The sequence below is a fragment of the Leptothoe sp. ISB3NOV94-8A genome, assembly GCF_043421595.1.
Taxonomy (GTDB): domain Bacteria; phylum Cyanobacteriota; class Cyanobacteriia; order Phormidesmidales; family Phormidesmidaceae; genus Leptothoe; species Leptothoe turfae.
The window spans coordinates 3,229,608-3,460,293 of record NZ_JAXSQW010000001.1 but is presented as its reverse complement, the minus strand read 5'-3'; the positions used below and the strand labels follow the sequence as shown (position 1 = coordinate 3,460,293).

Below are 230,686 nucleotides of genomic sequence, written 5' to 3'. Positions count from 1 at the left end.
TGCTAAATCGTTGACGTCGACCCAAGATGACACCCAAGAAAAAATTCTCGGGGCGGCCCAACGACTGTTTGCTCGCAACGGGTATGGTGGTACGACTACTCGAGATTTAGCCCAAGCTGCTGGTGTAGCTGAAGGCACGCTATTTAGACACTTTGAAAATAAAAAGGCGATTCTAATTGAAGTTGCCACCCGAGGTTGGGTAGATTTACTGACTGATTTACTGACTGAGCTCAGTGAAATGGCTAACTATAAGGCCATTGCTAAGGTGATGCGTAAACGCATGTTGAACCTGTCTGCCAATACTGACATGTTGCGCGTCTGTTTTATGGAAGCTCAGTTTCACCCAGAGTTACGGGAGCGGGTGCAGGCTGAAGTCATTGCCAAAATGACCGATGTTGCCGAAGCATTTTTCCAAACGGCCATGGATCGAGGCACCTATCGCCCCATGAACCCTCGGGTGGTTGCTCGGATTTTCCTGGGTATGTTTACGATCGCAGGGTTTAGCCAGGTTACGCTGGCTGATGAAGCAAACTCCCCCCAGGATATGAAAGAGCTGGCGGAAACCCTGGCGGATATTTTTCTCAATGGAGTATTGGCAGCAAACTCTGAGGCCTAGTTCTGCCGTCTAGGCAATAGGCTATTGAGATCATCCGCATTCACTCGATAGGCTGCCCCAAACCCCATCACGAACTGTCCGGCTTGGGGCTGTAGTTGAAAGACTTGAAAATCCGGTAGTCCTTTCATCAGGCCGATCACGTGACCAAACCGTTGTTCAAAGCGATCAATGAGCGTTTGCCATTGGGGGGTATCGCGGGGCAAGGGGGTGGCAGCGCACTCATAGGTGAGCCGACGTCGTGCAAAAATTTCCTGTGTTGCTGCTTCATCTTCGATAAAAAGAACGCTGGCCCGACAGGTTTGTTTGAGGTTGGTGGTGTGGGTTGATAACCCACTGACATATAGGTAAAGGGTCTTATCCCCATCCATCAAAAACGGTGCATAACTAGCCTGGGGAACACCCTTGGCGCTGACGGTGCTCAGGATGATACTGCGAAACTTTTCAGGAAATTCTTGATAAATCTTAGTCACACGGGTTAAGTCAGCCATAGTTTCATGAAAGGGGCCTGTTTTTCTGGTGCGCTTTAAAAAGTAACACCCGTAGCGATGGCCCCATGGAGTTTCTATCCTTCCGGTAAAATACTCAAGCTAGTTATCTAATGTCCCACTATGGCTCGTCGAATTATTCAAACTGATCAGGCTCCCGCTCCTGTTGGTCCCTACAATCAGGCCATTGTGGCTTCAGGGGAAATGGTGTTTGCCTCAGGGCAGGTAGCTTTAGACCCGGCCACTGGAGCTTTGGTAGGTGAAGGCGATGTGGCGGCCCAAACTAAGCAGTGTTTGGATAATCTCACTGCTGTTTTAGCGGCGGCAGGAGCAACCATGGCCGATGTAGTTAAGACATCGGTTTTTCTCAAGGATATGAATGACTTTGCCACGGTAAATGGTGTTTATGCCAAGTACTTTGACGAAGCGACAGCTCCTGCCCGAGCCTGTGTGGAGGTGGCTCGTTTGCCTAAGGATGTTTTAGTGGAAATCGAGTGTATCGCGGTGACATAGGTCTAAAGGGGCGTTGCATGCAATGCCCCACCGGTTGACGGTTTGGGTTTCGCGCGTTAATGTACAAATATCTAAGCGCAAATTGCTTAGGCCGCTATCATTTGTAAAAGTCTTAATCCCATGCATCACCAATTCCTCTATTTTTGGTTTAGCCAGGTTCACCGACCATGAACCCGAGCGCTAGCATGGGATGTCGGTGAACCGCAGGGCAAACGCTCTGCGGTTTTGCTTTATTCATCAGTACCCGTTTTATTTTTGACACCATGACCGTTAGCTACAGCTGGCAATTTACTTTTTACTTTTTTACGCCACCACCGGGTAGGTAGCGTTAGCGTTTGCTGTACTGACTTGCCCGGAGCCCAAAAGGCTGCGGGCTTTTTGTTTTTTTGCTGTTATTGATTCCCTAGACCCATGAAAGACGCCAAACTTGTTGCTAAAAGTCGTGCTAATCACATTAGTGAAATTGAGATTGCACCTGCCTTAGCGGGGCAGGCCTCACCGATCACCGTCGGTGGCAAAGACCTATTTATTGTTGGCGGCCCCTGCGCGATCGAAAGCATGGCTCAAATGGAGGCCATCGCCCAGGCTCAACTGCCGATCCAGGGATTGCGAGGGGGGATTTACAAACCGCGCACATCTCCCTATTCATTCCAGGGGTTGGGGGATGTCGGCCTGGATATTCTCTCGGCCATCCGCAAACGCTATGGTTTGCCTGTGATTACTGAAGTAATGGCGATCCATCAAATTGAAAAGCTGGCTCCCCATGCAGATGTTTTGCAGATCGGTAGCCGCAACATGCAAAATTTTGATTTGCTCAAGGCCCTTGGAGAGGTCAATAAGCCCGTCTTGCTGAAGCGAGGTTTGGCAGCAACGGTGAGCGAGTTTGTCATGGCCGCAGAGTATATCGCTAGCCACGGTAATCCCAACATTATTCTCTGTGAGCGAGGTATTCGAAGCTTTGATAGCCACACTCGCAACGTGCTTGATCTGGGAGCTGTGGTTGCCCTCAAGCAACTTACCCACTTGCCTGTGCTTGTTGATCCTAGCCATGCCACTGGCAAGCGAGAGTTGGTTGCGCCCTTAGCTCGGGCTGCGATCGCAGCTGGTGCCGATGGTTTGATCATTGAATGCCATCCAGACCCCGATCAATCCGTCAGTGATGCCAGACAGACCATTAGCTTAGAGGCCATGGCTGACCTTGTAGACAGTTTAGGCCCCATCGCTCAGGCTGTGGGACGAGCTGTGAAACCCTCAGCGTCACTAAAGCTAGTGGCGTAATTGAGGGAGTGGTTCTTCCAAAATTAATGCACATCCCTGGAACAACGCCTGAAAGCGTGATGTCAGTAAAAGTTAAAAACATATCAGGATGCTATCACCAAACTTTAGGCTGTCCATATCTACAGATCTAAGTATGGCTGAGACACTGAACTCCATTGGAGTCAGGGGTTGGCAGGCCTGTAAGGTTCTATCACAAGTTCCGGAGGGATGTGCTCTTTTTATAGGATGTTCTGACGTCTAAGTTTTTAGTAGTACAACTATTCAGAGCTACTTAGTTAGCTTTTGGTTATTAATACATAAATATTAGTCAAGATGTGGTCATCGGATACTAGCCTCTTGACTCCTAGGATTTAATCTCGTCGTGTAGATGAAATTCAAACATTGGTTATTACGGTTCATGTTGCGCATTCAGATCTCAATTAAATAGTCAAAACATTTTATTTGAATTTCTAGGAGAAATCTGAGGTGAGACGAAAGCACTTTTTAAAGGGGATACCTGCTGTCGCTACACTCTCAGTTCTGGCAATTCTAGGCCTTAAAAGTGTTGCTGTAGATTTTGATCAATATCGGAGCTACAGCGCGTTAATTTCGGATCAGCTAGTTAACGAGGCGGCGACTCAACTAGCCTTACAAAATATTCGCTTTACCATTTCACAAAATGGTCAATCCCTGAATACGGCTTTATTAGAAGCCGAAAAAGTACAGGCTCAACTGACGGAAAGCATTCCGCCGTCCATATCGCCCAAGGATGAAAGCAGTTTGCAAAAACAACTGGCGTTTAATGCTGAACTGTTGGCAGAAAAACGACAGCTTATAGGGCAACTGGAAGTCCACCACGCTGAATTGAGGACAGCGTTAGCTCAAGAAGCTAATTTGCTAAATGGGTTGAATGGCAGTCTCAGGCTTGAGGTGGGGGCTTTACTAGATGATTTGTCTCTCTATGTCGTGACCAGTGATGAGAAACTTGTTGCTGGTATAAAAGCAAAACTTAGGCGTCTAGGTACTCGAGCAGGCACGAGCGCTGAGACTCAACAGCAAATGACTCAGCTGGTGCAAATGGTGTTAGATAACAAACCGGCTGCAGATGCGTTAGTGGCGCAGGTATTTAATTTACCATTAACCAATAATATTCGAGCTCTAGAGGAGCAGTTTGATGACATTCATCAAGCAACGCGATCGCGACTGGCCCTTTATCGCAACCTGGTCTACATCCTGTCATTTGTCAGTTCAGGCATGATGGCGTTCTGGGTGATCAATCGCCTTCAGCAATCAAGTCAAAAAACAGTGCGAGTGCTAGAAAGCATTACGGATGCCTTTATTGCTGTGGATCGCACTTGGTCAATTACCTACGTCAATGCCCAAGCCGCCGATATTCTCAATTGTGATATTCCAGGGCTGCTGGGCCAAGACTTTTGGAAAGTTTTACCAGAGTCTCTCGGCAAACGATTTACCGAATATTATCGCCGGGCTGTTGCCACCAACCTTGAGGTCGTTAGCTTTGAAACCTATTACGAGCCCACTGAACGCTGGCTGATGGTGCGTGGTTATCCTGGTCTAGATGGCTTATCCATCTTTTTACAGGATTTTACAGAGCGCAAACAGGCTGAAGAGCAGCTGATTGACCTTAATCGCGATCTGGATAACCGAGTCAAAGACCGCACAGCACAGCTAGCCAATGCCATGGAAGAAGCTGAAACAGCGCGGGTAAAAGCAGAAGATGCCAATCGCTCAAAGAGTGAATTCTTGGCCAACATGAGTCATGAGCTACGTACGCCGCTCAACGCCATCATTGGCTACAGCGAAATGTTGGAAGAAGATGTCACTAGCATCGGTGAAGAAGACTTTGTTCCTGATTTACAAAAAATTCAAGGTGCAGGTAAACATCTTTTAGGGCTGATCAACTCAGTCCTTGATCTATCCAAAATCGAAGCCGGTCGAATGGAACTCTTCTTGGAAGATATCTGTGTGAAGACCATTCTGGATGAGATTATAGGCACCATTCAACCCCTTGCTCAAAAGAATGGGAATCAGCTGCATATGTCCTGTCCGGATGATATCGGCATGTTGCATGCAGACCAGGTTAAACTCCAACAGAGTTTAATTAATTTACTCAGTAATGCCTGTAAATTTACCGAAAATGGTGAGATAACCCTGGCGGTTGAACCAACGGTGTCAGTTGGCTCTCAGGCAAATGAAGACAATTGGCTACAGTTTACCGTTACAGACACTGGAATTGGTATGACCCCTGAACAGATGGATAAGGTCTTCCAGGCCTTTACCCAGGCAGATACCTCAACCACTCGAAAATATGGAGGTACTGGTTTGGGTTTGACAATTACCAAACAGTTTATCTCCATGATGGGGGGCAATGTATCGGTTGATAGCACCTACGGAGAAGGCACAACCTTTACCATTGCTGTGCCCAGAAACGTCCAGCTGGAAGAATCATCCCATGAAACCTTCTTTGCCCCCCCGGTTCACTTAATAGATAGGGAGTCTATTTCAGCGCTCCATGAGTTATCAGGTCGCGCATTAGAAAAGACCATCTTGGTAATCGATAGTGATATCGAGGCTTGTGAGAGTTTGCATAGTTGGCTGACAGATGCCGGTTACAATGTTGTGTCTGCGGCAGATGGTCAGCAAGGTCTGGCGCTAGCTGACGAGCTACTTCCCGATGCCATCATTTTAGACATGATGTTGCCCGATCAAGATGCATGGTTAATTTTGCAAGACTTAAAAACAATGCCAGCGGTCTCCCAGGTCCCGGTTATTTTGCTGTCAATGACTGAAGAAGCTGACCGTGCTCACCAGTTAGGTGTCACGGATTACATGCTCAAGCCCATTGATCACATTCGTTTAATCGACCTTTTGAATAACCAAATTCCTGAACAAACATCCCCCAGGATTTTAGTGGTCGATGATGATATCAATGCTAGAGAGATTATGGCGCGTTTTTTACAGCAGTATGATTGGACTGTGGTGCTTGCGGCCAATGGTCAGCAGGCGTTGGACTATCTCAATAGGGCTGTCCCTGACTTAATTGTGCTAGATCTGATGATGCCTGGTCTGGATGGTTTTGAGTTTGTTCAAATTTTGCGTCAAACACCTAGCTGGCGAAATATCCCTGTCATTATTGTCACTGCAAAAACACTGACAGCTAAAGATCAAAAGCGTTTAGAAGGTGTTGTTAGAGTGTATCAAAAGGCTGATTTCAACCGTCAGGATCTGTTGAACGAAGTGCGCTCCCTAGTATTTGCTGAGGTCGACAGTACACCGATAGCAGGATAATAGCTGTTTTCTCTTCTAGACAGCTGGGGGGGCAGAGATCGGTAAATCTACTGCCTAGTTTGCGTGATGTTGCCATGAAGGCTGGTAAAAATAGATATAGTGTCCGTAACTAACTACGTGTATTTTCCGGAACCCATTGTAATTCTGGAGCATCTCTATAAAGATGTTTTGTCGTTGCTAAAAAAATGTGACGGCAGTGCAAATTATCCCTGGTACCTATCTTCATCAGATGTTTAAAGGGCATCATAAACTAATTAATGAAGCCTTGATACCTTATAAGTAAGTATCCCGTAGATTAACTCTTTATTTGTTAAAACAAAATAGGACATCAGTTTTAATTGATAAAAATTGCTCGACTCCACTATTGTTATGTTGAATAGATTTATGAGGACTTCCTGATGAGGGTGTCCGTATTCTTATAAGTAACTAGTCGATTTCTCTATTCCGTTAATTCGGCCCTTCACCCATTCTCATTTTTCTCATTTATATCTAATTTTTGCAACTAGCTTGTGATTCAAATCAACAACCGTTCTCCTTATATAGATAAAAATTTTAGGAGGTTATTCTAGTGAATCAAGAGTCTCTAACCAAAGGGGCAGGTGTAGCTACAGCTTTTTTCCTCCTCATATTTTTGGGTATTAAAGGAAAATCTGTTAATGTCAGCCAATATCAAGAATATGCTGATTTAATCTCTAGTCAGGTCGAAAGTGATACAGAGGTTGAACTAGCATTACTAAAAGAACGCTACAAGCTGTTGAGAAATGATGAGCCACTAGCCGAAGCCTTGGCCGAAGAGCTGTCTATTCAGAAGGAGCTAGGTGAAAACATACCTAGTTTTATAGGGAAAGATGAGCAGGGTAAGCTGAAAAGCCTTATTAGTGGCAATGCTCAGGATCTAGAGAAAAAAACTGAGCTCGTTGAGCGGTTTCAGACCACTAATAACAAGCTACAGAATGCTCTTGAGCAGTTGCCTAGCCTGGTTAATGAATTAAAAAATACTGGTGATGCGGATCTTGAAAAACTCATCGATGATGTTTTGATCTACATCATGGCAACTGATGAGCAGCTGGTTGCCACCATTGAGGCAGAACTCAATACGGTCAAAGCAAAGCTCAATGCCGGTGAATTTTCGAGTGCGGAAGATGTGGCTCAGGTCGTAGAGCTGACTCAGACAGTTTTAGACAGTAAGCCTTCTGCCGATGCTCTGTTGGATCAGGCTGTTAATTTACCCTTGACGAGCAACATTCGCGAGCTAGAGAGTACTTTTGATGATGCCAGTCGCGCTGCCTTTAGACAGGTCGCTATATACAGAAATGCAGCCTATCTGGTTACGCTAGCGCTCATTGGTGTAATTGCCTATGGATTGGTTGCGCGACTGCGGCAGTCTACTCAGCGCACCACTAGTGTCCTAGAAAATATTACGGATGCATTTGTGGCTGTTGATCGCGCCTGGAAAGTTACCTATGTGAATGCTCAAGCTGCTGAGGTGCTTAAACGTAATATTCAAGGTCTTTTAGAGCAGGACTTCTGGAAGATTTTCCCTGAATCCTTGGGAGCTCGTTATGAGCAGCAATATCGCCGTGCCATGGCTGAGCAGACAGTTGTCAGCTTCGAAACCTACTATTCTCCTACTCAGCGTTGGTTGCAGGTCAGGGGGTACCCTGGTCGCGATGGGCTGTCCTTGTTTTTGCAGGATATAACGGAGCGTAAGCAAGCCGAAGAGCAGCTGATGGAGCTGAATCGAGACCTGGATAGCCGTGTGCAGGACCGGACAACCAAGCTGATGAAGGCCATGGAAGAGGCTGAAGAAGCTCGGGTAAAAGCAGAGGATGCCAATCGCTCTAAGAGTGAATTTTTGGCCAATATGAGCCACGAGCTGCGGACGCCTCTCAACGCCATCATTGGCTATAGCGAAATGCTTGAGGAAGAAGCCGCTGATGTCGGTGAGGATGATTTTGTCCCTGATCTACAAAAAATTCAAGGGGCTGGCAAACATCTGTTGGGGCTCATTAACTCAGTGCTAGACCTCTCTAAGATTGAAGCAGGTCGTATGGAGCTATTTTTAGAAGATGTTTCCATTAAAGATATGGTGGAAGACATCTCTGGCACGATTGTTCCTGTTGCCCATAAAAATAACAATCATCTGTCAATTTTTTGCCCGGATGATATTGGTAAATTACATGTAGATCAAACAAAACTGCGTCAGAGCTTGTTTAATCTGTTGAGTAATGCATGCAAGTTTACTGAGAATGGAGATATTACTTTAACAGTTGAGCAAATTTCTACGGTCGATAGTTCTGTATACGATGGCCCTTGGTTCCGTTTTATCGTTAGTGATACGGGCATTGGTATGAAGGATGATCAAATCGAGAAGATCTTTGATGCCTTTACCCAGGCAGATGCCTCCACTACCCGTAAATATGGTGGTACAGGTCTTGGCCTGGCGATTACTAAGCAGTTTATTACCATGATGGGGGGGGATATCTTTGTGGAGAGTGCCCATGGTCAGGGAACAACATTTTCTTTGGTCATTCCTCAAACGGTAACGTCGCCTAATCCAAAGGGTAAGCCCTTTTTTGCGCCCACAAGATCGTCGTCTGAAGGTGAGTTGGCTACAGTCAGTAATGCTCTGACTCATCAAACATCGCGCCAAACAGTTCTAGTGATTGATGATGACGAAGATGCCCGTGAGATCTTGCGTCGCTCCCTCAATGAGGCGGGTTACGAAGTTGTCTGTGCGGCTACTGGTGAACAAGGTCTGGCTCTAGCGGGCGAATTGTTGCCTGATGCCATTACGCTGGATGTAATGATGCCACAAATGGATGGCTGGTCAGTGCTAAGACAGCTCAAAGAAATGCCAGGTGTTGCGGAAATTCCGGTGATCTTATTGTCAATTGTAGATGACCGTCCTATGGGACATAGCTTGGGGGCAGCTGACTATCTTACTAAGCCTATCGATCGCAAGCGGTTACTCAGTGTTTTAGAAACGCATCTTTCGGACCAAACCTCTCCTACTATTTTAGTAGTGGAAGATGATGTCAACGCTCGGGAGATTATGGGGCGCTTTTTACAACGACAAGATTGGACTGTTGAATTAGCGTCTAATGGACGTGAAGCGTTGCAGTATCTAGATGACAATCTACCCAATCTAATTGTGTTGGATTTGATGATGCCTGAAATGGATGGCTTCGAGTTTATCCAGGTGCTGCGACAAAATTCTGAATGGCAAAATATACCTGTCATTGTTGTAACAGCGAAAGCGTTGACCGCTAGCGATCAGCAACAGCTAGATGGTGTGGCTCGGGTGTATCAAAAGGCCGATCTCAATCGTCAAGAGCTTTTGACTGAGCTACAGGCGATGGTTTCGACTAAGGCAGTCTCGATGCCTAATACAACAGATTCAGTCTCTAGCACCGATAGGGTGTCTAGTGCATCTGATTAACCCGGTAGTGATTGTAGGCTGAGGTTAATTGAGGGGATTATGGCAAGAATCTTATTGGTTGAAGATAACGAACTAAATCGAGATATGTTAAGTCGACGCCTTCGTCGTCGTGGATATGAGCTGGCGGTTGCGGTAGATGGTGCTGAAGCGATTGCGATCGCATCTGCTCAGCCATTTGATCTGATTCTTATGGACATGAGTTTGCCCGTCATTGATGGTTGGGAGGCGACCAGGCGTTTAAAGGCCCAATCCCATACACAGGATGTTCCCATCATTGCTTTGACGGCCCATGCTATGCGGGGTGATCGAGATCAGGCTCTAGCCGCAGGCTGTGACGACTATGACACCAAACCTATTGATCTAAAAAGGTTGTTGGGAAAGATCAAGGCATTTTTATCTGCTGAACAATTATCAACCGCTTCAGATACTCCCAAGGCTAAAGTCGTTACCGAAAACACTGCTGCACCCGTTATTCCCATTGCGCCCGTTACCCCCATTACTGCGCCTGCGGCCTCGGTAACGCCGATTACACCAACGCCAACGACTCCAGCTGCGCCCATTACACCCATTGCTCCGGTGACGCCGATTGCCTCACCTACAGCTTCGGTGACGCCGATTGCACCAACAACAACGACTCCAGTTACTGATAATGACTCAGATCAGTCTGATGCTACGCCGATCGCGCCGGTTACTCCAATCACGTCTGATGTTGTCTCTGGAGAGCCGGTTACACCTGTTATTCAATCGACAGATGACGTTGAGCAACCAGTGACACCAGCGGCTGACAAACCCCATAATGCCTTTAGTGGTCTGCCTATTCTGGTGGTTGACGATAACGAAGACAACCGCGATATGCTGAGTCGTCGCCTTAACCGTCGTGGTTATCAATCAGTAGTCGTGGATAGTGGTGAGGCAGCTTTAGACTACATTCAAAGTCATCAAAATGTAGCTCTAGTCTTGTTGGATATCATGATGCCGGGTATCGATGGCATTGAGACCCTACGTCAGATCCGGCAAACCTATTCTCGTAATCAGCTACCTGTGTTGATGGTGACAGCAAAGGCCCAAAGCGATGACATGGTGAGGGCCTTTGAACTAGGTGCCAACGATTACATTACTAAGCCCATCGATTTTGCTGTCACCTTAGCGCGTGTTGAGACACAGCTAGCCATTATCAAAGCCACACAACCAGTACCCCAGCCATCTGAACCTAAACCTCAGGCAGCTGAATTAAACCGTGATGTTCAGCCCCTTAAAGCGGTCGACTCACCCCCGTTTGGCATGCAACCAGCCGCCGCCAATATTTCACTGGTGCCTAAAACGGCCTTCTCAAGATTTGCGGCACAACGCTATCAAGTTCAATATTTTCTGCGCCAAGAACCTTTAGGGCCGATTTCTATTGCCTTAGATAAACACACTAATTCTTTAGTCCTATTGCAGACGCTACGGGCGTACTCCCCAGACACCGCCGACCTTTTAAAGCGGGTAATGGAAAAAGAAACGGAAAAGTTTGAGCCCCTGCGTTCCCTGTTTCCAGGCTATACCTACGGTCAAGTAGATAATACGTTCTACATTATCCATGGCCTGGGAGATACCTTCAATCAGGACCAACTGCTCCAGGCAAAGTTGCAAACCCCCTGGCCCATTGAGTCAGTTCTACTGTTAATGGATCGTTTATTAGAACAGGTTGGAATATTTCATCGGCATAAGCAAGTCCACGCTGGCTTAAGGGATGACTCTTTTATTCAAAGCAGTAGTCGAGAAAACCTAGACCAATCTATGGTGCTTGTTGATAGTGGCCTTGGCAAACGCGTCATGATTGGTGTTAGTCAGCAGTCTGCAGAATATCGTAAGCAGTTGTTAATGCAGCGAGACTATCAACCATTAGAGCAACGTATTGGTCGTCCAGCCATGAGTAGTGATGTCTATGCCCTTGGTTTGATTGGTTTGCAGGCGCTGACTGGCCAATCTATAGATCAGCTCACGCTACCAACAGTTAGTGGTGATTTGCAGTGGCGTCAGTTTGCTTCTATCCCAGAGGCTGTAGGCGATTGGTTTGATAAACTCATTCAACAGAACCAGGGCAAGCGATTTGAAAATGCTATGGTTGCACGTACAGCATTGCGTCCCCATTTGCAGCCCTACTTGGCTGAACCTGGTTAGATCCTGATTCTTTCAGACTTAAAAAATTAGGTATAGCGCTTCTTTCTATAACTGAGGTGGCTTTTCGGCCTCCTCAGTTTTTGCTGTATGTGCGCAGCAAAAGTTAGTGAACGTTCAGTCGCTGTTGTTGCTTTTTGTAAAATATTGCAGACGGCTGCAGAATCTTTGAAATTTTATCTGATGAATTTACAGCTATGTAAATTTGATAGATGGGAAAATGCTGATGCGGGCAATTCTCAGATGGAGTAAACCAGATCTATCCATGAATGACTCCCCAGATGAATTACGTCGGTTGGCATGTGAAGCCTGTTGTCACCACTGTGGTAGTGCAGAACGCCAGCGATATTTAACTCAGCTAATTCGTTTGGTCAAACCTCGTCTGTGGTATGACCATAGCGCATACTATCAAGATGCCCTCCAACAAACATGGATCTATCTTTGTCAGAATCTATGTGAGGGTAAAACAGCTAAGCCGTATGATCCAGAAATTGCCAGTGTAGTGACCTGGTTAAATGCCTATCTCAAGTTTCGTTTACTAGATTTTGAGCAACTTGTTCAAGCAGACCGCAAGCGATACATTTCTGCTTATAACGAAGAAGGCGGCACTACCGCTATTGTTGAAAAGTTAACTGCTAAACCCGAGATCCCACCAATTTTAGAGAGGGTGCAGGACTGGTTAGAACAAAATATGGATGAACTATGTCGGATTCACATTGCTAATCATCCGACCATTAACTGCTATGAGATGATCCGCAGACGACTACCGCCAGAAACACCTTGGCATGCTTTAGAAAAAGAGTTTGATGTTTCTTATAAAACCCTTGAAAGCTTTTACCGCCGTCAATGTAAACCTCGCTTACGCGAGTTTGGTCGTGCTGAGGGGCACTTGAATTCTTAGTAACATTTTTTATTTAAAACAATGACTGCCAACATATATCGGAGACTTTACCTATGAGCTATATGCAACAGAGTGGTAACGCAGCTAGTCTGATTTGGCCGATTACACAACAGGGTAAAAGAATTGCTCAACAGTTTGCTCAAGAACATACTCAAGCAAGGATTTCTGAGAGGGTGAGACGGAATACCCTGGCAGTTTGGGTAATGCATGATTTTTTAAGTGCTCTAGGTGTCCCCACTGATTTGAACCACAGTGATAGTTGGAATCCAGTACTTCAGTTAACAGAAGATGTTGCTGATTTAGTGATTCCCAGGGTAGGCCGCCTGGAATGTCGTCCCGTTTTGTCAGGGGATATTACCCTGCCTCTGGAAGTTCTCACAGAACGCATTGGTTATGTGGCTGTTGCACTGGATGAAGTAGCAGGTGAAGCTTCACTGTTAGGCTTTGGTACTGAGGTTTCGTCAACGTATCCGTATTTGAGATTAGCCCAGCTTCGATCCATGGATGACTTGCCAGTACATCTTGACCAATTTGGTCAAAGCCAATCTGGTCAACTGTCATCTCAGCTAACTTGCCTTGGCCAGTGGTTGGAGGGGCAGGTTGAAGATGGCTGGCAATTAGCAGAAGATTTATTAGCTCAATATCTATGGGTACCAGCATTTAGGCAAGGCGGGCAGACAGCTCAGAGAGAGACACCTGTCCAGGTAAAACGGGCTAAACCATTAGACTTAAATTTAACCTTGGGTACGGAACAGGTTGCGCTGGTGCTTGATGTGCAACAAGAAAGTGCAACAGTTGTGAATATTGCTATGCGTCTCTATCCCATGGGGGAAAACGTGTATTTGCCTCAGGGACTTATTGTAACGGTGCTAGATGAGGCAGGTACTGTATGTTTAACGGCTCAGGCTCGTAGCGTAGATAATTACCTTCAACTTTATTTTCGAGGCTGTCCAGGAGAGCCTTTCACAATCCGCATTGACTTGGACGATGCATCGGTAGTGGAGAACTTTTTGATTTGATTGCTACTCAAATTACACCATAGTCAACTCTGGTTTTTGAATAAGATATGAGCCAGCATTCTAATACAGAATGCTGGCTCACCGATACTTTGTTGTCAAACAGCTTATTAGACAGCTGCAGTGGCAAAGTAGGAGTCTTGTTCAGATCGCAATTTGTCGCAGAAACGTCCTTCTGGCAAGATAATATCGTCGTAGGTTAAAACGGTATCCTTGGCAACAGGACGCTTGAGTTTACAGCCTTCTGCAAGACCCATGGGCAATAAATTTTCTGATAGAGCTACATCAGAATTTTCGCACTGACCGTAGGTCATGTAGTAGCCGATGCCATCCAGAGTTTCCCCTTCTTTGAGGTCGATTTTGGCTGTCGCCACGACATCCACCATGGGTTTTCCTAGGGGAGCCATGACGGCATCGTTAAATAGGGCAGCACGGGCCAAAGAGAGGGGCACCTCAAAATGGCAGATGTGATAAGGGGTATAGAAGCTATATAGGGGACCCTCACCACGTTTGTAGTAGTTTAGATAGTGCTGATGTTTGGGATCTTCGTTGGTGGCATAAATAAATACACCAGCTGCAGGCTGGGCGCCAACAACATAATCAACTATTCCCCCTAGAGACTTCAGCTGGTCTACATCGTATAGGTGGGTCATGTCATCCACATGGCCACGGAAGTCATAGCCTAACATTCCACGCTGGGCGACTTTCATGCCGGTAGCGTTGGCTACAATTGCCTGCTCAAAAGAGATTTTAGTACCGTCTGCAAAGCTGGTTACCATGTAGGCTGCCTGCTTCCACTTGGCGGCAAAACTCGCCTGAGTCGTAGGGTTCCGATAGCGGTCTTGGAGGCCTTTAATATTGCCACAGAGGAGAGGCGTAAAGCCAATGCTCTTGACATAGCGATAGAGGTTCATCTCTACACCTGGCTGGTCTCCATCACAGTTAGATAGCACAACACCAGCTCGGTCAGCGTAAACCTTAAGCATTGGGCCCACAGTACCATCAAGCTCTGCGTTCATTAGAACAACATGCTTTTTGTTGTTGATGGCTTCCATCACAATCTGAGCACCAAACTCAATTGTGCCGGTGACTTCTACCAATGCATCGATGTTTTCTGCTTTGCACAGCAGAGATGCATCTTCGGTGACGGCGGGCTTGCCTTTGTTGATGGCGTCTTCTAGCTCGGCTACCGTTTTAACGGTCTGAAAATGATCAAGGCCAGCTTCTTCGTAAGCGCGCTTAGCACCGTCTAGACTGCGGTTATAAACAGCTACTAGTTCCATGCCAGGAACGGAGTGGATAATTTGGTTGGCAATGCCGCGTCCCATAAAGCCTGCACCGATCATGCCCACGCGGACAGGATTGCCTGCTTCTGCACGGGCTTTTAGGGCTGTATCGACAATAATCATGATGGGGCTCCTACTGAAACGGGTTGATCACTTTGCTGGTCGGTTAACAGCGGCCAGTTGGCATCTTTGTTAGAAATAGTTGTTACTGGTAAGGGCCAGTCAATGGCTAGTTTGGGATCGCTGTAACGTAAGCCTCGCTCGTAGCCGGGGGTATAAAATTCGGTAACCTGGTAGGTCACTTCCGCATTGTCGGTCAGGGTTTGGTAGCCGTGGGCGAACATTTCGGGGACGTATAGCGCACGTCTGTTGTCGGCAGTTAGCTCCACACCGACATGGCATAGGTATGTGGGTGAATCTTTGCGCAGATCAACGATAACGTCATAGATTGCGCCTTGAGTGCAGCGTACCAGTTTGGTTTCCGTAGCAGGGGGAATCTGGAAGTGCATGCCCCGCAGGGTGCCTTTTTTGTAGTTAAAAGACATATTGCACTGGGCTACGACTGGTTTGAGACCCCGCTCTTCAAACTCTTGTGCACAGAAGGTGCGGGCAAAAAATCCTCGATCATCTTTGAGGAGCTCAAGGTCAATAATATAGACCCCCTGAATGGAGGTTTCGTTAAAAATCATAGGTGTCGACTATCTGTGAACAGATACTTATAAAAAAGGTTAGAGCAATGCATGGGAGGATGGCTGTGGCCCACCCTCCAGATTTATTTAACCTGCTTTCAGTGCTTCATAGCGTTGAATCTGCGCTATGGTCATCTGATGCATGTCATCTTCCCTGATGTATCCGTGATACCATTCAACGATCCAATCTAGAGTTGTTGCTAGATCTAGTTTTGGTGCCCACTTGAGACGACTTTTCGCTTTGGAGCAGTCTAACTTAAGATACGTTGCTTCGTGGGGATTAACTTTGGTGTCTAGTTGCCAACTAGCACCATCTCCCCACAGTTGAGTTAACTGTTCTGTAATCCAGGATACGGGGCGGGCATCGCTGTCGTTAGGGCCAAAGTTCCAGCCTTCTGCTAAGTCAGTGCCACTGTCCCACATCTGCTCCGCTAGGGTCATGTAGCCGTTGAGGGGCTCTAGCACATGCTGCCAGGGACGAATTGCATTTGGGCTACGGATCAGGACAGGCTCACCGGCGATAATGGCGCGAATAATATCAGGAATTAGGCGGTCACCGGCCCAGTCTCCACCACCAATGACATTACCCGCTCTGACGCTGGACAAACCGACGCCGTGCTCAGCGTAGTTGTCTTTGTTGAAGTAGGAATTGCGATAAGCAGAGGCAACTAACTCAGCACATCCCTTACTGTTGGAATAAGGATCGTGCCCTCCCATGGCTTCATTTTCGCGATAACCCCAAACCCATTCCCGGTTTTCGTAGCATTTGTCGCTGGTAATGTTTACGACTACACGGGTACTATCGGTTTGCCGTACAGCTTCTAGCAGGTGAACGGTGCCCATGACATTGGTGGCATAGGTCTCTACAGGATTTTTGTAGGAGTAGCGCACCAGTGGCTGAGCCGCCATATGGAAAATAATCTCGGGTTTGTGGGATGCGATCGCATCTTGCAAACTCACCAGATCTCTCACATCGCCTTCAATGGACATCATGCCATTGCCCACCTTCGCCACCTCAAACAGACTCGGTGAGGTAGGAGGATTCAACGCATAGCCAACAACTTCAGCACCGAGTTGTTGCAACCAGAGAGATAACCAACTACCCTTAAATCCTGTGTGACCAGTTACAAAAACTCGCTTACCGCGCCAAAAATCAGCATTCATAACTGTTCCTTCAATACAGTAAAAAATCTAATGTTGCCGACATACGACAATGAAAAACTCGTGCAGGAGCGCTAAGTCGTTAGTAGACTTAGGCTCCTAGGTAAGAAAGACTGATATCTGGTGTAGATATCAGTCTTAGATATTTATGGGTTACCAGCTCTTCCAAGGTGCTTCATTAGCCTGCCAAAGCTTTTCTAGGTAGCGCTTGTCCCGCAGGGTATCCATGGGCTGCCAGAAACCATCATGCTTATAGGCCGAAAGCTCTTCCATGTGGGCTAGCTTTTGCAGGGGCTCCTTCTCCCAAGAGATTGAGTCATCGTCAATGTAGTCAATGACTTGAGGATTAAGGACAAAAAAGCCACCGTTGATCCAGGCACCGTCGCCTTCAGGCTTCTCATGGAACTTGGTGATTTTAGTTTGCTCTTGACCTAGGGAAATAGCACCAAATCTGCCAGGAGGCTGAACAGCTGTCAATGTCGCCAATGTTCCCTGTTGCTTGTGGAATTCGATGAGCTCAGTCACGTTCACACTGGAAACGCCGTCCCCGTAGGTAAAGCAGAAATCTTCACTGCCAAGATGCTCTCTTACCCGCTTGAGACGACCACCGGTCATGGTGGAATCACCCGTGTCCACTAGAGTTACACGCCAGGGCTCTGCTTTACCTGCATGAACATTCATTTGGTTAAACCGCATGTCAAAGGTGACATCTGACATGTGGAGGAAATAATTAGCAAAATATTCCTTGATGACATAGCCCTTATAACCACAGCAGACAATAAAGTCATTAATCCCGTGTTGGGAATAGATCTTCATGATGTGCCAAAGAATGGGCTTACCACCAATCTCGACCATAGGTTTCGGTTTAATAGCGGTTTCTTCGCTGAGACGAGTCCCCAAACCACCAGCTAGAATGACAGCTTTCATATAGTTAATAGTTAATAAATTAACGAACACCTTTGATGACATTAATGGCGTACTGACATAACAAACACCATTGGCAAGTGGGCTTCTTTAACGAAACTCCACATACAACAGATCATCCATAAAGGAGTGATAGAAAAATGCCTGTTCAGCACTTTATGTTTAACTCCTGAAGTCCTGTCTCGTCCGGAACCTTATGTAGCTTTACCAGTCCCTCACTTTCCCTAGGTGGGTAAATGTATTGACTGATGAGCTGCTCGATATGTACTTTTATCAAGACTTGGGTTCTGATTGTCTGACCAACTATCCCTGAAGACTTGGTCAAGAAAAAATCAATGTATCTCCGATGTATTGTTCACTACACTGATACGCCTAATTCAAGGGTTCCCCGAAAATCAAAGAATTCTTGATTCTTTAATAAAGCAAGAACGTATAAAGAATAGTTGTTTAAACACCCACGAGGCGTGGGCGGTGACTGAGTCACCGCCCACGCCTCGTGCACTTGTTTTTTACTAGTGCTCAAAAATATTTGGATACTGGTGTAGATCCAACTGGATAAAGGTGGGCAAACACTGGAAACAGGCCTCGGCCAGGTGCCACCGTCCTTCCCGCTGGAGCATTAGCGTGAGTTGCTTTGACAGTTCATGGAGATAACGAACGTCGTTAGCGGCATAGGCTAACTGCTCATCGCTTAGATCCTGCACATTTCCCCAGTCAGAGCTTTGGGCACTCTTATCAAGTTCTACACCAGCGATTTCTTTGACGAGTTCCTTCAAGCCGTGTCGAGGACTGTAGGTGCGAGCTAGTTTGCTGGCAATTTTGGTGCAGAATACTGGGCTCACATCAATGCATAGATGGTGTTTGAGTGTGGCCATGTCAAACCGAGCGAAATGAAAAATCTTGAGAATACTGGAGGTTTCGAGCAGTAATTTTAGGTTGGGGGCGCTGGTTTGTCCCCGTTCGATGCGCACCGCTGATGTGTACCCGGTAGTATCACAGAGTTGCACTAGACATAGCCGATCGCGTAGGGGGTTAAGCCCCATGGTTTCAGTATCGATAGCGATGGCATCGGATGATAAATAACGTTCCAGTAGCGACTTGGGAATGTCGCGATCGCAAACCTCAAAGTTTTCCAAGTTAAGAATTTCCTGTGATTACATCAGCATTTAGAGTACTGGAGTGTTGAGTGATAGATTTGCGTTACGGTGCGCCGCTAAGGTGTTAGCCAGCTAAACCCCTAACATTCAAAATCCACCACTCAACACTCAAACGTTCTCTAACTATCAAACTTCAGCACTTTAGCGACAGTCTGCACATCCTTATCGCCTCGTCCAGAGCAATTAAGCACAATTTTTGGACTGCCGTCTAACTGAGGGCAGAGCTTTTCAAGATAGGCAAAGGCGTGGGCTGTTTCCAGGGCTGGAATAATGCCTTCCCGTTGCGACAGCAGCTGAAAAGCATCCAGGGCTTCTTGATCGGTGACTCCGTAGTATTCTGCACGGCCAATTTCCTTCAGATAGCTGTGCTCAGGACCAACACCGGGGTAGTCAAGACCGGCGCTGATGGAGTGGGGTTCGATCACCTGGCCATCGCTATCTTGCAGTAGGAAGCTCATGGCTCCATGGAGCACACCCACCCGCCCTGCGGTGAGGGTGGCTGCATGTTTACCTGTGCTTACACCTTCACCGGAGGCTTCTATGCCAATCATGCGTACAGAGGGCTCATTGATGAAATCATGGAATAGCCCCATGGCATTGGAGCCACCACCGACACAGGCAACCAAAATATCGGGTAGCCCCCCCCATTTTTCCTGGCACTGGGTCCGGGTTTCTTGGCCGATGATGGCGTGGAATTCGCGCACAATCATGGGGTAAGGGTGGGGGCCAGCCACCGAGCCCAAAATGTAGTGGGTGCTCTCCACGTTGGTAACCCAGTCGCGAATCGCTTCAGAGGTGGCATCTTTGAGGGTGCCGGTGCCGGAGCTAACGGGCTGTACCGTGGCTCCCATCAGGCGCATACGGAATACGTTTAGGGCTTGGCGTTCCATGTCATGAACGCCCATATAAATCACACATTCGATGCCAAACCGGGCGCAGACGGTGGCTGTGGCCACACCATGCTGACCGGCACCGGTTTCAGCAATAATGCGCTTTTTGCCCATACGCTTGGCTAGCAAAACCTGGCCAAGGGCGTTGTTGATTTTGTGAGCTCCAGTGTGGTTCAGGTCTTCGCGCTTGAGATAGATCTGCGGGCCGCTGCCGTCGGGGCGGGCATAGTATTCGGTGAGGCGCTCTGCAAAATATAGGGGATTGGCTCGACCGACGTAATCCTTTAGAAGTCCGTTGAGCTCTGCCTGAAAGCCAGCTTCATCGCGGTAGGCATAAAACGCTTCCTCCAGCTCCACTAGGGCAGGCATCAGAGTTTCAGGAACATACTTACCGCCAAAGCGGCCAAAGCGGCCTAATTTATCGGGGCGCACCTCAGGTGCGGTCAGTTCGGCAGAAACGGAAGAAGAAAGCGGAGTGGCTGTCACGGTGGTTGCGAGTTAAATCGGGTGATTGGTAAGCAGGCTTGAACCTGGTGAAAACGTTGGGAAACGTCAGATTTCTTGCCAGGCAGCAGGTTTCATTATAAGTAATTGGGAGCGCTACGCATCTTAGACGATTCACAACGTAAACCTGTGGTGATTAAACCGTTGACTGTTAAGGGGACAACTCAGCTACTTGGTGTCATTGGCTATCCAGTCAAACATTCGATGTCGCCAATTATGCATAATGCTGCGATCGCAACCCTGGGTTTAGACTATGTCTATCTGCCATTTCCCATTGCTCCCGACCAGCTAAAAACAGCAATCGATGGCTTTGCTGCCGTTGGCTTAAAGGGCTTTAACATCACCATCCCTCACAAGCAAACCATCATGCCCTTGCTGACCGACGTCTCAGAGGTTGCCCAGGCCATTGGGGCGGTCAATACCGTGTGGTGGAGTGATCAAGGTTGGTGCGGTACCAATACGGACGCCGCTGGCTTTATTGCACCGCTGAAAGCCCTGAGTCGGGATTGGAGCCATGCACCAGCCCTCATTCTGGGTAATGGTGGGGCTGCCCGTGCCGTTGTGGCCGCTTGTCATCAGCTCGGTTGCTCCAACGTGTTAGTGGTGGGGCGCAGTGCCGATAAACTGGCCGCATTTGCCCAAAGTTGGGAGATGTCTCCGCTACAGCCCAATCTATCTGTTCATACTTGGGATCGATTAGACGAGCTTTTGCCAATGGCCGGTCTGGTGGTTAATGCCACACCCATCGGCATGGCTCCTAAGATTGAAGCTTCTCCCCTAACGGACGGGCAGATGGCCTTACTCCCCAGTCAGACCATTGCGTACGATTTAATCTATGTGCCACGGCCTACACGGTTTTTACAACAGGCTAGTGCGGCTGGTCTGGTCACCTTCGATGGGTTAGAAATGCTCGTGCAGCAGGGGGCTGCAGCTCTAGAAATATGGACTCAGCAATCCCCCCCTGTGGATGTGATGCGGCAGGCGTTGTTAGAGCACGTGTTCTAAATTCGGCACTAGCCCTCGGCACTAGCCCTCGGCACTAGATAAAGATACGCAGCCCACTAGGGTTGGGTTTGATTGTGATTTGGACTGAATTACCGACGGCAAAACGGGACGGGGTGCGAGCTTGCAAATTGCCCTGGGTAGGGTGGGTGAGGGTGTATTTGTATTCACGACCCAGAAACTCGCGATCGCAAATAATCAGAGCAGTTTCATTCGTCGCTACCGAGCTGAGATGCAGCTCTTCTTGACGCAACATGAGTGTACCTGTGTCAGCCTCAGTCGGTTGCACCATGGACTCGTCCACCAGCCCCAAGGCCGTTTGCCAGCCGCCTGCTGAGCGATGGGCCTCGATAAAGTTAGCCTGGGTCACAAAATCTGCAACAAATCTAGAGGCAGGCTGTCTGTAAATTTCTTCAGGACTTCCCAGTTGCTCGATATGCCCAGATCGCATGACAGCCACCCGATCAGCAATGGCTAAGGCCTCTTGTTGGTCGTGGGTGACAAAGATGCCCGAAGCGCCCACCCCCTTAAGGATGTTGCGGACCTCCTGACGCAAATAAAGCCGCACCTGTACATCCAGGTTGCTGAAGGGCTCATCTAGTAAAACCAAGGAGGGGCGAGGGGCCAAGGCGCGAGCCAAAGCCACCCGCTGCTGCTGTCCCCCAGATAGTTCATGGGGATAACGGCGCTCAAACCCATTCAAGCCTACGAGGCTGATGGCCTCTTGGGCCAAGGTTTGCATTTGTTTTTTAGGCATGCGTCGATGACGCCTGAGATGCTTAAGTCCAAAGGCAACATTGTCCAGGACGCATAGATGGGGAAATAGGGCATAGTCCTGAAAGACAATCCCCACATCACGACGTTCGGGTGGCACCACTACACCTTGACCACACACCGGTTGCTCTGCCAGCTTAATCCACCCCTGATCAGATGCTTCAAACCCTGCAATGGTTCTCAACAAGGTGGTTTTACCACAGCCTGACGGTCCTAACAGGGCCAATAATTCTCCCTGGCACAGTTCTAAACTGACCTGATTGATAGCCGGTATTGTCTGCTGTGGATACTGTTTTGTGACCTCATGCAGTTGCAATACGGTGGACAAAGCCGTTGATGTCAAATCAGAAACCTGTGAAGCCGTGGGCATAAGGACTAGAGCAAAAGAATTAGCGATATTGGCGGAAGGCACTATTGAGATTAGAGCGCAATAACACCCCCGGTAATCATCATATAGCTATGCATAACTTCTGCCTTATTTCCTATTATTTATTCCCCATTAATGAATGCCGACATTGCTGGGCCTCGGTATGACTATTAGTTGTGAAACACTGTCAAATAGCAATCGCTTTAGACCAGTGCATTCCCTAAATTAGCAATCGCTATACCTGAAATTTATTTATTGCATGACTGGCTTATTCAAACTGGGCAATAACCACAGTTTTTTTTATCAAAGAATCGAAAATGTTGGTTTGTAGGCAAAATTACATTTGGTGAGTTTATTCACCCCAATTAAAACGGAGATAGCAAAATGAAGATTCGTGCAATTCAGTTATTTTTGAGCCTGGGTGTGGCTGCAACAGTTGCTGCCTGTGGTGGTGGCACTGTGCAAGATGCTGGCGATGCCGCTGGCGATGCGGTCGATGCTGCTGGTGAAACAGTAGATGCTGCTGGCGATGCCGCTGGCGATGCCGTAGATGCTGCCGGTGATGCGGTCGATGCTGCTGGTGATGCCGCTGGCGATGCGGTCGATGCTGCTGGTGATGCCGCTGGTGAAGTTAAAGAAACCGTCGAGGGTGCTGTAGAAGACGCCAAGGATGCTGTTACTGGCGAAGGCGGCGAAGGCGGCGAAGGCGGCGAAGGTGGCGAAGGTGGCGAAGGTTAAGCGTTGACGCCAGTTTATCGCTGGGTGCCCATGGTTCACAATATTAGTGATGATTACTGAACGCTATAAGTAGCATCAGCTATGGGTGCCGCAAACGGCTTTTGGTGCGGCTTCTCCTTTGGAGAGATGCATTCAGCCGTTTGCCATAGCTGTTAGGGAGTGTCTACCAAACGGTGTTGGAGAGGGCTGAAACCCTTGATTTTTTATTAAAAATTAGCGATTGACACAAAACTCTGGACATTCCTACTCAGTTGCCTCCAATTAACTCTGATAAAAATGAAAGGGTTCTGACGTTAGCGTTGGCACCCTTTCATTTTTCATGGGCAAAGAATGATGGATATTGCATGTCCGTTTTGTAGTGCATGCCTGGCATGAATCCTTACAGCAGTGGCGATTAGATACCTCCTAAATTTAGGAAATATCAGCCTATGATTGATGCACATTGGCCATTATGGCGGGTGGTTTGCTCTAAAGATGGTTGAAAACTCCTGCAAAATCTCCGCCTTGGGTGTGAAAGAAAGCCCTACAATGATTTGGATTTGTTGATCCGAGTCCTGAATGATAGGACTCTCTAATTTGTTACCCTCGATTTTTCCAACGCTCGCTTATGCCTCGCCGCAACGACCTCAGCAAGATTTTGTTAATTGGTTCTGGCCCGATTGTGATTGGTCAGGCTTGTGAGTTTGACTATTCGGGCACCCAAGCGTGCAAGGCTCTGCGAGAAGAAGGCTATGAAGTGGTGCTGATTAATTCCAATCCGGCCACCATCATGACTGATCCAGAAACGGCGGATCGCACCTACATTGAACCCCTCACCCCTGAGTTGGTGGCTCGGGTGATTGAGCGGGAAAAGCCAGATGCACTCTTGCCGACCATGGGCGGCCAGACTGCTCTAAATATTGCTGTTAGTCTTGCCAAGGAGGGTGTTCTAGCGGCCCACAATGTGGAGCTGATTGGAGCCAAGTTAGATGCCATTGAAATGGCTGAAGACCGCCGCCTATTTAAGGAGGCCATGGAACGGATTGGTGTGGGCATCTGTCCGTCTGGGTTGGCTGAGACCATGGATGAAGCTCAGGCAATTGCTCAAGAGATTGGTACTTACCCATTAATCATTCGACCTGCATTTACCTTGGGTGGGACCGGTGGGGGGATCGCCTACAACCAGGAAGAGTTTGAAACCATTGCCAAGTCCGGTTTAGATGCCAGCCCGGTATCACAAATTTTGATTGAGAAGTCGCTGTTGGGCTGGAAAGAGTATGAGCTGGAGGTCATGCGTGACCTGGCTGACAATGTCGTGATCATCTGCTCGATTGAGAATTTGGATCCCATGGGAATTCATACCGGAGACTCGATCACGGTAGCGCCTGCTCAAACCCTGACTGATAAGGAATATCAGCGGTTACGGGATGCATCTATCAAAATTATTCGTGAAATTGGTGTGGAAACGGGTGGTTCCAATATTCAGTTTGCTGTGAATCCAGATACGGGGGCTGTGATTGTTATTGAGATGAACCCCAGGGTGTCTCGTAGTTCTGCCCTTGCTTCTAAAGCTACGGGGTTTCCCATTGCAAAGTTTGCGGCCAAACTAGCGGTGGGCTACACCCTGAATGAAATTTCCAATGACATCACGAAGAAAACACCTGCTAGTTTTGAGCCCACCATTGACTATGTGGTAACTAAGATTCCCCGGTTTGCCTTTGAAAAGTTTCCTGGAAGTGCCCCCTTATTGACTACCCAGATGAAGTCGGTGGGAGAGGCGATGGCCATTGGCCGTACCTTTCAAGAATCGTTCCAGAAGGCTTTGCGCTCCTTGGAAACGGGGCGTGCTGGTTGGGGCTGCGATCGCAGCGAAAATCTTCCCACCATTTCCAAGGTGCGCTCCAGTTTGCGATCCCCTAATCCAGACCGCATCTTTGCGCTGCGCCATGCGTTGCAACTCGGGCTCAGCGCTCAGGATATCTATGAACTCACCGGCATCGATCCCTGGTTTATTGATAAATTACAGGACTTGCTGATCACTGAAAAATGGTTGAAGCGTACAGCCTTAGGGGCTATTACTGCCGAGCAAATGATGGCGGTGAAGCAGCAGGGCTTTAGCGATCGCCAAATTGCCTATGCCACCAAAACCGATGAAGATCAGGTGCGGGCAAACCGTAAGGCCTTGGGCGTGACACCGGTCTATAAAACGGTAGATACCTGTGCCGCAGAATTTGAGGCATACACTCCCTATTATTACTCCACCTATGAGGCTGAAAACGAGGTCAAACCTTCTGATCGGCGAAAGGTAATGATTTTGGGGGGTGGTCCCAACCGCATTGGCCAGGGTATTGAGTTTGACTACTGTTGTTGTCATGCCTCCTATGCGTTACAGGCCCATGATTTTGAGACAATCATGGTGAACTCTAACCCGGAGACGGTCTCCACTGACTACGACACCAGTGACCGGCTTTATTTTGAGCCCCTCACTAAGGAAGACGTGCTCAACATTATTGAGGCGGAGAACCCAGAAGGGGTCATTATTCAGTTTGGTGGCCAGACTCCCCTCAAGTTGGCTGTCCCTTTGCAAGCCTATTTGGGCAGTGCACCGGAGGTTGATGGTCAGCCGATCCAGACAAAGATTTGGGGTACGTCACCTGATTCTATCGATACGGCTGAAGACCGTGAACGGTTTGAGAAAATCCTTTGGGATTTGGAGATCACGCAGCCACCCAATGGCATTGCCCGTAGTTATCAGGAAGCCCTGGAGATTGCTCAAAAAATTAACTATCCAGTGGTTGTGCGCCCCAGCTACGTGTTAGGTGGTCGGGCTATGGAGGTGGTCTATTCCGACCAGGATCTAGAGCGCTATATGACGACAGCGGTACAGGTAGAACCGGACCATCCAATTTTGATCGATCGCTTTTTGGAAAATGCCATTGAGGTGGATGTGGATGCCATTTGCGATCGCACTGGTCAAGTTGTCATTGGTGGCATTATGGAGCACATTGAGCAAGCGGGTATCCATTCGGGTGACTCGGCTTGTTCATTACCGACCATCACCCTTAGTGATAACGCCCTGGGTATCATTCGTGATTGGACCGTCAAATTAGCTAAGGCCCTAAAAGTGATTGGCCTTATGAATATTCAATTTGCGGTTAAAGATGATGACGTTTATATCTTAGAGGCCAACCCAAGAGCTTCTCGTACAGTGCCGTTTGTTTCTAAAGCAACGGGTGTGCCCTTAGCTAAGACAGCGGTTCTCATTATGTCTGGACGAACCCTGACTGAGGTGGGGGTGATGACAGAAGTTATCCCCACCCATATTTCAGTAAAAGAGGCCGTACTACCCTTTAGTAAATTTCCGGGTACTGACACGCTGCTAGGGCCAGAAATGCGGTCTACCGGCGAAGTCATGGGGATTGACGTAGACTTCGGGCGTTCTTTTGCCAAAGCCGAACTAGCTGCTAGTCAGGCGCTGCCTTTGCAAGGGACAACCTTCATTTCTATGAACGATCGCGAGAAGGAAGCTGTGGTTCCCATTGCTAAGGAACTTGCAGAACTAGGTTTTCAACTGATGGCGACAGCTGGCACTCGGCGGGTACTACAGTCCCATGGATTAGATGTGAGATTGGTCTACAAAGTGCATGAGGGTCGGCCCCATGTGATTGATGCCATCAAAAACCAGGAAATTCAGCTGATTATCAACACGCCCACTGGGGCTACTGCCCAGGAAGATGATCGAATGATTCGTCGCACAGCCCTTGATTACAAGATCCCAACGATTACAACCCTGTCAGGTGCGCGAGCAACCATTGAAGCTATTCGTTCCTTGCAGCAACAAACGCTAGCGGTTAAAGCCTTGCAAGACTACCTTGTTTAGGCAGTCCTGTTTAGACAGCGCTTAACCCCGAATAAGAACTTGCCATGGGCTGATCCCCAGGGCGAAACATTTTATGGGTGAGGCCTTGTAATGCGTCTTATGGGTGAGGCCTTGTAATGCGTCGGTCAGCAAAGCGGCGTGGTTGAGTTCAACCACGCCGCTTTGTTACTATGCCAGTGACTAAGAGTCAGGCTTTGAGCTTCAATTGCTTGCCCTAGTCTCTATTATTATTGCGATTACTGCGATTGCGGCTCCAACGCTTTTGACGATGTTTTGCGATCGCCTTACGCTTAAGTTTTTCAGCAGGTGTCTCAAAGTAACGGTGCTTTTTCATATCCGAAAAAATACCGGCTTGCACAACCTTCCGTTTAAATCTTCGCAGTGCTGATTCAATACCTTCATCATCCCCAAGGATAACCTGGGCCATAGTATTCTCCTTTAACGACAAAAATGGGGCAGACCAACTGCCCCATGATAGACCAGGGTTGTGTGCAAAACACGTAACCCAAAGTTAGGCAGACTTTTTAATTTAGAAGCGACCGCCACCACCGCCGCCACGCTGTTCACGGGGACGAGCCTTATTAACCCGCAGGTCTCTGCCCATCCACTCTGCACCATCTAAAGCCTCAATTGCAGAGGCTTCTTCGTCTTCCGAAGACATTTCTACGAAGGCAAAACCACGAGGGCGACCAGTTTCACGATCTGTGGGTAGATGGACACGCTGGACTGTTCCATACTCGGCGAAGACGGCATTAATGTCCTCCTGAGTAGCATCATAGGACAGATTTCCAACATAAATGGACATAGAGAATCTCCTAGGTTAAGTATGCAACGAGTTATACGGAGATCCCTCTAGTAATCAAATCGAAGTCGAGATTGAACTGGTCGAGTTGAACTGTGAGCGTATCGTACCGAAAACTGATTGTTACCCAATATAGCAACGCATTGCCATAGAACTCTAGCATACCTTGCCAATTGCTGATTTCAATTCTTAAGAATTGATTTTGGGCCTGGCTTCAAAGGGGTACACCTTACTAATAAATAAGGGTTAGCGCTGACTACATGCCCGCAGGATAGCTTTGTCTATTAGGAATCAAAATATGTGTCTAATTGAGTCTTCAGGTCATCTAATGAACTGGATAACAAGTTAAAGACTGATAGCTGTTTAGGGTAGTAATTATCAACGAGATTTTGAATTGTTTCATCTTCAGAAGGCATGACTCCGCTAATGGTGTTAGCTACGGCATCTGCCAATCGGCCACTGCCGGCAATAATCGTTACGTGTCTGCCCAACTCAAGGTTCAGCCTCAAATCTTGAAGCGATACTTGACCGCCGTTAATCAATAAGGTCATAGATGGAAAATGTCCCGCTAAAACCGACGAGAACCTGGCTAACCAGCGGGATTCACTCCCCCAATTTTCACCGGGTACTAGGAAGAAATGGGTGTGATGGGGCTCCAGTTCGACTGGAGGATAGTTGGAATCATCTGGGGGCGGAGGTGGAGTTGTGCCGACTGGAAAAATGACTCTGTTTAAGGGTGCAACGCCAATTAGATTAAATTGGCCACTAACATAGTGGCGTGCCTGGCCCATCATATGGATAACGCCAGCATCGGTGCCGCCGTCCAATACAGTAATCCCGATTCGTTCTGACAGAGTTGCTAAGGTGTCATTGAAAAATTGAAGCAGCTTTGCCTGACTCTCAGCCGTCATGTTACTGGCACCGCCGATGACTAGCAATGTCGGTCTTGGGCCTGCTAATCCTACAAGCGATAAAGCTTTTTCGTAACCAGTGTCGTCTGCCACCTTGAGTATTTTCGCAAGCTGCCCATTGGAAAACGTATGTTCAACGAGTTCGTCAGCTGAAGTTCTGGGCATTTTGTATATCTCTTATCAAAGGTGGCCAGATGGCCTGTGCTTCTAACCCAATTACATCCCCAAAATACCCCCATCCTGTAAAAATTGTGCAATTTGATCTTATAGAATGACCTGATTTTTAGGTATACGAGCAAAGTATATGCGTAAAATCGCGGATCTTGAAACTGCAATGAGCTCTGAGTAGACCCGATGCTTCTATTTAATTGGGGTGAGTTCTGGTTACAGTTGGAACTGTATTTTTTAGCAGCAAAAAACTCAAGATCGACCTGCTACGCCATCTATGCTAATTGAGCACGGGCCCGCTCAACATATTTCGAGAATACATCCCAGCCATGGTAACCGCCATTCACTAGCTTACGAACACGACGCCAGTCGCCTTCGCGAGCAGCTGTAGCCACGCCACGCTCTTTAAAGTAGCAAGCGAGTACCTGGGCGGATATTTCGGGATCCATGGCTAAATCGGGATTGCCCTCTAGGTCTACACCTAGTTTTTTGCCGTAGGTGCTGTAGTTGGCGCGCCCGGTTAGTTGGATATAGCCACGGCCATGATATTTAATGCCATCACCAGGATTAACGTTACCGAGGTCTGCACGTTCTTCATAGCGTTTCCAGTAGCTCTCGCCTCCCCACTCGTGGACTGGTTTGAATCCGCCGGTTTCAATGCGGATAGTGGCTAGCAAACCAATGAGTACGGAGTTGTCGTAAATATCGTACTTTTTCATGGCAGCCAAGATCCCGGGCAGATAAACTTTACAGTCTTCCAACGGGCATTCCAAAATCTGGGAAACTTCATCCGGTGTGGTGAGTTGAGGTCCACTGACCACCGCAGTTCCACCAGAACCGCCATTGGTCTGACTTTCCACAACGCTGTTTTGTTCAGTTAAAATTGTTTTTAGAGCCTGAAAGTCAACAGTCTCTTCCCATTCCAGTGCATTTTGACCTAAAGGCGGTAGATTACTGGTGGAGGTAATGGTCTTGCTGGATGATTGTCGGGCGGGACGTCGACCAGACGTTTTGTTTGAGGAGGACAGCAGGGACTGGACGCCAGTCATTGGTTCAGCAGGACTGCTTTCTTCAAAAGTTTCTCCTTCGGAAGATGATGGCATTTGGATATCCAACAATGATCCTGAATAACCGCCATCTTCTAGACCCTGTGGCTGACTGCTGACCTGTTGCTCAGCTAAGCGAACTTTTTCTAATTCCAGTTTCTGAGCTCGCTCTTCTAACTCCTGATTGAGACGCATTAGTGCTTTCTCGGCATTGTTAACAGCCTCGTCAGCGTCTTGCTTCTCCTCATCTTGCTTCTCCTCTAAACGAGCAACGAATCCCTCTACATCTTTCTGGATATAGGACTCAACCCGTTGGGCAAATATTTTATAGGCGTCTGAATGTACTTTATATTTGCGATAAGGGCCAGCTAGCTGCATAAACTGCCAGCCCTCGATCTTCATGCTTTCTGCTGTACTACGATAATTACGATACTTGTCACCGTGCCCAAAAAACTCTTCCACAGCAGCAGAAATGGCTACTGCTTGACTAACAAAAAAGGCAGTTGTAGCAACTCCCACCTGAAGATCATCATTATTACTTCTAAAACCCACCATGGCTGGGACAAGTACACCCCCAATAATGGTGATCATGCGGAGCCTGAAGTGTTGGTTACGCTCTTTAGTGGCACGTCCTTCTAGCCACATAACCTGATCTAACCAGCGATTTTTGAGAAACTCCTTACGTAGGTCTGAAATCTCAAGCTTATCTATCAATCCACCCAGGGTTTGCTTGAGATAATCATTGTAAGCATTTTTCTTGGCCATTTTATTTGATTAGATGCGATTTGAGATAGATGCGGTTTTGAAGGCGAAATTATTAATTCAAACAGCGCTCTCTAGAGGCTCTTGAATTATGTGGAATCGGGTCAGGAGATATTTGCACTATCGGAGGGGGAATGCCACTCCGATAGTGCAAATATCTGAAAAGCCTCAAAATTTTGACAATCGTGGAACTAGCGTGGTGTAGACCAACTGCTATTGGATTGTCTAGGACAGAACGCAACTCAAAGGGTACACGGTTTAGCTTTATAAGCTAGCTTCCTAATTTATAAAAATTAACTTACGAAAATTTATCTCGTTTATTTTCCCAGAGCACCATCGCTAAAGTATAAATTCGTTTATTTAGTGATTATTTGAGATGATATAAAATCTTTATAAATGTTACCTGTTTAAGTGTCTTGGTTTGATGTGTGCAGAATAGTGTTTAAGTTATTTGCCTGTAAGGGATTAAACGAACCTTAGAATGAGCTCCTGAAAGGGAAATTGCTGATATTAACTTGCTTTTTGCTGTCAGTATATTCCGCAGACTTGATTTGACTTCTCTTACGATTGGCTGTCTATCTCTGTTGTTTCATCTACTAGCTCTATGGATTTGACTCTGAAAAAACTTGAGGCAGAGTATAGGTCAGCGTTTGAGCGTTGTGCGCTTCAGTCGGATGTGGAGCCTACGGTTAGGGGGATTGTGGGCCGTATGGTGCAGTTGCGATCGCACTATGAAGTCGTTGAAAAAGCTACGGGTGTGCCCTGGTGGTTTGTGGGGATCTTGCACTACAGCGAATGGAACTTTCGCGAGCCAGCGCAGTTTGAACGCCAGATGATTGATGTCCTGATCTCTAAGAAATTTCATCAGGCCAAGACCCGTACCCTGGGTGCACTTTTGTGGGGATTTGACCTCTGGAACGGATTCCGTGGTGGTGTAGGCAAAGAGTCTACCTGGGTATGGGGGGGGACCAATATCCTTGATAAAAAAACATCACGTGTCGGTGCTGCAGCCATTATGCGCTATATGCAATCGCAGCAACTGCTGGATATGGGAGATCCTCAAGGATCAACTGAGATGCTGGTGCTGGCTGACACCCTATTTAAGGTGAGTCCAGAGCAAGGATTTAAGTTGTCTGACAATGACAAGATCTTGGTGAGTGCGGGTACCCGCTTGCAGTTGCTGAGTGATGAGCCTGATCAAGGAAATCACGTTAAAGTCCGCATCCCGGATGGGGTACTTATGGGGCAGAATGATCGCGTTGATTGGTTCGTATTTGCCCAGCATATTCAGTTAGAAGGCACAGAACCCAATAACAAACCGCAAGATCCACCTGTTGAACCTGAAACAAAAATTGCCGAAAGAGATCGCGGGCGATCGATCACTGTCCCCAAGCTAGGCAAGGTTTATCTTGGTGATCCCATTTTGACCAATGGTCACTTTAGTTGGGCCGAAGCCACTAAGAATGGTAATCGTATCCCTGTGGACGAGGACGTGGTCAACGGTATTCTCAAAATTGCTGAGGCCATGGAAGAAGTGCGGGACTATTTGGGAGGACGTCCCATTACCGTGAACTCTTGGTATCGAGATCCGGCTTCAAATCGTAAAGCTGGTGGAGCAAGCCGTTCGCGCCATCTATCAGGCGATGCCGTGGACTTTGTGGTGCAGGGGATCTCTCCGCCAGAGGTCAACCGAAAGCTAGAACCCTGGTGGCGAGACCGTGGAGGGTTAGCGAGTGCCTCGGTGTTTACTCATCTTGATGCACGAGGGTATCGTGCCCGCTGGAACTATGGCTTCTAAGCTGTTTTTAGGCTAGCAGTCCATGTCTGGATTGCAGTCTGGGCCTAAACTGATTATATGATGCATTACCCCTGGGGCTTGGTATAGTGTCTTAGCCATAGGGGAGATGTAAAGCTGATACTGGGAATCTCATGGCGCTACCATCTTCTTCTCTGCAAGACGTCTTTATTTCCTATGGCAGGGCAGACAGTCGGTTATTTGCAAGGCAAATTAATGATCGTCTGGTGGAGGCGGGGTTAGAGGTTTGGTTTGACTTTGATGACATTCCCTTAGGTGTGGACTATCAAAATCAGATCAATGACGGTATTGAGAAGGCGGATAATTTTCTCTTTATTATTTCTCCTCACTCCGTTAATTCTCCTTACTGTGCCAAAGAAATTGAGCTGGCTTTGGCATGCAATAAGCGAATTATTCCGCTGCTACATGTGGAGGAAATTGGCTATGAAACCTGGCAACAGCGTAACCCTGATGCCAATATCAGCGGTTGGCAGGCCATTCAAGAAAAGGGGGTGCACAGTAGTTTTCCAAACATGCATCCTGCAATTAGCAAAATTAACTGGGTGTACTTTCGTGAGGGCATTGATGACTTTGAGACCGGCATGGCTGGTTTGCAAGCTATCTTGACCCGTCAACAGCCCTATGTCCATCAACATACTCAGCTGTTGGTTCGTGCCCTTGATTGGCAGCGCCAACAGCGGCAGTCTCGCTACTTGCTAACTGATGAAACGATATTAGCTGAGGCACAAGCATGGTTAGATACCCGCTTTAAAGATGAGCAACCCCCGTGCACTCCCACCGATTTGCACTGTGAGTTTATTACGGAGAGTCTGAAGTTAGCGAATGATCAGATGACTCAGATTTTCATATCTTATAGCGAAGAAGATATGGAGATTCAGGAGAAGGTGCGTAAGCGCTTGATGCGTGAGGGGTTTGCAGTCTGGATTAATACCGTTGATATTCCAACAGCTGAAGACTTTCAAGTGGCGATTAATCGAGGTATTGAGAAGGCTGACAATATTGTTCTGTTGCTTTCTCCCAATTCTTTGACCTCAAAGTATTGTCAACAGGAGTTGGCCCATGGCCGCCGCTACCACAAGCGGATTATCCCGCTGCTGGTGCAGTCCATGGATGTGGCAACACTGCCTACTGATCTGCGGATGCTGCAGTTTATTGATTTCTCGTCGCTAGCGTCCGATATTCACTTTGACCGGGCAGTGGATGAACTCATCCGTACCCTGCGAACGGCGGCAGACTATGTAGAACAACATAAACGGCTATTGGTTAAGGCCCTGGCTTGGGAGCGACAAAAGCGCGATCGCAAGTTTTTGCTCAGGTCTGGGGATTTTGCCATGGCCCAAGCCTGGCTGTCGGAACCTGGTCCCCCTGGCAGCTCTCCCACCGATTTGCACATCGCTTATATCCAGGCGAGTCAAGGCATTAATCAATTCTACGATGCCTTTATTTCCTATGGTCGAGTGGATAGTAAGGCCTTTGCTACGGACTTGTGGCAGCGGCTGAATGACCAGGGGTTCCAAGTCTGGTTTGACCAAAATGATATTCCCCTAGGCGTAGACTTTCAGGAGCAAATCAACGACGGCATTGAAAAAAGCCACAATTTTATTTTTATCATTTCCCCCCACTCCGTTCACTCTCCTTACTGTGCCAAAGAAATTTCTCTGGCCTTGAAATATAACAAGCGGATTATTCCTATTTTGCAGGTGGAAGAGATTAGCTATGCTACCTGGAAAGACCGTAACCCTGCAGGCAGTGAAGAACAGTGGCAGGCGTATAAATCTACAGGCAAGCATTCCAGCTTTCCCAACATGCATCCTCAAATTGGAAAGATTAACTGGATCTATGCCCGTGACGGTATAGATGACCTCACCGCTGCAATTGACGGCCTTGTGGGACTGTGCCATCGCCATGAAGACTATGTACATCAGCACACTGAGCTTTTGATTAGTGCTCTCGCCTGGGAACGGCATCAAAATCAGGTCTCTTATCTATTGATGGGAGAAGATCGTTTAAGGGCTCAAAACTGGTTACTAACGGAGTTTTCGGCTGAGCAGCCTCCCTGTAGGCCCAGTTTATCCCAGGCAACGTTTATTACCGAGAGTATTAAAGCCGCCGATGGCGGCATGACCCAAGTATTTCTCTCCTATGCCCAAGAAGATTTAACCTCCAAGGAGCTGATACGTTATAACTTGCTCCAGGCAGGCGTCACTATCTGGACCGACACAGTGGATATCCACATGGGGGAAGATTTTGAGGCTGCTATCCAGCGTGGAATTGAGGAAGCTGATAATATCGTCTATCTGATATCCCAAGCATCCCTGGCGTCGGAATATTGTCAGATGGAGATTGACCAGGCGTTGGATCTCAATAAGCGTGTGATTCCCATCTTGGTGGAAGAGATTAATGTCAGTCTGTTGCCCGATAAAATTCGTAAGATTCAGTTTGTTAACTTAACGGACAACCAGACGGCGGTTGATTTAGAGGAGGATGTGGCAGAGCTGTTACGCACGATTCGTCAGGATGCCCGATATTTTAATCAACACAAGCGACTTTTAGTACGAGCGCTTAAGTGGGAACGCCAGAAGCAAAATCCTAGTTTGTTGTTGCAGCACCGGATGCAAGACACGTTCTTAGCCTGGGCGCAAACGGCTAAAGATCGAGTGGTTGGTGGCGTGCTGCCGCTGCAGTTGGCATTTTTAGAAGCTAGCCAACTGCAATCCCCTGATCAAACCCTGGGGGTATTTTTTATTCACCACATTGATGATGTGGACTTTTCCCAGCGGCTAAATGAAACCCTATTAATTCAAGGTAAGAGTTCTTGGCTCTCTCCAGAAGGGGCAGCAGGGGAGATGGAGCACTGGGACGATACTCAGCAGCTGATGGACAATGCTGAAAATGTTTTGTTTATGTTGTCGCCGAGTTCAGTGCGCTGTGAGGCTTGTTTAACTCAGTTGAGCTATGCACAGTCACAACAAAAGCGGATTTTGCCAGTTATCTATCGGGATGTGGTCAAGTCCACTGTGCCAGATGGTCTGGAGTCGATACCTTGGAGTGATTTTCGACGGCATGGTGGAGATTTCTTAGTGAATTTTGGCGAGTTGTTTCGAACGTTGGAAAGTGAGCCTTTTCATGTGCGATCGCACACTCGACTCCTGGTTAAAGCAGCAGAATGGGATGCGGCGCAGAAAGATGACAGCTTCTTGCTGCGAGGCAATGATTTGGCCGATTCTGTAAGCTGGCTACAGCAAGCAACCGATAAAACACCGCCGGTTACGGCACTGCAAAAGGCCTATATCGAGGCGAGCCAGGCCTTGCCATTTAAGAAAATTAAGACCCGCTCCGTGGCGTTGACGACGGTGGTCAGTGCCTTAGCTGTTTCTGTTATAAGACTATTTGGTGGGCTTCAACTTCTAGAAACTCGCGCCTACGACCAGTTTCTACGGTGGCGACCCAATGAGACTGAACAGGATGAACGACTGCTAATTGTTAAGGTGGATGCCCCCAGCGGCGAGTGGCTACGGGAACAAATGATTGATGGGCAGTATGAACCTGGTATTGGCACAATTCCTGAGAATGCGCTTTCAGAAGCAATTCGGGTGCTCAATAGCCATGATGCCCGTTTGATCGGTCTGGACTTTTTCCGTGATTTTCCAGCGCAGGGAGATCTCGCCAATGATCTGGCTTGGGTCGATAATCTGTTTGGTATTTGTCAGACAGCCAGCGATCAAGTGAGTGATATTGGTAACGAGATGCCTGAGGCACGGGTTGGGTTTGCCAACTTTCTACAAGATGGAGGCAAAATTGTTCGCCGTCAGTTTCTATTTCATTGGGTTGGCGATGATAGCCCTTGTGTTTCAGAAGAATCTTTTACTCTGTTATTGGCTAAGACCTATCTTGACGCTGAGGGTATCGCCTCTGAAGTTATTATAGGCAGTGATCAATGGGGAGAGTATATTGATTCGGTTGTTGTAGGAGATATAGTTCTGCCTAATCTTAGTAGTGGAAATGGCACTGCATATCATACTGATACTGGACAGCAAACATGGCAGAATTGGGGAGGACGGGAGTGGAGTGATCTGGGTGGAGCACAAACTCTCCTCAATTTTTGGACCTATGAGGATCCAGACACTCAAGAGAGGTTTGGGGCGCGGATTAAGGACTTTGCTCAGCAGGTTTCGCTTGAAGCTGTGATTAAAAATGAGGTAGATCCTGGGCTAATCCGCGATCGGATCGTACTGATTGGCTACACGGATTTTAGCGATCGCAACTCCGATGATTTCAATACTCCCTATGGCGATTCAGTTCCCGGAGTTTACCTGCACGGCCAGATGATCTCTCAGCTGATCAATGCCGTTTTAGAGGACCGCCCCCTGATGCGCTGGTGGTCATTTGTTGAGGAGGCGGGTTGGATCCTGCTTTGGTCTGGCATGGGCGGTGTGGTCTTTTGGCGATTTGTCAAACCTGTGCCAGTGTTGATAGCGGCTGTTAGCTCGGTCGGGGTCTTGACGTTAGCTTGCTATGGTTTCATGGCAGGTTTCGTGATCTGGGTACCTTGGGTACCAGCACTAGTTGGCTGGGGTCTTACCGGCAGCGTAGTGGGCTATATGACCTATCGCTTACGTAAAGGGTAATTACTATGTTTAAAGACATATTGCGAAGCTTAGACATCAGGCAGCCCAAAATCATTGGCCGGAAATTGTCTAGCTTTTTCGCAGTTCGATATCAACGTCTGAACCATAATTTCAAGTCATACCGTTATCCACTACTTGCCCTAACAATTGTTTTAGGCATAGGGGTAGTTGAACCGGCGCTCAACCCACCTGTAGCGGATGCCTGTTTTTTTTGGCAGGCCTGTGCCCGACGACGGGGGACTGCTTCCAATACTCGGGCCGGGGGCAAACGCACTGGACGTATCCTTGGCGGTAATGATGCTTCTGTTCCCTATGTGATCTCACCGCGTAATGCCTGGATTCAAGAGCCAGGTCCAACTCAGCCTTACACGATCCGTTGGAATCCTGTGGAGGGAACCAGGCGCTATACCGTGAGGATTTGGCGTTGGACATTTGAGCGAGATCAGCCTGAGCTTGCCCTGTGGCAGGAGACCACCCTGGACAACACTCCGAGTCTGGATTTTCCTCAATACGTGTCTCTAGAACCCGGACACTATTACTCTATTGAGGTGGTGACGGATCAAGGAGTATCGTCTGATCTAGACGAGGGCTACTACGAGTCAGGGTTTCAGCTGATATTTGAAGAGGATTATGAGGAATTGCGATCGCAACTCACTGATGTCACTACCATTACGCCTGCGGACTCCACATCTGACAATAGAGAACTCCTTGAAGAAGCCGCATTAGCCAGGGCAGGTATTTTCTTTTTAGAAGAGATGTACGCAGATGCGCTGACTATTTTGCAATCGTTGGCGGATAGCCCTGAAGCCTCTGATTTGGTATACACCGCCCTGGGCGACACCTACAGCAAAAGTGGTCTCAATCAGCTGGCCATAGAGTCTTATCAACGTGCATTAACCCTGGCTGCGGCGAATGCTGATCGTCTCAGTGAAGCCACGACTCGCGTTAATTTAGCTAATGTTTATGCCACCTTAGGCTTATTCGACGATGCCCTGGAGCAGTTATATCAGGCCCGTGATGCCTATGAACAGCTCAATGAATCAACAGAAATTGCTAGATTAGACCGTCGCATTAATGTCATCTCTACTCTTTTAACAAGACAACGTGAGGAATCACATACCCCTTGAGGCTAGTTAACAAACCTATTTTGGGCTGCATGTATTAGAGAGACAAATCTTTAATCATCTTAGTAAGTGATGGCAGGAGCGCTGCGGGTGTTTATAGTGGAACTTGGGTTCATCCCCAGCAGGAATGGCCAAACTTAATTTTTTTGGAGTCGTTATTGAGACCTAATCAGCAACGGCTTGTTTGGTTATCCCTAGCGAGGTTTTCTACTCATACCCTGTTATGGTCCGTCTATTCAACCGCCATCATACTGCTGCGTTTTTAATCACGTTAGTAGGGTCTACCGCATTGACGACGACTGCTCAGGCCCAGTCCATTACCCCAGCAGATCCAGCCACTACGGTGCAGCAAGCGGGTAATCAATATCAAATTGATGGGGGCAATTTATCTGGCGATAATACGATACTGTTCCATAGCTTTGATCAGTTTGGTCTACTTACCGGGGAAGCTGCACAGTTTAGCAATCCAGCTGTTGTTGAAAACATTATTGGTCGAGTTATCGGTGGTGATTCGTCTATCATTGACGGATTGTTGTCCGTTGGTGGAGACGCCAATCTTTATTTAGTCAATCCAGCGGGTGTTCTTTTTGGAGAGAATGCTCAGCTTAATTTAGGCGGCTCATTCTCAGCGTCAACCGCCACTGGATTGGCCTTTGGTTCTGAGGTGTTTGACGCCCTAGGCACCAATGATTTTAATCTCTTTAGTGGTGCACCCACTGGCTATGTATTTGCCAATGAGGTGGCTAGTGCAGTTGTTAATACAGGTAACCTCGCCGTTACGGCTGGACAGTCCCTGACCTTATTAGGTGGGCAGGTCATTAATACAGGACAGCTGTCGGCCCCCAATGGAGAAATTTTGGTGATGGCGGTGCCTGGAGAAAATCGGGTACGTTTAAGTCAAACGGGATCGCTTCTAGGCTTGGAATTGGAAACATTACCTGAGACAGGGGAGCCGCCAGGCGTTGATTTTGCAATTGCAACAATCCCTGCTTTGCTTACTGGTGCGGCGGACTTGGGTATGGCAACCGATATCACAGTAAACCCTGATGGTACGGTAAGTTTATCGGGCTCTTCATTACAGACTCCTGTGGAGGCGGGCACAGCCCTTGTCAGTGGCCAGCTAGAAGCAGATAACGGCGGCAATATCGGGATTCTGGGTGAGCAGATTGCGCTTGTGGATGCCTCTGTGGACGCTTCAGGAGAGACGGGTGGCGGCACAGTTCTCATTGGTGGCGATCAGTTAGGGCAGGGCAGTGTTCCGAATGCAACCACCACATTCATTGATGAGACTTCTGTTGTTAGGGCCGATGCGCGAGACAATGGTGACGGTGGAAAGATTGTTGCTTGGGGCACGAATCTTTTGCGGATAGCTGGCCAGTTATTTGCTCGTGGTGGCAATAATGGCGGAGATGGCGGCTTTATTGAAACCAGTGGTTTGACCCTGTTGGATATTCGCACCACACCAGATATTACGGCGGCGAACGGTGCAGGTGGCTTGTGGTTATTGGATCCGGCTAATATTCGTATTGTAGATGGGACTGGTGCGACTAATGTGAGCCCTACCAATCCCTTTGAAGTTGGGGCTCTAACCACTGATGCCACATTAGGTGTAGAGCTGATTGAAAGCGCTCTTGCCGAAGGGGGAAATATTGAAGTCCGCACTACCGGTGATACACCAGGGGAAGGCAACATTATTTTGGAAGTGCCTCTGGATTATGACAATGCTGATGCTGACAGTAGCTTACGTTTGATCGCTGAAGGTGAGATCCAAATTTTAGCTGATATTACCGATGGTCAAGCGACTAGACCTGAGATCCGCATTGGCCCTGATGAAGTACCCGAGACTTTTGAAGTGCCTGATCCCAATGATTTAGATCTCACTCTTGAGGCTAATGAACAGATTACGGTTGACGGTGATATCAGTCTTGGTGATGGGACGCTAATTATTGAATCGTTTCAAGGTGATATTAATGTCACGGGTAATCTCATTACATCGTCTGGAGATGTGGATATCCAAGCTTCAGAAGGCTCCGTCACCATATCTACACCGATTCAAACAGCACAGGCTCGATTAACTGAATCGGTAGAATTCCTGACATCGCCTCTAGGAGGGGGAGATATAACGATTCAAGCTGATGGTGCTGTTAATATAAACAACATTGTCACGAGTGCTATTAGTGCCGGTGGTGACATTTTTATTGAATCACAAACATCTATCCAAGTTGGTGAGATTGATACAAGTACCTTGAATGGTAGTGAAATAGCTCAATTGGCAGGCAACGTTGACCTGATTGCGGACAGCGATATTGTTTTTAGTTCGATTGATGCTAGCAGTGCTACTGCCGAAGGTGGAGAGGTCAATATCGAATCATTTGACGGCTTTGTTCGAGGTATCGGAGTTTTGTTGCCTTCGTCCACCACAATTTTGACAGAGGGCGGCAACACTAATGGCAATATTACCATTTCCCATAATGGCGGTAGTACGGAAACCCCCTTTATTATTGGTGGTGGTAGCGCAGTCAATGGTACTGAAGGCGATATTACGACAGGAACGTTGACTCTCTCTGATGTGGTGATAGAGGAACCATTTGATGGAGGTGAGGACATTGGCAATATTAAAATTCTGACAGAAATTGCGCCGTCACCGCCACCGCCGCCGCCAGAAGAAGAGCCAGAAGAGCCAGACAATGTTACTGACCCATTGGTGGATGAGGATGTGCGTTCCAATCCTTTACCAGTGGATGTGGGGCAATCTGGCACCTCCACAGTGGAGCAACAATTTGCACAACTTGAAGACCGCCTCACCTCTGAGTTTAATGACTATCTGCAACTGGATTTAGATCCGTCGACAGAAACAGTAGAGTTGGTCAATGCTCAACGTCAGCTGTTGACAATACAACAGCAAACGGGTAGGCGACCAGCGTTGGTTTATGCCGTTTTTGGTCTGGATGGAGAGACTGATGAAGCGGGCAACGTCCTAACGATTCCCGATCCATCAGCTCCCCTGGAACTGTTTTTGATTACGGCAGAGGGAGACCCAGTGTTTATTGCCCTGGATGTCACACGTCAGGAGATTCTGACGATGGCCCAGCGCTTGCGCCGTCAGGTGTCCATACCGACCCGTGCTGGTCGAAGGGATACTAGCTATCTCAGGTCTGCCCAGCAACTTTACCAATGGCTGATTGCGCCTATGCAAACTCACCTAGAGGCACAAAATATTGACACGCTCAGTTTTGTGACCGATGCAGGGCTGCGTTCTTTGCCATTAGCTACCCTGCATGATGGTGAAAATTTCATTATCCAAAATTACAACATTGGGCTGATGCCGAGTCTGAGCCTGACGGACTTGACCTATCAGGACATTAGTAATGTCAGTGCGCTGATAGCTGGAACGTCTACGTTTGTCGATCAGGCGGCTTTGCCAGGGGTGCCGGTGGAGTTAGATGCGATCGCATCTGAATGGACGAGTAAGGTCTTAGAAGGTAGTGCCTTTAGCGTCAACCAGCTGAAGGGGGAACGCCAGCAAAGTCCCTATGGCATTATTCACCTAGCCACCCATGGCGAATTTAACGTAGGAGACTTATCCAAGTCCTATCTTTACCTTTACAACGAACGGTTGAGCTTAGACCAAATGCGTACCCTGGGCCTCAATCAGCCCCCGGTGGAACTGCTGACCCTGAGTGCCTGTCAAACTGCTTTAGGCAATCGTTCTGCTGAGCTTGGGTTTGCCGGTTTTGCGGTACTGGCCGGTGCTAAAACCTCCATTGCCAGTTTGTGGAATGTGAGTGATGCGGCTTCAGCAGCCCTGATGATTGAATTTTATCGGCAATTGCAAGAAAGCCAGCCCATCATTAAGGCAGATGCCCTGCGTCAGGCGCAGCTAGCCATGATCCGTGGTGATATTTTCGTGGATGGTGATCAGCTCAAGGGCCTGGGTGAGGCCCAAAAACTACCCGTTGAGCTAGTGATTGAAGGTCAGCGGGACTTTAGCCACCCCTACTATTGGGCTGCATTTAGTCTAGTAGGGAGCCCCTGGTAAAGCATTGTGGGTATACAAGGGGTCTGAGCCCACATATAGTAAGTATAGGTATACGAGCAAGGCGTTTCTTTATATGTGTTAACTCACCTTAGAGATTCGCCAAACAGGGTTTCATTTACTTGTAAACAAGCTATTAATGTAAAAAACAGCACCTGCGTATAGACAATATACGGTTATGGCGCATCAGCACATCTACCACCTGTTGCTGATTGGGTGAAATCTTGAATAATTCTTGAAATTCCATGTCATCAGCTACATTTGCTTTACAGGATGCATTTATCTCCTATGGCAGAGCCGATAGCAAAATATTTGCAAGCAAGTTAAATAACTGTCTCGTACAGCAGGGGCTAGAAGTCTGGTTTGATTTTGACGACATTCCCTTGGGAGTGGACTATCAAAATCAGATTGACGATGGCATTGAGCGCAGCCAAAACTTTCTATTTGTAATTGCCCCCCATTCGGTCAATTCACCTTACTGCCGTCTAGAAGTTGAGCACGCGTTGCGGTTGGGGAAGCGCATCATTCCCCTACTCCATGTGGAAAGCATTGATCGCGATACCTGGCAGTCGCGCCATCCCAACGGTACAGAGGCCGATTGGCAAGACTATCAGGCAAAGGGGCTGCACTCTAGCTTCCCTAACATGCACCCAATTATCAGCAAAATTAACTGGGTATACTTCCGAGAGGGCATTGATGATTTTCAAACATCGTTCCAGGGCCTGCTCGATATTTTTGAACGACAGCAGGACTATGTGCACCAACATACTACACTGCTGGCTCAATCCTTAGCCTGGCAGCGCCATCAAAGGCAATCACAATACCTGTTAATTGGGCAAAACCGGCAGCAGGCCGAACGTTGGCTAAGGCAAAAATTCAACGCAGAACAACAGGCCCCCTGTGAACCCACAGCGTTGCACTGTGAATTTATTACAGAAAGCATCAAAAATGCCAACGGTCTAATGACCGATGTTTTCCTCTCCTATTCTGAGCAAGATCGGGAGTTAATGGATAGACTACGGTTGGCCTTAATGCGAGAAGGGTTTACCACCTGGATTAACCGCACTGATATTCGAGTAGGGGGTGACTTCCAGACGGAAATTAATAAAGGCATTGAAGAGGCCAGCTACATGGTCTATTTGATGTCTCCCAAGTCCCTTGAGTCTAAATATTGCCAGCAAGAACTGGACTATGCTCGCAAATTAAATAAGAAAATAATTCCGCTAAGGATGCGTGAGTTTGATCTAAACCTGATGGCTGACGATTTGCGGGCCATTCAATTTATTAATTTTGTCAACGAAAATGATATTGATGGCAGTGCCTATGGGAGAGACATCGCTAAACTGGTCAAGCAGTTGCAGGAGAATGGCGACTATTATCAGCGGCACAAACAGCTACTGGTAAAGGCCCTTAAGTGGCAGCGTAATGAGCAGAATAAAAGCCTATTACTGCGGAACCATAGCTTACGTCATGCAGAGGCCTGGCTTAAGGTTGCCCGTAAACATGGCCAGCAAGGACTACTACCGCTGCAAGAAGAGTTTATTAAAGAGAGTTTACAACAACCTCCCAATCAATCCATTGATGTCTTTATTTCTTACTCCAGAGCAGATGCTGACTTTGCCCGTGAGCTAAATGAAGAGCTCCAGGTCCATGGTAAAACCACCTGGTTTGATCAAGAGAGTATTGTGGCTGGTGCTGCTAACTATAAAGAAGAGATTTTCAATGGCATTGAAGGTGCCGATCACTTTCTGTTTATTATTTCTCCTCGTTCGATTCAGTCTCCCTACTGTGCTGATGAAGTCGACTATGCCCGGAGTTTAAATAAACGTATGTTGACGGTGCTACATGAGCGTGTCAATACTAAGGAGTTGCATCCTGCCCTGGAAGCCATACAGTGGATTGATTTCTACAGTAAAAAGAAAGATTTTAAGACAAACCTGAGTACATTGCTGCGGGCATTAGAAACGGATCCAGTCTATACACGCTTTCATACGCGCTTGTTGGTACAGGCTCTAGACTGGGATCAGCAAGATCGTGATGAGAGTCTTTTGCTTAGGGGTAAAGCCCGTCGGGAAACAGAGACTTGGCTATTAGAGGCTGAGGGGAAAACACCGCAGCCGACCCGGCTACAGCAAGATTTTGTGACGGCCTCGGCGTCTGAAGAGATTCGTCGGCAGCGTTCTGCAATTCGCTTGCAGCAAATTGGTATGGGGGTAATTGGTTGTATTTCTTTGGTTGCGATCGCACTTGGTATAATCGCCAATCAAGCAAGACTAGAAGCTAAAAGAAACCAGCAAGAAGCCCTGGCACAGCGAGCGCGGGCCGAAGCACAACAAACAATAGCTGAAGACAAAACGGTATTGGCCCAGACCGAAACCTCATTAGCCCTGTTCGCCTCCCATCAGCCCTTTGAGGCACTTCTAGAGGCGACACTGGCGGGCATTGCCATTAAAAATAATGAACGAACGCATTCCGATAGCGCCCTGGTGGTCACCACGCTACAGCAAGCTGTCTTTTGGGTGCAGGAACGTAATCGATTAGAGGGCCACGATGGCATCATCTGGGATACCGCCGTTAGCAACGATGGTCAAATGATTGCCTCCGCCAGTGCCGATGGCACCGCTCGTGTTTGGGGCATCAATGGCAATCAGTTAGCAGAAATTAAAGTGGATGATACCCAGGTGCTCAGTGTGGCCTTTAGCCCCGATGGAGAACGATTGGCCATGGGTCTAGAAAATAGCCAGATTCAGATTCGACAACTAGGCGCACAAAATGAGTTGTTAACCACTCTGGAAGGCCATACTGGACCGATCACATCCGTGGCATTTGCAACCGATGGACGCACATTAGCATCGGCCAGTGAAGATAAAAGTGTCCGGCTTTGGCAACAAGACGGCATGCCCCTTAAAGAGCTCACCCAGCACATCGCAGCGGTTCGGGTGGTTAAGTTTAGCCCCGATGGCAAATTACTCGCATCAGGGGCAGATGACCGTAGCATTCGTCTGTATACCCCCGATGGTAAACCACTTAAAACCTTGCGGGGCCATAATGCTGAAGTTAAAGGACTGGCCTTTAGCCCGGATAGTCAAACCCTGGCATCAGCTAGTTGGGATGAAACCATCCGTCTGTGGAGTGCAACCGGACAACCCATTCGAGAAATCCGGGGTCACAATGCCCTGGTATACGATGTGAGCTTTAGCCCGGATGGAAAGTTTCTAGCCTCTGGCAGCTGGGATAAAACGGTTAGAACTTGGACGTTGGCTGGGGAGCCGGTTGCCACCGTATTTGGCCACAGTGCTCAGATCCACAGAGTCCATTTTAATGAGGATGGCTTGCTAGTGTCAGCCGGTGGCGATCGCACCATTCGCCTATGGGAATTAGATAGACCCCTGATTACCTCCCTACGGGATCACCAGGCCAATGTCTACAGCGTTGTCTTTTCCCCTGATGATCAAGTGATTGCATCGGCGGGGGCTGACAATAATATTCGATTATGGAACCGTAAAGGTGAGCCAATCAAGACCTTGTCTGGCCATGACTCTGTAATTTGGGAGTTAAGCTACAGTCCAGACGGAGAAATTCTGGCATCGGCGAGCTCAGACTACACCGCTAAGCTGTGGGACCGCAATGGTAAATTACTAACCACTTTAGAAGGACACAAAGGACCTGTTTATGCGGTCACCTTTAGCCCCGATGGTCAGTTTATTGCCACAGGAGCGGCGGATCGTTCGGTATACATTTGGCGACGGGACGGCACCTTGGTCACCAAGATTGTTGATTTTCCCAAGGATGTATTGAGCATCGCCTTTAGTGACGACAATAAAACCCTGGCCACCTCTGGCTGGGCACACTTTGTCAACCTGTGGAACCTGGATGGAAAATTGGGAGAGAACGCGGACAATGGCAAAGTCTACGAAATCATTTATGATCCCGACAACAAAATTAATGCCACAGACAGATTTGAGGGACAGGTGCCCAGGCGCATAGAAGGGCATAAGGGATGGGTGCATAAAGTCGCCTATAGCCCCGATGGTAAAACTATCGCCACCGCCAGTGCGGATGGTACAGCAAAGCTTTGGAGCACAGATGGAAAATTGCTCAACACCCTGGAAGGGCATAAAGATGGCGTTGTATCGATTCAATTTAGCCATGATGAACAGAATGACTTGATTGCCACTGGTAGCTATGATCATACGGTAAAGCTATGGTCGTTATCTAAAGGGGAATTGGTTACCACTCTGCGAGGACACCAAGATCGGGTAACCAACCTGAGCATGAGTCGAGATAAAACGCTAATCGCCACTGTAGGAGAAGACGATCGATTATTGTTGTGGGATTTAGATTTAGATATTAGTGGGGGTAAAACCCAGCTGTTGGATAAAATGCTGAACCAAAGCTGTAATTGGCTAGAGGGCTATTTAGAGACCCATGACGAGGCTCCTGAAGAGATTCAGAAGTACTGTCGTCAGGCATCGTAGATCAGGAGAGTGTATTGATTTTTGTGTAAGCGATCTATCATCCATATACATCAAGAGATCGCTCCATGGCCCGTAAGAAAGAGAACCCAATCGTGTCTCCGATTAAAAATTGGCGAGCTGCTTTGTCGCATTTTGCTATCCTGTTCCCAGAACGCTTTTATCTCTAAACAAACCGCGTTTATACAAAATTCAGATCACTCTCCTATTAACCTTAATCAATACCTCCTATTTGAGAGGCGAGAGGCGAATGGGAACGCATCGTTTTAGTTCTTGCATCAGGCGATGGGCCTGGTAATCATAAAGGGACAGCTGTAGCGTATTGGGGAGAGTTTTCATCAGTTGGCGACACTTGTCTAGCTGCACATTGGATAGCTTTGCTAGCAGGCTACCGGCTTCTGACAGCATGGTGGGATTTAGGGGGGAATCTACTTCTAACAGCCACTGACGGGGGGGGGTCATTTCTCCTCGTTCTATACGGCGTAATCCATTGATGGAGGAGAGTACATACAGCTTATCTCCGAGATGCACTCGTAAATCATCCGAGGGCATTGGATAGTCTTGATACTGTTTACTAGGCTGACGCTGACGCAACAAGATCGGAACAACACCATAGCCATAGGCAATCTCTGCCAAGGGTTTGCCATTAAGGGTATCGCCATACTCGATGGCATATTCCGTAATCAGAATCGTCTGTTGATTAAGCCTAAACAGACCTAAAATATTTTCTCCAAAGGCAGCCCCGGCAAAGGCTTCTGCCGATAGGGCATAGACTGAAAACGAGCGGGCCTGGGGTAAAAACGCTTTAATATTATCGCTAAATAACTGGCTCAGGGTACGAATGACCGGTGTAAACGGTCGTTTCTCATTTTCTAGAGCTTCTGCTGCCAGTAGTGCCACCTCAAGGTTGAGGACCGGATCATCAGTGACCGCGATGACGCTCCGGGCTGTGGACAGATGGGCCTCTTGCAGCTGTTGCAGCATGGGTCCCTCTAGTAGGGGAATTTGATTACGCAAAGCCGGGCTGTCTAAATGATGGGTGATGGCCACTAGAGGCTGGCGTAGATCCTGCAAAATGCGGACCACTCGTTTGCCCACCCGTCCCAGCCCGACCACAATGACATGGTTTTTCTTAGGTACTTTGGGGCGACGCTGTAGAAATTCAAAGCGAGAACTGAGTAGCTGGTCTGCCAATAAACCCAAAACACCGATCACCATCAATAAACTGACTGTGGCAATGAGCAGACAGGTCAGTAGCACCCACCCTTGGGCACCGCTGTCTTCAAAGCCGCCGAAGACATCGCCATAGCCACCGAGAATAAGAATGGCTCCTAAGACAATGGCTTTGGTAAAGCTGATGGTGGGAATGTTGAAATATAGCAGCAGAGTGCCCGTAGTCCAGAGAACTAGGGCGGTGGTGAGTGCGATCGCAACCACTCGACGCAACGATTGCTGATTGGCACTGTGCCAAAACCCCCACAGTCGCCTTCGCCATTCACCATCGATCACATCCCCAATGCCCTGGCGTAACTTTGACCATGGCCCTGACCGTGTAGGCATATGCTCAATCTGGCTGTGGGTGAGGGTTTTTACCTCCACATACGCAACCTGGTCGCCAGCCTGTACCCGCACATGGGGCTGCCAACGATGAAACATGGATGATGCTGTGGTTGCCCAACCAATGGGCTGATGGGGATTGCTAAAGGGCTTTAAATTTAGCAGTCGCACTTGCTGTCGATGGAGCCGATGCACTGGCATATTGCAATATTGCGGGTCCCTGGCGGTAATCTGCCGCTCCACCACCCGAAACTGAAACGTATCAATATTAAAGACACTGAGGGTATTGTCCTCTAACCCAGCCAGGGCAAAGGTCATGGCTGGCAGTTCCGTCGCATCCAAGGCAACGAACCGACCCAGCTGACGATTGAGTAACTGATTGAGGCCATGGCGGGACGAACGCACAATAATGTGGACTTGGGGATTTAATCGTCGTACTGCGATCGCTGTTTGTACGTTGGTGCTTTCATCGCTTGTGACAATTAAGATGGCACGGCATTGCTCAATGCCAGCTTCCTGTAGCACATGGTCGCGGCGACAGTCTCCCACAATCGGTGCCTGGCTGAGCATATCCGGTAGGTTCTCCACTTCCCACTCTGTCACCGGAGCCCGATCAATGCCGGCGATTTGGACCTCAAAGGAATCAAAACTAAACTTGGTCAAATTCAGAATAATCTGCTGACCTAAGCTGCCCAAGCCACACACAATAAAGTGATCTTTGTGGACCTCCGCCGAAGGCGACAAATCGGGGATGTAGGTTCTGGGGCTGAGCTCGCCGTTATCACCGACCATGAACTAAGCAAGATGCGTATAAGGTTCCGTTATTATGAACCACCGTGAGGATACTAGCGTGATTCTGATACGGTGATTTTAGATATCCTAGTGCTGGTCTGATGACTGTTTCTGAAAACCCCTTACCTCCAGGCTTACAACGCGAAATTCGAGCAGAGCGTAAATTTAGTCTAGGTGAAGCCATTGGTCGCGAGGGAGGCTCGTTTCTCAAGGGCAGCCAGGCGATGGTACCGCGCCCTTTACGAGCGCTAGCGGCCATTAATGAATGTATTGAACAATGCTTAAACGATCCAGACGGGGCATTGCAGCCTTGTTTGCAGCGTTGGGTTAAAACCGATGTGAGAGTGGGTAAATACTTAGATACTCCGCTGGTGGCACTGCAAGTAATTGTGACTGATATTGTTGAGCAGCCCCAGATACTATATGAGTTTTCTCGCCAAGTGGCGGTGGAGTGGGGACAGATAAATGGAGAGCGCCCTTCTTTTCAGCAACCAGGTTTAAAGGCGCATTCAGAAGCTGTCTATTCCCATGAGAGTATTCAAGGAATTTTAGCTAACTTACTCTATAAGTTGCCTATGCCCCAAGCCGACTAAATTTCAGAGCAGAAAATCACTTCACAAAAATGCCTATGGCAGGTATCATATTGCCTTCTAGTACTCAAAATTCAAGTTGAGCGCTACATATAGTGCTTATAGTGCTTAATCTAAAATCCTGTTAGCTACGTCACTCAGGTTTGCCTGACGCTGCTGATATGGTTGTGTGCCTGGGCACGCTACCAACAAAACGTATCGATTGCGATATATTGTCAGCGCCCGTTCGATTAAAATGAATCCACTAGAATAAGCGTACTAACGTACTACTCGGCATATCTTTGCCCGTATCCCCATGGCTCAATATCAGTGTTTTATCGATTTAGGTAGTTCTGGCACCAAGGCCGTTCTTAATGATGGTGAACGGTTTTACTCCTATCAGTGTCCTCCCCTGGTGGCAGATATGCCTCCGTCTGAGTTGACCATTATTGAGGCCCAGGGGGAGCAGATAGGTTCAGGTCTAGAGTCGATTAGCTATCTGCAGCTTGATCCAGAAACGCCAGCCTATGCCCTTGGTATTGATGCCCAGGGGCGTCCCAATAAAGCAACAAGCAGCTTGCCTAAAAGTGCCTTAGCCCATATTCGTGCCCTCGGGATAATTGGTGAGTTTGCCCACCAGCATGAGTTAGAACGGATCACCCTGGATGTGGGAATTGCTCTTCCCTTTAACGAATATTTGACTGATTATAAGGCCCTGACCAGTGAAATTTTGGGTCATAAGATGTTCACCTATCGTGGCCAAGACATCTTTCTGGAGTTTGGCAACGTTAAGGTGTTACCTGAGGCTGCGGGATTAGTGCAGTGGCGTAAAGTGCAGCGATCGCAACAGAAAGAACGCTCTAAGAAAACCTTTGTGGTGCTAATGTTTGGCCATCGAGACCTGAGCTTTTTGTTGTTTAACGGGGGGCGTCCACCCCAGGGAGAACCTAGCAGCACCGAACGTCTTGGCTATCAACAGCTTTTGAAGGCTGTTGCCCAAGATCTACCCTGCAACTCGGACGATCCATTTCTCTATGATGCCTTGATCAACAATTCAGCCCGAGTGGTTTTTCCCAATCGCCCTAGAAAGGGATATCCCCTGGCTGAGCGTCGAGAAAAGGCAAATTCTTATTATTGGGAGCTGGTGCGATATCGTCTGAATGAGTGGTTGGCCGCTGTCAGTGTCCCCAACTATGAGGTGCTAGTCAGTGGTGGAACAGCGGCCCAGCTGCGGGATGAGTTAGAAGAGTACTTTGAAGAACGCTCCACATTCTGTACGGTGAATTGGTTGGAAGATTTGCAAGAAGAAGTTGCGGCCAATTTAGACCTGGAGACAGATATTGATCAGCTACGATTCTGTGACTGCTATGGCGGCGCGAAGTGGCTCGCGCTAAAATTCCAAAAACTCGCTGTAGGGAGGAGTCGTGGCTAAAAAGAAAAGTACACCGAAGAACGAAAACCCTCCTTCCAGAAAGCGTGTTTCTTTTAGTATTAGCTCCGACCCCGACACCGTTGAAGGTCGTATTGTTAATCATTTGCGCGACAACAAAATGGTGAATATGCGAGAGTCCGTAATTCGAGCTCTTAAGGCCTATTATTTACCCTGGGCCTATGAGGATGAGGTTTCTAAAGAAGAGGCGCAAGTGCTTGCTCGTAATGCCATTGACGAGCTGGAGTTCAGAATTTTTCAAATTCGTCGACATTTTCTGGCGGGAGAAGCCTACGGACCAAAATTGAGTGAGGCTTTGGGGGGCAGTCCTCCACCTGTGGCTAGCAATGGCAGTTCATCCAATGGCAACGGGTCCCTGGCACCCAACAGTATCATCGAAAAAATAACACCGCCCAAACCTAAGCCTGGTGATGCCAATCCGTCATCGTTGACCGACATTTTGGAGGATGAGGATATTGATCCGGATGTATTGGATGACTTTTAATTGAGTTATTAGTTATTGGTTCTTTATTCAAAACTATTTATCCATAGGTTGTCCCGGTTGACCCAAACCCACCTTCACCGCGTTGGGAGTCGTTTAACTGCGCTGTCTCTACAAACTCAGCTTGAAGCACTGGGGCAATAATGATCTGGGCAATGCGCTGACCTGGGTTAATCGCAAACGCAGACTGTCCCAGGTTGATCAGAATTACCTTGATTTCTCCACGATACCCGGCATCGACGGTACCCGGTGTGTTGAGTACCGTAATGCCGTATTTAAGGGCCAGGCTGCTTTTGGGTCTCACCTGCATTTCATATCCCTGGGGGATTTCTGCGGCTAGACCGGTGGGAATGGCTAACCGCTGGAGTGGTTGCAGTGTGTGAGCGCCGATGGCCACTAAATCTGCACCAGCATCACCGGGGTGGGCATAGCCGGGAATTACGGCTTCAGGGTTGAGTTTTTTAAACTTGATCGTGACGGGATGGGTCATGAAGGCTTGAGCGAGTGGAAAGCGGAGAGGAGCGACTAAACGGTTTCCGCCGCTGCCGGTGTCTGAGGTTTTAGATCTAGGGTGAGAGCTTCCATGGGGCGTAGGGTTTTAACCTCTGTGGAAAGATTGGCGTTAGCGAGTTGCGATCGCACCACATCTGCCCCTCCAGATGCCGTTAAAAATTTAGCCAGTAGTCCTTCATAGCCCACATCGCCACCATCGGCTGTGGGCAATAGCCACTGGGGTTTTGCCTTTTGGGCTAGTTCTAGGGCGCCCTCTCCGCCCCGAATAACAGGACCGAGTACGGGTAATGTCAAACTCACCAGGGGGGTAATAGCCACATCGACCGGAGGACGCGTAGCCAGGGCAACGTCAGGATAGCCGTGGGGCTCATAGTATAGGCGCAGCCCTGTATCTAAGACAGTGATGATATAAGCATTTTCTTGGGTGAGAGGACCAATGGGGGCTCCTGGTAAGGCCTCAATGAGTAAATCATCACCGAGACGATGGCTTTGCCCAGGGGGCAGGTTGATGACATCGGTAAACCCTTTCTCTTTGGCTACTTTGGCGGCAGCGGCTGAAGCAACTACTGGAATTGATTTATCGAGTGCTGCCAACGTTTCTGGATGGGCATGATCAGCTAGGCCCTGGGAAAGCAGTAATAGGTCTACTTGTTGGGGAATGGGGATTGGTCGGGGTCTAATGCCACGAATCAACCAGCCTGCGTTGTTAAAAACCAGGTCTCCTATTAACCATGGATCTACTAGCAGGGAACGCCCTGCCAGGTTGAACTGCCAACTGTTCACATCTAACCAGGTGATGGTGTCTGACCTTTTTGTTGACATAGCTCCTCTTAAAACTGCGCTGAAAAAAACTGCTGGCTGTTATAGTGATGCCGAACTGCGGAAAACTGTAGCTACAAACTCTACCAAGTGGTTAATCTGCCCCTGTTTGAAAAAAATGAACGTTAGTCCGGACAGATTAAGTTATGAAGGTAGAGTGAACTATTAAGTTTTACTTATGTTCTTTCCCTACTTTATACGTTTCTTCAAATTGTTTTTCGTTTTCTTGATGTGATCCCCGTATAATCAGGCTGTTTATCGTACAGATTGGTACAGCGTTCCGAAATATTGGCTAAATAGCTAATATTTTTCGGTTTAAGCGCTTAAGTTCAATGCCTATGCGTCGGCAATTGCTGAAAAGTTACACAGTTTTAGTTACTCGTACTGGGCAGACTCCCGTTACGATTACGTTTACCCCACTTGCCGGAATGATCGCTGCATTTGTCCTGCTTGGGGTGCCCTTAGGTTGGCTGGGGGCTGTTATTTTTTCTCTCTTCCAGAGTAATGTTCAGCTGGCGGATCAAAACCGGCAGCTTACGGATCAGGCTCATCAGGTTCTAACTGATCTGAATACGTTAGATTCTGAAATTGAAAATCTAAAAGAGCGAGCTGGTTTGCCTGAGTTGGGTAACCAGAATAGTGTGTCAGATGACGGTATTCCCCGAGGAGGGGAAGCTGTGACCGTTGATGGTGTTGAGCTCTATGAGAAAGCTAGCCAAAAGCTGCCTAAGCTGAGTGATCTTTTGGATGACAGCATTAAGCCTGCGTTGGAAGAAACGCTTGCTGAAGAAGAAGCGAAGATAGCCGCTTACCCAGATGGAGTTCCCATTGGCGGCCCGATTGATATTTCGTCTGAGTTTGGGTTGCGGCGTAATCCCTTTGGGGGTTCTTCCTATGAAACCCATGAGGGCACAGATTTTGTTGGCCCCTATGGCACCCCTATTGTGGCTACTGCGGAAGGTGTGGTAGGCCGGGCTGAGTACTATGGTGGCTACGGTAATACCGTCACCGTCAAGCATGGCTACGGCTACGAGACTCTGTATGCCCACATGTCAAAGGTCGCTGTGGCGTCTGGGGCTAGGGTCAAGCGCGGTGATGTGCTGGGCTATCTAGGTAATACTGGTCGTTCTTCTGGGCCTCATCTACACTACGGTGTCTATTTCAAAGGCACGGCCATCAACCCGCGTAATGTGATGAAGATGGATCATGATATGACGTTGGTTGAGTACTGGCGGTTGCGTTAGTCAATGGCAATGGACCGTCCTCAGAGGGGCGTCCTACGGTAGGATTGAAAGGCTTTCAAACACCTTTCTTGAAACCTATGGGCAATACCTTCGGTCACCTATTCCGCATTACTACGTTTGGCGAGTCCCATGGCGGTGGTGTGGGTGTTGTTATTGATGGTTGTCCACCTCAGTTAAAAATTTCTGCTGAAGAAATTCAGGTGGATCTGGATCGACGACGGCCAGGCCAGAGCAAAATCACCACACCCCGTAAGGAAACGGATACCTGCGAGATTGTTTCTGGGGTATTTCAGGGCCAGACCTTAGGCACACCCATTACAATCTTGGTGCGTAACAAAGATCAGCGTCCCCAGGACTATGGGGAAATGGCAACGAAATATCGTCCTTCCCATGCGGATGCTACCTACGATGCTAAGTACGGCATTCGTAATTATCAGGGAGGCGGTCGTTCTTCTGCGCGGGAAACCATTGGTCGGGTAGCGGCGGGTGCGATCGCAAAAAAAATTCTCCGTCAGGTGGCTGGCATCGAAATTGTTGGCTACGTCAAACGGATCCAGGACATAGAGGCCCCCATCGACCCCGATAGCGTCACCCTGGAACAGGTGGAAAGCAATATTGTCCGCTGTCCGAATCCTGACTTTGCCGATGAAATGATTGCCCGCATTGATCGGGTGCGCAAAGACGGCGATTCCATTGGTGGCGCAGTGGAGTGTGTGGCCCGCAAAGTGCCAAAAGGTCTTGGGTCCCCCGTTTTTGACAAACTTGAAGCCGACCTCGCCAAGGGTATGATGTCCTTGCCTGCCAGCAAAGGGTTTGAACTGGGCTCCGGGTTTGCCGGTACCTTTCTCACCGGCAGTCAGCACAATGACGAGTTCTACACTGACGCTGACGGCAATATTCGCACCCGCACCAATCGCTCTGGTGGTACCCAAGGGGGAATTTCCAACGGCGAAAACATCATTATTCGCGTAGCCTTTAAGCCTACAGCCACTATTCTCAAAGAGCAAAAAACCGTAGACCAGCAGGGCAATGAGACCACACTGTCCGGTCGCGGTCGCCACGACCCCTGTGTATTGCCTCGGGCGGTACCCATGGTGGAGGCCATGATGGCTCTGGTGCTGTGCGATCATCTGATGCGTCACCAGGGTCAATGCAAGCTGCTTTAGGACCCTGGCCTACGCGGGCCATAGTTGTTTTGTTTTGGATTGCCGCTGGCGGTATTGGCTGGTACTACCTCTTGTTGCCAACAGCCAATCTGACTACGGGTAGCCCTACCATTGCTGTTGCCCTCATCCTCATATGTATCGACCAAGGGCGCATGGCTTGGGTTGATCTTCACAATGTCTATCAGGTTTCCCTGGCCGAGCGTCGTGTAGTCATCTTCTATGGCGTCACCCTAATTACGGTTGCCATGGAACTCATTGGGTTTTATCTGGCCTGGCAACATCTGGTGCTGGGCATGGTAATTTTTCTCATGAGTCAGTTCTTTTTTAATACAGCTGCCAATATTCAGCTATATCCCCACAGCCTTGAACCGATTCGGCCATTTCCGATGCAGGCCCGTTGGCCCGTCTTAATAGCCAATGGTATTGCTCTCGGCCTGATTACCCTATGGCAAGCCAATTACCTGCGTCAGCTTACCTCTGCCCTTTGGCTAGGCATGGTGGTCATTTACCTGACAGTCAAGTATCTGATGGTTACCAACACAGCCGCAATGGCAGATGGGGGCAAAAGTCCATAGTTTGTCCTTGGTTTTCTACTTGCCCTGGATGGATATTGGGTGGGCCTTCTACCAAGCCAAATTCCATCAGTTTGTCGGCCTCGGGGGCTCCTATTTTGTTGGTCAAAATAAAAACGTGATCTAGCTCAAATTGCTTGCTCATGGGCGATATTCAGAGATGGGAGTCCAGGATACTTAGCCAGCTATGGTGATGCTTAAGACTTATTCAGATCCGTATCAGGAATAATTCAGATTCATAGATCATGATTTTAGTCAAGTAAATAAATCATCTGATGTCGTTGCTGATGGAGGGGATTTACCGATCTACCTACCCATCGGTAATAGGCATCTTACTTATAAGGATCTTGACTCATGAAACGCTCTTTTTTATATGTTTTGACCGTTTTGATTGCAGCGACTGCTGTGACGTCTGCTGCCCAAGCTAGAACAACTTTTGGTCCAAATCATCAGGTATCGAGCCCTTCAGAGCTCTCTGAAGATGCTACGTTCCATGACCTCATTCGCCACAATCGTGGAGTGCGCAATAAGAACTAGTACTGCTTCCAGCTAAAAATTGAGGATGGGTAGAGTCGTGACTGGCGAATGCCGAGGCACGGACTCATATCCCAAGCACTACAACAACCATCTCTGCCTAAGACAGCAGGGGTGGTTGTTTGCTATTACTAGACAAGACGCACGGCCCAACTCATGCAAAATCTAGCAGTGGAAAAAACGACCTACCACGATTCTTTTTTTGACCAGCTTTTTATTCGTCTGTTTGCTAGCAAAATGTCTAAAGCCGTTGGTGAATGTAGCAGTCGGTCTGGCTATGACGGCTTTGTAGAACTCTCGCAAAAGATTATGCAAGGTCGCAGTTCGCAACAGCAACAGCAGCTGGTTGCTGTCGTTTTGCAGTCATTGGTGCCAGCACCGGTCCTGTGGGGGATTCGTACGTTTTTCTCGCCTACCCAGTTGGTGTGTGAACTCAATGCCTGGTTTGCCACCCAGCTATTTGAATGGCTAGTGGGTCCTTGCACGGTGCAGCTGGCTGAGGTCACAACCGCCTCTGGTGAAAAACGGCAGCAAAAAAGTGCGGTTCACATCGAAAAGTGTCGTTATTTAGAACAAAGTGGCTGTGTGGGCATGTGTGTCAACATGTGCAAACTACCCACACAGCAGTTTTTTACTGAAAAGTTTGGTATTCCTCTGACCATGACACCTAATTTTGAGGATCTCAGCTGCGACATGGTATTTGGCCAAACGCCGCCGCCGCTGGAGACAGAAGACGCTTATCAGCAGCCTTGTTTGCAAGATTGTGCTGTAGCCAGTGAAAGCCCTGCCTGCCCCAAGGTAAGAACTTGAGACAGGGGGGCTCTGGCATTACCAGGGACTGCTAATCATGGTGAATCCGGCCCAGTAAAATGGATGAGATAATGAGCCTAAGCTTTCATTAGCCAGGGCTTTCTCTCCATATGATTTTTGTAGTTGGCTGAGATCAACAGCGTCAGTTTGATCCTTGAGTAGTGCCAGCTGAGCCTGGCGCAGTGCTTCAGCCTTAGTGGCTGTTTGGGGGATCTGGTGATAAAACTCACTCATCAAGGCCAATGTGCCTAAATCACTAACATCCCAAAGGCTAGCTACGGCTGACTTAACTCCGGACCTTAGGGCTAGTCCCGCAAAACCCAGCTCAGCATTGCTATCGCCTACGGCTGTTTCACAGGCACTCAACACCAAAAGCTCTAAGTTGGGCAGCTGCCAGTCTAAGTTGTTCACATCCTCCAGGGTGAGTCGCTGGTCCCATAGTTGGATGTAAGAGTTCTCTGGTTTGCCGGGCTTAAATTCGGCATGGGTGGCCAAATGAACAATGTCGTAGGATTGACGACTGAGTAAGGTATTAAAATTCTCCAGGGTAAAGCTTTGGTTGAGGAGGGAACGGTCTTGCCAGTTGCGATCGCTCCCCTCAGCTGTCCGTAGCTGCCAGGCAATATTTGACAGTTCAACCGGTACCGCAGGTAGTGGAGACAAATCCTGAAATTCAGAGGCTCCCACCGCTAACAAGTTGCCGGGTTCAATGGCGTCATAGTCGGTATCGATCAGGTTGAAGGCAGGAATACTAGCGGTATTGTATTTCTCCACCAAAAATTGTTCACCATCATAGAGTGCGGGTAAGGCCAGCCCCCTGAGCCCATCTCCAGAACACACCAACAGAGTATCGATGCCAGCCGGGGTGAGAAACTCATCCTCATAGGGGCCAATTATCCAGTCGTATAGCTTACGAGCTGCTGGCATATAAGCATTGCCGGAGGGGCGACTGATATGCCGATGAAATTGCTCCGTGGTTTTTGCCAGCAGGTCTTTAGGGACGTCATACAAATCACGCACAATGGGCTCACCATTAGGCATAATCAGCACCAGGTGCAGGTGATCTTCTCGTGGCATGGCCCATAAAACAGCGGGGGATGTTCCGGTTTCTTCTCCAACCCGAGCTAATGCGATCGCAATTTCTTCTGGTGATTGAGTCACCTCAGCTAGATCTTCACCAAAATACGTTTCATATTCTGACTCCAGCATCAGTTCCATATTCAGAACTTTCTGGCTTAGGGTTAGTTCCTGGGTGAAGGCTGGTGTAGGCGCTATTATCAGTAGGCAAATCAGGGGAGCCAAAAGCCATCGCAGCGGTTTATGGCGTCTCGATAGGGCGCGAGATAAAAATTTCATATTGCTACATCCTAAAGTGTGTAGGTGCAACTACATAGAAGTTGGTCTGACTCCGCATCAATGTTGACTAAAGTCTAGGGTCAGTAAATGTCTGTAGGGTAGAGCGATAAGGTATTAAGCTTAGGCGCGTCAGTAGTTTTGCGCGTTTTTAACAGTCACAGGTGGTAAATGGTAGTGGGGGTAATTCCAGATATTTACCGACCTTTTGGTGACAAGGTAGATGACCCATGGATGTCCCTATTTGCGCATCCATTGTCTATGCAGCCGACCCGATTTCCGTCATGCTAGATCCCGAAGATGAGCGGTTGCTGATTGAGCCATGAGTTATCCATGGTAATAGCCATCAGTCTTTTTCAGATTGATTTAGGTTAGCCTCAGCAACATCGTCTTTAAAGACAAGTAGAGGAGTTATCACACCATGGGAGATATGGACCCAGTTAAGTTAATGAAGCAAGAAGTGGGTCGCGCCGCTGCTGCCCAGGTAAAATCTGGCTCAATTGTGGGTCTGGGCACGGGTTCCACCACTGCATTTGCCATTCAGTTTATTGGCGAGCGTTTGGCGGCTGGTGAACTTACTGACGTTGTGGGTATTCCCACTTCGTTTCAGGCATCAGTACTGGCTAAAAAGCATGGTATTCCGCTAACTACGCTGGATGAAGCGCCTCGCATTGACATTGCCATTGATGGTGCAGATGAAGTTGATCCTCAGCAGAACCTGATCAAGGGTGGTGGTGCCGCCCACACTCGCGAGAAGGTTGTGGATGGCTTGGCCGAGCGCTTTGTGGTTGTGGTTGATAGCTCTAAGCTGGTTGATAAATTAGGTTCCACCTTTGCTTTGCCAGTAGAAGTTCTACCCATGGCAGTTGCGCCTGTCACTCGTGCGTTGACGGCATTGGGTGGTACGCCTGAGTTACGTATGGGTGTGAATAAGGATGGTCCTGTGATTACTGACCAGGGGAACATGGTGCTGGATGTGAAGTTTACCGGCATTGATAACCCTGCTGAGCTGGAGAAGACCGTTAACAACATTCCTGGTGTTTTGGAGAATGGTTTGTTTGTTGGCTTAGCCGATGAGGTGTTAATCGGTGAAGTGATTGATGGGAAAGCGTCGGTTCGGACAATGTAGGTTGGTTTGCATTGGTAAACCCCAACAATTTACGAATTGAATAATTGAGGTGTAGGGGCATCCCCTTGTGGGTGCCCTGTATAATCTATGCTTCACAAATTGGCTCGATGCTCATAGCACAATTGTGATGAGGCGATTGCGATGCAGGACTGGCACAAGGCCAGCCCCTACGAGGTTATCCGTTACATCAACGGCAGAATCGACTTAAATCTTGCATACTAATCAATGAACAATGTCACAGCAAACGAATGCAATATCGTCGATTTGGACGCACAGAACTGCAAATGCCGGTGTTCTCCTGCGGCGGCATGCGGTATCAGCACTCCTGGAAAGATGTCCCGCAATGGATGATTCCAGAAAAAAATCAACAAAACCTCGATGCGACAATCCACTGTGCGATTGAGCTAGGTATCAATCATATTGAAACTGCCCGTGGCTATGGCACATCAGAAATCCAGTTAGGTAAAGTATTGCCGACGTTTGATCGCGATCGCATCATTGTTCAAACCAAGGTTACACCCCGTCAGGATCCTAAAGAATTCCTCGCCACCTTTAACAAGTCCATTAAAAATCTGCAGCTAGACTATGTAGACCTGCTGGGTATCCACGGCATTAATACCCACGAACTGTTGGACTGCACACTACGTCCGGGCGGCTGCATGGAGGTTGTGCGTGAACTTCAACGCCAGGGTCGAGTGCGCTACGTCGGTTTTTCCACCCATGGCCCCACCGATGTCATTGTCGACACGGTGAATACCGGGCAGTTCGACTATATGAACCTGCACTGGTACTACATTTTTCAAAATAATTGGCCTGCCATTGAAGCGGCCCAAAAGCACGATGTGGGTGTGTTTATCATCAGTCCATCGGATAAAGGCGGCCATCTGTATGCACCACCACCCAAGCTGGTGGACCTGTGCGCACCGCTGAGCCCAATGGTGTTTAACGACCTGTTTTGTCTGAGCCATTCCCAGGTGCATACGTTAAGCCTGGGGGCTGCTAAGCCTAGCGATTTTGATGAGCACGTGAAGGTACTGCCATTGATAGATCAGGCGGATGAGGTACTACCACCGATTCTAAAAAAGCTGGAGGAAAGTGCGATCGCAACCCTGGGCGAAACCTGGTACAAAACCTGGAATGTGGGGCTACCCAAACCAGCCGACACCCCCGGCAATCTAAATATCCCCATCATTCTCTGGCTTGGTAATCTAGTGGATGCCTTCGATATGACCGAATACGCCGCTGCCCGCTATAACCTACTGGGCGGTGCCAGCCACTGGTTTCCTGGTTCCCGTGCCGATAATGTGAACTCTTTAGACCTGCGTCGCTGTCTTCAGCACAGCCCTCACCAGGAGATCATCCCTCAGCGCTTGATGGAAATCCATACACGTCTGGCTGGAGCAAAGGTCAAGCGTCTATCAGAATCCTAGAGCTTGCGTAACCATAAATGAAATTGGTGTTGGCAACCATGGTTGCACATTATCAGCTGGAGTGTGTTGATCAAACACCTGAAACACCCAAACGTCGGGGTGTCACCCTAGCTCCAGCTAATGGTGTCAAGATGAGATTTAAAGGCAAACGATTATAGTTATCTTCTGCACTACGCTGATAAACCTGCCTGAAAAGTTTTGAGTGCCTCAACATGGTTGTCGATGAGAATACAGCGACAAAATAAATCTAAATCCATCTCTGGAACAGCTTTACTAACGCTGATTTTTTCATAGTAGGCTTCATCGTTATTATCTCGTAAATGATAAAGCTTGAGAACTCCATCTTCCCAAAACCAAACCTCAGAAATTTTAAGGCGTTTGTAAGCTTCTAGTTTGTCAATGCCACCGCTAGAGAAAACTATTTCGATAGCTAAGTCTGGACGTTGGCTACTAGGCGTCAGTTTATACGACTCATCAGCTTCTCGTTTAACATTTCTGGCTTCGTTTTCTAATGTCATAGAGCCAGTTGGCTTAAAGTCAAACCCAGCCATCAGCAAGTATAGTTCCAGTAGGGCTGCGATTCGCTTTTTGATGGTTTCATGGAGTTCTCCAGGCATTTGCTGTATCTCTAAGGTGCCATCTAGAAACGAAATTCGATACCCTGGCTGCTCAAGGAGTTGCTCAACCACTTTGAATTCACGCCAAGTCAAGCCTTTGAAAAGTAGGCGATTTTCTTCAGGGATTGGGGGAGCCGTTGTTAATGTCATTGGCGTTGCCTCAATCAAAAGTGATTTGCTTCCTATCATAGGACAGCTACTAGTGGCTATGCCACTGGTGGAAAGCCAGAACCTGAAAGGTGTTGACACATATGTTGATTTGGGTATTTCTCAACCCTCAAAGAACTTGTCGATAATTCGCTCATAAACTTGGTGTAGCTCATAAATATGGGCGATGGGAATATGCTCACCAATCTGATGCATCGTATTGTCCAGAGGGCCATATTCCACCGTCACACAGTGAGGTACGAGATAACGAGCATCGGTGATCCCACCCTCTGTACTCAGTCTTGGACGACGGTTGGCAATCTCTTCAACTGCATCTTGCACCAAGGCAACAAAATCATCGTTCGGATCAGTACGAAACGCTTCACCACTCACCCGGAAGCGAATGTCGTACTCGTTTCCATGCTCGCGAGCGATGGGATCAACCGTTTCACGAATGAGCTGCTGTAGCCCGTCTCCAGTTTGTTCATCATTAAAGCGAATATTGAACCGTAGTTTCACCTCAGCCGGAATCACATTCTCTGCACATTGTGCCGTCTCAAACTGGGTCATCTCCAAGTTGGATGGCTCAAACCACTCATTGCCCTCATCCAATGTTAGCTTTTGCAAAGCTGTCACCATTGCCACCGCAGCAGGTACCGGGTTCAGCACATTGCGCTGATAGGCCACATGCCCCTGTTTACCCTTTACCGTAATAAAGGTGTTGATACTGCCCCGACGACCAATGTGAACACAGTCTCCCATCTCCAACGGGTTAGTCGGTTCCCCCACCACACAGGCATCAATTTTCTCACCCTGCGCTGCCAACCATTTCATCACTGGCTTGGTGCCATTGATCGCCTCGTGTTCTTCGTCGCCAGTAATAATAAAACTAAAAGACCCTTTAAAACTGTCTTTGTCCTTCGCTAACCAGGATGAAACAGCCGCAATAAAGCAGCCGATACCTGCCTTCATATCGACAGTGCCCCGTCCCCACAAAATACCGTCTCGAATCTCTCCTGCATAGGGATCAATATCTCCCCAGCGCTCCCGATTGCCCTCAGGTACAACATCGGTATGGCCAGCAAAAGCCAGGTTAGGACCTTCAGTGCCATAGCGGGCGTAAAGGTTATCGACTTCGTAACTGCCAGGCTCATTGTGGAATGTCATACGGTGGCAGGTGAACCCAAGCTGTTCCAGATGACGTTGGACAACATCGAGACCACCCTCGCGATCGGGCGTGACACTGGGACAGCGAATCAGTTCTTGGGTGACTTTGACGGGATCGAAAACGGGAGCCGTGACGGTAGTGCTAGCGATCATGGGAATTCGTTTGTTTTCAGCATTGTACAAAACCGACTAACTGTTTGCCGCTGTTTGCTTTGTAACAAAGTCCTGATCGACTAACTGTTTGCTGCTGTTTGCTTTGTAACAAAGTCCTGATCGACTAACTGTTTGCCGCTGTTTGCTTTGTAACAAAGTCCCGATAGGCCGCAATCAAACGCATCGTGATCGGACCAAACGCCTCAAACTGCTGCTCATCAATCTGGCTAATGGACTCAATCTCACAGGTTGTCCCGGTCAAAAAGACCTCCTGGGTCTGGGCAAGTTCTTCGGGTTTAATATGCCGTTCTATCACTTCAATGCCCAACTGCTTGGCCAGTTTGATGATGGTTTGGCGAGTAATCCCATCCAGGAAACAGTCCGGTATTGGTGTGTGTACAGCCCCATCCATAATCAGAAATACATTGGATGCGGTGGATTCAGCGATCAGCCCACGGTAGTCTAGCATCAGGGCATCATCAAACCCCTGTTGTATTGCCTCATGTTTGCTCATAAAGCAGATGGGATAGAGACAGGCCGCTTTGCTGACTGTCGGTGCAGTTGTTGGATCAGGCTTCCGCCAGGTGATACGGCTAGTCAGTTTTAAGGGTTTTTTGGTTTCGATGTTAAACAGAGTAGTGGGAAATGCCCAGGCGGCAATGCCAAGACGGGTTGATGGGGTCGGTGTATAGATCCGTAGCTGCTCACTGCCGCGCCAGGCAAAGTGACGAATGTAGCCGACATCAATCTTTTCTTTAGCCAGCAAGTCGTGGGTGGCAGTAATGATGTCATCCGTAGAATAGGGAATTTTAAAGCCTAGAATTTTGGCGGACTGATGCAGCCGTTCGATGTGTTCGCTGAGCAAAAAGGCTTTGCCATTGTAGATACGGACACCTTCGAAAACGCTACTGGCGTAGTGGAGGCCGTGGGTGAGGGGATGGATAGTGGCATCTTTCCAGACAACAGTTTTGCCGTTAAGCCACAGATATCCTTCCTTTTGGTCGAAAGGCAACAGAGACATGGGAATTCCTATGGATGATGGAGTTGGAGAAGCGAGGAGATTTGTGGAACGCTGTGGATGGAACGTGGTGACTAAAAGGACTTTGTGTCCTTGGATTTTGCCTTCACCCTAAATCCCTCTCCCTGGGGCTACTGTGTATACACATCTAGAAAATAATTTCCCAAAAGGTAGACATAGCCTTGAATTGGCCCTCATCCTAAATCCTTCTCCCTGGGGGCGAAGGACTTTGAGGCCAGGCCCCCCTTCTCCCTCAGGGAGTAAGGGGCTGGGGGATGAGGGCTCGAAATCTAGAGCCAGCTCTCCGACTTATGTATACACGGTAGCTCCCCAGGGAGAGGGACTTTGAGAACGTAGCTTTGCTATCTGCAAAAGATATATTGCTCTTACTCCCCTTCTCCCTGGGGAGAAGAGGCTGGGGGATGAGGGTTAATCCCGCAACAGGTCATTGATGGATGTCTTAGACCGGGTCTTATCATCCACAGTCTTAACAATCACATTGCAATATAGGCTAGGTCCAGGCGTACCATCTGCCAGAGGCTTGCCAGGCAATGCCCCAGGGACAACAACAGAGTAAGGAGGAATTTCACCGTAGGTCACTTCGCCTGTGGCCCGGTTAACAATTTTAGTGGACTGACTCAAGTACACACCAATGGCCAGCACCGCCCCTTCTCTAACAATAACGCCTTCGGAAACCTCGCTCTGGCCACCGACAAACACATTGTCTTCAATAATGACCGGGTTCGCTTGCAGGGGTTCTAGTACACCACCAATGACCACACCTGCTGAAATATGGCAATTTTTACCGATTTGCGCGCAGGAGCCGACGGTGACATAGCTATCGATCATGGTGCCACTGTCCACATAGGCACCGATATTAGTAAAGCTGGGCATTAGCACCACATTACTGGCCACATAGGACCCCCGTCGCACAACGCAGTTGGGTACGGCTCGAAACCCAGCTTCGGCATACTTTTCCTGGGTCCAGCCGGAAAACTTAGAAGGCACCTTATCAAACCAGGGGGCGTCTCCCATGTCAGCGTATTTTAGACCGCTGGAAATAACGGTGGAGTCATTGAGGCGGAAGGACATGAGTACAGCCTTTTTCAGCCATTGGTTGACGACCCAGTCATCGCCTGACTTTTCACAGACGCGATACTGACCGCTATCGAGGCCGTTAACTACATATTCGATGGCATCACGGGTTTCGCCTGATGTGCTGGAATTAATCGAACTACGGTTTTCCCAGGCGGTGTCGATAATTCGGATCAGGTTCTGTGTGTCCATATGTGGTATGCCCTTTGGGGTTGCTGTTTGCACTAAAGTGGGTCAATTAAAAAACGTCAATCTTTAGATGCTATCGCTAAACCTTGTCTAAGTTAAATGGGCATCAATGTAGGCGGCTAACTCTGATTTAGATCGGACGTCAGGAATCAGGCACCAATTACTAATAGCGATAGTGGATGAATGTCCGTAACTATAAAGTTGTGCCTACTAAGCAGCTCTGTGGGATTAAGCTTTGTGATTGAATTGGCGGCTTTTACTGACCAGGTTGTCAAAAAATGAAAGCGTAGATATGGAATCAGTTTTATTCGTTGATTTTTTGTATGGATGTACGGTTTCTAAGGTGTTACAGAGGGGTTCATCAGAAAAAACTCGACCTTTTGGTGAAGGTTATGGAGTTGTGATGTTCCATGGCATTAAGTAATTCATTTTTGTTTAATGTCATCTGTGTAGAATCCTTAGACAATGCACAAACCATTGATTTCAGTTGTTCAAGAATGTGACGTTTTTATAACGCCCTTACGTCCATGTCCAGCGATCTTCCTACCCCTAGCCGAGGACAGCGTGCACTAGCCGCTATTGTTGTTACTGATGCGGTTGGCTTTAGTGCCCGCATGTCAGTTGATGAGGAAAATACATTACAGCTGATTCAACGTGACTTAGCGTTGATGGCAGAGCAATGCACAGAATTTGAGGGCCAGGTTCTCAAATCTACTGGCGATGGCTTGTTGATGTATTTTGTTAGCGCAGTGCAGGCGGTGAGCTGTGCGATCGCAATCCAAAAAGCTTTTTACGCTCAAGAGAAGCAGACCGATAGTCTCTCCCATCGCATTGGTATTCACATGGGAGACGTCTTCTTTAACAATTCAGACGTGATGGGCAACAGCGTGAATATTGCTGCTCGCCTACAAACTCAGGCTAAACCCGGTGGTATCTGCTTATCTAAACTGATGTACGATCTGGTTAAAGTACGCCTGTCGCTGGATGCAGAGTTTGCTGGGCCGCTCAAACTAAAAAATATTAAAGAGCCGATTACGGTTTACCACATTAATGTGGCAGGTATCGACACGGCGGCGGTAGCCAAGTCTGCTCCCGATCCTGATCAGACAAAACATTGGACCCATCAAGAATCTAAACAGACGGCGTCTAAACAGACGGCAAAAAAAACGCCCGTCCTGACAGAAGGCACTAAAATTGGGGGGCGCTACACGATCAAGCGCATGCTGGGTCAAGGGGGTTTTGGTTTCTCTTACCTGGTGGAAGATACCCAGCGGTTTGGCGAACTGTGTGTGCTCAAAGAATTGCGCCCGGTGCAAAAACAGGGAAAATTTTTGCAAAAAGCGATTGAGTTATTTCAGCGGGAGGCCAAAACCCTCCACAGCATCGATCATCCGCAAATTCCTAAGTTTATGGCCTGTTTTACCCAGGCTAAGCGACTGTTTATTGTTCAGGAATATATTGATGGGGTTACCTATCTAAAGCTATTGCAACGGCGTAAGAAACAGTCCAAGCTGTTTACTGAAGGTGAAGTTGTCTTCTGGCTGGCCCATATGCTGCGGGTATTGGACTATCTGCACAGTCTCAATATTATGCACCGCGATATTTCACCTGAGAATGTGATGTATTCCCGCGATCGCAACCTGCCCGTATTGATTGACTTTGGCCTAGTCAACAACACCATGTCTGACTCATTGTCAGAGAGCCCTACCCAGAACGAGAATCTACAAAAAGCTGTCACCGCTGTGGGTAAATTTGGCTATTCTCCACCGGAGCAGATGTTTGGAAAATGTACTCCCTCCAGTGATTTGTATGCGTTGGGAGTGACGGCACTGGTGCTACTGACCGGGAAACATCCTCGCGATCTAATGGATGTCCATACGCTGGATATGGACTGGCGACCCCATGCAGAAATTAGCCCGCTGCTGGGGGACGTTTTAGCGACAATGACCCGACAGCAGCCCCAGGATAGATTTCAGTCGGCCCAAGCGGTATTTGAGCAGTTGGCTCCTTTATTGCCTGTCGGCTTTAGTAAAACGCTTAATCCGAAGCCAGCTTCTACTTTGCCAGCAGAGATGCCTGAGCAACCTGAGCGTATTTCGCCCGATCCATCCTTTATTGCCCAGTGTCGTGATGAACTGAGCCGCTGCATTGGTCCCATTGCCGATATGGTGATCGAAGAAACGCTGGAAGATCACCCGAACGCTACGCCCCAGGAGATTGTTGATATTCTTGTCGGGCAAATATCTGATGCTGACCAGGCTACGGTCTTTTTAAGTCACATTTGTATCCCAGACGAGGCTCTGGCATCAAGTGACACCATGCCGGAGATCAGTACGGTAATTCAACAACGTCAGCAAACCTTAGATCTTGCCTTTATCGATCGTTGCCGTCAGGTGTTGGCTCAATGTATTGGGCCGATGGCCAGCATGATTGTGGAAGATACGTTAGTGGATTATCCCAACTTGAATCCGCCTGCTTTTGTTGATCGACTCGCCAGAGAAATTCCTGATGGCGAGAAAGCTCAGGAGTTTCGATTGGAGTTACGCAGCGAGATTAGCGTGAAGTCAACGTGAGAAGATTCCCCCGTAGGGGCGCATGGCCATGCGCCCTCTGGGATGTGGACCCATCGTCAATTGGTTGACCTGCGATATCGGACGCCCTTAACCAGCCCCCTGGCTGCCTTTGCGACTACGGCGATGGCGCTCTAATCGCTGCATGGCCATTTGTAGGCTGAGGCGCATACGGTTAAAGGAGTCGGTGAGGTTGCCAACTTCATCGTCAGACCATTTGATAAATTCGGCTTTGGTATCACCGGTACTGACGGCTTCTGCAGTGGCGGCCATGCGGTTGATGGGGCGGACGACGTAGCGCTTGAGCCAAAGATTGACGAGGAGGATTGCGATCGCAAATACCCCCGTAAACACTGCCAGGGTAATCAACAATGACTTATTAGCCGTTCTAAATACAGTTTTTGCAGGTACCGAGATAATCTGAGTACCGATAATTTCGTCCAGCTGCCAGCCAAACCCATTGTCGCTGCCATATTTCTCAATCATACTCTTAGGGGCCTGATCTGGAGTGCTATGGCATGATAAGCAAGCCTCCTGCTTAATTTGAATTGGTCGAGCGATGTAGAACAGTTTGCCGCCCGGTGTCTTTCTAAAACCGTGTAATTCTTCGCGACTGTCAGGCCGATCAAATGAGCTGACCAGTGATGCTTCAAACTCATCCGCTTTGTCTTTAATATTAGTGGGATTTAAGACAGCTTCTTTATAGAAAAAATCTTTATAGTCTGGGCTTGCTTGCAGCGTTTCGAATACTCTATGGGCTGAGTAACTGGGCACAGTTTCTGGCAAAAATTGAGTTTCGCTACGTTCTGCCAGTTCCGGGCTCACCTCATCAACAGTGTACTGACGCACAGAGTTCATGGTTTCCATCAGCATCAGTGCTTTGTTGGTGAGCTCTGCTTGGGCAGTGTGGTTAAGTAAGCGTTCTAGGGCAATGCCACTCATTAGAATGCCGCCTATAAAGACGACCATTAGCATCAGCGTAAACTTTTGGCCAAGTTTCATTTTCGAAAGCGTCAACATAACTCCAAGCAGAAGAGGTTTAGTGAGGTTGCCTATATCTAACGTATCCATTTCGCCCAGATAAAGGCTGTGAGTCAAATCAATTGGCAATATTTCAATACAAACGCTTTCAGATCTTCAGTTCTAGATCCTGATTTCCAGGTTGGATGCCGTGAAATGCTGGGGTGATTTTTCTTTTTTACCCAGCACAGGACTATACGAGGCTCTTGTGGGGAGAACTGGGTTGGGTTTATGGGTTGGCATTATAATTGGGGAGAGTACGGCTATGGCGCAACCTGTTTGACTTGTGGGAATGATGGATAGGCAACCAACGTACAACAACACTATGGGTAAAGTCGTCGTTACTTTAAATCTGATCAATTGGGTTGATCAGGTTTTAGCAGAACGAGGCTTTATTCCAGTTGCTCAGGTTCGTTCGATAACGGTGGATAATGCTCTTGTGGATACTGGTGCTACTCGCCTTTGTTTACCTACTGAGGTTATTCAAAAATTGGGGCTTAAGTTAACAGGCACTATTGACGCTCAAACTGCGACGGGACCACAGACGGTTAATGTTTATGAAGGTCTCAAGCTGACTGTTGAAGGACGGGAAGGTCGTTATGACTGTGTAGAGCTACCTGCTGGGCAAACGCCTTTATTGGGATTGATACCGCTAGAAGATTTAGGCTTAGAGCCAGATTTACAAAATCAGCGATTACGACATTTACCAGTCACAGGCAAAGAGACTTACATGACAGTGCTTTAAGGCAGCTTACCTGGTGGCCAAGCCTCTGACTGGGCACTCTATCAAGTTGTCTCATAAGACGGGGCAGCGTTATCAAATGTGGCAGGAGGGGTTTCATCCAAAGATGATTTGTTCGGATGAAATGTTGCGACAGAAGCTGGATTATATTCATAACAATCCGGTGAAACGTGGATATGTGGATAATCCGGCCCACTGGCGTTATTCGAGCTATCGGAATTATTTGGGAGAACCTGGATTGTTATCAATCACTCCCGTCTAGCTCCCACCACCTCGCTCCCAGGCTCTGCCTGGACCAGCGAGCGTGGAGGCTCTGCCTCATGATGGTGGCGGAGCCACGGGGCTGCTGGAGGACTTCGGTGCATCGAATACGCTCAGCGCTGAACAGGTGCAGTTGATCACCATTGGCGGCAAGGGTTGGACTGATAAACTCTGGGTATCTGTGACGTTTGCCGATGAGCTGCAAGTCGGCGTCACGGTAGAGCCGCATCGTCCAGATGGTGGGAAGCTCTACATTCGCTTCCCTAAGCGTCCTGTCCTTCGTGTAGCTGCATAGGGAGGGCCTACTAACGATGATCACCTTCACCTAAAACGCCACCTTTGGCCAGCTGTACGCGGAGTGTTCTGAGGCTGGAGTAGAACTTTATCTATCGGGTATTGCCAAGGTGGCCTGTGCATTGGGTGTGGATGGGTTGGGGGCGATCGCAGACGTTCCCCTATCGAACTCACCCGCATGGGTAGCAAAGCATTAGCGACAGCCTTAGAAGCCGAGTACAGACAACGACAGGCATACTGGGCAGCCAAGAAAGCCAAGAAGGGCCAGGCGAAGAAATCAGTTTTTGATCCACACGACGCAGCATCCTCTGACAGTTTCCCAGGGGCAAAGGGCATGGCAGTGGTAAACGATGGATTTCAGATTCCAGGTGCTTCAGTCGCAGGTATTGCTAAAACCGTTGGGCGATCGCAATCTACCATTAAACGACGACTTAATAACCGATGGCGGATAGACCGAAACATTGAAGCTATCCAGAAGAAGAGAGTGGCCACTGAACTCAATGATCCTGAGTTGTTATTCAGACTCAAAGAATCGGGGATTGGCTTTGTGGTGCAAGAGAATGCATTGGGTTGTACCCGTGTGCTCAAGGTGTTGAACGACGGACTCTCTAAGGTTGTAGTGCTGGTTGTAATATCTATTCCCAGGATTACGAGCTTTTGAATTGCCGGGGCACCAGAGCTAGGGTTCGGAGAAAGTTGAGAGATGTGGGAAATTAATAGGTGTCAAGTATGGGAATTAGGACAGAACGTTAGTTTCAGTATGCGCTAGATCACAGAACGTTGAGTAGTGGATCACTCAGTCCTATCAGACCTGAATAAATCTGAACATTTACCTGAATAAACCTGAACATTTCGGTCTTTTCCCTGCCGTGCATTTTTGCGATGGTAATACCAGAGGCGAGAAAAACTCTCCTTTAACACAATGCACAAGACTAGGAGAGGCAAGAACAATGGCTGAATTCAATAACTCAGATAGCTATTACAACAACCAAAATAAGACTTTCGATCTTAACGATAGAACTCTCAGAAATAATAACGGAACCTTTGACAATAGAGGCGGAACCTTTCTTGGTTGGGGTGACATATACAGCATAGACGGAACCTTTAACAATGAAGGCGGAGACTTTGACGCTAGAGAAACGACAATTGGGATGCTGGGTGGTACTTTTTCCAACGCGAATGGAGGCTTTTTTTACAACTTTGGTTCTTCTTCGGTAAATTATGCTTTACCACTCTTTTTCACAAACTGGGGAGGCACGTTTGATAATTCTGGTGGAACTACATATCTATCGGATTATTCACTTTTTAAGAATAGTTTTGGTGCTACGTTCATTAACAGCAGTATCGGCCACGATGGCTCATCATCAGCCAGTAGTGGATTCTTCGACACGCCGGGACTGTATCTGTCCTACTCCAGGTTTATTAATGAGTCTGATAGCGAGTTTAATAACTCCAATGGTTTGCTGTCACTGTATATAAGTACCTTCGAAAACTCTGGAACCTTTATAAACTCAGGAGGAGAACTGCTACAAGGTGGTCTGAGCCACACGGGAGGATGGACCGTAATGGATGGCAGAACAGGTCGCCCCGTGCCAGTTAAACCAACAGGATTTTATAATTCTGGCATATTCGACAATTCTAATGGCTTTGTTGAGGCTTATGGCATATTCGACAATCAAGGCGGCACGTTTAATAATACTAACGGCACTTTCAATGGTAATTTTTCCAATGGGAGTGGTACTTTTGATAACGCCAATGGTAGGTTCGATGGCTCCTTTTCAAATGGCGACGGAACGTTAAAAGGGGCGGGTAAATTTGTCGTTAACAATTTATCGATTCAATCCGGTCTCTTTCAACCAGAAGAAATGATGATTGAGGGTAAATTTACCCTTAACAATACTGGAGAACTTGAGTTTTTAGATCCTGGTAATACACCTCTGCTCTCAGTGACTAAAGATGTCGCGCTTAAGGGCGGCACAATCAGTTTTGGAGATCTATCGACATTGACAGAGGGTGAATTTACCCTGATTGATGTGACCACGAACAGTAGTCTTACCATCGATACCGCCTTGATGAATGAGGCAGCTGCCGTGGTAGATAGCTTTGATACAACGAGTCAAAACTTTGAGCTAGTGCAGCAGAATAATGATTTAATCTTGACTGTTGATCACCTAGACTCCGTTACCCTAACGGGCACTTCAGGTAACGATATCCTAACCGGAACTTCAAGTGACGAGATATTGAATGCCTTAGACGGTGATGACATATTACGCGGCAGGGGTGGTAACGATGTGCTTAAGGGTGGTCTAGGCCGAGATACCTATTATGGCGGCAATGGCGCTGATACGTTTGTCTTTACCGAAGCAGACATTGTGGAAGGCTTAGGTCAGACGACAGGAAACGTCATTAAGGACTTTAATGCCAATGCAGGTGATGTGATTCAGTTTGACCTTGGCAGTTCTTCGGGTGATCGTCCTCATCTGTATTTTGATAGTGCAAATAGCAATCTTTTGCTTGTTGTTTCGTGGGGCTCTGGTGCCGCAGGCTTTCATGTGGCAACTTTAGAAGGTGTCTCGAACTTTGATGTCAACACAGTAGAGATTGTCTGATTTTTGCAGAGAGCAGGGGAGCTATGAACATTGAAAACCTTGCAGTAACACCTCGGCAACGCATTACTGGCATCAGTAACGCACCCAACCCCGCAGAGTAGCAGGGGACTAGAAGCAGGTTCTGAATAATAAAACCCCTCTGGCCGATTGGTCACCAGAGGGGGCAGGTCAACTATACGTTTTACTCTTAACTACCATGACGTACTAACGTACATTGTAGTTCCCACCCATCAACATCAGCCTTAGTACAGATGAGGTGAGAGCAGGACAGTTGCCCCTGCCCTACTCTCTAGGCAAATCCTTCACGTACAAAAGATGCCTAGAGCAAACTACAGTCAATAAGTCCATAACAGTTAGGGAATCGAACCCCTGGTGCATAGCCCTGGCAACGAATCAGTGATGTTACGGTTGCGTGTGACATTAGTGTAATATCTGCATTGTTCAGCGCCCTATCTCGCCTCGCCCTCAACTTCGCTAAGCAAAGTCCCAGGGGGCAAAGCAAACTGAATTTCCACCCTACGTTGGTCTCGGGTGCGGGTAGCCCGACCAACGTAGAGCCAGGCTCCATCCATGAAGACAACATAGGCCCAAACAGTGGTCCCTTCTGGCGTAGACCGGCTGAAACTTACCCGTCCTGTCGCTGAACCATCGGTATTGATCTGAAGCACTTGGAAGGTTGCTAACTCATCTCTGGCAGGGGTCTTGGGCTCATCATCATCAGTCGGTGCAGATCCATCCACACATATATGGCTGAGATCGATCCGCTCGCCTCCCATATCCATGTAGCAGGCACGAACGGAGGTGTGGGGTGCAACAGTGAGCACTGACAACAAAGCGATAACTGCCAGGGTTCTTATCGTAATGCCTTGTGAAACTGTATCCAAGGGTACCGGAGTGTGTTCAACGAGCAGGCCAGTCTTGAGTATTCGATACTTTCAGCTAACCCCCTCAATACTATCTATTGAGCATTCCTTTGCAACTTTTAAAAGCATTCGGTAGTCAATGTTACATATTAGGGTGTTCACCGGACTCTATCTAAATGCACTTATTCATGTCCTTTGTGTCCCTCGGCTGGTAATGACCGAGGGATTTTTCTATGAAAAAATAACGCCCTAACGGATAAGAGCGTTGTGTGCTAATACATACTTTATGGAGCAAACGCCAACCTGTATTAAACCCCACATTAAGTCCCTTAGGAAAGAGTCTGAATGATACTTGACCATATAGTCGTTCATGTCGAAAGCCTTGAGGAAATTAATACCTTGAAAGCTGAGTTAGATAGGCTGGATATACCGTTTGAACCTACTTGGGGCAAGGCGGCAAAAGGCTTTCAAGTCTCGAACATTTGGGTGGGGCAACAATACTTCGAAATTGTCAATATTCTTAGCTCCAATAATCTCTGGCAACCTCAGTGGGCTGCACGTCATGCCCAAGGTGAACGAGGTGTCTACTGCGTCTTCTTTAAAGTCAATGAAGACATCCATCAGCTGTACAAAAACTTGAAAGGTGCAAATATCCTTGTCAACGAGCCTGAAAGAACATGTTTTAAGTGGATGTTTGGTTTACTTGAGAAAAAGCTCCCCTGGCGATTCATGCTTTTACCCAAAATTCCTGGAACGCGGATCGAGCTTGGTATCATCCAATATGACAAAGGAGCAGAAAAGAAGTACGCACCTTTTATGGTGCCAAACACAAAAGACAAGGGGATCGTCGGTTTAAGGAGTGCCTGTATTTATACCGACCAAGTTGACGAAGCGGATGCTTATCTTGAAGAAGTGGGTCGACTAGTTAATCAGACAGTTCCAATCCAGCTAAATAAACAGGTTGGTTCAGCACCAGGCCTAGTTCTAGAACTTCAAGCAGAGCTGGACGCGGACGTAAAATTTTCGGGTTTCAATGTTTCAAATGTTGCCGTTGTGTCGTGAGTCAACTGGCTGATCTAGTTGACTGACCCACGCACAGAAAAAACACCCAGCACAGGACCGGGCGTTAGATCTAGCTAAGTGAGTAAACTGATCGTACTATAGGACATAGACTAGTCGGTTGGGTAGGCTAGTTGCAGCCGGAGTGACTTCCCTGCTCTGGCTGCTGTAACACACACTGTGCTTGGGGGTTGTTGTTGGAGAGAGCAGCCAAACACTCAGAGATCGATCGCCTGTTGCGACTGCGCTAATGTACGCAGCTTATGGACCATCCAGTTCAGCGACCAGGTTAAGTCTGAATGCCTGTAGCCTTCTTTGATCCTGATCAGCTTTTCGACTTCTAGCCAGTTGGCAACCAATTGCAGCTGTTCCGAGCTGAGGGACTGCACCAAAGTCTGTTCGATTGAATTAGGCTGCTGCTCAAGCATATGAAACCACGATCTACTGCCATGGCCATATCCTAGGCAAAGCTGCCCGCAGTTTCCTGAGGCTGAGGACCCAACCCACATAGGACTTTGGACACAAAAAACGCCCAGCGTGAACCGGGCGTTGACACTGTAGATGGTAAATGACTGTCATACTATAGGACGTATAGCGGGTTACTTTGGGTAGCCTAGGCTACGTAGCCAGGGGTGTCACCGCGCTCTGGCTGCATGTTACGCATTTCGCCTGGGGGTTGACTGGCTCCCAGGTTTTTTGTGGGTGGGGTGGGGGTTAGCCTTTTTCGCTGTCGTCAGTGGACTGGTTGCGATCTCGCACCTTTTTATAAACTTCAGGCTTGGTGTACTTCTCAAATTGCACCGCCAGGCCATCCAAAAAACAATCTCTATATAAGTCGCCCTTGCTAAGCCCCTGATCGTTGGCGAGTGCGTCTGCTTTGGTATTTCTGAGCTTTAGTGGTTTTTACAGGTTTAACTTTTGGTGCAGGAGCAGGTGAAACGTCTGGTGGCTGAGTCAGTTGCTGTTTTAACCCATCACCTAAAATCTCTTTCTCAGTTGCCCTTACATCCTCATCCCGTAAGTTCAGCTGACGCTTTAGCTCCTCCAGTTCCTCAATCGCCTCATCATCCAACGGATAGGCAAACTCTTTTTCTGCGATCAGCGCCTGTTTATAAGTTTCCAAATGCTTAGCCTTTTCCCGATAAGGCTTTAACACCTCTTCTAAAATTGCAGCCGCATCCTCATCAGAAACCCTCAGTCGAATTTGTTGCTGTTTTAAATTCGCAAGGGCTGCAGGGCGAATTCGACCGTTTCTCACCTTGCGCTGTACCTGTTTCCGATAGCGCTGTAAACTATCCACCTGTATTTTGGCGATAGCAATTTTTGTCCCGTCCAAACCATTAAAAATTGCAGGCTCCATGGCTGGTGCAGCTGCTTTTACCTGGGTTTGCACATAGCTATGTAAATCCTTGATATAAATCCGCTCCTGTTCATCGGAGGCTGCACCGCCGGTTCTAATCCCGTCTACCAAATAACGGGTATACACCGACAAATCTTCACCCTCTTGCTCCAGAGCATAGCGAGTAGATTTCGATGCCGTCATTACACACCAGCCTTTACCCCCCAGCTGGGTCTCCACATCAATGCTATTATCGTCCATCTCCGTAATGCCCTCGGCAAAGGCGGAGGCAAAGCAACAATCTAAAATCACCACCTTACGCTGAGCATACGAGCCACGAATCACCCGTTTAACAAAGTCTGCTGCAACAGCTGTACCAGGGTTTAGGCTGCCACTCTTAAATAGCTGAGTTTGTGTTGTTGATAGATAAAAGTTGCCAGACATATCCTTAATGCCATGGCCCGTAAAATAAAACAACACCAGGTCATTTTTAGACAGCTGACCAAACACCTCACCAATGCGAGCCTGCATCGTTCCCACATCCGGATTAATCAGCGGCACCACCTGATCAAAGCCACCAATCTCAGGATTTTCCAGCAATTCTTGCATTGCATTCACACCATTAGCCGGACATCGCAATGGCTTTAGCCCATTGCCATACTCCCCAACACCAATCAGCAATGCAATTTTTCTAGCCATTCACCCAGCAGTCAGCACCTTCCAGTTCTTTCAGCCCTAAACCAGCCAATTCCCCACTGTTTTGATTAACTATCCTGTAGTTTCTGCGCCGCTGCAACCAGTTTTTCAAGCGTCTCATCAAAGTTATCCGGGCGGACATTCTTCGCCCCAATGCTGGCTTTCTTCCCATCGACTTCCAGGGTAAACTCAATCGGCTTACCAGGTAGCCGTTCATAAGCATCCTGACACACCTGCTTAATCCCCTCAACGGTTATTTTTGCTGTCAAAACACTCCACAGCCAGTTAGCACCCATGCCCCCGTCGGGCATCTCCGGGTCCGCCACCCGCTGCACATCTTCCACCTCATCTAACGCCCGCAGTTCCTAAAACACCGTTTGGGTTAGCGTTTCCTGCTGCTCTTCGGGCATATCACTATTTGCCTCACGCCAGTCAATCGTCAGCAAAATCGTATCAGCCATAGCGGGGTATCTTGGTTGCCACCGCAGTATTCTAGCCAAATCAAAAGCCGCTATTCAGATTTGTAGCATTACCTTAATAGAATCAACGTACTCGCCATTGCTTTATCAGCTTTGCGCCATAATAATAACGACAAAAGGTAGTCATTATGATTGCAGTTCCCGCTGGTTTTAGTCCTCAAGAATACCTGGCCCTGGAGCACGAAAACGCGATTCGCCACGAATATCGCCAGGGCCTGGTTTATGCCATGGCAGGCGGCAGCGATGACCATAGCCGCATTGCCATTAACTTTCTCACTGCCCTAAACCTGCACCTGCGCGATGGCACTTGCCAATTCTTTTCCGGTGACGTCAAAGTCAACTATGCCGATGCCTTTTTCTATTACCCAGATGCCTTTGTTACCTGCGATCCAAGAGACCGAGAAGATCGCTATGTAAAACGCCATCCCAAATTAATCACTGAAGTCTTATCCCCCTCTACCACCGACTTCGACCGAGGTGATAAATTCAAAGACTACGCCCTAATAGCTTCCTTAGAAGACTACGTCTTGATTGACCAAGACATCATGCAAGTCGAATGCCGTCATCGCATAGGCGAGCAATGGAAAACCACCATTTATACCATCGGAGAACAGATTACCCTCAAAAGCATTAACCTGGAGCTGTCCATTGAAGAACTCTATCGAGGCACCAGTGTTGTCTGATTAATCCGTATGGCGTACCTTGAGCGAAATCATAGGTGTACCTTGAGCGAAGTCGAAAGGTACGTTGGCAGGAAACATAAAACTGCAAACCTTCACCCTAATCATTGCCGATAATAATATTGAGAGTCGCAACTACATAATCAACAAACTCTTCCGGCAATCTCTCCCCCGTAGGCTTCCACCAACGCTTACTCAGATCTAACGTCCGAACCTGCTCAGCAATAATAGATCCCTGAATTTTGTAACCTTCAGGGATAGTAATCATCGTCTTAATCTCGGGCCTAATCGTGCTCGTAATCGGAGAAACAATCACAATTCCTTTTCTCGCCTGATTAAACTGAGTACGGCTAAGCACCAAACAAGGACGAGCATTACCCGTTTGCTCACGCCCCGTAGTCGGATTTAGATTAACGCAAAGAATATTACCCCGCTGAATATCCATAATTGCTACACCACATTAAAATTCATACCCCCCAATTCCTGTAGGGGCACTCCCTTGTGGATGCCCCGCGATACCATTGACCATTTGCCAAGACTCTGATCAAATCAATTCTTGTCCCGTAGGCTCACCACCTATAAAATCAACCACATCGTCAGGATAAGCAAAATCATCAGGAATACTGGCAAGCAAAATATCTAAACTAGGCGGGCTACTCTTTTTCTTGATCACCAACGTATTATCCACCTCAAGAACCTCCAAGGTAGAGTTTTCATCCAGACCAAGGCGGGTGACCAGCTGATGAGGAATTCGAAACCCCAAACTATTGCCCCATTTTTTAAGCTGAATTTCCATAGCGTAAAACACTTTATAATTATACTTTGTATAATAGTAGCTCGACTAATCAAAATTAGACCATAGCCATAGCGCTACAATAACTAACGCTGTCGCCGCTCCCAACCATGGCCGCTCAACCGTCGGGAAAAAAATACCAGGGTCAATCCTCCCTTCTTTCCAAACAACTGCTGGCCTTTTACCGGCGGGTAAGCCAATCCACCCTGACTGTTGTCGATGTCGAAACCACTGGCTCTGTCGCCTACAAGTCCAACGTCATCGAAGTTTCCGTCATCAAAGCCAATCTGACCGACGGCATCCTCCAGCAAGAAACGTCCCTAATTAACCCCACCGGTAAGGTGCCGCCTTTCATTACCAAAATTACCGGCATTACCACCGCCATGGTCAGCAAGGCCCCCTACCCTGAGGAAGTATGGGCCGACTACGAACACCTACTGCGCCAGGATGTGCTCACTGCCCATAATCTGGACTTTGACTACGGATTTCTCCAATCCGAATATAAGCGTTTAGACGTTCACTATTATCGTCCCCCCAGCCATCGCTTTTGCACCGTCTTACTGTCCCGGCTATTGCTGGCAGATTTACCCTCCCGCAGTCTGCCCAATTTAGTCAAACATTTTAATTTTGATGTGGGTACGTCTCACCGGGCGAAAGCCGATACTAAAGCCTGCTGGCTCCTGGCCGAGATATTGTTGACCCTGATTCAGCAAGAATCTGAAGAGAAAATCTTAGGGCTATTTCGTCAACAATGGATTCGTCTCCAAGATGCGGCGGTGATTTTGGGGAAACGCAAAAAAGATGCGTTGGATTTGCTAATTAAGGCAGGACTGGAACATCGTTTATCTAAACGTCAGCAGCAGCCCCTGTTTCGTCGCGGTGATGTGGAAGATGTGTTCTATGCTCAACAGGGTGAACAATTGTCGATGTTAGAAGAATCTTGAAAATCAAGCTAAGGCATTCTCTCGTAAACATTTAAACTAAATCTGTCTAATTCCATGGTGCCCACAAGTTCTTGGTTGCCTACGGGCTGATAGTCAATGCTCAAGAGTTGTTCAACATCTTGCCGAATCTTTGTGGTCTCTGCTGGGTCTTTTGGTGCTTGCCATACAGGTCTCGCCGCTTCTAGCCATACAACTCTTTCATAGGTCTCATTACCATCAGCGAGAACCGTCTCTAATGACTCAGGTAGCATCGCTGGGTGGGTCGCTAACAGGTTTATAGATGTGTCGTTTGGCAAGTAATACACCAGCCGTAAAACATGGCCCCATGCCTTAGAATTCATGGCAATTAAGGTGGAATCTGAAGCTGTTGCTGTCGCAGCGATTTGTTGAAATACTTGACGATTACGGCCAGCCATATCGCCGACATTGAGGCCAAGATACATAACTAAGATGGTTAGCAGAACTAGCTTTTGCCAGGTGTTAGGTAGATTTAGTAACCAGGCCGTAACCATCAGCAACAGACCTGGCAAAATGAAAATAGCGCTGCGCCCAAACCCCCAGGCTAAGGTGGACTTGCCTGATAAGATGTCGGACCCTAGCATCAGCAATAGGGGTAAGCACCCTAATATAAGAATTGTGATCAGTAATGCGGGAGACTCTTGCCTCAATAAACGCCATAGGTGCCAGATAATCCCAGCTAACAAAAAGATGGCGACGACGCCCATGGCTAAAACAATAGCTATGGGTAAACTGGTTGCCCAGTCTCCCACAATCAGTTGAATACCTAGAACTTCAAGTAAACCTTGAATATGCTGGGTGATGGTTTCTACTAAAGTACTTTTAGTGGAAAATCGATTGAGGTCTACATTTCTGAGCTGTTGCGGCAGACCCCAATAGGCCCAGGGGATTGCTAAACAAAGGGCACCGAGTCCGCACAGTCCATACTGCCACCAGCGTTTACGGTCTTGGATGAGAATCACGCAGCCCAGGGCCATAAACCATAGGGCTGAGAGATAATAGGTCAGAACTCCCGCTGTTACCGACAGTGTTAGTAATAGATACCATCCGCATCGTGCCGGGCGAGATAAACACTGATTGCAGAGCTGTAGCGCTGCCCAACCGCCCAGGGTAACCCACAACACTGTTGGGCAATACATGCGCACATTTAAAGAATGAAACCAAAAAAATGGGTTTAAACCCAACAGGGCTGCTAATATCAGACCTCCTCGATGGTTAAAGAGGGCTTTGCCCATGCCATAGGCTCCTAAAATTGCGCCCAGGCTCAACAACAGATTGAGGCTGCGTACACCGATTTCCTGTGTGCCTGTCAGGGGTAGCCACAGGTACTGAGATAAAAAGAAAAGCGGGGGATGGGGTTCGCGCCCGACTAACCCTTGTAATAGGGGTTTAATGGCTTTGATGAAATCACTGGCACCACTGAAAGGTGGCAGCTGTAGCAGATTGCCATAATCGGCCAGTGCAATGGGGATATCGGGCGGGTTGCTATAGCCGGTGCGCTGGGAGGTGGATAGCAGCAATGATAAGACTTCGTCGTACCAGAATTCTCGCGCACCCACGTACATAACTCGAATCAGACATGCGATCGCAATGGCCGCCATCAATATCCATTCAATCCGTATCTGTTGGCTTAAACCCGTCAGTCTACGAAGAGAATTAGTTTCTGAAGACATAGGACTCTGTGACACAGGAAGTCTCCTTCAAGGGGTCCGATTCTGATTGTTGGTTGAGCTGTTAGCTGGGACGGTTGGCACTGCCTTGGGCACTGCCCGTCGCCTTCGATACCAGGTGGCTCCACCCACCAGCATGCCAATTAAGGTCAACGCTATCACTAGAGGCACCAGATCTCCAGTTTGGGAAAGTGTGAGGCCAGAGCTGCCCAACAGCACAAAGGGTAATACCCCTGGTAGTGTGCCCAAGGTTGTTCCGACCACATAGTCTTTCCAGCTAATGGATGTAAGACCTGCAGCAAAATTTACCAAACCATAGGGAATGACTGGCAGCAGTCTAATGGAGAATATGTAAACCATGCCACCATGGCGAATTTCGGCATCAAGGGTTTGCCAGTAACCAGCCAGTCGTTTTTCCACCAGCTCTCGCCCCACGGTGCGGGTAAAGCCGAAGGCGACCATGGCGGCTATCAACGCTCCAATGGTTGTCCATAGCGAGCCTAACCAGGGACCAAACAACGCTCCCCCCGCCAGGTTGAGCACAGTAGACGGCAATATCAATACCGTTGCCACCGTGTAGATCACGATGTAAAAAATAGGTCCCCACAGGCCTGCCCGGTCGAGGCTGGTTTGTAGCCACACAGGATCTATACCTCCTAGGGAGAATATGGCAACCCCAGTTGCGGCAATGCAGACTAGGGCCATGATTAAAACCAGGCGTTTGAAGTTAGCCATTGATCGCCCATCTATGGTTTTCTAACCCCGTGGCCAATTGTAGCGACGTTCCATGGAACGTCGCTACAATTGGCCACGGGAAATATTCAGGGTTTATTTTATTTGCTCTCCATAGAACTCCCGTACTAAATATAGGGGGCGCTGTTTAACTTCCTCATATACGCGACCTAGATACTCGCCAATAATGCCGAGGCTAACTAACTGAATGCCCCCCAGAAACAAAATTGCCACCATGAGCGATGCATAGCCCGGTACATCAATGCCTAGCACCAGGGTGCGGATGACTAAAAACGATGCATAGACAAAGGAGATAACAGAAATCATCACCCCCAGGTAGCCCCATATCCTCAGAGGTGTGGAGCTAAAGGACACAATGCCATCAATGGCAAAGTTCCAGAGTTTCCAATAGTTCCACTTACTGTTGCCGCTGTGGCGCGGGTCACGGTCGTAAGTAATATACGTTTGCTTGTAGCCCACCCAGGCAAATAACCCTTTCATAAATCGAGTACGCTCGGATAGCTGTTTGAGGGCATCTACAACCTTACGGTCCATGAGCCGAAAATCCCCGGTGTCTTGAGGGATGGGCACCTGGCTCATTTTGCCGATGACTCGATAAAACCCATTGGCTGAGAATTTCTTCAGCCAGGTTTCTCCCTGGCGATGGCGGCGTTTTGCATAGACAACGTCATATCCTTCTCGCCACTTTTCCATCAGGTCCTGAATGTACTCGGGAGGATCTTGCAAATCGGCATCGATGGGGACTACGGCCTTGCCTTTGCTATAGTCAATGCCCGCAGTGAGGGCGAGTTCTTTGCCAAAGTTACGGGCTAGGGCCACAACTTTAATGGCAGGGTTACGGTGATGGTGATCAATCAATCGCAGCAGGGTATTATCCTTGCTGCCATCATCAACACAGACAATTTCGTAATTTGTCCCTAAGCCATGGACGACATGCTCTAGCCGTGCAAACAAATGGTCGACGTTAGACTCTTCGCAGTAAAGCGGGACAATAATTGATAGCTCGGGGCATAGCTCGGGGCTTGGTAGCTCAGGCGGTAGCTTGGAAGATCGCTCCGACACTGTGACGGAATTCATGGAAACTACGCCAGACGCACTCTGAGTGTGGGGCATGGGCATTGCTGCAATGGCATAGAAGCTAGTATAGTCCTCGGCATGGCTTCTGCTATCAATGTGCCATGGCAGCAAGCAGGCACTAGCTACTGTTTACAGTGCCGCTGTTTAATCATCGCTAATCTTTGATATAAGCCTTGGGTGTCAGCCCAGCCGACAAACCCAGCAAAGCGACAACGCTGTTGAGCATCGGCTAGAAAAACATGGTGAATGCTCAGGGGATGACGCCAGATGCGCAGGGAGAACCCATGGGTTAAGGTAGCCCAGATAGTAGACCGATTAAAATTGCGGTGGTGGGCGTCAGTGATGCCAGGGATTGCTTGCATCTGGGCGATAATGGTGTCTTCTAACGGATCCTCTGGCACAGTTGGAGCCTTGGGCAGTATGCTCCAAAAATTTTGGATGGCTGTGGTGACGTCGGGATGGTCTTTGGTATTGTCGTGGCGAATTCCTTGGAGCTGGGTGTAGTGGGCATGGCGAAACTGAGAACACTGCAGGGGAACTGTGCCATCGCTGCCACCATCGTAATCGCTGGCAATGGTTTGCATTGGGATGTGACGGGCCAGATTTTCAGCCATTTGACGGCGGTCAGTGCCTAAATCTCTAGCGATGCCAATACCCCATCGGAATGGGTCAAAAATGCGCCCCAGGTCAGCACCTCCAACCGGTGAACTCACCAGGCTGACTGAACTGACGTGAGACCACCATTCGGGATGGCGCTCGAGCAACTCTAGCCAAATTAATCCGCCCATGGAGTGACCAACAATGCGCCAGGGACGGTTGGGGTGGTGCTGATGGGTTGCGATCGCAACTTGTTCTACTTGAGCAATCAGTGGGTCAATCCGCCACCAGGTTTTAATTAACCCTAGATTAGGTGCGATTACCTCTGTGTTTGGATCGGCTAAGGAGAGCCCCAATCGATGAATACGACGATGGGTATCGTGCCAACCGTGTTGGACAAAAAGAATAAACGGCAAAGATTGAGTATCCACCATGGCTTAACCCCATCTTGTAACGATTTTCAGTCAAACGATATCTCTGGTTCCAAACAGAGCAGAGTCCGCCTCAGCCACTGATCCCCAATCCCAATAAGGCTTGGGGGCCAGCAAATGCGCTGGAATTGTAATTAAGCCAACACTCAGATTCAATATCTATCCCTGAGGTATGCTAGTTGCGGAGCGCAAGTTAATATATACGTCACATTTTTAGCAAAGACTCTATTACGTTGTTGCCAATCTTACTGGATGGTTCTGTTATGACATTTGTCGATTGTGCCACTTAAGCCACATCCCAGCTGATACATAACATGTTCGCTGCTAGGAAACTCTGATTCTAGATGGACAGGTGTCCTACATCTTCAACACATACAGCGATTTAGCAACGCATTAACACCTTTGAGGACGTCTACGTGTTACAAACTTTTATTGCCGATTTTAAAGTGGTTTTTGAGCGGGACCCAGCTGCCCGTAATGCACTGGAAGTTCTGTTTTGCTATCCGGGCCTGCATGCTTTATTGCTTTATCGCCTATCCCATAATCTGTGGAAGTTGGGACTACCGTTTCTACCGAGGTTTGTATCCCATGTAGCGCGTCTGATCACGGGTATTGAGATTCATCCAGGAGCCACCATTGGCTGCGGCGTCTTTATTGACCATGGTATGGGTGTGGTCATTGGTGAAACAGCTATCGTGGGAGATTACTCTCTGATTTATCAAGGAGTCACCCTGGGAGGAACCGGTAAAGAAACCGGCAAGCGTCACCCCACCCTAGGTACCCAGGTCGTCGTGGGGGCAGGTGCTAAGGTGCTTGGCAATATTCAAATTGGTAATAATGTTCGGGTGGGTGCTGGTTCTGTAGTGCTCAGGAATGTTCCTTCTGGTTGCACGGTGGTGGGTGTGCCTGGGCGTGTTGTACACCGCTCTTCTAACCGTCCCGGCCCCTTGGAACATGGTCAGCTACCTGACTCTGAGGCTGCTGTTATTCGCACCTTAGTCGATCGGATTGAAACCCTAGAGCGTCAGATCGCTCAACTACAGCAGCCGCCCAAAGCTCCAGCTTTGCCAGTGACTATGCTGTCGAGCGCTGCTCAGCCGAACGACCAAGATGAGGGTGACTGTTGTCGGCTAAAGGATCGCGCCATCGAAGAGTTTTTAGACGGCTGCCCTAAGGGCTAGTGGGTCAGACCTTTCATTGTCCAAGGCTCACGCTGCCATTACTTAAGGATTAACTGCCTGGACTGTCCATTCTCCTGCCCCTCGTTCATAGATATGTCGATCTTGGGGATGGCCGCGTAGGGCTAAATGGTCAACATGTTCAGGGGTTAACAACAGTACAGAGAAACTATCGGTTGGGTGTTCCATGGATACAGTCGTTGGTTCAAATGCGTTTGCGTTTGATCTGTTTTGCCCTGGCTGGGGCCAATAAAACTGTTGGCGGGCCTGATCGGACATTGTCTGCCAGGCCGTTTGGCGTAAATCTCCTGGATCGTTGTCTGGGCCAATCAGTGTGAGTTGACCTGCCAAACGAAATTGTTCGCGAGTCACGGTGAAATACCAGCATGCTTCGGCCCAGGGATTCATTTGTATTTGCTGGACTTTCTCACTACGCCCATCGGTGACCATTTGTAGGGCTTCTTCAACAAATCCCCGAAAAACTACGGTACGATTAGAGGGTTTACCCTCTGTATTAATGGTTGCTAGCTGTAAATACCGACAATCTGCTCGCGCACGATTGCGATGAAGAGCTCGAGCTAAGGCGGGTCGCCATGGGGCTAGCGTCATAGTAGATGTGTGGATTCGTTGGCAAGATTTACAGCGATTATTCGTTTGTGCCATTGCTTAGTAGGCGGCACAATAATGATTGTTAGGTAATTATTCATACCTGTAGGTACATTGATTAGAACAAACTCTCGGCATAGTATCGAATAAAGCCGGTACACTCAAATCGATGGCCAGGGGGCCGGTTAGAAAGAATAAATTAACAGAAAGACGTATGAAAGGAGATAGCCTGTAGGGCCATGACTGCCACTGTATTTCTCATACTGGGGATAGTTTTCCTGGTGGTTGGAGCAGATTTTTTAGTTAGGGGAGCTTCCAACCTGGCGGCTATGGTGCGCATCTCTCCTCTGGTGATTGGTTTGACAGTTGTTGCCTTTGGCACCAGTGCGCCAGAGCTTGCTGTGAGCTTGCACGCTTCATTTAATGATCAGACGCAGCTGGCTGTAGGGAATGTGGTTGGCAGTAATATCTGCAATGTGTTGCTGATTTTAGGAGCCTCTGCCCTGGTTGCCCCTCTAGTCGTTGCCCAGCAGCTAATCCGCCTGGATGTACCGATTATGATCGGGGTATCCGGTCTGGTTTTTTTGTTTAGCCTGGATGGATTTATTGACACATCTGACGGTGTTGTCTTGGTGTTAGGTGGTCTCAGCTATACGTTTTTTCTGCTTTTTCAAAGTCGTCGTGAGCAGAACCCTGAGGTTCAGGATGAGTATGCCCAAGAGTACGGTCCTCGAGAATTTGCCTGGTCTAAGGTTGGTATAGAATTCCTGGCTTTTTTGGGAGGGATGGCTTGTTTGGTGGTGGGTTCACAGCTCTTAGTAAGGGGGGCTGTGACCATTGCCGAGGCCCTGGAGGTGAATCCCATCATCATTGGTTTAACGATTGTGGCCTTTGGGACGTCGTTGCCTGAGCTGGCTACATCGATTGTGGCGAGTTTGCGCGGAGAGCGAGATATTGCCGTGGGTAATGTTGTGGGCAGTAATATTTTTAATATTTTGGTGGTGTTGGGCGTTACAAGTGCCTTATCCCCCAACGGTATTGCCATTGAGCCATCGGTTTTAGCCTTTGATATTCCAGTCATGATCGGAGTCGCGATCATGTGTTTCCCAATTTGTTTTAACGACAATTTGGTGAGTCGTTGGGAAGGGGTATTGCTGTTGGCTTATTATTTGGCCTACACCTTATATCTGGTGATGAAATCAACCGAGCATGGCAGCACTGTGATGTTTGGCTCTGCCCTCAAATATGTAATTGTGCCGCTGACAATTCTTGGTTTAATGGCAATTACGTTGCGATCGCGCATGAACTCTTCCAAATCAAAGGGCCTGTAGGAGTGTTATCACCAGATGGTCAACAATTATTTGTTAGCTAAATAATTTGCCAGAGCGGGATCTAAAGACTGGGCTAGCTGTAGTGGATCCACCCCTAGAACCGTGCGTTGTTGCTCAGCATAAAGACCCGCTTGCGCATGCCACCAGACTGCGCCTATAGCGGCCTCTAAAACAGCATCGGTCGAGTTTGCCGGGGTACTTTTCTGGCGTTGCCCACGGTTGACATCAGCTATTTTCTGAGCCATTAGCCCCCCCATTAAGCCTGTTAAAACGTCCCCACTGCCTCCCCGTGCCAGGGCTGGGGTGCTGTGGGGGTTAAGCCATAACCGATCGCCGCTGGCAATGGCCACCTTAGCGCCCTTAAGAACGACCGTCGTTCCAGTCTGCTGGGCTGCCTGAAGCGCACCATCATGACCGCTAATAAGTTCTGGGAAGAGTCGTCTAAATTCGCCGGGGTGTGGGGTGATCACAGTTGGTCCCAGGCGTTTTGTTAGTTGCTCAGCGGTGGTACTGTTGAGCCCATCGGCATCCAAGAGCAGGGGGGGAGAACTGGCCAAAATGTCAGATAGCCAGTCAACCTGAGCCAATCCAGGTCCGCAGGCGATGGTGTCATAGCGGTCCAGGTCTAACGGCGGCAGCGTGGCTATTTCACCTGTTGCTGTTTCCTCCGCTCCAATTACCAAGGCTCCTGGCAACTGGGCCACCATTGAGGGATGGATAGTCTCTGGCACAACCAGGGTCACCATGCCCACACCACTGGCCATGGCACCGTGACCCGTCAACAGTGCAGCCCCTGCATATTGTCTGGAGCCAGCAATGGCCAACAGTTGCCCCACAGTATACTTATGGGCCACAGGAGACCGTTGCAGGGGTAAGGTCCGCAGTGCCCGCCCAGGTGTTAAACGCTGTACCTTTGGTGTAACCCCCAGCACAGCTTCAATGTTTGCCAAAGGGATGTCGAAGTCAATCAACTCCGTATGTCCCAAATAAGGTTGAGCTATTTCCTGTAAGCAGGCACGTTTCCAGAGTCCCAGGCAGAGGGTAATGTCCGCTTTAACAGCTATTCCTAATGCTTCTCCACTGTCGGTGTGGATGCCAGACGGGAGATCAATGCTCACAACGGGCATATTACTGTGATTAATCCTGGTGATCGCTGTGGCGACCTCCTCGCTAATGGGGCGACTGAGGCCAAATCCAAACAGACCATCAAGCAGGCGACAGCGCTGGCCCAGGTTAGCCTCCAGTTCACTCCATGTTTGGTACCAGGGAATCCCTAAGCTACGACAGTAACGACCATGGTCCATGGTCAGCGGTTTGCATCGCTCAAAAGGACCGTAAATTTTTACCCCATAGCCTTGCAGGTGTAGCTCACGGGCCACCACCAAGGCATCGCCACCGTTGTGACCGGGGCCTACCAAAACCCCGACTTCATAAGAGCGGTCCCAGTGCTGTGCCCAATAGTCGGCAATGCGTCCCGCTACTTTTTCCATCAGGGCTGCCACGGGAAAGCCTGCATCAAAGAGCTGAGCCTCAATGGCCTGCATCTGTTTAGATGTAACGCAGAATGAATGGCGATGGGGGCTGCTGCCTTGTTTTTTCATTTCATCGGGATATGAAGGTTTCATGACTGTATGTCTTGAAGTGAATGTCTCAGTTTTTATTGTCTTGGTCATAGCCCCCGCCTGAGTTCAAACGCTAAAAGTGATGGCCAGTAATCACGTATTTGTGAATGGAGTGTTAGCCTAAGAATTGGCAATTTTGATGAGTGCGATCATCTATGGGTATCTATGGGTAAAGTTGTTGTAGGTCTGTCTGGGGGCGTAGATAGTTCGGTCGCTGCAGCCACATTGCACCAGCAAGGGCAAGATGTAATTGGCCTGACTCTATGGTTGATGAAAGGTAAAGGGCAATGCTGTTCTGAAGGGATGGTGGATGCTGCTCAGCTCTGTGAAGAGCTGGATATCCCTTATCACGTTGTCGATACCCGTGAGCTGTTCGAAGAAAAAATCATCAACTATGTGGTTGAAGGTTACAGCCGAGGGGTAACGCCCTTACCCTGCTCCCAGTGCAACCGCAGCGTTAAGTTTGGCCCTATGTTGGATTATGCTCGCCAAGAACTGGGGGCAGATACCATTGCCACGGGCCACTATGCTCGGATTGCTTATAATAGCGATACAGGGCGCTACGAGCTGCGCCGTGCGGTTGATCGCAAGAAAGATCAGTCCTATTTTCTTTATGATTTAACCCAAGCACAGCTCAGTGCTACCCAGTTTCCCCTCGGTGAACAAACTAAAGTTCAAACGCGGGAAATGGCGACAAAATTAGGTCTTCACACAGCGGAAAAGCCTGAGAGTCAAGACTTATGCTTAATTGAACAGCATGGCTCTATGCAGGCTTTCTTGGATAAGTATCTAGCGCCTAAGACGGGGGATATTGTTGACACTAACGGCAACGTACTGGGTCAGCATACAGGTATTCATAATTACACTATCGGTCAGCGTAAAGGTTTGGGCATCGCTGCTCCAGCTCCTCTTTACGTAATTTCTTTGGACGTTGCTCGCAACCAGGTGGTTGTGGGAGAACGAGATAGTGTTCATCAGCCTTACTGCACTGTCGATCGGGTTAACTGGGTTTCGGTTCAAGCCCCTGACTCTCCCATGGCAGTGACAGTCCAGATTCGTTATCGTTCACCTGCGGTAGCTGCCACCGTGTTTCCCTTAGCAGATGGTTCTGTGAAGCTAGTCTTCAAAGAGCCTCAGTTTAGCGTGTCTCCGGGACAGGCTGCGGTATGGTACGACGATGATGATCGGGTGCTAGGCGGCGGTCTTATTCGACCGTTCGTTCCAGAAGATGAACATTAACGCAGTTTCTATAGAAGAAAAGAGGACGTTTTGACATTAACTAAAGATGGTATCGCCCCCCACGGCGGCACGCTGATCGATCGTTTAGTATCTGATGAGCAGAAAGCAGAATTTTTAAGTAAAGCTGATTTTTTGCCCCAGGTTACTTTAGATGATCGGGCTCTGTCGGACTTAGTCATGATCGCCATTGGTGGCTTTAGCCCTTTAACTGGGTTCATGGGCAAAGCCGACTACGAACCTGTAGTAACTGATATGCGTTTGGCTAATGGGCTGCCCTGGTCAGTACCTGTGACCCTCTCTGTTTCAGAAGAAGTCGCTACTCCCCTCAATGAGGGCATGTTGATTCGTCTTAACGATAAGACGGGTCGCTATGTTGGTGTACTTGAGCTGACTGAAAAGTATACCTACGATAAGAAAAAAGAGGCGATTAATGTTTATCGTACTGATGAGGATAAGCATCCTGGCGTCAAAGTTATCTATGAACAGGGAGCTGTTAATTTAGCTGGTCCTGTCTGGCTACTAGAGCGTGATCCTCATCCTTTATTCCCTAAGTACCAGATTGATCCAGCGGCTTCTCGCGCTATGTTTCGTGAGCGTGGCTGGAAGACCGTGGTTGGTTTTCAGACCCGTAACCCTATTCACCGGGCCCATGAGTACATTCAAAAATGTGCTCTAGAAACTGTGGATGGTCTGTTTTTGCATCCCCTGGTCGGTGCGACTAAAAAGGATGACATTCCAGCAGATGTCAGGATGCGGTGCTATGAAATCATGATGGACCGCTATTTTCCGCAAGATCGGGTAATTTTGGCAATTAATCCATCGGCTATGCGTTACGCTGGTCCTCGCGAGGCAATTTTCCACGCTTTAATTCGTAAGAATTATGGTTGTACTCACTTTATTGTGGGGCGTGATCATGCTGGAGTGGGTGATTACTACGGCACTTACGATGCTCAGCACATCTTTGATCAGTTTGAACCGGGTGAAATGGGAATTACACCTATGAAGTTTGAACATGCCTTCTACTGCACCCGTACAGGTACTATGGCAACTAGTAAGACTAGCCCCAGTAGTAAGGAAGAACGTATCCATCTATCGGGTACAAAGGTGCGCGAAATGTTGCGTCGTGGCGAGCTTCCCCCCCCGGAATTTTCTCGCCCAGAAGTGGCTGCTGAGTTGGCTCGTGCCATGCATGCCTAAAGCTAAAGCTAATGGAGTAATCGGGTCGTGAAGCGACGGGAGTTTTTGTCAGCGACAGGTGTCATCTTGGGAGCCTTTGGGCTCAGTCAGTCCCAGCTTCTAGGCTGGCAGCAGGCACTGGCAGATCCTTCCCGTCGCAAACTAGCCTTGCTCATTGGTATTAACCAATATCCCAATGGGGTTCTAGGAAAAGATGTGGACCCTTTCAAGGGCTGTCTGACAGATGTTGAACTGCAAAGACAGCTGTTGCTTTATCGTTTTGGATTTGATCCGAACAACATTGTTACGTTGGTGGATGCCCAAGCAACCCAGATCGGTATTCTAGATGCCCTCTATCAGCTGACTCAAACGTCGAATACTAGTGATTTTGTGGTTGTTCACTTCAGTGGTTGTGGTAGTCAGCTAGCCCTGGGCGAAAAACGCATTAAAACTTGGGTGCCTGTGGATGGCTATTTGCCTACAGCTGCTCAACCTCTGTCCAGGGATGTGCCAGTATCCTGGGTGAAGCAAATTTTGGCTAAGCTCAAAACTAAGCAAGTATTTACGGTGGTAGATGCTGGGTATAGTCAGCTTGATGAGATGTTGTCCAGTGGCTATCGTGTGCGTTCTCGCCGAGTAATACCGACGGTTGAGGATGTGTACTGTCCTCCGTTATCTATGGATGGTACGTCGGAGGTGGAAAAGCTGCAAATTGCGGCAGAGCCCTCATTTTTCCCTGGTGATTTGCTCATGGCTGCCCGTGATGGCCAGCCGGTGATTGAACGTCAGTGGTCTGATTTTGGAGCGGGCTTATTTACCTACGGTCTTACCCGTTATCTATGGGCCACCCAGCTACCGGCTAAGCTTTCGGCTGTTATGCGGGGGGCTCAAGAGTCCATTTTGCCTCTGGTGCCTAATCAGACACCTTATTGGACTACGCAAACCGCCGATGAGCATGCTGTTTATGGTGATGCAGATCTACCGTGTTTGGATGCGGTGATTATGTCTGTTGAAGGGCGTTCGGCCACGTTGTGGTTAGGTGGCTTACCGGCAGATGTGGTTCAGTGCAGCGAACGGTTGGGATTTGCTAGGCAGTTAGATAGTGATGAGCAGGTGGTGATGGTGCGATCGCAGACTGGTTTGTCTAGTCGCATCAAATTACCCGATGGGGAACCCTGGCCAGTGGGTCAGCCCCTATACGAAACAATGCGGGTTTTACCTAAAGATCTGCCCCTGGTTGTTGCTCTAGATTCCAGCCTGGAGAGAATTGAGCGTGTTGATGCCACCAGTGCCCTAGCTGCACTGTCCTTTGTCGATTCTACAGATGACATCCATCCGGCGGACTGTATGTTGGGCCAGGTTCGCTCAGAAATCGCAGATAGAGGCGATTTACCCACTATGCCAGTCGTGAGGCAGGGGTATGGGTTGTTCACCCCCACCCGTACCCTGGTGGTGGGTACCTTAGCCAAGCAAGACGAAGCAGTCAAAATGGCGGTGGCTCGTCTTTCGCCTAAGCTCAAAACCATGCTAGCTATGAAGCTGCTGCGGTTGAGTGACAATCAAACATCGTCCCATTTGGCGGTTCGGCTGAATCTGTTATTAGCAGGGGAGACTGAAAAACTCTTACTCCAGCATGAGACTCGTCAAGCCTCGGGTAGGGCTTCGAAAAGTCGTTTAGCTGATGCTGTCAGCCGTCAAAATCGCCCGGTGGAGTTTTCTAAGGGGGCTCAGCTACGTTACCAAGCCCTGAATTTTGGTTCAACTCCTGTATATGCTATGTTGTTGGCTTTTGACGCTAAGGATCGGATGCAGGCGTTTTTCCCCCCCAGTGATGGTCAACCCTATGCCATAGAGTCATTACAGACTGCTTTGACCTTATTGCCTGGAACATCGACCAGCCTGCCCACTCAGAATGCCTGGGTCGTTGATGATTCAGAAGGTAGGGTTGAAACCTATCTGGTCTGTAGTACCAATCCCTTGACTAACTGTTGGAAAGTATTGCTGTCCATGGCCAATACGGCCAGTAATCAGCGGGTGACCCTTGGCGATAATGCCCTGCCGCTGGTACAGGCTTTACTGGATGATATCAGTGGTGGTGAAGACGTCGATGATGATAGCTATACCTTAAGCGCAGCGCGTTGGGCAACAGTTGGGTGTCACTACAGCATTATTTAGTCGATGGCGGGTTGGGCAACGGTTGGGTGTCACTACAGCATTATTTAGTCGATGGCGGGTTGGGCAACGGTTGGGTGTCACTACAGCATTATTTAGTCGATGGCGGGTTGGGCAACAGTTTTGAATTGTGAGTTTAACGCCTAATCATTACCATTACTTTAGCTGGTGACTTCCGCTTCAGTTGAAGCCGCCTCGTTATTGCTAACTTCTTGGTTGGAGAAGCTAAAGGCACGAAAATGTTTGGCTTGTTCTTCGATACGACTGGCGATGCGATCGCAAACCAAGCTGCACAGCTGAAAACTCAGATCGTCAGATACCCGATAAAAAGACGATGTGCCTTCGGTTCGCCTAGTGAGGATGCCTGCCTGCATCATTACTTTCAGGTGTTTAGACACATTAGCCTGACTGGTTTCGGTAACATCAACCAGGTCCTGCACGCATTTCTCACCACTTCCCAGCAGATTCAAAATTTTGAGCCGCATGGGCTCGCTCAAAACGCTGAAGTAATCGGCCACCTGCTGAATAACTTCAGCGGAGATAGGTTCCATTGCGGGACCTCCAAGACCCTAGGGAAACAGACATATCTGCATACAGCATTTTTCAGTCTTCTGAGGTACAGTAGCAGCAATGAGTGAACCAGCTTCGAATATCGTCAAGAGAGACTTGAGAAAAGGCTGTCTCAATTGCATTTGCTAAGTCAGGGTAAGTTCTCGGTCCTAGTGTTCTGAGAATACTTTTGAGCTTAGACCAGCAGTTTTCGATAGGTGAGAAATCAGGTGAATAGGGAGGGAGGTAAATTAATCGAGCCTGTGCTGCTTCAATCAGGTCACGGATGGTTTGGTCGAGATGTACCGGACAGTTATCCATCACCACACAAGCACCTTTCCATAGTTTTGGAACTAACGTTTGGCTGATAAAGGCTTCAAAGGTCAGACCGTCCGTAGCGCCTAGCAGACTGTAGTCTGCAATCACACCATTCAGCCCAAGGGCACCAATAATAGAGACGTTCTTTCCACGTTTGCTGGGTTTGCTGCTGTAAGCACGCTTGCCCTTAGTCGACCGAGCTCTCAACCGGGTCATCGCTAAATTGACACCCGATTCGTCGATGAAAATAAGATCTTTCGCCAGAATTGTCTGGACTGTCTTCCAGAAATCTACCCGTTCCGTTTGGACTCGTTCGCTGGCTTTAACATCAGGGTAGAACGTTTTTTTTGACCGTTAGATTCATCTGCTTGAGCGTATTGTGCATTGTGGTTGTACCGACACGCACCCCCGTTTTCTCATGGATCTGATGGCAGAGTTCTGCCAACGTCGCATCATTGGTTGCTTCGACTAACTGAGCCAGAATGATTCGATGGTCGTCATTGAGTTTGGGTGGGGTTTGCTCCTCACGGACCTTGGGGGCAATTGAGCCCGTCTCTCGACGCTGCTTGAGCAGTTTTTGCACAAAACTTTTAGCGACACCAAATTGTTTAGCAAGACTACGTTGAGAGAGGTCACCTCGGTCATAGGCCTTGACAATCTTCTGACGTAAGTCCAATGAGTACGGCTTAGGCATCAGTTCTAATCATCTTAGGTACACTTAATTTATGATGACTAGCGTACCTCACCTGGATTGAAATTGCTATATCAAAACTTGATGGGTATTGTAACAATATATTCATCAATGGCAATAGAGTGATTTAGTTTTTCACTAAAAAAATAAAATTAGCTACGGCTACTGTTGAGCGTATGAAACGGGGGCAGGAGCTGCTTAGATCTAGGGAGAGGGGGTAGCCCTTCAGTCGACTTTATATTTTTCTCGTCGCGTAAAAAAGATTTTATAGATCTATTTAATTCCCTTATGCGGGAGAGTTTTCTAATTCTAGGCAACCATTTGCCACGGTTGTATCAGCGTTTTGGAATTATGAAAGAAGTATAGGGTTTCCCTCAGAACTCAAAACGACAGCGTTAGGATGAGATTACTTGAAGTCGTTGGATCTACCGCTTTTCTCTCGGTAAGCATATTGAAAAATCAATGATTAAATAAACATTGAAAATAGTTGTCCCAGACAATCTTTATAATTTATTTGGTTAGGCTGTTGACCATTTATTTGCGTCTGTAGCCATGGTTTTTAATCCGTCACTATGCTTTTGGTTTCCAGCTAACGTTAGTGATATTTAAGCTTTAGGGATCAATACTGGTTTTATCGTTAAGGAGTTGAGGGACCTTAAAATGCTGGTGATATGTTTTCTAGGCTTGTCAGAAGCTAAAGGTTCTGGGGCAAGCCCTGCTTAAAGAAACATGGTTTTTAGAAAACTATGTTCACTGTTTTTCACAACAGTATCAGCTTGGTTAAATATGTTTTCTGATCCATGTTAGGAGGTGTTTACTCTTTTTAGAGAGTAGTTAATAACTGAGCGTATTACAGCATTATGACAATGATAATAGTCAGAACAGATTTGCTTATGGGAAACACCATTGTAGGAGATCCTGATGTGTGTGCTTTGCTTTGTGGCTATTTCAGTCGTTTCCAGGTTATCGCCCTTACAAATAGTCAATAACTATGTCTGGTTTCTCCTCAGCCTTAGAGTATCAAAGCATACCGCATCATGTTTTTGAACAGGTGCGAAGGAGTCTCTCTGGGCTGTTGACAGACGATGAATATTATCTCTCTGAGCAGGATTTAGGCAATGGTCAATTGCCTGTGGAAGCTGATATCGCCAAGTTTTCGCTGTTTTCGGTAGGGCAAATTAATGGTTTGCTCATAGCTCAACCTGGTGAAGTAAATCATTATCTAGTTTGCCTTTGTACCGATCCGGTGGCGATTGATCGTTTTTTATCTCTGCCTTGGCTAGTCCAGGGATTGAGTGGTTCCAGTCAAGATACCATAGGGCAACTGCAGCAGCGGTTAAATCGGTCTGTCGCAGAGCCATTGTCTGAAACCTATACCTTTGAGAGTCAGTACCTTATTAACTTAATGAATCAGCTTGTGCTGGATGTGAGTGATCTAGCGCAACGTTCTCCAGATCCGTCCCTATCATCGGCTACTATTCTGCAGCGTATTGTTACCCGTTTGCAGCAGTCAGAACCACTGGCATCCTTGATTCAATTAACTCTAAATGAAGTCTGCGAATGGTTGTGTCTTGACCGGTTATTTGTTTATCAAGTTGCTAATCCCCCTCCCAAACCTGAACAGTCGTTGTTGCAGAATAAGGAGGGTAATGTCTCGTCTTGCATTACCTACGAGGCACGTGGGCATCCATCTACGGAGTCTGTTCTCTATCGTTCCGACGCCCATTGTGTGTCGGATGCGTCCTGTGCTGAGCGATATGCCCAAATGTCTCAGGCAGCAGGGTATATCGCGATTGAAAACATAGAAAAACACTATCAAAATCACCCATGTTTGCTCAAGCAACTCAAACACGTTAATGTCGCATCTCAGTTGGTAGTGCCTATCTGGCTGGGCGATAGATTGTGGGGGTTATTGATCGCCCATCAGTGTACCAGTGAGTCAGAGAGGTCATCTCAAAAGCTGCGCCATTGGCAACCATGGGAAGGGCAGTTTCTGGTTAAGGTTGCAGAACATATCGCCATAGCGATTCGTCAAAACGATTTGCAACAACAACTCCAGTATCAAAAACTGATGCTTGAGGCGCAGGTTGAGGACCGAACCCAGAACCTTAATGATACATTGATAGCTGCTGAAGCTGCTATTAAAACTAAGAGTGAATTTTTGGCCACCATGAGCCATGAGCTCCGGACGCCATTGACCTATATTATTGGCATGTCGGCCACCTTATTGCGCTGGTCTTTTGGAGAGTTGAGTCCTCGTCAACGTGATTATCTCAACACCATTCATAGTAGTGGAGAACAGCTATTAGACATTATCAATGACATTCTGGAAGTCGCTAAAATTGAGGCGGGACGTACTGTCCTTGAGATCAACAATTTTTCCCTATCTAATTTAGCCCGCAGCAGTCTAGAGAGTTTTCGGCAACAGGCTCAGTCTAAAGAGGTAGATTTACGAATAAATTTAAGGCTGTCGGAAAGTGAGGATAATTTTTGCGCTGATCCACGTCGAATACGTCAAATTTTAGCCAATTTACTCAGTAATGCTGTTAAATTTACCGATGCCAATGGGCGAGTTAGTTTACGGGTTTGGCGTGATCCACAGAATGTCATGTTTCAGGTGGAAGATACTGGGATTGGTATTCCTGAGGCGCAGCAGGCGGTTTTGTTTGAAACATTTAAGCAGTTAGAAGCGGCCCGTCAGCGTCAGTATCCTGGTGCTGGTCTGGGGTTAGCGCTCACTAAACAACTTGTTGAACTGCATAATGGCTCAATTCAGGTGGTTTCCACACCGGGTAAGGGGTCCATGTTCACCGTGCGGATTCCGCTACAGCATCCAGACGTTCCATCTCACTCCTATCAAAGTGTTGAACCGATTACTGGTCGGATTATTCTGCTGGAAGATGATGAAAGTAGTGCCAGTTTAATTTGTGATTTATTGACCGCTGCCAACTATCAGGTAATTTGGGTGATCGAAGGGTCGCGAATTGTCCACCAGGTAGAGATTTTGCAGCCTGTAGCCATTATTCTCAACCACCATTTAGTCAGTGGGAATAGTCAATATATTGTGGATGATCTCAAGCACTACGTGGCTACATCCGGAATTAAAGTGATTTCGTTGATGCAGGCTGAGGATATGGAAGCCGAGGGTGAACTTTCTATGGATGGCTTTGATGATTACTTGGTGAAGCCTATCCATCCACCAACGCTGCTCAGTAAGATTCAGGCTTTACCTGGTTAGGTTGCATGGCTGTCCCAGGCATCGTTATTTGCCCTAGGTACAGCCAGTTGAACTGGTATGGTTATTAGGCTTTCGGGGAATATGCCAGGTAAACTGTCTATACTGTTGGCTCCATAATTCAGCCTGGGTACACTCTCCAAAATTGCTGGATAATGGGACGCGCAACTATCCGAATGCTGCGGAAGATTTACTCCAGCAAGCTGTTCAGGGGCTGCTAAAGCTGATGCTAGGCCAGGTTCTTAAGGAACGCTATCAATTAGTCAGAGTGCTGGGGGCAGGTGGCTTCGGGCAGACCTATGTGGCTAGGGATTTATTTCAGCCCCAAACACCTGAGTGTGTGGTTAAACAGTTAAAGCCAGCGAGCAATGATGCCACTTTCCTCAAGGTTGCGCGGCGGCTGTTTGATACGGAAGTGTCTACGCTCAGGCGTTTAGGTACCCACAGCTGTATTCCTAAACTACTAGATTCTTTTGAAGAGCAGCAGGAGTTTTATCTGGTTCAGGAGTTGATTGATGGTGAGTCTTTGGGAGATGAAATTCGTCGTGCGGGACGGCTAAGCGAAGACCAAATCATTACCTTACTACAGGAAACCTTAGGGATTCTTAAGTTCGTCCATGATAATCGCGTTATTCATCGTGATTTGAAGCCTGATAATCTAATTCGACGTAAGAGTGATAATAAGCTGTGCCTGATTGACTTTGGAGCCGTCAAAGAAATCCGTACCCAGTTGGTCAATAGTGAATTGACGAGTCTAACGGTCGGTGTAGGCACACAAGGGTATACCCCCAGTGAGCAACTGGCCGGTAAGCCGCGTTTGAGTAGTGACATTTTTGCCTTGGGAATGACGGCCATCCATGCATTAACTGGGCGAGCCCCTACAGACTTACCGGATGATATGTCTTCCCTGGAGCTGCGTTGGGAAGAGTATGCCAATATCAGCCCGGGGCTCAAGTATTTATTGAAAAAGATGGTGCGTCATTATTTCTATCAGCGCTATCAATCTGTTGCGGAAGTACTCTACGATCTGGGCCATTTAGATGAATTGGCTGAAAAGGCCGATCAGCTGACAGTGGCAGAGACGTTTTTGCCCCAGGCAACGGTCTGGCAGCCATCCCGCAAGGAGAGTATTCGGGCCGTTGCGATCGCAACGGCTGTAACCAGTGTCCTAATTCTCGGTTTTCGTCAGCTTCAAGCTTTTGTACCTTTAGAACTACAGGTATATGACGGTTTGGTGGCCTATCAGCGGGATTTAGGCCCCGATCCCCGCATTCTGCTTGTTGGGATTAACGAACAGGATCTCAACAATCAGCAGCGTGATAGTCCGTCCGATCAGTCAATTGCCGATGCCCTTGAGATTATTCAAAGCCATCAGCCAGCCACCATTGGTTTGGACCTGCACCGTAATTTCCCCATCGGTGAGGGACGAGCGGCGTTGGCTCGTAGTCTGACCGCTGACAACATTATTGGTATTACCAAGTTAGGGGACTTTCAAGGCGAGAGGATTCCACCCCCTCCGGAGCTGAGACCTGAACAGGTGAGTTTCAATGACTTTCCTTTGGATCCGGACGGTAAAATTCGACGTAATCTTTTGTATGCCAGCCTCAGCACTGACGAAGACGCCGAGGTCCATATATCATTTGGCCTCCTGGTGGCCATGCATTATCTAGAAAAGCAGCATGGTTTGCAGCCCGCACCCGGGGACAGGGAAGATGAGTTTTTAAAGCTGGGTGACACGGGGTTCAAGCTAATGAATTCCACTTTCGGTGGCTATCAATCGGTGGATGCAGCCGGATATCAAATACCGATTACCTATCGTTCACCGACGCAGTTGGCCCAGCGAGTTTCATTGACTGACATTCTGACAGATGCGGTTGATCCTGAGTTGATTACTAACAAGGTGGTTTTGATTGGCACGACAGCCTACACCAGCACTGACAAATTTTTTACCCCCTATACCCTGCGTAGTGATATCAGCGATGAGAATTATTTAATGTCAGGGGTGGAGGTGCATCTTCACATGGTCAGTCAGTTTTTAAGTGCTGTTTTAGATGATTACCCACTGCCCTGGGCCTGGCCGGACGGTGCAGAAATTGCCTGGATTATTGTTTGGGCCAGCGGCGGCAGTTGGCTTACCTGGCAATTGCGTAAGCGACGTTATTTACTGCTCGCCTATGGCATTGGGGTAGTTGCGATCGCAGGAACAACGGTTCTGTTCTTTTTAACCAATGCCTGGGTGCCAGTTGTTGCGCCCTTAGCAGCTTTTACTGTCGCCAGTGGCAGCCTCTTAGCCTATCGTCGTTATCGCCAGCGATATCCCCGCTTAAGATAGACCGGAATCTGCGTTAGGATCAATGAGTAGCTGTAACCGACTTTCTGAGTAAAAACATGGTGGAGAAAATTCAAAAAACAGACGCAGAATGGCAAGCACAGCTCACCCCCGAGCAATATCAAGTGGCTCGCAAGCACGGTACAGAGCGAGCGTTTACCGGTAAGTATCACGACAACAAAGCAGCCGGTATCTACAACTGCGTCTGCTGCGGGGCCGAACTCTTCTCGTCTGAAACCAAGTACGATTCTGGTACAGGTTGGCCTAGTTTTTGGGCTGCCAGTAAGGCCGAAAATGTTGCCACAAAGCGTGACTTTAGTCTCTTTATGGTGCGCACCGAAGTGCTATGTGCTGTGTGTGACGCCCACCTGGGTCACGTTTTCTCCGATGGACCTCAGCCCACTGGAGAGCGCTACTGTATGAACTCAGCCGCCCTTGATTTTGTGCCGAAGGAAAACGCCTAGTTTCCCTTTGTTTATGGAGTTAGCGGTTGACTATTGTGGTCGGGGCATGCCCATCGTGTGCCTCCATGGCCATCCCGGCACGGGGCGCTGTATGTCAGTGTTTGCGGACTATCTATCGCCTCATTTTCAGATTATTGCACCAGATTTGCGTGGTTATGGTCGCAGCCGTGCCACCCAACCCTTTACCATGGAGCAGCACCTGGATGATTTATCGGTGCTGCTAGACCGTCTGGATCAGCCCTGTTTGTTGTTGGGATGGTCCCTTGGCGGTATCTTGGCCATGGAGTTAGCCCTGAAACATCCTGCACAAATTGCCGGTTTAGTTTTAGTGAGTACTGCCGCCAGACCAGCGGGTCGTCATCCATCCATTAGCTGGCAAGATAACCTACTGACAGGGATTGCGGGGGTAATTAACTGGTTAATTCCAGGCTGGTCATGGAATATCTCCACCTTTGGTCAACGCTCACTGTTTCGCTATTTGATCTCCCAGCATAGTGCTCAGGCCTATCGATATCTCGCTAGGGAAGGCACACCCGCCTTTATCCAGACATCGACCTTGGCAAATCGAGCTTTAAACACCGCGCTGAGGCAAGGGTATAACCGTTTGGGAGAATTACACCGCATTTCTCAACCTTGCCTGATGCTAGCCGCGGCTAATGATGTGCACATCACGCCAGAGTCTAGCCAGGAAACAGCCGTTATCTTGCCGAATTGCGAATGTCGTTTGTACGATAATGTTGCCCATTTAATGCCTTGGGAAATAGGACCGCAGCTGTGTAACGACATTGGTCAATGGCTGCAAACCCATGAATTTTGGCAGGCTTGACGAACGCTATACCTGAATCGCGGATGGCGCTGTTATTTTGAACAAAAAGGCTCGTTCCCTCATATGTCAGAATATTTTGACTAACAACAAAAGGTGTTTGGTTACTGCTCCAAACACCTTTTGTCAAAACCTACTGAGCAAATTTCTTGTAGTTTTTTTAGCCTAACCCGCTAGTTGTTATAAACGGGAGTTACATTGCTAGGCTCCGTATATTCCACCGTCAAGTGTGCGGGTTCGGCACAGCACTTAATGGCAACGTCAATTTGTTGTGCCCCTTCTTGCTCTAGATCTTCAATGTAACCCCCTTGATATTGGGTTGCCTCACGTTCTGTATCAAATGGACCAAAATAATAAAGACAGCGAGGTTGGGATGTGGAAATCTCAACCCACCAAGGCTTTGAAAATGAGCTAAAAAGATTACTCAAAAAGCTTTTCATAAAATGAGTACCTGTTGTTATTAAAAATCCAGCTTACGAGCAGCCTAAAATTGCGCTTATAACATTTATACAGTGTGATTTTGATCCCCGCCAAGATTAATAGTCGGTAATTTTTCTAACCATCGCTGTCGATAAATCTCATACAGCACCATACCTGTTGCGACTGAAGCATTCAAACTGGGAGTTTTGCCAGCTAGAGGGACAGAGACTAAAACATCGCAAAGATTTTGAATCGATAGGCTGAGACCCTGACCCTCTGCACCGATGGCTAGCACTATCGGGCGATCAAACTGGGTTGTATGGACTGCTTGCCCTGCTTCAGCAGCTGTTCCATACACCCAAAACCCTGCATCTTTAAGTTGTTCTAAAGCACGTCCCAGGTTAATAACTCTGGCAACGGGTAATGTTTCCAAGGCCCCGGCGGCAACCTTTGCGACCGTTGGCGTGATCCCCACGGCGCGTCGTTGGGGAATGACCACACCCTGGGCACCTAATGCTTCAGCTGTGCGAATAATGGCTCCTAAATTATGGGGATCGGTAATGCTATCAGCCGCAACAATGACTGGTTGACGGCAGGCGGCTTTGGCTTTGGCCACCAGGTCATCCAGCTCAATGTAGCTGTGGGAAGCAATTTGCGCCACAATGCCCTGATGATTTGCCCCCTGGGTGAGCTGGTTAAGTCGTTGGGTATTGACCTCATCGACGACGGCACCGTTGGCTTTGGCATCTAGGATTAGCGGGCGAAAGCGAGCATCAAATACGAGTCTGGCATTGACCCACAGCCGATTGATGGGACGCTCATTTGCGATCGCAGCTTCTACTGAATGACGTCCGTATACTAAATCTGGGCGTTCCTCTTGCAAGGTCTCTGCTGGGGGGGTGGAACGAGGCTTGGGTGGTCGCCCTGATGCATCCTTAGGACCGGGTCGTCGCTTTTTAAATGGCTTGCTGGATGTCTGCTTAAAGGATGGTTTAGCATGTCCCTTCCGCTGAGGACGAGATTTGCCTTTGGCCGGACGTGGCCGATCGGACGACGGTTTAACCATGGGTTAGGAGTAGAAGCGGAGTCACATCATACCGCTTAGTTGTTGTTTGGGGGAGTGGGGAATAGGGCGTGGGGCGTGGGGCTATAGAGGAACTGGCAAGGGATAGATGCTCCTAAGGCAATTGCCTTAGGAGCGTGAGTTTCGTAGCTTTTCACGTTGAGAGACTACTGAAGAGTAGAGGTAACGCTTAAGTTCTTGAGTAACTCACATAGCCGAGGTTGGTCAGTGATGTAGAGATAGCCAACCAGGGCTTCGAATGCAGTTGACTGTCGATATATTTTTGCTGACAAACGTCTTGGGGCTTTAGACGTAGCATTGCGTCCCCGTCGAACAATGTCAGCTTCCACATCGCGTAAGTGAGGCGTTAACTGTTCAAGATAGGCAGCCTGCTGTTCAGCCTTTACCTGGCTTACCACCTGCTGATGAAACATCTGTATCCGCTGGGGTGGCCATAAAAACTGCATACGAACATAGAGCTCGAACACAGCATCACCGATATAGGCCAAGGCTATCGGTGGGACAGACTGCACCTGCTGGAACTGGAGAGCACCCGGTGAGAATATCTCTGTCAGTTCACTTGAAGTAGGTAGCGGGACCTTGATGTCGTTAGCGCCATCATGACTGTCCATCAAAACCTCCCGCGCTTAAACACTCTAATGAGTAAGCACGCCATGGGTCTATGGCGTTCCAAATCGAGCCCACGGTTGCGATCAAGAATCCTTGAGATTCTCAAGGGCAGTGTCAACGTTGGGCTGTAACGAAAGAAACTGTTCCAGACGGACAAGCTTTACCGTCTGAGTAACGCGAGCATTCGTTACCACTTGAACACTACCGCTTTCACCCTTTGCTTTTTTCACCAGCTGCACTAGGGCACCTAGGCCCGAACTGTCGACAAAATCAATCGCCGATAGGTCGAGGATAATATGGGTGGGGCCTTCTTCAATGTACCGATTCAGAACCTTACGAAATGTGGGTTCTGAAAATGCATCTAATAGACCAGTGAGGCGAAATATTTGACATTTCCCCCTAACATCACGGGTGCCTCTCAAACTTACGGTTAGGGTCAGCGACTCAGCGATAATAACCTCCTAAAGGCAATAGATACGGCAAAATCAGACGTTTAATTTTAGGTCAGGATCTTTCCGACTGCAAGGAAATTAAGTGAAACGTAAATGCACTTATCCAGGGTTAACCGAGGGCTAATTTCGGACTCATCTGGGGCTTTTCTGTCACTTAATGGAAAATATAGATTACCCTACACCATTGCTGCGATGATCAAGCATAAGGGTAACGAATTTTTCAAATAAATAATCTGCGTCATGGGGTCCGGGACTGGCCTCTGGATGATACTGCACTGAAAAGATGGGCAAGGTTTTGTGTTGTAGACCAGCGACAGTCTGATCATTGAGATTCAAGTGGGTTACTTCAACCTCTGTGGCTGGAATTGTATCAGCATTGATGGCAAAACCATGATTCTGACTTGTAATTTCTACCTTTTGGGTGAGACCACAGGGTTGATTTAAACCTCGATGTCCAAATTTGAGTTTGAAGGTTTTTGCGCCAAGGGATAGCCCTAGGATCTGGTGTCCCATACAGATGCCAAAGGTGGGCAACTCGCTATCTAACAGTGCTTTGACTAGAGCTGGAGCAGATTCTACAGCTGCCGGATCGCCTGGTCCGTTAGACAGGAAAATACCGTCGGGTTTATGCTTAAGAATCTCTTCTGGCTCTGTATCAATAGGGACTACGATGACGCGACAGCCATGGCTGGCTAAGCGGCGCAGGATATTACGTTTGATGCCAAAATCAATGGCGACCACCGTCAGGGGTGTAGCCGTTCTATCATGGGCGGTAGATGTGGTAGATGTAAATTCCCAATGGGTATCTGTGGGCTCTGTCCATTCATAAACTTCGGTGGTGCTCACCTCCTTTACCAGATTTAACCCTTCCATACTGGGGATGAGTTCAAGTTGCTGTAGTAACCGTTCAGGGTCAAGAATTTCACTGGAGATTGCTCCATTCATGGCACCTACCGTTCGTAGTTTGCGGGTGAGGGCACGGGTATCGATGCCATAAATGCCTGGAATGTTGTGCTGTTTTAGGTGGTCAGGTAGAGATGTGGTGGAGCGCCAGTTGCTAGGACACTCACAAATATTTTTTGCGATCGCACCATTCACCTGAGGAGTCGCTGATTCATCGTCCTCATTATTAATTCCGGTATTGCCCAATTCCGGGTAAGTGAAGGTGACAATTTGTCCGCGATAGCTAGGGTCGGTCAATACTTCTTGATACCCTGTCATGCCTGTATTGAAGACAATTTCGCCCACTACTGTACCGGTGGCTCCAAAGGACCAGCCACGAAAAACTGACCCGTCAGCTAATACTAATAGGGCTGGTTGTGAGCTAGTGGAAAAAATAGACATGGGTTACAACAGGGAAATAAACGCGGTGCCTTCCCACCCAGAACACGTTGGAACATGATGGGGACCCGTACCATCCTAGAGGCCATGGGGAACTTTTGAACAATGCTTGAGAAAAAATGCATCAGAATTCTTCAAATTCTCTGTCTAGGGACCCTAGCGGCCTGTCAGATTAGTCCAGTATCAACCGACACTTTAGAGAGAACAGAGAGGGAAACAGCCTCCGTCCCGGTTCAAATGAGTGCTTCGGTGGAGGCCGATGAAACTAATAATAAGGCTGGTATTGAACCTGATGCCGCTAATGCTGCAACTGTTCCAGCGAGCGCAGCGGAACTATCCACAGCCTATCAAGATGCCATTAACCTGGCATCTAGTGCTTTTAAATTAGGTCAGCAGGCCACATCTCCAGATGATTGGGATTTAATCGTTGGCCGTTGGGAGCAGGCAGTTCAAAAACTTCAGGACGTACCGGCAGGCGAGCAAAACTATGCAGTTGCCCAAACTAAACTGAAAGACTATGAGCGTAATTTAGCTCAGGCAAAGCAGCGTTTGGCCGATCTCAAGCAACCCCCAGCCGAAATAAGTTTAAACAGGCCCACACCCATTGCTAAGGATTCTACGGTGGCAGTGGCGACTGCTCCTGTAGCCGCCACTGCCACCGGGGTAGCACGTGTGCCGATTATCCAGCGTCGTGGGGGTACCCCCGTCATTGCGGTGAACTTCAATGGCAGACGATATCCCATGATTTTGGATACCGGAGCCAGCCATACGCACATTACCCGATCCATGGCCAATGATTTGGGTATTAATGTGGTTGGTCAGGCATCGGTGGCAACGGCCAGCAATAGTCGTGCCGTTGTTGATGTGGGCTATGTAGAGTCCATTAGTGTTGGCAACATTACCCATCGCAACCTGCCCGTGAGTATTGGTGATGCTGTGCCTATTGGGTTGTTAGGAAATGATGTCTACAAAAATTTTGATGTCATTTTGCAGGTGAACTCTGTAGAGTTTCGGCCCCGTTAATTCTGCAAAGGCAAAGGGGTCTTCCCCCTGAGGGTCGATTCCCATGTCATGAATGTTAGAGCTGATATAACCTGAGTGTAGGAATATAAGGACAATGATTAGATGCCTTCATATTCCATCACCCCACCCGATACATTGATTCTCCTTGTAGCTTTTCAAAAGCTAATTGTTTTACCAACGCGCTGCCATGTCTGAGCTTCGCATCGTTTCGCTAATTCCCAGCGCTACAGAAATTGTTATCCACCTAGGATTTGGAGAGTCACTGGTGGGTCGTTCCCATGCCTGTGACTTTCCGCCGGAGGTGCAGAAATTGCCAGTGTGTACGTCCCCGAGTTTTCATCCCACTGGCAAAAGCCAAGAAATTCATGACCGGGTCAGCGAACTGCTGCATCGAGGGCTGAGTGTCTATAACGTCAATGTGGAGAGGCTACAGGAGCTGCGTCCCACACACATTTTGACCCAAGACCAATGTGAGGTTTGTGCTGCCAGTCTGTCCGATGTGAAAAAGGCGGTTGCCCAGATCATTGATCCCCAGCCTGAAATTATTTCTTTAAAGCCTCAAATCTTAGCCGACCTGTGGGACGATCTCCGGCGGGTGGCAACATCATTAGATGCAAACAATGGAGATGCGATCGCAGATCTCACCATTGCGCAACTCCAGGGGCGACTCCAGGAGTGCTTGGCAAAGGTGCCAGCCAAGTTACCCCAACCCACCGTTGCCTGTCTAGAGTGGACCGATCCGTTGATGGGGGCAGGCAACTGGGTGCCAGAATTAGTGTCCATGGCGGGCGGTCATCCTTTATTTGGGAAAGTGGGGCGTCATTCTCCCTGGCTGCCTTGGGACGATCTCAATGCGGCTGAGCCAGATATATTAGTGGTGATGCCCTGTGGTTACGATCTGCAACAGGGCCGTCAATCGGTGGATCAGCTCACCCAAATGTCTTCCTGGCAAAATCTAAAAGCGGTTAAAGATGGCCGTATCTTTTTGGTGGATGGCAATCAATACTTCAATCGACCGGGACCCCGTTTAGTGGATTCTCTGGAGATTTTGGCGGAGATTCTGCACCCGGATGAGTGTTCCTTTGGGTATGCGATGAAGGCGTGGAAAATTTATTAGGGTCGCAAGAGTTATTTGTTATTGATCCTTGGTTATTCGTTAGTTGCTGTTTGTTAAGTATTAGCCTAATTGCGGCAATCAACTAATAACTAGGAACTAGGAACTAAGTACTAAAGTGCTGATATCCCTGTCCTTGATCCAATCGAATATTAGGCCCATGGTTCACATCGTCAATGAGTCGAATTTCATTGGCCGCAGTGGTCTGACCAATAATCTGACTGCCAGGTAGTTTATTGACAAAACCCTTGGCAATATCTGGTGGTAGGCTCAGCAACAGCTCAAAATCTTCGCCGCCGTAGAGGGTCCAGTTTTCGGCGGTCGATTGCCCGACTGCTTCGGTTAAACCAGGGGGAATCGGTAGCTGCGATCGCAAAACTTTTGCCCCCACCTGACTCTGATGGCAGATTTGAATGACAGCGTCTGCCAGACCGTCGCTGGTGTCCATGGCAGCGATATTGCCGAAATCTTGTAGCTGTAAGTGTAGGGCTGCGATCGCGTCAAACCTGGGTACAGGTCGTTGGTGGGCTTTAATCCATGACTGGGCTGCCGAGCCTGATCCCTTGAGTTCATCTAGTTCATCTAACAGTAGGGCTAAGCCTGCACGGGAGGCCCCATGAATACCGGTAGTCACAAGGGTTTGGTTGACTTGGGCGCGACTGCGATAAATAGCTTGATGCTGGGGGACGATACCTAAGGCGGTAATGGCTAAACTGCGCTGGTTGCCTCGGCAGAGGTCGCCACCGATAATGGCACCGCCGTATTTTTCTAAACAGTTATGCATCCCCTCATATAGCGCTTCGACCCAGCCCCAAGGTGTAGCTGGCGGTAGGGTGAGGCCGATAGTGATGCCCATGGACCTGGCACCCATGGCTGCCAGGTCCGACAGGTTAACGGCGACAGCCCGCCAGCCGAGGGCATTGGGGGATAGGGTGCGATCGCAAAAATGTACCCCCTCAATTAAGACATCTGAGGTAACCACTAGCTGTTCACCAGCCGGTAACGACTGCACAGCGCCGTCATCACCAACGACGGCTGCGCAATACTGACGCAGCCGTTTGAGGATTTCGTGCTCACCTAATTGAGCAAGGGTGATGCCAGCGGTGCTCAAACCTTTGGTTCAACCAAATTATCTAAACCATTCACCACCTTAGCGGAGATGATTTTGCCGCCCTGGCGGCCCATGTGATCCAGGGCATCCTGTCCTTCAATGGTGTAGCCAAATACCGCATAGCGACCATCCAGCAGATTGAGCCCGGCGGGTGTTAACTCTGGCTCAAATAAGAAGAAAAAGAATTGGGACGATCCTCCATCTGGCTCAGACTCAGGACGGGCCATGGCTAGGGCACCAAACGAGTTAAACGGTAGTACAGGCTTCTCTAGAAAACGTCCTAGTTCTTCCAGTGTGGCTCCATAGGTGGGTTTTTCATCACCTTCCACCAAAATTTCTAGCGGAATAGCACGATATTTCTGGGTTTTTGGATCAATAAACCCAGCTTCAGGACCGTCTGGGTCACCCGTTTGTAACACATAGTTTTCTTCAGCTCGGTCAAAGGTCATGCCGTCATAAAAACCCCGCTTCACCAAGTCCACGAAGTTGCCCGCAGTAATGGGTGCACTGTAACCGTCAACAACTACGATTACGGGGCCTTCATTGGTCTTAAATTCGATGGTGGCGCGACCTTTCAATTGAGGAAGGTTGTCATACTCGGTCGGTACTTCGTAGGGAAAGCCCTTCACCATTAAGTATTCCAGGTCACCGATGGTATTGAGGGTGACTCGTCGACTTGCCCACAGGGTTTCTAAGTCCTTGGTTTTGACCGCCTTCTCCATTACTTCCAGTTGACTATCCATCTTTTCCAGCAACGGGTCAGCCATGGAGCGCCGCTCTTCAGGAATTGCTTCGACAATGGCCGCACGCTTACGATGAATTAGCTTTGACGATTGGTAAATATCCCGCTTTGCTCGGCCCCACTGTTTTGTACGTAATGCATAGTTCAAACCTTCTAACTTATCCTGAACCTTTCGAATCTCAGGACTATCAATGGGTAGGGCATAGCGTAATAGAGCATTAGGGTCAGTAATGGCATCACCAGGGGGTAGATAAGCAACTGGTAAGGCTACTGAAGGGATGGGACCAGCCTGGGCAGACGGCACTAAAAACCAACCCATGCTGAGGAAAAAACTAAAACCGACGCCTAAAAGACCCGCAAGAGCGGCCTGAAAGCTGTATTGAAAACGAGCCATAGTTGTAAATTAACGACAACGGCGTGACAAACCTTTACGATCTTGCCATAGTGTGGCTCGTCTCAGATAGTTCCTGTTAGGGAGCTAAACGTCTTGTACCCCCGACTGCATTGGCCATACTATTCAACCGTACGGGGAAATGACCACTGGGCTGTACAATAAGGGCCGACTATCAACCCCTGACTATCAACTAACCTACTGTCTGCCAGCACCATGATTTCTAGTAACGATTTTCGTACCGGCACTAGCATTGAACTTGATGGTTCCGTGTGGCGAGTGGTGGAGTTTCTCCACGTAAAACCTGGGAAAGGGGCAGCATTTGTACGCACTAAGCTGAAAAATGTGCAGTCGGGTAGCGTTGTTGAGCGTACCTTTCGCGCTGGGGAGACCGTTCCTCAGGCTATTTTGGAAAAAAGCGTGATGCAGCACACCTATCGCGATGGTGAGCAGTACGTGTTTATGGATATGGAAACCTATGATGAAGCCCAGCTCTCGGCAGAGCAGATTGGGACTCAGGTGAAGTATCTCAAGGAAGAAATGGAGGTTACCGTTCTGCGCTGGAATGGCCAGGTTTTGGAGGTGGATTTGCCGAACTCGGTCGTTTTAGAAGTGACAGAAACGGATCCTGGTGTGAAAGGGGATACAGCGACTGGCGGTACCAAGCCTGCAAAAGTTGAAACCGGTGCCCAGGTGATGGTACCTCTGTTTATCTCAATTGGTGAACGCATCAAGATTGACACTCGTAATGATTCCTATCTCGGTCGAGAATAGGTTTGGGGGGTGCTCAGTGCCCTATGGTTAGGTTTTGCAATTTTTGTGTCTATTTCAATGCTAGATTGCCTTAGTTAGGTTCTGTGGGTTAGGCGTCTCTAATCGTTTATTTGGAGTGTACATAGTGGATTTGGATTTTAGTGAGCTTCGTCAGCTAGTTGCCGCTCTCGATCAAACGGATATTGCTGAGCTGACGCTTAAAAATCCTCAGTTTGAGCTCACCCTGCGTAAAGCGACTGCTCCCAGTCAATCGGTGGTACTGTCTTCGGATGCTACTGTATCTGCTGCTGCTATACCGTCCGTTGCACCAATGATGGCATCGCCACCTGCTACAGGTGCTGCTGCTACAGAGCCCGCTGCACCACCTGTGTCTAGTCCATCCGATTTGTATGAGATTACGTCTCCCATGGTGGGCACCTTTTATCGTTCTCCAGCTCCTGATGAGTCTCCGTTTGTCGACACAGGCGATCGCATCAAACCCGGTCAAACAGTCTGCATCATTGAAGCGATGAAGCTGATGAACGAACTGGAAGCTGAAGTATCTGGTGAGATTGTAGAAATCTTAGTTCAGAACGCTGAACCGGTTGAGTTTGGTCAGCCCCTGATGCGAGTAAAGCAGAGTTAATCGGCGGGGGATGGGACGCACAGCACCTGGATAGGGTTTTTAATAATCATGGGCGTTGCTGACCTCTGGGTTGGTTTTACCGGTGGTGTGCTTCTTAACAACCGACCCGTTTATAGAAATATTTTTGCACACAGTAACTTAATAATTTGTCTAAGGTGTATGGGGAAATCTCTTGATTTTCTGCCTACTTGTCTGGATTGCTATGATGTAGACTACCTAGAAAGGTTCTGCCTTTAGTAGACTTGGGCATTCTTTACACAGATGCCGGTCTATTGCAGGTACTTAGTTTATGCCTTAGGCAAGCCACTAAACTAGCTCTATTCAATTAGTTTTTCGTTCAAGAAGGAGGTGTGCCCTCGGTAGAGATATGCCAGATGTCCAGCTCTAAAGCCGCTTAGTTAAATGGGTTTAACAACCGTCGTTAAACAAACAGGTGGTACGTGTACGGCATTGTGTATTGATCAAAAGGAGAGAAGCATGCAAGATACCCCTCGACAGCTCATTCAACGTGAATCAGAGTCCCGCGCCTGCAAAGCTCCGAAACAAACACGGCTCTACAAACGCTTAGAAGAAGCTCTCCACAGTGGTAGTGAAGTCTGGTTTCGAATGCCAGGAACACGATTAGTCGGCATTCCTATTTATTTAGACAGTGACTACGTGGAAGTCGTAGATGTGGATGTCGCAGAAGGTTATGAGGATGATGAATTACCAGATGATCCTTATCAACGGACGGTGTGGCTGATTCGTTTAGCTGAGATTAGTGCTATTTCCTACGCGACAGATCGCTGGTCGAAGGATCGATTTGAGCGATTATTAGACCAAAGTGACTCTGAACAATAGCTTTAGGACCTTCTAAGGAGAGAAGTAAAGGTATTGCTGATCATCGGGATGACCTTGAGCAGCAATGGCTCTAGCTCGGTTCATCCCCTAAATCAGTAATTGTGAAGTGAATTGGTTTGAGCTTTGGTTTTTTTTAACTACCTCTAAAGACCTGAAGCTCAAACCTTGTTTATGCTTAATGGTTATTTGGAAAATGTTTTGTGCTAGGTTTCTTCTCAAGCTGATGGAGAAACTGACGTAGTGTGAGAGTTTTTTGAATTAGTCGGCTGATTGAGAGTGCGGAAATAGCGGCTACCGATGACTAGCCAGAACAATACATAGGCGAGTAACTGTAATAGGTAGATGCGATCGCGATAACCCAGCAGCACTTTCAAAACAACGCCTGGAAATTCTTTATCTGGCAAGATTTGGCTAGTGTTCCAGATTTGAGGCCCCAATACACAAGACTGTTGAAACCCAAGACAGAGGTCAACCGATAAGCTGTTGAATTGACTAATAGTGGCAAAGGTAATATCGATGTTGCGGCAAACTGAAACTACCAGGCCTGAGATAATTAACAACAGCAATACACCCATAACTTGAAAAAACAGCTTCAAGTTAATGCGAATGCCCCATTTAAATAATCCAAAGCCAATGAATGTTGCTCCCAACAGCCCCATAACAACTCCTAATAAGTTGTCAGTTAATGTTTGGGACTGGGTAAACAAGAATAAAACTGTTTCAAATCCTTCTCTTAATACCGCGATACAAACCAAACTAAAAATACTGAGACCTGCAGATTCATTGCCAAGGGCATTGGTGACAGTTTGATTAATCTCTGTTTTAAGGGTTCTGGCCTGGCGGGTCATCCACAGCAGCATCCAGCTCAGCATAATAATGGCGATACTGCCAAACAGAATGCCCAGGATCGGTTTCAATAGAGCTTCAGCATTAGGCATAACATACTGCACCTGCTGCAGTCCTAAGCCTAAAAATGAGCCTATTAAAATGCTGCCTATTATCCCAGCGGCCACGCCTCCAAAAACCCATTGATTTAGGTCCATTTTGCCAGCCTTATTCAGGCAGGCTAATACAATCCCGACCACTAGTGCGGCTTCTACGCCTTCACGCAGGGTGACGATAGCGACTGGTATAGCGGAGGCAATGTCCATGGGGTAGTGGAAAATGTTGAGCATAAAGCTTGGATGGTATCTATTATGCCGTGTTGCTGTAATCTGCCCATGCCTGATTGTACTGTCAGGCTAATCCTATTTCCTGAAGGCGTTGCTGTAGATATTGTCCGGCTGTTTGGGTGGGAAACTTAGGTGTGCCGCCTGTGCGTTTGATGCAATTGGGAAGCGGTGTGAGATCAAAGTCTGGTCGTGGATGCATAAAGAATGGCAGAGAAAATCGACGATCTCGACCATCCATATTGACCACTCGATGCGTTGTGCTTTTGAACACGCCATTACTCAAGGCCTGCAGCATATCTCCAGTATCCACAATAATCTGACCTGGCAAGGACTCAATGGCAAGCCAGCTGCCGTCTGCTTGCAAGAGTTCCAAGCCAGGTCCAGTGGATTCACATAGCAGGGTGATCAGATTAATGTCCTCATGGGGAGCCGCCCTCAGACTTTTGGGAGGGATAGTCTCTGGTAACGGTGGGTAGTGCAGTATTCGTAAAATGCTTTTTCCTTGCCTAGCCTCTTCATCAAAGAAGTTTGCGGGCAAGTCTAGATAAAGGGCACAGGCTTTTAATAAGTCAGCTGCGCAGGCTTCTAGCTCTCGATATAGCGCTGACATTAACGGCTGAAATGTCGGTACTTCTTGGGGCCAGGGGTTTGCCAGTTCTGCTTCGCGCCCCACATGCCAGAACTCTTTGAGATCAGGGGCATCGCTATCTTTTGCATGTTCTTGACCAAAGCGAGTAAAACCACGCTGTTGATTAATGTCTGGTCGTTCGTAGTTTTGTTTAGTCGCTTCTGGCAGTGTAAAGAAATTAGCTGCCGCATCGTAGGCAGACTTAATTAAACTGCCCTCAATGCCATGGTTTTCTAGAGCAAAAAAGCCCACAGTTTCTAACGCTTGGCCCAAGGCGAGGACGAATTCCTGCTGTTGGCCAGGTGAACCATGGAGGAACGTTTGTCGGTCTAAGGCAGGCAGGGTGGCGGCGGTCATAAAAACGGAGAAGGCAGAAGGGCACAGAATAAAAGCATAAAGGGTGAGCACTGCCCACCCGGCTAGGACGCTTAACTATAAAGGTCAGAATAAATTCTAGGAAAAAGGCTCTTAGGTAATGAAGTCTAATGTGGGGAAATATAGCCTGGCGATAGATATTGCGCCAGAAACATAGAACATTTAACTATGAAACAGCGACTCAACCTATTAGGTCTATTGAGCATTGGCGTATTAGGGGTTAGTTTATTCGGCCTAACCTCATCGGTCAAAGCTCAGTCCACACTACGTTTGAATTACGATACGTCATCTTTTGAAAATCTAGAGCTGACAGGGAGTGATGTGGGAGTGCGCGTTAGTTATACCCACTACCGTGAGCTTGAGGCGTCGGACGAAAACAATCTCAGCTATCAGCTGCTTTATCAGGGTGAAGAGCAGGAACTGGTCGATACCCTGGCTTGGACATTTGCTGAGTTTCAGTTGCAAGATTTGAATAATGACGGTACTGAAGAAATTATTGTGCGTAACTATTCTGGGGGTGCCCATTGCTGTACGAATACAACGATTCACCGCTGGACTGGTGAAGCATTTGCCAGTGTAGAGACTGGTTATTTAGATGGGATAGGTCCTGATATTGCAGATGTTAACGGTGATGGCTATGTGGAAATGGCTGTGCCTCATCAGGCGTTTCTCTATAGGTTTGGCAGTTACGCTGAGTCATTCCCACCGGTGATGTTTTTCACCTATCGAGATGGGGAACTGGTAGATACTACACGACAATTTCCAGAGCAAATTCGAGAACAAATAGAGACTTTTCAAAGCGTCTTTGTGAGAGTTCGAGAAGAGGATGATTATGTTTCTAACAGTTTGTTGGCTAGCTATGTGGCTCAACATGCTGTGCTAAATGAAGATTTTGATGCTGCCTGGCAGTTTATGCTCGACAACTATGATCGTGAGGCTACCTGGGGGTTACAAATCTATGAGGAGGGGGAACAGGTGGGTACACATCCGGATTTCCCGACGGCATTACGGGCGTTTTTAATTGAAATCGGTTATTTAGGTGAGGATGGATTGCCGATTGCAGCCGATGAGTTGGGGTGATAATCTCCATTGCAATGCGCTCCTATTGGTCGATATCACATTGGCGTCCGATTACTAAGCGTCCATCGGCTAGCCGATAGGTTCCCTGGGGCTCGGCAACTGCGGTTTCTGGTGTCGCAGGTATAGGCTGCACGGTTTCCAGGCTATAGGTGCTTGGAGAATTGCCAGGTTGTTCTTCTAAGCTGTCGCTACCTGTGACTGTAAAGCTACTATCTGTGTCGTTGGTGCGCACAACGCAGCTGTTGGAAACCAAGGTCTCAGGATTAACTAAATTGTCAGGCAGTTCGTTAAGACTGTCTTCAATAAAACTGACATCGGCCAATGAGATTGTTCCAGAGGCGATTCCTCCAGTGGCATTGATGTCGACACGATCGTTGTTATCTAAAGTTCGTGGGTCGGTGCCAGGTGGTGCAAACTGAAAGTTTTGGCCAAAGAAAGCTGTTTCACTCAGGTCTACGTCACCCCCACGACCATCGGCTGCAAAGGCAAGAATATCGCTGTCATCTAGAGCGACTAACGCATTGGCTCTAATCGTAATGTTGCCACCATTGTTTTCTCCGGAGTCCACAAAGGTTTGAATATCGCTATCTCCAAAGAGAAGAATAGAACCCGCATTAATTTGGATTTGACCACCAGCATTTTGTTCAGCATTGGTGGCGATCGTACCGTTTTTGGCTGTGAGCCGATTGCGAATAGTAAGTAAAATATTGCCCGAAGCTCCTTCGCCTAAACTACCAGAAGATAAAACTGCTCCATCATTAAGTTCAAGCTGAGCTGCTTCTAACTGGACATTCCCTCCCTTACCGTTACCGTTGGCCTCAATACTTGTAAATGCGCCGCTAACAATAGTATCTACAGGACTACTACCTTCAAATCGAGCAATCTCATCAATCAGAAGAAGGATACTACCTGCATTGCCAGTACCGAAGACACTTGCACCTAGCTGAGCACCGTTAACCACCTCAAGATTTCGTGCCCGGATGCGGACATCTCCACCAGTTCCTTCCCCGTTGGGTTCAATATTACTAAATGTGCCGCTAGGACTACTGTTATTGATAGGATTAATTCCCTCAAATCGAGCGGTCTCATCAATCAGGAGAATGACGTTGCCTGCATCGCCAGTGCCAAAGACACCTGCACTGAGCTGAGCCCCATCGAGTACCTCGAGATTTCGTGCCTGAATACGTACATCTCCAGCAGTTCCATTGCCATTAGGGTCAATATTGCTAGATGCGCCACTAGCACTGCTATCCTCAGAGTCAATCCCCTTAAATCGAGCGGTCTCATCAATCAGTAAAACGACATTTCCTGCATTGCCGATACCAGAAGTACCTGCACTAAGCTGGGCCCCGTTGAGCACTTCGAGATTCTGTGACCGAATGCGCACATCCCCACCAGCTCCTTTACCATTAGGCTCAATACTGGTAAATGCGCCGCTAATACTAGTATCTATAGGATTAACTCCTTCAAATTGAGCGGTCTCATCAATGAGGAGAATGACACTACCTGCATCTCCAATGCCAAAGGTGCTTGCAACGAGCTGAGCCCCGTCGAGTACTTCGAGATTACGCGCTTGGATTCGCACATCTCCACCTATTCCTTTACCATTGATCCCAATATTGCTAAATGTTCCGCTAGGACTGCCAGACCTAGAATTGACTCCTTCAAATTGAGCGGTCTCATCAATGAGGAGAATGACACTACCTGCAATGCCTGCGCCGAAGATTCCTGTACTCAGCTGAGCTCCATCGAGCACTTCAAGATTTCGTGCCTGGATGCGTACATCCCCACCTGTGCCTTTAGCATTAGGTTCAATACTGCTAAACGCCCCGCTGGCACTACTACCATCTCTAGAGTCAATCCCCTGAAATCGAGCGGTCTCATCAATGAGGAGAATGACATTGCCTGCATCGCCGGTGCCGAAGGTACTGGCACTCAGCTGAGCTCCATCAAGCACCTCGAGATTACGTGCCTGGATACGAACATCTCCCCCCCTGCCTTCAGCACTAGATGCAATACGGCTAAATGCTCCGCTAGCGCTGCCATCCCTAGAGTCAGTCCCCTTAAATCGAGCGGTCTCATCAATGAGGATAATGACGTTGCCAGCATTGCCAGTGCCGAAGGTACTGGCACTAAGTTCAGCCCCATTAAGTACCTCAATATTACGTGCCTGGATGCGCACATTCCCGCCCGTGCCTTGGCTATTGACTGAAATACTGCTAAAAGCTCCACTAGGAAAGCTGTTTCTTAGATTAATACCCTCAAATCGAACAGTTTCTAGAATGTTAAGAATGACGTCTCCACCCTGACCATTACCAAAAACTAAGCTGTTCAGTTGTGCGCCATTCAATACATTTAGAGCAGTTGCTGTAATTCGAACATTACCAGACGATCCAGTTCCCCCTAGAGCTAAACTGTTAAATATTCCAGTTTCACGGGTACCATCTATACCGTCAAAAGTAACAACGCCATCAGCAACAAGCACGATATCTTGTACATCTATTGCAGCCGCTGTAGAAATAAAGCTATTCAGAACATCAATATTATTGCGGGCATCCAGATAAACAGCTCCACCTGCTCCAGTAAAGTTTCTTACATCAATACCATCACCGAAGATGCCTGTTCCATTTATCAAGATGTCTCCAGGCAATGTCTGAGAAGCAGGTTCATACTGATTAGTTAACAGTACTAAACCATTGGGTGCATCTATAAAAACATCCCCAATGGTGATGTTTGCACTTGTTGCAATGGGATTGTTATTTGGCGGTAATGTAGGCGTCAAAGAAGAGTCAAAAAAGGTCCCAGATAACTCACCTAACGTTCCCAACGGATCTCCAATTACTGCTGAATCAACGCCCGTTCTAATATCTAATGTAGGTCTTGTACTGCCATCAACAGTAAGCGTTGTTCCGTCAGATAATTCAACAGTTGACAGTTCTGGAGTTGTGGTAGGACTGATTGCTGTTCCTGTAAGGTCTGGCCCCGTAATCACGACAGTCCCTATTTCAACAGCTCCACCTGTCAGAATGTGTAAAGACGCTCCCAAATAAGCAGAGAAACTCACATCACCCTGGGAACGAATAATCGGATCAAGAGGACTATACAGCTCTCCAGCTGAACCATCCAGTTGTTCCACCTGAAAACTACCACCACTCAGGTAATGGGCATCTCCTCCAACTCTCTGCGCTGAGCGCAGCACCATATCTCCATAGGAAAATAACCCACTATCGGGATGGCTCAATGCCACAATATCTACCTGCTGATTCCCCTGTACCAGCAATTCATCGCCTGCTAGTGCAACAAATGGTACCTCCGTCATGTCACGAATTTTGATACTGTCTGTTGCCAACAGCGATACATTCCCCAATGCAGCCACCTGATTCTGCAACTCTAAATTCTGTCCTGCTAACACTAAATCCCCACTAGCTGCTAGCGCTCCACGACTGATAATATCTCCTGATTCTGTCGTCAAATAATTCCAAAACGCCACACTGGGATTAACACTTAGTAGCCCACGCTGATCTGGCGTAACCGCACTAAATATTTCACTGCCGACTTCCACTCCATCAGCCGTCGTGCCATAAAACGATCCCTCAATATCGAGCCGAGCATTCTCACCAAATATTAGCCCATTGGGATTAATCAAAAACAAACTCGCAGGTCCGTTCACCCCCAGTGTGCCAAAAATCTCCGATGAGTTCTCTCCTGTTACCCTACTCAAAATCGACTCAACATCCGCAGGATTTACAAAATAGACCCGCTGACCATCGGCTACATTAAACTCACCAAAGCTGTGAAACAAATTGCTACCCCGCAGCGCACCCCCATCGATTAAATCAGTGAGTTCTCCTTCTATCAGCTGATCGGAAACCAGGCTAGAGGACTCCGTTCCCAATGTAGTATCAGGCACAATCTGCGCTTGAGCCCAAGAAGGGACCATAACCGAAGCAGTTACCAACAAAAGCCATAGCCCACGGTTGAGAGACATCCAATTACACCCAAAACAGCCGAAGTCAGCAAAAGTATATGGGGATAACCGCAGTTAGAATCAATAATTTTTCTGAGTAAAGAGTGATACCAAATCCGAATTCATTAAACTCGATTAAAAATGGACAATCCTTTAGGGGCACTCCCTTGTGGATGCCCTTCGATGCCGGGCGCTATCAGTCAGGATTTAGTATGACAGGTTCTAAAGCGTTATTGCCCTGAGTGGCGACAATATCGAATGTGAGCCCGACTCAAACCTCCCGCTCTAAGTTCGGATGTTTCGCCTTTTCCAACATTGACCCTCTGCTTAAACTAAGAAAAATGACTTGGTAAAAGACGATGGTACAGCTCAAACGATGGCAGTGGATTGTGCTGGCGCTGCCGCTGGTGATGGTTGTCGCCTTTGTGTTGATTGCAGCTGGATTTCAGCTACGCAGTTGGGGCATCACCTGGATTTGGGCTGTCATTCTATTCGTGTTTGTGGGCTGGCGTTGGTTGCTGGTGCATTGGACCAAGCCCCGTGAGATTGATCGCATTGTTACGGCTGTCCGGTCAGAGCTGAAATCTGTGACGGTTGATAACGCAGCTAATCAGGTGTTGGAATCTGCACTACAGCCAATTTTGACCGGAGCCCGTGAAGATCCGCCTGTATGGGACGATTGGCCTGCTTTCTGGAAGCGATGTCAGACCGTCGTGGCAACGGTGGCCCACCACTATCATCCGGAAGTGAAGTACCCGCTGCTTAATATCTATGTGCCCCAGGCCTATGGCTTAATTCGGGGGACGGTGGATGATATGGACCGGGCCATGACCCAGCTGGCTCCTGTGTTGAATCAGGTGACCGTTGGCCAGGCCTATGAAGCTTACGAAATTTATCGCAAATTGGAACCCTCCATGGGAAAACTGTGGCGGGCGTGGAACTGGGCGCAGTGGTTAATTAACCCAGCGGCAGCAGCGGCTAAAGTGGCCAGCCAAAAAAGTTCTAACGAGGCAAATCAGCAGCTATTGGTAAACCTGAGCCAGCTGCTGCGGGAAACGGCATTGCGCAATCTGGCTCAGCAAACGGCTAACTTGTACAGTGGCGATACGCTACCGGCAATTTTTGCAGCAGAGCCGTCCAAGACTTTGGGTACTGAGGCAAAAACGGCCACACTGCGGTCAATTTTAGAAACGGCTAGCCCGACTGAAACCATTGAAAAGAAACCGGTTTCTTTGATGTTAGTAGGTCGTACGGGGGCAGGAAAAAGCAGCCTGATCAATACCCTATTCAAAACCGAGCTGGCAGAAGTGGATGTACTGCCCAGTACCGATAAAATTCGCCAATATAGCTGGCAGCTAGATACGGGAGAAGTCTTGACTCTGATTGATTCCCCTGGGTATGAACAAATTGAGCGTGGCGATTTTCGCGATTTAGTTCTCGATCAAGCGGCGGATGCGGACTTGCTGGTGCTGGCGACCCCGGCTTTGGATCCGGCGTTACAGAGCGACAAAACTTTTTTGCATGACCTTAAAGCAGCGGAGCAGCACCCGCCAACGGTGGTGGTGGTAACCCAGGTTGATCGACTGCGGCCTATACGAGAATGGCAGCCCCCCTACGATTGGCAAATGGGGCAGCGACCTAAGGAAGCGTCTATTCGTGATGCCGTTGCCTATCGGGTGGACACCCTGGGGCAGTCGGCTGAAACTGTGCTGCCGTTGGTGACCTATGACAATAACAGAGCCGCCTGGAATGATGACGCTCTGGCCCTCAAGCTAGTGGAGACGTTGGGGAATGCTAAGCAGTATCGCCTGGCGCGGTTTCTGACTAATCAGACGGCTTTAGCCAAAGCGGCGGCCAAGCTGATTGACCAGTACACGTTTCAGATGACTACCACCCAGGGGGTAACCGAACTGCTGAAAAGTCCGATTCTGCGTTACCTCTCACGCATGATGACGGGCTCAGATCTGCTGGCTACGGCTCTGATGGAAAAGATTCCAGTTGAGCAGGCCCCAGTGGTGATTGGTAAGCTGCAGCTGGCCTATGAGCTGTTTAACCTGCTGGCTAAAGAAGGTAGTACCTTTGACTTGCTTACCCTGTGGCCAATGCTGTTAGACAATGATACGCCACCGGAGCAAAATGCCTGGGCGTTTGGCCATGGGCTGACGGCCTACTGGTTGGGGGAGACAAATCGGTTAGATAAAGCGTTTGAGCGATACTTGCAAGACTATGAAGCCGTCAGGAAATAAGCGGGGTAACGTAGAATCAGGGTATTTATTGCTATTTTTAAGTTTATTCAGTAACACCTATGGCAGCAGCAGTAAGCCAGTGGCGACAGCGAATTCGTGAGTATAAGAATGACTTGGTGCAGAATTATTTTAACTATCGCATTGAGTCGGCAAATCAGCCCTATGGCGTAGCGTTTCGGGCCAAACCCTATCGGTTTTTGCTATTACTCAGCCATATGCGGTCTGGGTCTTCGCTATTGACCCATTTGTTGACAACGAATCCTGAGGTGATTGGCTACGGTGAAACCCACACTAATTATGCTGATGCCAATGACTTTAAGGGGTTGCTCAAGAAGGTCTATTGGCAAGCCCAAGACTTTCGTAAGTTGGGAGATGTGCAGAACCTACGCATGAACCATCAGTATGTGATGGACAAAGTCTTGCACAACAAAAAGTTTTTGAACCATGACTGGTTGCAGTCTGAACAGGTATATGCCATTTTTTTGTTGCGAGAGCCAGAGCGCAGCTTAGCCAGTATTGCCGACCTCAAGCCCCATTGGAATCAGCAGGATACGATTGAGTACTATGCTGAGCGTATGGCTGTGCTGGTGGACTATGCGCGGTTGATCAACAACCCAGAGCGGATGCTGGTGGTTACCTATGAGCAATTGCTGGACAACACTTCAAAAGTGCTGACAACCCTACAGGAGTTTTTGCATACACAGGCACCGTTTACGGAAGAATATAAGGTGCTGAAAACCACTGGCATGAAAGGGGTGGGTGATCCGAAGGGAAAAATTAAGGCGGGAAAAATTGTGCGATCGCAACGCCAACTCACCCAATCTTTCCCCACAGAACTAGTAGAGCGTGCCAAGCAGATACACCATGACTGCCAGGCAGCGTTAATTGAGTTGTGTCAGTCAATATAAGGGCTAATTCATAGCAAATAACTGTACCGATTTGATAGACTTGCCTCTTTGGTTGCTTTGTTGCCAGATCTCTCGATACTGTTGTTCCTCGATCTGAAGTTCAGTTTCCAAGGGCGCATCCTGGTTCCGTGAAACGGTTTTTATCACTAAACAGGGTTCAAACTGACCATAGCGACGGGATGTCTCTAATGGTGCAGACTCATTATCTACACCAACATGTTGCAGCCTGAGGCTGCGCCGGGGGGCGTCTAGCAATAGCCAGTAGGGATATTCAAAGGAGATATTTTCAAAGACCATGCCAATGTTTGCACAGCTTTGGTTGTTAATCTCATTGGCAGCGTTAGTGTAAATTTCTTCTAACACTGGCTGACTTGTAAAATACTGGCTCGGGCGTGATGCAGCAAAAATATTGTTTTCACCCGTTAGTGCTCGAATGTCGTTGCTCAACACCCACTGAAATGAAAGCAGTACCAGGAATATGCTTAAAATATTAGCAACCCTGCGATTGAGGGCATTGCCAATGACGGTGCCTACTAGGGCTGCAAAGAGAACAAAAATGGGTAAATGTAGGCGACAGCGTGACGTGGACCAGGTCAGTAGCTGACAAAACAGTAGAAAGGTCGCTGTTGTGGTGAGCCAGTATAAAAATAACTGCCGTCGCTGTTGTAGGCGGCCATTGATTAGCAATAGCCCAGAAGAGGCCAGAATAATCAGCAAGTGTAAGGGATTTCCTGCTTTGTCTTCATTAAACGAGATGCTAGGCACGTAGAAGCGCGTTTCCTTTGCACTTGTGATCAAGGGCTCGCTAACATCTACGCCGATAATGTTGTGAAAGATGGTAATCGCTTTTTCTGTGAGTCCCGTGGTTGGTGTAATAACGCTGTCTAAATGCAGATTTCTAACAATGTCAGCATGGAGAGCCAGGTTGCGTACTACGTTAGAAATCAGATATGTTAACCCAAAAGCGGCTCCGGTTTCGTCTCCAGGGGACCCCAACGGAGTGCCAAATAGGCCAAAGTTGCGTAGATAATGCCCGGCATTGATGGCAATGGCAATGGCAAGCAAGCCGATCATGGGTTTTACCATGCGTAAACCTAGATTTTTGATGCCCCACAGCAATAGCCAGATGCAAAAGGGAAAAGCATAGATATAGGCTGTACCCTTGGTGAGAATTGCCAGGCCCAGGCTGGTGCCTAAACACACCAGCAGCAGCGGTTTTAATCCTTGCCGCATGGTCACCAGGGCAAAGTAGACAAAACAGACTATCCACAGGGTTACTACATGATCATTGTTGGTGCTTGAGCCCTGTAGTATTGCCATGGGCATGGTGCCAGCAAAAATTGCGGCCAAAATTTGACCGTTGCGTTTTGCCCCCAACTCCTTAGCGATTAGGGAGACCCCCAGCATGGAGCCGATCATGCTGATCCATTGCACAGTGTTACTGAGACGGTCGCTGTGGCTGAGGATTTGGAGATGTGCGATCGCAAACTCAGACCAAGGATTTTGATAAAGCTGAAAAATATTGTGGCTAGGATAGTGGGCTACACTGCCATTCTGCATCCAGTGCATAATGCGACTGAGATGGTACTCCATGGAGTCAGAATGGTTTGGGGCCGCTAAAACAGCCGTAGCACCGATTGCTAGCAATGCCAGGGTCATCCCGATGGTCGATAGCTTGAGTGTTACCGGCAAATCGATAAAAGGATAGGGACTCAACCATTGTTTAGGTGCGGTTTTGAGCAGCCTTGGCCCATATGCTTTCCATAGGAAAAAGGTTATGCCTGCTGTTACTATCAGCCAGGACAGCGTTAAAAAGATAACGTTAAATCCTCGAACCAGGCTCAGAACTTCGGTTAAAACGGTGACAATAATTCCCCAGCACATCAGCGCACCTAGCAGTGCTTCTCGTTTGAGCTGAAAAATCTTTGAGTTGATCAGTATTAACAAGATAAGACTTGCTATGGGAAGAATAGCTAGCATTTTGAGTAGATCAGGTGGGTTAGAGCTTAACTAATGCGCTGAGGAAGCTTTAGGGACTATTCCATTCCACTATCCTACCCATAAGTAGCAGCGCGTGAGCTTCCTTGCCAATGAGCTTACTGTAGGTTACTTGACAGAGGATTAAAACATTAGAACGCTATTTTTTGTTACGGAATTGTGTTGCAAGAAATATTGTCGCACTTGGCCAACCGTTGAAGATTCCATAGAAAGATAGACTCTCTACTCAGGTGGGGAGTTGGATGCTTTTGCACTTCAACCGAAATATTGACTGTCATTGATGAAGGAAACCTTCGTAAGCAGATACTAATGTAGTACCCCCACTATGACTGTCCCTTGCAAACGGTTGCTTAATGTTGGTTTTTTAACGTTACTTGCGCCAGTCGGTCTAACAGTGGCCTTGGTTGTATTACATTTACTAGGTGCTGTTAACGCCTGGGTTTTTCCCCTGGTTCAGGTAGGGGCGTTTTGTCTATTTGGTGGCACTGGCTGCATTGTAGCTGCTCAGGTTCTGAGTAGAAGGCCGGTGCCGGTTTCTAGACCGATCAACCATCAACGACGGCGGCAGCTGTGCTGGGGGTTAGCAATTTTGCTTTTTAGCCTTAACTTTCCACCCTATCTGCTGGCCCACCACATGACCCATGTGCGTTCACCGGGAATGACTGGGCCTCGGTGTACCGAAGCCCAGTCATTCCCAGACTCCCTCAGATCGGGGGGTATTCTATGGCACGCGCACTCTTCCCATTGGTCAATCCAGGTGGCTAGAAACTTGGGAAATTCCTGCTCAAACTGCGGTGCCTAGAGGAACGGTGATTCTATTCCCAGGTAATTTGGGCACTAAAAGCAGTCAACTGATTCCGCCTGCCCAGAGCTTTGCTTCCCTGGGGTTTAATACGGTTTTAGTGGATTTTCAAGGGGTGGGCGGTTCCAGTGGCAATACTGTGACCCTGGGCATTGCAGAAGCTCAGGATGTTGTTACTGTTTTTAACGATGTAAAGCATCGAAATGTTGTTCAAGGGCATGGGGATTCGCCCATTATTCTCTATGGTGTTTCCATGGGCACGGCGGCGATTTTAAGGGCGATCTCAACCCATAACATCATCCCCGATGCCATCGTCCTAGAATTACCTTTTATCCGTCTGATTGATGCGGTGAAAAGTCGGTTACGCCACCACAAAATTCCCACAGACCCAACGGCAACCTTACTTATTTTCTGGGCTAGTATCCAGCACGGTATCAATGGCTTTAGCCATAATCCCATCAACTATGCCAAAGCCGTTGAATGCCCCACCCTGGTTATCCATGGGGCGCAGGATAAATGGACTCCGGTTAGCGATATTGAAGCATTGGTGCAAACTATTCCAGCGACAAAACAATTAGTGGTGTCAGCGGATGCTGGGCATCATCAGTTGATCGGTGTGGATCGTCCGCTGTGGGATGCCAGTGTTAGTAATTTTTTGAAGGCTATTTAAGACGGTATACCCAATAGCTGCCAGGTTTCAAAGATTTCTTCGAGGTTAATTTAAGTTAATTTAAATTTCTAGGGCTGTGATGTCGCCAAGGGCCATTCCCTTGTGGGTGCCCGGATCGCAAATGCTTGGGTCATAAATGGCCTGACCTAAAATGCCTTAGGCACGGTCATTCCTGCGCATTAATTGGCCTCAGGCCTATGGGGCATCCACAAGGGAGTGCCCCTACTGGGTTTATTGCGCCCCTTTGTAAGGCTGCCGTGTACACACAAGTATTGGAAACTAGCGTTGGCGGTTGCCTCACCCCCTCTAACTCCCCCTTGCCTTGAGTGGAGCTCCTCTCTGATACCAGTGGTTTTGTGCGTTATGGGGTTGGTGGCAAAAATCATTAAAAATTGATTGCATACCTGGACATTCCTGGTTGGGCTGGTTATGGTAGGCATGAGTTCCTAATTTTCCGAGGGATTCAGCCGAACCTTGAAAACCTGATTCTTCCGTTAGATCCCTCAAACATTGGCTGTGAAAGGCTTTCAGACGTTTTTCCGGGACTTTATTGGGATTCATTCTCGATTAAATAGGTCATTTTTGGAACCCTTAGATTTGGGTATCTAGAAGCCCCTGGTTACAATGGGTTCAAAAGGGAGAGGTTGCCAATTCCATTACCCCGAAAGGGGACGGAAACTAGGATGCGCTGGCCAGGGGAACCCCCATAGATTCGACGTTGCCAATTCCATTACCCCGAAAGGGGACGGAAACTTATAAGGAAGGGACCTGAAACCCATAGATTGGAAGAAAGGTTGCCAATTCCATTACCCCGAAAGGGGACGGAAACTCGCTGACTTCAAATTGACAGACACTAGACAGTGCGTTAAGCAGGTTGCCAATTCCATTACCCCGAAAGGGGATGGAAACCTCTCAACCACATCAGTTGTGCGCCAGATCGCCTTTATAAGTTGCCAATTCCATTACCCCGAAAGGGGACGGAAACGAATGCAGTCTGTGACGATGTGTCATTGTCGGGCACGAGATAAATGTTGCCAATTCCATTACCCCGAAAGGGGACGGAAACTCCGTAAGGCGTATCGATTACTATTTCTTGTCTGTCTTTAGGTTGCCAATTCCATTACCCCGAAAGGGGACGGAAACTTAAAGGACAACAAAGACATATTTGCTTTACTTAAAAACGTTGCCAATTCCATTACCCCGAAAGGGGACGGAAACATCTCTTTTACCGCATCAATAGCAGGGTGAATATCAAAGCGTTGCCAATTCCATTACCCCGAAAGGGGACGGAAACTGCCACAACCGTATCGAGATAGGCTAACTCCCATTTTCCAAGTTGCCAATTTCATTACCCCGAAAGGGGACGGAAACACGTCCTCCATTGAATGCTGCGTTGGATGAAATCATCCCCCAGTTGCCAATTCCATTACCCCGAAAGGGGACGGAAACGCAGAAACCTCTATAAGTAATTGATTGGATTTCTTGCTTTTGTGTTGCCAATTTCATTACCCCGAAAGGGGACGGAAACCCAACGATTAACAACCCTTCAAACGCTCCAATAGACAGGTTGCCAATTCCATTACCCCGAAAGGGGACGGAAACAAATCGTCGTATGTTGTTTCAGCCTCCGATATAGAGTTGCCAATTCCATTACCCCGAAAGGGGACGGAAACCCCAAAGTCTAAAAAGTTGTGATACAATAGGTGAAAGAGTTATCAATCTCATTGCCCCGCAAGCGATTATGTTTGCTGTCAAGGGCGGTTATTGAAAAAACGTGAGAATACAGCGTTGCAACAGTGGGTTCTCACCGTCTTTTTGACGGCAAATGTTGAAAATCAATCACACTCCTCTATTCTCTCTTTTCTAGTGTTAAAAAGGAGCAACAACTCATCTAAATTGATCAGAAAAAGGTTCTACATTTGCACAGAAAAAAGCGCTGTGACCATTGAAACTAGGTCGTTTGGAAGAATGCTGTGACTTTGTTGTCATCCCAGGGTTCATTCTTCTTGACCATTGCGTTCAAACAGATGATAAACTTTCTCATACACGCAATAATCGCCACTTTCTTAGCTTTCCCTCTGGCCAGTAGCTGTTGATAGAAGGCACGAATCGGTGGATTGCACTTCAGCGCTGATAAAGTGGCCATGTATAGCAGCGCCCGCACCGCGCCTCGACCGCCCCAAATACGTCGCTGTCCCTGAAAGCGACCGCTGTCTCGATTAAAGGGCGCAACACCGACCAACGCTGCAATCTGTCGCCGATTGAGCGTACCGAGCTCCGGCAACAACACTAGAAAGCTTGCCGAAATTAGCGGGCCAATGCCTTTGGGCGAACGCAAAATAGACTTGCGCGCTTTCCACTCAGAGACTGAATCGCTAAGGTCTGCTATTTTCTCATCAAGTTGTTTTATCTTCTTTTCTAACCAGTCGATATGCTCACTCACTTCATCTCTGGCTGCACCCTTCACCAACAGTGTCCGACGGTTCTTCTCCGCGCTTAGAATCTCAACTAACTGCTGCCGACGCGTGACCCACTGCTTTAGCTCGCTTTCGGCGGCAGAGGCAAAGACTGTCGCGGCAGGCTCGGTCACCTCACCGTACTTGGCAATCACATAGGCATCAATCGGGTCGGTCTTAGCCAGCTTACTCAGGGCTCTGGCTAAGTCTCTGACCGGACGTGGGTTGACCACGCTTACTCGGATGTCATGCTGATGTAGCCTCAGCGCCATTCGTGCCTCGTGGCCGCCTGTGGCTTCGCAGACAACGGCTGGATCCGGTCGTTCTAATACCTTTTGCCTCAGCGCTTCGATACCTGCCGCATCGTTGCTGTATGAGCAATACGTTTCTGCGCTCAGGTCATACACATCCAGCTTGTCTTTGCTGACGTCTATGCCTATCCAATTCACCGGAGTTACCTTAGCTGATGTCGTCATATGATCTCTCCTAAAGGAGTACGGTATTGAGGCTCCATCCACTGCACTCTACCTTGCGTGATCCGGTCTCCCATGGGAACCTGGCGATTTTTTCGAGCTCTCAGTTCGATGAATAGTAGCGGTAACCTTGCTTGCGGTCGGACTATGATGAGCTATCATGAACGGGAGGACCTGGTCTAGTGCTACTACGCTTAGCGTATTTGAGTAGACTCCTAAACAAACCCGTTCTTAACATTTGCTCATCGGTTCTAGGGGATGACGGTCTCCTGCTACCCCTCTAAACATACAAGGGGACGGAAACCTCTTCAACATCTTGGTACATTTCGTCCATGGAGTCAGTTACTAATCTCATTACCCCGCAAGGGAATGGAAACTTACCCTCATAGCTGTGCAAGGCGATGTCCCCTGCGACAGTTACCAATCTCATTACCCTCTAAACATACAAGGGGTGTCCCTTGTTTCGTGATGTCCATGTCGCTGGTAAGATCGCACACCCCATACCCAATTCAACCAAAGACATAGATTATCCCGAGCACACTGTAGGGGCAATGCCTCGTGCTTGCCCCTCGATCATTGTCCCCATAAACCGACAACTCAATGATCGTTCGGAGCATCCCATAGGTTATCCTGGGCACCCACCAGGGGATGCCCCTACAGTGTGATGGCCTAATATTTGTTAGGCACCATACGTTGCGTTTCCTTAGGCGGGCGTTGATAATGAATCGCCCCCTGTCGCTTAGGTAACATAATTGGCTCGTAAGGTAGCTCCTCGTAGGGAATCAGAGTTAGTAAATGACTAATACAATTAAGCCGTGCCCGCTTTTTATCATCGGCATCGACCACATACCAGGGGGAACTAGTGGTATCGGTCATCGCAAACATGTCATCTTTCGCTTTAGAATACTCAACCCAGCAGGCACGGGCCTCTAAATCCATGGGGCTCAGCTTCCAACGCTTAGCTGGATCCTTGATCCGGTCCTGGAACCGCTTTTCCTGTTCTTTATCACTGACAGAAAACCAATATTTGACCAGAATGATGCCCGAGCGTTGGAGCATATGCTCAAATTCAGGGCAGGTGCGCATAAATTCGGTATATTCATTGTGGGTGCAAAAGCCCATGACGCGCTCCACACCGGCGCGATTATACCAGCTACGATCAAAGAGAACAATCTCGCCAGCTGCCGGTAACTGGTTCACATAACGCTGAAAATACCACTGGGTTTTCTCTCGATCAGTGGGCTTACCCAACGCCACAATACGGCAACCACGAGGGTTTAAGCATTCAGAAATACGTTTAATCACCCCCCCCTTACCGGCAGCATCTCGCCCCTCAAAGATCACAACAACCTTCAGGCCTGCATACTTTACCCATTCTTGCATCTTCACCAACTCAAGCTGCAAACGCTCTAGTTCAGACTGGTATACAGATTTTTTCAGGCTTTTCTTCGTCTTCGAGTGCTTTTTCTTCTGGGTAGGTTTATTGTGGGTATCATCCTGTTTTTTAACAGTCTTCTTAGTTACCTTTACTGATTTAGCCATCGGAATTGTAGCGATCTGGCCTAAAGGTTTGTTATCAGCGCTCTTTTCGGTAGCTTTTCGCTTTGAGGTGATCTTTTTTAAAGCTTTCTTTTTAGTCACTTTGGGTTTTTCATTTGAAGAATTAACATCTGCTTTCTTCATTGTGCTATGGGTGTTTGACTTAACCATAGAGTCTCCCAAAATATCTCGATAGTGGTCAGCATACGTGCTTATTTATCGAAGTATGGGCGAGCTTAGGTTAGTCTAAATATTTGCAGATACAAAAAATTAAAATGTAACGCTTGAATCAAGCCTACCCAGACTTGGGGAGGTGGGCTTCGATACCGAGCATATCAGTCAGAATTTCGGATAAGAGGTTAAACAGCTGATTTGCATTTTATAAAAGATTATGCATAGGCCTTACGTTATCAACGCCTCAACCATTGCGGCAACTCTCTCACCCGTTCTAAATAATCTGTTTCCATAGCTCGCTCAGGCCTTTACACCAGACATTATGCCCTGCATTTTTCCGAGCTTAAAATCCATAACCCTAGCGTCTGCTCTAATGACGTCCGCTCATACGAAAATTAACACAGGCTTAACATTGAGTTAAAATTGTTCGTCAAGTTACGGAATGTTTCGACGAATATTGATTCGATGGTTTACCAGCAACGTATGGCAATAGTTGTTTGACTTGAATTTTAAGCGATTACTAGACCGCTGGTCATGTCCCTGCATGGCCGTTAGGCAGCGTGTTTGTGCTTCAACATCTGATCCGACGCCTGCAAAGGGCCTGACGAGGGTTGCTATATGCAAACAAAGAATAAAAAATGCGATCGCACAAATGCTGGCTTATCAGTATTCAATCTGAGTGATCGCTGGCAGACTGCCAGCAAGCTGATTTTCATAAATGTACTTTTAATTGGTCTACCGACCATCATTTGCTACTACAGCCTGCAGCTAGGCGGCATTTCCTTAACGTGGCTGCATTTTTCACTGGTGGCGCTTTATCTATCCAGCGCAGTCATGCTCATTGCTGAATCCACTGCCGCTGTTTCGCGACGATTTGCTAGCCAGTCAAGGTTTTCACCGTCTCAACCTAATAGCTTTAAGCGTCGCCTAAAAAAGAGCCTCGGCGTTCAAGGCGCAGAACTGCCAGAGGGTCAGCCCTTGCCACGCTGTTCGTTTATTGTGGCGGCCTATTTACCCAATGAACAGACCATCATTTTAGAAACCATTGATCACCTGCTAAATCGGATACATCAGCCTGAGGCAGGTCTGGAAGTGATTTTGGCCTATAACACCCCGGTGGTGCTACCCATTGAACAAACCCTGGTGCGATTGGCCAGAAAGTATCCTAATTTTCGGCCTTATCGAGTTGAGGGCAGCCATTCAAAAGCCGAAAATATTAACGCTGCTCTCAATATCGTGACCGGGGAGATCACCTGTATCCTTGATGCAGACCATCATCCAGCCCCAGACTGTTTTGAGCGGGCCGGTCGATGGATCGCCAATGGGTACGATGTTGTGCAAGGCCGCAACATGATCCGTAATCGCAGTGAAAATCTCCTCACTCGCCTGGTGGCGGTGGAATTTGAGTCGATTTACGGCGTCAGCCATTCTGCCAAGTCGTTAATGGTAGATACGGCTTTATTTGGTGGCTCCAATGGCTATTGGCGCACCTCAGTGCTACAGCAGGTCCGTTTTAACCCAACTATGCTGACCGAAGATATTGATGCGTCGATACGCACCCTTTTGCATGGGTATCGCATCGTCCATGACCGCAGCATTACGGTTACAGAATTGGCCCCCAACCACATCAGCGCCTTTTGGTCACAGCGTAAACGATGGTCCCAGGGATGGCTAGAAGTTAGTTTGCGCTATCAAAAACGGTTTTGGAAGTCACCCCAGTTAACCTTTGGGCAAAAGCTAATTTGGACCCATTTGCTCTACTATCGAGAACTGTTTCCCATTTTATCGGTACAGATTTTGCCAATTGTTTTCAGTAGTTGGCTGCTAACAGGAACCATTAATTTCACAGACAATGCATTTTTGTTGTCGGCAACAGTTATTACGTTTTTGAGTAGTGTTTACAAACTGTTGGTTACTGCAAAAATTGGGTATCACCATTATCCCAGGTACTACTTTTTGCAATATGCCTTACTGACACCGATTTACTCATTGTTGAAAAACATGATTGCGGTTGTTGCACTCTACGATCATCTCCATGGCAAAACCGAGTGGGTTGTCACTCCGAGAGAGGCGACACCTGCTGTGGCTAATTTGGAAAAAGTCTATGGATTACCTGAGACAGCCAGGCTATAACCTTGTCTTTTGAGAAAAATTCAACACCCTTTTAGAAAACAGATTTTACTTTCCCATCTTCTATGAAACGTCGTTTTAATCGGTCAGCGGCGGTACAGCGCTTAGCGTGGCTAGACGGATTGCGCATCTTTGCCGCCGTCATGATCCTGCTTTACCATGCCCAGCTGTTGTTTACTCAATATCGCTATACGCCACAGCCTACGGGCCTAATCCATAATCTGCAACAGCTGATTGCTGAGACAAACTCTCTGGCAACGCCCTCGGGATGGATGCAGTTGCTAGGAATTCCAACATTATTTGGGTTTCAGTTTGTGGATGTGTTTATTTTGTTGAGTGGGTTTAGCCTAATGCTAGCCGCCCGGCATCGTTCTTTTGATTGGTTAGGTTTTTGGCAAAAGCGTTTATCGCGACTGCTATGGCCTTTTTGGACAGTTGCCCTGCTGTCTTGTCCGGTTTTATGGATGATTGGCGCTGCGACTGAAAGCTATATCCCACCAGTGTGGAATTATTTTGCAGCGTTTACTTTTCCGCTATTAATCGATCATCGCGCTAGTCTCTTGTTGCCCATCAGCGGTCCATGGTGGTTTATTCCATTAATTCTAAGTTTTACCCTGTGTTTTCCGGTGCTACATCGACTGGTGTATCGCTGGGGTAGCCGCAATCTGTTGCTGGTGAGCCTGGTCATTACTCTGGTTTATCGAGCACTGGCGATATACACCTTTGGAGGACAGCCCACATATACGATTCTGGCGACTCCCAATGGACCGTTGCCGTTTTATGTGTTGCTGGCTAAACTGAGCACCTTTGTGATTGGCATGGTGGTGGCTCAAGCCTATAAGCACGGTCGTGGTGTGCTTTTTTTGCCCCAGTTTAAGGCATTGCGAGTGGGTCTTGGTCTCTATGCCATTGGCTTTGTTTGTCAGTTTTATCAGCTAGGCTGGATAGTCTGTGACCTACTGGTACCTCTAGGATTAACCCTGGTTTGTGTGGTGATTTGCCGATGGCTTACGGCAGTTCGCTTTAGTCGTTATCTGGCGCTGAGGCTAGGTCAATATAGCTATAGCTTTTTCTTGGTTCATAATTTTGTGGTGGATCGTACGCTGGGTCTGGTTGTGAAGGGGGATGAGGTCAGGTATGCGATCTCACTTCCCCTAATGATTCTCGGCACCTTAATTCTCGCTGCCATTACCGATGCCGTTACGCCTCTGCTACAAAGAGCCCTAGCCCGTCTATGGCAAGATATTGACTATCTACTAGCCCGTAAACCTGCGGTAACGGCTCCTCGCTGGGTGCCTTCAGTGGGGGATACCGTTGGCTATCTTGACCAACAATGGACTGTTCAGGCCGTTGAAGTATTGCTGGATGATGGTAACTATTACCTGTGCAAAATTGCGAATGCCCAACAAACCCGCTGGGTTAGCCAAGAGCAACTCCAGCTGATGGCTCCGACTGTATTGGCTGGATAAGTCAGGGGGAAAACCGAATTGATTTTAAGGTGCGATCGCACCATTCGTTAGATTATTCAGCGCCCCTGAAACTGTCTTAATCGCCTCTACACCGCAGCCATCCAAACGATGACGCCCCCCCAAATACTGCGGGTCGTTATAGGCTAGCTGCGTCTGACCCTGGTCATCCTCCCAAATCAGTACCTTTTGCGGTAAATCAATGGCAATGGTTGGCTGACACTGCATCAGAGGCGTTCCCAGTTTGGGGTTACCAAAGATAACGACTCGGGTAGGTCGCAACTCCAACCCTACCCCAGAGGCATTTTGGGCATGGTCAACGGTGGCAAATAAATTCAATCCGTTAGTTTCTAGAATCTTTTTGAATCGAGTTTCTGTTTCCCCAACGCTGTAAGGGCTAGGCTTAACAACTAAACCTGTGGGTCCAGTTGCCTGGGCGACGGCCTGCTGACGAGAAAAATAGGCAGCTCCTGCAATCAGGATTAACCCTAAGAAACCGATACCGGCTGTAATATTGCGCATGGTGATGAGCTCAGAAGCAAAACTGTGTTTTCAGCCTATAACTATAGGACGTAGATGTTTTAAAAACAGCTATGTCGTAAGATTTTTTACAGGCTCTTGCTGAGTGGCACAGTGGATACTGCCACCTCCAGCCGCAATAGCATCAATATTCAGGGCAATGATTTCGCGATCTGGGAAGGCTTGTTGTAGTGATTGTTGCGCCCTTTGATCAGCGCGGCCATCCCCAAATTCCTGCATGATCACCGCACCATTGCAGACATAAAAACCGACATAACCAGCGGCAAAATCTAGCGTCTCATAACTGTCTCGGATTGTGCCAGGTGCTTCGAGGACAATGGTTTCAAGCGGTCGACCCTGGGCATCCGTTGCGTTTTCTAAGATTGCTAGATGCTGTTGAGTCACCCCATGGTCAAAAAAGCTTGGATCGGGTTCATATCCAGCCAGCACAACCCCCGGTCTGGCAAACCGAGCATAGAAGTCGGTGTGACCATCGGTGATATCTTTTCCCTTAATCCCAGGTAGCCAGATAATCTTCTCCAGACCGAGAAGCGGCATTAACTGGTCTTCAAACTCAGACTTGCTCACCCCTGGATTACGATTGTCATTGAGCACACAACTTTCAGTAATAATGGCAGTACCATCGCCATCGACTTCAATACACCCTCCCTCCAAAACGAGATTAGTATTGACCACTTCAGCCCCAGATTGCTGGGTAACAAATGCAGCAACAGCAGCATCTTGCTGAAAAACTTGCTTCTGACCCCAACCATTAAAGTTAAGGTCAATGCCAGCTTTTTGACCCTGCTTAGAAAAAACAAACAGAGGACCCGTATCTCGTATCCATAGGTCATCTAAGGGCGACACAATCAATTCAACAGATGCACCTAATAGATCTTTGGCGAGATCATACTCTTCAGGTCTGACCAGCATAGATACGGGCTCATACTGGGCAATTGTTTGGGCAAGGGTAACTAAGTTACGTCTCACTTCTGGCAGTAGTTGTCGCCCCCAAATGCGCGCACTTGCCCCAAATGCCATCCAGGTTCGCGTATGGGGTGCAGCTTCATCGGGCATATACCATTGCTGGGTGCTTACTTGAGAATTCGCGCAACCCATCAGCATTCCTCCAGCAAATAGCGAAGTATTTTGAACAAATTTTCGTCTTGTGATCATGGTCATCCCCGATATGCAATTTGTGCCCCAAGAGAGAAATTCTTTAAAATTATTGGGTGATTTTCAACATCTTATTGCCGTTGCGTTGAAACTCATAGGCAACAGTCTGAATATCACACTGATATCCCTTTTGAGTCAGAGCATTTATGACAAACTCCAGGTGCGGTGAGGGGTGTAGATCTAAGGCAACTAAGGGGAAAATGCGTACTTCCTGACAGATGCGCAACAGTTCACAAATAGAGTTGAGATGAAATATCTGATCAAATTGTTCAGAATAGAGAAATAGAAAATGAGAACATAACCCCAACTGGTAGCTAGCGTCTGTATAGCTTAACTGGGGTAATTCTCCTAGATCATAACGGCCTTCAGTTTTGCCTGAGGCAAAGTCTTGACAAAATAGTCGAATCGCAGCCTCACGGTTTTTTCTCAGATCACTGGGCGAATGATGGTAGCTCCAAACCCAGTCATCCAGAGTATTTTCAACCTGTTGAATAATGTTATCTACAACTGCATCAAAGCGCTGTTTAATCTCTGTAGCCCTAAAACAATAAAGCGGATCGACGGATTTGATCTGATAGCCTCGCCGAGTGCCTTCTGCATTAAAACTGGCGGGTCCATCGGCAACAGAAAGGATAGGGTTTTGTAGTTCCGTCTCAGTTAGGTTGAACATTTTGGTGTATTCATCCAACGATCGACCAAAGGGGACTACGCTATCTAACTGAACGGCCATAGGTGATTCCGAAGGGGGTTGATGTGGGATGTTGTTTAGCGGTCGTTATGATTGAGCTCTGGATGATTGAGCTCTGGCAGCAATGATTCAGGACCGATGTTTGATACATCATAGCCTTGGGGATAGCTACGAATGGATTGATCGGCAAAGAAGTCTGGTAAAGAACGGGGCGGCAGTTTGCGCAGCAGTCGACTGCGAGCTTTTAAACTGGTTTTTAGCAACCGGGTGAGGTGCTGGGGCGCAGGTTGCCAGCCTAAGGCATTGAGCAGTGGGGCATCTAACAATGCAGGTACAGCTGTGTTGGCGAGGGATCGCACCCCCACCGGAAACCAACTCAATAGCATTGCCCGCGTCGCATCCGCCACCCGTTGATTGGCCACAGCATAGGTGAATTTCTCCCGCTCATAGGCCAGGTTATAGGCTTCAAATGCCCCATAGGAGTCTGGCATATCGGTAATGCCCATGCGTTCGCCAACGCCATACCAAAAGTGATACATGGCCTGTTTCTCTAGCTCGCTGAGGGCGCGCCAACCAAAGCGATCGCACCAGCGCACAGGCTCATAGATAAATGTGGACAGCACATACAGATAATCGTTATTGCCGATGGGAAACCGACTGTGGATGGCATTCATCCGTTCTAAAAATGCCTGTCCCTTTGGATGTCGGTAGCCCCACTTAAGCAGCTGTGAGACGATGATCCCGGTGTCGTCATAGCGCTTTTGGGTATGGTGCTGAAACTCCCCCGTATGGTCCAGCAGTTTGGCAATACTGGGCACACAAAATGTCCGCAGCAGGGCAATTTCTAACGCTCGGGTCATATCCCAGGGAAACTCATAGCCCGCCAGGAGATGACAAATTGCGATCGCATCCTGCTCCGGATCCATCGTTTCAATTTTCCGGGCAATATCATATCGCCTCATGCTCTTGTCCCCATCTACCCTGTTAGAATAACCCAGCTCCAACTAAACCTTGCTATGGCACGTTGGTTTAACACGGCAGGTCCCTGCAAACCTGATATTCACTATATGCTCTCACCAGTAGAGCGGCTGCCCCAGCTTCGGCGCATTATCGATCAGCAGGGATACTTTGTGATCCACGCTCCACGGCAAACCGGTAAAACCACTGCTATGTTAGCGCTGGCCCAAGAACTAACAGCTAGCGGAAACTACACGGCCATTATGGTTTCTGTGGAAGTAGGTTCTGCCTTACTGAATGATGTAGATGCAGCAGAGCTTAGCATTTTAGATGCGTGGCGGGGAGCTGCTCGGTTTCGCTTACCCAGTGACCTACAACCACCGCCATGGCCAGATAATGTTCCCACAGGGCGACGTATTGGTGCCGCTCTTAGTGAATGGGCAGCGCATTCATCGCCTCCTTTAGTGGTATTTATTGATGAAATTGATTCGCTACAGAATGAGTTGTTGATTTCAGTATTACGCCAATTACGAGATGGCTACCCCAATCGCCCTCAAGGATTTCCCCATGCCTTAGCACTGACCGGTCTGCGAGATGTACGGGATTATAAAGTAGCTGCGGGTGGCAGTTCTCGGCTAAATACATCTAGCCCCTTTAACATTAAGGTCAAATCGCTGACACTGAATAACTTCACGGCGGCTGAGGTAGCCCAGCTATATGGCCAGCACACGGCTGATACGGGTCAACTGTTTACAGAAGCTGCTGTGGCCCGAGCGTTTGAGCTCACCCAGGGACAACCCTGGTTAGTAAACGCTTTAGCAAAAGAAGCGGTAGAAGAACTGGTGCCAGATTCTCAACAACCGATTGATGTAGCAACTATCAATCGAGCTAAGGAAATTTTGATTCGGCGGCAGGATACTCATCTGGATAGCCTGACAGAACGACTCCAGGAAGACCGAGTGCGCTCTATTGTGGAACCTATGCTAGCAGGTCAAGAGTTGGGTGTTGTGCCAGCAGATGATCGTCAATTTTTAGTTGATCTGGGTCTGGTTGTACATCATCCTGCTGGGGGGCTAACCATCGCTAATCCAATTTATCGAGAAGTCTTACCCAGGGCCTTGGCCAGCGGACCCCAAGCAGGTTTACCGATTGTTCAACCCAGCTGGTTAACTGACGATAATCAGCTAGATTCTAAAAAGTTGTTGGATGCTTTTCTTCGCTTTTGGCAACAACATGGTGAGCCATTGCTCAAAAGTGCCCCGTACCATGAGATTGCGCCTCATTTGGTGATGATGGCCTTTTTACACAGAGTTGTCAATGGTGGCGGTACCCTGGAAAGAGAATATGCCATTGGTAGCGGTCGCATGGATTTATGTTTACGGTATGGCAATGTTACCCTAGCAATTGAACTAAAAGTTTGGCGAGATAATTGTTCAGATCCCCTATCAAAAGGGTTGGAACAATTAGATAGCTATCTTGCAGGGCTGGGACTCACCCAGGGCTGGCTCGTGATTTTTGACCGTCGCAGTGAGCTGCCCCCCATTGCTGAACGCACGACAACAGAGTCGACCATGAGTCCCCAAGGCAGGCATATCAATGTTATTCGTGGTTAAGCATCTGGGTCTTCAGAGTCGACTTTCGTTGTTAAGCCCAGTAGTTCCGCCACAGTGATTGCTGTGCCTGGTGCCAACAATATGCCATTGCGATAATGCCCTGTTGCCAAAATCACATTCTCATAGCCCGCCAGTGGTTTAATCACTGGCGCACCCTGACCCTGGGGGCGAGGGCGTAATCCGCTCCAGTGACGCAGGGTTCTAGCCTGGGCAACGGCTGGGCAATAGCTAATGGCGCTTTGGCGCATCTGCTCTAATCGCTCTAAATTAGGCACCATCTCAAGGTCATCGCCCAGGGGAAATTCAACGGCCTCACCGCCGGGGGGAAATTCCACAGTGGCCCCTAGCCAGTAACGTTTCTCTCCTAAGGGTACCAAGTGCACATCATGTCCATTAAGCACCGGTTGAAACGAGGTGTTATCTAAGGGCTGATCCAGCTCAATTTCCATGGCTTGACCCAGCACTGGGATCATCGGCAATGGTTCTGCCCCCAGCTGGCTTAAGTCTGCTGAGTTCAGACCAGCTGAGAGGATCACCCAATCCACATCTAAGATCTCTTCAGGCAGCTGTAGCTGAGAACAATAACCAGCGTTTTTATTTAAGCCTAAAACTGGACTCTGCCAGTGTGTGGTAACGCCGCGCTGTTGTGCTGCTTCAACCAACGCTAATGTTAGTTCTTTTGGATGTACCTGACCATCTTGGGGAGAATAAATTGCCGCTGCCACAGCTTTTGTATTGACCTGGGGACAGCGGTCCTTTAGTTGCTGTGGCGACCAAATTTCCAATGGATATCCCTGGCTGGCACGTTTAGCTTGCAGCGATTGCCAACGTGGGATTTGTTCTCGATCAAAACAGAAGCTGATTAAACCCTGTATGTGGGGAATAGATCGTCCTAACGATGCTTCTAATTCAGGCAGTAATGTTTTGTAGCGCTCAATACTGTCCCGACGTAGTCGCCAATTGCGACCTTTAACCTTGTGGCTAATAATACCCATTAAAACGCCCAAGGCCGCTTGGGTAACACCTTGGGCGGGGTTGCCTTGATCAATGACATGAATATCAAGTTGGCTATGACTACTCAGCTCATACGCTAGGGTAGCGCCGACAATTCCACAACCAACAATAGCAATTCGTGTCATTTAGCAGTTTTGTTTAGACTGATTCTTCGGTGGGCACCAGGTTAAGAAACGTACTTAAGTCCTTAGCAAACCTAATATAAGCCTGATTGGTGCGATTACTATCAAATGCAGTAACTGCAGCACTCATGGCTTCAAGATCCTCTGTAATCTCGTTGGATAGGGCCAGAGCTTCAGATTTATCGTTAGGTAACAATAGAAATGCCAAGCGATTCATACGTTCTCTTAGTTCACCTAAGGGACCGTGGATGAAGTTGTCGATATTAGCCCAGTTTTCATCACGGATGTAACCCGCTAGCTCAGGCAGACGATCTTTGGAAGTCTGAATACGACCAGCGTAAATAGAAATTTGAGCGATCTGGTCCGCAGAGTAGGTTGGGGGGGCAGTTGCCTGACCACCAGAACTGCAGCTCACGAGTAGGGTTGCGATCGCAACCAAGAATACTCCCACCATCGACCGTGCTAGTGATCGAAACCGTTCCATACCAGCAATACCTCCTAATGAAGTTAATCTGTGGCTGAATTGAATCAGCAATGACACAGTATCAAACCCAGCTAATTATAGTACGTCAATCATTGCAAATTACGTTTCCACAGTCTTAGACACGGGTTCCGTGTCAGTCTGAAGTACATTAGGTATGATTTTTAACAAGTCAGCAGAATTATAAGGTTTTGGGAGAAAGGCTTTAACGTTTTCCCCAAGGGATAATGCAATTTGCTCATTACTCGGTAAACCGCTGACCGCAATCACCTTAACGTCAGGATTAATTCTCTGCATCACTTGGATGGCCGTTGCCCCCCCTAAAGAGGGCATCGTCATATCCATCAAAACAACCTTGATATCGGTTTGATGTTGAGTATATTTGGCGATTGCATCAATCCCATCCGTTGCCACTATCACCTTATAGTTATGGCTTTCTAAAATGCTTTGGGCGATGTCACGAATAGGGGCTTCATCCTCTACAACCAGAACCCCGTCTCCTTGGCCCAACGGGAAAGAAAGGACTTCTGCTTCCACTCTCTCTTCTGCCTCAATCGCAGGCAAGTACACCTTAAATTGAGTACCCCGACCAACTTCGGTATCAACGGTGATAAATCCACCGTGACTTTGAATAATGCCGTGAACCGTGGATAACCCCAATCCAGTTCCCCCCTGAGCTTGCTTAGTGCTAAAGAAAGGATCGAAAATGTAAGCCAATTTATCCGGGGGAATGCCAGTGCCGGTATCGGTCACTATGACAACAATATAGGGACCTGCTTCCACGTCTAGATGGCTGGAGACAACGGCCCGATCAAGCTGTATATTCATGGCCGACACCGTCAATTTTCCGCCATTGGGCATCGCATCACGAGCATTGACAAAGAGATTCATAAATACTTGATGGAGCTGGGTTTCATCACCTTTTACAGAGTCAATATTTTTAGGTACATCAACAGCAATCTCGATAGATTTCGGAAATGTTTTATGGACAAAGCTCCTGATTTCTTTAATTAAATATCTGATGGATAATAACGACCGGTCACCCTCTACACCTTTTGCAAACAAGAGCATCTGGTTAATAATCTCAGAGCCGCGTTTGGCACTGCTTTTCAATATCTCAAACTCATGCTGAATGTGTTCGTCCACATCGGGTAATTGCATCGGCAAGAGATCGGCCACGCCATAGATCGGCGTCAAAATATTATTTAGATCGTGGGCAATCCCGCTGGCCAATGTGCCAATGCTCTCTAGTCGTTGAGCTCGCAAAAATCGAGATTCTAATTGCTTGGCCTGGGTGATATCAGTATTGACGGTCAGAATGGCATTGGGCTGTCCTTGCTCATCGGTTACTAACGTCCATCGACTCATCACCGTGATGGATTGGCCCGCCTGTGTCACTTGTTTTCGTTCGCCTTTCCAGCTGCCTTCGCGGATCAAAGATTGGTCAATCTCATCGTCATCTGGTGCGTCCGCATACAACAACTGATTTGCATCTTGGCCGAGCGCTTCCTCAGCAGACCAGCCATAGAGGGTTTCGGCCCCTTTATTCCAAAATGATATTTGTCCATTCATGGCCCGGACAAGAATGGCATCTGTGGTCACATCTAAAAGTGCAGCTTGTTCTCGCACCCGATGCTGGGCGAATTTGCGATCGCTAATATCCGTAATCGTGCCAACATACCCCCGGATGCCTTCCCCCTGCTTGCGCTCTGGCAATGCCTGACCAAAGACCCAGATGCTCGTTCCGTCGGGATGTTGGAAACGAAACTCTAAACGAAAAGGAATGCCGTCTTTCAATGCCGCTTGCCAGGTGGCTAACACATGATCACGATCGTCTGGATGCAAAGCGTTGACATGATTCTCCATTTGGCGGGACTGCTCCAATGTCATCCCGGTCATGTCACACCATTGTCGATTCACATAAACATAATTTCCCTGGGCATCCGTACGGAAGATGCCAACGGGAGAGGTTTCCGCTAAGGATTGATATTGGTGCTGGCTTTGGCGCAGTGCGGCTTCGCTTTCTCGCAAAGCATGCTCTGCCTGCTGTCGTTTCCGTCGTTCCTCGGCTTCCCTTAACTCCCGCTCAACAGCCGGCACCAACCGGGCAAGATTCCCTTTAAGAATGTAGTCATGGGCCCCCGCTTTCATTGCCGCAACCGCTGTCTCTTCACCAATGGTGCCGGAGACAATAATAAACGGCAGATCTTGCTGTTGGGCCTGCAGCAGCTTTAACGCCTCTAGTGCACTAAACCGAGGTAATGTGTAATCAGCAATGACGATGTGCCAATCCTGGTGATCGAGGGCCGATTGCATCTCCTCTGGCGTTTCTACCCGAACGTAATCTAGCGTGTAGCCGCCGCGACGTAGCGTCCGCAACGTTAAGAGCAAGTCGTCTTCTACATCCTCAACAACTAAAACTTGCAAATGGGTAGTCACAGGCGATTACCTTCCTAAACAGGCGGGGATTGATTCATCAATAACCAGTACATTCCAAGCTGCCGAATGGCTTCGGAAAACTGGAGAAAATCCACTGGCTTGCGAATGTAACTATTACATCCCAGGTTATAGCTATCGAGTAAGTCTTGCTCTTCATTGGATGTGGTTAAGACAACCACGGGTAAAAGTTTGGTGAGTGCTTCCCCCCGTAAGCGACGTAAAACTTCCAGGCCATTCAGGCGGGGCAGCTTAAGATCCAGCAAAATCACGGCTGGTTTAAGGCTAACATCGCGATCTGCATACGGACCTGTACCAAACAGGTAATCCAGTGCTTCGACACCATCATGGGCAACGACAACCTGATTGCCAATATGATTGCGATTGAGGGCACGGATGGTTAAAATCTCGTCATCGGGATTATCCTCTACCAAGAGAATGACTTTGTGATCAACCTGTCCACTCATACCCCAACCTCACTCTTCCGTTAACGTGAAATAGAATGTGGCCCCTTGATCCAGTGCGCCTTCAGCCCACACTTGTCCCCCATGTCGATGGATGATTCGCTGCACCGTAGCGAGGCCGATGCCATTGCCAGAAAACTCATGCATCCCATGTAATCGCTGAAACGGTCGAAATAATTTGTCGATAAAGGAGATATCAAAGCCCACGCCATTATCTCGTATAAAGTAGGCTGGGATACCGTTTTCCTGAGTAATTACACCAAACTCAATCTTAGCGTGGGATTGCTTAGAGGTATATTTCCAGGCATTATTCAATAAATTATCCAATGCCACTTGCAGCAGCGGCCGATCACCATAGGCCAGCATGCCTGGTTGAATCTCCCACTCTACTTGCCGTTCTGGGGACGCTTGCTGTAAATCGATACAAATGCGATGGGCTAATCGGCTCAGATCAACCGATCTTTTGTGCATATCGTTACGGGTCACGCGCGATAGGGTGATCAAATCATCGATCAATGCCCCCATGCGTTGCGTGGCCGAGCGGATTCGGCGTAAATAGTCCTGGCCGTTTTCGTCTAAGTTTTCCAGGCAGTCTTCTAGCAGTGCCTGGCTAAAGCCATCAATACTACGTAAGGGGGCGCGCAAGTCATGGGAAACGGAATAGCTAAAGGCTTCCAGTTCTTGATTGACAGCCTTTAGTTCAATAATGGCTTGCTGCAATCCTCGGTTCAGCGCTTGCGCCCGTTCCTCGGCTTGCTGGCGTTCGACCACTTCTGCCTGGAGACCCGTCAAGAGTTCTGCATGCTGGAGTGCAACTGCTAAGTGGCTCGCAATTTGCTGAACAAACTCGATTTCCGTTTCCTGCCACTGGCGCGGGGCCTGGCACTGATGAATGCAGAGTAATCCCCACAGGTGACGACCTTGCACGAGGGGCACCACCAAATTTGCCCGCACCTGAAACTGGGACAGGATCTGGATGTGACAATCGCTCAACCCGGCATCATGAATATCTGTGACGTTCTGGATCTGACCTTGCTGGTAATGAATAGCAAACTGATCCCCAAAGCAGTGATCATGAATTTTTTGTGCGATCGCAGAGTCAAATTCGGGGTCTACATCTTCAGAAACAAATTCCCCGTCATTCCAGTTAGTATCAGGGTAGAAACGAAACATCCCCACTCGGTCTGCGGACAGCAGTTGCCGAACTTCAGCTGCCGTCAATTTAAAGATGGTTTCTAGATCCAGAGGTTCCCGAAGCCGAGTGATCAAGCGGAATAGAGTTTGCTGCTGATCAATTTGGCAATGCGCTTGATGAACCTGCTGCTCCAACGCTTGAAATTCTTTACCTAGGAGTGCTTGGACCTGCTCCCATTCAGCTTCATCGTGACAAGTACTGCGTAATCTTGCCAATAGATTTGAGTTCATAACGCTCAGCTCGCTAATGCTTGAAGTCACTAAATGCTTAACTGAACGGCTACTTTAGCAGATCCAGGAACTGGGTTAAGTATTCAGTATCGTTATAGATAACAAACAAAATATCTTCTCTAAGCTAGGGGCGCATTTTTCAGAATCACCCGTATCGCTGAGGATTGCGAATAGACGTTGTTAGACAGACACGCTCAGCAATTTCTAATAGTTTTAAACCTACATTCAAGAAAGATTTATTCTGACCTCAAAAATACTATCTGCTTCTATGGAAAGCTTGTGTCGTGCCTGAGGCGTTGTCTTCGACAATTTGAGACACTGAATAACTCACGGCAGCTGAGCTAATGCAATGTTATCCATAGGGAATTCATTAGACCATGACACGTCTTTCTAAACTGACTTCACACTGCCTCAAAGTTGCTGGTATCGGGTTCACTAGTTTGCTGATTGCATTACCCGTAACCGCTCAAAGTACCAGTAGTCAAAGCATTACCCAGATTGCTGGCTCAAACGATTCCTTTGATGTTCTAGTTTCTCTCATGGACCATGCAGGTATTTTAGAGGCATTTAATGGCTCTAATGGGAAAGAATTCACTGTTTTTGCCCCCACCGATGATGCCTTTGGTCGTTTATCTGAGGGAACCATTGAAAGTCTCTATAAACCTGAAAACAGAGAGACTTTACTCGACGTTCTTGCCTACCATGTGATCGGTGGTAGTATTACCTCTGATCAGCTTGCTTCAGGCGCAGTGGATAGTAAAAACGGCTTACCTTTACAAGTGAATGTGGGTCAACAGGTAACAATTAATGATGCCACTGTTAGAGCAGCGGATATCACTGCAAACAATGGTGTTATCCATGCCATTGATACGGTATTGATCCCACAGCGATAGGGTTATCCCTAATCCTCGATTAAAAATAAAGAGTCTTGTAAGGGCTGCACAAAGTGCAGCCCTTATGAGCTGATTAATCCAACTTCTCCCATTGCCTGAGACCGGTACTTATTCAACCCCATATGAGTTGCTTAAGTTAAGCCGTCATATTTTACTTAGCTGCATCCCTTAATCCTTTAACTAAGCTACGGTTAAGCTATTGAATTGAATATCTTTTCAAAATCCCCATGAATAAAGGCATTCCTTACCAGGGACTGCCAATGGCGCTATGCCCTCCCCATGCCACCACACGAAGCCCAGGAAATTTAGGGCAGTTGTCCCCTGGACTAACGGTGAATTTGTATGTGAGGATGGGGAAATGATTCCAACAAAAAGATCTCTAACCGCTATCCACGAAGCTAGCCACTGCTGCCTGTATACGGCTTTCGGCGTCGTGATCAATGGAGTCAGAATCAATCCTGACGGAACCGGGCGAGTCCATCGCTACAACTTCGAGCCGCCACAGGAACCGCTTCCATTGATGATCAATGCTCAAAATGGAGCTATATCGATTGCAGGCGTTGTCGGTGAAGCCATTCACGAACATGGAGAAGTCGAGCTCAATGCCATACTGACGAAGTTGACGTTTGGAGGTGGCCAAAGCGACTACGACAGGATACAACAATGCGGCGTTGATCATCTGATTGAGGCGTTGATGACATTTTCTTCTTCTGCTCTTATGGAGCATTGGGGCAAGGTCTTGAGGTTAGCGGCTAGATTGGACCAGGTGCAATATCTAGACTCAGATGAGATATCCAGTGAACTGCCATACGTGTGTGATGTCAGTCGCTATTCAGCCCAGTTACAGAAGGAGATCGACAGTTGCAGTACCAGATGGCCGTGGAATCCTTCTATAACGAGGGGACTTATGCGTGTGTCGTCTGCATTGCTGAGGTGAGGGTTGTGGTGTGGCTGATGGCTTTCAAAATGTGGCGGTGTTACGCCATTAAAGCTCTCCTATTTTTGGGATTGAGCACATTTCTAGTCACTGGTATGCAGTCCTCCGCCGTATCTGGCGAACGCTCAATCTTTGGTGAAAGCCCCCCTGATATTGAGCGTTACTTTGGTCAATATTGGACTCGCTTGACCCTTGGGCATACCGAAGGCGAGCTCAACGTAACGTATACTTACAGCCCTGGACAAATAAGATCTTTTTTCAGCAATGCAGAAGACTTAAGATTGTCAGTGGGGTTTATCAATGATCAAGCAGTGAGTGTTCGCATCCACCAAGATGGTGCAGGGTTCAATATTCCATTAGAGCGATTCGAGCCTTCAGATCATTCAATGAATATCTTTGATGATGTATTTGAATCTATTTTTGGTTATCGCCCTCCTGTTACATCTCCTGTTTACCGACAAATACTTCAACCAGGATCATTGCAAGGCACACTCCATACGGTTACTTATTGCATAAGCCAGGAAATCGCCATGTCCTATGAATGGATTAGCACAGAAGATTACATCTGGTTTATCCGTTTTTTCCAGGAACCTGCTTGTGTTTGAATAGGACGTTGCCGAATCTGGAGATGCTTTAAGTCGAAAGTTTTACGGATCCCCTGCTCAGTGGGTTGAAGTGGAAGGACCATGATGCATATCAGAAAAGCTTAGAGCAGTTGGTCAGGGATTTGAAGGCGTCTTTGGCAGCTAAGGGATGATGTGTATGCTTCCTAAAATGGCCAGCAAACCGCCAATGTCAATTTTTGGTGAAGATTAAACCACACAACCCTCTAGAGAAATCGTGAATCTCCTGATGTCTACAGTTAGAAGATCACACTACGATGGGTATAAATATCGGCAATCAAAATATCCCCACGTAAGGTAGGGATGACTATAGATACGCTCCCACATCTATGTCATCCCTTGAGTTAATGGCGTCTTTATTTATGTTTCAGTCGTTAGGCACTTGGAGATTTTATAATATGCGTAACAGCTTTAGGCTGCTTCTGGGCTGCCCAATCATTGCAATACTAGTCGGAACAGGTAATGCTCAGGCAGGAACAATCATACTAGATGACTTTTCAGTCACACAAGATGTTGGACTTCTAGATATTTCTGGGTTTATACCCTCTAGCAGTCAGACTGGTCCTAGTAGCAGTATTTTAGGTGAATTTCGGGATCTAGAAGCATTAGGAAATGCAGACAATTTTCTGGAAACCCGCTTAAGAGTAGATAATGGTGCACTCAGTTTTAGTAATAATGTAGGCACTCTTGGAGCTGGGTTAATTGTTTGGGATGGTAATGACAATCCGACTACAGTTGATTCAACAGGCTTAGGTGGGATTGACATTACCCAAAGTGGGGGTATGGGCCTAGACGGGATTTTTCTAGATATTCTCTCCGCTGATCTTGCTGGCTTAGAGCTTGCGTTTACAGTCTATGACACCAATAACAATACCTCAAGCCTTGCCCAGCTGTTTGACACACCTGTTTCCAGCTCCTCTCCCTTAACCGCAGGATTCCTCTTTTCTGACTTTGTTGGCAATGCTGATTTCACCAATGTGGGTGCCATTGAGCTAGCGATTGCCGGTCCTGAAGAAATCGATGCTACCATTGATTTGATTGAGATTGGCCCATCTGAATCAGCTGATGTACCAGAGCCCACGGTCTCTCTCTTTGCCTTAGTAGGAATCTCTATGCTTGGCGGCAACTCCCTTAAGCGCAAGACTCAGCAATAACCGTCAATCATTGCCCAGTCGAATCTTTTGCAAGAATGACGCGATCGGGACCCTATTGTATTGGGTGTCTCGTAGGTGAGTGAATATTGGTAAAGCCACCTCTGGTGCTCAATGCTTCAGGGGTGGCTTTGCTTTGTGACAGATGGGAATGCAGAATATTGATAATGAAACAAATACAGTAGCCCTCGACCAGTTCAGCGAGGCGCGCGATCGGGGGGTGGGGATCCCATTATTGAAGCCACATTTAAGCCATGGATTTTTCGAAGCTTGAAAAGCATTGTTAATCAAGGCATTTCTTACCAGGGACTGCCAATGGTGGTGAAAGAGGCCCAAAAATAGGGGTGAGAAAAGAGGCGACTGTCGATGCTGGCGATGTCATCTGGCAACGACAGGGTCCCGCCTGACCAACTTAGCTCACCGTTTTCTACGGTAATGTCGCCGTTGAGCATGGCTAACTGTGCCTGGCGTAGGGCTTCGGCCTTGATAGGCTCGGTTTGTAGGCTGGTATAAAACTGGGTCATTAGCCCTGCGGTGCCGACATCGTCCACTTTCCAAAGACTGGCGATGGCTGTTTTCACACCAGCTTGTACGGCTAGACCAGCAAAACCTAGTTCAGCTTCTTCATTGCCCAGGGCGGTGCGGCAGGCGCTCAGGACCATCAACTCCACAGCCGGGTTGTTTAGGCCCAGAGAGCGTACCTGATCCAGGGTGAGCCGCTGATCCCAAAACTGGATGTAGGAATTGTCGAGACTGCCTGCTTTGAACTCACCATGGGTGGCTAAGTGCACGATACCGTAAGGTTTGCGGGCTCGATTGGCTACCAATGAATCGGGGGTAAAGGTTTCATTAATAACAAAATCACCGGGCCACAGTTGTTCGGCAATGGTGCTGAGCTCAATGGGGACTGCCGGCAGTTCAGGCTGATCGGCAAATTTGGCAGCTCCCATGGCTAAGACTTCGGCTTTGCGTACATCTACATAGCGTAGATCGGTGAGGCTAACGCTGGGCATCAGACCCACACTATAGCGTTCGATCAGAAACTGTTCCCCATCATGGAGGGCGGATACGGGCAGCGATCGCAACCCCGGCGGCATCACAAAGGCTAGATTGGTAATCCCCCGGCGGGTTAATGCCTCTTCCAGGGGCTCAATTATCCACCTATGGAGCTGTTGAGCTGAGCTAAGATAGGTGCGTGTCCGTACCCGACCAGGGTTGACAACATGATTGCGGAAGCGGTCAGCGGTTTTCTGGACTTCTTCCTGTGGGACTGGCAGCGTTCTTAAAATGGGTGGGCCATCGGGGGTGATGACCACCAGCTCTAGCACATCAGTAGACTGGATTTCCTGATCTGCCTTTGGCAATACGTCAGAATAATTACCCGTCGAGTCCGCTGGGACAAAAGAAATATAGATAATGGCTGGAGGTTTGCCCGTTTTCTCGGCAATGAGGGATAGCTCCATCTGCACCTGGGGCAGATTGGGCACGGTCAATTCGTCTGTTTCTAAGTTGAGATACTCTCGAAATTCGTCGGTATAGTTGTTCTCATTGCGCAAAATCGCTTGCTGTACCCCAGACAGCAGCTGGGGATCCACAGCAATTAAGGTCCCTGGATCATCTTCCTTAAATACATCGGGGCCAGGACGGTCAGTCTTGCAGTCCACGGTACAGGCATCGACTTCCGGGAAATTGTCCCGGTCAGGTTCCTCAGTTTCTGGGTCTGGATCGGGGTCCGGGTCCGGATCGGGGTCCGGGTCCGGCGGCGGCTCGACTGGAGCCTCTCCCGTTAAAATGGCAATGGCTCCTGCTCGTACATCTTCTAAAAATGACTGAGTTGGCTGTAGCTCACTATCTCTGGCAACGATGGCTCCAGCTGTACCATTCACCTCAGCATTACCAATGACAAAGGGGGTAACCCCGTTGCCGCCATGGGTGATTGTAACTTGGCCTGCACGACTCCGAACGCTACTCTCAATCGTTTCTCCTTCGCCTTCTCCACCTTCGTCAAAAAAGATACCTGATGCCCTAAACAATTCAGGTGTTGTAACGGTGACATTGTTGTTGGCGATCAAAGCATCAACTTGAATATCGTTGTCACTCAGTAGGGTCAGCCGATCGTTGACGTCGAGAAGCGTTGAGATGGAGATACCAACAGCGTTGTCTGTACTGTTCCCCGTAATCTCTAAAGACCCATTAAGAACATTCAGATCACCATCTATTAACACGCCGACATCACTGGCACTCTCACCTGTGATGAAGACACCGTCACCGGTTCGAATAGATGAGTTGTCTCTTAATTGCACGCCATTGTCAGTACCAGAGATGCCTTCAAGGGTCACTGACCCACCTGAGAAGACTACTTCAGAAAACAGATCAACGGTTGAAATGCTAGTATTGCTATCTAAAGTAATAGCCGATGAATCTGCTCCAGCCAGGTTTGTGCTGTTGGCCTCGATAACAAGGTCGCCCCCCGCCGTGTTGATTTCGGTAAAGAGCCCGGCTGCCGCATTAGGACTACTGACAACAACTTGACCATTGCCGGTATTGTCAGTGTCTGCTAGCAAATTAACATCAATGGGAGCACCAAAGGATAAGGGCGCAATACTAGCGTTGATAAAAATGCTGCCAGCCGCTTCTAGGTTGAGGGCGTTGGTCTGTCCACTTTCATTGGAAAAGTTGTCAAACAATAAATCACTGAGCAGCGTAATATTGCCTGCTTCGTTTCCTTCAGTGCCGGTTGTTACGGTGACGTCGCCATTTCTCAGAGCATTAACTAGCAGGTTGACGTTTAATCGGGCTGGGGAAGATAACGGACTAAAGGCCTCACCTTCACTAAATTCGGTGGTGGGAAAATCTCCAATCTCCACATTGAAGGGGTCAATCAGCCAAAGTCCCGCTTGCCCTGCGGGTGCTGATACATCGGGGGTATAGTTACCCAGGGTCAACCCTTGACGACCGCTAGTTTCAATCAGGCCGCCATTCCCCCCATTAGGCCCCCCCAACGCTAAAAACTGCCCCAGGGCATTGGTTGTCTGATCGCTCCAGATAATAATTTCACCACCATCGCCATTGACGGTGGCGCTGGCATCCAAGACGGAGTCGGCACTAACGTAGGTGATCTGGGCATTGGGCAATGGTCCCCGTCCTTTATAGCTGCCGCCAATGCGAATAACCCCACCACCATCGGGTCCGCTGACATTGAGAAGACTGTTGACGATGCCGATGGTGTCGCCTAGTACGGTAATATCGTCGGCATTAACAGTGCCGTTAACAATCGTTGTCCCCAGTGTATTGCCTGATGTATTAGAAATGGCCAGATCAGGAGAACTCACCAGGCGAACGTTGCCATCGGTGTCTAGTTCTAAACTATTGGCGACATCACCAGCGCCCGTTAATAGCTCGGGCAGGGTGAGGGGTGAGAATAAGCCATCGTCGCTGGGGGCAATGTCATAGCTAAGGATGGCCCCATCTGGATTGAGGCGAATCAGCTGTTCTCCAGGGACAGATGCGATCGCAACCTCTCCAACCGACACAGTGCCCGTGGAGATGACGGTGCCACCTGCCAAGGTGAGCGTGCCGTTTTCCCCCAGGTTGAGATCCGCTGCGTTAATCACAGAGCCAGGGGTACTAAACCGAAAGACTAGCCCCGTCGGACCGCCCACTAAGCTGGCATAGTCAGGGGTACCCAAGACATCAAAGGTAGCGTCAGCAAAAGCTAAACCATCAGCGGTTGAGATGCTTAAATCACTGGGGAGCGCCAGCGTAGCATTTTCGCCAAAAATAACCCCCGCAGGATTTAGCAAAAAGAGATTGGCCGTACTACCAGTAATTGCTAGCTGACCGTTGATAACAGATGCATTACCCCCGTTGATTCCCCCAATGATATTCACGACATTGGGTTGGGTAATAAAGTTGGCGGCTTCTGCGGCGGTTAACCCAAATTGCTCAAAGCTATGAAATAGGTTCTCTCCATCGTTAGAGGCAGTTCCTCCGGTGATTTGGTACTCACCGTCTACATTGGTAACAGCTGTACCAGCTCCATTAGGCACAATGGACTGAGCCCAAACATGGCTCTCCCCCATCAACAGACTACCGATGATGAGGGCTGCACAAGTTTTGGTATGTGCCATAGTTCACGCCTCCAGCTAGGCCATCTCACACCATGACAATCTTCGGCGCACTCCGGGATTTTACCGGAATGTCCCTGGTCAACTATATGAGGGCCTTGTGAACTTACGTGGTATCAATGTGAGGAACAAGGCTTTTTATACGTCACGCAGGTACCCATTTTGTTGATACCACTGAACCGTGTCGTTGATGGTTTCTTTAAATGGGCGATAGGACGTCTTTAGACCTTTAGCAGCTTTGCTAGCATCAAACCACTGTCTCGACAGCATTATTCTGATCATATCCCCTGGAATAAAGGGCTTTTGGCCTTTAAGGCGTCCCAGGAGGTTTTCTATAAATGCCCAGATACGGACGGCAAACCGAGGTAGTTTTTTCTGCGGTACAGGCTGCCCACTGATTTCAGATAGGTTGCTCATAATTTCATTGACCGAGTAATATCCCCCGGTCACCAAATAGCGTTCATTGGGTTGTCCTGAGTAGACAGCCGACAGCATGGACATGGCTACATCACGGGCATCCACAATGGGAAAGCCACCACTGGGAATCAGTGAAGCCTTACCTTTCAAGTAATTAAGGATAAAGCGCCCCATTTCTGTCGGTGCGGCATCGTACGGCCCCATCATGCCAGCGGGCAAAATCAGCACAACCGGCAAATCATGGGTCTTCAAAAAGTTAGAAATGGCTTCTTCAGCCAGTAGCTTACTCTTAAAATAAGGGTTCTTATGGTTAAACTCCTGGAATGGTGTTGATTCATTACTGGGAGCGCCACCCCGAATAATGCCGACACAGCCGCAGGCACTGCTGACATATATCACCTTGGAGACGCCTGCTTTATCAGCCGCCTCAAGCAGTTTGATGGTTGCATCTACATTAATGGCTTTGAGCTGCTTCCAATGATCGCCATAATCGAAGGATTCTCGAAAATATGAGGCTGTATGGAAGACGACATCACATCCCTGTAGGTAATGGGAAAATTCATCAACTGCCTGCATATCTCCTTGGATCACCTTCAGACTAGGGTGCTCATCCAGGACCTTACTGGCCTTAGTTAGCTCGCGTGTTAACGCAATAACCTCAAACCCCTGGCTCAATAATAATTTTGTCAGGTTGCTCCCAAGCAGACCGGTACTGCCAGTTACAAACGCTTTCATAAAAACTCCTATATCTGGATAAACTGGCTGGATATTGAATAATGCCCTTCTGGAGCAGGGATTACCGAAGTGACTAGATGTTTCAAGTCTAGGCGGTATCTGTTTAAAGCACGGGTATGGCGCAAATCCCTAGCCAATAATTTTCACGATTCTATTCACCAGAACCATATACAAAGTTCACGACTCATGATCCGTTTCACTATAAATTTATTGCTTTACTCAATTTAATTATTGGGGGGCAGTATACATAATTACAGATGGCACCGTAGGTAAATGGTTCCTAGAAATGTATAGCATCCATTCCCTGGAACGAATCTACGCCATTTGTCGTTTGAACTCCTGCCACAATTCAGTAATGCCTATCATTCTATTCGGTCAAAACATCTTGGAGTAATGGTGCTAATTCATCCTTAAGTTGCCCAGCCCGAATTAACTCTGCATAGGTATCTGATTCAATGGCCAATAGCTCCTCCTTTACTTGTTCCGCTGCAAATGTCTGTAATTCAGGATGCTTTGTTTGCATCTTTTTCATTTCTTCTTGCAATTTCTTTACTTGCCCTTCCACTAGGGCTAATTGATAACGGCCAAATTCGTTATCAACTTCTTGTCGTTCCATCAGTTCTTTGATGCGACTGATGACTCGGTTTAGGGCTACTCGTCGGGCCACCCCTTGCATATACTCTTGCCGTAGGGGCTGATCTCCTAACAGGTTAAGGGCTTCTAACAGAGGCTTTGTTGTTAACCCCTGCACCAACAGCGTGAATAGCATGACCCCAAAAACAATCGAGATAATCTCTTCTCGCTCGACGAGTATGGTTGGGACACTCAGGGCCAATGCTACTGATACGGAGCCCCGTAACCCGCCCCACCAGAGGACTGTTTGATCCTGCCAACCAATGTCTGTGTTGTCGGGGGTAACCATATTGCTAAAAAAGCTCAGACCAAACACACTGATTAAACGAGCTAAGAGCATGCATGCGATCGCAATCAAAATCGAGTCTAAGTAATTGCCCAGACTGCTGAACTGGACCTGATCACCGATCAGTAAAAATACGATTGAGTTGACGAAAAATGCCAAAAACTCCCAAAATTCTGAAACGACCAATCGGGTGCGGGGGTTCATGCCGATACGTGAGCCAAAATTGCCTAAAATCAATGCGGTGGTCACTACTGCAATGACGCCAGACCCCCCCAATTCCTCAGCAATGATGTAGGTACCATAGGCCGATACCAGGGTTAACGACTGCTCCACCAAAGGCAGGTCAAAACGTTGAGTTAAAAACGAAATGCCAAACCCAATTAAGGCTCCGGTACTCACGGCAATACCGGTGAATACCAAAAACTGAGCAATCGTAACGGATAGATCAAATTGCTCTATACCCAGGGCAATACCCAACACAAGATTGAAGGCAACAACAGCCACACCATCATTAAAGAGACTTTCTCCCTCCATCAGTGTGGTGAGTCGTTTATTAACCCCTAACTCTCTAAATAAAGCAACCACCGAAACCGGATCTGTTGCCGATAAGCTTGCTCCTACCAGTAACGCCGTTGCCAACGAGGCCCCTGCGAAGTTGATCAATCCCCAAAGTAGTGCGCCGATGCAGATGACCACACCAATAACGGCATAGAGCACAATGGGTACCCAGTCGCGCTTGAGGTTTTCCCATTTAATATTCCAGGCCGCTTCAAACAGGAGTGGCGGCAGGAAAATAAATAAAATTAGCTCAGGGGACAGGTTAACCAGGCGCACATTAAGGACCGCCAACCCTAAACCGACCAGCAACAGCAGTAGGGTGTAGGGAATATTCCGCAGCCAACTGACTACCCGCGACAGTGTAGCCACCCCTAAAGATACTGAGAGCACCAGTAAAAACTGGCGTAGATTCTCTTCGATGGCTTCATTTTCAGTTACCAGGTCTACAGCGGTAGCAGCAGTGGCCAAAACACTGTGCACAGGCAAAGCGCTATCTAAGAACATGGTGAACGAGTCCCGTTGATCAGGCTACATCATATAGCAAATAGCCTGATACATCAGGAAAATCAGCCGATTGGCATATTGAACGAATTTTTACCTGTATTCAGCACAAGATCCAGGCCTTTGGTCTCGCTCAGAACGAAATTTTGTGGGGCTCGTAAAGGCCCATGAATCTTTAATGTTGGTTTGCTTAGCACATGATTCAGGATGCTGACGACTGTTGTGATCACTGGACATCTTGATAAGGAAAACATCGTTCTTTTAGGTGCCCCAGTGAACCCAGCCTAAACCTATATTTCTCCTTAAATTTATCGCCTTCAGTTTGTAAAAAAGCCCCTATGACCTCCTCTCTGCCTAACACCAAGTCTGATAACCGTCAGCCCATGGGGCAGCAGGTCCCCATGGATGAGACATCGATTGTCATTTTTGACAGTCGTGTGGATGACCTGTCACTGTTGCTAACTGGTCTGCGACCCGGTGTTAGCGCCCACGTCCTTGACCCAAATCGTGATGGCATTGAGCAGATCAGTGAGCTGATATATCAGCGGCCAACGGCAGCGCTCACCCTGGTGGCCCACGGTGCTCCCGGCGAGCTACAGCTAGGTGCAGACAAACTGGAGCTAAGCAATCTGGGCCAGTATGCTCGATATCTCCAAGGCTGGTTTAGAAATGCGGATGCTTCACGGCTAACCCTATTAGCGTGTCAGGTGGCTGCAGGCGACGCTGGTATGGAGTTTGTCAGCAAACTGGCTGCATTAACGGGCGCTGTTGTCACTGCCTCAGCCCAGACAGTGGGCAATGGGCAATGGCCGCCTGTTGCTGCACAAACCTTCCAGCAACAGGTGTTTGACACCTATGCAGCTACCCTGGTGCTCACATTTCAGCAAGATATTAAAGATGGTGACATTGGCGATGGCGATCCAAACCTGAATAGACTCTTTGGTACATCCGGAGTAACCGTCAGCCCCGATGGGACCCAGGTGTTTGTCACCAGTGCAGTTGATGCTTCACTGACCGTATTTAATCTGGACGCGTTTGGCAATCTGAACTTTAGCCAGGTTATCCGAGATAGCTTTGAGGTGGAGGAACTGTTTGGCGCTTTTGGGGTAACGGTAAGTCCCGATGGCAGTCAAGTCTTTGTGGCCAGCACTGGGGATCATTCCTTAATGGTGTTTAGTCGTGATGGTGATGGCAATCTCACGGAGCAGCAACTACTGAAAGATGGCCGTGACGGTATTAAAACCCTGGAAGGGGCCATTGATGTAGCGGTTAGCCCGGATGGTAGCCAAGTCTTTGTGGTCAGCTTAGTGGACTCTGCCATTACCGTATTTGACCGCGACGAGACTGGTAATCTGACGTTTCGCCAAGCCATTGCCGACGGTATTGGGGGAGCGGCTGAACTGTTTGGAGCGTCAGGTGTGGCCATTAGTCCAGACGGCAGTCAGGTTTTTGTTACCAGTCGAGATGATGCTGCCATTACTGTTTTTAATCGAGATGCGTCTGGTAATTTGACCTTTCGCCAAGCGATTAAGGATGGTCAAAACGGTGCCGAACAGCTATTTGGGGCCTCAGGTGTAGTCGTCAGCCCTGATGGTAATCAGGTGTATGTTACCAGTGCTGTGGACGCCGCCATCACTGTCTTTGATCGCAATGCCGACGGCACCCTGAGCTTTGCGCAAGTGGTCACTGATGGTGACAATGGTGCTGAATTATTTGGTGGCACCCAGGGAACTGGTATTCCTGGTGTTAGCGGGTTTACGGGTGTTACCATCAGCCCCGATGGACGGCAGGTATTTGTCACTAGTTATGGTGACAATGCCATAACAATTTTTGACCGTGACACCAATGGCCGCTTAACGGTCAATCAAGTGATTCAGGATCAAGATGGTGTGAATGGTGCTGATGAATTAGCAGGCGCTATTGGCGTTGCTGTTAGTCCTGACAATCAGCAAGTCTTTGTGGTAAGTGCGGCTGATTCTGCCTTGACAGCGTTTGATCGAGACCTGGCTCCAAATTTGCTGAGCATTGTACGCCAAACGCCAGCTACGCCAGTAACTAATGCAGATAGTCTGGTGTTTCGTGTCACCTTTAGTGAGAGCATTCAAAATATTACGGCTGCTGACTTTAATGTTACGGGTGGCTCTACAGCGACAGTCACAGGTATTACGGCTATTAGCGCCACAGCCTATGACATTACTGTTTCTGGTGGGAATCTTGCCAACTTTAACGGTACTGTTGGGCTAGATCTCTCGGCTAGTCAAGATATTACCGACCCCATTGGCAATGCATTGCCTACCACTGAGCCTGAGACCGATGAGACGTACACTCTAACTAACGACACAACAACACCCAATAATCCTCCGCTGTTGACGCCGGTATCAGGTTTAGAAATTACTGGACTGGGCAGTGACAATACTATACGCCTGCATGTGGACAAGGTGAATATCTCTGAGGTGGGTGAGATTCGGATCTTTGATATAGAGGGTACCAACCGTACCCAAATAAGCAGCTTCTTTCTGCTGGAAGGTGGCCAATTGCCTGAAGCCTACATACCTGCCTTTAGTATTGATGCGAACCGAGTGAAAGAGGGACAGTTGTTAGAGTTTCAGTTAGTGGTCAATGGTACAACCCATCTGGCGACAGCAAAAACAATTACCGCTACGGAAGTTTCTCTCGATTTTGGTGAAGGCACCCAATTCACGGTGGAAACATTCACCCAAACCGCAACAACAAATCTGTTAGTCAATGATGCCGCTGCCATTGACCTCACTGGCCAAACAGGGTTAGTCAACGTTGACTTTAAGATCTATCGTGAAGCAGCGATGGATAATATGGTGGGTTTTTATGCTACTGACTTAATTGATGGCGGTATTCGCGACACGTTAACCGGCAATATTCTGCGACCGGGAGAGGCTGGATATAAAGAAGCGGCTTTAGCTAATCGTTTGGACGTGGAACTTACCAGTGAGAATGGCCAGGCAAGTATGTTCTCTGTAGAGATTACCGCTGGTGGGTTCTTAGGAATCTTCTTAGTGGCGGGTGGCGGTGATCCAAGCACAAACGACGTTTACTTTAGCCATGCTGGGGCGAATGACAGCAGTAATGACCATGCCAGACTACTAGGAGATAACACCTTTGGCTTTGAAGACTTGAGCGGTCTGGGTGATCGGGACTTTAACGATATGGTGGTGGAGTTTACGGTCATTTAGTTGGATAGATCACGTGACCATCGACATGGTTCAATGGTGACCTTTGATAGATTGCAAATAGACTTAGGCCCAATAACGTAGGGGTATAAATTAGAGCTACTCCCATGAGTTTGCAGTTGCCCCAATCCTCTGAGTGTATTTCTCTCCCTCAGGTAGAAACCACTTTCAAGCATCCAGCGAAACATCGCCTCGCCCAAAGTGCCGCAGGCCTCCTCATATTCAGCTTGCTCACAGGGGGTAGTTATCTGCTCTATCGACAGTTTGTGCTGGTACCAAAGCAGCAGGAACAGACGCAAACGCAGACAGTGACCGTTGAAACCGCGACGCTCCCAATTACAGTGGTGGCCAACGGAACTGTTGAGCCTGAGCAACTGACCAATGTCAGCCCTAAAACCTCAGAGCGTCTGGAACAAGTGACTGTTGCTGAGGGTGACGCGGTAGAAATAGGCCAAGTTTTAGCCTATATGGATGATTCTGATCTCCAGGGGCAACTGATGCAGGCCCAGGGACAGCTCGCCTCGGCCCAAGCGAATTTGGCTATGCTCGTCGCTGGTAACCGTCCCCAAGAGATTGCCCAGAAGGTGATTATGTCTCAATTATGGGAGCCTCAGGTTCCGGGAAATCTACCCTGATGAATATTATCGGCTGTCTGGACCGTCCGTCTGCTGGCCACTATGTTCTAGAAGGACAAAACTTGACCACGCTAAGCAACGAAGGTCTGGCCTATATTCGCAATCAGCGCATTGGCTTTGTATTCCAGCAGTTTAATCTGCTGTCTCGCTCAACCGCATTAGAAAATGTCATGCTGCCGATGGTTTATGCGGGGGTGAGTCGTCGTCAGCGGCGAAAACAAGCAGAATTAGCGTTAGTTCGAGTAGGATTGGGCGATCGCATGGGTAATCGACCCAGCCAACTCTCTGGGGGACAACAGCAGCGGGTTGCGATCGCACGCGCCCTCGTCAATCGACCAGCATTAGTCCTGGCTGACGAACCCACGGGTGCACTCGATACCCAAACGTCTTACGAAGTAATGACGCTCCTTAGCGAACTCAACAGCCAGGGAATTACCGTCATCATTGTGACCCATGAGCCCGATATCGCCGCACAAACCCATCGTATTATTCATGTGCAAGATGGTCTGCTTCAAAGAGAACAAGAAAACTAGCTTCTTTGGGATTTTACAAAATTTTAACCACTTTGTTGTTTGGGACAGGGTCTCCTGAAAGGACCTACCGTGTATACATAAGTCGGAGAGCTGGCTCTAGATTTCGAGCCCTCATCCCCCAACCCCTTACTCCCTGAGGGAGAAGGGGGGTCTAGTCTCAAAGTCCTTCGCCCCCAGGGAGAAGGATTTAGGATGAGGGCCAATTCAAGGCTATGTCTACCTTTTGGGACATTATCTTCTAGATGTGTATACACAGTAGCCTAGAAGGACACCCCTCACATCCAATCATTAGTGCTCATAAGAAAGATTCGCCTGCTGGTGTACAAAGTATCATCGACACGCTAGCTGGATACTTTGGCCGCCTGCTGGGCAAGGACAAATGCACCCACGATACCCGCTTTGCCACCAAGCTTTGGCGGAACGATGTAGGCATCAATGTCATTCATAATCCTTGGCACTTTGAGATAGGCACTCATCTGTTGACGCACTTGCAAACGGATCAGCGGAAACAGCTGCATTTGCTCCATCACACCTCCACCCAGGATGATCCGTTCCGGTGAGAACATGAGCATAAAGTTAACCAAGCCCACCGCCAAATAGTGGGCTTCTAGTGCCCAGGCTGGGTGGTCAATCGGAAGCGATGCCGCCTTCTGTTGCCAACGTTTTTCAATGGCAAGTCCAGAGGCCAATCCTTCTAAACAATCTTGGTGAAACGGGCAAGCTCCCGGAAACGGATCGGCAGATAGATCGTGGGGAATCTGAATATGACCCATTTCAGGATGCAGCAACCCGTGCACCAGTTGACCATTGACGACTGCGCCACCGCCAATGCCTGTCCCTACGGTTAAATACAAAAAAGTCTCAAATCCTTGACCATTGCCCCAATGGTACTCACCTAACGCCGCCGCATTAACATCTGTGTCAAACCCAATCGGGGTTGCCAACTCACGCGTTAGAACCCCGGCCAACTCGATCTGTTGCCAGCCTAGCTTGGGGGTATCGAGAAACCAGCCAAATGTAGGTGAATCAGTATGGATATCAACCGGACCAAACGCGCCAATTCCAATTGCTGTTAACGGTCCAAGTTGTGATATTTGTTGACGAAAAAAATCGATCACTTGAGCAATAGTCTCTGCTGGAGTTGTCGTTGGAATCCGCATCTCTGCTCGCAGATCGTCAGGACTCGTTCCCACTGCACAGACAAACTTGGTACCGCCCGCCTCGATTGCTCCAAAAAGTGACATTGCCGTTTCCTTTTGAAAATACGCTCACTATATAACTAGCTGTTCAGCGTTGAGTGACTAGTACCCGATGGCAGAAATATCGAGCCCCTGGGACTTTACTGGCAGCTTACAAGGGTACGACCTGATTTCAATGTGACACTTGATGAATAGATATCGCTCTACGCCTATAGTTTCGACTATTTCAATTCAAACCATATCCGTATCAGATATAAGTTCTGTGAATATGGGTGTTACTACGCAAATTTGCTAGCTAAAATCCGGGGATACGGAATCCGCTTAGCGGGCTGACCTACGCGTTAGCCTCTACATAGCTGTAGCTACCGCCAGCAAATCAAATGGAAAACCCTGAAACTCTCAAGCTAAATCCTGTCAATGCAGTTCATTCGCAGCCACAGGCCAACTATGGAACCAAAAAGGTTATTGTTATCGAAGGAACTGAGAATATCAGCCTGATAAGCGCTTCATTAACTCAAAACCTGATCGTTGGTGGTCATCTGGATAGAGATCCAATGAATACATCGTTTGCGACCGATAGTGAGCATATGGGTGTTTTACTGTCTGGAGCCCAGGTAAGTGCATCCACATTTATTGGCCACTATCCTGGCCTAAACGCTGATGCCCTGGATGATAACCACCCAACGGTCATCAATAACAGCCGTTTTGTTCTAGTAGAAGGACGAGGATATAAATTTCAGACTGTTATCCCCATTAAGCAACCGATAACGGAATATCAACCAACCGCTGTTGGTAAAGGGGCAAATTTGAGTCGAGCCAACTTTAAGCAAGCCGACTTAACAGGGACTGACTTTACCGGTTGCAATTTAGAAGGTGCTAACTTTACAGCAGCGAATTTAAAGGACTGTAAATTTACTGGCGCGAATTTAACCAAGTCCAGTTTCAACGGTGCTGACTTGTCAAACGCTATCCTTACAGGAGCCAATTTATCTGGTGTCGATTTTAGTTCTACAGTGACGTCTGAGGCAACGGACTTTAGCCATGCCTACTTAGTGGGTGCGCGGTTCTATTGCTTGGGTGGTGAAAAATTTGCCTATTTAGGTTGTTTTCACGGTGCGATCTTTGCTGATGGAGAGCGGAGAATAGAAGTAGCAAATGCTGACTTTAGCAGGCTTTCTAATCTAGTTAATGGGCAATTTGCTTGTTTCTATAAATCTGATGTCGTCTTACCGGCAAATGTAGAATCCATTTCTACCAACAGATTTGTTGAGGCAAGAGAAGCTGCACCTAGCATTAACGAAGCAGCAGCTTCAACGCCTGCTGCTTCCTGGGGCGATGGATATTAAGGGGATTTGAGCCCTTTCTTTGCCCTAACCAACCCTATATCGCTTGTCATCGCCAATGCTGTTTTCTGTGTGCACCAAGCTATAGTTTCAATATAGAAAGATGGTGAGTCATCTCGATGATAAAAAAAGTTGGATAGGATCTTTAGTAATATCTGAGCAATCAGCCAGCAAGATTGGGTATGTCAAAGCGATTAATCCTATGCTTGAAGATGCTGCTGAGACGATTATAGTTGTTCCCTCTCCAATTATATGGCTGCCAATGGAGATAACGGGTGCTTCTCAATTTGCAAGTGATTCCATTATTGGCGGTGGAGATGGTTGCTTGATAGTTCAATTATCATCTGGAATGACCACTATTCCCCAGAGTGACTTTGGGAGAATAGTGAGTAAAGGTGCCACAATTTCCTGGAAAATTCCTTTAAAAGTTTTTCAGATCTTGTTGGTTAGTTTAGTATCGCTTCCTGCTGGTATGTTGTTTTTAGCTAGGTTGCTAGGTGCTAAACCTCTCCAGCAACAACTCGTTGATTTATCGTCATCCCATGGGGACGACGATGACAATTCTGGCTTATCTCCGATGCGCCAGCCACGTTCCCCAGGTCCTTTGCCAACTCATGATGAAGCTCTAGCGCTACCATTGGTAGATACTCAAAAAGATACAGAAACCTATCCAATGACTCAGTTAATAGTGCAAGAGATCCCTGAACTCTAACTGTAATCTTATAGATAAAGGGCATTAGAATAGCTGACGAACACATTTGTGACGGACACATTTGTTATGAATAGGGCGCAACTAGATCGTTATTGGCAGGCATATTTAGCGTTATATCCAAATTCTCTATGCAGTAATGAAAATTATGAGGCAGAACAATTTGGTGATAATCCTGCCCTAGCAAATGAACTTGGGAACTTGATTCTAGCTGGGGTTAAAACTGCAACCTGTTCAGCTTTATGGGAATGGGAAGCGGAGGGAAGTGAAATTCCAAAAGTAGGGTTAAAAACAATTGTGCTTGATGGTAATGACAATCCATTGTGCATTATTGCAACAACAGACGTAGAAATTCGCTCATTTAATCAGGTCAATGAACAATTTGCCTTTGCAGAAGGTGAAGGTGATCGATCGTTAGAATCCTGGCGACAGGAACATTGGAAGTATTTCTCGCGAGTATTATCTAAGCTTGGGAAGCAGCCAACTCCTGAAATGCTGCTAGTTTGTGAGCGATTTCAAGTCGTGTGCACATAAATGAGACATATTGCTTGACTGAGATTTGATTTGTGGGCAATCGCCTTGCCGTTACTTATTATCCAGTGCTAGAATAGCCGAATCACTTAGTGAAGACTTAGACAGTTTTAGGGGTGATGTTAGTGACGATCAGGTAATAGGCCGCAAGGACACAACCAGAAAAGAGTTGACTGCCCAGGGGACCTTGCCAGAAGTTGAGCCAGCGGTCTCCCCAGTGAACCAGGGCGATGGTCATGAGCATAACCCTAGGGATATTGAATAGCAGGGCAGTCACGATGCCAACCCCCATAAAGCTGAGAATTTGTAAGCGGCTTTGTTTCCTAAGCAGACCGATAACTAGGCTAGCGGCGATGACGGTCAGGGCCATGTCAAAGCCGTTGCAATCCCAATACACATCCACTGAGCCTTGGGGAACGTTGACAAACGATTCTGAGGCGGTCGCGGGCCAATTAAACACTCGCAAAGCCCAAGCTCCTGCATGAGCCATGACTCGCTCTAAATATTCGTAAGGGGTGAAGGCTTCCCAGAGGCTACGAGCTGCCGCTGCCGGTCGGGGGTAAACCGTGACCAGAAAGGATAATACGATAATTGGCTGCTGCCGATAGAACTGCCAGCCCCAGTTAGAAAGGGCAATTCCAATGAGGATGGAGGCCCAAAGGATAGCTTGGGACCATAGGGCAAATCGACAAATTGGAAATAAAAGAACACCACCCAGAATTAAAAAATGCCCGAGACGACGTTCTGTATGAGTGGCTTTAAGCTGAGTAATCTGTTTCCTTTGTCTCCATAGATGGTAAAGTCCAAAACACACAAAGAAAGCAGCAAGGGTGAAGCCATAGGTGCTTTGCAGACCTTTATCCAGGAAACCCAAGAACCATGCAGGGAGATACCAGAGTCCAATCAAGAGACCGATAATTGTCAGGATGCTGTGAAGGTTCTTTGGGCTGTTTTTTAATTTGGAAAAAATAGAAGTTTGGTTTAATTTTTGGGGCTGAAACATTTCAAATCAATCTCATAAATGAACCACCCTAGTTAATTGTCATCTAAGTATTTTCATCTAAGTATATATAGGTGGATTTGATGCAGGTTGGTATCAGGATTTATTCAAGCTTTATCGTGGGGTAGCCAAAGGTTTAAGCAAAGTATATGACCAAAAATATAAGTCTCAAGAGGCTCAAGAGGCTCAGATAATTACAACTCAGTGGGACTCTATCATCTGGATTGTAAGCTCTTCAACCGATCTGCCAATCGTATAGCCAATGCCAAGATCGTCAGAGTCGGATTCGATGATCCAGATGTGGGAAATACCGAACTGCTCACGACATACAGCCCTTCAACTCCGTGCACCTGACAGTTTCGATCAACCACCCCCATCGTCGGATTATCAGCCATCCGCGTTGTTCCCATATGGTGATATGTGTCCCAAATATTCTCAGTCCATTGCTCCTCTGCCTTACTTACCCAATCAAAAACTTTGACTTCTCCTAAACCCAAACGGAGAAACTCACCAGCCACAGTTTTTGTAAACTCATAAATGCTCTCTCGACAATTATCTGTCAACTGCCAATCTAATTGTGCCTTAGGAATGCCTAAGGCATCTTTCTCAGCACTGAGCGTAATACGACTGGTTGGGTCAGGTGATTGTTCGCTATGGCACCGCAATAAAATACGACTCCGGGTATAAACTGGATTGTGTCGTAAAACACCGTATTGATATGCATTGAAAGCAAGGTACGGCAAATCTCGTAGCAGTGATTTTAGCTGACTCCTTCGAGCAGTCTCCAGGCTGGGTTCCTTACCTAATAGACCCAGCAGAACACGCAAGCCATCATCCTGTGAAGGTTGAAAAAATAAATCACCTATTACATTTAAAACTTGTTTTTCTCTTTGAACAGCTTCTGCTAAGGGGATTTTAGGATAGTAATAAGCATCTCGTCGACGATGCCAACTATATAATCTCTGTAACTGACGCGGCTTTTTAGTGACAATCTCTGCTGAATAACAGTCCACATGGTCCTGGAAAAAGCGTCCAACTAGATCATGTTGGTTGCCCAACCCTGTCGGACAAACCTGATTAGAAACTAAGAGTAACCGTGCACTCTCAATCCCTCCACAACAAACAATGGTTGTTGCCGCCCGGACAGTTCCAGTCTTACCTGTCAATGTCCGAATCTGTACTTCTTCTATTTTTGTACCGATGGGATTAGTCACCAGTTGCACCGCATTGGCATGCTGTAACACCCGAAGGCCAGGTGACTGTTGTAACTTTTGGCGATAAGTCTCAAAAAAATTACTCTTGTACGTATATTTAGAAACCAGGGTCCCAATTTTGTCAGGTTCAAACTTAGGAGGATTGAGTCCTAATCGTTGCCAGGCATCTTGACCATATTCGTAGTTACCAAGGTGCATGACCGCTTCTGCTTGCCGGTAAAATGGATCAAGCTCTTGACGACTGAGGGGCCAACCGCTAAAGGGCACCCAGCCTCTTCTCTCAAAATCAATTGGTTCTAGCGGTAAACTTTGCCCACTCCAACGTACAGTTGAACCACCTAGAATACGGTGGCGTCCCTGATGAATACCCAGGTGGGTTAGGCCAATAATTTCACTGTCATATAGGGCCTGAGTGTCTGATTCAGAAAAGCGTCCACCGCTTTCTAAAAGGACAATATCTAATGAAGTTTTAGCCAGCTCTAAGGCCAGTGCAATACCAGCTGCTCCTGCCCCTACAATGCAAATGTCACAATCAATGTTGCTTCCCGATGGAAAGTCTTGAAAATCAAATATCATCCTAAAGCACGCTCTGTAAACTATCAAAATGACTTTGTAGACGCTTTATCCTTCAGAAAAGCTATGTAAGAGGCTGCTTTAAAAGTCCTTGAAGCCTTGTTTAATTATCTCATCCGCTTAAAATCAAACGAGTTTATGGTCACTTTAGATGCATTTATTACTATAAGGTAGGCTTTGATATCCAGATTTCTCCTTGCTTCAAAGTAGTCTCTAATTTAATTAACATATCCCCCCAGCAGAGCCAGGAGAGTTATCCAGTTTAATAGTTCAATCAGTCTTAAAGTTAAAACATCTCAAAACTCACAGAATATAAGCCCTAAGATACAAAGAGATCGAGATAGTTGTCTCTCATCTCCATTGCCGCTTTGAGCGGTTCCAATGTATAAAGCCCCCAGGTTTTCGGGAGGATACACGTACTCAGCAGACGACAATAATGCCCTAAAAAACAATAAGGCAAGGATTACGCTATCACTTTAAAGCTTTTGACAGCTAAATATATAGTATCCCGGAGGCTTTATAGAACCTTTATAAAAAAAAATAAAGTTTGAAAAGATGTTTATTAAGTAGTAATAGGTATAAAAAATAGTCTCTCTATCCGACTTTTGCTCAAAATCAATGCATGATCCGTATCAATAAGCTGTCATCCTTTTTATTGATACATGTCAAGTAAATGTTAATGGCACAATTAAAATGATTTTTATGTGAAACACTATGAAGTGAGGTACATTTTACAATCAACATCTGTCTGAATCTTTATCATTGAAGTTAGCTCTCTGCATAAAACTCTACATCCGGAAGCTGACCTTTGAGCAACTTAGGATTGACCTGCATGAGTGCCTGATAAAATACCTCTAGCTCGGGGCGGGCTTCCATCGCAGGTACATATTCAAACTGATTGGTTTTGAGGGATTGTGCGATTACAGAAGCGGGGGTGTCCATGTATTTAGCTCCCAGCTCTGCAGCATCAGTGGGATTTTGTTGAATCCAATCAAGGGAATCACGCAATTCTGTTTGTATCAATGTCACCACATCAGGATTGTTATCCACAAAGTTGCTGAGGGCAGATATTCCTGCTTGAGGAAAACGGGCCGATTGTCCTGTTACCTGACTCCAGGTTTCTTTAAAGTCTAAATTGTAGAAGAGTTCTAAATCTTGCTGTTGGGCCTTGGCAACAACATTACTGGCATGGGGCTCAGAGAATACTCCCACATCGGCTGCACCTGTCAATAACAGCTGAGCAGTACTCTGAAAGTCCTGGGTGGACTGAATGGTGATGTCCTGGTCCGGCTCTAATCCTGATTGGATAGAGAGAAAGCGGAAGATCATTTCTGGCATTCCCCCCTTAAATGGAATCAGCACTGATTTACCGCGCAGGTCTTCCCACTGGCTAAGTCCTCCATCAGCTGATAACACATAAATATTGCCCCATATCATCACGTTCAGTAGTTTAATCGGTATGTCTTGTTGATAGAGGCCTGCTGCGAGCAAGGTGGGATTGGCAATGATCTGTCCCTGCCCCGAAGCTAGTAATGCCTTCATTTGGTCATGGTTGCGTATAGCAAAAAAATCAATGTCTGCGATCGCATCCCGCAAGCGACTATGCTCAACTAAGTAGGCCAGGGGAATTGTCAACAAAATTGGCGATCCACCGATGCCTAGGGATGACAGTCCGCCGTTGGTGGTGGGTCGTCCACAGCCAGCGGCAATTGACAGCCCAAGGCTAGCTGTCATTAACTGGAAAAACTGACGGCGGTTGTAAGTCATGGGATAACATTCCTGAGGGTTGAGAGATTAACGGTTTTGAGATTAAAACTGGCGGCAATTTCAGGCAGAGTTTGTAGCGCTGAAAGGGTTTGGTAGATGTAAGCCGGATCCCGCTGATGGGGTGGGCGCTCATTGTGCCAGTTATAGACAATGTGGGCCGGACATCGGGAAAGCACCAGGAGACGATCGCCCATTGTCACCGCTTCCGCCAGGTCGTGGGTCACTAAAATAGCCATTGCCCGATGTCGTTGTACCCAAGTCACCACCAGTTGTTGTAGCTGCTGACGTGTGCCAATATCGAGGGAACTAAATGGCTCATCTAGCAAGAGCAGTTGGGGGTTGATGGCAAATGCCCTGGCCAAATTTACCCGCTGTTTCATGCCGCCACTGAGCTGAGGTGGGTACAGGAACATAGCCTCCGACAACCCGACAGTTTTTGCCAACTGTTGGGCCTGTTGCAGCTGCTGTTGTCGACTGATGCCTTTAGCTTTTAAGCCCAGGGCAATATTCTCGATGACTGTATACCAGGGAAAAAGCCGGGGTTCTTGAAAGACATAGGCGGTCGCCATGGATATGCTGCCAACGGTCCCTGTTGTTGGCAACAGCAAGCCTGCTAACACATTAAGGAGTGTGGTTTTACCACAGCCAGAAGGCCCCATAATCCCCACAATTTCCCCAGGCCCAGCGCTCAGATGAATAGCCTCCAAGATTAGCCGGGATCTATAAGAGCGATAGATGTTGTCCAGCAGTTGCATCATTGTCACCATCCCAGGGGTTTAGCCGGTTGTTGCCAGGGTAGAAGCTGTTGTTGCAGTCGTCGCAGCATTGTGTCGGAGGCCAGAACCAAGCCAATGGTAATCACGATCCAGGCCATCACTTCCGCTGTATCTAGATTGGCGCGGGCGGTATTGAGTTCAGCGCCAATGCCGGTGGGCGTGGCCAACACCTCAGACATGATCGACACGCGCCAGGCGAGGCCTAATCCGGTCACGAGTAACGGTAATAGCCGCGACACCAAATGGGGCCAATAGAGTGACTGAAATCGCGATGTACCGGACAGCTGATACACCTGGGCGACGTCTACTAGGTTGGGGTCAAGGGTCATCACTGCATTGACTACTCCAGCAAACACCATGGGTCCCACCGTAATTGCCACGGTAAAAATTGAGTTGGCGTGGCCCAGACCAAACCACACCATTGTCAACATTAACCAGGCGATGGGGGGTGTACCTAGCAGGGCAATGGCGACAGGGGTGAGTGCTGGACGAACCCAGGACTGACGACCCGCGGCCAGTCCCAACAGACCGCCAATGCCCAAGGCCAGGATAAATCCGACCAGGACATGCAGACTAGTGGCTGCGATCGCAGCCCACAGCCGCCTTTCTAAGAGAAGCGATCGCAAAACAACGGCCACCTCAATCGGGGCAGGCAAGATCACGCGACTGTACTGCTGCGAGCCCCATTGCCAGCCCCCCAACACCAGTATCAGTGTCCCCAGGCCCAATAGTATCGACCGCAGCCGAGTCAACGCGTTGACATCAGGTTGATTAGATAACATGGGCTGACTAAAACTGAAACACGATACGAAGATTGCCAAGATCAACAGTGAACGACTCAATGAGAATTTCTATTGGTAAAAAATGCAATCGTCTGTAAATTGCAGCAGCCGGAATGCCCCTACCCACGAATTCTGCTCAGTGTAAGCGCTTTAAACAAGTCATTTCTCACAAGTGGAGATTTAATTTAGATTTATGTAGTAATTATTTGTTGTCTGACAGGTTGTCTTTTGACAACTCTCTTTTAAGCAGTTACTGAGTAACACAGTTTAGCTACAGCCTGCATGATCAGACTTTTATACAAGACAACAGTGCTACCTAAATTTAGGTAGTTATAACTAAATTTAAAGATTTGCATCCATAGCTACATTGGGTGACTTGGAACAACGCCTGTGCCTCTATCTACCGATGATCCCCCCAGTTCATACCCCTAATTTATAGGCCCCAATCAGCCGCAGAACGACTTGCATATCTAGGTCTATCGACCTATCATCGGAACATAAGCTATATCAGGTACAGAGGCAACTGTCTAAAGGCACAAAAAGATTTTTCTTTTAATGTTGTTCTTAGTCAGGCTAAATACGTGTATCTAAGGAGACTAGAATATGTCACGCCAAGTCGGTGATCGTTATGCCTGTGATAAGTGTGGAGCCCAGTTGGTTTATGAAAAGCCATGCCCCTGTCCTTCGGACAGTATGCCCCACTCAGAAATCTGTTGTGGAGAGCAGATGAAGATGGTGCAAGCAGGGACTCCGGAGAATATGAAAAAAGGCTAGGGTGTTGCCCCCTTGGGAAATTTCCACCGAATTAACACTATGAAAATAAGTAGGTTTTGACGTAAATGGTTCGGCTGAAGCTGGGTTTGAAACATCACCGTCGAAGCCTTAGTTAAATGGTGAGTATAGAGAGCAGTGAAGGACTGCAGATATAACCGCAGACATAACCTATGACAACAGCAACTATAGACCCACTGGTTAAATACAAAACCCTACCTATCTGGGCAGAAACAACGTTACCAGAATCGTTTCAAACTCAGCACAATACAAAGCCAGGCACCTGGGGAAAAATCACAGTATTAGCAGGCCAATTGCAGTATGAGGCCCTAAATGAGGCTGGAGAGATCCTGTCTACCGACATCATCACCACACAGCACACAGACTTCTTTGTATCACCAGGAGCCTGGCATCGGGTCAAGCCTCTAGGCCCCCTACAGTGTTTTGTTGAGTTTTACTGTCGCTCCGAAGACTACTTTCAAAAGAAATATCATTTTGCAGCGCCTCACCGAGATATCCAGGCGCTCATTCAAGGACCTTTGGCAGACTGTCAGGCGATGAACGTCTTAGATTTAGGTTGCGGGAAAGGTCGCAATTCTACCTATTTATACGCTAAGGGGCATCAGGTGACAGCATTGGATAAAAATACCAGTGCTATTCAGCATCTTCGGGAGATTATTCAAACGGAAAAGGTTGGGGATAGATTTCAAGCCCGGGTGCACAACATTGAATCAGCGGCGCTTGATGACTACTACGATTTGATTATTTCCACGGTTGTTTTTCAGTTTTTGAGGTATAAAACTCTATCCCATGTGATTGAGAACATGCAGGCTCAAACGAAGCCCCAGGGCTATAACTTTATTATTGCCCCAGTTTCATCGTCGGAGTTTCCCTGTCCTCTCAAATTTCCGACTACCTTGGTGCCCCAGGAACTGCGTGACTATTACAAGCACTGGCATATTTGTGAGTATCAAGAACAAGTGGGCAAATTTCATCGCAAAGATAGCAACGGCAACCCTATTGAATCTATCTTTGCTACTCTGCTGGCTCAGAAACGTACTTAGCCCCCTAAAGGATGTCGTCGTCTCGCCGGGTTAGTGAGAAAGAAGGCGTCCTTAGCCTGTCCTCATTCGAGGACAGGCTAACCCAGTTGAACTGGATGGTCAGGGTAGCCTGCAATACGGGGCCAGACTACCTCAGTAGATCACTCTAGTAGATCACTCTAATTGTGATAGCTCACTGAGGGTAACGGCATCCGCTAGACCATAAATTTGCTTCAAGTAGTCCGTATACTCAGAAGATTTTTTTCGAGAATAGTTGAGGTTCTTATACAGACCGATCAGGTGAGTAAAATAATCTCGGGCTGACGATTTATTGTCAAACTTATAACATCTAGTCACCAGGTCATTGACCAGGTTAAAGCTCTCTTTCTGACGGGCTAGGGGTGTGCTGGAATCAACGGCATCAAAGGCATCCTGTTGTAGATAGACCATGTCCACAAATAGGGATTTTTGATACGTCACATAGTCATCCAGGGTCACCCCATCCTCACCCGTGACTTGCATCATCTGATAAATACTATCCCCTTGTTTCAAGAGACTGTTCATGGCCTGGACCTGGTCAACCCAGTCAGAGGCAATCTCCTTTTTTAACCATGGTGTGAGTTGGGTCAGGTAGCGCGACCACGAAATTAACGGATCGATAGCTGGATAAAAACGCTTGTATGCCCGATCATAGCTCAGACCTAAGAAGGTTTTAACGGTGCTCATGGTGGATTGGGTGACCGGTTCTTCAAAGTTTCCTCCGGCCGGAGAAACAGTGCCTACCATGGTGAGACTGCCCACACTGCCATCATTGGTGCGAATCACTCCAGAGCGCTCGTATACTCCTTTAATTGAAGAGTCTAAATAAGCTGGAAACGCTTCCTCCCCAGGAATTTCCTCCATCCGCCCTGAGGTTTCTCGCATGGCCTGAGCCCAGCGAGAGGTAGAATCCGCCAGGAGGAGAACGTCATAGCCCATTTGACGATAGTACTCACCTAAGGTGATACCGGTATAGATGGACGCCTCGCGGGAGGCCACTGGCATGGAAGACGTATTGCAAATAATGATGGTACGCTCCATCAGTGAGGCCCCTGTCTTTGGATCTTTCAGTTCCGGAAATTCAGTAATGGTTTCTACCACTTCACCCGCTCGCTCACCACAAGCAACAACCAGAACAATATCAACGGCGGCATATCGAGACAGGGTGTGCTGCAATACGGTTTTGCCAGCCCCAAAAGGCCCTGGGATACAGGCAGTGCCCCCACGGGCAATCGGGAAAAAGGTATCAATAATCCGCTGGGTTGTCATCAGCGGCTCATCAGGGTAAAGCCGTTCTGAGAATCGCTGTGTCAGCAGCCGTTGTGGCACCGATCGCCGTACAGGCCATTGTTGAGTCATATCCAGGGTATGCTCTCGACCACTGGCCTCCCGGATGCGCGCAATCGGCGTGTTCACGGTGAAACTCCCCTGTTGGATCCAGATCAGCTCCACCTCACCCGGTTGATCGAAAGGGACCATAATTTTATGGCGAAATCGACCTTCCTGAACCGTACCGAGAGTATCTCCAGCCTTGAGTTGAGCACCCAAATGTACTGTCGGCACAAATGACCATTTTTTCCGTTCATCCAGGGCCTTGACATCGACACCCCGAGGTAGAAACGTACCGTAGGATACTGCCAACAGATCTAGCGGATTTTGTAGACCGTCATACACTTGACCGAGTAACCCCGGCCCCAAGCTGACAGAGAGTAACTGGCCCGTTTGCTCCACAGGATCGCCAATTCCCACCCCCCGCGTACTTTCAAAGACCTGGGCATCGGCTTCATATCCCCGTACCCGCAGCACTTCAGCCTTGAGTCTCTCAGTCCGACCGTCATTCTGCCGCTGGGGAGAAATGTAGACCACTTCATTCTTGGTCAAGGGACGCCCGTCCGTCGGGGCCATTTTAATGGTGACAATATCTTCTTGAACAGCAACAACCCTAGCTGGCTTGTACATTTCAGACATCGGACTCTCCTCATACAAACAGCTGATCAAATTCGCCCACCCCAGCGTCCACCAGGTTCTTGAACCGCTCTACGGCCAACGGGCCATCGTATCGAACCCATCGATCAATCAAGTCCCAACGCATTACATAAATTACCACTGCTTCAAAATCAAAGTAGTGCTCTGCTCCTAACTGACCTAATCGCTTCCAAACGTAGCTAAATAACACACGTTCTAACGCCACTGATTCATCGGCATGCAACAACTGTTGGGCTTCTAACAGCCAGGGAAAATTCCCCTGTAGTCGAAAGGCGGGTTCTGTCCAATGACGTTCAATGTGTTTAACCCAGCGCCCATACCCCCAGGGTTCTCCCACCGGTGCGGTTTTCTCGCCTCGCTGACGACGGCGTAGGGCGGCGACAATCGTGTGTAGCTCTAAGCGAAACGCGACGACTTCTCGCAGGAGCGGATTTTTGACCTGCTGAAAGAATTGCTCTGCTGCTGCGACAATTTCCGCATCTGTTCGCGATATGGGCACATGGTGCCAACGAATTAAGGACTGTATTTGCTGCAGGCGTACAGCATCTTCCTCACTCAGCATCTTCAGACGAGCTTCCAGTTTAAATCGCGACAACGGCGTCTGCTGAGCTTCAAAAAGCTCGCCAAGATAGGGCAGGCTTGCCATCAGGGTGACGTACTGGTTGGCCTTAAACATTGTTATACCTATTTGACAATGCCTTCTAGAAGTGCGCGGAAACGGGGTTGGAGATACTGAAGAAGTACATCGGCAATGGCGCGATCGCTAACATCTAGCACAACTTCCTGATCCACCAGTCGGATCCTCAGGCCCCCGTGATTATCGTTAGCCACACCAAAGGTGATGCCTTCTTGCAGTGCTTCTTGACTAATCAGACGGATAAAATGGGTTAATATCCCCTGTTCCAATTCCTCAGGGTTACGACTGAGTTCCTCAAACCCTGCCACATTACGAGGCAACAAGATCTCCACTGATTGCGCATCGTCAATCTCGTCTTGAGCTCGGCCTGCTATTTCTAGAATAAGTCGCTGTAAGAGTTCTGGTTTCTGAGCTTCGACACCGACTAAGCGACGCACCTCCCCGGCAAATCGCTGGCTCAACTCCATTTTGAGAGAGAGCATGGCATCACGGGCGGCAACTTCTAGCGCTTGATGACCCGCTTTTTCCAAACTGTCTGCCTCTTGTCTGGCCTTAGTCAGAACCTCACTCGCTTTTTCATGGGCTTGCTCAATAATTAACTCGGCTCGTAATTGGGCATCTTTTACAATCTGTTCCCCTTGAGCCCGACCACTGGCGACGCCTTCATCTCGCAGTCGTGCAACTAGGGCATCAACCCCATGGGCGGCGGGTATATCTGATCGGTGAGATTTATTGTTTCGCACGGTTATATTTTCCCCCTTTTTTACCTATGGCAGGCTACCTGCCTATGGCAGACTACCTGCCCATGGCAGACCATCTGCCTATGGCAGACCACCTGCCGCTACCAGAGCGAAGACAAAGGCAAACACGGCGAAACCTTCAATAATGGCGGCAGGTGCCAGGGAAAGCCCAAAGATTTCAGGTTTGGCTTTTGCTCCTGCGATCGCAGAGGCACAGGCTTGACCTTGATAGATCGCCGATAGCAGAAACGCCAGCCCGGATCCCACACCAATACTAAATAACCCGGCAGCATTATCCACGGTCACAAGACGGTTTAGGGAAAACAGAACCACAATGCCATAAATCGACATGGAAGAGGGCAAAGCTGATAAACCAACAAAGCGACCATATCCACCTTTAACCTCAAGCATTGCCCCAATGGCCGCTTGTCCAGCGATCTTACAGCCAAGGGCGCTGCCAATTGCCCCCAATGACACAGGAGCGTATATGCCTATCCACCCCAGGAGAATGATAAATTCATTCACGGATTACTCTCCTTTTTTGCAAATGCCTGAAAGGGATATCCTTCATCAGTGATACCCCAATTAAAAAACTCAATAAAATTCAACCGCAAACCATGGACAAACCCGCTAATGATCCCCAAGGCTAAATTAATGCCATGGCCCAGTAACAGAATCAAAATGCTGAGCAACAACCCTAATCCTGGCACTGACTGATACACCTGGTGGGCTAGCTGGTTGAAGGTTAAGGCCAATGAGGCACTGGCCAATCCTAGCGCGAATAATCGTAGATAGCTCATAATATCCCCAAACAGTTTGGAGATCTGGGATAACGAACCCAGGCCAGCCACCAACCGTAAGGGCAGATTTTTTTGGCGACTGCCGAGAAATCCGCCTAAGAAAATCACTAAGAAACCGCCCACTAGTAAGCCAATGCCTAGATGGTGCCCGACGGCTTCCCCCAACCCCAGTGACAAGGTTAATCCGCCAGCAATAACAACAATCCAACCCAGGGGTTTCGCCTTTCCGGCAAATCCACCGGCACCAAGGGCGGCGATGATGTTCGCGAACGTAATATGCAAACAGCCAATTGCGATCGCAAGCTGCATCATGGCATCGTAATTGTTGATATTTAGCACCTGAAAACGGGTGAGCCATGATCCAATGCGCGGGATCTGTTCAGGTCCGGCACCGAAGTAGCTACCGACCAAAACACCATAGATGATGGCCGCTATCAATCCCATTACCGATAGGATCCGGAAATGTCGACCGCCTGCACTGCTCCCCATGGACGGCCAGTAACAAGCCACAATGACTGCCAGCACCAGGGCATAGCCAGCATCCGAGAGAATCATCGCAAAAAAGACGGCAAACGAGAAGAAAACCGCAATCGACGGGTCCCAGGTACGATAGCCGGGGGTTTGGTAAAAGCTGACCAAATCTTGCCCACTACTCAGCTCCGGCGGATTATCCATCAGGGTGGGTGGGGCATCGTCAGGACGGGCCGGTTCAACCAGGAGTGCCAGTTCCTGTTGTTCAGCAAACGCTTCCAATTGCTCTAACTCTCGGGCAGGCATCCAACCCTGGACCATAAAGATGCCAACTTCCTTACGGGTTTGGGTACTCGCATACTGAATCGCTGCCCGATCGTCAGCCCGCGCCAGATTCTTAGAGAATAAATGTATCCAGCGACTTAGGGCCTCATGTTCAGCATCCAAGTCTTCTAACTGGATCTCAACCCGTTGTAACTCATGCTTTAAATCCGTTAGCGGCACTGCCCCGGTGTACGTGCGAGCAACGGGCAGGGCGTTAGCGGGAGGCTCCTGTTTAGAAATGACTACAACATAGGTAAATCGATGATCCGCAGAGACCTGTTGCCAGGGCCACTCCAAATCCTGGAGAGATTTCATCTTCGCGTAGGGCACCCGATAAAACCAGAGTCGGTAACCACCCAGCTGGCCGAGATCGGGTAAGGTAAAATCACCCCAGGGCTCTAAATCTCGGATGCGATTCACTAAAAAATATCGCCTGTCCTCGGCCTCCCGACGGTTTTGTTTATTGGCCAAAGCCGCTGCTAACACGTGATCAAAGTCAAAATCCACATGCTTCAACACCTGATGTCGCCTACGCCGTACATCCATCAGATATAGCAGCGCTTCATGGGCATCTTCATCCCGCACAAATAGCTCTGCCTCTGATTCTTGAGCAGGGGGCTGGAGTGGGATCAAGTGGAGGCATCCCAAACGCTGTAGGCCCTCAAGTACCTTCTCTTGATCGTAACTTACCCCGCAAAGGGTGACTTTGTTTAAGGGAACAATACTCATGCAGCCACTCCCTTCTTCCGCTTGGCAATCTTTGAGTTCACCACAGCGGCCCGTGCGGCATCCGACAAATAAATCTGGATTTTTTTAATATTTGCCTGGGCTCTTGGGATCAGCACCTTATCAAACAGGTTGACTCGCTGGGTAATCTTGCGAGCAGCCTGATTTAGCAACACTTGCCGTTGCTCAGCCACCTGTAATTGCAGGCGTAATTCCACCGCTGTTGTGAGGGCGTCCACCACACGCTCGACCCAGTGAGGTCTGCCCAAGAAAGCATACTGGCGCACTTCTATATCAACCTTCTCCAACTTAGGCAGACGGGTTCCCACAACATTTTCTTCCACTATCTGCACCCCAACGACCTTAACAATATCGGTCAGATCTACCTCCTGAGTTGATAGCATCAACAGCTCGCTGGCAATCAGAGGATCTAACTCTCCCAGCTGCTGGCGAACATCCATGAGCCTGCGTCTAGCTCTGGCCTGCTCAGCCAGTAACTGACGGCGTTTCAGGTCGAGAGATGGCAAGACGTCTTTATAGGTTTTGAGTTGTCGTTGAAGTTTGGTAAGAGACGCCTTATTTAATGCCAACCTTGCCATGGTCGCCTCCTATTACTGCATCTCTTTTGGAAAGTACTTGTCAATCAGCGCCTGTTTCATCAACAATTCTTGAGGTTCAAAGCACTCGGCTAACGTTTTCCACCCCAGGTCAAGCGCCTGCTCAAGGGAAATAGAGACATTAATGTCCATGAAGCGCTGTTTGAATAGCTCACCAAATTTCAAGAGCTTATGATCAAAATCAGACAGTTCAAATGCCATCGCCTGCTTCTGTTCAGCATCTTTGGCATTGGAGTAAAAGCGAACCATCGTATTCATAATCTGACTATGGTCTTCGCGAGTCGCCTTACCAATAACATGCTGCTTAAGTCGTGACAACGAACCAAAAGGATCAATCACCCCATCATGGAGATAGAATTGCCCCTCGGTGATGTACCCCGTATTGTCTGGCACTGGATGGGTGACATCATCCCCAGGCATTGTGGTCACGCTAAGAATAGTCACTGATCCCCCCTGGGCATAATCACAGGCTTTCTCATAGCGACGAGCCAGCTGGGAGTATAGATCACCCATATAGCCCCGATTTGACGGTACCTGATCCATGGCAATACCGATCTCTTTAAGGGCATCGGCATAGGCGGTCATGTCTGTCAGCAATACCAACACCCGCTTCCCTTGTTCCACAGCAAAACGTTCCGCTACCGCCAGGGCCATGTCGGGAATCAGGGTACGTTCCACAATGGGATCAGATGCCAGGTTAACAAACATCACAGTGCGAGAGAAAACACCGGCATCTTCAAAGGTGGTGCGAAAAAAGTGGTAATCATCAAAAATGAGACCGAGTCCGCCAAAGACCACAATGTCTGCATCAGCCTGAATGCCAATGCGAGCTAGGAAAGGGTTAAACGGCTCGCCAGCGACAGAGAAAATGGGTATCTTCTGACTCTCGACCAGGCAATTAAACACATCAATCATCGGCACATCGGTGCGGATCATCTTAGATGCCAACACCCGCCGCATGGGATTAACGGACGGTCCACCAATGGGGACTTTAGAATCCTGTGATAGATCGGGTCTGCCATCAATGGACTCCCCGGTACCGCGAAATACCCGCCCTAGAATGTTGTCAGAATAGGTAACCTCCATGGGATGCCCTAAAAAGCGAACAGACGAATTTGTCGCCACACCTTTCGTGCCACCAAACACTTGAAGAGCAACCGTATCATGCTTAATGTTAATAACCTGAGCCAGAGATAGGCTATCCTCATCATCGCCTTCCACCACAGCTAAGTCGCCATAGCGCGGCCCAGTATCTTTCAGGTAAGCACTCTCAGGCACTTGCACCCGCATGATGTCGCCAACGATCTCAACTACTTTAGAATAACGAACGAGAGTTTGTGGCATAAGAAACACTCTGGGCTAAAAGATGGACACCCTAAGGACTAAATATCTTAACAAAAATGGTATTTTTTATTACTTGAAGCGAAACAGAAAACTTAAAAAACTTAGTAATATTCAAGTCTAGCTGGAGCAAAATCTTGAACAGAGCATCTAAGGAGATCTTGAAACCATAATTTCAGTTCATTAAGCCATACACCAGCCAAATAACAAGTAAGTACATCAGCTCTGGTCTACTTACTGAAAACAAAACAAATCGTTAGCAAAGATTCAAACTTGTCTGAGATTAATGAACAACGACCAACAAGATATCATTTTACTCACTCTGAACCATAGCAACACACCAAGTGTAAACACGGATCAGCAAAACGACTGCACTCAATCAAGCAAATAAACTAATCTCAATGAACCCATGCAATAACATTGCCTTATCTCCAACAGAATTTAAGGTTTTCTAAATAGATTCAATCACTTTTCTCTCATCTTTCTCATCAAAGCAGAATATTTTCTTTCATTACCCTCACCTTTCGAAAGAAGAGATATACAATAACAAGGCTGTATGTCTGTGGCTGGCGTCACAATCATCAATAACGGAGGTGATTTCAGAGATTTCAGGAATAAAGATGCATCTTTTAAATATCAGGGTATCTTAACTTCTCTATGCCGTATTTATAGATATCAGCGGTGTCAGAAAAATCAAGATAATCAGGTGCTGTTATACAGCTATACAGCCTTAATCAGTCACCAATCCCAGGTCTTCTAACACATTTGGGACTAGAGGTAGGATAGGCTCTTTTAAGGTCGCAACAACCAATCCCTAGGCACGTCGAAACCACAATAAACACCAAGCAGGTATCACAGGCAGCATCAGGTATAACAAATACTGTAAAAATGACACACTATCACCAGGTCTAACTAAAGTGATTTCTTTCAATAGGGGTAACGCGAATGACAGCATAATCAGGCTAAATAGTCCGACTAAGAGTCTGCCTCGCTGAAATTTCATCCATCGAAACCGGGTTACAAGACTGATGAGCAAGGTTTCTACCGCTAGAGCTATCTGGATATAAACCATGCCCATGACTAATCCCAATACCCAGTTCTCAATTGGCCTTACCTGATCTGGATTGAGTGTTCCGTACCACCAATCCTGCCACCAGGCTGCCACACCGATCACGATCAGCAACCCCAACAAACTAATTAGCCCAAGAATGATAGTTCGTAGTAGCTTGGCAAAAGACATGGCACAGCAGACAATTAAAGGATTGAGTTGTAGATGCTGCCAAGGCGGACCCATTGCCAACTATACACAGTTAGAAATGAGGCTCCGCCCACTTCTAGTATCGTCTTAACTTTTGTACGCTATGGGTTGCGCTTGAGTGTCCAGAAGGGTGGCGCATCGGGGGCTGTTTTCTGGATCTGTACAATTTCAAATCCATGTTTCTGATAAAAGCGTACGGCTTGTTCCGTAAACGTCACCAAATAGCAGGCTACCCCTTCATGGCTTGCCTGTTGCAAAATCGGCTGTAGTAACCGACGGCCCACGCCTCGTCCCTGACAGGTGGGATTCACTACCATCAAGCCCAAATACCAATGGGGGCAATCGCCCATATCTTGTTGATGGGCCTGCTCAACAGCCGATAACAACGTTAGACATCTTCCCAAGCGATTCCAGCGAAATTTTGTGGGTAAGGCATACAGCTGGAGCTCCCAGATCATTTTCAATAACTCAAGCGGATTACTAGAGAGTTCTCCCGGTGGTAGCCCGGCGGCAATTCCTTCTAAATCCTGGGTTGTATAAACATGATTGTACTGAGTAGAATACACAACCAGTTTGCGCATCAACCACGTCAAAGACTGCAGCCGAAATTCTCGATCGTCAGAGATTATATACGTAAAGACTGGATCGTCTGCAAATGCCTTAGCGGCCACCATACCAGCATCTAAAACTTGTGATTGCTGTAGTTGGATAACATCAGATGATGGCTGCGGTTGTACAACACCAGACGTTTTCATGATTCAGGTTCCTTAGTTACGGTTCGAAATGAACGTTAGAATTTGTCGTTTTTCACTGGTTTAACTGTAATCAAACCAGTGTGCCTAAAGCGTCCCTAAAGCGTCGAACCCCTGCCAGTCATGGATTTAATGCGCTAACGTTAATTTTCAGCACACCGACGCCCAGACAAACAGGGGGGTAACGACCTGAGCAGATGCATCCTGGTGGGGTCTACGCTCACGGTCTCCACATAGGCGGCAGTGAGGTAGGGATTATAGGTTTCATCCCCCATTAAAGAGACCTGACCATGGGCAATCAACAGCGTCACCATCAGATTAAACAGCCATTGTTCACTGGCGTTAAAGCGTTCTACAATGCCACTTCTGGGATACGCCAGGTCCAGGATCGCCCGCGTCAGGGCAGAGGTGTGGGATAGATTTTCAGCCAGGTAAAAATATTTTTCAGAGGTGGTAAGCCCCTGGAAAGCAGCTAGCTGCTCTTGCACAATGGGAGTGGCAATATCATAGGCTCCACCCACAATGACTACCGGAATCTGAATATTTCTCATGCCCTTGTCTCCAAACAGATTGCTTAAGGGAGACAGGGCAAACACCGAGCCAATGCGCTCATCGGCCAGGCTACCATCGAGCAGGTGTTGCAACACCTGGGGAGCAGATTGCAGCTCTAGCAATCGACATTGAATTAGCAGGGCAATATTGACATTGTCAGGCACAAAATCGGCGTCTAGATCACACTGTTGCTCCAGGAGGTCCACATCAACGGTTGCCCCAGCGGCTGCTAATACGGTGTACCCTCCAAACGAATACCCGACCAGACCTACGCGTTCAAGCTGTAGCCGTCCCTGAAAATCAGTTTTGTTTTTCTCTTCTAGAGTGTCAAGGAGAAACCGAATATCCAAAGGGCGATTGATAAACTCCATGACATCAAAAGATTCACGGTTTAGTCCCAGGGCCAAATCATCCTGATAGGCTGCGTTACTGCCAATGTGCTCGGGCACAGCGACCACAAATCCGTTGGCGGCTAAGCTGCGAGCAGCGGCTACCGCATCTGGATTGGTGCGGGTCTCTCCGTAGCCATGGGACAACACCATCACTGGGATGGGTCCGGGAACGGCAATGAGGTCAGTGGGGAAATAGAGATCGGTGGGGTAAGTGCGGTTGCGATCGCGATCCTCCAACATCAGCGATTGTTTCACCACATCAAACCGAGGCACATCTGCCAGCATGGGTAGCGCCTGATAGTCCAACATCGGCTCAGTGGCAGCAACAGCAACAGACTGTTGAATGGTCGCCTGCACTAAGCTGTCAGTAGTTTCAATATTGGTCTCAATAGCCTCAGATAGCGCCAAAATTTGTGGCAAATCCAGCCTGATACCATTCGTCGGGTAGAACCGGAGGATATTAATCAGCGATAGACCCGCCGGATCAGCCGCCGCCAACACCATCGCCGCTCGAATCGCCCGCTGACCATTGTGACGTCCCTCAGTTTTAATCAGCTGCCCAGCGTTCGCTAAAACAAGTTCTCCGATGGGAGAATACAGCCACTGAGACAGCACAAACGGATCGGCTATTTGTTCAGGAATACCGTCATTTAAAGCCACTAAGGGAGTACTCAAAGTCCGCTGAAACGCCTGACGATTTTCCGGTGAAACCCTATCCAAATAAGGGGCTAGTTCATCGTCTATGGTGCCTTCTGTGGCAAATGCTTCTAGGGATGAGATCGAAATCTGTCGCCCTAAAACACCGTAGTCAAAGTAAAGTTCATCCGCTGAGCGAACGGGTAAGGGGCTCATTATCCCAGAAAGTACACCTAAAGCCATCGCTTGCACTAACCGGCGAATCACCTTGGGATAACCTGTTCTAAAATGCATGATAGTTGTCTCAGTTTATACGATTTATTTCAAAACGGTCTGCTCTTTCTGCGTAACTGCAGACGGCTGGTTACTAGCAAATACCCATCGCAGCATGGGGGGAGCCACAAAGGTGGTGGCAATCACCATCAACACAATGGCAACATTCAAGGAACCGGTTAATGTCCCTGTGGTGGCCCCCAGACCTGCAAATACTAAACCCACTTCTCCCCGTGGCACCATGCCAGTACCAATGGCTAGCCGATTCACATTCTCTTTAGAAAAGACAAAATATCCAGCGGCTAGTTTGCCCAAAATGGCAATCACAATTAGGAATGCTGCTATCACTAAACCAGTTCGACTCTCAGGATTCGCCAAGTTCAGGACACTCAAGTCAGTTTTGGCCCCAATGGACACAAAGAATACCGTTGCAAATAGAGCAACTAAAGGCTCACAGGCCTTCTCTAAAGCTGCCGTTGCTTTTGTATTGCCAAGAATTATACCGGCTGCAAAACAGCCAAGGATTTCTTCCAAGCCAATCACATTCGCAATCGTGCCCATCAACGATAGAAAGATAATGGAACCGATCAGCACACTATACGGATTACTGAATCTGCTCAGAAAGTTGATGTAGCGGGGACCAAAAACCTTATTCAAGACAATGGCTGATATTACAAAAAGTGTAGCGCTGACAATGGTGCCAATGACGCTAGAAATCTCCACTGTTCCATGCTCGGCAATACCGATGGCCACGGCTAAAATAGCAATGCCAAGAATATCGTCTAAAACGGCAGCACCGAGAATAATTTGCCCTTCCTTGGTATTCAATACTCCCATATCTTGCATGATTCGAGAGGTAATGCCGATACTGGTAGCCGTTAGTGCTGCCGCCGCAAAAATTGATGCGATCGCAGATAGATGAAAGATCGAAGTCAGACCCACAAACCCGGCTACAAACGGGAGAATCACCCCTGCCACAGCGACTGATGCCGCCTGGGGACCCACCTTGATTAACTCTTCGAGATCAGCTTCCAGACCAATCTTAAAGAGCAAAACCCCCACACCAAGCTCGGCATATTGATTCAGTAAAATCCTTATCGGACCCGCAAAGACTTCTTGAATTGTCGTCGTGTCACTACCAGAAATTAGCTGAACAGCGGCCACGGTCCAATCAGCAACTTCCCCCCCATTACCCAAAACAATACAATGAATACCTGAAACACCCAGAATAAAACCAGCAATCAGTTCACCTAGAACTGCAGGCAAACTCAAGCGAATAGCAAGTTCGCCAAAAAGCTGAGCAAACAGAAAAACGACAACGGTCACCAATGCAACTGCTGCGGCTAACGCTTTAGCATAGAACTCGCTTTCAACTCCGACAGCTGAAGCCAGCAGCGGAGTAAGCACAGAACTCGTGACAACAGAAAATGAAGAAAGAATCATAGTTCAAAAAAGAATCTTGGGGAATTTGAGAACCTGGACAACATTCATATCATTACCAATATTTCTAAACACTGAGTTCACCGGCACGATCTTCTCAAGGAGAGGAAATTCTAAGGCACAATGTCACCCATAGAATGTCTTACGCACCAGACTCTGTCGGGGTCCTGGGAGTCAACTGCAAGTAAAGCCCCGGCACAACCAACAGAGCAATCAACGTCGCCGACATTAATCCAAAAATGATCGCCATACACAACGGGAACCATTTCGCATCACTCAGCGCCAGCGGAATCAAACCAATCACAGTTGTGATCGACGTTGTCACAATGGGGCGTAATCGATCGCTAGCCCCCAGAGCAGCCGCATGGCGTACATCCCAGCCTTCTCTGCGGCGCTCATTCATGGTGTCCACCATGACAATTGCATTATTTACCACAATGCCTGTGAGAGAAATAATACCAATGGCCGTTGGGAACGAAAACGGTAGATTCAGCACAACATAGCCAAAGATTGTCCCAATCAAGGCAAAGGGAATGGTAAGGATAATAATCACTGGCTGGGTGTAGGAACCAAACTGGAGCACCAGCACCGCAAACACCAGAAAGATGGCCACCACTAACATCTGCCCTGCCGAACCAAAGGTTTCACTACTGGTATCGGCGTCACCACCAAACTTATAGGTGTAGCCCCGAGGCCAGCGGTCAGGATTCTTGGGATCGGTGGAATCGTACTGCATGGCCTCCAGATAGGGTACAAGTTCAGCCAAGATCTGACTGTCATAGTAGCCCTGGCCAGGAATCACTTTAGCCAACACCGTGACGCTGCGCTGGGTATCGCGATGGGTGATGGAAAGGGGAACAGCCCCCTGGACCGGTTCCAATAAAGCATTGGCGGGCAACGCCTCACCTTCAGGGGTGATAAACCGCATGGTGGCAAATTCATCTAGCCGAGCCGGTCCACCCACTTCGCCATTTTGAGAGGGCCATCGAGTACTCAAACGAATTTCCAGATCTTCTTCGCCACTGCCCACAGAAAAATCACCCACCTCATTGTCAATCATCAGATAGCGCCCCTGGATCCCCAAATCTTCTTGACTAATGCCATAGAAATCTAAGGCCTCTCGTTTAGGCACAAACTTGTAATCTTCCCGTAAGTTACCAAGGTCATCCCGCACATCCATCGTGCCAGGAATCTCTCGCAATGCCTGCTGCACCTGACCAGAAATCTCCCGCAGGGTTTGCAGATCTTTACCATAGAGTTCTACTTGGATAGGGTCTTCACCGCCTCCAGTGCGCTCATATTGCACCGCTAAGATGGCTCCTGGATAATCTCGTAGGATGGTGTTGTTGATCTCTCGCCTGAGATCGCGAGCATACTCAAAGGAGTCACGGTCTCGCTGAGGCCGCTCGACGAACATTGTCGATAAACCAACAAAGTAGTCGGCATTGGTGGGTTTGATTTCACTAGACGCAACTAGATTACTGCGCTGACCCACCAGTTTCACCACACTTTCAAAGACTTTTTCTCCGTTAGGGTCACTATAGTTACGAACAAATTCACCCATGCGATCAGCCACCTCTTGGGAGCGGGCCAGCGTGGTAGCTGGGGGTAACTCCACATTAATGCTGAGCTTACGGGCCTCCGCATCTGGAAATAGGGCAGATGGTAGCCCCGTGAACAACACCATAGCCAGCACAAACAAAGCAATTGTGCTAGCTGTCCATAGACGGGCCACCCGCCGATTGGGCACCGTGACCTTTAAGCTCCATTGGGTAAACTTTTTAGAGACTGCTTCAGTCAGGCGGTCCACAAAGGTTTTAGCATCGCCCTTACCCTGCACATTATCTAGCAAGAATTTAGAGAGGGGCACAACAACTAGTAAAGCAATTACATAGCTCAGCACCAAACAGGTAATGGCACTAATGGGAATCAGGCGCACAAACTTACCCATGGTACCTGCGATCGCCATCAACGGAGCCATGGCTAAAATGGTCGTCAGCTGGCCTGAAAACGCAGGAGCCGCATAGGTCTTCACGGTTTTAATCGCCGCTTGGGAAAAGGTTAGCCCCTCAATATATAGACCATTGTGCATGCCCTCCAGCATCAGGATAAACACATCCACCAGCAGCCCCAACGCCAGGATCATGCCAATCATCACCATGGTGTTGAGGGTATACCCCATCATCCACAGAAAGAAAATCGCCCCTGCAAACGTCAGGGGAATGGCTAATCCAGCAATCAGCGCCTCGCGCCAGGTGAGGGCCACAAAGAGAATGGCAAAGACACAGAGTGACGCCTGAAAAACGTTGCTACCGAGGTCGTTAAGTTCAGTTTGAATTTTGTCCGCATCGCTATTGAGAACGCGATAGTCCATGCCATGGGGCCATAGCTCAGGGTCTTCACGGGCAGATTCCATGGCCGCTAGGGCACCATTAACCACTTGGGTCGTATCACTACCGGCCACTTTTACCACATCCAGCACGATAGTGGGTGAAAATTCAGCCCCTTGCCAGCTCACATCGGCTCGATTGGTCTCTCGCTCTAGACCCTGATAAACGTCAGCCACCTCAGCTAAGCGCACCACACGATTATCATTCAGCCGAGCAACCGGCAGACTGCTCAAATCCTCCAACGTGCGAAAGCGACCATATAGCCTGACTTGAGCCCCAATTTTGTCATCCCGTACTAAGTCCCAGGAGGTGTCAATATTGCTCCCTTCAATGGCACTGCCCACCTGGGTGGCAGAAATCCCTAAAGTTGTTAAACGACTGGGTAGCATCTGCACATGGATAACATCTTCACGTCGCCCTGACAGATCGACCTCGCGCACATTTTTAACCGACTCCAGCCGTTCTTGTAAGTCTTCAGCAACCTGGCTGAGAATGGTAATATCCAGATTCTCTCCGGTTAAGGCTAGAGAGAGAACGGGTGCATCTTGCTGTGAAAGCTGTTCAAATTCTGGCTTTTCTCGCCCAGTAGCCTCTAACGGCAGTTCAGGCTCAGAATCATCCAGCTTACCGCGTAGTTGCTGAATCGACTCAGCCACAGGGGATTCGGCCTTAAAGGCAACATTAATAATCGAGAAGGAATTAAAGGTGGCACTGGTGAAATCATCCAACCCCTGGAGACTTTTAATCTCTTCTTCAATTTTATCGGTAACCTGATTTTCGATAGTTTCTGCATCGGTACCCGGCCAAACTGTGGTGATCAGCGCACGGGCAATCTTAATATCAGGGTCTCCCTCCTTTACCATGGAGAAATACCCCATCAAACCGCCCATCATCAACATAAAGCAGAGCAGAATGGCAAAAATCTGGCGGGTAAAAAAGAACGTCATCCAGGCAGGGACTGATGGCTGCTCACCTCTATGATCGGATGCAACACTGGTCACGCTATCTGATGGGATGTTCGACAACTCTTGAGGATTCACTGTATGTCCTCCTGATTAATAATTTCAACCGGGGTGCCATTCACCAAACGGTTTTGGCCGTCAGTCACCACCAGTTCGCCAGGCTCCACACCAGACAACACTTCTGTCCCAGCTAGGCCCTCCACACCTACGGTGACCCGTCGTCTCTGCACAGTGCCGTCCTCGCTAACAACAAATGCAAAAAAGTCTTGTCCCCGAGCAAGCACAGACCCTAAGGGCAGAACGGTTGCATCTGAATTGGCCTCTGTTTCAATCCAAACGTAGGCCCGAGCACCCACTTTGAGATTACGCACCTGCTGGAAATCTCGAATAACAATCTTAGTACCGCGACTGCCTGGCGTCTGGGATGGGCTAATGGCAAAGACACGCCCTTCACTGCCCCGTTGTTTAGCAATTGTCAACAAGTCTTGCTGACTGACTCCACTGGCTTGGGCAGCACTCACATCTTCTTCTAAAACTACATAGGCTCGCTGACCAGAGCGCACAGCATTGGCATCATCAGCCTGAAGTTCTAGTTCCACTTCGTAAGTAGATGGATCGACAACAACAATGGGAGCCGTTTCAATTAACTCTTGAGCACCACTCACATTGAGGTATTGAGAGTTCCAATACTCTCCTTCTTGAATATTGATATAGGCAATCACACCATCAATGGGAGAAACTAGCTGAGTATCTTCGAGATCCACTGCAGTTTGATTACGGCGAGCCTGGGCGGATTGAATAGAGGACTCGGCCACACGCACATTATCTTCAGCAGATGCAATCGTTTGCTGAGCAATTTTGAAGGCAGCCTGGGCCTGATCCACACGATTTCGATACACATCCCGTGAGCTGGCCGATACTGCCCCTTGTGCAAATAACGATTGATAACGCTGGTATTCAGTTTGGGCCAACGCTAAGTCAGATTCAGCCTTAGCCAGCTCGGCTTGAGCTTGCAAGACCGAAGCTTGTGACTGATCGCGCTGGTTAATGGCTACCTGAATATCAGCCTCCGATGTCACCATACTGGACGTCTGTCGGCGGTCATCTATCGTGGCTAACAGCTGACCACGGGAAACAAAGTCCCCTTCCTTAAGGGCAATGCCATTATTTTTTGCCACATAGGTAATGTCGCCGTTGGCATAGAAGTTCAAGACCCTGAGCTGAACCGGCAGAGAAATACCTTCATCAAAGACCCAAGCTTGGGCAAGACCTTGTTGGGCACGGGTGACTCGCACCGGCAACCGAGCTGGGCTGGTTTCAACCGTTTCAATGGACGATGGTTGTTGCCACCCTTGATACACTTTCCAACCTGTAAAGCCAGCTAACACCAACATGGCCAAAGTAATCACTGGCCACAGGGGCTTTTTTAGTGTCCATGCAGAAGGTTTAGCAGGTGGAACGTTTTCATCCTGCAGCTGTTCTACGTCAGGCGGCTGAACTTCTTGAACGCGTTCCAGACTCTGAGAAGACGATGGAGATTGAGACTTAGGGTTTTCATCATTCATGGAACTGGTGTGATGTCAACGATAAGCTACAGATGATGGGGCGTCATCTGTTTGGCTAGTTCCACAATAGTTAGATGGGCGTCTCCAAAGCGTCTCAGGCCGTCTATAGAACGTCTAATCCTTGTTATTCAGGCATTTCAGAATAAGATAATATGCGTCTAGACTTTCATATAAAGCAAGCCCCCCGCACTGCCATCAAAAGACGGCGTACGGGGGGCTTTTGCGAGCTAGCTAAAGCTCATGGCGATGTCATTATCAAATGCCGATTACGAAGCAATTAAAGGTGCGCTAAGTGCAATAGGAACTTCTTCACCAGAGGCCAAGTCAAGCGGGAAGTTGTGAGCGTTACGCTCGTGCATCACTTCTATACCCAAGTTGGCGCGGGTCAAGACGTCTGCCCAAGAACTAATCACGTGTCCCTGAGAGTCAAGGATGGACTGGTTGAAGTTGAAACCGTTGAGGTTGAACGCCATCGTAGAGATACCCAGAGCGGTAAACCAAATACCGATCACAGGCCATGCACCCAAGAAGAAGTGCAAGGAACGACTGTTGTTGAAAGAAGCATACTGGAAGATCAAACGACCGAAGTAACCGTGGGCGGCAACGATATTGTAAGTCTCTTCCTCTTGACCAAACTTGTATCCATAGTTCTGGGACTCAGTCTCAGTGGTCTCACGAACCAAGGAGGACGTTACCAGAGAACCGTGCATTGCGGAGAACAAAGACCCCCCGAAGACACCCGCCACACCCAACATATGGAAGGGGTGCATCAAGATGTTGTGCTCTGCCTGGAACACCAACATGAAGTTGAACGTACCGGAGATACCCAAAGGCATTGCGTCAGAGAATGAACCTTGGCCAATTGCATAGATTAAAAAGATTGCAGTTGCGGCGGCGACAGGCGCAGAGTAGGCAACACAGATCCAAGGACGCATCCCTAGTCGGTAGGAGAGTTCCCACTCGCGACCCATGTAAGAATATACACCGATAAGAAAGTGGAAGATAATCAGTTGGTAAGGGCCGCCATTGTAAAGCCATTCATCAAGAGAGGCAGCTTCCCAAATAGGGTAAAAGTGGAGGCCAATCGCGTTGGAAGACGGAACAACACTCGCAGAGATCATGTTGTTGCCATACAACAATGAACCAGCAACCGGCTCGCGGATGCCGTCCATATCTACAGGGGGAGCCGCAATGAAGGCAAGGATGAAACAAGCAGTAGCAGTGAGCAGCGTCGGAATCATCAACACGCCGAACCAACCTACGTAGAGGCGATTTTCGGTGCTAGTAACCCACTGACAAAACCGTTCCCAAAGCGACACACTCTGGCGCTTTTGCAAAGTAGTAGTCATTATTAATCTTGGGTAATTAAGTAAAAAGACAGCCAAAACAACAAAATCCCAGGAAACTAAAAACTTCTAAAAGAAAGCTTTGCATTCCTTTGCAAGAAGTTGTTGTTTTTCGACTGACATAATCACTATAACCTATGCAACAGAATTCAACAATCCTCTTCGAAGTATTTTTGAATAAATTCTGTCGAAAGAGGAAAGTTCGCAAACACTCCCACCCCCTTACAACAATCAATAAACACAAGTTGTCGACCATAAAAGACAAAACCACTAGCTTCGTGACAGAGCTAGCGACAGGTGACGCCAGAATTCGACCCAAAACACCTGAAATTTTAGAACAAAACAACAAAGAGACTAAATCCAGGATGGATTTAGTCCAGAAATGTCCCCAATGAGCGATCGCATTGGCTAAAATTTGTTCAACAATAAGTCCAGCAAAGCACTCGTACGCTCAGCCAAATACTTTTCAGCACTGCCAACACCTCGGTAATTGCAATGCTTACAAATTCACTAAAAGAGAACAGCGTCATGACGCCCACTGCCAGATCAAGCAACAAACCCAATGAGACTTTCATGGGCAAAAACACGGTTGTCATCGCGGTGACCAGTCCCAGTGTTACGGTTGTTTGTCCAACGACAGTAGTATGGCCGTCAAAAAAATATGAGCTGAGGATGAAAGAAATCGAATACTCTCAGCGCCAGCTAACCATCGACGACTAGTTGCAAAAAGCCTACGGCCCAAACCATCTCCAGCACGGCAGTTTATTCAACCAATTCATAGCTCATTTTATCCACGCTCGATGATTGCGATTCCACAGGAATCTCTGAGGTACGTCGCGAGAATCCCCAGATAAACAATACCGCAATTAAACTGATCATCGCCCACTCAGGCGGCACCCATTCAGGATTGACCACCCGCAGCAGCAACCGCATTCCCACTAAGGCAACCGCCCAATAGCCTGCATCTTCCAGATAAACAAACTCCTGCAGCCACTGAATGAACAACCCAGCGAGAAAACGCAGCAAAACAACCCCAATCGTGCCGCCTAGCATAATCAACCAGAGTTCTTGAGAGATGGCGAGCGCAGTCGTCACACTATCTAAGGAAAAGGCCAGATCGGTTAACACCATCAGTGGAATAATTTGCCAATGGGAGCTCGCTTGAACCAACTGACTGCTGTCTGGTGGTTTCGTTGTAAAATAGCGCCCAGCTAACCACAGCAGGTAAAGGGCCCCGGCCAGTTCAAATTGCCAGAACTGTAGCACCCAGGCAGTACCCACAACCAACAACATTCGGAAGACATAGGCCAGCCCCAATCCAATATTCAAGGCGCGTCGTTCAAGCTCTGGTTGCTGGAGTGTTTGGGCCAGTCCGGCTAGAGCGATCGCATTGTCGGCAGTGAGCACCGCTTCCATGGCAACTAGAACAATTAACTGAAGCAGCGTTTCGATGCCGATGTTAAAGGGAGAATTGAAAACTTGGTCGAGCATAAGTTCGAGTTATCTCGCGATAGAGCGTAGGCAATAAACGATGGAGAAATTAGATGGGGGCCTTAGTTCGCCATAGGGTATGGCCTGCACTTTGCCATGCCGCAAGTCCACCTTTCAAAACGCAAATGTTGAGATAGCCACGGTTAATCAACTGCCGGGCTGCCATACTACTTCGCTGGCCGTTGAGGCAGGTGATTAGAATCGGCTGGTCTTTGGGAATGTCTCTAATTGAGATATCTAAATTTAATCTTTTCGCATCTGGAATCATGTGGGTTGCGAATTTTGGGTTTTGCACATCAATGACAAGCTGCTTTTCTAGCTCACGCTTTGCTTCACCGGGTGCCAGCTGCAGAATAGGCTTAATTCGTTTCTTTTTACGAAATCGAGCAGTCATGAAATTTTCCTCTTGTGGTCGCTTAATGACAGATACGGCAATCAAAAAACAGATAAGACAGTGGTTCGTCAAGCCTAAAAATTGGCATGCACGAGCTTTTGAAGCTTTACACTTCAAAGTTTCAGACGCTATTGTTTTTAAGTTTGACGCTGCGCTAGGGCGGAAAAATCAGCTCAACAACAGCGCAACCAGAAATAAGCACCTGAAAATCGTATGGTGAGGTCATGACCAGAAAAGAGTGCTGAGGCATGATGGCGTTCAAATATCTTGTTGCAATTTAATTTTCGGAATAGTTACTGCGATCGCGAAGAGAAAACTGCCAAGACAATACAGAAAGTAAGATGATCACCTGTATAAACCAGGGAGCTAAAACAATGCTCAAGAGAAGGCTGAGCAATGCCAAGATAGCTGCAAAAACTCCAATCATTTCTTCTTTGGCAGTGTTGGCGATATAGGTAGCTATACCAAAGACGGACATCGAGATAATCAATGACATGACGGACTAATAGAGAGTTGTTGAAGGGTATTAAAACGCCTGCCTGATCGATTCAGATGCGGATTCCATAATCACGATCATCGAAGGGCTGAATTCGGCATAGGGCTGCCTAGCACCAAGGAATTTGAAACCTGAACGAATACCGTCCACTTCAGCTTGAAGTGGACGTGCCCATGGCTATAGATACTAACTAGAGACAAGAATCTCTAGCTAAGGCTAGGAGAAAAGTCCACATCCCTGCAAATAAGGGACATGGATATAGATACTCACTAGAGATTAAAACCTCTAGTTAAGGTCAGGAAAAAAATTCACATCCCTGCAGATAAGGGACAGCAAAGGCTACTTTAGCGTAGTGACAGCAGCTTTTTTTGCTTGATCGTTCTTTCCCAGTGTCGAGAGACAATGCGTACTGGGTTTGAAGAGACTATTGAAGTAGCATTATCATGTCGATGAATATCGGCAGCCATGATTTTGATAACCCCATCATTGTGATTCCAGATGAGCGATTGTGGTAAGAACGCTCCTTTTAAGCACCGTTGTTTTCGTAAAACGGCAACAACGACCACGAATTTTTATTCTATCGTTTATCCTAGCAATCTGCAAGAAGATGTTCATCTCCGCAGCTGTCGTCGCGCTGTTGCCCGTATCCCAGACCCATCAATGATTCCTATTGAGACATCTACTTGCCAGATTTGTCAGCGTCCCCTTCGACTCCGCTCAGGGGACGCTGACCGGGAAAGGTAGTGGACCAGGGGATAGATGGGCCTGTCGGCGCTAGGCCATGCACCTTGAGATTTTGAGTGCCTAAGGCGGCTGCGATCGCTAATCCGGCAGGCCCTGAACCAATCACTAATACATCCTGCATCATGTATTTTCTCCGTCTGACTGTAGTTTATGCTCTGGCTCCTGTAACAATGACTGACTCAGGAAAATCAATGGAAAACCAACCACCAATGTCACGGTCCAACCGAGAGGATGTAGCCATGCTCCCCCAATCGCTAACAGTAAAATTGTGGGTTCAGCATAGCTGCCCTGTCGAATTTCTCGAATTATTTTATCGGACAAGTTGGGAGCGACTAGCCGTCGGTTGTACGTAGCGTAGATCCAGGTAACCGTGCTAAAGATACCTACACCTCCAGCTGCAAGACTGTAAAAAACTTGAACAGCAAAAACATCGTCATAAAACGTCAGCAGGTCATTGGCATAGGGCAAGAAAACAACAAACAGCAAGGATAACAGAACCAGCGACATATGAATCGGATCTGTTTTCTGATAATACTTAAACTGATGGAGATGGGACGTCCAGTAAAATGCGATCACCAAGAACGTTAGGACATAGGCCCCAAATGATGGCAGCTGGGCCTGTAAAAATGCGGTAATTTCTTGCGATGTCATGCCGCTGACAGGGGGCGGATCAAATGTAAGTGCCATCAAGGTCATGGCTACAGCAAAAATGAGATCGCTCAAGCGAGTCAAACGTTGAAGTTCCATCGATAGAGGCTGTTTAGGAAGCGTAGAATGGTGTTGATTGGGAGTTAAAAGGGGATACGGCAGGATCGATTATCGGTGTTCTGGATCGATGTGAGTTTCTGGTGGTCGGGGATGAATTTAAGGCCAGATAAAATCAGGTGTTCTAACCTTGGACAAGGGTATTAATTTACAGGCCATTGGGAGCCAACAGAACTTTACCCTTGCGTTCTCCGGCCATGGTGTAGGTGATGGCCTCTGTAATCTCATCTAGCAAGAAATGTTTTTCAACTGGTGCATGTAGTATGCCTGCAGCTACAGCCATGGTCAATTCACCATAAACTCTGGTTTGTTCTTTTTTACTGGTTTTCAGTAACCAGGGCAATAACCAGAATCCTCGCACGCGCACATCACGGAAAAGAATTGGGGCAACCTCGACCGAGGCTGGTTGATTGGACATACCACCGTAGAGAACGATGGTTCCAGCTTCCTTAAGTGTTTCTGCCAGTCGACCAAACGTGTCGCCCGCCACAGCGTCCAGGGCTAACGTCATCTCGGTACCCGTTGCTTTACGCACCTGTTTGGCCAGATCTACTCCATCGACTAAAACGATATCTGCGCCCGCTTGCTTCAGGGCTGCCACCGCACTCTCGCGGCGCACAACACATACGAGATTAACCCCTCGCGCCTTGGCTAACTGCAAAATATAGCTACCCACCGCTGAATTGGCAGCAGATAGTATCACCCAGTCCCCTGGTTTGAGTTCCACAAACTCGGTCAGCAACAAATATGCGGTGGCTGGGTTCACCCGGAGCATAGACAGCTGATCTAGATCGGCCTCTGGTAAAGGCACAAGCTGATCAATGGCACCGACCATCTCTGTAGTCCAGGTACCCACCGAAGGCAACAGTACCAGCTGCCCTTCATCAACGCCGTTGCCATTGACTTCAACCACTCTGCCTAGACCTTCAAGACCGGCGACTGCTGGGAGATCGGGCTTCACCCCATACTGCCCTGCGATTTGAGCGACATCGGATGGATTTATAGGAGCTCTGAGTACCTTAATCCGTGCCTGCCCTGCGGTCAGCATAGAGGCATCACTTTTTTTTACTTCCAGCACGTCTGCAGGATTGCCAAAGTTGCGATATAGAACCTGCTTCATGGTGATTTATCCAAATAAAATTAGATGGTATTTTGCTTTTGAGGAGACTATTATGATGATTGCGATCGCAGCGAATGCAGGCTAGGAATATCCCAAGCCTCCTTGAGGCGTTGATCAACTATTCTCCAAACCACAACAGCATCGGTCTCAAAAGAGCTACCGTCGAGGGTCATACTCGGGCAGGCATGGGCCACGACAAACTCGTCACCCACAGCATAGGCTTGGTGAATCCGGACACTAAAGGTGTTGTTAGTCAGCTCACCTAATTTTCTAAAAAATCCTTGCAAGCCTTCAAAACGTTGATAGTCACCGTGAAGCTGTGGCAGCTGAGCATTGATGTAGTGCCAGACAAAATCATCGGCAAACAACTCTTTTATTTCGTCTAATCTATCCGGCACCAGGGCCGGTATTTTTCCAACTAGAGAGAGGTTAGCCTGTGCTTTACTCATGGTTATTTTGTCCTATTACCATGGTTTTACCTTAATTAAGTCGGCGTCTCTAGACCGTCTCCAGAGCGTCTAACCCTTGTGCTGTCATCGTTTTAGCAGCAAGCAGCTGCTAGGTTATTGATTCAAAGTCGTGGTGTCATGCTCCACTAACTCAGTCGCATCGGATTGCAAATATGACACAGCTGACATAATTAACCCCGGTGCCAGGGATGGATGGGGGTATAAATCGGCCACGATAAAGGTTAAGAGAAATGCGATCGCAAGCCGTTCAAAAGCAAGATGATAGGGGCGTAATACTTGCAACATTTTTCGAGGCCTCCCTAATGTGTGGTTGTGGAGTTAAACTGTGGCGGTTGAAAACGTTCTATGTGTTTCAACTACCCCAAAGGTAACCAAACAGGCGTCTCTAACTCGTCTCTAATGCGTCTCCGTCCCCACAACCAAGCCCATAGGGATCGCCGTGACACACATATCTAAGCCCATGGCCTACTATTGGAAATAGAACAGTGCAGGCACATTAGAATCTCCTAGGGGAGTCAATACATCATGAAAGTCTTAATCGTTACCCTGGGCTCTCGCGGTGATGTACAACCCTACGTTGCGCTGGGCCAAGGATTAAAGGCCGCTGGGCACGACGTCACTGTTTGCACCAGTGCTCTGTTTCAAGCCTTTATTACTGAACAGGGACTTAATTACGGCCATATGAATAATCAGCTGATGCAGCTGATGGACTCAGATGCAGGTCGAGATGCGATGGAAAATACCAACAATCTGTGGGGGACTATTCGCACCAACATCAAACTGTTTTCCCAGGTGAAGTCAATGTACCGCCAGACCCTACAGGATGTCTGGCAAACCACCCAATCGGTTGCACCGGATCTGTTGATTTTGGCATCTAAAGCCGCATTTATGGCTGAAGCCATTGCCGACAAACAGAAAATTCCCTTAGTGATTGCCCTACCGTTTCCCCAGTTTGTGCCTACGGCTCAATCCCCTGCCATGGGTTTCCCAGATTGGCCCCTGGGCCGCTGGTATAACCGCCTCACCTATTGGATTGTGCACACAGCCATTGGTTTGTATGGAGGAATTCCCAATGAATTTCGCCGCAAGGTGTTGCAGCTACCGCCCAAACCTAAAGGTATGGACCTGTTGCACCGGGCGGATGGCAGTCCGATTCCCGTGCTCCATGGCTATAGCCAATATGTTGTTCCCCGACCAACCGACTGGCCAGATTCTGTCCATGTTAATGGCTATTGGTTCTTGGATCAACACGATAGCTGGCAGCCACCAGATGACTTAAAAGCATTTCTGGAGGCGGGGGCACCACCCATCTATATTGGCTTTGGCAGTATCTCTGGCAGTCAGCCCCAGCGACTGGCTAAAGTTGTTATTGACGCATTACAGACCACCCATCAACGGGGTATTCTGGCCACGGGCTGGGGTGGCCTGCAAACGGGCGACTTACCTAAAACAGTTTTTCAGCTAGATCAAGCCCCCCACGACTGGTTGTTTCCAAAAGTGTCAGCTGTCATCCACCATGGTGGTGCGGGTACAACTGCCGCAGGGTTGCGAGCCGGACGTCCCACACTGATTTGTCCTTTCTTTGGCGATCAGCCATTTTGGGGCAAACAGATTTACACCCTAGGGGTGGGGCCAAAGCCAATCCCGCAAAAACAGCTAACGACAAGCAAGCTGGCTAAGGCCATGCATGATCTGGTTTCTAATCAAACCATGCGACACAATGCTGAGACATTAGGTGAGAAAATTCGGACTGAGGAGGGTGTGGGAAATGCGATCGCAATCCTAGAAACCCTATTCTCTTCTCAGCCCTTAGGCCGTTATTAGATTAAGGCGTTGCCGATCCTCGACCAGGCTCTAATCTGAAAAATACTGCTGTCAGGTAATCCTGCCAGATCGATTCATCCTCTAAATCCTACGGTGTACACACATCTCGACAGGGAGCTCTTAATCCTGCATTACCCCCCTTAATCCCCCCTTACCAAGGGGGAGTTAGAGGGGGTGAAGCAACCGCAGACGCTAGTTTTCAGGACTTATGTACACAGTAGCCTCTAAATCAGCAACGGCTTACTTCTCAACTGCTCCCAGTGCCTTCAAAGACTCTTTTTGAGCAGCGGTTAACCCTTGCACATCGGTAATATTCATATTCTCGTAAGGTCTGGGCACCATCAGCGTCTTCAAACATTCACCCGTAGCAACAGTCCAAAGTCGAATCGTTTGATCCGAACTGCCACTGGCCAGTATTTGACCATCGGCGGTAAAGGATAGTGAATTGACACGTCCATGATGTAAATCTAGAATCCGTAACAATTTGCCTGTGTTAGCATCCCAAAGCTTAACCGTCTGATCGTCGCCACCCGTGGCGATGGTGCTGCCATCCGGGCTAAAATCAGCCGCCCAAACAGTTGACTGGTGCCCTTGCAGAGTTTTTAGCAGCTTACCCGTCTTAGGATTCCACAGTTGTACTGTGCCATCATCACCGCCGATCACTAACAGTTGACCATCACAATGGAACCCTAACGTCCAGGTGGCAGTTTTTTGACTTTGCAAAACAGTGAGCAATTCTCCCGTTGCCGTATCCCACAGTTTAATGGCACCATCCATACCCGTACTGGCAAAGTATTGACCATCCGGGCTAAAGCGAGCTGCAAATACCCAACCGTCATGGGCCTCAATGGTTTTAATCACCTGCCCAGAGGGCACATCCCATAGGCGCACTGTTTGGTCGAATCCACTACTCAACAGCAGTTGACCATCGGCGCTAAATTCTACGAAATATACGGCAAAATCATGCCCATGCAGCATCTTCAAAAGCCGACCTGTTGCCACATCCCATAGACTAATAGTGTTCTCAACACCACTACCGGCTACCATCTTGCCATCAGGACTGACCGCCACCCCTAAGACGGCGTCACTCTGCCCTTCCAATGTGCTGATCAGCTCACCCGTCTCTACATGCCAAAGTCTCACCTTGTGATCGCTACTGCCACTCACTAAGAGAGGTTTATGAGGATGAAAACGCACTGAGTTCACCCAACTGGAGAAGCCCTGCAATGCCTTGAAAAGCCGTTTCTGGGGTATTTCCCATAGTCTAATGGTGTGATCATTGCTGCCAACGGCCAACTGTTGACCATCGGGGCTAAATGCCAGGGCCCATACGAGGCTAGTATAAACAGTTGCAATGCGCAGTAGCTGGCCGGTTTTCGGGTTCCATAACTTGGTTGTAGCATCAGCACTACCGCTAGCAAGATAATGACCACAGGGGCTAAACGCCACGGATGAGATCCAATATTTGTGTGCTTGGAATGTTAGTTCAATTTGTCGGGTTTGCCAATTCCAGATGCGAATACCACCATCATTTTCACCAATAGCCAAATACTGCCCATCTGGACTAAAACTGACACATTTAGGCTCAGTTTCACAATGCCAGACAGTGATCACGTCTCCCGTTTGGGTGTCCCAAATACACAGGGTTTTATCAACGCTAACACTGGCAATTTGTTGGCCGTCTGGGCTAAAGACAGCTGCATTAATCTGTTGAGTATGTCCGGTTAATCGATGTCGAGGTTTGTAGGTGTTTAAATCCCACAGGATCAAATGAGTGTCAAGGCTACCGCTCACTAGCAAATTATCGGTGGGGCTAGTATTTATGGTCCAGACAATACCTGTATGCTCTTTTAGCACCTGAATCAATTGGCCTGTAGCGACATCCCAAATATTGATTTCTCCAGCCTTGCCTTCAGTCGCTAAGTGTTTACCATTATGGATAAAATCCACAGCAATCACCCAGCTGGTTGACGCTTCTTTTATGATCAAGATCGGTCTCTGATCAACCGTTCGCCAGACAACAACTCGCCCATCTCCTTCACCGGTGGCCAGAAGTGAGCCATCAGGACTATAGGCAACACTGGCAACAGGATCTAAGGGTTGATTAAATGCCGCTTCTTTAAATACAGTATGGGAAAAGTCAACCTGTTGCAGAGGCACATGCTGTAGATAGGCATGATAAATTGTTAGTCTTGATAAATCCAACTCCGTAAAGTCTATAGCCAGGGCCCACGCAAGATTAATCAGATTGCCAGCGCTATAGCCAGTGGCTTGCTTCTGAAGTGATTGTAGTATTTTGAGATGGTCCAGAATAGCCGGTTCTGGATGCGATAACGATTGCCTCAACTGCTCAGCAACAACCTGTAAGATCAGCCTTTCTTGGCTCTCTCGTACAAAATCTTTGACAGTCGTTTTAATTAAGGCATAGGTGACTGTTGCCAGAGATTTTAGGGGCTGGCTGCTAAAACACTCAGGATCAATTAATTCCTCACCGATCTGTTCAATCAGCCGATCGATGACATACTCCATAATCACCGGCTGCTGGGTATAGGTATTACCCCGTCGTTCAATTAGAGAACGCCAACAGAGCGATTCGATGGCTTCAATTAATTTGGTCTTATGGCAGGACGGATAAATATCCGCCTTGAGTTCAGTAATTGTGGTCCAATCGCGATTAATCGCCAGCCAGGTCATGACCGTTTGTTCCAGGGGAGAGAGACGGTCAAACTGAACATCTAACAATTTTCGTGCACCATTAAAGAGCAAGGTGTCTTCTTCTAGAAATAGGGAGATATCGCCATCAAACACATCGCGGATAGAACTGCTGATGATCTGCAGCGATAGGGGACTGTGGCCGTAGCGATCGCAAAGCCGTTTTTTATCATCTTGGCTACCCACCAGTTGCTTCGCTTCAATCAGAGCCAGTGCCGCCTCCGGCGAACCTTCTAACTGCAACACCTGCACCGCAGGATTTGCCTCTGACATCGTGGCCACCTCAGCCGGTTTTTCTCGGCTGGTTAGCAACAGACAGCTTTGATGGTTAGTCTGACCGGCAACTGACACCAGCTCACTATAGTTCTCATAGCCCTCACGATATTGACCAGCCCGTTCTCCCCCCTTAAACAGGGTTTCCACATTGTCCAAAATCAGTAAACATCGCGCTTGCCGTAGCCAATGCACCCATCGAGTGAGGGAACAGGTCGCTTCTTGCTGGTTAGATATAAACGGCACTAAATCTTCTAGCAACGTATTGAGCGGCGGTGCATTACGCAGCGAACGCCAGATGATGAAGTCAAATTTTGTCTGCAGCTCATGAATCACCTTGGCCGCCAGGGACGTTTTGCCAATGCCACCCATCCCCACCACAGTCACCAGGCGACACTGGTCTTGGTCAATCCATTGACATAGCTGGCCTGACTCCTCTGAGCGGCCATAGAAAAAACTAATATCTGGAGCTTCTCCCCAGTCGATTTGTGGTTTTGTTTTGGGAGCACCGATGGCCACAGACTCAGTAGTCAATTGACCCGACCATGGCTCAGCCTGTCTAGAGGCTGGTGTTGGTGTTTCATCTAAAAGCAGCTGTTCATAAAACTGGCGTGTTTCTAGACTGGGGTCAATGCCCATTTCATCCCGCAGCAGCGTCATGCACTGGTGGTACACCTGTAGGGCATTGGCTCGTTCTCCCTGCTGGGCATGGCACTGCATCAAGGTTAGATAGCCCGACTCATTCAGGGGTTCTAGCTGGAGTAAGCGTTGGGTAGTTGCGATCGCATCCCGATACTCTCCCAATTCAGCTAACCCCGAACTCAAGTCAGCCAACCCATTGATCAAAAGCTGATGCAAACGATGGCGCTCCGGTTCAATCCAATCGTCATAGCAGGTGGGGAGTAGTTCACCTTGATACAGCTCAATAGCTTGCTTGAGACTCTCGGCCTTGGCTGGAGTCGTCACCGCCTCAGCCGCCTGGGCAATTTGGGTTTCAAATGCCGCCACATCCGACCAGAATGAATATTGAGGTCGCCATTGAATCGTTTGGGGTGTGACCGCCAATAGCTGATCCGCATCTGGCAAAATCTGTCTCAGCCGATGCAGTTCTCGCCTCAGACTCGTTTTTGCTTTGCTATCGGTGGTATCTGGCCAAAATACACTGGCCAGCTGCGCCCTCGGCTGGGGTGTTTGCGCATTTAGCACCAAATAGGCGATCAACGACTGATATCTGTCTGTCTGTAATCCTTCGACCGGTTGGTGCTCAAACGTTAATCGAAAATGACCTAGCAGATGGATACATAGTCGTTTGGAAGATTGCATTACTCTATGCTCGACCGTTCACAAACATCAAGAGGGAAAAGCACAACACTATCAGATAATTTGTTGGGCATTGCTGATCCGAACTGAGTTCTACAGGTTAGCCCTCATCAATAGACACCCTCCCTGGTGTGGAATCAGAGGATGGGGCTGGAGTTCGATGGGCCTGACGCTCTCAAATCCATGGCGCTGATATAACCGCTGGGCTCCGATATTATCTGCCAATACGATCAGGCTTAAACTGTTATAGCCTTCTGTCTGGGCTTTGGATTTTGTGAGCTCAATCAGCCGGGAGCCGATCCCTTTGTGCTGATAGTCTTTTAAAACACAGAGGGCATCAAGAAAGAAACTGCCGTCCACTCGGGCCGAGAAAAAATCTTGAAAGTGCTCCAGCCGGTCTGTTGGGAAAAAGTCACGCATTTCCGGGGTAATTTGATGATAGGTGGCCGGAAATGAGAGGGCCATGCCAATGACGTGGTGATTCAATTCGGCCACAATGGCACTGCGATAAGAGTGAGGATACACATCCTGTTCCAGGCTAGATGCGACAAACTGCAATGCGGAAACCCCTGGCACCAAATCGTGGAAAAGAAACTCGACGGCTCCATCCGAGGCGATATACTCTAGTTCAGCCAGAATCTTGCTATCTGCCTTTTGGCCTTCTCGGTATAGAACTTCCATGGGGGCCACCGCTCAGAGGGTGCTTTAAAGGTAGCATTCAGGGCTCGATCAGTAGTCATCCGTGATCTGCTGTAGGGGACCAGCCGTCGCTCCTGGCCACAGCCCCCCTCAATAATCCTTAATAGAAGGAGCCGAGGCCAGGGTTAAAGCGCCTGCCTGCATACGTTTAACATCCATCACTGACCAGGTCTTGGGACCTTGACAGTGATGGGCCACGAGCAAACCCCATAGCCCCTGGTTAGTCAAAATGGGCACTACCAAATTGGCTCGCACATGCAAGTGTCGCAAAAAGTCACGGTGACAAGGCTCAATGGGGGCTGTTTCAATATCCTCAATGGCTCTGATGCGACCAGCCAAATAAAGCTCAGCATACTCATCGTTAAAACATTGGTCTGGCCCGGTCGAACCGTAAATAGAGAATTCCCCGGCACTTAGGGCTTCAAAGGTGACCTGGCCTTCCCATTGATTGTAAAAATAATAGATAACGACTCGATTAACCTGTAGAAAGGTGCGCAGGTCCTCAGTCGTCTTTTGCACTAGCTGATCACGCTGTATGGTCTGTCCCAGACGCTGCAGGATAGACCCGATTGCGCCGACTTCGGTATCGACCCGTTGAGCATGAATATTTGGATCAAACTGGGTCGTCATGGTAAAAAAGCAGCATTTCTCAGCATTAATTCCCTTGTATCACTTGCTATAGCAAAAATTTAATTAATTCACAGAATTTTAAGCAACAGAAAGATTTTCAGCACCCTAGTCTGAACTAATTGACAAACATCAAAAAAGCTTCAAAATAAATTGTTGCTTTACGTGGTTTTCTAAGTGGACGGCAACGATGACAGATATTCGGTTAATTCGAGGCCGCTGGGTTTTTACGGGTGAGACTACGCTAACTGATGGCGCGATCGCAATCCAGGACGATACTATTGTGGCGGTCGATTCCTGGGCGACGTTACAGGCGACCTATCCCCAGGCAGCGGTGATTGGCTCTGATAAGTTTGCTGTGATGCCGGGGTTAATCAATGCCCACCACCACAGTAATGGGGTGCCCAATTCTCTCCAGGGTGTGGACGATGATTTTCTAGAACTGTGGCTGTTTGCCAATATTGGCTTGCGATCGCAAGATCCTAAACTTAAAACTTTACTGAGTATTGCCCAGCTATTGCAGAGCGGGGTAACCAGCGTTGTCGATGTGGTCAGCCTTGGTGGCACCGCCCAGGACTGTCGGGACAATCTTGAGGGACGACTGGCCGCCTATGGGCAAGCTGGCATGCGCGTCGCCCTAACACCGGGCATTCGCTATGAAAATATGTTTGTCCATGGTGAAGATGACGCCTTTTTAACCAGTCTGCCAGAAGACTTAAGACAGCGGCTGCAAACCTTGGTGCCCATGGTACAGCCCTTATCCAGAACAGCGCACATAGAGCTGATTACCGACTTTGTTCAACAGTATCAGACTCATCCTCACATTGATATCTGGTTTGGTCCACCAGGCCCCCAATGGGTGGGCGATGAGTTACTGGTGCAGATGGTGGATGCTGCTGAGCGCTTAGATACCCATGTCCAAACCCATGCCCTGGAGTCATTCTATGAAAAACTGATGGGGCCGCGTCTCTATGGTCAATCTGTGATTGCTCACTTAAACCAACTGGGGGTACTGAGCCCTCGGTTCTCCATTGCCCACGGCGTCTGGCTCACACCAGCTGACATTGAAATTTTGGCGACAACTGGAGCTGCGGTCAGCCACAACCCCAGCTCTAACCTGCGGCTGCGGGCGGGCATGGCTCCGCTGACCGCCATGCTCTCTGGTGGGGCCACCGTCGGGTTAGGGATGGATGGCACTACCCTTGGCGATGATGAGGACATGTTTGCTGAAATGCGATTAGCGGCGCGGCTGCAGCGGTCTCCTCAAATTAATAGCCCTGCCCCTGGCTATGGCGATATCTTTCAGCTGGCAACAACAGGCAGTGCTAAGCTCATGGGCAAAGAGCAACAGCTTGGCAAACTTGCCCCTGGCTATCGGGCCGATGTGGTGTTGGTAAATTGCGATCGCATCACCTGGCCCTGGGTGTCTCCTGGGGCCAATCCCCTCCATGTCATGCTGATGCGGGCCAAAGCCACCGATGTGGACACTGTGTTAGTCAATGGCAAAGTTGTCTTAAAATCAGGCACACCCACCGGTTTTGACCTACAAGCAGTTGGACAAACCATTGCCGAACAACTTGAAGCCGCCCCCAACCGAGACAACTATCGTGCACTAGCAGCAGAGCTCATCCCCTATTTAAGTAACTGGTATGCCCAATGGGAAGTACCGCCCTTATCTCCCTATGCCGCCTTCAACTCTCGCACTTAGTAAGCATTAGGTTATCCCAGGGCACCCACAAGGGGAAGCCCCTACTGGGGACGATATAACACCTGCCAACGACCGGCCCATTCCATTTCAGGATAATTAATTTTTACCCAGTTCCAACGGGTGGGCAAATCCCCCGGAATCACCAGTACTGATGGATCAGTCATCAGCCGACGTAAGTAAAGATTATCCTCGGGGTTCCCTAGCCGAATCCAACGGGGTTCCCATCCCTGGGCGGTTTGAAAATAGGCCTCGTTGACAATGCCATCGTTAATGGTAATGGTGTCTTTGTTTAGGGCAAAGGCCAGGGAGGGTAGCGCTTCGTTATAAACCAAGACTGGTAAACTCTCTAACCGGCGTTGCTGAATAATCTGAGAGACAACATTGGCACTCTCTTTCCACGGTCCATTGGCCTGGGTGTAGTAACCGCCATATAACAACACCATAAATGATGGCACCAGCACCATGGCCACCAGCCGAATTCTGACCCCCGCTCGGATAAACCGATATAGCAAAATCACTAAGACTAACGTGCTCAATGCCGTTATCACCATGGGCCAGGTGGTTTGCAATGGCTGTCCAAGAATTTGATAGCCCAGGGGTGCCATGAAGGCCAGCATACCCAGACAGCCATAAATTTGGGCAAACCAGCGACTGTAACGCCACACTTGTTGTTTCGTTAGAAACTGCACCCAATAGCTGACAAGAATCGAGAACCCAGATACCAGGGGCAACAATGCCGCCAGGGATGCACTACCGGTTAACGTGTAGAACACCAATGGCAGGGCTAGCCAGGTGACACAGACTGGCAACACATTGGGGTTTTGCCAGACCGGACTGGCAAGGTTGGGCAACACTAAAAACCACCAAGGTAAACTGCCCAACAGAAAGGTGATTGCATATTGCCAGCGGGGATGCCTGGGTGGCCCGAAAAAGGTGTCTTGCCAAAATGTCTGGCGGATAAAGGCCCAGACATCGGGGAGGTGATGGCTGGCGTGCACAAACCAAAAGCAGGTGAGCCCAACTGCCATGATCAATGCGGCCAGGCCATGACGCCAGTGAATCCCATAGTTGCGAGGCCCAAATATCAAGACATAGGTGCCCACGGTGATGGGCAATAGCAGACTATGTAACCCGCCGCATAATAGGCCACCGGCGAATGCGATCGCGAGTCCATAGAGGGCAGCCGGTAGTTTTTCCAGATGGTAGAGCAGAATATAGTAGATAGCTGCCAGCTCGAAGGTGGCCAACAATATATCGGCGGATAGGTAACGGCTACAGGCCAACACCAGGGGACATGACAGATAGATCAGTCCAGCAAACAGACCGACCTGGGACGACCCAAATAATCGCATCGCAATGCGGTAAGTAAAAATTACCTGGACCAAAATGCTGATCTGGATAAAGAAGCGAGCCCCAAATGTATTGATGCCCCACAGCCGCATTCCCAGGCTGGTCAACCAGAGGGGCAATGGCAGATGGCTAAAATCGTTTACCCCCAGCAACCGAGGATGCATAAAATTTTGCCGGGCCAGCATATCCCGACTAATCTCAGCAATACTGCCCTCGGGCCCTGTGGTGATGACCCACAGATGCAGGTTGAACAGCAACACAATCAACACCACTGCCAGCAGTAGATATAAAAAACGGTCAGGTCGCATGGGGACAGACATACGTGCAGCTAGGGCGTGTTCAAAACATTACACCACGCGGTTTATGCTCCCGAAACCGTCATCCGACCTGTTATACCAAATATATGGGTTAGCACACATAGTTGACAAAACGATACAATTAGAATTAAAAGTACATAAATGCGTAGCCAGTCGTCGTATTGCTAAAGCCGCGACTGATTCTCGCGCTTTGGATCCATCTTTGGTTTCTACGAGTAACTGCTATGACTATTGGCTTTTCAAATGAGCCCCTGCTGCGCTCAAAGCAGCATGATTTAGATTTGCAAGATTTACGCGGGGCCTGGCACTTTCGTCACAGTGTCCTTGGCTATGCATTTTCAAGTATTTACACTCGCGTTGATCAAGTGTTTGCGTTGTGGGGGGCCCTGGCAGTATTCATGTTTGCCTCAGCTCAAGTGTCCCACGCTAGCTGGCAGCAACTGGCAATCGCTTGGTCCGGCCTTACGGTAATTGCTGTTGTGGGTATGGTGTCCATCGTGCGCTTTTGGGCACGGGTAGAACGACTCATGTGGCTAGTATACAGCTGGGCTACATTAATGTTAGTCGGCACTGTAATCACCAATTGGGGCGTGTTTGGCTATGTAGGGCCAATATTGATAAACCTCTGCCCCTTGTGGTTAGGGTTGTGTGCCATTGGCCATGGCCTGACGGGTTGGGGCATTCGCTCGCGTACGTTTTTAGGGCTGACGGTGGTGCATGGGGTTGCCGCGTTTGCCGTGACCCAGCTAGGTACCTGGCAATACGGGGTGACCGGTGCCATCATTGGCGGCAGTCTACTATTACTGACTCAGCTTCAATGGGATATGCGTCCTCCCATTGACTATGCTGTACTGACTAATGAACAACGCTCCTTTAATCATCATCAGCGAAAGCTGAGGCAGACTAGCTAACAAGCGAGAGGTCACTCCTTCAAGATAGGACTACCGCCAACAACCGTTAGGGTGGAGTTTCTTACTTTAAAGCCGCTGGTTTTGAAAAACCAGCGGCTTTCTGCTTTTTTGTTGAATATCTGTTGAATAGTTATTTTGACAACATCCCGATAAGGATAGTTGTAAATTTTCTCGAAACCGATCCATTCATCTTGTGTACCAAATCCGAATGTATTAAACCCGATTAAAAATAGACCATCCTGTAGGGGCACTCCCTTGTGGATGCCCTTCGATACCGGGTGCTATCAGTCGGGATTTCGTATTAGAGACAATTTATCCAATATTTCTATCCCAAGCTACTGCTAACTCTCTTTTTTAGGTAGTACCACAAAAAATAATACACCTGTGAACCTGTCTCCTGCCATGGCTTTATCCTTCCAGAGGAGAAAACATTTAAATATTAACTTATGTATACAAAGCAAGAAAAATTGATTAATGAGTTGTTGTCATCTATCTACTCGCTACGCAGCGAGATAACAAACAACAATACTACACACTAGGTAAGGAACTATGGCTAACGTACTCCCCAGTGAGTTAATGAATTCCGTTCTAGGAAAACTCTATGATGCACTGTGCAGTGGCGATGGTGCTGCGCCTCCCTCCGAAGACAACTATCTGGCCTGGGTTACCCCTGGCATTCCCTTTCCGCCAGACGAATTTGATTTTCTAACCGAGGGTCTGGGCGGCGTATATAAAAATGTCAGGGATGATTTTAACGCCGATAAACCCAACAATAATGGTGAAACTGAAGAAGTCGATGAAGACACCAGTGTAGAAGAGCTCAACAGAATGTTGGCTGATGAAAGCCGCCGTAAGTATATCCATGCCGAAAATCTGGCACGGTTATGCGATCTCATTCCAGATACATCGGGCACTGGCACCAATTCTTTCAATGTTTGGAATGTTGAAAATACCCTCTCTCAAGCTTACGAACAAGTTCTGAGGTTTAGTCAGGTTGCAGATGTTGAACCCGATGAGCGTACCAAGGCCAAGCTAGAGAAACTGCGGAGCCTGATGGTTTCTAAGAGAATCGAAGTCGATTTTCTGACCGATGAAGAAAGAGTCATCGAAGAACCCAGTCCACTTGTTCTTAAGTATGACCAGTACTTGGGTGAATGGGAGGCGGCTAAGCTAGCCTACAATACCCTGCGTATTGAGGCTGAGGCTGGGAATGACCCCAAAGCGGTTTCGGCCTGGGCCATCAATGGCCCCATTCTTCGTAGACGGGTGCAAGCGGCTGAGCGCAAATGGTCAACCTTAGGTTATCGCGAACAGTTTGATCGTATTAGTGCCTTTATCAAACAAGTCGAAGGTAGAAGCATTGCGTTACTCAAGCAACAATACCAGGAGTTGTTTGAAGAGGGACAGCTCAACAGCATGCTAACGGGGCTGCCGTTTCATCCTGTTACCTTTGTTCCCGGTGGTTTTGCCCGATACGAAGACGGATGGACCCAGTTCAAGTTTGACAGTTCTGACTACGCCAGTAGTTATGACTACTCCAAGAAAGGGTTCGGTACTAAAGTCAAAGCTGGCTTTGGCCTATGGCGGGCTAAGGCTGAAGCTAACTACGACAGAACTGAAATTGAGCACAAGATCAATACTTCGCGGTTTAAACTGCGCTTTAAGATCGCTCAGGTTCCCATTATTCGACCCTGGTTTAACGTCAACTTTCTAACGAGCACCTACTGGAGATTTGACGAGGCCGTGCCTGATTTTAATAATCAGATGGTGTCTGATGGAGCTGCTCAACCTGAAGGTATGATTCCAGCGTTCACCACCACGGCGATTTTTGTCAGAGACTTATTTCTAGAGTTTGGTGAGTCTGAGTACAGCTACGATTCTTTGAAGAAGCACTTTGATGTCAGCGCTGGCGGTGGCTGGGGTCCTTTCTCCGTGGGTGGTAGCTACAAGCAGGATAATTTTGAAAGAAATGTGAACTCTCACCGAGAGGAACAGGGCATTCGGATTCCTGGCATGCAGCTGATTGGGTTTAAGTGTCACCAGATGCCCAAATCTCCCAATCCAAACCCCAGTATCAAAAAGTGGATTTAGGATTGCTTTTTCCCTTTATTGATACCGAGTAATTCTTTTTAAGAACAACTCATTACGGGGCTTAGGGTTGCCCACGGACTAGACATACTGTTCTAGTCCGTGGGCCATGCGCTCCATTTTCAAAATTCGCCTTAGAACGTTCATACAAACTAAAAACGTTCATATAAACTAAAAATGAACAGAATTAGCTTAGCCTTAATGGGCAAACTCGCTAAACTGCATCAGGACAGTTTAGCCGAAAAAGATACATTTGTTGCCATCAACAAACTGGCAGAAGCCTATACGCTATACGATTTTGAACAACCTCAACATCCCCAGGAATTTGCAGAAATCACCAATTTTATCGTTCCTAGCAAACGGTTTTATGAGCCTGATACTACTAAATTTATTTGGGATGTCTATAAAGACAGTCTGGGTAAGGCCTTTGCTGCCAGCGGTAATTTTCTAACCGCCGAAGAAGAGGCCAAACTCCAGGAAGCACTCGCCTATGTTGAGGATCCTGAAAATCGAGAAAACTATTACACCTGTCAGGATGAAGCACTGGCGGCGGCGGCTGAACTTGCTAGCTTGATTTCTCAAAAAACAGCTGCGGAACGTGATGATGATACCGATGCTGTTGCCTCCCTCAACGATTTGATCGCCATTGCTAGACAACGAGAAGAAGCTGCCTCGCGTAAATGGCAGGACATCGGTAACAAGCTAGTGTATGAAAACCATCAAAATATCAAGTTTCAACTGGAAGCTAGATATCCATCCAATATCTTAGAGCATTACAAGTCAAAGCTCTCGGGAGCCGAACGGGAAAAAATTGGTAAAGGAACGTCCGGTTACTATTATCCAACCAGTTTTGTGCCCAGTAACTTCTTTAAGGAGGGGGGGAGTGGTTGGGCCAGTATCGCCATGGATGCCAGGGAAGTCGACGAATATTACAACTATGCTAAAAACACTGTATTCAAAGACTACCAAGACTTTTTCAGTGATGAACAGGACGAATTAGAAATCGAAAAAATTAGTGTCGACATTGGTATTCTCTCCGTTGTCAGAGATTGGTTTAGTATTGATCTTTTCCATCAACGATTCTGGGATCTGCCAAAATTCATTGCCCCTCTCAGTGATGGTGAACCCAGTCCCACCGGGTCCCTATCGGTGCTGCCGGTCAAAATGATCTTTTTGCGGAATCTAGACGTAGAACTGAAGGAAGATTCAGCCAAAAACAGAAACACATTCAAAAAAACCATTGGGAAGAATCTGCCTATTTTTGTTGGTAACGTCATGCTAAATGCATCACCTCAGTTAAAATCAGGTTCTGTGAACATTCTGTCCACCCCCAAAGCTCTAAACTATCAGGCCGTCAAAAAGGATAGACAAATACTACACCGGCAAATAGACAATCAGTCAGGCGTCCAGATACTCAAGGGTAAAAACATTAATGCTCTTAAAACTCAGCTGACGGCATCTAGCACTGTGCAACCGGTTGCCTTTACCAATTTCACAGGTAGTACAAAAATCGCCTTAGGCAGAGCTCGGGTCTTAACCCAATCTGCTGGGATGTATCTGATTAGCCACAAGGCGGTTCCAACCAATATTTCAAGCCATATCACCAACATTAACAATGGTGTTACCAATGGCAACCGCAATTTCTTGTTATTTACCACCCAAAAGTATGGTGTATACAACACCCATGAAACCGGTGTCTGGTTCAACGGCAGCCAGTGGACTGTGTATAACCAGAACCGGAAACCCATGCCTAAGAACAACCAGGTCAATGTTCTAGCGGTTAATCCAGCCTTAAACAGAAATGTGTTTGTTCATATAACCACGAAAAACAACACAAGTGGCCATATCACCACCCTTAATCATGGGCTAACCAACAACCAAAGTAATGCTATCGTGCTCGTTACCCAGCATTACGGGAAATACAATGTTAGCCAGGTAGGTGTGTGGTTTAGCGGTGGCAAATGGAAAATTTATAACGAAGACCTGAAGCCCATGCCAATTGGTACCAAGTTTAATATTTTGGTCTTAAAACCAGGGGCTCCTATTCGATTTGGTGGCTTAGAAGGTGTCGCTTTCCAACATAAAGTAACTGATGCCACTAAACAGGGCAGCATGAAGCATGTCAGTTACATTAATAACGGGTTTAGCAATGGTGTTCCCCAGGGCATTGTCTTTGTTACCCAGCGATGGATCAACACCTATAACCCAAATCCCATAGGCGTTTGGTACTCCAATAATAAATGGACAGTTTACAACCAAAACCGCAAACCTCTTCCCAACAACGTCACATTTAATGTGTTGGTGGTCAAGCCTGCCCGCGCTGCGGTGCCAAAACCTCGGCCCAGACCGGTACCCCGTCCCGCACCCAAACCCCGTCCCGCACCGAGCAAGCCTGTGGAGAAAGATCCTGACAAGGAAATTGAAGACCTATTCCCAGCATTCTGGTTAGCTGGGTTCGTCTGCAAGAACTTGCCCAAAGCGCCTAATCCAGATCCCGATTTGGATTGGATATAGCGTTGTCACCTATTTTGCGATCGCTGATTTAGGGGATGAACCGGTTAGAACTATTGCTATTTGACGGTATCCGACAGCTCAAGTCATCTTGAGGATCAGCAATGCCCCCATTTATATTCTTTCGTTTCGAGAACACCCATCATGGTAAACAAATGTGGTGGAACGCCTGAACCACCTGATAAACCTGTCAAACCCCTCAGTCATGAAGAGCAAGTTTTGCATATTGCTATGGATGAACTGCTCAAGATCATGACTGAGCATCCCATCAGGGGCCTGGATGAAGACTTCTCTCAAATGGATGTCGATACGGCCATTCAACTCATCTTAGAGACAACGTCCTATGGGCTTGATTACGCCGAACTGAATCCCCCAATACAGGACCTGGTAATAGCCATGGCTAAATATGTCATTTTATTTCAGCGAGTTATGATGCCGGGCTATTCATCCCTATTGGTTGACCTCCAGGCTTTCCTGGGGGCACTTATTGAATTCAATGACCTAAAAATTAGGGGATTAAGGGGCAGTAATCCCCTTGATGTATCGAGATGGGCCACCCATGGTCCCAGTCTACGACGTTCCCTTAGCTCTAAAAAACGAGTGTTTCTGAACAATCTGTCACAGTTTAGGGCAATTAACTTCCAACAATAGTCAACACACCTACTAGGAGACTAACAATGCAGATTATTAATCACCTTCTCTACCATAATGATGGTACTCCCTATCCCTTTGAGGAGAGTCCCAACTCTGGTGGCACGTTGCGCCATGAGTACTTAGTAATGCATTTCACAGCGGGTAGAACTGCAAAATCAGCTGTACGATGGCTCACTCAAGCTCAGGCCAAAGCGTCTGCCCACCTGGTCATTGGCCGAGATGGCAGTATTACCCAGCTGGTGCCGTTTAATGTGAAAGCCTGGCATGCCGGGCGCAGTTCTTGGGAGGGGAGAACAGGTCTCAACAAATACTCGATTGGGATTGAACTGGTGAACGCCGGTAGGCTAAAGCGCCAAGGGGGCGAATGGAAAAGTTGGTTTAATCAGGTGTATGACGACGTTGATGTACTCGAAGCAACCCACAAACATGAGTCATCCTCCAGTGGTTGGCATGTTTATACCGAAGAACAACTAGAGGCGGCGATGGACGTTGCCAGCCTGTTGGTCGACGAATATGGTTTGCAAGATGTCATCGGCCATGATGATATTGCCCCCCAACGCAAGAATGATCCAGGCCCCGCTTTCCCCATGGATAGTTTTCGTGCCAGGGTAATGGGCCGTGAGGATTTAGAAGAGTTCTATGAAACAACAGGTCGATTAAATATTCGCACGGGTCCAGGCACTCAGTATGAGAAGTTGCCAGAGAGCCCGCTACCTGCCCACACACCCGTTGACATTCTAGACACTAGCAATAATTGGAAACTAGTCACTGTGCTAGAAACCATCAATGACAATATGGATATAGAAGGGTGGGTTCATGGTCGTTATTTGCAACGTCAGAGCTGACGGCTTGTAAACCGGATTGAGAATCAAGGCAAGACGATTTGCCAGCCCGTACTCTCGAAAAGAAAGAAAGTTAAAGAAAAACGGGTGGATAGCCCTTAGAGTTATCCCCCCGTTTAGCTCCCTGCCAAGGACTAATACAATCTGTTCAATAGGCGGAGGTGTCTCTCCCCCTAGACATGCTTCCACTAACTAGTCTAGACGTACTTAAAGGTACTGCTGTTGAGGTTGAGATTACCCGAGCCGCGAATCACGGCAATGAGTTCATCTTTTTGACCAGCCGCATTATCAATGAACAATCCACGGCCACGATCAGCACCTTTGGGAGATGAACCCAAACGGTAGTCATGGTCATTACTAAGCTGGATCATATCACCCTGACTCGTATTCAAGTCCGTGATCAGAGCGTAGTTTGATATCCCCATGGAGCGTATTTTACCGTCATCGTAAAGGGTGCCAGATTGATTACCCAAGACAAAGGTGTCACGACCTCTACCTCCAGTCATCACGTCTTTTTCGGCAGCCGTTCTACGCCATGCTCCTTGCAGAAAATCATTACCATCTCCACCAACGAGCCTATCATTGCCCCAGCCACCTAGCAGTCTGTCATTGCCCGAGCCACCGTTAACGCGGTCATTGCCCGAGCCACCATGAACATAATCATTGCCTGAACCACCAAAGACTTTATCGTTACCTCTTTCACCAAACACCTTATCAGCGCCTTGATCGCCGTAAATGGTGTCGTTACCGCCTTTACCACGAATCGTATCGTTACCATTCTTGCCAGAGATACGCTGTTTTTTTGACCCGCCAGTAATGGTGTCAATGCGGCGAGTACCCCGAATCACAGCGTTGTTACTCGTGATTCGATTCGGTCCTGAAGGAGGCGTGGGCACTGGAGGCGTGGGCACTGGAGGCGTGGGCACTGGAGGTGCTGGAGGTGTGGGCGCTGGGGGCGCTGGAGGTGCAGGCGTTGGACTATTCCCATTCTCACCTCCAATTAGCAGCAGGTAAGCATCGTCTCCACCGCCAGCATTTCTCTGGACCGCGTTTGCCGTCACCAGGTCAGCCCCTGGTTCAGCCGTCAGGGCTAGTGCGGCTACACCACCACCGACACCAATCGCATTGGCGTCTCCATCGACAAAGGGGGTCCAAACATAACGCGTCTTTAAATCAGGACTCATAACAGCCAGAAAGCCTTCTGACCCTGAGTACCCAGGTACTCTTTGACCCTCAATAGTTTGGTTATCGCGATTGGCTAAACTTGCATTAGCCTGACCCACAAGGTACACATTGCCCTGTTGATCAGCCGTAATGTCGGTTGGTTTAACACTGTTTCCTCTACCGCTGCTTAGCCGGGTAAGCAACGATTGTCCCTTTTTAAGATCACCTGTAGCTAGATCATAACGACCGTAATAGGTCATTTTGACTGAACCGACATTGGTGGCTTGAGTGTAGCGATCTGTTTGTACTGTGTCAGGCCCCGATGACTGGGAAAAATTGAGTGGGTCCCGGGAAAAAATAGAAAAGCCGGTGCCTCCGTTAATTGAATAAGCGGCGTAGAGTTCACCGTCATCACCAATGGCAATGCTTTCACCACGCGTATCGGCCATCAAATTGGCTTTGCGGATGTTGGCGGCGCTTTCGTCATAGCTTTTCCATTTCTGTTTTCCGTTGTAGTCCCAAGCTTGGGTAAAGGCTACTTGCAAGTTCGATGACTTTTGCTCATAGCCAGTGGCGATCAACGTGCCACCGTTTTTATCGGTGATGGCCACATCGTTAAAGCGGCGATTGTTCTTGCCAGTGGAAAACTCTTCTTGAACTTTACCCTGGCTATTATATAGTTTGATTTGACTACTACCCTGTATGGCAACAACTCTACCGCTGTCAGAAATGGAGACCTGACTGGCTGAGATGCTGTTGTCACTCCAAATAATGCGGCTGCCATCTGCACTCAGAACGGCTACTCCAAAGTCACCAGCAACGGCTATTTCTCCTTTACTGTTGACTTCTAGATCGTCGACCTCACTGGGGAGATGAGTCACTGAAAGGACTTTGTTAGTCTTGTTGTTGTAGCGAACAACGCTGCCTTCACCACCGCCCAATAAGTTGATTTTCTTTGCACTGGAGCTATATTGAGAGAGTGCGCCACCAAAAACGGTGATGCCATTTTTTGAAACATCGACTGCATTGGCAGAATCATTTCTGTTGCCACCCAGATAAGTAGCACCAGAGACATCCAGGTTATTAGTCTTTTTGGTAAGTTCTTTGATGGTCATAAATAGTCCCCGTTTGACAGATGAATGGATGAATTAGTCGAGCGTAAAGAACCGATAACTTTGCGCACATAGTTCATAGCAGCGCCGAAAGCTTTAGACAGCAAAAGCTATGGGCACTACAAAAGGCATGAATACATGTAGCCTTCTGCGTTATCGAGTGTCGCGTAAAGTATCTAAAAAACTTTCTTGAAAGAACGGTTTATGTCAGCACGATTTTGCTGCGAATAAGCGAGACGATCTTTTTGAGTTGTTGTCTACATGAAATCTTGAACAAGTAATCCATAATCTTGTTCTAACTGGACTGGTAGCTGTGTTTAATACCTGGTCTGCGGCTGCATCGGGAACAATCTGCAAGACATATAACCTTTGGTACTAAAAAGTATAGCTATCGGTAATCATTGCCCTTCTGAACAACCTTTTCGTCACGGGAGTTTTAAGTTTACTCAAATGTTCAGAATACAAAGATATTGCGGGCTCCGGAGAGTCTCTAATTAATGTCCTCGGAAATCAGCCGATGTGGTAGAGTCATTGCTTCCTTGAAAAGAAACAGAGCACCTTGGTGTGCATAGCCGACTTATTTTACTAATGAACGTTACTGTTTGTTAGGACTCAAAACATAGCCGAGTGTACCCTTGATGCTCATTTAAACAATTTGTTTAGGCATTGTCAAGATTGGTTCACACCAGATAAAGATTAGCTATAGATAGCGTCTGTAGCTTTGCGCACACAGCTCACCGCCAGTCTCTTTTAAGAACAATAGCCATGGATAGGTGACAGCACGCAATAGATCGGTGTCAGACCCAGTCAACACCTTGGCGAGATCATCCATTTCGGATTGAGAATACGGAATTCGGGCTTTGTATAATATTGTTCTTAGCTATTCTCCAAGATTCCGTAATACTCATCAAAAGTATTCACCATGGAAAGAAACGGGCTCGGTAATTGTAAGAAACGGGTAGACAGTTGGTGACCATCTACCCATTTGACTCTCTGTCAAGGTTTTTAAGGAGATTTTTATTTAATAGTAGTTACCAATCTTGCGGTGGTGAACAGCGGTCATTGATTCATCCTTCGAGACCTTGCCATCCGCAACGGTGCAATACACCAGCCAGTGATCGCTAAGTTCCATCCGAGTTGTTACCGTACACTCCAGGTACGCCAGAGCATCGGCTAGAATCGGAGACTTGTTGTTGGCAGGGCGGGTACGAATACCAGCAAACCGGTCAGCACCGGGGGGGAAACGCTTCAGGAAGTGCTTCATCAGTGGCAGATGATTACCCTCTTCCAAAATATTTAGCACAAACGTGTCACCCACCTGCATCAGGGATTCAATGGCTCGGTCTTTAGCAACTGCGATGGTAAAGCCCAATGGCTTGAAGCTAGCCTGGGAAATCCAGGAAGCCAACATCGCGCTAGTCACTGCGCCTTTGGCAGCAGTGATGATATAAAGACCGCTACTGATGCGACCCAGCGCCTTTTGTAGATCAGCATCAAGCCCCTTAATTTTCTTAATTTTCTTTGCTTGAGCCAGGTCTTGACCCAGGTCAGTCCCGGTCTCGTCGCAAAGCTGGTAGAGCGCTTCAGATGGCGTATCTTTCACCCGAATGGGGTCAAACGCAACCTTTAGATCCAGGTCCTGTAGCTGACTCTGCAGCGTATCGATGGGCTCGTCATCCCCACCGTAGGACTCAAAAAGACCATAGGTTTGCTTATTATTGACAGCTGCCAAAATGGAACTCAGCGCCGTTTGCACTTCTTCGGCACCCTGACCTGAGGATGGGGGCATGCCCATCAAAATACCTTTAGCGCGACCGACTAGTTCAGTGACATCATGGGGATCCGCCAGACGCATATCCATCATTTCGACAGCGACGCCGGTTTTAGTAATGCCTTTAGCCAGGGCTTGGGAGATGCGATCGCAATACCCATAGTCCGACACATAGAAAACCGCCACCATATTCTCGGCCTTGCTTTTCTCATTACTCCAGCGGCGATAGCGCTCGGTGAGTTCTTCTAGATTGTGATGCAGCAGGGGACCATGACCGGTGGCGATGGTGCTAATTGTGCCCAACTTATCCATGCGCTTCATGGCAGACAGCACCGAGCGGGCATTGGGAGCCATCAAACACTCATAGTAAAAGCGAAAGTCAGGCGTCAGCGCATCCAGATCTTCATCAAAGGTATCGTCACTACAATAGTGGGCACCAAAAGCATCACAGGTGTAGAGAATGCCAGTCTTTTGATCGTAGGTAAAAATGGTATCGGGCCAGTGGAGATTGGGCGCACTCACAAATTCCAAAACGTGGCCATTGCCTAAATCCAGAGTGTCACCACTTTTCACCAGCTGCGATTCAAAGGGCTGATGAACCAGATCCTCCAGGAACTTCACCGCTACCTTAGCCCCAACCACAACTGCCTGAGGTGCAAGATCCAACACATCCTTCACCAGGCCGCTATGGTCCGGTTCAGTATGACTAATCACGATATAGTCAATTTCCTTAGGATCAATCAGCCCCGTCAGCGCATCCATATAGAGCTGCTGAAACTTAGCGTGGGAGGTGTCTATCAGTGCTGTCTTTTCCCCACGCACTATGTAAGAATTATAGGTCGTACCGTTCTGCAACCCAAACTCAATATCAAACCGATCCCGATCCCAGTCCAGGGACCGGATAGTCGTAGTATTTTCAGCAATCTCACCAGTAGCGATAGTGAGACGCTTTTCAGCTGGTTTGGCAGTGTTTGGAGCAGCTACAACCATAGGTACCTCTAAACTGGTCTGACTAATATGTCATAACGCGCATGCGCACGACTTTAGCAACACGAAGGTTGCTTTAGTATTATTGTGTCTCAAAACATTAATTTTTGCAGTCTTTTTTCCTAACGTAACTGATAAGCATAAGCAATACTAATAGCGCTTAAGGTTGTGGGGGCAGTTCCCAGGGGGGGAGCCCACAGCGCCGTTCTTCCTATGGACCCAATCAGGATTTAAGCCTTTAAGACACTTTAAATAAGGCTAGATGGGTGAGACCGTAGCGTTTAGTGCGGGAGAGTTCCAGGCCAATGAGAGATTTGGGCTGCCAATGTTCTGGAGTATATTCTGTAGCAACTATTGCCCCTGGAGCTAATAGAGATTTCTCAACCAGAAGAGCAAGCACTTTGTCGTAGAGTTTAGCAGCGTAGGGTGGATCTAAGTACACCAGATCAAAGGGGTCTAAAGTTAAAGTCTGTAGCTTTTTAGTCACCTCTCCACGAATGACTTGAAAGGATTGTTCTGGTTTAGCAACGGTCTGCCAGTTGGTTTGCACAATCCGACAGGCAGCCCCCGACTGCTCTATGCCCACCACCACGCTGGCCCCGCGACAAAGGGCTTCTGCCCCCATGGCACCACTACCCGCACATAGATCTAACCAACGGCAGCCACTGACTCGCCCCTGCCAAATATTAAACAACGCCTCGCGTACCTTAGCGGGGGTGGGGCGAGTCGCCTGCCCCGGCAACGTTTTGATGGCACGATTACCGTAGATACGAATAGACATTTGGCAATAAACAATGGGTTATCTCTATAGGGACCCTTCTCTGGGGCACTCCTTTGTGGATGCCCGTGTCACAAGGCATACCAATTCACAGATAAGAGCACCAATCGCTCCAGCCACCGGGATAAAGCTTACCCATGGGTTTACCGGCCACAACCTGGGAAAATAAATTAACACAGGCCGTCACACCAGACCCACAGTAGACGATAACTTCATTGGCATCGTCCACCCCTCGCCAATATTGCGCCAATTCGTCTGGCGCTTTGAGCAATCCGGCGTCAGTACTAAGATCTTTCCAAAAATAGTTCACTGCCCCTGGCACAGAACCCGCAATCGGATCAATGGGTTCATGTTCACCACGGAAGCGATCGGCGGATCGAGCGTCGATTACCACCGTGCCAGGGGTGTCTTTGTGTTGACGCACATAGTCAATATCCACAACCCAATTAGCCTGGGTCTGGGGCATAAAGCGACCTACCTGAGATGGTGGCGTTTCACGACTAAGGGGTAAGCCTGCCTTAATCCAGGCATCTATACCCCCATCCAACAAAGCTACATTGCCGTGGCCTAAATAGCGCAACATCCACCAAAGGCGGGCGGCAAACGCAAACCGGGAGGCATCGTAAATCACAACGGGTGTCTGAGGCGTAGACTGCATGCCTAACAGGTTTAGAGTGTCGACAAACGTTTGCCAGTTGGGCAACGGGTGACGGCCCCCATGGTCTTGAACGGGGCTAGAGAGATGTTTGTTTAGGTCGAGATAGTAGGCACCGGGGATATGACCAGAGTCGTATTGCTGTTGACCCAGTTCCGGTTCTGGCAGAGAAAATCGGCAATCAATAACAAGCAAGACGCTATTGAGATGTTTTGCCAGCCACTGGGGACTAACAATATAAGTAGTGGTCAGATCAATAGGCGACTCTGGCGGTAAAGACAACGTTTGGATCCGTAGCAAAGACGATGTTAATTATAGTTTCGTTAGGATTGGTAGCTCATTAATGGCTGATGACGACTATAAAAATTCATCTAGTGGTCTGACGATAGAATTAACTGGGGATGGCTCAGCCACGTTTTACTCGGAGGAATTTGGCGAGCATTTTCACTGCCGTCATGGAGCCTATACCGATGCGCAGCGAAATTATGTCGATGCGGCCAATATTCCGGAGCTGGCCAAAGCGGAACGGCTATCTATTTTGGATGTTTGCTATGGGCTGGGATACAACACAGCAGCGGCCCTGGATACGATTCAGCAGGTCAATCCTGACTGTCAGGTGACGATTCGGGCCTTGGAAATCAATGTAACGGTGGTTCGGGATGCGATCGCAAATAACCTCATCCACCACTGGACACCGCACACCCAGCAAATCCTGAAGACCCTGGCCACCGAGCAATCTTACAAAAGCCCCACACTGGATATCCAGCTAATCATTGGCGACGCCCGGCAAACGTTGCAACCCCTGGCCGCCAACGGTTGGCAGGCTGATGCCATTCTATTTGACCCGTTTTCCCCCCCACGCTGCCCCCAGCTTTGGACGGTGGAATTCTTTAAACTTACGGCTCAATGCCTGGCTGAGAGCGGCATCCTGGCCACCTATTCCTGCGCCGCTGCTGTTCGTTCAGCCATGGGATTAGCTGGCTTAACCATGGGCTCATTGCCAGGAACCGGTCGCCATTGGCCCTGCACCGTGGCGACCAAAGATCAGCGCCCTTTACCAGACCTGTCGCCACAGGAACAAGAGCATCTGCAAACACGGGCGGCAATTCCCTATCGTGACCCAACGCTGGCAGCAACGGCTGAAGCAATTGTGGCCCAGCGTCAGCAGGAACAGCAGGAATCTAAACTGGAACCAACGAGTGCCTGGCGACGACGTTGGTTAACGAGGCAGAGGGGCTAAAAATGCTTGATTTTGAGTTTTGAGTTTTGAATTAGTGACTTGGTTGACCTGGATAAAACCAGAGACCAAGAACCAAGAACCAAGAACCAAAAACCAAGGACTAAGAACCAAGAACCAAGAACCAAGAACTTAAACGTCTATCTACCCTTTGGCTTTCCTGGCATACCCTTTACCCTAAGTAGCCATCATACTTGGGAAGTCCAACCGCTGCGCGGTATACTCCTCCCGTAATTTTTTGATGTTCTTACGCTAACGTTTACTCTCGTAATTCCTATGACTAACCCATTGGCAGTGGCAGTATTGGCAGCAGGTAAAGGAACTCGGATGCGATCGCGTCTGCCTAAGGTGCTTCATCCTCTAGGGGGTCGCACCCTGGTGGAAAATGTGCTGGCTAGCTTGGAACACGTACAACCCGAACGCCAAATTGCCATTGTGGGGTATCTGGCCGATGACGTACAGACTGCATTGGCCCACGTATCTGGATTGGAATTCGTTGAGCAAACTGAACAGCTAGGCACCGGCCATGCCGTGCAGCAGGTAATTCCTGCCTTAGAAGGGTTTGAAGGTAACCTGCTGGTGCTGAATGGGGATGTACCCCTACTGCGCCCCGAGACCATTGCCAAAATGGTGCAGACCCATGTTGAGAACAAGAATGCTGCCACCATTCTCACGGCCCAGTTTGAGGATCCGACCGGCTATGGCCGAGTCTTCTGCGATGAGAATTATATTGTCTCTGAGATTATTGAACACCGCGACTGCACCCCTGAACAGCGTGGTAACAGACGCATTAACTCCGGCATTTACTGCTTTAACTGGCAAAAGCTAATGATGGTGCTACCCCACCTGAGGTCAGATAACGACCAGAATGAATACTATCTAACCGATGTGGTCAAAGACCTTTCACCGGTAATGGCCTTAGATGTAGACGATATCGAAGAGATTTCTGGTATCAACAACCGTAAGCAGTTATCAGACGCAGCCACGATTCTGCAATGCCGCATCAAGGATGAACTGATGCTTTCTGGGATTACCATGATCAATCCTGACAGCATCACCATTGATGCCACCGTCAAGGTGGAGCCCGATGTGGTAATTGAACCGGAAACCCACCTGCGTGGCAACACCACCATTGCTGCCGGTTGCCACATTGGTCCCGGCACTCTGATTGACAACAGCACCATCGGGGCAAACACTACGATCAAGTATTCAGTCATCAATGACAGTAAAATTGAAGGTGCAGGCCAAATTGGTCCCTACACCCATCTGCGTGGTGAAGTGATAATTGGTGAAGGCTGCCGCGTTGGCAACTTTGTTGAAGTCAAAAAAACCACCATTGGCAACAACACTAATGCTGCCCATTTGTCTTATCTGGGTAATGCCACCTTAGGTGACAAAGTCAACATTGGTGCAGGCACTATCACGGCCAACTACGATGGCTATAAAAAACATCCCACGGTAATTAAAGACAATACTAAAACAGGCTCCAACAGTGTTTTAGTGGCCCCTGTCACATTGGGTAAGAATGTGACGGTGGGTGCAGGCGCAGTGGTCACAAAAGACGTGGATGATAACTGTCTGATCGTCACCCGTGGTGAGCGGCGTGTGCTTAAAAACTGGAAACCCAAGTTTATGAACAAGGATATTACTGAGAAATAAGCCCCAATTAGTAAATCCGCCTCCTGCATATAGTTCAGGAGACGGATTTAGATGACCCCTTACTTTTTATAATCGACCTTCAGCAGAGACAATCTCAGGAACAATTGCTTCAATTGCCTCTTCAGTTGCTTCAGTCAACAACTCATCAGCAGCACGGTTTTCATCAGAACTGACGTCGGGACCACGATTTAAGTTAATGTATCCACCGCTTCTAGATGCATCACCTTCACCTTGAGCAGTGGCAACAATTTCCCGAGTTACGGGGTCAACCAGACGCACATTAAGCTGTACGGTAGCGTTGGTTTCATCACTACAGGTGCGACCCACAAACGGTACATTTACACATTGACGATTATCTTTTAAATCAAACTGGGTAATCGTTCCCATAATAACCGCGTCTACATTCATTTCCTGAGCACGGTCTAAGGTAGCGCTCTCGTCGAGGACATTGCCGGACTGGACTGCGACCTGACTGCTGTCAACAACAGAATAGGCCCCATCGTTAACCAACTCAGTAATTAATAACTCACTGATGCCGCGAGCAGCACCCTGACCACGATAATAGCTGTAGTACCACCAATAGTCAGAACTCACATCACCATGGGATAGGGGTAAAATGGCAATTTTTGGCCGCTCATTTTGAGCAAGCTGTACTGGAGCTACAGCATTACTTGATGGAACGGGCATAGCTACTGTAGCTTGGATGGGTGCGAATGCCAGCAACGCACATCCTGTAGATGTCAGTAGACGAGAAATCATTTGCATTTGTGTTTCCTTATAATCAATTCCAAGGTTATGGCGTGGTTGCACCCTGCAGGCATCATCACCAGACTTGAGAGTGATATACATTCATAATGGTTAAACCTGGCTCACCTGGACGTTGAACAGATAGATGTTCCCCAGTAGGCTTCAAGCGTTGATGGTCAGATTCTACACAGACACCTCAAAAACTGTCCTAATAGTCAACCAGCATTCGCTATTATCAGGATTTATATTCGATATTTTTGGCACATACAGTTAAATGGCAATATTGGAACGCAGCCATGACCAATAGCTCCCAATATCGCAGGTTAGGTACCGCCTGAGGCATCAAGTTGTGATGATTTTTTGTGTTTTTTTAGTGAGGTTGAGTGCTGACTGCCTGACACATCTCCATTCTCTCCATTGATAACTCAAGCTTGATCCACCCAGACAACCTCTAACTTGGAGAGCGCTTCTATCGACTCATCAAACACCACAACCGCTCCTAATCGCTCAGACATATTGGCTTCGGTGACTAACATGCCAATCAATAAACCTTGGGAATCTAAGACGATATGCCGCTTACGGCCTTTAACTTTCTTGCCACCGTCATAGCCGTAGACACCCCCCTTTTTTCCGTGGTCTTCACCGATTGAGAATCGGCTATTGCCACTGTTGATTACTCATCTCGTCCTAATTGAGTCCGTACTATCTTTATAAATCAGCTCTCAGAGGATACGAAGCGATAAACACGATTTGCAAGAGCTAGATTAGCGATGCTGAAAAGGGAAATGCCGTAGGAAAAATCTCTTTTATCAACGAACTATTAGAAATGGCCATGTAATTTATTTACTCACTAAGTAGGGTTTGCTGAAAAACTCAATAAAAATCTCAGTGGTTATCCGGCAGCCCAAACGCGATCAGCATTGCCTTGCTGATTATCGATGGGTTTCAGCCCATCATCGCTGAACATTGCTGCAAAGGGGCGTACATTTGCCTGATAGCCACGTAGTAACCGTATCAATCCCCTCAATAACAAGACAATAAAACGGCGTAGCCGTTTCTCCAAGTTCATGACCAAGCAGGTCATGGCAATCATGGTTTCGGCCGTTTGGGCGAGTTTAGCCATGACGCGTCCCAGGCTAAATCGTCGTTTGGCCTGACCAAACTTGCCTTCGACGGCGACTCGAACACTCTCATCCTCTTGGGCTTGTTGTCGAAGCCATGCTTGTTGGATTTCATCAAGCGACGGTCGGCCTAAGGGCGGACCACTCAGACGGATGCCATGCCGTTTACACCACCTCAAGTTATCGCGTGTCCGATAAATCTGGTCAGCATGCACTGACTCAGGATAGTGTCCGGTACGAACTCGAAAGCGTTCTATCTGAGCAATCAAGTCCTCGGATTCGTTGACGTTATTCCAACTGAGACGGTCGAGAAACACATAACCGGCTACACAACTCATGGCGAATTTGGCTCCAAATTCGACGGGCGTCCCCGCGTTACCGCGCACAATGGGACGTACATGGGGCTGTGAAATACTCACAATGCGGTCATCAATCCGTCGCTGCTTGTGGTGGTACATGTGCTGTTGTTGACGAAACACCTCGTGACTCACCAATAGGGTCTTGTACTCCTGTGGATTCAGCGCCGCGAGCGTTGCGCCTGCCTCGATTAGCCGGTCGATGTGGCCCAGGTTTCGTCGCACATAGTTGAGCTGTTGGCGGAGGCCTTTGCGGATCAATTTGCGGGGCTTTTTGCGCCGTTTCACAATCCTGAGGTAGTCTCTGCGAGCAGTGTGTCGATACGTTCGGGGCTTCTTGGGTAGACAGCCTGCCACTTGTTGATACAACTCATCGATTAGCCGTTCACTATGCTCTCTAGCTTGGTTGAGCAAATCGAGGTCGGTCGGATAGTGAATATCGGCAGGCGCGCAACTGGCATCCACAATCAATTGACCTTGATTGCCACTCGATGGCGGGTCGGGTGGGTCTGAGTCATCATCTCTCTCGGATGCACTCTCCTGAGGTGAGGGCGGAGATGGGTCCATGCCTGCTTGAACCACCGATTCATTCACCGCTAACACCAGGTCCAAACCGATTCGTTTTCGAAAATGGACCAGCATTGACGCATCAAACGGAGCCTGGTCACTGTACTCATGAAGCCCGAGAAAATATTGCAGATAGGGATTCTCTCGTATCTGGTCAATCGTCTCTCGGTCACTGACACCCAATTTTTCTTTGATAATCAATGCGCCCAACGCTATCCGAAATCCCTTCGCGGGGGCTCCCATATCCTCGCTAAACTGGCTCGCATAGGTCGATTCAAACTCCTCCCATGGGATCATCTCGGCCAGTTTCACCCAACGATTCTCCGGCGATAATTTACCCCCAAACGGTAGATAAAAATCTTGGAACGATAGCTGGCCGGGTGAAGATTGTCGGTACATTTCCCTGAGTAGGTGCAAGGGTTTTGAGCATTTTAACCACTTTTCCGTGCACTTAAGCACATCTCAATAGAATGAAACCCTTGCTGAGTATGGAGGCTGGACTTCAACAGCAAACCCTAAGTAGTAGGCATTTCTTAGGCAGTTTTTTTTGCATAGCCTTATCGCCTTACAGTGGTCAGATAATACTCTTTTGTTCTTTCAGAATAGTTTCTAGATGTTCTTTGATCTCATAGCGCAGCCTTGGGTTTACATTGCCCAGGTTTAGGAGTGCCATTTTTAGGGCATAGAGTGCTCTTAATAGCTTGCTAGAATTTTCGGGTAGGAGAACTTTGCTGTCTTTGATGCTGCGATCAATATCGTTGATGGCGGCACGGGCTTCTTCAGGGGATAAGTCCTCTATTTTCTTTTGGCGTAATACGTCCAGGGCTGGATAGTCTGAGGTATTGGTGTTTCTCTTAGTAATGTCTGACTGGACACGGGCCATGTCGGCAATAGCCTGTTTAACTTTTTCTCTAGTATCGTCAGTGGGTGGTTTACCTTGTTTGGTAATAATCAGATCGATCAGCTCATCTTTATTTTGGACGGTGAGGTCTGGGTCGACGCCGCCCAGCTCATACAAGGCCAGTTGTAAAGCGCGGAGGACCTTTTGCCATTTGCTGGTATCAGCGGGCAGGAGGTCGGCTTTTCCTTCTTCAATAGCTTTGTCTACCGCTGCGATTGCTTGAATAATGTCATCGGCGGTCATGTCCTCAGGCGGGGTATCTTTGAGTTTTTCTAGGGCCTTATAGTCGATGGGCGTAGGGGGACGGTTGTTAATGTCTGACTGGATGCGGTTTACGTCGGCGATCGCTTGCTCGATCTTGTCTCTAGTGTCGTCAGTGAGGGGCTGGCCTTGTTTGGTGGCGATCTGGTCGATTAGTTGGTCTCTATCTTTGACGGCCAGGTCTGGGGCAACGCCACCGAGCTCAAACAGGGCCAGTTGTAGGGTACGGAGGACTTTTTGCCATTTGCTGGCATCAGCGGGCAGGAGGTCAGTTTGTCCTTTTTCGATGGCGTTGTCTACGGCTGCAATGGCTTGAATGATTTCATCGGCGGTCATGTCCTCGGGCTGTTTGTTTTTAAGTTTTTCCAGGTCTTGATTGCCTGGGGGTTTTTGGGGCTGACGGGCTGTCTGGCGGAGGGGGATGTCGGCCTGTACTTTGTTGGCATCGGCGATTGCTTTGCGAACTTTGGCGCTGGTGGCGGGGTCGGTTGTGGTGTTGGCTTGTTTGGTTTTGATCAGTTTTTTGAGGTTTTCTTTGTCTTTGACGGCGAGGCGGGGGTCAACGTCAGCGAGTTCAAACAGCGCCATTTTTAGGGCATACATGGCTCGCTGCCATTTGCTGGCATCAGCGGGGAGTAGGTTGGTTTGTCCGTCTTTGATGGCGTCTTCTACGGCGTTGATGGCGTCGCTGATGTCATCGGCGCTCATGTCTTCTGGTTTTTTCTTGATTGCGATTGCGGTGGCAATGGCGCTTTCTCTGATGTTGGTTGCGGTGTCTTGGAGGTTATTTTTTGCTTGGGTGAGTTCGTTGCGGGCTTTTTTTAGGTCAGTGGGGTTGGTGTCTTTGTCTTTATCTTTTTTTTCTGGGTCGGTTTGGTTGTTATTGTTGTTTCGTTTGGCGTCGAGGTCTAGTAGACCTCTTTTGAGGGTGTGGGCGGCGCGGAGGAGTTTGCTAGCATCGGCTGGGGGGAGTTTTTGGGCAGTTCTGATGTCGTTATCGATATCTCGGATGAGGGTTTGGCGGTCGGCTGGGGTTAGGGTTTTGGGGTCGGAGTCGGGTTTTCTGTTGGGGGAGTCGGGTTTTGAGTCGCGGGGTTTGGTGCGTTTTTTGTTGGGGGTTGGGCCTTTGGTTTTTGAGCGTTGTTTTTTGAATTTTGTTTTTAACTTTTTTTTGAGGCGTGAGGATAATGACATGGGGACACCCTCTCCGATTTATTTTGAATTTTGTTGATGTAGAATAAAGGCGAAGTTCAAAATTATGAGTTCAAAATCCAAAAAACTTAGAGATTTCGGTGCACCACAGATATGCTGTGACGCACCATTAGCTTGTTTGAGATGAAAATTTTTGAAGTGGTAACATAAGTACGCATTATCCCCTCAAAGCCAGGAGAGCAAAGCAACTATTCTTTGCCATTAGGACTACACTGAACTCTTTGCTTTGTTGCAGTTTATATGAATTCTACGCTCCTTCTCCCAAATTTAAGTTATCAAAGTTTGCACCTGTCCAAGGTCATTAAACTTGATGATAAAATCATTCACAAATCTTACGCCCGCATTCTCTAAGGTCTTGACATGTGTTGTACTCCCCTCCCAAGCTTTTGTCCTTCCTTGTTCGGTATTCTTGGCAAGAAGAAAAAATGTCTTGTTCGGATTCGCTCCAATACGCTTAAGTTCTGAGAGAAATTGGCCTGCAGGGACTTTGGTTACCCCCGATGAGAGGATCATTGTATCGACATTAACCATTCCCTCAGGGATCGCCTTAAAGTTCTTAAGCGACCCGTGGTGTGCAAGTTTCAATATGTTTACAGGCTCCTCCCCATCTCTAGACCATACATCAAGCACCGACTCTTGTCCGCGCTCTGTCATATCTCCTAGTGATACATACGTATGCAACCGCAAAGGTGCATTATCGACGGCCGCATTCATAGCTCTCCACTCGGTCTTCAACATTATGCCCATGCTCTTGGCGTTTTCGTCAGTTGCGCGCATCGTGCTGCCTCCTGGGTAAATCGCTGTGCCAGACCACTCTATGCGCCCTATCGGCCCATCCCCGTCTAACTTTACATCATGCTTACTTCGCCAACGGAAAACCTCCTCCCCATTTGTCG

180 protein-coding genes and 4 pseudogenes (2 of these 184 only partly in view) are annotated in these 230,686 nt (G+C 48.2%); 81 read left to right on the top strand and 103 right to left on the bottom strand.

The window, feature by feature from the left end:
• A protein-coding gene (locus tag SPB21_RS14620; RefSeq protein ID WP_006515089.1) for a TetR/AcrR family transcriptional regulator crosses the window boundary here: on the top strand, positions 1–616 show its 3' portion. 8 nt of this gene lie to the left of the window's left edge; the window shows 616 of its 624 coding nt (coding positions 9–624); its start codon lies off the left edge, out of view; the stop codon is at positions 614–616.
• On the opposite strand, the gene SPB21_RS14615 is transcribed toward SPB21_RS14620, so the two are convergent.
• Entirely contained in the window at positions 613–1,104 is a 492-nt protein-coding gene (locus SPB21_RS14615) for a HugZ family pyridoxamine 5'-phosphate oxidase (protein ID WP_499867002.1), read from the bottom strand. The genes SPB21_RS14620 and SPB21_RS14615 overlap by 4 nt on opposite strands.
• Positions 1,105–1,224: 120 nt before the next feature.
• Here SPB21_RS14615 and SPB21_RS14610 point away from each other — a divergent pair, with 120 nt between their 5' ends.
• The 7 genes from SPB21_RS14610 to SPB21_RS14580 all read left to right on the top strand — a co-directional run bounded on the left by SPB21_RS14610 (position 1,225) and on the right by SPB21_RS14580 (position 13,702).
• Positions 1,225–1,614: a RidA family protein gene (locus tag SPB21_RS14610; RefSeq protein WP_163660819.1), complete on the top strand. Its 390-nt coding sequence runs from the start codon at positions 1,225–1,227 to the stop codon at positions 1,612–1,614.
• Positions 1,615–2,025: 411 nt separating this feature from the next.
• The gene (gene aroF, locus SPB21_RS14605) at positions 2,026–2,892 is read left to right on the top strand and encodes a 3-deoxy-7-phosphoheptulonate synthase (protein WP_163702492.1); all 867 of its coding nucleotides are present in this window, start codon (positions 2,026–2,028) and stop codon (positions 2,890–2,892) included.
• Positions 2,893–3,357: 465 nt separating this feature from the next.
• Complete coding sequence (locus SPB21_RS14600; RefSeq protein WP_163660823.1) at positions 3,358–6,180, top strand: response regulator; 2,823 nt, start codon at positions 3,358–3,360, stop codon at positions 6,178–6,180.
• A gap of 568 nt (positions 6,181–6,748) precedes the next feature.
• On the top strand, positions 6,749–9,622 hold the full coding sequence (locus tag SPB21_RS14595) for a response regulator (RefSeq protein WP_499867001.1): 2,874 nt from the start codon (positions 6,749–6,751) through the stop codon (positions 9,620–9,622).
• Between the two features lie 39 nt (positions 9,623–9,661).
• Entirely contained in the window at positions 9,662–11,785 is a 2,124-nt protein-coding gene (locus tag SPB21_RS14590) for a response regulator (protein ID WP_499867000.1), read from the top strand.
• Between the two features lie 262 nt (positions 11,786–12,047).
• Entirely contained in the window at positions 12,048–12,683 is a 636-nt protein-coding gene (locus tag SPB21_RS14585; RefSeq protein ID WP_163660829.1) for a sigma-70 family RNA polymerase sigma factor, read from the top strand.
• Between the two features lie 53 nt (positions 12,684–12,736).
• Positions 12,737–13,702 (top strand): DUF1822 family protein, encoded by a 966-nt coding sequence (locus tag SPB21_RS14580; protein WP_499866999.1) that lies wholly within the window; start codon positions 12,737–12,739, stop codon positions 13,700–13,702.
• 107 nt (positions 13,703–13,809) lie between these two features.
• Here the strand turns inward: SPB21_RS14580 and SPB21_RS14575 are convergent, their stop codons facing one another.
• The 6 genes from SPB21_RS14575 to trpB form a co-directional block, all read right to left on the bottom strand.
• On the bottom strand, positions 13,810–15,108 hold the full coding sequence (locus tag SPB21_RS14575; RefSeq protein WP_163660833.1) for an NAD(P)H-dependent oxidoreductase: 1,299 nt from the start codon (positions 15,106–15,108) through the stop codon (positions 13,810–13,812).
• Complete coding sequence (gene rfbC / locus SPB21_RS14570; protein ID WP_163660835.1) at positions 15,105–15,674, bottom strand: dTDP-4-dehydrorhamnose 3,5-epimerase; 570 nt, start codon at positions 15,672–15,674, stop codon at positions 15,105–15,107. The genes SPB21_RS14575 and rfbC overlap by 4 nt, the downstream gene beginning before the upstream one ends.
• Positions 15,675–15,761: 87 nt before the next feature.
• Positions 15,762–16,838 carry a CDP-glucose 4,6-dehydratase gene (rfbG, locus tag SPB21_RS14565; RefSeq protein ID WP_163660837.1) on the bottom strand — a complete coding sequence of 359 codons (1,077 nt, stop codon included), beginning with the start codon at positions 16,836–16,838 and terminating at the stop codon, positions 15,762–15,764.
• 150 nt (positions 16,839–16,988) lie between these two features.
• Complete coding sequence (rfbF, locus tag SPB21_RS14560) at positions 16,989–17,762, bottom strand: glucose-1-phosphate cytidylyltransferase (RefSeq protein ID WP_036018417.1); 774 nt, start codon at positions 17,760–17,762, stop codon at positions 16,989–16,991.
• A gap of 509 nt (positions 17,763–18,271) precedes the next feature.
• Positions 18,272–18,895 carry a ribonuclease H-like domain-containing protein gene (locus SPB21_RS14555; protein ID WP_163660839.1) on the bottom strand — a complete coding sequence of 208 codons (624 nt, stop codon included), beginning with the start codon at positions 18,893–18,895 and terminating at the stop codon, positions 18,272–18,274.
• A 140-nt stretch (positions 18,896–19,035) separates the two neighbouring features.
• Positions 19,036–20,292: a tryptophan synthase subunit beta gene (gene trpB / locus SPB21_RS14550; protein ID WP_499866998.1), complete on the bottom strand. Its 1,257-nt coding sequence runs from the start codon at positions 20,290–20,292 to the stop codon at positions 19,036–19,038.
• Positions 20,293–20,439: 147 nt separating this feature from the next.
• On the opposite strand from trpB, the gene SPB21_RS14545 reads away from it, so the two are divergent.
• Positions 20,440–21,315 (top strand): shikimate dehydrogenase, encoded by an 876-nt coding sequence (locus SPB21_RS14545; RefSeq protein WP_163702497.1) that lies wholly within the window; start codon positions 20,440–20,442, stop codon positions 21,313–21,315.
• Between the two features lie 34 nt (positions 21,316–21,349).
• Here SPB21_RS14545 and SPB21_RS14540 read toward each other — a convergent pair whose 3' ends face one another.
• Positions 21,350–22,456, bottom strand: coding sequence for an ABC transporter ATP-binding protein (locus tag SPB21_RS14540; RefSeq protein WP_163702498.1), 1,107 nt, complete (start codon positions 22,454–22,456; stop codon positions 21,350–21,352).
• Between the two features lie 381 nt (positions 22,457–22,837).
• Here SPB21_RS14540 and SPB21_RS14535 point away from each other — a divergent pair, with 381 nt between their 5' ends.
• Positions 22,838–23,191 carry a hypothetical protein gene (locus SPB21_RS14535; protein ID WP_163660847.1) on the top strand — a complete coding sequence of 118 codons (354 nt, stop codon included), beginning with the start codon at positions 22,838–22,840 and terminating at the stop codon, positions 23,189–23,191.
• Positions 23,192–23,798: 607 nt separating this feature from the next.
• Positions 23,799–27,050: a carbamoyl-phosphate synthase large subunit gene (carB, locus tag SPB21_RS14530; protein ID WP_163702765.1), complete on the top strand. Its 3,252-nt coding sequence runs from the start codon at positions 23,799–23,801 to the stop codon at positions 27,048–27,050.
• A gap of 214 nt (positions 27,051–27,264) precedes the next feature.
• Here the strand turns inward: carB and rpsU are convergent, their stop codons facing one another.
• From rpsU to SPB21_RS14510, 4 genes are all read right to left on the bottom strand, one after another.
• Complete coding sequence (gene rpsU / locus SPB21_RS14525; RefSeq protein ID WP_006515070.1) at positions 27,265–27,477, bottom strand: 30S ribosomal protein S21; 213 nt, start codon at positions 27,475–27,477, stop codon at positions 27,265–27,267.
• Positions 27,478–27,579: 102 nt separating this feature from the next.
• Positions 27,580–27,855: an RNA-binding regulator gene (gene rbp, locus SPB21_RS14520; protein WP_163660851.1), complete on the bottom strand. Its 276-nt coding sequence runs from the start codon at positions 27,853–27,855 to the stop codon at positions 27,580–27,582.
• Between the two features lie 281 nt (positions 27,856–28,136).
• Positions 28,137–28,928: a TRP family putative cation channel gene (locus SPB21_RS14515; RefSeq protein WP_163660853.1), complete on the bottom strand. Its 792-nt coding sequence runs from the start codon at positions 28,926–28,928 to the stop codon at positions 28,137–28,139.
• A gap of 278 nt (positions 28,929–29,206) precedes the next feature.
• Positions 29,207–30,742, bottom strand: coding sequence for a DUF4231 domain-containing protein (locus tag SPB21_RS14510; RefSeq protein WP_163660855.1), 1,536 nt, complete (start codon positions 30,740–30,742; stop codon positions 29,207–29,209).
• A 601-nt stretch (positions 30,743–31,343) separates the two neighbouring features.
• On the opposite strand from SPB21_RS14510, the gene SPB21_RS14505 reads away from it, so the two are divergent.
• From SPB21_RS14505 to SPB21_RS14485, 5 genes are all read left to right on the top strand, one after another.
• Positions 31,344–32,537 (top strand): D-Ala-D-Ala carboxypeptidase family metallohydrolase, encoded by a 1,194-nt coding sequence (locus SPB21_RS14505; protein WP_499866997.1) that lies wholly within the window; start codon positions 31,344–31,346, stop codon positions 32,535–32,537.
• Positions 32,538–32,668: 131 nt separating this feature from the next.
• Positions 32,669–37,183: a TIR domain-containing protein gene (locus SPB21_RS14500; protein WP_499866995.1), complete on the top strand. Its 4,515-nt coding sequence runs from the start codon at positions 32,669–32,671 to the stop codon at positions 37,181–37,183.
• 5 nt (positions 37,184–37,188) lie between these two features.
• Entirely contained in the window at positions 37,189–38,310 is a 1,122-nt protein-coding gene (locus SPB21_RS14495; protein ID WP_499866994.1) for a tetratricopeptide repeat protein, read from the top strand.
• A gap of 220 nt (positions 38,311–38,530) precedes the next feature.
• The gene (locus tag SPB21_RS14490) at positions 38,531–42,346 is read left to right on the top strand and encodes a CHAT domain-containing protein (protein WP_163702760.1); all 3,816 of its coding nucleotides are present in this window, start codon (positions 38,531–38,533) and stop codon (positions 42,344–42,346) included.
• A 242-nt stretch (positions 42,347–42,588) separates the two neighbouring features.
• Positions 42,589–46,821 (top strand): toll/interleukin-1 receptor domain-containing protein, encoded by a 4,233-nt coding sequence (locus SPB21_RS14485; RefSeq protein ID WP_499866992.1) that lies wholly within the window; start codon positions 42,589–42,591, stop codon positions 46,819–46,821.
• Between the two features lie 225 nt (positions 46,822–47,046).
• Here SPB21_RS14485 and SPB21_RS14480 read toward each other — a convergent pair whose 3' ends face one another.
• A complete protein-coding gene (locus tag SPB21_RS14480) occupies positions 47,047–49,167 on the bottom strand; it encodes a potassium channel family protein (RefSeq protein ID WP_490793545.1) in 2,121 nt (706 codons plus the stop codon).
• A gap of 101 nt (positions 49,168–49,268) precedes the next feature.
• On the opposite strand from SPB21_RS14480, the gene SPB21_RS14475 reads away from it, so the two are divergent.
• From SPB21_RS14475 to SPB21_RS14465, 3 genes are all read left to right on the top strand, one after another.
• The gene (locus SPB21_RS14475; protein ID WP_163660868.1) at positions 49,269–49,760 is read left to right on the top strand and encodes a hypothetical protein; all 492 of its coding nucleotides are present in this window, start codon (positions 49,269–49,271) and stop codon (positions 49,758–49,760) included.
• Between the two features lie 292 nt (positions 49,761–50,052).
• Positions 50,053–51,168, top strand: a complete 1,116-nt coding sequence (locus SPB21_RS14470) for a ParM/StbA family protein (RefSeq protein WP_163660870.1) — start codon at positions 50,053–50,055, stop codon at positions 51,166–51,168.
• Entirely contained in the window at positions 51,161–51,670 is a 510-nt protein-coding gene (locus SPB21_RS14465) for a hypothetical protein (RefSeq protein ID WP_163660872.1), read from the top strand. Before SPB21_RS14470 ends, SPB21_RS14465 begins: the two co-directional genes overlap by 8 nt.
• A gap of 37 nt (positions 51,671–51,707) precedes the next feature.
• Here the strand turns inward: SPB21_RS14465 and dut are convergent, their stop codons facing one another.
• Positions 51,708–52,157: a dUTP diphosphatase gene (gene dut / locus SPB21_RS14460; RefSeq protein WP_163660874.1), complete on the bottom strand. Its 450-nt coding sequence runs from the start codon at positions 52,155–52,157 to the stop codon at positions 51,708–51,710.
• Between the two features lie 35 nt (positions 52,158–52,192).
• Positions 52,193–53,002, bottom strand: coding sequence for an MBL fold metallo-hydrolase (locus SPB21_RS14455; protein WP_163660876.1), 810 nt, complete (start codon positions 53,000–53,002; stop codon positions 52,193–52,195).
• Between the two features lie 329 nt (positions 53,003–53,331).
• On the opposite strand from SPB21_RS14455, the gene SPB21_RS14450 reads away from it, so the two are divergent.
• From SPB21_RS14450 to SPB21_RS14440, 3 genes are all read left to right on the top strand, one after another.
• Entirely contained in the window at positions 53,332–54,243 is a 912-nt protein-coding gene (locus tag SPB21_RS14450; RefSeq protein WP_499866990.1) for a peptidoglycan DD-metalloendopeptidase family protein, read from the top strand.
• Positions 54,244–54,320: 77 nt separating this feature from the next.
• Positions 54,321–55,409, top strand: a complete 1,089-nt coding sequence (gene aroC, locus SPB21_RS14445; RefSeq protein WP_163660878.1) for a chorismate synthase — start codon at positions 54,321–54,323, stop codon at positions 55,407–55,409.
• Positions 55,394–55,984 carry a hypothetical protein gene (locus SPB21_RS14440; protein WP_499866989.1) on the top strand — a complete coding sequence of 197 codons (591 nt, stop codon included), beginning with the start codon at positions 55,394–55,396 and terminating at the stop codon, positions 55,982–55,984. Before aroC ends, SPB21_RS14440 begins: the two co-directional genes overlap by 16 nt.
• Here SPB21_RS14440 and SPB21_RS14435 read toward each other — a convergent pair.
• A complete protein-coding gene (locus tag SPB21_RS14435) occupies positions 55,941–56,126 on the bottom strand; it encodes a hypothetical protein (protein WP_499866988.1) in 186 nt (61 codons plus the stop codon). The two genes, SPB21_RS14440 and SPB21_RS14435, sit on opposite strands and share 44 nt — an antisense overlap.
• A gap of 209 nt (positions 56,127–56,335) precedes the next feature.
• Here SPB21_RS14435 and SPB21_RS14430 point away from each other — a divergent pair, with 209 nt between their 5' ends.
• Positions 56,336–56,518: a hypothetical protein gene (locus SPB21_RS14430; RefSeq protein ID WP_163660882.1), complete on the top strand. Its 183-nt coding sequence runs from the start codon at positions 56,336–56,338 to the stop codon at positions 56,516–56,518.
• A 153-nt stretch (positions 56,519–56,671) separates the two neighbouring features.
• Entirely contained in the window at positions 56,672–57,325 is a 654-nt protein-coding gene (locus tag SPB21_RS14425; RefSeq protein ID WP_499062229.1) for a DUF4033 domain-containing protein, read from the top strand.
• Between the two features lie 18 nt (positions 57,326–57,343).
• Here the strand turns inward: SPB21_RS14425 and SPB21_RS14420 are convergent, their stop codons facing one another.
• Positions 57,344–58,681, bottom strand: a complete 1,338-nt coding sequence (locus SPB21_RS14420) for a CHAT domain-containing protein (protein ID WP_163660885.1) — start codon at positions 58,679–58,681, stop codon at positions 57,344–57,346.
• 418 nt (positions 58,682–59,099) lie between these two features.
• On the opposite strand from SPB21_RS14420, the gene rpiA reads away from it, so the two are divergent.
• Positions 59,100–59,807: a ribose-5-phosphate isomerase RpiA gene (rpiA, locus tag SPB21_RS14415; RefSeq protein WP_006515046.1), complete on the top strand. Its 708-nt coding sequence runs from the start codon at positions 59,100–59,102 to the stop codon at positions 59,805–59,807.
• Between the two features lie 248 nt (positions 59,808–60,055).
• Entirely contained in the window at positions 60,056–61,237 is a 1,182-nt protein-coding gene (locus SPB21_RS14410) for an aldo/keto reductase (protein WP_499866986.1), read from the top strand.
• A gap of 170 nt (positions 61,238–61,407) precedes the next feature.
• Here SPB21_RS14410 and SPB21_RS14405 read toward each other — a convergent pair whose 3' ends face one another.
• From SPB21_RS14405 to dapD, 4 genes are all read right to left on the bottom strand, one after another.
• Entirely contained in the window at positions 61,408–62,004 is a 597-nt protein-coding gene (locus SPB21_RS14405; RefSeq protein ID WP_163702939.1) for a Uma2 family endonuclease, read from the bottom strand.
• Positions 62,005–62,124: 120 nt separating this feature from the next.
• Positions 62,125–63,321, bottom strand: coding sequence for a succinyl-diaminopimelate desuccinylase (gene dapE / locus SPB21_RS14400; protein ID WP_499866984.1), 1,197 nt, complete (start codon positions 63,319–63,321; stop codon positions 62,125–62,127).
• 124 nt (positions 63,322–63,445) lie between these two features.
• Positions 63,446–64,342, bottom strand: coding sequence for a branched-chain-amino-acid transaminase (gene ilvE / locus SPB21_RS14395; protein WP_499866983.1), 897 nt, complete (start codon positions 64,340–64,342; stop codon positions 63,446–63,448).
• Between the two features lie 426 nt (positions 64,343–64,768).
• Entirely contained in the window at positions 64,769–65,626 is an 858-nt protein-coding gene (gene dapD / locus SPB21_RS14390; protein WP_499062235.1) for a 2,3,4,5-tetrahydropyridine-2,6-dicarboxylate N-succinyltransferase, read from the bottom strand.
• Between the two features lie 524 nt (positions 65,627–66,150).
• On the opposite strand from dapD, the gene SPB21_RS14385 reads away from it, so the two are divergent.
• A complete protein-coding gene (locus SPB21_RS14385) occupies positions 66,151–68,196 on the top strand; it encodes a DUF8082 domain-containing protein (RefSeq protein ID WP_163702386.1) in 2,046 nt (681 codons plus the stop codon).
• 87 nt (positions 68,197–68,283) lie between these two features.
• On the opposite strand, the gene SPB21_RS14380 is transcribed toward SPB21_RS14385, so the two are convergent.
• Positions 68,284–69,195, bottom strand: a complete 912-nt coding sequence (locus tag SPB21_RS14380; RefSeq protein ID WP_163660899.1) for a c-type heme family protein — start codon at positions 69,193–69,195, stop codon at positions 68,284–68,286.
• A 343-nt stretch (positions 69,196–69,538) separates the two neighbouring features.
• Between SPB21_RS14380 and SPB21_RS14375 the strand changes: the two genes are divergently transcribed.
• The 5 genes and pseudogenes from SPB21_RS14375 (at position 69,539) to SPB21_RS14355 (ending at position 73,119) form a co-directional block, all read left to right on the top strand.
• Positions 69,539–69,958, top strand: a complete 420-nt coding sequence (locus SPB21_RS14375) for an aspartyl protease family protein (protein ID WP_163660901.1) — start codon at positions 69,539–69,541, stop codon at positions 69,956–69,958.
• A gap of 43 nt (positions 69,959–70,001) precedes the next feature.
• Positions 70,002–70,217: pseudogene (locus tag SPB21_RS14370) on the top strand (transposase); the annotation flags it as partial.
• A 42-nt stretch (positions 70,218–70,259) separates the two neighbouring features.
• Positions 70,260–70,511, top strand: coding sequence for a hypothetical protein (locus SPB21_RS14365; protein WP_163660905.1), 252 nt, complete (start codon positions 70,260–70,262; stop codon positions 70,509–70,511).
• Between the two features lie 177 nt (positions 70,512–70,688).
• The gene (locus tag SPB21_RS14360) at positions 70,689–71,171 is read left to right on the top strand and encodes a hypothetical protein (protein ID WP_499866982.1); all 483 of its coding nucleotides are present in this window, start codon (positions 70,689–70,691) and stop codon (positions 71,169–71,171) included.
• A 289-nt stretch (positions 71,172–71,460) separates the two neighbouring features.
• On the top strand, positions 71,461–73,119 hold the full coding sequence (locus SPB21_RS14355) for a calcium-binding protein (protein WP_163660909.1): 1,659 nt from the start codon (positions 71,461–71,463) through the stop codon (positions 73,117–73,119).
• Positions 73,120–73,568: 449 nt separating this feature from the next.
• On the opposite strand, the gene SPB21_RS14350 is transcribed toward SPB21_RS14355, so the two are convergent.
• The gene (locus tag SPB21_RS14350; protein WP_499866981.1) at positions 73,569–74,003 is read right to left on the bottom strand and encodes a hypothetical protein; all 435 of its coding nucleotides are present in this window, start codon (positions 74,001–74,003) and stop codon (positions 73,569–73,571) included.
• A gap of 324 nt (positions 74,004–74,327) precedes the next feature.
• Between SPB21_RS14350 and SPB21_RS14345 the strand changes: the two genes are divergently transcribed.
• Positions 74,328–75,044 (top strand): hypothetical protein, encoded by a 717-nt coding sequence (locus SPB21_RS14345; RefSeq protein WP_499866980.1) that lies wholly within the window; start codon positions 74,328–74,330, stop codon positions 75,042–75,044.
• Between the two features lie 215 nt (positions 75,045–75,259).
• Here SPB21_RS14345 and SPB21_RS14340 read toward each other — a convergent pair whose 3' ends face one another.
• The 3 genes from SPB21_RS14340 to SPB21_RS14330 all read right to left on the bottom strand — a co-directional run bounded on the left by SPB21_RS14340 (position 75,260) and on the right by SPB21_RS14330 (position 77,420).
• Positions 75,260–75,469, bottom strand: coding sequence for a hypothetical protein (locus tag SPB21_RS14340; protein ID WP_163665480.1), 210 nt, complete (start codon positions 75,467–75,469; stop codon positions 75,260–75,262).
• A gap of 416 nt (positions 75,470–75,885) precedes the next feature.
• Positions 75,886–77,079 carry a caspase family protein gene (locus SPB21_RS14335; RefSeq protein ID WP_499866979.1) on the bottom strand — a complete coding sequence of 398 codons (1,194 nt, stop codon included), beginning with the start codon at positions 77,077–77,079 and terminating at the stop codon, positions 75,886–75,888.
• A 65-nt stretch (positions 77,080–77,144) separates the two neighbouring features.
• The gene (locus SPB21_RS14330) at positions 77,145–77,420 is read right to left on the bottom strand and encodes a hypothetical protein (protein ID WP_499866978.1); all 276 of its coding nucleotides are present in this window, start codon (positions 77,418–77,420) and stop codon (positions 77,145–77,147) included.
• A 263-nt stretch (positions 77,421–77,683) separates the two neighbouring features.
• On the opposite strand from SPB21_RS14330, the gene SPB21_RS14325 reads away from it, so the two are divergent.
• On the top strand, positions 77,684–78,238 hold the full coding sequence (locus SPB21_RS14325) for a Uma2 family endonuclease (RefSeq protein WP_499866977.1): 555 nt from the start codon (positions 77,684–77,686) through the stop codon (positions 78,236–78,238).
• A 97-nt stretch (positions 78,239–78,335) separates the two neighbouring features.
• Here the strand turns inward: SPB21_RS14325 and SPB21_RS14320 are convergent, their stop codons facing one another.
• Both SPB21_RS14320 and SPB21_RS14315 read right to left on the bottom strand, forming a co-directional pair.
• Positions 78,336–78,680, bottom strand: a complete 345-nt coding sequence (locus SPB21_RS14320; RefSeq protein ID WP_163702392.1) for a type II toxin-antitoxin system PemK/MazF family toxin — start codon at positions 78,678–78,680, stop codon at positions 78,336–78,338.
• Positions 78,681–78,779: 99 nt separating this feature from the next.
• A complete protein-coding gene (locus SPB21_RS14315; RefSeq protein WP_163665472.1) occupies positions 78,780–79,031 on the bottom strand; it encodes an AbrB/MazE/SpoVT family DNA-binding domain-containing protein in 252 nt (83 codons plus the stop codon).
• Between the two features lie 107 nt (positions 79,032–79,138).
• On the opposite strand from SPB21_RS14315, the gene SPB21_RS14310 reads away from it, so the two are divergent.
• Complete coding sequence (locus tag SPB21_RS14310; protein WP_499866976.1) at positions 79,139–79,972, top strand: 3'-5' exonuclease; 834 nt, start codon at positions 79,139–79,141, stop codon at positions 79,970–79,972.
• A gap of 8 nt (positions 79,973–79,980) precedes the next feature.
• Here the strand turns inward: SPB21_RS14310 and SPB21_RS14305 are convergent, their stop codons facing one another.
• From SPB21_RS14305 to SPB21_RS14290, 4 genes are all read right to left on the bottom strand, one after another.
• Positions 79,981–81,678 (bottom strand): glycosyltransferase family 39 protein, encoded by a 1,698-nt coding sequence (locus SPB21_RS14305; RefSeq protein WP_499866975.1) that lies wholly within the window; start codon positions 81,676–81,678, stop codon positions 79,981–79,983.
• Between the two features lie 12 nt (positions 81,679–81,690).
• Positions 81,691–82,395 (bottom strand): TVP38/TMEM64 family protein, encoded by a 705-nt coding sequence (locus tag SPB21_RS14300; protein WP_499866974.1) that lies wholly within the window; start codon positions 82,393–82,395, stop codon positions 81,691–81,693.
• Between the two features lie 93 nt (positions 82,396–82,488).
• Positions 82,489–83,490 carry a glycosyltransferase family 2 protein gene (locus SPB21_RS14295; protein WP_250564992.1) on the bottom strand — a complete coding sequence of 334 codons (1,002 nt, stop codon included), beginning with the start codon at positions 83,488–83,490 and terminating at the stop codon, positions 82,489–82,491.
• A gap of 122 nt (positions 83,491–83,612) precedes the next feature.
• Positions 83,613–84,521: an alpha/beta hydrolase gene (locus tag SPB21_RS14290; protein WP_499866973.1), complete on the bottom strand. Its 909-nt coding sequence runs from the start codon at positions 84,519–84,521 to the stop codon at positions 83,613–83,615.
• 413 nt (positions 84,522–84,934) lie between these two features.
• Here SPB21_RS14290 and cysE point away from each other — a divergent pair, with 413 nt between their 5' ends.
• Positions 84,935–85,699 (top strand): serine O-acetyltransferase, encoded by a 765-nt coding sequence (cysE, locus tag SPB21_RS14285; protein WP_163665462.1) that lies wholly within the window; start codon positions 84,935–84,937, stop codon positions 85,697–85,699.
• 42 nt (positions 85,700–85,741) lie between these two features.
• On the opposite strand, the gene SPB21_RS14280 is transcribed toward cysE, so the two are convergent.
• Positions 85,742–86,305: an Npun_F5749 family FMN-dependent PPOX-type flavoprotein gene (locus tag SPB21_RS14280; RefSeq protein ID WP_163665460.1), complete on the bottom strand. Its 564-nt coding sequence runs from the start codon at positions 86,303–86,305 to the stop codon at positions 85,742–85,744.
• Between the two features lie 236 nt (positions 86,306–86,541).
• On the opposite strand from SPB21_RS14280, the gene SPB21_RS14275 reads away from it, so the two are divergent.
• Entirely contained in the window at positions 86,542–87,633 is a 1,092-nt protein-coding gene (locus SPB21_RS14275) for a calcium/sodium antiporter (protein ID WP_163665458.1), read from the top strand.
• A 26-nt stretch (positions 87,634–87,659) separates the two neighbouring features.
• Here the strand turns inward: SPB21_RS14275 and SPB21_RS14270 are convergent, their stop codons facing one another.
• Positions 87,660–89,258, bottom strand: coding sequence for an NAD(P)H-hydrate dehydratase (locus SPB21_RS14270; protein ID WP_499866972.1), 1,599 nt, complete (start codon positions 89,256–89,258; stop codon positions 87,660–87,662).
• 162 nt (positions 89,259–89,420) lie between these two features.
• Here SPB21_RS14270 and mnmA point away from each other — a divergent pair, with 162 nt between their 5' ends.
• From mnmA to SPB21_RS14250, 4 genes are read left to right on the top strand one after another with little or no spacing between them, the layout of a single operon-like run.
• Positions 89,421–90,494, top strand: coding sequence for a tRNA 2-thiouridine(34) synthase MnmA (gene mnmA / locus SPB21_RS14265; protein WP_163698684.1), 1,074 nt, complete (start codon positions 89,421–89,423; stop codon positions 90,492–90,494).
• A gap of 30 nt (positions 90,495–90,524) precedes the next feature.
• Positions 90,525–91,691: a sulfate adenylyltransferase gene (gene sat, locus SPB21_RS14260; protein WP_163665452.1), complete on the top strand. Its 1,167-nt coding sequence runs from the start codon at positions 90,525–90,527 to the stop codon at positions 91,689–91,691.
• Positions 91,692–91,718: 27 nt separating this feature from the next.
• Positions 91,719–93,845 (top strand): caspase family protein, encoded by a 2,127-nt coding sequence (locus tag SPB21_RS14255; protein WP_499866970.1) that lies wholly within the window; start codon positions 91,719–91,721, stop codon positions 93,843–93,845.
• Positions 93,824–93,976, top strand: a complete 153-nt coding sequence (locus SPB21_RS14250) for a hypothetical protein (protein ID WP_499866968.1) — start codon at positions 93,824–93,826, stop codon at positions 93,974–93,976. Before SPB21_RS14255 ends, SPB21_RS14250 begins: the two co-directional genes overlap by 22 nt.
• Positions 93,977–94,003: 27 nt before the next feature.
• Here SPB21_RS14250 and SPB21_RS14245 read toward each other — a convergent pair whose 3' ends face one another.
• Positions 94,004–94,393, bottom strand: coding sequence for an ArsR/SmtB family transcription factor (locus SPB21_RS14245; RefSeq protein ID WP_006515011.1), 390 nt, complete (start codon positions 94,391–94,393; stop codon positions 94,004–94,006).
• A 52-nt stretch (positions 94,394–94,445) separates the two neighbouring features.
• A protein-coding gene (locus tag SPB21_RS14240; protein ID WP_499865157.1) for an IS630 family transposase occupies positions 94,446–95,403 on the bottom strand; the annotation gives its coding sequence in 2 pieces (ribosomal slippage) (positions 94,446–95,061 and positions 95,060–95,403; 960 coding nt in all).
• A gap of 988 nt (positions 95,404–96,391) precedes the next feature.
• On the opposite strand from SPB21_RS14240, the gene SPB21_RS14235 reads away from it, so the two are divergent.
• The 4 genes from SPB21_RS14235 to SPB21_RS14220 all read left to right on the top strand — a co-directional run bounded on the left by SPB21_RS14235 (position 96,392) and on the right by SPB21_RS14220 (position 102,254).
• On the top strand, positions 96,392–98,638 hold the full coding sequence (locus SPB21_RS14235; protein WP_499866966.1) for a hybrid sensor histidine kinase/response regulator: 2,247 nt from the start codon (positions 96,392–96,394) through the stop codon (positions 98,636–98,638).
• 142 nt (positions 98,639–98,780) lie between these two features.
• Complete coding sequence (locus tag SPB21_RS14230) at positions 98,781–100,967, top strand: CHASE2 domain-containing protein (RefSeq protein ID WP_163665445.1); 2,187 nt, start codon at positions 98,781–98,783, stop codon at positions 100,965–100,967.
• A 56-nt stretch (positions 100,968–101,023) separates the two neighbouring features.
• On the top strand, positions 101,024–101,428 hold the full coding sequence (msrB, locus tag SPB21_RS14225; protein WP_163665443.1) for a peptide-methionine (R)-S-oxide reductase MsrB: 405 nt from the start codon (positions 101,024–101,026) through the stop codon (positions 101,426–101,428).
• A 13-nt stretch (positions 101,429–101,441) separates the two neighbouring features.
• Positions 101,442–102,254, top strand: a complete 813-nt coding sequence (locus SPB21_RS14220) for an alpha/beta fold hydrolase (RefSeq protein ID WP_163698679.1) — start codon at positions 101,442–101,444, stop codon at positions 102,252–102,254.
• 170 nt (positions 102,255–102,424) lie between these two features.
• Here the strand turns inward: SPB21_RS14220 and SPB21_RS14215 are convergent, their stop codons facing one another.
• The 5 genes from SPB21_RS14215 to carA all read right to left on the bottom strand — a co-directional run bounded on the left by SPB21_RS14215 (position 102,425) and on the right by carA (position 106,160).
• The gene (locus tag SPB21_RS14215) at positions 102,425–102,691 is read right to left on the bottom strand and encodes a DUF1816 domain-containing protein (protein ID WP_163665439.1); all 267 of its coding nucleotides are present in this window, start codon (positions 102,689–102,691) and stop codon (positions 102,425–102,427) included.
• A 65-nt stretch (positions 102,692–102,756) separates the two neighbouring features.
• Positions 102,757–103,737, bottom strand: coding sequence for a 23S rRNA (guanosine(2251)-2'-O)-methyltransferase RlmB (rlmB, locus tag SPB21_RS14210; RefSeq protein WP_499866963.1), 981 nt, complete (start codon positions 103,735–103,737; stop codon positions 102,757–102,759).
• A gap of 164 nt (positions 103,738–103,901) precedes the next feature.
• Positions 103,902–104,366: a Mini-ribonuclease 3 gene (locus SPB21_RS14205; RefSeq protein WP_499866961.1), complete on the bottom strand. Its 465-nt coding sequence runs from the start codon at positions 104,364–104,366 to the stop codon at positions 103,902–103,904.
• Between the two features lie 81 nt (positions 104,367–104,447).
• Positions 104,448–104,786 (bottom strand): STAS domain-containing protein, encoded by a 339-nt coding sequence (locus SPB21_RS14200; RefSeq protein ID WP_006515003.1) that lies wholly within the window; start codon positions 104,784–104,786, stop codon positions 104,448–104,450.
• A 201-nt stretch (positions 104,787–104,987) separates the two neighbouring features.
• Positions 104,988–106,160 carry a glutamine-hydrolyzing carbamoyl-phosphate synthase small subunit gene (gene carA, locus SPB21_RS14195; RefSeq protein ID WP_163698677.1) on the bottom strand — a complete coding sequence of 391 codons (1,173 nt, stop codon included), beginning with the start codon at positions 106,158–106,160 and terminating at the stop codon, positions 104,988–104,990.
• Between the two features lie 102 nt (positions 106,161–106,262).
• On the opposite strand from carA, the gene SPB21_RS14190 reads away from it, so the two are divergent.
• Entirely contained in the window at positions 106,263–107,180 is a 918-nt protein-coding gene (locus SPB21_RS14190) for a retropepsin-like aspartic protease family protein (protein WP_499866959.1), read from the top strand.
• Positions 107,181–107,367: 187 nt separating this feature from the next.
• A complete protein-coding gene (locus tag SPB21_RS14185) occupies positions 107,368–108,297 on the top strand; it encodes a cobalamin-binding protein (RefSeq protein WP_499062248.1) in 930 nt (309 codons plus the stop codon).
• A 103-nt stretch (positions 108,298–108,400) separates the two neighbouring features.
• On the opposite strand, the gene thiL is transcribed toward SPB21_RS14185, so the two are convergent.
• Together thiL and SPB21_RS14175 are read right to left on the bottom strand one after the other, a co-directional pair.
• Positions 108,401–109,405: a thiamine-phosphate kinase gene (thiL, locus tag SPB21_RS14180; protein WP_499866957.1), complete on the bottom strand. Its 1,005-nt coding sequence runs from the start codon at positions 109,403–109,405 to the stop codon at positions 108,401–108,403.
• A complete protein-coding gene (locus SPB21_RS14175) occupies positions 109,402–110,541 on the bottom strand; it encodes a peptidylprolyl isomerase (protein ID WP_163696840.1) in 1,140 nt (379 codons plus the stop codon). The genes thiL and SPB21_RS14175 overlap by 4 nt, the downstream gene beginning before the upstream one ends.
• 213 nt (positions 110,542–110,754) lie before the next feature.
• Here SPB21_RS14175 and efp point away from each other — a divergent pair, with 213 nt between their 5' ends.
• From efp to SPB21_RS14160, 3 genes are all read left to right on the top strand, one after another.
• The gene (gene efp / locus SPB21_RS14170; protein ID WP_163665419.1) at positions 110,755–111,312 is read left to right on the top strand and encodes an elongation factor P; all 558 of its coding nucleotides are present in this window, start codon (positions 110,755–110,757) and stop codon (positions 111,310–111,312) included.
• 124 nt (positions 111,313–111,436) lie between these two features.
• Positions 111,437–111,937: an acetyl-CoA carboxylase biotin carboxyl carrier protein gene (accB, locus tag SPB21_RS14165; protein WP_163696838.1), complete on the top strand. Its 501-nt coding sequence runs from the start codon at positions 111,437–111,439 to the stop codon at positions 111,935–111,937.
• A gap of 477 nt (positions 111,938–112,414) precedes the next feature.
• Complete coding sequence (locus SPB21_RS14160) at positions 112,415–112,777, top strand: hypothetical protein (protein WP_163665415.1); 363 nt, start codon at positions 112,415–112,417, stop codon at positions 112,775–112,777.
• A gap of 215 nt (positions 112,778–112,992) precedes the next feature.
• On the opposite strand, the gene SPB21_RS14155 is transcribed toward SPB21_RS14160, so the two are convergent.
• Positions 112,993–113,928, bottom strand: coding sequence for an FTR1 family iron permease (locus tag SPB21_RS14155; protein ID WP_490795161.1), 936 nt, complete (start codon positions 113,926–113,928; stop codon positions 112,993–112,995).
• Between the two features lie 85 nt (positions 113,929–114,013).
• Complete coding sequence (locus tag SPB21_RS14150; RefSeq protein WP_499866954.1) at positions 114,014–114,934, bottom strand: isopenicillin N synthase family dioxygenase; 921 nt, start codon at positions 114,932–114,934, stop codon at positions 114,014–114,016.
• Positions 114,935–115,120: 186 nt separating this feature from the next.
• Between SPB21_RS14150 and SPB21_RS14145 the strand changes: the two genes are divergently transcribed.
• A complete protein-coding gene (locus SPB21_RS14145) occupies positions 115,121–116,032 on the top strand; it encodes an FG-GAP repeat domain-containing protein (protein WP_499866953.1) in 912 nt (303 codons plus the stop codon).
• Positions 116,033–116,054: 22 nt separating this feature from the next.
• Here SPB21_RS14145 and SPB21_RS14140 read toward each other — a convergent pair whose 3' ends face one another.
• The gene (locus tag SPB21_RS14140) at positions 116,055–119,972 is read right to left on the bottom strand and encodes a two-partner secretion domain-containing protein (protein ID WP_499866951.1); all 3,918 of its coding nucleotides are present in this window, start codon (positions 119,970–119,972) and stop codon (positions 116,055–116,057) included.
• Positions 119,973–120,358: 386 nt separating this feature from the next.
• Between SPB21_RS14140 and SPB21_RS14135 the strand changes: the two genes are divergently transcribed.
• A complete protein-coding gene (locus tag SPB21_RS14135) occupies positions 120,359–122,245 on the top strand; it encodes a GTPase family protein (protein WP_163659779.1) in 1,887 nt (628 codons plus the stop codon).
• Positions 122,246–122,304: 59 nt separating this feature from the next.
• Positions 122,305–123,153 carry a sulfotransferase family protein gene (locus SPB21_RS14130; RefSeq protein ID WP_499866949.1) on the top strand — a complete coding sequence of 283 codons (849 nt, stop codon included), beginning with the start codon at positions 122,305–122,307 and terminating at the stop codon, positions 123,151–123,153.
• Between the two features lie 3 nt (positions 123,154–123,156).
• Here the strand turns inward: SPB21_RS14130 and SPB21_RS14125 are convergent, their stop codons facing one another.
• Positions 123,157–125,133: an ArnT family glycosyltransferase gene (locus SPB21_RS14125; RefSeq protein WP_499866947.1), complete on the bottom strand. Its 1,977-nt coding sequence runs from the start codon at positions 125,131–125,133 to the stop codon at positions 123,157–123,159.
• A gap of 343 nt (positions 125,134–125,476) precedes the next feature.
• On the opposite strand from SPB21_RS14125, the gene SPB21_RS14120 reads away from it, so the two are divergent.
• Positions 125,477–125,953 carry a hypothetical protein gene (locus SPB21_RS14120; RefSeq protein WP_499866945.1) on the top strand — a complete coding sequence of 159 codons (477 nt, stop codon included), beginning with the start codon at positions 125,477–125,479 and terminating at the stop codon, positions 125,951–125,953.
• Positions 125,954–125,960: 7 nt separating this feature from the next.
• Positions 125,961–126,623: an alpha/beta hydrolase gene (locus tag SPB21_RS14115; RefSeq protein ID WP_499866943.1), complete on the top strand. Its 663-nt coding sequence runs from the start codon at positions 125,961–125,963 to the stop codon at positions 126,621–126,623.
• Positions 126,624–128,574: 1,951 nt separating this feature from the next.
• Here SPB21_RS14115 and SPB21_RS14110 read toward each other — a convergent pair.
• On the bottom strand, positions 128,575–129,555 hold the full coding sequence (locus SPB21_RS14110) for an IS110 family RNA-guided transposase (protein WP_499865561.1): 981 nt from the start codon (positions 129,553–129,555) through the stop codon (positions 128,575–128,577).
• A gap of 666 nt (positions 129,556–130,221) precedes the next feature.
• A complete protein-coding gene (ppk2, locus tag SPB21_RS14105; protein ID WP_499866941.1) occupies positions 130,222–131,094 on the bottom strand; it encodes a polyphosphate kinase 2 in 873 nt (290 codons plus the stop codon).
• Positions 131,095–131,883: 789 nt separating this feature from the next.
• On the opposite strand from ppk2, the gene SPB21_RS14100 reads away from it, so the two are divergent.
• Both SPB21_RS14100 and SPB21_RS14095 read left to right on the top strand, forming a co-directional pair.
• Entirely contained in the window at positions 131,884–133,398 is a 1,515-nt protein-coding gene (locus tag SPB21_RS14100; protein WP_499866939.1) for a glycosyltransferase family 2 protein, read from the top strand.
• A gap of 62 nt (positions 133,399–133,460) precedes the next feature.
• Positions 133,461–134,864: an acyltransferase family protein gene (locus SPB21_RS14095; protein ID WP_499866937.1), complete on the top strand. Its 1,404-nt coding sequence runs from the start codon at positions 133,461–133,463 to the stop codon at positions 134,862–134,864.
• Positions 134,865–134,888: 24 nt separating this feature from the next.
• Here SPB21_RS14095 and SPB21_RS14090 read toward each other — a convergent pair whose 3' ends face one another.
• The 4 genes from SPB21_RS14090 to SPB21_RS14075 all read right to left on the bottom strand — a co-directional run bounded on the left by SPB21_RS14090 (position 134,889) and on the right by SPB21_RS14075 (position 138,206).
• Positions 134,889–135,383: a DUF302 domain-containing protein gene (locus SPB21_RS14090; RefSeq protein WP_163700554.1), complete on the bottom strand. Its 495-nt coding sequence runs from the start codon at positions 135,381–135,383 to the stop codon at positions 134,889–134,891.
• Between the two features lie 69 nt (positions 135,384–135,452).
• A complete protein-coding gene (locus tag SPB21_RS14085) occupies positions 135,453–136,556 on the bottom strand; it encodes an agmatine deiminase family protein (protein ID WP_499866935.1) in 1,104 nt (367 codons plus the stop codon).
• Positions 136,557–136,605: 49 nt separating this feature from the next.
• Complete coding sequence (locus SPB21_RS14080) at positions 136,606–137,286, bottom strand: SAM-dependent methyltransferase (protein WP_499866933.1); 681 nt, start codon at positions 137,284–137,286, stop codon at positions 136,606–136,608.
• Between the two features lie 35 nt (positions 137,287–137,321).
• Positions 137,322–138,206 (bottom strand): oxygenase MpaB family protein, encoded by an 885-nt coding sequence (locus SPB21_RS14075; protein WP_163700548.1) that lies wholly within the window; start codon positions 138,204–138,206, stop codon positions 137,322–137,324.
• 54 nt (positions 138,207–138,260) lie between these two features.
• On the opposite strand from SPB21_RS14075, the gene SPB21_RS14070 reads away from it, so the two are divergent.
• Complete coding sequence (locus tag SPB21_RS14070; protein ID WP_499866931.1) at positions 138,261–139,814, top strand: AAA-like domain-containing protein; 1,554 nt, start codon at positions 138,261–138,263, stop codon at positions 139,812–139,814.
• Here the strand turns inward: SPB21_RS14070 and SPB21_RS14065 are convergent.
• The 5 genes from SPB21_RS14065 to SPB21_RS14045 all read right to left on the bottom strand — a co-directional run bounded on the left by SPB21_RS14065 (position 139,811) and on the right by SPB21_RS14045 (position 145,756).
• Positions 139,811–140,953, bottom strand: coding sequence for an NAD(P)/FAD-dependent oxidoreductase (locus tag SPB21_RS14065; RefSeq protein ID WP_499866929.1), 1,143 nt, complete (start codon positions 140,951–140,953; stop codon positions 139,811–139,813). The genes SPB21_RS14070 and SPB21_RS14065 overlap by 4 nt on opposite strands.
• Positions 140,954–140,966: 13 nt before the next feature.
• Positions 140,967–141,434, bottom strand: coding sequence for a photosystem II protein PsbQ (gene psbQ, locus SPB21_RS14060; protein ID WP_163670202.1), 468 nt, complete (start codon positions 141,432–141,434; stop codon positions 140,967–140,969).
• A 99-nt stretch (positions 141,435–141,533) separates the two neighbouring features.
• Positions 141,534–143,870, bottom strand: a complete 2,337-nt coding sequence (locus SPB21_RS14055; RefSeq protein ID WP_499062286.1) for a PAS domain-containing hybrid sensor histidine kinase/response regulator — start codon at positions 143,868–143,870, stop codon at positions 141,534–141,536.
• 14 nt (positions 143,871–143,884) lie between these two features.
• Positions 143,885–144,334, bottom strand: a complete 450-nt coding sequence (locus SPB21_RS14050; protein WP_163670198.1) for a response regulator — start codon at positions 144,332–144,334, stop codon at positions 143,885–143,887.
• A gap of 9 nt (positions 144,335–144,343) precedes the next feature.
• The gene (locus tag SPB21_RS14045; RefSeq protein ID WP_163670196.1) at positions 144,344–145,756 is read right to left on the bottom strand and encodes a GAF domain-containing protein; all 1,413 of its coding nucleotides are present in this window, start codon (positions 145,754–145,756) and stop codon (positions 144,344–144,346) included.
• A 377-nt stretch (positions 145,757–146,133) separates the two neighbouring features.
• Here SPB21_RS14045 and SPB21_RS14040 point away from each other — a divergent pair, with 377 nt between their 5' ends.
• The 4 genes from SPB21_RS14040 to SPB21_RS14025 all read left to right on the top strand — a co-directional run bounded on the left by SPB21_RS14040 (position 146,134) and on the right by SPB21_RS14025 (position 149,363).
• Positions 146,134–146,649 (top strand): fasciclin domain-containing protein, encoded by a 516-nt coding sequence (locus SPB21_RS14040; RefSeq protein WP_163670188.1) that lies wholly within the window; start codon positions 146,134–146,136, stop codon positions 146,647–146,649.
• Positions 146,650–146,917: 268 nt separating this feature from the next.
• Positions 146,918–147,586 carry a hypothetical protein gene (locus SPB21_RS14035; protein ID WP_499866926.1) on the top strand — a complete coding sequence of 223 codons (669 nt, stop codon included), beginning with the start codon at positions 146,918–146,920 and terminating at the stop codon, positions 147,584–147,586.
• A 95-nt stretch (positions 147,587–147,681) separates the two neighbouring features.
• Positions 147,682–148,191, top strand: coding sequence for a hypothetical protein (locus SPB21_RS14030; RefSeq protein ID WP_499866925.1), 510 nt, complete (start codon positions 147,682–147,684; stop codon positions 148,189–148,191).
• A 416-nt stretch (positions 148,192–148,607) separates the two neighbouring features.
• On the top strand, positions 148,608–149,363 hold the full coding sequence (locus tag SPB21_RS14025) for a PEP-CTERM sorting domain-containing protein (protein ID WP_163703242.1): 756 nt from the start codon (positions 148,608–148,610) through the stop codon (positions 149,361–149,363).
• Positions 149,364–149,659: 296 nt separating this feature from the next.
• On the opposite strand, the gene SPB21_RS14020 is transcribed toward SPB21_RS14025, so the two are convergent.
• The 3 genes from SPB21_RS14020 to SPB21_RS14010 all read right to left on the bottom strand — a co-directional run bounded on the left by SPB21_RS14020 (position 149,660) and on the right by SPB21_RS14010 (position 156,620).
• Positions 149,660–153,490, bottom strand: coding sequence for a CHAT domain-containing protein (locus SPB21_RS14020; RefSeq protein WP_499866923.1), 3,831 nt, complete (start codon positions 153,488–153,490; stop codon positions 149,660–149,662).
• A gap of 135 nt (positions 153,491–153,625) precedes the next feature.
• Positions 153,626–154,639, bottom strand: coding sequence for an SDR family NAD(P)-dependent oxidoreductase (locus SPB21_RS14015; RefSeq protein ID WP_006514935.1), 1,014 nt, complete (start codon positions 154,637–154,639; stop codon positions 153,626–153,628).
• 367 nt (positions 154,640–155,006) lie between these two features.
• Positions 155,007–156,620 carry a cation:proton antiporter gene (locus SPB21_RS14010; protein WP_499866921.1) on the bottom strand — a complete coding sequence of 538 codons (1,614 nt, stop codon included), beginning with the start codon at positions 156,618–156,620 and terminating at the stop codon, positions 155,007–155,009.
• 335 nt (positions 156,621–156,955) lie between these two features.
• Here SPB21_RS14010 and SPB21_RS14005 point away from each other — a divergent pair, with 335 nt between their 5' ends.
• From SPB21_RS14005 to SPB21_RS13995, 3 genes and pseudogenes are all read left to right on the top strand, one after another.
• A complete protein-coding gene (locus tag SPB21_RS14005) occupies positions 156,956–159,826 on the top strand; it encodes a DUF4347 domain-containing protein (protein ID WP_499866919.1) in 2,871 nt (956 codons plus the stop codon).
• A gap of 104 nt (positions 159,827–159,930) precedes the next feature.
• Complete coding sequence (locus SPB21_RS14000) at positions 159,931–160,458, top strand: hypothetical protein (RefSeq protein WP_499866917.1); 528 nt, start codon at positions 159,931–159,933, stop codon at positions 160,456–160,458.
• Positions 160,404–160,991, top strand: a pseudogene (locus SPB21_RS13995) (ABC transporter ATP-binding protein); the annotation flags it as partial. The gene SPB21_RS14000 and the pseudogene SPB21_RS13995, both read left to right, overlap by 55 nt.
• Before the next feature lie 341 nt (positions 160,992–161,332).
• On the opposite strand, the gene SPB21_RS13990 reads toward SPB21_RS13995, so the two are convergent.
• Complete coding sequence (locus SPB21_RS13990; RefSeq protein ID WP_499062277.1) at positions 161,333–162,235, bottom strand: ROK family protein; 903 nt, start codon at positions 162,233–162,235, stop codon at positions 161,333–161,335.
• Positions 162,236–162,570: 335 nt separating this feature from the next.
• Between SPB21_RS13990 and SPB21_RS13985 the strand changes: the two genes are divergently transcribed.
• The 3 genes from SPB21_RS13985 to SPB21_RS13975 all read left to right on the top strand — a co-directional run bounded on the left by SPB21_RS13985 (position 162,571) and on the right by SPB21_RS13975 (position 164,776).
• Positions 162,571–163,536 (top strand): pentapeptide repeat-containing protein, encoded by a 966-nt coding sequence (locus SPB21_RS13985; RefSeq protein ID WP_250566047.1) that lies wholly within the window; start codon positions 162,571–162,573, stop codon positions 163,534–163,536.
• 100 nt (positions 163,537–163,636) lie between these two features.
• Positions 163,637–164,245, top strand: coding sequence for a hypothetical protein (locus SPB21_RS13980; protein WP_499866915.1), 609 nt, complete (start codon positions 163,637–163,639; stop codon positions 164,243–164,245).
• Between the two features lie 66 nt (positions 164,246–164,311).
• The gene (locus tag SPB21_RS13975; protein ID WP_163703725.1) at positions 164,312–164,776 is read left to right on the top strand and encodes an ASCH domain-containing protein; all 465 of its coding nucleotides are present in this window, start codon (positions 164,312–164,314) and stop codon (positions 164,774–164,776) included.
• Between the two features lie 97 nt (positions 164,777–164,873).
• On the opposite strand, the gene crtC is transcribed toward SPB21_RS13975, so the two are convergent.
• From crtC to SPB21_RS13950, 5 genes are all read right to left on the bottom strand, one after another.
• A complete protein-coding gene (gene crtC / locus SPB21_RS13970; RefSeq protein WP_490794294.1) occupies positions 164,874–165,776 on the bottom strand; it encodes a cyanoexosortase C in 903 nt (300 codons plus the stop codon).
• A 212-nt stretch (positions 165,777–165,988) separates the two neighbouring features.
• Complete coding sequence (locus SPB21_RS13965) at positions 165,989–167,563, bottom strand: FAD-dependent oxidoreductase (protein WP_499866913.1); 1,575 nt, start codon at positions 167,561–167,563, stop codon at positions 165,989–165,991.
• A 765-nt stretch (positions 167,564–168,328) separates the two neighbouring features.
• Positions 168,329–169,327 (bottom strand): ABC transporter substrate-binding protein, encoded by a 999-nt coding sequence (locus SPB21_RS13960; RefSeq protein ID WP_499866911.1) that lies wholly within the window; start codon positions 169,325–169,327, stop codon positions 168,329–168,331.
• The gene (locus tag SPB21_RS13955; protein WP_499866909.1) at positions 169,324–170,085 is read right to left on the bottom strand and encodes an ATP-binding cassette domain-containing protein; all 762 of its coding nucleotides are present in this window, start codon (positions 170,083–170,085) and stop codon (positions 169,324–169,326) included. The genes SPB21_RS13960 and SPB21_RS13955 overlap by 4 nt, the downstream gene beginning before the upstream one ends.
• Before the next feature lie 2 nt (positions 170,086–170,087).
• Positions 170,088–170,885 carry an ABC transporter permease gene (locus SPB21_RS13950; RefSeq protein ID WP_499866907.1) on the bottom strand — a complete coding sequence of 266 codons (798 nt, stop codon included), beginning with the start codon at positions 170,883–170,885 and terminating at the stop codon, positions 170,088–170,090.
• A 603-nt stretch (positions 170,886–171,488) separates the two neighbouring features.
• On the opposite strand from SPB21_RS13950, the gene SPB21_RS13945 reads away from it, so the two are divergent.
• Together SPB21_RS13945 and tehB are read left to right on the top strand one after the other, a co-directional pair.
• Complete coding sequence (locus tag SPB21_RS13945; RefSeq protein WP_163670154.1) at positions 171,489–171,659, top strand: hypothetical protein; 171 nt, start codon at positions 171,489–171,491, stop codon at positions 171,657–171,659.
• A 170-nt stretch (positions 171,660–171,829) separates the two neighbouring features.
• On the top strand, positions 171,830–172,720 hold the full coding sequence (gene tehB, locus SPB21_RS13940) for an SAM-dependent methyltransferase TehB (protein ID WP_499866906.1): 891 nt from the start codon (positions 171,830–171,832) through the stop codon (positions 172,718–172,720).
• Between the two features lie 153 nt (positions 172,721–172,873).
• Here the strand turns inward: tehB and SPB21_RS13935 are convergent, their stop codons facing one another.
• The 14 genes from SPB21_RS13935 to psbA form a co-directional block, all read right to left on the bottom strand.
• Positions 172,874–174,706 carry a V-type ATP synthase subunit A gene (locus SPB21_RS13935; RefSeq protein WP_163703253.1) on the bottom strand — a complete coding sequence of 611 codons (1,833 nt, stop codon included), beginning with the start codon at positions 174,704–174,706 and terminating at the stop codon, positions 172,874–172,876.
• 10 nt (positions 174,707–174,716) lie between these two features.
• Positions 174,717–175,400: a DUF2764 family protein gene (locus SPB21_RS13930; RefSeq protein ID WP_490795459.1), complete on the bottom strand. Its 684-nt coding sequence runs from the start codon at positions 175,398–175,400 to the stop codon at positions 174,717–174,719.
• Between the two features lie 8 nt (positions 175,401–175,408).
• Positions 175,409–176,104: a hypothetical protein gene (locus tag SPB21_RS13925; RefSeq protein WP_163670146.1), complete on the bottom strand. Its 696-nt coding sequence runs from the start codon at positions 176,102–176,104 to the stop codon at positions 175,409–175,411.
• 78 nt (positions 176,105–176,182) lie between these two features.
• Entirely contained in the window at positions 176,183–176,626 is a 444-nt protein-coding gene (locus SPB21_RS13920; RefSeq protein ID WP_163670144.1) for an ATP synthase subunit C, read from the bottom strand.
• A complete protein-coding gene (locus SPB21_RS13915) occupies positions 176,623–178,425 on the bottom strand; it encodes a V-type ATP synthase subunit I (protein ID WP_499062273.1) in 1,803 nt (600 codons plus the stop codon). Before SPB21_RS13915 ends, SPB21_RS13920 begins: the two co-directional genes overlap by 4 nt.
• Positions 178,422–179,021, bottom strand: coding sequence for a V-type ATP synthase subunit D (locus SPB21_RS13910; protein ID WP_163670140.1), 600 nt, complete (start codon positions 179,019–179,021; stop codon positions 178,422–178,424). Before SPB21_RS13910 ends, SPB21_RS13915 begins: the two co-directional genes overlap by 4 nt.
• 12 nt (positions 179,022–179,033) lie before the next feature.
• A complete protein-coding gene (locus SPB21_RS13905; RefSeq protein WP_163670138.1) occupies positions 179,034–180,383 on the bottom strand; it encodes a V-type ATP synthase subunit B in 1,350 nt (449 codons plus the stop codon).
• A gap of 811 nt (positions 180,384–181,194) precedes the next feature.
• Positions 181,195–181,620 carry a hypothetical protein gene (locus SPB21_RS13900; RefSeq protein ID WP_163670136.1) on the bottom strand — a complete coding sequence of 142 codons (426 nt, stop codon included), beginning with the start codon at positions 181,618–181,620 and terminating at the stop codon, positions 181,195–181,197.
• 119 nt (positions 181,621–181,739) lie between these two features.
• Positions 181,740–182,393: a GNAT family N-acetyltransferase gene (locus SPB21_RS13895; RefSeq protein ID WP_499866904.1), complete on the bottom strand. Its 654-nt coding sequence runs from the start codon at positions 182,391–182,393 to the stop codon at positions 181,740–181,742.
• A gap of 140 nt (positions 182,394–182,533) precedes the next feature.
• Positions 182,534–184,264: an alpha/beta hydrolase gene (locus tag SPB21_RS13890; protein WP_499866902.1), complete on the bottom strand. Its 1,731-nt coding sequence runs from the start codon at positions 184,262–184,264 to the stop codon at positions 182,534–182,536.
• 24 nt (positions 184,265–184,288) lie between these two features.
• Positions 184,289–185,686 carry a cation:proton antiporter gene (locus SPB21_RS13885; protein WP_499866900.1) on the bottom strand — a complete coding sequence of 466 codons (1,398 nt, stop codon included), beginning with the start codon at positions 185,684–185,686 and terminating at the stop codon, positions 184,289–184,291.
• Between the two features lie 139 nt (positions 185,687–185,825).
• A complete protein-coding gene (locus tag SPB21_RS13880) occupies positions 185,826–189,020 on the bottom strand; it encodes an efflux RND transporter permease subunit (RefSeq protein ID WP_499868707.1) in 3,195 nt (1,064 codons plus the stop codon).
• 89 nt (positions 189,021–189,109) lie between these two features.
• Positions 189,110–190,600, bottom strand: a complete 1,491-nt coding sequence (locus tag SPB21_RS13875; protein ID WP_499866898.1) for an efflux RND transporter periplasmic adaptor subunit — start codon at positions 190,598–190,600, stop codon at positions 189,110–189,112.
• A 266-nt stretch (positions 190,601–190,866) separates the two neighbouring features.
• Positions 190,867–191,949 (bottom strand): photosystem II q(b) protein, encoded by a 1,083-nt coding sequence (gene psbA, locus SPB21_RS13870; protein WP_163703258.1) that lies wholly within the window; start codon positions 191,947–191,949, stop codon positions 190,867–190,869.
• Between the two features lie 492 nt (positions 191,950–192,441).
• Here psbA and SPB21_RS13865 point away from each other — a divergent pair, with 492 nt between their 5' ends.
• On the top strand, positions 192,442–192,666 hold the full coding sequence (locus SPB21_RS13865; RefSeq protein ID WP_499866896.1) for a hypothetical protein: 225 nt from the start codon (positions 192,442–192,444) through the stop codon (positions 192,664–192,666).
• A gap of 42 nt (positions 192,667–192,708) precedes the next feature.
• Here the strand turns inward: SPB21_RS13865 and SPB21_RS13860 are convergent, their stop codons facing one another.
• Together SPB21_RS13860 and SPB21_RS13855 are read right to left on the bottom strand one after the other, a co-directional pair.
• Positions 192,709–193,437: a TerC family protein gene (locus SPB21_RS13860; protein ID WP_163659811.1), complete on the bottom strand. Its 729-nt coding sequence runs from the start codon at positions 193,435–193,437 to the stop codon at positions 192,709–192,711.
• A 49-nt stretch (positions 193,438–193,486) separates the two neighbouring features.
• On the bottom strand, positions 193,487–193,831 hold the full coding sequence (locus SPB21_RS13855) for a rhodanese-like domain-containing protein (protein ID WP_163659809.1): 345 nt from the start codon (positions 193,829–193,831) through the stop codon (positions 193,487–193,489).
• Between SPB21_RS13855 and SPB21_RS13850 the strand changes: the two genes are divergently transcribed.
• Complete coding sequence (locus SPB21_RS13850; RefSeq protein WP_499866894.1) at positions 193,830–194,051, top strand: hypothetical protein; 222 nt, start codon at positions 193,830–193,832, stop codon at positions 194,049–194,051. The two genes, SPB21_RS13855 and SPB21_RS13850, sit on opposite strands and share 2 nt — an antisense overlap.
• Positions 194,052–194,108: 57 nt before the next feature.
• Here SPB21_RS13850 and SPB21_RS13845 read toward each other — a convergent pair whose 3' ends face one another.
• The 6 genes and pseudogenes from SPB21_RS13845 to SPB21_RS13820 all read right to left on the bottom strand — a co-directional run bounded on the left by SPB21_RS13845 (position 194,109) and on the right by SPB21_RS13820 (position 197,711).
• Positions 194,109–194,327 carry a hypothetical protein gene (locus SPB21_RS13845; protein ID WP_499866892.1) on the bottom strand — a complete coding sequence of 73 codons (219 nt, stop codon included), beginning with the start codon at positions 194,325–194,327 and terminating at the stop codon, positions 194,109–194,111.
• Positions 194,328–195,063: 736 nt separating this feature from the next.
• Positions 195,064–195,192 (bottom strand): annotated as a pseudogene (locus SPB21_RS13840) (lycopene cyclase family protein); the annotation flags it as partial.
• Complete coding sequence (locus SPB21_RS13835; protein ID WP_163659803.1) at positions 195,192–195,818, bottom strand: TMEM175 family protein; 627 nt, start codon at positions 195,816–195,818, stop codon at positions 195,192–195,194. The pseudogene SPB21_RS13840 and the gene SPB21_RS13835, both read right to left, overlap by 1 nt.
• Positions 195,819–195,984: 166 nt before the next feature.
• Positions 195,985–196,956: a zinc-dependent alcohol dehydrogenase family protein gene (locus tag SPB21_RS13830; protein ID WP_499866890.1), complete on the bottom strand. Its 972-nt coding sequence runs from the start codon at positions 196,954–196,956 to the stop codon at positions 195,985–195,987.
• Between the two features lie 50 nt (positions 196,957–197,006).
• Positions 197,007–197,405, bottom strand: coding sequence for a nuclear transport factor 2 family protein (locus SPB21_RS13825; protein ID WP_499866889.1), 399 nt, complete (start codon positions 197,403–197,405; stop codon positions 197,007–197,009).
• 114 nt (positions 197,406–197,519) lie between these two features.
• Positions 197,520–197,711, bottom strand: coding sequence for a hypothetical protein (locus SPB21_RS13820; protein WP_163659047.1), 192 nt, complete (start codon positions 197,709–197,711; stop codon positions 197,520–197,522).
• 240 nt (positions 197,712–197,951) lie between these two features.
• Between SPB21_RS13820 and SPB21_RS13815 the strand changes: the two genes are divergently transcribed.
• Positions 197,952–199,250, top strand: coding sequence for a glycosyltransferase (locus SPB21_RS13815; RefSeq protein WP_499866887.1), 1,299 nt, complete (start codon positions 197,952–197,954; stop codon positions 199,248–199,250).
• Between the two features lie 240 nt (positions 199,251–199,490).
• Here SPB21_RS13815 and SPB21_RS13810 read toward each other — a convergent pair whose 3' ends face one another.
• The 3 genes from SPB21_RS13810 to SPB21_RS13800 all read right to left on the bottom strand — a co-directional run bounded on the left by SPB21_RS13810 (position 199,491) and on the right by SPB21_RS13800 (position 204,884).
• Complete coding sequence (locus SPB21_RS13810) at positions 199,491–203,558, bottom strand: WD40 domain-containing protein (RefSeq protein ID WP_499866885.1); 4,068 nt, start codon at positions 203,556–203,558, stop codon at positions 199,491–199,493.
• A 90-nt stretch (positions 203,559–203,648) separates the two neighbouring features.
• Positions 203,649–204,236, bottom strand: a complete 588-nt coding sequence (locus tag SPB21_RS13805) for a GNAT family N-acetyltransferase (protein WP_499866884.1) — start codon at positions 204,234–204,236, stop codon at positions 203,649–203,651.
• Positions 204,237–204,344: 108 nt separating this feature from the next.
• Positions 204,345–204,884 carry a GAF domain-containing protein gene (locus SPB21_RS13800; protein WP_499866882.1) on the bottom strand — a complete coding sequence of 180 codons (540 nt, stop codon included), beginning with the start codon at positions 204,882–204,884 and terminating at the stop codon, positions 204,345–204,347.
• A 187-nt stretch (positions 204,885–205,071) separates the two neighbouring features.
• Here SPB21_RS13800 and SPB21_RS13795 point away from each other — a divergent pair, with 187 nt between their 5' ends.
• Positions 205,072–206,589, top strand: coding sequence for an amidohydrolase family protein (locus tag SPB21_RS13795; RefSeq protein ID WP_499866880.1), 1,518 nt, complete (start codon positions 205,072–205,074; stop codon positions 206,587–206,589).
• 41 nt (positions 206,590–206,630) lie between these two features.
• On the opposite strand, the gene SPB21_RS13790 is transcribed toward SPB21_RS13795, so the two are convergent.
• Entirely contained in the window at positions 206,631–208,247 is a 1,617-nt protein-coding gene (locus tag SPB21_RS13790) for an ArnT family glycosyltransferase (RefSeq protein ID WP_499866878.1), read from the bottom strand.
• A gap of 233 nt (positions 208,248–208,480) precedes the next feature.
• Here SPB21_RS13790 and SPB21_RS13785 point away from each other — a divergent pair, with 233 nt between their 5' ends.
• The 5 genes from SPB21_RS13785 (at position 208,481) to SPB21_RS13765 (ending at position 215,265) form a co-directional block, all read left to right on the top strand.
• Positions 208,481–209,167 carry a hypothetical protein gene (locus SPB21_RS13785; protein ID WP_499866876.1) on the top strand — a complete coding sequence of 229 codons (687 nt, stop codon included), beginning with the start codon at positions 208,481–208,483 and terminating at the stop codon, positions 209,165–209,167.
• A gap of 549 nt (positions 209,168–209,716) precedes the next feature.
• Positions 209,717–211,258 (top strand): hypothetical protein, encoded by a 1,542-nt coding sequence (locus SPB21_RS13780; RefSeq protein ID WP_499866875.1) that lies wholly within the window; start codon positions 209,717–209,719, stop codon positions 211,256–211,258.
• 174 nt (positions 211,259–211,432) lie between these two features.
• Positions 211,433–213,769: a DUF7452 domain-containing protein gene (locus SPB21_RS13775; protein WP_499866873.1), complete on the top strand. Its 2,337-nt coding sequence runs from the start codon at positions 211,433–211,435 to the stop codon at positions 213,767–213,769.
• Between the two features lie 141 nt (positions 213,770–213,910).
• Complete coding sequence (locus SPB21_RS13770) at positions 213,911–214,417, top strand: hypothetical protein (RefSeq protein WP_499866871.1); 507 nt, start codon at positions 213,911–213,913, stop codon at positions 214,415–214,417.
• Between the two features lie 26 nt (positions 214,418–214,443).
• Positions 214,444–215,265 carry an N-acetylmuramoyl-L-alanine amidase gene (locus SPB21_RS13765; protein ID WP_499866870.1) on the top strand — a complete coding sequence of 274 codons (822 nt, stop codon included), beginning with the start codon at positions 214,444–214,446 and terminating at the stop codon, positions 215,263–215,265.
• Between the two features lie 194 nt (positions 215,266–215,459).
• Here the strand turns inward: SPB21_RS13765 and SPB21_RS13760 are convergent, their stop codons facing one another.
• The 5 genes from SPB21_RS13760 to SPB21_RS13740 form a co-directional block, all read right to left on the bottom strand.
• Positions 215,460–217,541 (bottom strand): calcium-binding protein, encoded by a 2,082-nt coding sequence (locus SPB21_RS13760; RefSeq protein ID WP_499866869.1) that lies wholly within the window; start codon positions 217,539–217,541, stop codon positions 215,460–215,462.
• A 697-nt stretch (positions 217,542–218,238) separates the two neighbouring features.
• Positions 218,239–218,370, bottom strand: a complete 132-nt coding sequence (locus SPB21_RS13755) for a hypothetical protein (protein ID WP_284681692.1) — start codon at positions 218,368–218,370, stop codon at positions 218,239–218,241.
• 189 nt (positions 218,371–218,559) lie between these two features.
• Positions 218,560–220,299, bottom strand: a complete 1,740-nt coding sequence (locus tag SPB21_RS13750) for a diflavin flavoprotein (protein ID WP_499866868.1) — start codon at positions 220,297–220,299, stop codon at positions 218,560–218,562.
• A 235-nt stretch (positions 220,300–220,534) separates the two neighbouring features.
• Positions 220,535–221,077: a 16S rRNA (guanine(966)-N(2))-methyltransferase RsmD gene (gene rsmD / locus SPB21_RS13745; protein WP_499062300.1), complete on the bottom strand. Its 543-nt coding sequence runs from the start codon at positions 221,075–221,077 to the stop codon at positions 220,535–220,537.
• An 85-nt stretch (positions 221,078–221,162) separates the two neighbouring features.
• Positions 221,163–222,020 carry a sulfurtransferase gene (locus tag SPB21_RS13740; RefSeq protein ID WP_499868705.1) on the bottom strand — a complete coding sequence of 286 codons (858 nt, stop codon included), beginning with the start codon at positions 222,018–222,020 and terminating at the stop codon, positions 221,163–221,165.
• Between the two features lie 52 nt (positions 222,021–222,072).
• Here SPB21_RS13740 and SPB21_RS13735 point away from each other — a divergent pair, with 52 nt between their 5' ends.
• Together SPB21_RS13735 and glmU are read left to right on the top strand one after the other, a co-directional pair.
• Positions 222,073–222,969 (top strand): tRNA (5-methylaminomethyl-2-thiouridine)(34)-methyltransferase MnmD, encoded by an 897-nt coding sequence (locus SPB21_RS13735; RefSeq protein WP_499866867.1) that lies wholly within the window; start codon positions 222,073–222,075, stop codon positions 222,967–222,969.
• Positions 222,970–223,242: 273 nt separating this feature from the next.
• Positions 223,243–224,625: a bifunctional UDP-N-acetylglucosamine diphosphorylase/glucosamine-1-phosphate N-acetyltransferase GlmU gene (gene glmU, locus SPB21_RS13730; protein WP_499866866.1), complete on the top strand. Its 1,383-nt coding sequence runs from the start codon at positions 223,243–223,245 to the stop codon at positions 224,623–224,625.
• 66 nt (positions 224,626–224,691) lie between these two features.
• Here the strand turns inward: glmU and SPB21_RS13725 are convergent, their stop codons facing one another.
• The 5 genes and pseudogenes from SPB21_RS13725 to SPB21_RS13705 all read right to left on the bottom strand — a co-directional run.
• Positions 224,692–225,390 carry a CsgG/HfaB family protein gene (locus SPB21_RS13725; RefSeq protein WP_499866864.1) on the bottom strand — a complete coding sequence of 233 codons (699 nt, stop codon included), beginning with the start codon at positions 225,388–225,390 and terminating at the stop codon, positions 224,692–224,694.
• A gap of 413 nt (positions 225,391–225,803) precedes the next feature.
• Positions 225,804–226,075: pseudogene (locus tag SPB21_RS13720) on the bottom strand (transposase); the annotation flags it as partial.
• Positions 226,076–226,264: 189 nt separating this feature from the next.
• Positions 226,265–227,815: an IS5 family transposase gene (locus tag SPB21_RS13715; protein WP_499866863.1), complete on the bottom strand. Its 1,551-nt coding sequence runs from the start codon at positions 227,813–227,815 to the stop codon at positions 226,265–226,267.
• Between the two features lie 175 nt (positions 227,816–227,990).
• On the bottom strand, positions 227,991–229,772 hold the full coding sequence (locus SPB21_RS13710) for a hypothetical protein (RefSeq protein WP_499866862.1): 1,782 nt from the start codon (positions 229,770–229,772) through the stop codon (positions 227,991–227,993).
• A gap of 285 nt (positions 229,773–230,057) precedes the next feature.
• Positions 230,058–230,686, bottom strand: partial view of a ComEC/Rec2 family competence protein gene (locus tag SPB21_RS13705; protein ID WP_499866861.1) — the 3' portion only. Its footprint extends 499 nt past the window's final position; the window shows 629 of its 1,128 coding nt (coding positions 500–1,128); its start codon lies beyond the right edge, outside the window; the stop codon is at positions 230,058–230,060.

Bases quoted from the DNA above. Each gene is read 5' to 3' on its own strand.
- SPB21_RS14615 (WP_499867002.1), bottom strand. From the start codon at position 1,104: ATGGCTGACTTAACCCGTGTGACTAAGATTTATCAAGAATTTCCTGAA.
- SPB21_RS14610 (WP_163660819.1), top strand. From the start codon at position 1,225: ATGGCTCGTCGAATTATTCAAACTGATCAGGCTCCCGCTCCTGTTGGT.
- aroF (WP_163702492.1), top strand. From the start codon at position 2,026: ATGAAAGACGCCAAACTTGTTGCTAAAAGTCGTGCTAATCACATTAGT.
- SPB21_RS14590 (WP_499867000.1), top strand. From the start codon at position 9,662: ATGGCAAGAATCTTATTGGTTGAAGATAACGAACTAAATCGAGATATG.
- SPB21_RS14585 (WP_163660829.1), top strand. From the start codon at position 12,048: ATGAATGACTCCCCAGATGAATTACGTCGGTTGGCATGTGAAGCCTGT.
- SPB21_RS14580 (WP_499866999.1), top strand. From the start codon at position 12,737: ATGAGCTATATGCAACAGAGTGGTAACGCAGCTAGTCTGATTTGGCCG.
- SPB21_RS14575 (WP_163660833.1), bottom strand. From the start codon at position 15,108: ATGATTATTGTCGATACAGCCCTAAAAGCCCGTGCAGAAGCAGGCAAT.
- rfbC (WP_163660835.1), bottom strand. From the start codon at position 15,674: ATGATTTTTAACGAAACCTCCATTCAGGGGGTCTATATTATTGACCTT.
- rfbG (WP_163660837.1), bottom strand. From the start codon at position 16,838: ATGAATGCTGATTTTTGGCGCGGTAAGCGAGTTTTTGTAACTGGTCAC.
- rfbF (WP_036018417.1), bottom strand. From the start codon at position 17,762: ATGAAAGCTGTCATTCTAGCTGGTGGTTTGGGGACTCGTCTCAGCGAA.
- SPB21_RS14540 (WP_163702498.1), bottom strand. From the start codon at position 22,456: ATGCCCACGGCTTCACAGGTTTCTGATTTGACATCAACGGCTTTGTCC.
- SPB21_RS14535 (WP_163660847.1), top strand. From the start codon at position 22,838: ATGAAGATTCGTGCAATTCAGTTATTTTTGAGCCTGGGTGTGGCTGCA.
- carB (WP_163702765.1), top strand. From the start codon at position 23,799: ATGCCTCGCCGCAACGACCTCAGCAAGATTTTGTTAATTGGTTCTGGC.
- rpsU (WP_006515070.1), bottom strand. From the start codon at position 27,477: ATGGCCCAGGTTATCCTTGGGGATGATGAAGGTATTGAATCAGCACTG.
- rbp (WP_163660851.1), bottom strand. From the start codon at position 27,855: ATGTCCATTTATGTTGGAAATCTGTCCTATGATGCTACTCAGGAGGAC.
- SPB21_RS14515 (WP_163660853.1), bottom strand. From the start codon at position 28,928: ATGCCCAGAACTTCAGCTGACGAACTCGTTGAACATACGTTTTCCAAT.
- SPB21_RS14510 (WP_163660855.1), bottom strand. From the start codon at position 30,742: ATGGCCAAGAAAAATGCTTACAATGATTATCTCAAGCAAACCCTGGGT.
- SPB21_RS14505 (WP_499866997.1), top strand. From the start codon at position 31,344: ATGGATTTGACTCTGAAAAAACTTGAGGCAGAGTATAGGTCAGCGTTT.
- SPB21_RS14500 (WP_499866995.1), top strand. From the start codon at position 32,669: ATGGCGCTACCATCTTCTTCTCTGCAAGACGTCTTTATTTCCTATGGC.
- SPB21_RS14495 (WP_499866994.1), top strand. From the start codon at position 37,189: ATGTTTAAAGACATATTGCGAAGCTTAGACATCAGGCAGCCCAAAATC.
- SPB21_RS14490 (WP_163702760.1), top strand. From the start codon at position 38,531: ATGGTCCGTCTATTCAACCGCCATCATACTGCTGCGTTTTTAATCACG.
- SPB21_RS14485 (WP_499866992.1), top strand. From the start codon at position 42,589: ATGTCATCAGCTACATTTGCTTTACAGGATGCATTTATCTCCTATGGC.
- SPB21_RS14480 (WP_490793545.1), bottom strand. From the start codon at position 49,167: ATGGTCGGTGATAACGGCGAGCTCAGCCCCAGAACCTACATCCCCGAT.
- SPB21_RS14475 (WP_163660868.1), top strand. From the start codon at position 49,269: ATGACTGTTTCTGAAAACCCCTTACCTCCAGGCTTACAACGCGAAATT.
- SPB21_RS14470 (WP_163660870.1), top strand. From the start codon at position 50,053: ATGGCTCAATATCAGTGTTTTATCGATTTAGGTAGTTCTGGCACCAAG.
- dut (WP_163660874.1), bottom strand. From the start codon at position 52,157: ATGACCCATCCCGTCACGATCAAGTTTAAAAAACTCAACCCTGAAGCC.
- SPB21_RS14455 (WP_163660876.1), bottom strand. From the start codon at position 53,002: ATGTCAACAAAAAGGTCAGACACCATCACCTGGTTAGATGTGAACAGT.
- SPB21_RS14450 (WP_499866990.1), top strand. From the start codon at position 53,332: ATGCCTATGCGTCGGCAATTGCTGAAAAGTTACACAGTTTTAGTTACT.
- aroC (WP_163660878.1), top strand. From the start codon at position 54,321: ATGGGCAATACCTTCGGTCACCTATTCCGCATTACTACGTTTGGCGAG.
- SPB21_RS14440 (WP_499866989.1), top strand. From the start codon at position 55,394: ATGCAAGCTGCTTTAGGACCCTGGCCTACGCGGGCCATAGTTGTTTTG.
- SPB21_RS14435 (WP_499866988.1), bottom strand. From the start codon at position 56,126: ATGAGCAAGCAATTTGAGCTAGATCACGTTTTTATTTTGACCAACAAA.
- SPB21_RS14430 (WP_163660882.1), top strand. From the start codon at position 56,336: ATGAAACGCTCTTTTTTATATGTTTTGACCGTTTTGATTGCAGCGACT.
- SPB21_RS14425 (WP_499062229.1), top strand. From the start codon at position 56,672: ATGCAAAATCTAGCAGTGGAAAAAACGACCTACCACGATTCTTTTTTT.
- SPB21_RS14420 (WP_163660885.1), bottom strand. From the start codon at position 58,681: ATGAAATTTTTATCTCGCGCCCTATCGAGACGCCATAAACCGCTGCGA.
- rpiA (WP_006515046.1), top strand. From the start codon at position 59,100: ATGGGAGATATGGACCCAGTTAAGTTAATGAAGCAAGAAGTGGGTCGC.
- SPB21_RS14410 (WP_499866986.1), top strand. From the start codon at position 60,056: ATGCAATATCGTCGATTTGGACGCACAGAACTGCAAATGCCGGTGTTC.
- SPB21_RS14405 (WP_163702939.1), bottom strand. From the start codon at position 62,004: ATGACATTAACAACGGCTCCCCCAATCCCTGAAGAAAATCGCCTACTT.
- dapE (WP_499866984.1), bottom strand. From the start codon at position 63,321: ATGATCGCTAGCACTACCGTCACGGCTCCCGTTTTCGATCCCGTCAAA.
- ilvE (WP_499866983.1), bottom strand. From the start codon at position 64,342: ATGTCTCTGTTGCCTTTCGACCAAAAGGAAGGATATCTGTGGCTTAAC.
- dapD (WP_499062235.1), bottom strand. From the start codon at position 65,626: ATGGACACACAGAACCTGATCCGAATTATCGACACCGCCTGGGAAAAC.
- SPB21_RS14385 (WP_163702386.1), top strand. From the start codon at position 66,151: ATGTCCAGCGATCTTCCTACCCCTAGCCGAGGACAGCGTGCACTAGCC.
- SPB21_RS14380 (WP_163660899.1), bottom strand. From the start codon at position 69,195: ATGAAACTTGGCCAAAAGTTTACGCTGATGCTAATGGTCGTCTTTATA.
- SPB21_RS14375 (WP_163660901.1), top strand. From the start codon at position 69,539: ATGGGTAAAGTCGTCGTTACTTTAAATCTGATCAATTGGGTTGATCAG.
- SPB21_RS14360 (WP_499866982.1), top strand. From the start codon at position 70,689: ATGGGTAGCAAAGCATTAGCGACAGCCTTAGAAGCCGAGTACAGACAA.
- SPB21_RS14355 (WP_163660909.1), top strand. From the start codon at position 71,461: ATGGCTGAATTCAATAACTCAGATAGCTATTACAACAACCAAAATAAG.
- SPB21_RS14345 (WP_499866980.1), top strand. From the start codon at position 74,328: ATGATACTTGACCATATAGTCGTTCATGTCGAAAGCCTTGAGGAAATT.
- SPB21_RS14340 (WP_163665480.1), bottom strand. From the start codon at position 75,469: ATGCTTGAGCAGCAGCCTAATTCAATCGAACAGACTTTGGTGCAGTCC.
- SPB21_RS14335 (WP_499866979.1), bottom strand. From the start codon at position 77,079: ATGGCTAGAAAAATTGCATTGCTGATTGGTGTTGGGGAGTATGGCAAT.
- SPB21_RS14325 (WP_499866977.1), top strand. From the start codon at position 77,684: ATGATTGCAGTTCCCGCTGGTTTTAGTCCTCAAGAATACCTGGCCCTG.
- SPB21_RS14320 (WP_163702392.1), bottom strand. From the start codon at position 78,680: ATGGATATTCAGCGGGGTAATATTCTTTGCGTTAATCTAAATCCGACT.
- SPB21_RS14315 (WP_163665472.1), bottom strand. From the start codon at position 79,031: ATGGAAATTCAGCTTAAAAAATGGGGCAATAGTTTGGGGTTTCGAATT.
- SPB21_RS14310 (WP_499866976.1), top strand. From the start codon at position 79,139: ATGGCCGCTCAACCGTCGGGAAAAAAATACCAGGGTCAATCCTCCCTT.
- SPB21_RS14300 (WP_499866974.1), bottom strand. From the start codon at position 82,395: ATGGCTAACTTCAAACGCCTGGTTTTAATCATGGCCCTAGTCTGCATT.
- SPB21_RS14295 (WP_250564992.1), bottom strand. From the start codon at position 83,490: ATGAATTCCGTCACAGTGTCGGAGCGATCTTCCAAGCTACCGCCTGAG.
- SPB21_RS14290 (WP_499866973.1), bottom strand. From the start codon at position 84,521: ATGGTGGATACTCAATCTTTGCCGTTTATTCTTTTTGTCCAACACGGT.
- SPB21_RS14280 (WP_163665460.1), bottom strand. From the start codon at position 86,305: ATGACGCTAGCCCCATGGCGACCCGCCTTAGCTCGAGCTCTTCATCGC.
- SPB21_RS14275 (WP_163665458.1), top strand. From the start codon at position 86,542: ATGACTGCCACTGTATTTCTCATACTGGGGATAGTTTTCCTGGTGGTT.
- SPB21_RS14270 (WP_499866972.1), bottom strand. From the start codon at position 89,258: ATGAAACCTTCATATCCCGATGAAATGAAAAAACAAGGCAGCAGCCCC.
- mnmA (WP_163698684.1), top strand. From the start codon at position 89,421: ATGGGTAAAGTTGTTGTAGGTCTGTCTGGGGGCGTAGATAGTTCGGTC.
- SPB21_RS14245 (WP_006515011.1), bottom strand. From the start codon at position 94,393: ATGGAACCTATCTCCGCTGAAGTTATTCAGCAGGTGGCCGATTACTTC.
- SPB21_RS14235 (WP_499866966.1), top strand. From the start codon at position 96,392: ATGTCTGGTTTCTCCTCAGCCTTAGAGTATCAAAGCATACCGCATCAT.
- msrB (WP_163665443.1), top strand. From the start codon at position 101,024: ATGGTGGAGAAAATTCAAAAAACAGACGCAGAATGGCAAGCACAGCTC.
- SPB21_RS14220 (WP_163698679.1), top strand. From the start codon at position 101,442: ATGGAGTTAGCGGTTGACTATTGTGGTCGGGGCATGCCCATCGTGTGC.
- SPB21_RS14215 (WP_163665439.1), bottom strand. From the start codon at position 102,691: ATGAAAAGCTTTTTGAGTAATCTTTTTAGCTCATTTTCAAAGCCTTGG.
- rlmB (WP_499866963.1), bottom strand. From the start codon at position 103,737: ATGGTTAAACCGTCGTCCGATCGGCCACGTCCGGCCAAAGGCAAATCT.
- SPB21_RS14205 (WP_499866961.1), bottom strand. From the start codon at position 104,366: ATGGACAGTCATGATGGCGCTAACGACATCAAGGTCCCGCTACCTACT.
- carA (WP_163698677.1), bottom strand. From the start codon at position 106,160: ATGTCTATTTTTTCCACTAGCTCACAACCAGCCCTATTAGTATTAGCT.
- SPB21_RS14190 (WP_499866959.1), top strand. From the start codon at position 106,263: ATGCTTGAGAAAAAATGCATCAGAATTCTTCAAATTCTCTGTCTAGGG.
- SPB21_RS14185 (WP_499062248.1), top strand. From the start codon at position 107,368: ATGTCTGAGCTTCGCATCGTTTCGCTAATTCCCAGCGCTACAGAAATT.
- SPB21_RS14175 (WP_163696840.1), bottom strand. From the start codon at position 110,541: ATGGCTCGTTTTCAATACAGCTTTCAGGCCGCTCTTGCGGGTCTTTTA.
- efp (WP_163665419.1), top strand. From the start codon at position 110,755: ATGATTTCTAGTAACGATTTTCGTACCGGCACTAGCATTGAACTTGAT.
- SPB21_RS14160 (WP_163665415.1), top strand. From the start codon at position 112,415: ATGCAAGATACCCCTCGACAGCTCATTCAACGTGAATCAGAGTCCCGC.
- SPB21_RS14155 (WP_490795161.1), bottom strand. From the start codon at position 113,928: ATGGACATTGCCTCCGCTATACCAGTCGCTATCGTCACCCTGCGTGAA.
- SPB21_RS14150 (WP_499866954.1), bottom strand. From the start codon at position 114,934: ATGACCGCCGCCACCCTGCCTGCCTTAGACCGACAAACGTTCCTCCAT.
- SPB21_RS14145 (WP_499866953.1), top strand. From the start codon at position 115,121: ATGAAACAGCGACTCAACCTATTAGGTCTATTGAGCATTGGCGTATTA.
- SPB21_RS14140 (WP_499866951.1), bottom strand. From the start codon at position 119,972: ATGGTCCCTTCTTGGGCTCAAGCGCAGATTGTGCCTGATACTACATTG.
- SPB21_RS14135 (WP_163659779.1), top strand. From the start codon at position 120,359: ATGGTACAGCTCAAACGATGGCAGTGGATTGTGCTGGCGCTGCCGCTG.
- SPB21_RS14130 (WP_499866949.1), top strand. From the start codon at position 122,305: ATGGCAGCAGCAGTAAGCCAGTGGCGACAGCGAATTCGTGAGTATAAG.
- SPB21_RS14125 (WP_499866947.1), bottom strand. From the start codon at position 125,133: ATGCTAGCTATTCTTCCCATAGCAAGTCTTATCTTGTTAATACTGATC.
- SPB21_RS14120 (WP_499866945.1), top strand. From the start codon at position 125,477: ATGACTGTCCCTTGCAAACGGTTGCTTAATGTTGGTTTTTTAACGTTA.
- SPB21_RS14110 (WP_499865561.1), bottom strand. From the start codon at position 129,555: ATGACGACATCAGCTAAGGTAACTCCGGTGAATTGGATAGGCATAGAC.
- ppk2 (WP_499866941.1), bottom strand. From the start codon at position 131,094: ATGGCTAAATCAGTAAAGGTAACTAAGAAGACTGTTAAAAAACAGGAT.
- SPB21_RS14100 (WP_499866939.1), top strand. From the start codon at position 131,884: ATGCAAACAAAGAATAAAAAATGCGATCGCACAAATGCTGGCTTATCA.
- SPB21_RS14095 (WP_499866937.1), top strand. From the start codon at position 133,461: ATGAAACGTCGTTTTAATCGGTCAGCGGCGGTACAGCGCTTAGCGTGG.
- SPB21_RS14090 (WP_163700554.1), bottom strand. From the start codon at position 135,383: ATGCGCAATATTACAGCCGGTATCGGTTTCTTAGGGTTAATCCTGATT.
- SPB21_RS14085 (WP_499866935.1), bottom strand. From the start codon at position 136,556: ATGATCACAAGACGAAAATTTGTTCAAAATACTTCGCTATTTGCTGGA.
- SPB21_RS14080 (WP_499866933.1), bottom strand. From the start codon at position 137,286: ATGGCCGTTCAGTTAGATAGCGTAGTCCCCTTTGGTCGATCGTTGGAT.
- SPB21_RS14075 (WP_163700548.1), bottom strand. From the start codon at position 138,206: ATGAGGCGATATGATATTGCCCGGAAAATTGAAACGATGGATCCGGAG.
- SPB21_RS14070 (WP_499866931.1), top strand. From the start codon at position 138,261: ATGGCACGTTGGTTTAACACGGCAGGTCCCTGCAAACCTGATATTCAC.
- SPB21_RS14065 (WP_499866929.1), bottom strand. From the start codon at position 140,953: ATGACACGAATTGCTATTGTTGGTTGTGGAATTGTCGGCGCTACCCTA.
- psbQ (WP_163670202.1), bottom strand. From the start codon at position 141,434: ATGGAACGGTTTCGATCACTAGCACGGTCGATGGTGGGAGTATTCTTG.
- SPB21_RS14050 (WP_163670198.1), bottom strand. From the start codon at position 144,334: ATGAGTGGACAGGTTGATCACAAAGTCATTCTCTTGGTAGAGGATAAT.
- SPB21_RS14045 (WP_163670196.1), bottom strand. From the start codon at position 145,756: ATGAACTCAAATCTATTGGCAAGATTACGCAGTACTTGTCACGATGAA.
- SPB21_RS14040 (WP_163670188.1), top strand. From the start codon at position 146,134: ATGACACGTCTTTCTAAACTGACTTCACACTGCCTCAAAGTTGCTGGT.
- SPB21_RS14035 (WP_499866926.1), top strand. From the start codon at position 146,918: ATGCCCTCCCCATGCCACCACACGAAGCCCAGGAAATTTAGGGCAGTT.
- SPB21_RS14030 (WP_499866925.1), top strand. From the start codon at position 147,682: ATGCAGTCCTCCGCCGTATCTGGCGAACGCTCAATCTTTGGTGAAAGC.
- SPB21_RS14025 (WP_163703242.1), top strand. From the start codon at position 148,608: ATGCGTAACAGCTTTAGGCTGCTTCTGGGCTGCCCAATCATTGCAATA.
- SPB21_RS14020 (WP_499866923.1), bottom strand. From the start codon at position 153,490: ATGGCACATACCAAAACTTGTGCAGCCCTCATCATCGGTAGTCTGTTG.
- SPB21_RS14015 (WP_006514935.1), bottom strand. From the start codon at position 154,639: ATGAAAGCGTTTGTAACTGGCAGTACCGGTCTGCTTGGGAGCAACCTG.
- SPB21_RS14010 (WP_499866921.1), bottom strand. From the start codon at position 156,620: ATGTTCTTAGATAGCGCTTTGCCTGTGCACAGTGTTTTGGCCACTGCT.
- SPB21_RS14005 (WP_499866919.1), top strand. From the start codon at position 156,956: ATGACCTCCTCTCTGCCTAACACCAAGTCTGATAACCGTCAGCCCATG.
- SPB21_RS14000 (WP_499866917.1), top strand. From the start codon at position 159,931: ATGAGTTTGCAGTTGCCCCAATCCTCTGAGTGTATTTCTCTCCCTCAG.
- SPB21_RS13990 (WP_499062277.1), bottom strand. From the start codon at position 162,235: ATGTCACTTTTTGGAGCAATCGAGGCGGGCGGTACCAAGTTTGTCTGT.
- SPB21_RS13985 (WP_250566047.1), top strand. From the start codon at position 162,571: ATGGAAAACCCTGAAACTCTCAAGCTAAATCCTGTCAATGCAGTTCAT.
- SPB21_RS13980 (WP_499866915.1), top strand. From the start codon at position 163,637: ATGGTGAGTCATCTCGATGATAAAAAAAGTTGGATAGGATCTTTAGTA.
- SPB21_RS13975 (WP_163703725.1), top strand. From the start codon at position 164,312: ATGAATAGGGCGCAACTAGATCGTTATTGGCAGGCATATTTAGCGTTA.
- crtC (WP_490794294.1), bottom strand. From the start codon at position 165,776: ATGTTTCAGCCCCAAAAATTAAACCAAACTTCTATTTTTTCCAAATTA.
- SPB21_RS13965 (WP_499866913.1), bottom strand. From the start codon at position 167,563: ATGATATTTGATTTTCAAGACTTTCCATCGGGAAGCAACATTGATTGT.
- SPB21_RS13960 (WP_499866911.1), bottom strand. From the start codon at position 169,327: ATGACTTACAACCGCCGTCAGTTTTTCCAGTTAATGACAGCTAGCCTT.
- SPB21_RS13955 (WP_499866909.1), bottom strand. From the start codon at position 170,085: ATGATGCAACTGCTGGACAACATCTATCGCTCTTATAGATCCCGGCTA.
- SPB21_RS13950 (WP_499866907.1), bottom strand. From the start codon at position 170,885: ATGTTATCTAATCAACCTGATGTCAACGCGTTGACTCGGCTGCGGTCG.
- SPB21_RS13945 (WP_163670154.1), top strand. From the start codon at position 171,489: ATGTCACGCCAAGTCGGTGATCGTTATGCCTGTGATAAGTGTGGAGCC.
- tehB (WP_499866906.1), top strand. From the start codon at position 171,830: ATGACAACAGCAACTATAGACCCACTGGTTAAATACAAAACCCTACCT.
- SPB21_RS13935 (WP_163703253.1), bottom strand. From the start codon at position 174,706: ATGTCTGAAATGTACAAGCCAGCTAGGGTTGTTGCTGTTCAAGAAGAT.
- SPB21_RS13930 (WP_490795459.1), bottom strand. From the start codon at position 175,400: ATGTTTAAGGCCAACCAGTACGTCACCCTGATGGCAAGCCTGCCCTAT.
- SPB21_RS13915 (WP_499062273.1), bottom strand. From the start codon at position 178,425: ATGAGTATTGTTCCCTTAAACAAAGTCACCCTTTGCGGGGTAAGTTAC.
- SPB21_RS13910 (WP_163670140.1), bottom strand. From the start codon at position 179,021: ATGGCAAGGTTGGCATTAAATAAGGCGTCTCTTACCAAACTTCAACGA.
- SPB21_RS13905 (WP_163670138.1), bottom strand. From the start codon at position 180,383: ATGCCACAAACTCTCGTTCGTTATTCTAAAGTAGTTGAGATCGTTGGC.
- SPB21_RS13900 (WP_163670136.1), bottom strand. From the start codon at position 181,620: ATGTCTTTTGCCAAGCTACTACGAACTATCATTCTTGGGCTAATTAGT.
- SPB21_RS13895 (WP_499866904.1), bottom strand. From the start codon at position 182,393: ATGAAAACGTCTGGTGTTGTACAACCGCAGCCATCATCTGATGTTATC.
- SPB21_RS13890 (WP_499866902.1), bottom strand. From the start codon at position 184,264: ATGCATTTTAGAACAGGTTATCCCAAGGTGATTCGCCGGTTAGTGCAA.
- SPB21_RS13885 (WP_499866900.1), bottom strand. From the start codon at position 185,686: ATGATTCTTTCTTCATTTTCTGTTGTCACGAGTTCTGTGCTTACTCCG.
- SPB21_RS13880 (WP_499868707.1), bottom strand. From the start codon at position 189,020: ATGACGTTCTTTTTTACCCGCCAGATTTTTGCCATTCTGCTCTGCTTT.
- SPB21_RS13875 (WP_499866898.1), bottom strand. From the start codon at position 190,600: ATGAATGATGAAAACCCTAAGTCTCAATCTCCATCGTCTTCTCAGAGT.
- psbA (WP_163703258.1), bottom strand. From the start codon at position 191,949: ATGACTACTACTTTGCAAAAGCGCCAGAGTGTGTCGCTTTGGGAACGG.
- SPB21_RS13865 (WP_499866896.1), top strand. From the start codon at position 192,442: ATGCTTACAAATTCACTAAAAGAGAACAGCGTCATGACGCCCACTGCC.
- SPB21_RS13860 (WP_163659811.1), bottom strand. From the start codon at position 193,437: ATGCTCGACCAAGTTTTCAATTCTCCCTTTAACATCGGCATCGAAACG.
- SPB21_RS13850 (WP_499866894.1), top strand. From the start codon at position 193,830: ATGAAATTTTCCTCTTGTGGTCGCTTAATGACAGATACGGCAATCAAA.
- SPB21_RS13855 (WP_163659809.1), bottom strand. From the start codon at position 193,831: ATGACTGCTCGATTTCGTAAAAAGAAACGAATTAAGCCTATTCTGCAG.
- SPB21_RS13845 (WP_499866892.1), bottom strand. From the start codon at position 194,327: ATGTCATTGATTATCTCGATGTCCGTCTTTGGTATAGCTACCTATATC.
- SPB21_RS13835 (WP_163659803.1), bottom strand. From the start codon at position 195,818: ATGGAACTTCAACGTTTGACTCGCTTGAGCGATCTCATTTTTGCTGTA.
- SPB21_RS13830 (WP_499866890.1), bottom strand. From the start codon at position 196,956: ATGAAGCAGGTTCTATATCGCAACTTTGGCAATCCTGCAGACGTGCTG.
- SPB21_RS13825 (WP_499866889.1), bottom strand. From the start codon at position 197,405: ATGAGTAAAGCACAGGCTAACCTCTCTCTAGTTGGAAAAATACCGGCC.
- SPB21_RS13820 (WP_163659047.1), bottom strand. From the start codon at position 197,711: ATGTTGCAAGTATTACGCCCCTATCATCTTGCTTTTGAACGGCTTGCG.
- SPB21_RS13815 (WP_499866887.1), top strand. From the start codon at position 197,952: ATGAAAGTCTTAATCGTTACCCTGGGCTCTCGCGGTGATGTACAACCC.
- SPB21_RS13810 (WP_499866885.1), bottom strand. From the start codon at position 203,558: ATGCAATCTTCCAAACGACTATGTATCCATCTGCTAGGTCATTTTCGA.
- SPB21_RS13805 (WP_499866884.1), bottom strand. From the start codon at position 204,236: ATGGAAGTTCTATACCGAGAAGGCCAAAAGGCAGATAGCAAGATTCTG.
- SPB21_RS13800 (WP_499866882.1), bottom strand. From the start codon at position 204,884: ATGACGACCCAGTTTGATCCAAATATTCATGCTCAACGGGTCGATACC.
- SPB21_RS13795 (WP_499866880.1), top strand. From the start codon at position 205,072: ATGACAGATATTCGGTTAATTCGAGGCCGCTGGGTTTTTACGGGTGAG.
- SPB21_RS13790 (WP_499866878.1), bottom strand. From the start codon at position 208,247: ATGCGACCTGACCGTTTTTTATATCTACTGCTGGCAGTGGTGTTGATT.
- SPB21_RS13785 (WP_499866876.1), top strand. From the start codon at position 208,481: ATGACTATTGGCTTTTCAAATGAGCCCCTGCTGCGCTCAAAGCAGCAT.
- SPB21_RS13780 (WP_499866875.1), top strand. From the start codon at position 209,717: ATGGCTAACGTACTCCCCAGTGAGTTAATGAATTCCGTTCTAGGAAAA.
- SPB21_RS13775 (WP_499866873.1), top strand. From the start codon at position 211,433: ATGAACAGAATTAGCTTAGCCTTAATGGGCAAACTCGCTAAACTGCAT.
- SPB21_RS13770 (WP_499866871.1), top strand. From the start codon at position 213,911: ATGGTAAACAAATGTGGTGGAACGCCTGAACCACCTGATAAACCTGTC.
- SPB21_RS13765 (WP_499866870.1), top strand. From the start codon at position 214,444: ATGCAGATTATTAATCACCTTCTCTACCATAATGATGGTACTCCCTAT.
- SPB21_RS13760 (WP_499866869.1), bottom strand. From the start codon at position 217,541: ATGACCATCAAAGAACTTACCAAAAAGACTAATAACCTGGATGTCTCT.
- SPB21_RS13755 (WP_284681692.1), bottom strand. From the start codon at position 218,370: ATGGATGATCTCGCCAAGGTGTTGACTGGGTCTGACACCGATCTATTG.
- SPB21_RS13750 (WP_499866868.1), bottom strand. From the start codon at position 220,299: ATGGTTGTAGCTGCTCCAAACACTGCCAAACCAGCTGAAAAGCGTCTC.
- rsmD (WP_499062300.1), bottom strand. From the start codon at position 221,077: ATGTCTATTCGTATCTACGGTAATCGTGCCATCAAAACGTTGCCGGGG.
- SPB21_RS13735 (WP_499866867.1), top strand. From the start codon at position 222,073: ATGGCTGATGACGACTATAAAAATTCATCTAGTGGTCTGACGATAGAA.
- glmU (WP_499866866.1), top strand. From the start codon at position 223,243: ATGACTAACCCATTGGCAGTGGCAGTATTGGCAGCAGGTAAAGGAACT.
- SPB21_RS13725 (WP_499866864.1), bottom strand. From the start codon at position 225,390: ATGCAAATGATTTCTCGTCTACTGACATCTACAGGATGTGCGTTGCTG.
- SPB21_RS13715 (WP_499866863.1), bottom strand. From the start codon at position 227,815: ATGTACCGACAATCTTCACCCGGCCAGCTATCGTTCCAAGATTTTTAT.
- SPB21_RS13710 (WP_499866862.1), bottom strand. From the start codon at position 229,772: ATGTCATTATCCTCACGCCTCAAAAAAAAGTTAAAAACAAAATTCAAA.